The 173,446-nt window shown below is 43.5% G+C and carries 160 protein-coding genes, 8 tRNA genes, 1 other RNA gene, 1 pseudogene and 1 riboswitch; of the genes and pseudogenes, 81 read left to right on the forward strand and 89 right to left on the reverse strand.

The features are described 5' to 3' along the window. From FTV12_RS01355 to FTV12_RS01365, 3 genes and pseudogenes are all read left to right on the forward strand, one after another. Positions 1-323 (forward strand): annotated as a pseudogene (locus FTV12_RS01355) (IS1595-like element ISAcra1 family transposase); the annotation flags it as partial. Between the two features lie 140 nt (positions 324-463). Further along, positions 464-736, forward strand: coding sequence for a hypothetical protein (locus FTV12_RS01360; protein ID WP_004784921.1), 273 nt, complete (start codon positions 464-466; stop codon positions 734-736). Between the two features lie 138 nt (positions 737-874). After that, positions 875-1,372: a DUF2505 family protein gene (locus tag FTV12_RS01365; RefSeq protein WP_159123396.1), complete on the forward strand. Its 498-nt coding sequence runs from the start codon at positions 875-877 to the stop codon at positions 1,370-1,372. 53 nt (positions 1,373-1,425) lie between these two features. Here FTV12_RS01365 and FTV12_RS01370 read toward each other — a convergent pair whose 3' ends face one another. Then, entirely contained in the window at positions 1,426-2,703 is a 1,278-nt protein-coding gene (locus FTV12_RS01370) for an MFS transporter (RefSeq protein WP_180010580.1), read from the reverse strand. A 317-nt stretch (positions 2,704-3,020) separates the two neighbouring features. On the opposite strand from FTV12_RS01370, the gene def reads away from it, so the two are divergent. After that, positions 3,021-3,509 (forward strand): peptide deformylase, encoded by a 489-nt coding sequence (gene def, locus FTV12_RS01375; protein ID WP_180010582.1) that lies wholly within the window; start codon positions 3,021-3,023, stop codon positions 3,507-3,509. Here def and FTV12_RS01380 read toward each other — a convergent pair whose 3' ends face one another. The 8 genes from FTV12_RS01380 to sdsA form a co-directional block, all read right to left on the reverse strand. Next, on the reverse strand, positions 3,510-3,947 hold the full coding sequence (locus FTV12_RS01380) for a YbjQ family protein (protein WP_159123399.1): 438 nt from the start codon (positions 3,945-3,947) through the stop codon (positions 3,510-3,512). A 3-nt stretch (positions 3,948-3,950) separates the two neighbouring features. Further along, a complete protein-coding gene (locus FTV12_RS01385; RefSeq protein ID WP_004784911.1) occupies positions 3,951-4,307 on the reverse strand; it encodes a YbjQ family protein in 357 nt (118 codons plus the stop codon). 107 nt (positions 4,308-4,414) lie between these two features. Further along, the gene (adeK, locus tag FTV12_RS01390) at positions 4,415-5,881 is read right to left on the reverse strand and encodes a multidrug efflux RND transporter AdeIJK outer membrane channel subunit AdeK (protein ID WP_103799675.1); all 1,467 of its coding nucleotides are present in this window, start codon (positions 5,879-5,881) and stop codon (positions 4,415-4,417) included. A 5-nt stretch (positions 5,882-5,886) separates the two neighbouring features. Beyond that, positions 5,887-9,057, reverse strand: a complete 3,171-nt coding sequence (locus FTV12_RS01395; protein ID WP_159123402.1) for an efflux RND transporter permease subunit — start codon at positions 9,055-9,057, stop codon at positions 5,887-5,889. Positions 9,058-9,070: 13 nt separating this feature from the next. Continuing rightward, the gene (locus tag FTV12_RS01400) at positions 9,071-10,342 is read right to left on the reverse strand and encodes an efflux RND transporter periplasmic adaptor subunit (protein ID WP_179992619.1); all 1,272 of its coding nucleotides are present in this window, start codon (positions 10,340-10,342) and stop codon (positions 9,071-9,073) included. 35 nt (positions 10,343-10,377) lie between these two features. Then, complete coding sequence (locus FTV12_RS01405) at positions 10,378-10,980, reverse strand: phosphatase PAP2 family protein (RefSeq protein ID WP_159123404.1); 603 nt, start codon at positions 10,978-10,980, stop codon at positions 10,378-10,380. 159 nt (positions 10,981-11,139) lie between these two features. Beyond that, the gene (locus FTV12_RS01410) at positions 11,140-13,182 is read right to left on the reverse strand and encodes a site-specific recombinase (protein WP_159123405.1); all 2,043 of its coding nucleotides are present in this window, start codon (positions 13,180-13,182) and stop codon (positions 11,140-11,142) included. A 15-nt stretch (positions 13,183-13,197) separates the two neighbouring features. Continuing rightward, positions 13,198-14,175 (reverse strand): All-trans-nonaprenyl-diphosphate synthase, encoded by a 978-nt coding sequence (gene sdsA, locus FTV12_RS01415; protein WP_004784900.1) that lies wholly within the window; start codon positions 14,173-14,175, stop codon positions 13,198-13,200. A gap of 444 nt (positions 14,176-14,619) precedes the next feature. Between sdsA and rplU the strand changes: the two genes are divergently transcribed. The 8 genes from rplU to FTV12_RS01455 all read left to right on the forward strand — a co-directional run bounded on the left by rplU (position 14,620) and on the right by FTV12_RS01455 (position 20,973). Continuing rightward, complete coding sequence (gene rplU, locus FTV12_RS01420) at positions 14,620-14,931, forward strand: 50S ribosomal protein L21 (protein WP_004784898.1); 312 nt, start codon at positions 14,620-14,622, stop codon at positions 14,929-14,931. 19 nt (positions 14,932-14,950) lie between these two features. Continuing rightward, a complete protein-coding gene (gene rpmA, locus FTV12_RS01425; RefSeq protein ID WP_004784896.1) occupies positions 14,951-15,205 on the forward strand; it encodes a 50S ribosomal protein L27 in 255 nt (84 codons plus the stop codon). A gap of 247 nt (positions 15,206-15,452) precedes the next feature. After that, positions 15,453-16,145, forward strand: a complete 693-nt coding sequence (lolA, locus tag FTV12_RS01430; protein ID WP_004784895.1) for an outer membrane lipoprotein chaperone LolA — start codon at positions 15,453-15,455, stop codon at positions 16,143-16,145. A 166-nt stretch (positions 16,146-16,311) separates the two neighbouring features. Then, positions 16,312-17,070, forward strand: a complete 759-nt coding sequence (locus FTV12_RS01435; protein WP_166137863.1) for a DUF3298 domain-containing protein — start codon at positions 16,312-16,314, stop codon at positions 17,068-17,070. A 100-nt stretch (positions 17,071-17,170) separates the two neighbouring features. Continuing rightward, positions 17,171-18,442 carry a serine--tRNA ligase gene (serS, locus tag FTV12_RS01440; protein WP_005236894.1) on the forward strand — a complete coding sequence of 424 codons (1,272 nt, stop codon included), beginning with the start codon at positions 17,171-17,173 and terminating at the stop codon, positions 18,440-18,442. A 73-nt stretch (positions 18,443-18,515) separates the two neighbouring features. Continuing rightward, entirely contained in the window at positions 18,516-19,889 is a 1,374-nt protein-coding gene (gene cysG / locus FTV12_RS01445) for a siroheme synthase CysG (RefSeq protein WP_166137861.1), read from the forward strand. 34 nt (positions 19,890-19,923) lie between these two features. Continuing rightward, on the forward strand, positions 19,924-20,400 hold the full coding sequence (locus FTV12_RS01450) for a tRNA (cytidine(34)-2'-O)-methyltransferase (RefSeq protein WP_166137859.1): 477 nt from the start codon (positions 19,924-19,926) through the stop codon (positions 20,398-20,400). A gap of 183 nt (positions 20,401-20,583) precedes the next feature. Beyond that, positions 20,584-20,973 carry a hypothetical protein gene (locus tag FTV12_RS01455; RefSeq protein WP_171521858.1) on the forward strand — a complete coding sequence of 130 codons (390 nt, stop codon included), beginning with the start codon at positions 20,584-20,586 and terminating at the stop codon, positions 20,971-20,973. A gap of 69 nt (positions 20,974-21,042) precedes the next feature. Here the strand turns inward: FTV12_RS01455 and FTV12_RS01460 are convergent, their stop codons facing one another. From FTV12_RS01460 to rpoD, 6 genes are all read right to left on the reverse strand, one after another. Then, on the reverse strand, positions 21,043-22,431 hold the full coding sequence (locus FTV12_RS01460) for an APC family permease (protein ID WP_004784881.1): 1,389 nt from the start codon (positions 22,429-22,431) through the stop codon (positions 21,043-21,045). 264 nt (positions 22,432-22,695) lie between these two features. Further along, complete coding sequence (locus tag FTV12_RS01465; protein WP_034170151.1) at positions 22,696-23,880, reverse strand: iron-containing alcohol dehydrogenase; 1,185 nt, start codon at positions 23,878-23,880, stop codon at positions 22,696-22,698. Between the two features lies 1 nt (position 23,881). Further along, positions 23,882-24,415 carry a hypothetical protein gene (locus FTV12_RS01470; protein ID WP_159123447.1) on the reverse strand — a complete coding sequence of 178 codons (534 nt, stop codon included), beginning with the start codon at positions 24,413-24,415 and terminating at the stop codon, positions 23,882-23,884. Between the two features lie 74 nt (positions 24,416-24,489). Further along, positions 24,490-25,149 carry a lipoyl(octanoyl) transferase LipB gene (gene lipB, locus FTV12_RS01475; protein WP_180033441.1) on the reverse strand — a complete coding sequence of 220 codons (660 nt, stop codon included), beginning with the start codon at positions 25,147-25,149 and terminating at the stop codon, positions 24,490-24,492. A gap of 163 nt (positions 25,150-25,312) precedes the next feature. Beyond that, positions 25,313-25,600: a YbeD family protein gene (locus FTV12_RS01480; RefSeq protein WP_004784874.1), complete on the reverse strand. Its 288-nt coding sequence runs from the start codon at positions 25,598-25,600 to the stop codon at positions 25,313-25,315. Positions 25,601-25,707: 107 nt separating this feature from the next. Further along, positions 25,708-27,594: an RNA polymerase sigma factor RpoD gene (gene rpoD / locus FTV12_RS01485; RefSeq protein WP_004784872.1), complete on the reverse strand. Its 1,887-nt coding sequence runs from the start codon at positions 27,592-27,594 to the stop codon at positions 25,708-25,710. A 373-nt stretch (positions 27,595-27,967) separates the two neighbouring features. On the opposite strand from rpoD, the gene FTV12_RS01490 reads away from it, so the two are divergent. Both FTV12_RS01490 and FTV12_RS01495 read left to right on the forward strand, forming a co-directional pair. Continuing rightward, a complete protein-coding gene (locus FTV12_RS01490) occupies positions 27,968-28,174 on the forward strand; it encodes a PA3496 family putative envelope integrity protein (protein ID WP_004784869.1) in 207 nt (68 codons plus the stop codon). A gap of 71 nt (positions 28,175-28,245) precedes the next feature. Beyond that, positions 28,246-28,770: a YecA family protein gene (locus FTV12_RS01495; RefSeq protein ID WP_004784868.1), complete on the forward strand. Its 525-nt coding sequence runs from the start codon at positions 28,246-28,248 to the stop codon at positions 28,768-28,770. 87 nt (positions 28,771-28,857) lie between these two features. Here FTV12_RS01495 and FTV12_RS01500 read toward each other — a convergent pair whose 3' ends face one another. The 4 genes from FTV12_RS01500 to FTV12_RS01515 form a co-directional block, all read right to left on the reverse strand. Then, a complete protein-coding gene (locus tag FTV12_RS01500) occupies positions 28,858-29,286 on the reverse strand; it encodes an ABZJ_00895 family protein (RefSeq protein ID WP_166137855.1) in 429 nt (142 codons plus the stop codon). 29 nt (positions 29,287-29,315) lie between these two features. After that, on the reverse strand, positions 29,316-29,933 hold the full coding sequence (locus FTV12_RS01505; protein WP_159123451.1) for a DedA family protein: 618 nt from the start codon (positions 29,931-29,933) through the stop codon (positions 29,316-29,318). Between the two features lie 88 nt (positions 29,934-30,021). Next, positions 30,022-30,300, reverse strand: coding sequence for an FUSC family protein (locus FTV12_RS01510; RefSeq protein ID WP_159123452.1), 279 nt, complete (start codon positions 30,298-30,300; stop codon positions 30,022-30,024). Between the two features lie 206 nt (positions 30,301-30,506). After that, positions 30,507-31,439, reverse strand: a complete 933-nt coding sequence (locus tag FTV12_RS01515) for a rhodanese-related sulfurtransferase (protein ID WP_159123453.1) — start codon at positions 31,437-31,439, stop codon at positions 30,507-30,509. Positions 31,440-31,627: 188 nt separating this feature from the next. On the opposite strand from FTV12_RS01515, the gene FTV12_RS01520 reads away from it, so the two are divergent. Together FTV12_RS01520 and FTV12_RS01525 are read left to right on the forward strand one after the other, a co-directional pair. After that, positions 31,628-32,113: a DUF1289 domain-containing protein gene (locus tag FTV12_RS01520; protein WP_179992824.1), complete on the forward strand. Its 486-nt coding sequence runs from the start codon at positions 31,628-31,630 to the stop codon at positions 32,111-32,113. 45 nt (positions 32,114-32,158) lie between these two features. Further along, entirely contained in the window at positions 32,159-32,770 is a 612-nt protein-coding gene (locus FTV12_RS01525) for a LysE family translocator (RefSeq protein ID WP_180010584.1), read from the forward strand. 65 nt (positions 32,771-32,835) lie between these two features. On the opposite strand, the gene ribB is transcribed toward FTV12_RS01525, so the two are convergent. Beyond that, complete coding sequence (gene ribB, locus FTV12_RS01530; RefSeq protein ID WP_180010586.1) at positions 32,836-33,495, reverse strand: 3,4-dihydroxy-2-butanone-4-phosphate synthase; 660 nt, start codon at positions 33,493-33,495, stop codon at positions 32,836-32,838. Between the two features lie 106 nt (positions 33,496-33,601). After that, positions 33,602-33,758: riboswitch (FMN riboswitch) on the reverse strand. 171 nt (positions 33,759-33,929) lie between these two features. Between ribB and FTV12_RS01535 the strand changes: the two genes are divergently transcribed. Beyond that, the gene (locus tag FTV12_RS01535; protein ID WP_180016897.1) at positions 33,930-35,735 is read left to right on the forward strand and encodes a DUF2157 domain-containing protein; all 1,806 of its coding nucleotides are present in this window, start codon (positions 33,930-33,932) and stop codon (positions 35,733-35,735) included. Continuing rightward, complete coding sequence (locus FTV12_RS01540) at positions 35,732-36,295, forward strand: GDYXXLXY domain-containing protein (RefSeq protein ID WP_159123458.1); 564 nt, start codon at positions 35,732-35,734, stop codon at positions 36,293-36,295. Before FTV12_RS01535 ends, FTV12_RS01540 begins: the two co-directional genes overlap by 4 nt. A gap of 67 nt (positions 36,296-36,362) precedes the next feature. On the opposite strand, the gene panD is transcribed toward FTV12_RS01540, so the two are convergent. The 11 genes from panD to FTV12_RS01595 form a co-directional block, all read right to left on the reverse strand. Then, on the reverse strand, positions 36,363-36,743 hold the full coding sequence (panD, locus tag FTV12_RS01545) for an aspartate 1-decarboxylase (protein WP_004784844.1): 381 nt from the start codon (positions 36,741-36,743) through the stop codon (positions 36,363-36,365). A gap of 143 nt (positions 36,744-36,886) precedes the next feature. Further along, entirely contained in the window at positions 36,887-37,468 is a 582-nt protein-coding gene (gene pth / locus FTV12_RS01550; RefSeq protein ID WP_180010592.1) for an aminoacyl-tRNA hydrolase, read from the reverse strand. A gap of 19 nt (positions 37,469-37,487) precedes the next feature. Next, the gene (gene rplY, locus FTV12_RS01555; RefSeq protein ID WP_004784841.1) at positions 37,488-37,784 is read right to left on the reverse strand and encodes a 50S ribosomal protein L25; all 297 of its coding nucleotides are present in this window, start codon (positions 37,782-37,784) and stop codon (positions 37,488-37,490) included. Between the two features lie 100 nt (positions 37,785-37,884). Further along, complete coding sequence (locus FTV12_RS01560) at positions 37,885-38,838, reverse strand: ribose-phosphate pyrophosphokinase (protein ID WP_004784839.1); 954 nt, start codon at positions 38,836-38,838, stop codon at positions 37,885-37,887. Between the two features lie 36 nt (positions 38,839-38,874). Beyond that, positions 38,875-38,949: transfer RNA gene (locus tag FTV12_RS01565), tRNA-Gln, on the reverse strand. A 91-nt stretch (positions 38,950-39,040) separates the two neighbouring features. After that, positions 39,041-39,115 (reverse strand) — tRNA-Gln (locus FTV12_RS01570). Positions 39,116-39,135: 20 nt separating this feature from the next. Beyond that, positions 39,136-39,210: transfer RNA gene (locus FTV12_RS01575), tRNA-Gln, on the reverse strand. A 26-nt stretch (positions 39,211-39,236) separates the two neighbouring features. Next, positions 39,237-39,311, reverse strand: a tRNA-Gln gene (locus FTV12_RS01580). After that, on the reverse strand, positions 39,310-40,140 hold the full coding sequence (gene ispE, locus FTV12_RS01585) for a 4-(cytidine 5'-diphospho)-2-C-methyl-D-erythritol kinase (protein WP_180033460.1): 831 nt from the start codon (positions 40,138-40,140) through the stop codon (positions 39,310-39,312). Before ispE ends, FTV12_RS01580 begins: the two co-directional genes overlap by 2 nt. Positions 40,141-40,161: 21 nt before the next feature. Continuing rightward, the gene (gene lolB, locus FTV12_RS01590; protein ID WP_159123461.1) at positions 40,162-40,740 is read right to left on the reverse strand and encodes a lipoprotein insertase outer membrane protein LolB; all 579 of its coding nucleotides are present in this window, start codon (positions 40,738-40,740) and stop codon (positions 40,162-40,164) included. A 16-nt stretch (positions 40,741-40,756) separates the two neighbouring features. Beyond that, positions 40,757-42,460 (reverse strand): tetratricopeptide repeat protein, encoded by a 1,704-nt coding sequence (locus FTV12_RS01595; protein ID WP_180016900.1) that lies wholly within the window; start codon positions 42,458-42,460, stop codon positions 40,757-40,759. Between the two features lie 78 nt (positions 42,461-42,538). On the opposite strand from FTV12_RS01595, the gene hemA reads away from it, so the two are divergent. Further along, the gene (gene hemA, locus FTV12_RS01600) at positions 42,539-43,822 is read left to right on the forward strand and encodes a glutamyl-tRNA reductase (RefSeq protein ID WP_180016902.1); all 1,284 of its coding nucleotides are present in this window, start codon (positions 42,539-42,541) and stop codon (positions 43,820-43,822) included. Positions 43,823-43,893: 71 nt separating this feature from the next. Here the strand turns inward: hemA and FTV12_RS01605 are convergent, their stop codons facing one another. Beyond that, positions 43,894-45,798, reverse strand: a complete 1,905-nt coding sequence (locus FTV12_RS01605) for a DNA primase (RefSeq protein WP_180016904.1) — start codon at positions 45,796-45,798, stop codon at positions 43,894-43,896. Between the two features lie 196 nt (positions 45,799-45,994). Further along, a complete protein-coding gene (locus FTV12_RS01610; RefSeq protein WP_180016906.1) occupies positions 45,995-46,987 on the reverse strand; it encodes an outer membrane protein assembly factor BamD in 993 nt (330 codons plus the stop codon). Between the two features lie 71 nt (positions 46,988-47,058). Between FTV12_RS01610 and rluD the strand changes: the two genes are divergently transcribed. Genes rluD through FTV12_RS01625 form a run of 3 tightly spaced genes read left to right on the forward strand, consistent with a single transcriptional unit; the run spans position 47,059 to position 49,494 of the window. Then, positions 47,059-48,111, forward strand: a complete 1,053-nt coding sequence (gene rluD, locus FTV12_RS01615) for a 23S rRNA pseudouridine(1911/1915/1917) synthase RluD (protein ID WP_004784827.1) — start codon at positions 47,059-47,061, stop codon at positions 48,109-48,111. Positions 48,112-48,152: 41 nt separating this feature from the next. After that, positions 48,153-48,893 (forward strand): peptidoglycan editing factor PgeF, encoded by a 741-nt coding sequence (gene pgeF, locus FTV12_RS01620; RefSeq protein WP_180010598.1) that lies wholly within the window; start codon positions 48,153-48,155, stop codon positions 48,891-48,893. Positions 48,894-48,933: 40 nt separating this feature from the next. After that, on the forward strand, positions 48,934-49,494 hold the full coding sequence (locus FTV12_RS01625) for a flavodoxin family protein (RefSeq protein ID WP_180033442.1): 561 nt from the start codon (positions 48,934-48,936) through the stop codon (positions 49,492-49,494). A 52-nt stretch (positions 49,495-49,546) separates the two neighbouring features. Here FTV12_RS01625 and smpB read toward each other — a convergent pair whose 3' ends face one another. Next, the gene (smpB, locus tag FTV12_RS01630; RefSeq protein WP_004784822.1) at positions 49,547-50,023 is read right to left on the reverse strand and encodes an SsrA-binding protein SmpB; all 477 of its coding nucleotides are present in this window, start codon (positions 50,021-50,023) and stop codon (positions 49,547-49,549) included. 138 nt (positions 50,024-50,161) lie between these two features. Here smpB and coaD point away from each other — a divergent pair, with 138 nt between their 5' ends. The 5 genes from coaD (at position 50,162) to FTV12_RS01655 (ending at position 52,316) form a co-directional block, all read left to right on the forward strand. After that, positions 50,162-50,653, forward strand: coding sequence for a pantetheine-phosphate adenylyltransferase (coaD, locus tag FTV12_RS01635; protein WP_004784820.1), 492 nt, complete (start codon positions 50,162-50,164; stop codon positions 50,651-50,653). Between the two features lies 1 nt (position 50,654). Next, positions 50,655-50,918, forward strand: coding sequence for a YfhL family 4Fe-4S dicluster ferredoxin (locus FTV12_RS01640; RefSeq protein WP_034581081.1), 264 nt, complete (start codon positions 50,655-50,657; stop codon positions 50,916-50,918). 26 nt (positions 50,919-50,944) lie between these two features. Next, positions 50,945-51,322: RNase P RNA component class A (rnpB, locus tag FTV12_RS01645), an RNA gene on the forward strand. A 72-nt stretch (positions 51,323-51,394) separates the two neighbouring features. Then, positions 51,395-51,471, forward strand: a tRNA-Met gene (locus FTV12_RS01650). A gap of 122 nt (positions 51,472-51,593) precedes the next feature. Then, positions 51,594-52,316 (forward strand): hypothetical protein, encoded by a 723-nt coding sequence (locus FTV12_RS01655; protein ID WP_166137866.1) that lies wholly within the window; start codon positions 51,594-51,596, stop codon positions 52,314-52,316. Here the strand turns inward: FTV12_RS01655 and FTV12_RS01660 are convergent. Next, the gene (locus FTV12_RS01660; protein ID WP_166137831.1) at positions 52,300-52,926 is read right to left on the reverse strand and encodes a CatB-related O-acetyltransferase; all 627 of its coding nucleotides are present in this window, start codon (positions 52,924-52,926) and stop codon (positions 52,300-52,302) included. The two genes, FTV12_RS01655 and FTV12_RS01660, sit on opposite strands and share 17 nt — an antisense overlap. A gap of 100 nt (positions 52,927-53,026) precedes the next feature. Further along, positions 53,027-53,431 (reverse strand): RidA family protein, encoded by a 405-nt coding sequence (locus FTV12_RS01665; protein ID WP_166137828.1) that lies wholly within the window; start codon positions 53,429-53,431, stop codon positions 53,027-53,029. A gap of 137 nt (positions 53,432-53,568) precedes the next feature. Between FTV12_RS01665 and FTV12_RS01670 the strand changes: the two genes are divergently transcribed. Beyond that, positions 53,569-54,150, forward strand: coding sequence for a TetR/AcrR family transcriptional regulator (locus FTV12_RS01670; protein ID WP_180010602.1), 582 nt, complete (start codon positions 53,569-53,571; stop codon positions 54,148-54,150). Positions 54,151-54,227: 77 nt separating this feature from the next. Here the strand turns inward: FTV12_RS01670 and greA are convergent, their stop codons facing one another. The 3 genes from greA to carA all read right to left on the reverse strand — a co-directional run bounded on the left by greA (position 54,228) and on the right by carA (position 59,173). Continuing rightward, positions 54,228-54,704, reverse strand: a complete 477-nt coding sequence (greA, locus tag FTV12_RS01675; RefSeq protein WP_005236827.1) for a transcription elongation factor GreA — start codon at positions 54,702-54,704, stop codon at positions 54,228-54,230. Positions 54,705-54,789: 85 nt separating this feature from the next. Next, positions 54,790-58,020, reverse strand: coding sequence for a carbamoyl-phosphate synthase large subunit (gene carB, locus FTV12_RS01680; RefSeq protein WP_159123473.1), 3,231 nt, complete (start codon positions 58,018-58,020; stop codon positions 54,790-54,792). A gap of 13 nt (positions 58,021-58,033) precedes the next feature. Beyond that, a complete protein-coding gene (gene carA / locus FTV12_RS01685; RefSeq protein ID WP_005236823.1) occupies positions 58,034-59,173 on the reverse strand; it encodes a glutamine-hydrolyzing carbamoyl-phosphate synthase small subunit in 1,140 nt (379 codons plus the stop codon). Between the two features lie 310 nt (positions 59,174-59,483). Here carA and FTV12_RS01690 point away from each other — a divergent pair, with 310 nt between their 5' ends. Beyond that, a complete protein-coding gene (locus tag FTV12_RS01690; protein WP_004784804.1) occupies positions 59,484-59,972 on the forward strand; it encodes a hypothetical protein in 489 nt (162 codons plus the stop codon). 102 nt (positions 59,973-60,074) lie between these two features. Beyond that, positions 60,075-60,299 carry a hypothetical protein gene (locus FTV12_RS01695; protein ID WP_159123475.1) on the forward strand — a complete coding sequence of 75 codons (225 nt, stop codon included), beginning with the start codon at positions 60,075-60,077 and terminating at the stop codon, positions 60,297-60,299. A gap of 276 nt (positions 60,300-60,575) precedes the next feature. Here FTV12_RS01695 and FTV12_RS01700 read toward each other — a convergent pair whose 3' ends face one another. Then, complete coding sequence (locus tag FTV12_RS01700; protein ID WP_180010604.1) at positions 60,576-61,115, reverse strand: DOMON-like domain-containing protein; 540 nt, start codon at positions 61,113-61,115, stop codon at positions 60,576-60,578. Positions 61,116-61,126: 11 nt separating this feature from the next. Beyond that, the gene (gene yhbY / locus FTV12_RS01705) at positions 61,127-61,450 is read right to left on the reverse strand and encodes a ribosome assembly RNA-binding protein YhbY (protein WP_004784797.1); all 324 of its coding nucleotides are present in this window, start codon (positions 61,448-61,450) and stop codon (positions 61,127-61,129) included. A 196-nt stretch (positions 61,451-61,646) separates the two neighbouring features. Between yhbY and rlmE the strand changes: the two genes are divergently transcribed. From rlmE to FTV12_RS01730, 5 genes are all read left to right on the forward strand, one after another. Further along, positions 61,647-62,297 carry a 23S rRNA (uridine(2552)-2'-O)-methyltransferase RlmE gene (gene rlmE / locus FTV12_RS01710; RefSeq protein WP_004784794.1) on the forward strand — a complete coding sequence of 217 codons (651 nt, stop codon included), beginning with the start codon at positions 61,647-61,649 and terminating at the stop codon, positions 62,295-62,297. Positions 62,298-62,430: 133 nt separating this feature from the next. Beyond that, on the forward strand, positions 62,431-64,320 hold the full coding sequence (gene ftsH, locus FTV12_RS01715; protein WP_034170205.1) for an ATP-dependent zinc metalloprotease FtsH: 1,890 nt from the start codon (positions 62,431-62,433) through the stop codon (positions 64,318-64,320). Between the two features lie 106 nt (positions 64,321-64,426). Continuing rightward, positions 64,427-65,041: a GNAT family N-acetyltransferase gene (locus FTV12_RS01720; protein ID WP_180010606.1), complete on the forward strand. Its 615-nt coding sequence runs from the start codon at positions 64,427-64,429 to the stop codon at positions 65,039-65,041. Positions 65,042-65,119: 78 nt separating this feature from the next. Next, positions 65,120-65,971, forward strand: coding sequence for a dihydropteroate synthase (folP, locus tag FTV12_RS01725; RefSeq protein ID WP_180010608.1), 852 nt, complete (start codon positions 65,120-65,122; stop codon positions 65,969-65,971). A 105-nt stretch (positions 65,972-66,076) separates the two neighbouring features. Beyond that, positions 66,077-66,391 (forward strand): DUF5713 family protein, encoded by a 315-nt coding sequence (locus tag FTV12_RS01730; RefSeq protein ID WP_125278212.1) that lies wholly within the window; start codon positions 66,077-66,079, stop codon positions 66,389-66,391. A gap of 28 nt (positions 66,392-66,419) precedes the next feature. Here the strand turns inward: FTV12_RS01730 and FTV12_RS01735 are convergent, their stop codons facing one another. From FTV12_RS01735 to FTV12_RS01745, 3 genes are all read right to left on the reverse strand, one after another. Next, positions 66,420-67,109: a hypothetical protein gene (locus tag FTV12_RS01735; protein ID WP_005236809.1), complete on the reverse strand. Its 690-nt coding sequence runs from the start codon at positions 67,107-67,109 to the stop codon at positions 66,420-66,422. A 93-nt stretch (positions 67,110-67,202) separates the two neighbouring features. Further along, positions 67,203-67,288 (reverse strand) — tRNA-Leu (locus tag FTV12_RS01740). A gap of 170 nt (positions 67,289-67,458) precedes the next feature. After that, positions 67,459-68,187 (reverse strand): hypothetical protein, encoded by a 729-nt coding sequence (locus tag FTV12_RS01745; protein ID WP_159123479.1) that lies wholly within the window; start codon positions 68,185-68,187, stop codon positions 67,459-67,461. 168 nt (positions 68,188-68,355) lie between these two features. On the opposite strand from FTV12_RS01745, the gene FTV12_RS01750 reads away from it, so the two are divergent. After that, positions 68,356-68,862, forward strand: coding sequence for a hypothetical protein (locus tag FTV12_RS01750; protein ID WP_180010610.1), 507 nt, complete (start codon positions 68,356-68,358; stop codon positions 68,860-68,862). A gap of 38 nt (positions 68,863-68,900) precedes the next feature. Here FTV12_RS01750 and FTV12_RS01755 read toward each other — a convergent pair whose 3' ends face one another. From FTV12_RS01755 to FTV12_RS01765, 3 genes are all read right to left on the reverse strand, one after another. Next, complete coding sequence (locus FTV12_RS01755) at positions 68,901-69,179, reverse strand: hypothetical protein (protein WP_159123481.1); 279 nt, start codon at positions 69,177-69,179, stop codon at positions 68,901-68,903. A gap of 55 nt (positions 69,180-69,234) precedes the next feature. Next, positions 69,235-70,557: a hemolysin family protein gene (locus FTV12_RS01760; protein WP_004784777.1), complete on the reverse strand. Its 1,323-nt coding sequence runs from the start codon at positions 70,555-70,557 to the stop codon at positions 69,235-69,237. A gap of 131 nt (positions 70,558-70,688) precedes the next feature. Beyond that, positions 70,689-71,678, reverse strand: a complete 990-nt coding sequence (locus tag FTV12_RS01765) for a LysR family transcriptional regulator (protein WP_004784775.1) — start codon at positions 71,676-71,678, stop codon at positions 70,689-70,691. A gap of 680 nt (positions 71,679-72,358) precedes the next feature. Here FTV12_RS01765 and FTV12_RS01770 point away from each other — a divergent pair. The 5 genes from FTV12_RS01770 to FTV12_RS01790 all read left to right on the forward strand — a co-directional run bounded on the left by FTV12_RS01770 (position 72,359) and on the right by FTV12_RS01790 (position 82,643). Continuing rightward, entirely contained in the window at positions 72,359-73,960 is a 1,602-nt protein-coding gene (locus FTV12_RS01770; protein WP_159123482.1) for an isocitrate lyase, read from the forward strand. A gap of 256 nt (positions 73,961-74,216) precedes the next feature. Continuing rightward, a complete protein-coding gene (locus FTV12_RS01775) occupies positions 74,217-77,312 on the forward strand; it encodes a multidrug efflux RND transporter permease subunit (protein WP_166137801.1) in 3,096 nt (1,031 codons plus the stop codon). Positions 77,313-77,484: 172 nt separating this feature from the next. Then, entirely contained in the window at positions 77,485-80,610 is a 3,126-nt protein-coding gene (locus tag FTV12_RS01780) for an efflux RND transporter permease subunit (RefSeq protein WP_180033443.1), read from the forward strand. 41 nt (positions 80,611-80,651) lie between these two features. Then, positions 80,652-81,986, forward strand: a complete 1,335-nt coding sequence (mgtE, locus tag FTV12_RS01785; RefSeq protein ID WP_180017017.1) for a magnesium transporter — start codon at positions 80,652-80,654, stop codon at positions 81,984-81,986. 75 nt (positions 81,987-82,061) lie between these two features. After that, positions 82,062-82,643, forward strand: coding sequence for a DUF4112 domain-containing protein (locus FTV12_RS01790; protein WP_005236796.1), 582 nt, complete (start codon positions 82,062-82,064; stop codon positions 82,641-82,643). Between the two features lie 74 nt (positions 82,644-82,717). Here the strand turns inward: FTV12_RS01790 and htpX are convergent, their stop codons facing one another. Continuing rightward, positions 82,718-83,623, reverse strand: a complete 906-nt coding sequence (gene htpX / locus FTV12_RS01795; RefSeq protein WP_005236795.1) for a protease HtpX — start codon at positions 83,621-83,623, stop codon at positions 82,718-82,720. Positions 83,624-83,801: 178 nt separating this feature from the next. Further along, a complete protein-coding gene (locus FTV12_RS01800; protein ID WP_218945528.1) occupies positions 83,802-84,674 on the reverse strand; it encodes a lytic transglycosylase domain-containing protein in 873 nt (290 codons plus the stop codon). A 501-nt stretch (positions 84,675-85,175) separates the two neighbouring features. On the opposite strand from FTV12_RS01800, the gene ttcA reads away from it, so the two are divergent. Further along, the gene (gene ttcA / locus FTV12_RS01805) at positions 85,176-86,102 is read left to right on the forward strand and encodes a tRNA 2-thiocytidine(32) synthetase TtcA (RefSeq protein WP_005236792.1); all 927 of its coding nucleotides are present in this window, start codon (positions 85,176-85,178) and stop codon (positions 86,100-86,102) included. Between the two features lie 218 nt (positions 86,103-86,320). After that, positions 86,321-86,707: an SCP2 sterol-binding domain-containing protein gene (locus FTV12_RS01810; RefSeq protein ID WP_004784757.1), complete on the forward strand. Its 387-nt coding sequence runs from the start codon at positions 86,321-86,323 to the stop codon at positions 86,705-86,707. A 93-nt stretch (positions 86,708-86,800) separates the two neighbouring features. Here the strand turns inward: FTV12_RS01810 and FTV12_RS01815 are convergent, their stop codons facing one another. Then, positions 86,801-87,916: a transglycosylase SLT domain-containing protein gene (locus tag FTV12_RS01815; protein ID WP_180010616.1), complete on the reverse strand. Its 1,116-nt coding sequence runs from the start codon at positions 87,914-87,916 to the stop codon at positions 86,801-86,803. 364 nt (positions 87,917-88,280) lie between these two features. Between FTV12_RS01815 and greB the strand changes: the two genes are divergently transcribed. The 3 genes from greB (at position 88,281) to FTV12_RS01830 (ending at position 89,306) form a co-directional block, all read left to right on the forward strand. Continuing rightward, a complete protein-coding gene (greB, locus tag FTV12_RS01820) occupies positions 88,281-88,775 on the forward strand; it encodes a transcription elongation factor GreB (RefSeq protein WP_180033444.1) in 495 nt (164 codons plus the stop codon). 88 nt (positions 88,776-88,863) lie between these two features. Further along, a tRNA-Ser gene (locus tag FTV12_RS01825) sits at positions 88,864-88,954 on the forward strand. A 261-nt stretch (positions 88,955-89,215) separates the two neighbouring features. After that, positions 89,216-89,306: transfer RNA gene (locus FTV12_RS01830), tRNA-Ser, on the forward strand. A gap of 55 nt (positions 89,307-89,361) precedes the next feature. On the opposite strand, the gene FTV12_RS01835 is transcribed toward FTV12_RS01830, so the two are convergent. Next, positions 89,362-90,315, reverse strand: coding sequence for a LysR substrate-binding domain-containing protein (locus tag FTV12_RS01835; protein WP_166137786.1), 954 nt, complete (start codon positions 90,313-90,315; stop codon positions 89,362-89,364). Positions 90,316-90,576: 261 nt separating this feature from the next. Between FTV12_RS01835 and FTV12_RS01840 the strand changes: the two genes are divergently transcribed. The 3 genes from FTV12_RS01840 to epmA all read left to right on the forward strand — a co-directional run bounded on the left by FTV12_RS01840 (position 90,577) and on the right by epmA (position 94,056). Further along, positions 90,577-91,800: an acyl-CoA dehydrogenase gene (locus tag FTV12_RS01840; RefSeq protein WP_180017009.1), complete on the forward strand. Its 1,224-nt coding sequence runs from the start codon at positions 90,577-90,579 to the stop codon at positions 91,798-91,800. Between the two features lie 211 nt (positions 91,801-92,011). Continuing rightward, on the forward strand, positions 92,012-93,079 hold the full coding sequence (locus FTV12_RS01845; protein ID WP_180017007.1) for a 4-phosphoerythronate dehydrogenase: 1,068 nt from the start codon (positions 92,012-92,014) through the stop codon (positions 93,077-93,079). Further along, positions 93,076-94,056 (forward strand): EF-P lysine aminoacylase EpmA, encoded by a 981-nt coding sequence (epmA, locus tag FTV12_RS01850; RefSeq protein ID WP_180017005.1) that lies wholly within the window; start codon positions 93,076-93,078, stop codon positions 94,054-94,056. Before FTV12_RS01845 ends, epmA begins: the two co-directional genes overlap by 4 nt. A gap of 39 nt (positions 94,057-94,095) precedes the next feature. Here the strand turns inward: epmA and FTV12_RS01855 are convergent, their stop codons facing one another. The 11 genes from FTV12_RS01855 to radA all read right to left on the reverse strand — a co-directional run bounded on the left by FTV12_RS01855 (position 94,096) and on the right by radA (position 108,233). Then, positions 94,096-94,368 (reverse strand): N-acetyltransferase, encoded by a 273-nt coding sequence (locus FTV12_RS01855; protein WP_257229509.1) that lies wholly within the window; start codon positions 94,366-94,368, stop codon positions 94,096-94,098. Positions 94,369-94,382: 14 nt separating this feature from the next. Continuing rightward, positions 94,383-94,535 carry a hypothetical protein gene (locus FTV12_RS16475; RefSeq protein ID WP_227607386.1) on the reverse strand — a complete coding sequence of 51 codons (153 nt, stop codon included), beginning with the start codon at positions 94,533-94,535 and terminating at the stop codon, positions 94,383-94,385. Positions 94,536-94,697: 162 nt separating this feature from the next. Beyond that, on the reverse strand, positions 94,698-95,930 hold the full coding sequence (locus FTV12_RS01860) for a multifunctional CCA addition/repair protein (RefSeq protein ID WP_180017003.1): 1,233 nt from the start codon (positions 95,928-95,930) through the stop codon (positions 94,698-94,700). An 83-nt stretch (positions 95,931-96,013) separates the two neighbouring features. Further along, positions 96,014-98,293, reverse strand: a complete 2,280-nt coding sequence (locus FTV12_RS01865; RefSeq protein WP_180010630.1) for an NADP-dependent malic enzyme — start codon at positions 98,291-98,293, stop codon at positions 96,014-96,016. Between the two features lie 141 nt (positions 98,294-98,434). Next, the gene (locus FTV12_RS01870; RefSeq protein ID WP_180017002.1) at positions 98,435-101,311 is read right to left on the reverse strand and encodes a bifunctional diguanylate cyclase/phosphodiesterase; all 2,877 of its coding nucleotides are present in this window, start codon (positions 101,309-101,311) and stop codon (positions 98,435-98,437) included. A 177-nt stretch (positions 101,312-101,488) separates the two neighbouring features. Further along, positions 101,489-102,199, reverse strand: a complete 711-nt coding sequence (locus tag FTV12_RS01875) for a 16S rRNA (uracil(1498)-N(3))-methyltransferase (RefSeq protein ID WP_180010634.1) — start codon at positions 102,197-102,199, stop codon at positions 101,489-101,491. 31 nt (positions 102,200-102,230) lie between these two features. Next, on the reverse strand, positions 102,231-103,067 hold the full coding sequence (metF, locus tag FTV12_RS01880; protein WP_005236747.1) for a methylenetetrahydrofolate reductase [NAD(P)H]: 837 nt from the start codon (positions 103,065-103,067) through the stop codon (positions 102,231-102,233). Positions 103,068-103,260: 193 nt separating this feature from the next. Then, the gene (gene ahcY, locus FTV12_RS01885) at positions 103,261-104,643 is read right to left on the reverse strand and encodes an adenosylhomocysteinase (protein WP_005236746.1); all 1,383 of its coding nucleotides are present in this window, start codon (positions 104,641-104,643) and stop codon (positions 103,261-103,263) included. 305 nt (positions 104,644-104,948) lie between these two features. Further along, positions 104,949-105,473 (reverse strand): tetratricopeptide repeat protein, encoded by a 525-nt coding sequence (locus FTV12_RS01890; protein WP_166137754.1) that lies wholly within the window; start codon positions 105,471-105,473, stop codon positions 104,949-104,951. Positions 105,474-105,722: 249 nt separating this feature from the next. Further along, positions 105,723-106,727: a Tim44 domain-containing protein gene (locus tag FTV12_RS01895; RefSeq protein WP_166137751.1), complete on the reverse strand. Its 1,005-nt coding sequence runs from the start codon at positions 106,725-106,727 to the stop codon at positions 105,723-105,725. 117 nt (positions 106,728-106,844) lie between these two features. After that, positions 106,845-108,233: a DNA repair protein RadA gene (gene radA / locus FTV12_RS01900; protein ID WP_166137748.1), complete on the reverse strand. Its 1,389-nt coding sequence runs from the start codon at positions 108,231-108,233 to the stop codon at positions 106,845-106,847. Positions 108,234-108,421: 188 nt separating this feature from the next. Between radA and FTV12_RS01905 the strand changes: the two genes are divergently transcribed. Beyond that, positions 108,422-108,853 carry a hypothetical protein gene (locus FTV12_RS01905; protein ID WP_180017000.1) on the forward strand — a complete coding sequence of 144 codons (432 nt, stop codon included), beginning with the start codon at positions 108,422-108,424 and terminating at the stop codon, positions 108,851-108,853. 72 nt (positions 108,854-108,925) lie between these two features. On the opposite strand, the gene FTV12_RS01910 is transcribed toward FTV12_RS01905, so the two are convergent. Further along, a complete protein-coding gene (locus FTV12_RS01910; protein WP_180016998.1) occupies positions 108,926-110,272 on the reverse strand; it encodes a sodium:alanine symporter family protein in 1,347 nt (448 codons plus the stop codon). Positions 110,273-110,593: 321 nt separating this feature from the next. Here FTV12_RS01910 and FTV12_RS01915 point away from each other — a divergent pair, with 321 nt between their 5' ends. The 7 genes from FTV12_RS01915 to FTV12_RS01945 all read left to right on the forward strand — a co-directional run bounded on the left by FTV12_RS01915 (position 110,594) and on the right by FTV12_RS01945 (position 116,701). After that, positions 110,594-111,997 (forward strand): amino acid permease, encoded by a 1,404-nt coding sequence (locus tag FTV12_RS01915; protein WP_159124419.1) that lies wholly within the window; start codon positions 110,594-110,596, stop codon positions 111,995-111,997. A gap of 131 nt (positions 111,998-112,128) precedes the next feature. Continuing rightward, positions 112,129-112,362 (forward strand): lipoprotein, encoded by a 234-nt coding sequence (locus FTV12_RS01920; RefSeq protein ID WP_005236736.1) that lies wholly within the window; start codon positions 112,129-112,131, stop codon positions 112,360-112,362. A 24-nt stretch (positions 112,363-112,386) separates the two neighbouring features. Further along, positions 112,387-113,631 (forward strand): diaminopimelate decarboxylase, encoded by a 1,245-nt coding sequence (gene lysA / locus FTV12_RS01925; RefSeq protein ID WP_180016996.1) that lies wholly within the window; start codon positions 112,387-112,389, stop codon positions 113,629-113,631. Between the two features lie 12 nt (positions 113,632-113,643). Beyond that, positions 113,644-114,489, forward strand: a complete 846-nt coding sequence (gene dapF, locus FTV12_RS01930; protein WP_004784684.1) for a diaminopimelate epimerase — start codon at positions 113,644-113,646, stop codon at positions 114,487-114,489. A 95-nt stretch (positions 114,490-114,584) separates the two neighbouring features. Beyond that, complete coding sequence (locus FTV12_RS01935) at positions 114,585-115,202, forward strand: alpha/beta fold hydrolase (RefSeq protein WP_180016994.1); 618 nt, start codon at positions 114,585-114,587, stop codon at positions 115,200-115,202. 26 nt (positions 115,203-115,228) lie between these two features. Beyond that, positions 115,229-116,119, forward strand: a complete 891-nt coding sequence (gene xerA, locus FTV12_RS01940) for a site-specific tyrosine recombinase/integron integrase (protein ID WP_180017013.1) — start codon at positions 115,229-115,231, stop codon at positions 116,117-116,119. A gap of 207 nt (positions 116,120-116,326) precedes the next feature. After that, entirely contained in the window at positions 116,327-116,701 is a 375-nt protein-coding gene (locus FTV12_RS01945) for a hypothetical protein (protein WP_180012776.1), read from the forward strand. 48 nt (positions 116,702-116,749) lie between these two features. On the opposite strand, the gene FTV12_RS01950 is transcribed toward FTV12_RS01945, so the two are convergent. Next, entirely contained in the window at positions 116,750-117,244 is a 495-nt protein-coding gene (locus FTV12_RS01950) for an Lrp/AsnC family transcriptional regulator (protein WP_005236726.1), read from the reverse strand. A gap of 113 nt (positions 117,245-117,357) precedes the next feature. Here FTV12_RS01950 and FTV12_RS01955 point away from each other — a divergent pair, with 113 nt between their 5' ends. The 6 genes from FTV12_RS01955 (at position 117,358) to FTV12_RS01980 (ending at position 124,734) form a co-directional block, all read left to right on the forward strand. Next, positions 117,358-117,963, forward strand: a complete 606-nt coding sequence (locus FTV12_RS01955) for a LysE family translocator (protein ID WP_180016992.1) — start codon at positions 117,358-117,360, stop codon at positions 117,961-117,963. A 513-nt stretch (positions 117,964-118,476) separates the two neighbouring features. Then, entirely contained in the window at positions 118,477-119,229 is a 753-nt protein-coding gene (locus FTV12_RS01960) for an electron transfer flavoprotein subunit beta/FixA family protein (protein WP_159124425.1), read from the forward strand. A gap of 18 nt (positions 119,230-119,247) precedes the next feature. Then, positions 119,248-120,180, forward strand: a complete 933-nt coding sequence (locus FTV12_RS01965) for an electron transfer flavoprotein subunit alpha/FixB family protein (RefSeq protein ID WP_180016990.1) — start codon at positions 119,248-119,250, stop codon at positions 120,178-120,180. 170 nt (positions 120,181-120,350) lie between these two features. Beyond that, complete coding sequence (locus FTV12_RS01970) at positions 120,351-121,016, forward strand: hypothetical protein (RefSeq protein WP_180033445.1); 666 nt, start codon at positions 120,351-120,353, stop codon at positions 121,014-121,016. Between the two features lie 256 nt (positions 121,017-121,272). Next, positions 121,273-124,245, forward strand: a complete 2,973-nt coding sequence (gyrA, locus tag FTV12_RS01975; protein WP_180033446.1) for a DNA gyrase subunit A — start codon at positions 121,273-121,275, stop codon at positions 124,243-124,245. Positions 124,246-124,314: 69 nt separating this feature from the next. Further along, the gene (locus tag FTV12_RS01980; RefSeq protein ID WP_125278447.1) at positions 124,315-124,734 is read left to right on the forward strand and encodes a DUF3887 domain-containing protein; all 420 of its coding nucleotides are present in this window, start codon (positions 124,315-124,317) and stop codon (positions 124,732-124,734) included. A 33-nt stretch (positions 124,735-124,767) separates the two neighbouring features. On the opposite strand, the gene FTV12_RS01985 is transcribed toward FTV12_RS01980, so the two are convergent. From FTV12_RS01985 to FTV12_RS02000, 4 genes are read right to left on the reverse strand one after another with little or no spacing between them, the layout of a single operon-like run. Further along, positions 124,768-125,859: an ABC transporter permease gene (locus FTV12_RS01985; RefSeq protein ID WP_166137722.1), complete on the reverse strand. Its 1,092-nt coding sequence runs from the start codon at positions 125,857-125,859 to the stop codon at positions 124,768-124,770. Further along, positions 125,856-126,998, reverse strand: a complete 1,143-nt coding sequence (locus FTV12_RS01990; protein WP_180016986.1) for an ABC transporter permease — start codon at positions 126,996-126,998, stop codon at positions 125,856-125,858. The genes FTV12_RS01985 and FTV12_RS01990 overlap by 4 nt, the downstream gene beginning before the upstream one ends. Further along, entirely contained in the window at positions 126,999-128,078 is a 1,080-nt protein-coding gene (locus FTV12_RS01995) for an HlyD family secretion protein (protein WP_179992663.1), read from the reverse strand. An 11-nt stretch (positions 128,079-128,089) separates the two neighbouring features. Then, positions 128,090-129,571 carry a TolC family protein gene (locus tag FTV12_RS02000; protein WP_159124431.1) on the reverse strand — a complete coding sequence of 494 codons (1,482 nt, stop codon included), beginning with the start codon at positions 129,569-129,571 and terminating at the stop codon, positions 128,090-128,092. A gap of 436 nt (positions 129,572-130,007) precedes the next feature. Between FTV12_RS02000 and serC the strand changes: the two genes are divergently transcribed. Then, the gene (gene serC, locus FTV12_RS02005; RefSeq protein WP_166137710.1) at positions 130,008-131,090 is read left to right on the forward strand and encodes a 3-phosphoserine/phosphohydroxythreonine transaminase; all 1,083 of its coding nucleotides are present in this window, start codon (positions 130,008-130,010) and stop codon (positions 131,088-131,090) included. Positions 131,091-131,689: 599 nt separating this feature from the next. Here the strand turns inward: serC and FTV12_RS02010 are convergent. After that, positions 131,690-132,622, reverse strand: a complete 933-nt coding sequence (locus tag FTV12_RS02010) for a hypothetical protein (protein ID WP_159124053.1) — start codon at positions 132,620-132,622, stop codon at positions 131,690-131,692. Between the two features lie 249 nt (positions 132,623-132,871). Between FTV12_RS02010 and FTV12_RS02015 the strand changes: the two genes are divergently transcribed. Together FTV12_RS02015 and FTV12_RS02020 are read left to right on the forward strand one after the other, a co-directional pair. Continuing rightward, on the forward strand, positions 132,872-133,357 hold the full coding sequence (locus FTV12_RS02015; protein WP_159124052.1) for a YaiI/YqxD family protein: 486 nt from the start codon (positions 132,872-132,874) through the stop codon (positions 133,355-133,357). A gap of 15 nt (positions 133,358-133,372) precedes the next feature. Further along, entirely contained in the window at positions 133,373-134,266 is an 894-nt protein-coding gene (locus FTV12_RS02020; protein WP_159124051.1) for a DMT family transporter, read from the forward strand. A gap of 20 nt (positions 134,267-134,286) precedes the next feature. Here the strand turns inward: FTV12_RS02020 and FTV12_RS02025 are convergent, their stop codons facing one another. Further along, positions 134,287-134,850, reverse strand: coding sequence for a PilZ domain-containing protein (locus FTV12_RS02025; protein WP_159124050.1), 564 nt, complete (start codon positions 134,848-134,850; stop codon positions 134,287-134,289). Positions 134,851-134,876: 26 nt separating this feature from the next. Here FTV12_RS02025 and FTV12_RS02030 point away from each other — a divergent pair, with 26 nt between their 5' ends. The 3 genes from FTV12_RS02030 (at position 134,877) to FTV12_RS02040 (ending at position 139,332) form a co-directional block, all read left to right on the forward strand. Continuing rightward, complete coding sequence (locus FTV12_RS02030; RefSeq protein WP_034170943.1) at positions 134,877-136,112, forward strand: lipoprotein-releasing ABC transporter permease subunit; 1,236 nt, start codon at positions 134,877-134,879, stop codon at positions 136,110-136,112. After that, complete coding sequence (gene lolD / locus FTV12_RS02035) at positions 136,105-136,788, forward strand: lipoprotein-releasing ABC transporter ATP-binding protein LolD (RefSeq protein ID WP_159124049.1); 684 nt, start codon at positions 136,105-136,107, stop codon at positions 136,786-136,788. The genes FTV12_RS02030 and lolD overlap by 8 nt, the downstream gene beginning before the upstream one ends. Before the next feature lie 84 nt (positions 136,789-136,872). Further along, the gene (locus FTV12_RS02040; protein ID WP_180016984.1) at positions 136,873-139,332 is read left to right on the forward strand and encodes a DNA internalization-related competence protein ComEC/Rec2; all 2,460 of its coding nucleotides are present in this window, start codon (positions 136,873-136,875) and stop codon (positions 139,330-139,332) included. Here FTV12_RS02040 and FTV12_RS02045 read toward each other — a convergent pair. Further along, positions 139,321-140,295 carry a lysophospholipid acyltransferase family protein gene (locus FTV12_RS02045; RefSeq protein WP_159124047.1) on the reverse strand — a complete coding sequence of 325 codons (975 nt, stop codon included), beginning with the start codon at positions 140,293-140,295 and terminating at the stop codon, positions 139,321-139,323. The two genes, FTV12_RS02040 and FTV12_RS02045, sit on opposite strands and share 12 nt — an antisense overlap. A gap of 127 nt (positions 140,296-140,422) precedes the next feature. Here FTV12_RS02045 and sppA point away from each other — a divergent pair, with 127 nt between their 5' ends. Together sppA and FTV12_RS02055 are read left to right on the forward strand one after the other, a co-directional pair. Continuing rightward, on the forward strand, positions 140,423-141,445 hold the full coding sequence (gene sppA / locus FTV12_RS02050; protein WP_004784634.1) for a signal peptide peptidase SppA: 1,023 nt from the start codon (positions 140,423-140,425) through the stop codon (positions 141,443-141,445). Continuing rightward, positions 141,442-142,245 (forward strand): alpha/beta fold hydrolase, encoded by an 804-nt coding sequence (locus tag FTV12_RS02055; protein ID WP_180033447.1) that lies wholly within the window; start codon positions 141,442-141,444, stop codon positions 142,243-142,245. Before sppA ends, FTV12_RS02055 begins: the two co-directional genes overlap by 4 nt. 64 nt (positions 142,246-142,309) lie before the next feature. On the opposite strand, the gene purN is transcribed toward FTV12_RS02055, so the two are convergent. Both purN and purM read right to left on the reverse strand, forming a co-directional pair. Further along, positions 142,310-142,939 (reverse strand): phosphoribosylglycinamide formyltransferase, encoded by a 630-nt coding sequence (gene purN / locus FTV12_RS02060; RefSeq protein WP_180033448.1) that lies wholly within the window; start codon positions 142,937-142,939, stop codon positions 142,310-142,312. A 6-nt stretch (positions 142,940-142,945) separates the two neighbouring features. Continuing rightward, entirely contained in the window at positions 142,946-144,016 is a 1,071-nt protein-coding gene (gene purM / locus FTV12_RS02065) for a phosphoribosylformylglycinamidine cyclo-ligase (protein ID WP_180033449.1), read from the reverse strand. Between the two features lie 135 nt (positions 144,017-144,151). Between purM and cxpE the strand changes: the two genes are divergently transcribed. From cxpE to FTV12_RS02085, 4 genes are all read left to right on the forward strand, one after another. Beyond that, positions 144,152-145,372 (forward strand): chloramphenicol efflux transporter CxpE, encoded by a 1,221-nt coding sequence (gene cxpE / locus FTV12_RS02070; RefSeq protein WP_180010672.1) that lies wholly within the window; start codon positions 144,152-144,154, stop codon positions 145,370-145,372. Between the two features lie 15 nt (positions 145,373-145,387). Next, a complete protein-coding gene (gene hda, locus FTV12_RS02075; RefSeq protein WP_159124042.1) occupies positions 145,388-146,092 on the forward strand; it encodes a DnaA regulatory inactivator Hda in 705 nt (234 codons plus the stop codon). A 121-nt stretch (positions 146,093-146,213) separates the two neighbouring features. Further along, positions 146,214-148,013: a rhombotarget A gene (gene rbtA, locus FTV12_RS02080; RefSeq protein WP_180033450.1), complete on the forward strand. Its 1,800-nt coding sequence runs from the start codon at positions 146,214-146,216 to the stop codon at positions 148,011-148,013. 9 nt (positions 148,014-148,022) lie between these two features. Beyond that, on the forward strand, positions 148,023-150,434 hold the full coding sequence (locus tag FTV12_RS02085; protein WP_180033451.1) for a CSLREA domain-containing protein: 2,412 nt from the start codon (positions 148,023-148,025) through the stop codon (positions 150,432-150,434). Between the two features lie 51 nt (positions 150,435-150,485). On the opposite strand, the gene FTV12_RS02090 is transcribed toward FTV12_RS02085, so the two are convergent. The 5 genes from FTV12_RS02090 to FTV12_RS02110 form a co-directional block, all read right to left on the reverse strand. After that, on the reverse strand, positions 150,486-150,893 hold the full coding sequence (locus FTV12_RS02090) for a DUF3106 domain-containing protein (protein ID WP_159124038.1): 408 nt from the start codon (positions 150,891-150,893) through the stop codon (positions 150,486-150,488). Next, the gene (locus FTV12_RS02095; RefSeq protein WP_004784617.1) at positions 150,883-151,200 is read right to left on the reverse strand and encodes a hypothetical protein; all 318 of its coding nucleotides are present in this window, start codon (positions 151,198-151,200) and stop codon (positions 150,883-150,885) included. The genes FTV12_RS02090 and FTV12_RS02095 overlap by 11 nt, the downstream gene beginning before the upstream one ends. After that, the gene (locus tag FTV12_RS02100; RefSeq protein ID WP_159124054.1) at positions 151,197-151,811 is read right to left on the reverse strand and encodes an RNA polymerase sigma factor; all 615 of its coding nucleotides are present in this window, start codon (positions 151,809-151,811) and stop codon (positions 151,197-151,199) included. The genes FTV12_RS02095 and FTV12_RS02100 overlap by 4 nt, the downstream gene beginning before the upstream one ends. A gap of 167 nt (positions 151,812-151,978) precedes the next feature. Continuing rightward, positions 151,979-152,755: an RNA methyltransferase gene (locus tag FTV12_RS02105; protein ID WP_180033452.1), complete on the reverse strand. Its 777-nt coding sequence runs from the start codon at positions 152,753-152,755 to the stop codon at positions 151,979-151,981. 49 nt (positions 152,756-152,804) lie between these two features. Then, positions 152,805-153,779: a class 1 fructose-bisphosphatase gene (locus tag FTV12_RS02110; protein ID WP_159124035.1), complete on the reverse strand. Its 975-nt coding sequence runs from the start codon at positions 153,777-153,779 to the stop codon at positions 152,805-152,807. A 183-nt stretch (positions 153,780-153,962) separates the two neighbouring features. On the opposite strand from FTV12_RS02110, the gene FTV12_RS02115 reads away from it, so the two are divergent. Then, a complete protein-coding gene (locus FTV12_RS02115; protein ID WP_004784609.1) occupies positions 153,963-154,148 on the forward strand; it encodes an NF038105 family protein in 186 nt (61 codons plus the stop codon). 90 nt (positions 154,149-154,238) lie between these two features. On the opposite strand, the gene pal is transcribed toward FTV12_RS02115, so the two are convergent. From pal to FTV12_RS02165, 10 genes are all read right to left on the reverse strand, one after another. Continuing rightward, positions 154,239-154,811 (reverse strand): peptidoglycan-associated lipoprotein Pal, encoded by a 573-nt coding sequence (pal, locus tag FTV12_RS02120; protein ID WP_004784608.1) that lies wholly within the window; start codon positions 154,809-154,811, stop codon positions 154,239-154,241. Between the two features lie 55 nt (positions 154,812-154,866). After that, complete coding sequence (gene tolB / locus FTV12_RS02125) at positions 154,867-156,150, reverse strand: Tol-Pal system beta propeller repeat protein TolB (RefSeq protein WP_180033461.1); 1,284 nt, start codon at positions 156,148-156,150, stop codon at positions 154,867-154,869. A 202-nt stretch (positions 156,151-156,352) separates the two neighbouring features. Beyond that, complete coding sequence (gene tolA, locus FTV12_RS02130; protein WP_180033453.1) at positions 156,353-157,756, reverse strand: cell envelope integrity protein TolA; 1,404 nt, start codon at positions 157,754-157,756, stop codon at positions 156,353-156,355. Positions 157,757-157,759: 3 nt separating this feature from the next. Then, complete coding sequence (gene tolR, locus FTV12_RS02135; RefSeq protein WP_159124030.1) at positions 157,760-158,209, reverse strand: protein TolR; 450 nt, start codon at positions 158,207-158,209, stop codon at positions 157,760-157,762. After that, a complete protein-coding gene (tolQ, locus tag FTV12_RS02140) occupies positions 158,209-158,907 on the reverse strand; it encodes a protein TolQ (RefSeq protein WP_180033454.1) in 699 nt (232 codons plus the stop codon). The genes tolR and tolQ overlap by 1 nt, the downstream gene beginning before the upstream one ends. A gap of 27 nt (positions 158,908-158,934) precedes the next feature. Beyond that, a complete protein-coding gene (gene ybgC, locus FTV12_RS02145; RefSeq protein WP_034170923.1) occupies positions 158,935-159,342 on the reverse strand; it encodes a tol-pal system-associated acyl-CoA thioesterase in 408 nt (135 codons plus the stop codon). 260 nt (positions 159,343-159,602) lie between these two features. Beyond that, complete coding sequence (locus FTV12_RS02150; protein WP_373687218.1) at positions 159,603-160,952, reverse strand: amidohydrolase; 1,350 nt, start codon at positions 160,950-160,952, stop codon at positions 159,603-159,605. A gap of 525 nt (positions 160,953-161,477) precedes the next feature. Beyond that, a complete protein-coding gene (ruvB, locus tag FTV12_RS02155; RefSeq protein WP_180033455.1) occupies positions 161,478-162,479 on the reverse strand; it encodes a Holliday junction branch migration DNA helicase RuvB in 1,002 nt (333 codons plus the stop codon). Positions 162,480-162,714: 235 nt separating this feature from the next. Then, positions 162,715-163,317 carry a Holliday junction branch migration protein RuvA gene (gene ruvA, locus FTV12_RS02160; protein ID WP_159124027.1) on the reverse strand — a complete coding sequence of 201 codons (603 nt, stop codon included), beginning with the start codon at positions 163,315-163,317 and terminating at the stop codon, positions 162,715-162,717. Between the two features lie 120 nt (positions 163,318-163,437). Further along, positions 163,438-164,778 carry a deoxyguanosinetriphosphate triphosphohydrolase gene (locus FTV12_RS02165; protein WP_180033456.1) on the reverse strand — a complete coding sequence of 447 codons (1,341 nt, stop codon included), beginning with the start codon at positions 164,776-164,778 and terminating at the stop codon, positions 163,438-163,440. Positions 164,779-164,971: 193 nt separating this feature from the next. Between FTV12_RS02165 and FTV12_RS02170 the strand changes: the two genes are divergently transcribed. The 3 genes from FTV12_RS02170 (at position 164,972) to FTV12_RS16480 (ending at position 171,439) form a co-directional block, all read left to right on the forward strand. Further along, complete coding sequence (locus tag FTV12_RS02170; RefSeq protein WP_180033457.1) at positions 164,972-166,615, forward strand: arylsulfatase; 1,644 nt, start codon at positions 164,972-164,974, stop codon at positions 166,613-166,615. 550 nt (positions 166,616-167,165) lie between these two features. Beyond that, positions 167,166-170,999, forward strand: coding sequence for a phosphoribosylformylglycinamidine synthase (gene purL, locus FTV12_RS02175; RefSeq protein WP_180033458.1), 3,834 nt, complete (start codon positions 167,166-167,168; stop codon positions 170,997-170,999). 314 nt (positions 171,000-171,313) lie between these two features. Then, complete coding sequence (locus tag FTV12_RS16480) at positions 171,314-171,439, forward strand: KGW motif small protein (RefSeq protein WP_257220869.1); 126 nt, start codon at positions 171,314-171,316, stop codon at positions 171,437-171,439. 168 nt (positions 171,440-171,607) lie between these two features. Here FTV12_RS16480 and FTV12_RS16485 read toward each other — a convergent pair whose 3' ends face one another. Beyond that, positions 171,608-171,751, reverse strand: a complete 144-nt coding sequence (locus tag FTV12_RS16485) for a hypothetical protein (protein ID WP_257220870.1) — start codon at positions 171,749-171,751, stop codon at positions 171,608-171,610. 167 nt (positions 171,752-171,918) lie between these two features. Between FTV12_RS16485 and FTV12_RS02185 the strand changes: the two genes are divergently transcribed. Together FTV12_RS02185 and FTV12_RS02190 are read left to right on the forward strand one after the other, a co-directional pair. After that, complete coding sequence (locus FTV12_RS02185) at positions 171,919-172,800, forward strand: LysR family transcriptional regulator (RefSeq protein WP_159124023.1); 882 nt, start codon at positions 171,919-171,921, stop codon at positions 172,798-172,800. 17 nt (positions 172,801-172,817) lie between these two features. Continuing rightward, positions 172,818-173,135, forward strand: coding sequence for an NGG1p interacting factor NIF3 (locus tag FTV12_RS02190; protein ID WP_180033459.1), 318 nt, complete (start codon positions 172,818-172,820; stop codon positions 173,133-173,135). Positions 173,136-173,446 lie beyond the last annotated feature (311 nt).

Here is a 173,446-nt window from a genome sequence, read left to right on the forward strand (position 1 = left end):
AAATGAAGACTTTACAAGAGGTTATCATTGGTAAAGTTTCACTTGAGAGTGTGATTTATAGTGATGGATGGCGTGGCTATAATGGTCTTGTTGATGTGGGTTATTCAAAGCATTTTAGGGTAAATCACGGAGCAAATGAGTTTGCTAGAGGAGAATGTCATATAAATGGAATAGAATCATTTTGGAGCTTTTGTAAAAGAAGGCTAGCAAAGTTTAACGGCATATCAAAAGAGTACTTTGATTATCATCTTAAAGAAACTGAATGGCGTTGGATGAGGGAACCTAATGAGTTAGCAACTGAGCTGTGGAACCTCATTAGGTAAAATTAAGTGTAAATCTGCTAGTCTAGAGCCTTATTTTTAATCTGATCTAAGCCATGATGTCAAAACTCACGAGTCGTAAATGACATCTATGCTTACCTATATGGCATGTAATCGCCTCATACAAAAGGAAGGGCTGCCTCATGCTGATTGATTTTCATCAGGCACAATTACAGAAATTTATGGCTTTAGCGACTCAGGTTGAAGCAGAACCGGAACACTATTTACAGTTTGATTCCGTTTCTGATTTTTATAAGGCCAGCTGGTTAAAGAAATTTCCTGCGGGTACGGTCTGGTATGCTTCCGGCCTAGATGATGGGGCAGAAGAATTTCATGCGGTCATTGAGTATCGTGAAGTTCAGCTTTTACTCAGCTGTGGACCCTGTATATCTGCAAAAATTGCCTGGAAACATTGACCTCAATGCCAATTTTTCTCAATAAAAAAATAATGACAGCCGATGTAAAATTGACTTAAATAGCTTATCTTCTCTGTCAGATGATTCATTTGACTTAATTTGAGTCCATAACCCCTAATAAAAATAAGGAAAATAGATATGGCCCACCAGTTTACCGTAAATGCAATTATTCGCGGTGTTTCGATTGATGAATTTAAACGTCTGGCAAATGACATCAGTTTGCATGAAGCGGTTTGTCATCGGATCCCTGCTCAAAATATGGAAATTCTGGTTTCAGAAAAGCAGGGACACCTGTATACCCTGAAACGTGCCTACAATCTGGATGTCAAAATCCCAGATATTGCCAAAAAACTGCTAAAAGATGCATTTCGCTTGCAACGTACCGATGTCAGCAATTTAGAAGAAATGACTTCTGTTGTGGAACTAGGTGCCAATCTGCCAATTGAAGCCAAATGTCAGCGTGCCGTTACAGGTGATGAACAGCAGATCCAGTTCCAGTTAAACTGGACGGTGAATGTGAAAGTGCCTTTGGTCGGTGGCATGCTAGAAAAACATGCCGAAGGTGAAATCCGTAAGTTCAGTGAAATCGAGATCAGCATCGTGGAAGATGAGCTACGCAAGAATCTGACAGCTTAAGCTCGTATTTTTACGATTAGAAAAAGAGCCTTTGAGTCAGGCTCTTTTTTATTTTAGGCTGTTTTTTCAAATTTGCTGCGGTAAAGCAGGGCAGTGAATAGGGTCACTAGACACACAGTCCAGATATAGTACAGGGCACCAATATTACTATACAGGCTCAACCATTGCACCAGTGGCAAGGTGATTCCACCTGCAATCGCATAGGCCAGATTATAGGAAAATGAAATTCCGCTGAAACGGATTTGTGCCGGGAACATTTTCACCATGCTATAGGACACCATGCCCACGGTTCCTGAGCTTAGACCGAGCAACATGTAAAGCATGAACACCGTTGACGCTTCAACATGACCCAGACTGTGATAAAAAATCCCGGCCATTGCCGCGACAAAAATAGAGCCAAGTAAAATGACCTTGCCTGCACCGAAACGGTCAGCCAGTACACCCGCAATAATGCAACCGAGCATTTGCATCAGGATCGCAGCACTTTGCATTTTGAATGCATCAGCACGTTCGAAGCCAAAACTAGCCCCCAGCAGATTCGGCATCGCCAGAATCAAGACCACCACACAGCCGGTCAGGAACCAGGTAAATAACATCCCGATGCCTACAGCAGTTTTGTGGCTTAACAGCACTTGCTTGACCGGTAATTCTTTAGAAAGCTCTTTTCGAGCTTGCATGGCTTTAAAAACTGGAGTTTCTTTCAAATAACTGCGCAGGTAAAGGGCAATAAAACCGAAAATCCCACCCAGAATGAATGGAACGCGCCAAGCCCAGTCTTTGATTTCCGCTTCAGTGAACTGAAGTGAAATAAATAACGACATTAGGGCACCAAGTAGAATCCCGAGCGATAGGCCGGCAGTCAGCAAACCATTGGCAATCCCAATTCGGCGTTCTGGCACATGCTCTGACACAAAGGTCCAGGCAGCCGGAATTTCACCGCCAATCGCAATACCTTGAATAACACGCATCAATAGCAGCAGTAATGGTGCAGCATAACCAATACTTTCAAAGGTTGGCATGATCCCGATCATGAGGGTCGGTAGCGCCATCAGCAAGATGGATAGACTGAATAGACGTTTACGACCGATCAGATCCCCAAAATGTGCCATCACCACACCACCGAGTGGGCGGAAGAAATAGCCTGCAGCAAAGATGCCATAGGTATTCAGCATGGCCCAAAATGGACTCAGGGTACTTGGAAAGAACAGTTCGGAAATTAGTTTGGCGTAGAACACATAAATGACAAAATCATAGAATTCCAGTGCGCCACCTAGGGACGATAGTCCGAGGGTGCGTTTATCAGCACGGCTCAGATAGGGTTGTGCATTCATGTGGTCGTTCCATTATTTAATATCCATGACTTGAATGCTGATTTTAAAGAAGGGTTATTTTCTTGAATAATCAATCTTTCTTTGTTTAATCTAAACTAAAAGTTATTAAAATTTGAACGAACGAAATTATTTGGAATATTTTGATTAATTATTTTCCTGTTAAGTGAAGTTTTTAAGGCAACCATAAGCTGGATTTCGACATACTACTTAAAACACAGCTTATCTTTTTTAGACGTATTTATTCATTTTAGTATGATGTTCATTCTGTAATTTTCCCTCTAAGATAGAGTTAAATGAAAAAAATACAGGATAGCGCGATGACAAATACCTTGGCGGTGGCACAGCAAGGTGAGGCCATTTTAACCCTAATTGCCAGTCCGGTCACACAGGCTGAATTTGACAGTGACTGGTTGCGGCAATTTAACAGCGCCTTGATGGAGACCATGCAACAACGTCAGGGCGTGGGCATTGCAGCACCGCAGGTTTATGTCTCTAAACGCATTATTATTGTCGCATCACGGCCCAATTTACGTTATCCAGACGCGCCGTATATGGAAGCTGTGACCATGATCAATCCGGAGATTATCAGTACTTCAGCTACACAAGTATTGGGTGAGGAAGGCTGTTTAAGTGTGCCCGAGCAAAGAGGGAGGGTAGTTCGAGCAGAAGAGATTCAGGTACGTTATTTTACGTTAGAGGGAAATGAAATGGTTCAAGTGTTCAAAGGCTTTCCGGCACGAATTGTACAGCACGAAATTGACCACCTGAATGGAATTCTATTTGTAGAGAAGCTTGCAGAAGCATAATTACTTGGTCTGAATTGCAGTGCCATAAGCAAAGACTTCAACCATACCGCCTTGCATGCCAAGTTCAGTCGTACTGAGGCGGATTCCCATAATCTGGTCAGCGCCCATTTTTTCTGCTTCCAGTTTTAACCGTACTATAGCTTCACGTCGTGCCCGTTCAACGACACTCTCATAACTGGTCAAACGACCACCTAACATGTTTTGCACATTAGCAATCGCATATTTAAAGTAATCATGTGAAATGACCACATTGCTGCTGATCATATGACCGGGGAATGTAGATTCGTTAAAACGGCTATTATTGACCCGGATATAAGCTAAACGCTGTTCCTGCTCATCCAGATATTGCAGATGCTTGCGCTCGTTATAGCGACCAAAACCGAAACCCACGCTGAACAGAATGGCAAAAATGACAATCTGTATAATCAATCCGTCCATGCATTAGTTCGCCTGTGGAAATGGATCAGGCAGTTTAGGCATGACTGGATCAGCGATGACTGCTGTGCCATAAACAAACAGTTCAGAAGCACCTTGGGCAATATTTGAGGTAGAAAAACGGATACCCACAATCGCATTGGCACCCATACTGCGAGCTTTTTCAATCATCCGGTTCATGGCTTCCTGACGGGATTCTTCCAGTAATTCGGTATAAGCAGTCAACTCGCCTCCGACAATATTTTTCAGGCCGGCCAGCAAATCACGTCCAACATGCTTACTGCGCACAGTACTGCCATACACCACATCAATCTGCTGGCGAATGGTATGTCCCGGTACAGATTCGAGATTGCTCAATAACATGCAGATATCTTCTTAATCAATCATATAATCATGAAGATAGAAAATCTCCTTTGAAAAAGCAATAAAAAAGCCCACCGAAGTGAGCTTTTCTGAAAAAGAGGTTGAGCTTATTTTGCCTGTTCGGCACGACGCTGTTCAGTCACAGATGGGCGATACGGTACAGTGTCTGAGGTGTTAACTTTCAAACCACCACCAAGACTCTTGTACAGTTCAACCTGGCTGTTCAGATTTGCCTGTTCAAGTAATAACAAACCTTGTTCCGCTGCATATGAAGCACGTTGTGCATCCAGTACAGTCAGATAGCTGTCAATACCGGCACGGAAACGTGCTAGAGACAGGCGGTAAGTCGTGTTAGTCGCATCAACCAGACGGCGTTGAGCAGCAATACGGTCACCAATATTCTGACGTACCGCCAGGGCATCATTCACTTCACGGAATGCAGTCTGAATGGATTTTTCATAATCTGACAGCGCAATTTGCTGATCTGTTTCAGAAATACGAATATTGGCCTGACGTGTACCCCAATCGAAAATTGGAATATCCAGACTTGGGCCTATAGACCACGCAAAACTGCCAGATTTGAACAGATCACCCAGATCCGCAGATGCAAAACCTGCAGAACCCGTCAGACTGATGGTTGGGTACAGACGTGCACGGGCAGCCCCAATATTGGCACCTGCCGCAGACAGACGGTATTCAGCTGCACGTACATCCGGACGGTTAATCAGCAGGTCACTTGGTAAGCCTGCACCTAGGGCCGCATTAGAGGTAATGCGGGTAACACGTTGTGCCGGTAACAGGTTGGCCGGTACGGGTTGACCTACAAGCAGATTTAACAAGTTTTGTGCCTGAGCCACCTGGGTGCGATAGTTGGCAACATCATTACGTGCAGTTTCAACAGAAATCTGTGCCTGACGTACTGGAAGTTCGCTATCGATCCCCACATCAAAACGTTTCTTGTTCAGGTTGTAAGATTCAAGCTGGGCTTTCAGCGTTTGCTCAGCCAGCGCCAGATTGGCATTGGCAAATGAGTAACTCAGCCATGCTTGGGCCACCTGACCGATCAGAGAAATCTGAGTCGCATCACGCGCACTTTGAGTCGCCAGATAAGTATCCAGTGCATTGTCACGCAAGCTACGCACACGACCCCAGAAATCCAGCTCAAATGCAGTTACGCCTAGACCGACATTATAAGTCGTTACAGCGCCACGGCTTTGCGGGTTGTTACTGCCAGTATCCTGACGTAACACGCTGCCGCTCGCACCAATGGTTGGCAGGCGGTCATTTTCAGAAATCTGATAAGCCTGTTGGGCACGCTGAATGTTTAATGCGGCAGTACGCAAATCACGGTTATTGGTCAATGCCAAGTCCAGTACCTGTAACAGGCGCTGGTCAGCAAAGAATTCTTTATAACCCTGTTCTGCTACAGAAGTACCTGAAGCATTGGTATAACTGCTTGGGATATTTGCCTCTGCAACGGGCTCTGGGCCACGCATGCTTTGACATGCAGTCAAAGCAAGCGCGAGGGCAGATACCGCAATGCTACGACCTGTAATAGACCATATATTTTGCATTACGACTAGTACTCCTGATTTTGTTGTTTTGGTTTGTATTTAAAGATACTTCGAATCCACACGTAGAATACAGGAATAAAGAAGATACCTAAAAGCGTCGAACTGATTACACCACCGAGGACACCGTAACCGACAGAGTGCTGGCTACCCGCACCGGCACCTGAAGCAAGTGCTAGTGGAAGTACACCAAAACCGAAGGCAAGGGTGGTCATGATAATTGGACGTAAACGCATTTTTGCCGCATGCAGGGTCGCATCAAACAACTCTTCGCCCTGTTCCTGCAGCTCTTTGGCGAACTCCACAATCAAGATTGCGTTTTTCGCAGAAAGACCAATTACGGCGATAATCGCTACCTGGAAGTAGATGTTATTCGACAGGTTCGGGTCTTTAAACAGAATCATACCGCCAAAGGTCAATAGTAATGCACCCACGATACCTAGTGGTACAACCAGAAGAACCGAGAATGGAATTGACCAGCTTTCATACAATGCAGCCAGACATAGGAACACGATCAACAGTGAAAGCGCGTACAAGAATGGTGCTTGTGCGCCAGACTCACGTTCTTCCAGAGACAGACCAGTCCATTCATAGTCGAAACCTTGCATGCCCATTTCAGGAAGCTTGGCAATGATTTCTTCCATTGCGCGCATTGCATCACCTGAGCTCACACCCGGTGCTGGTGTACCCTGAATGTTCATCGCAGATACGCCGTTATAGCGTTCCAGACGAGGCGAACCATAGGTCCATTCGCCGGTTGCGAATGCCGAGAACGGAACCATTTCGCCACGGTTGTTACGAACATACCACTGGTTCAGGTCTTCCGGCATCATACGAGAGCTGGCTTCACCCTGAACGTACACTTTTTTCACACGACCACGGTCAAGGAAGTCGTTAATGTACGAACCACCCCACGCCATGCTCATGGTGCTGTTAATTTCAGAAATGCTGACACCTAAAGCACCGGCTTGTGCATGATCGACAATCACACGGTACTGCGGGTTATCTTCCTGACCATTTGGACGGACACCTGCAAGACGTTTGTCTTGTGCAGCCAGACCCAGAACAGTATTACGCGCTGCTAAAAGTTGCTCATGGCTTTGACCACTTGCTGCTTTTAACTGCATGTTAAAGCCGGCAGACACACCCAGTTCAGGCATCGCTGGCAATTGTAACGGCATGATGTAAGACGCATCTTTCACAATCATGTTCAGTGCCATACCACGTTGGATAATTGCACCGACCTGTGATTCTGGTGTGGTACGTTCAGACCAGTCTTTTAGTTTAATAAATGCCAGACCAGCGTTTTGACCTACACCTGTGAATGAGAAACCAGCCACACTGAAGACAGATTGGACATGATCTTTTTCATTTTCCAGGAAGTAACCGGTCATGGTATTGATGACCTTATCGGTACGTTCTAGGGTTGCATTTGGTGGCAACTGTACCAGCGTCATCACGACACCTTGGTCTTCATCAGGTAAGAATGAAGAAGGAAGTTTCTGGAAGATCAGCACAATAATCCCGATCACCACCGCATAGATGATACCGGAGAAAATCTTGTGGTGGGTCATACGATTGACACCGCCCTGATATTTCACAGAAACACGGTCAAAGCTATGGTTAAACCAGCGGAAGAAACGCGCAGCCGGGTTGTTGCTTTGCGGCTTGTTCGGATCATGCTGTTTCAGAATGGTCGCACACAGGGCAGGGGTAAAGGTTAAGGCCACCACCAGAGACAGAACCATTGCTGTGACCAGCGTGATTGAGAACTGGCGATAGATAACCCCTGTAGAACCACCAAAGAATGCCATTGGTACGAATACTGCAGACAGTACAGAGGTAATACCGATCAGCGCACCAGAGATCTGTTTCATCGACTTTGCAGTCGCGCTCACAGGATCAAGATGCTCTTCAGCCATGACACGTTCAACGTTTTCAACCACAACGATCGCATCATCGACTAACAGACCAATTGCAAGAACCATCGCAAACATGGTCAAGGTATTGATCGAGAAGCCGAAGATATTAATGATTGCAAAAGTACCTAATACAACCACTGGAACGGCCATGGTTGGAATAATCGTTGCACGCCAGTTCTGCAAGAACAGGAACATTACGATGAAGACCAGAATGACCGCTTCAATGAGAGTATGAACCACCGATTCAATCGATAACTGAATGAATGGTGTGGTATCAAATGCCAGTGTATCTACCATCCCTTGAGGATAGTTCGGACGTAACTGTTTTAAACGCTCTTCAACTGCTTCAGCGGTATCCAGCGCATTGGCACCAGTTGCAAGTTTAATCGCAACACCGCCAGCTGGTTTACCGTTAAATTTAGAATCAAACTGGTAGTTGTCTGCACCCAGTTCTACACGTGCGACATCGCCCAGACGGACTTGAGCACCTGAAGTGGTATTTTTCAAGAAGATGTTTTCGAACTGTTCAGGTGTTTGCAGCAGACTTTGCGCATTCACCGTCGCATTCAGCACCTGACCTTCAATCTGTGGCGCACCACCTAATTGACCGACAGCCACCTGAGCGTTCTGGGTACGGATTGCCTGAGCCACATCACTTGGAGTCACTTGCAGACTAGCCATTTTGGCTGGATCCAGCCAGATACGCATTGCATAAGAACCACCAAAGACCTGAACTTCACCAACCCCGGCCACACGGCTTAAAGGTTCAGAAATATTTGAGTTCACATAGTCTTTAATGTCATCTGCAGTCAGGCTGCCATCAGGCGAATAGAAAGCTAATACCTGAAGGAAGCTGGCACCAGATTTGGTAACACGTACACCCTGACGTTGTACATCATCAGGCAAAAGTGCAGTCGCTGACTGTAACTTGTTTTGTACCTGTACCTGTGCGATATCAGGATCGACACCCTGTTCAAAGTTTAAGGCGATGGATGCCTGACCGTTACCGGCACTGTTCGAAGAAATATAACGCAAGCCATCCAGACCGTTCATCTGCTGCTCGATGATCTGCGTTACTGTATTTTCTACAGTCGCTGCAGATGCACCCGGATAAGTCGCAGAAATGGTGACTGTCGGTGGCGCGATCGTCGGATATTGAGCAATTGGCATTTTGCTGATGGTCAAAATACCCGCCAGCATAATTACCAATGCAATCACCCATGCAAAAATCGGGCGATGGATAAAGAATTGAGCCATGAACCATTACTCCTTATGCATTTGCAGCAGGTTTTTGTTCAGGTTGTTTCTTTGCATCATCTGCCTTTTTTGCATCTGCTGCAGGTTGCTGTGCAGCTGGTTGAGCAGCACCTTGTGGGGCAGCCGCTTGAGGTTGATAAGGTTTAGGCACCACTTGCTGTTCAGGTTTTACCTTAGCAATACCGTCAACAATCACTTTATCACCCGGATTAAGACCTTCGGTTACGATCCAGTTGCTGCCTTGAGTCCCGACTGTCGTTACTGGACGTGGAGTCACTTTATTATCAGCACCCACCAGCATCGCCATGGCTTGACCAGTAGGCGTACGGGTTAACGCCGCTTGTGGAATCATGAAGGCATTTGGAATTTCACCCTGTACGATTTGCGCTGTGGCAAACATACCTGGCAGAAGTAAATGGTTCTTGTTCGGGAATACTGCACGTAAAGTCACAGTACCTGTTTCAGGGTTCACGCTGGCATCCGAGAATGCAAGACGGCCTTCGACAGGGTAGATGCTGCCATCTTCAAGCTTTAACTTCACTTTGGTGTTGTTTGAGCTGTTGAGGTTGCCTTTGCTTAGCTGTTGACGCAGGCGCAGCAGTTCAGCACTGGATTGGTTGATATCTACATAGATTGGATCTAGACGCTGAATCGTAACCAGTGGTTCTGTCTGATTTGCAGTCACTAACGCACCCGCCGTAATCGAAGAACGGTTAGTTTGACCAGAAATCGGGGCACGTACGGTTGAATAGCCCAGGTTGATTTCAGCATTACGTAAAGTTGCACGGTTTGCATTCAAATCAGCTTCAGCCAGTTTGACCTGTGCTGCAATGTCATCGTATTCCTGTTTAGAAATGGCATTGGTACCGACCAGTTGACGGTAACGGCCTTCTTTAACACGCAATACACCTAGATTCGCTTCAGCACGGGCAATCGCAGCACGAGCATTATCGACAGTAGTACGGTTAGTGCTTGAATCGATTTCATACAGTGCCTGACCTTCACGGACATAGCTACCTTCAGTGAATAAGCGTTTAAGCACCACACCACTAGCCTGTGGACGTACTTCAGAAATCTCAAATGCTGTTGTACGACCTGAGAGCTCTACAGACTGCTCGACACTTTGTGGCTGTGCAACAAGAATACCGACTTCAGTCGGTGGCATTTGCTGCTGAGCACCAGCTTGCTGGCCCTCTTTAGGATCTTTGCTACAACCAACAAGTGCAAGACTTGTTGCTAATGCGCAAGCAGTCAGGGCGGGTGCCCAAAGCTTTGCAGACATCATTGTTCCACCTCAATTGGATTCTTATCTAAATTTTTTTATTTGTGAGCCGTGCAATATCTGATCCAGACCATATACCACAACGAAATCCAAATAAAACTTATACTCCAGCCGGATATGACATCTGAAGGAAAATGTACACCTAGATAAACTCTTGAAATACCCATAATCAGCATCCATGCACCTGCACCCATCCAGATGATGGTATGTCGGGGATGTTGCCGATATATGAATATTGCCAGACAGCCGAGACAGGCTGCATAGACGCTATGGGCACTCGGGAAGGAGCTTCCATAGCTTTCAACCAGATGAAAAGACTCTGCTGGTCGAGGTCGGGCAATACTGAATTTTAAAAGCCAGCCTAGGAGAATTCCTCCGATAATTCCGATACATATAAAAATTACGCTTGCATACTTTTTATACCACAGTAGAAAAATACACCATAGTGTGGATAAAAATAATACAAATGGCATGCCACCTATCACTGATAAGGACTGATTAATTTGATTTAAAAATTCTGTGCGATAGCCGCTAATCCATTCTATTGCAAGCACATCTAACTGGCTTAAAGTTGCAATATCAAGAAATAACACACTGAAAATTAAAAATAAAATTCCGACAATAAGTAACAAGTAATGCATGCCAAAAATCCTTGTCCTTTTAACCGTTATTCAACCGGTTAACTGTCTGCGCTAAAGTGTACTTGCCAGTACACTTTTTTTCAAGAGTGCGTATTTTATGCAAATTCCATTTTTTATTTATGGGATTTTGTACCTAAATGCCCAAATATTCTCGCAATTTTACAGTTTTGTGGATGTATGATTTTCGTCAATTTCAATGGTTTGCTTCGGCGGCCAGAAAAACTCACTTGGGCGAGTAAGAAAGTGGGTCATGACCAGTTTAGCGAGCGGTTTCCATTGTTCGAAACGCACCCGTCGTGCGCGTAATGCCACAATAATGGTCAGGCTAAAACTTACAAAAAGGTTAGTCAGGCCAATCAGCAGAACACCCAAGAAAGAGATAATGATGAGTCCAATATCTGGACCATTGATATTGATCAGTCCTTGGATAAAGTTGGCAGAGGCAAAGGCAATATGACGAATATCTAAAGGCAGACCGAGAATGAAACCGATGGTACCCATACTGCCCAGCATAACCCCAAAAATAAAATTACCCGCCAGTGCACCCAGATTACGTTCAATATAATCGGCAAATCGATGTAAACGTTCTTGTCCCATCAGTTGCGACAGGCGCACATGAGCTCTCAGACGAGGACCAACCTTCCGATACACTGCCATATTATCGAAATAACCGGCTAATAGGCCTGACAGGAACAAACATACTCCAGCCACTGCTGCATGAGGAATTGCCAAAGAAGTAAATGGATTCAGGTCATATAAGGTTTTAGCTGCTTTGGCATGCGTCATTAATGGCTCATGTAGGGCAAACTCCCACATCAGGGCAATCAGTGCTGCAACCGGGATTGCGATTGAAATGTTCCCAAGAATCGCGACAAACTGGGTCCGAATGATATTCACAATCAGTGCAGCCAGTTCAGCAATCTGGGCGGTTTTCGAACCCTTACGCTGTTGTACGGTAGAAGCCAGTGCAGCTGCGGTCATCGCCGGCTGTTTGGTTGCAACGGTAAAGTGCAGCACATGAATGAGCATAAAACCGAGCGAATAGTTCATGCTATAGCTAAAGGCTTGCATTAAAGGTGCCATGGTGACACGCGCCATTAAAACTTTCAGCGAAGCCATAAAAGCAATGATGACACCGGCACCGGCTGCCGATTTGTACATGGCCAGAAAGCCTTGCTTGTCGGTACTTACGTAATGTTCACCAGTCTTACTGGCATTTTCAGTTACCTGCAAAGCCAGGAGTTCACTATTGGTAGTCAGTAAGGCACGTACACTGCGTTCGCTATAAATCGCTTCGGTAATATCTGCGATAAACAGACCAATGGACTGGTAACGCAGGTCATCGTCATCCAGCACCATATTCAGCAGGATTTCAATCCGTTCCAGACACTGTTCCAGCAAGGCCAGCATATAGGTCAGGCTGACACTGACCCCAATCCGTTTGGTAGAGCGGCGAATTTTGGCAACAACATCATGACACTGCTCCAGCATCACCAGGGCTTGCGAGGCATCTGGCGGTGTAATCGCATCCACCAGTTCTACAGTGTTATAGCGTTTTTTATATTCCTGGATAAATTCAATAATCTCACGGTTTTGCACCAGAAAAGGTGATTCATATTCCATGAGCTCAGGCTGGGCATTGATAAATTCAGGATGCAAACCGATCCCACTCACGCGGTAGGACAGAATGGTTAGTGCTTTAATGATCTGATCTTTGATTCGGGTTTTTTCTACCTGATTAGAATGACCCTGATTCACAACAGCAAAAAGTCGCTGCCAATCCGCTTCATCAAAATAATCCAGCCAGTATTTATCGGTGCGTAAATAGAAAATTTTGCGGAACAATTCCTGAAGCTGCAGATGATCTGGAATCACCGGCAGGATATGCGCTCCGATTCGCTGATTCAGCTGGTTCCAGAAACCATCCAAAGAAAGAATCCCGGTATCGGAAAACAGGCTGGCTTGTTTATAACGATTGATAACTCTTAAAGTGAAACTTTGTAAGGTTAAGACTGCATTGGGAGTGAGCAGTAAAGCCCGGATAAATGCATTAAATTTTGTTTCGATTTCTTCTGTATTTCTGCTGTCTTCTGGGCGTATACGTTCTACAAGTTGGATGAGCAGATTCTCATCCAGCACCGCTTGTGGTTGTTCAAGCTGGTGCTGCATGCTTTGAAAAATATCAAGAAAATTAATATGCATAGGCGAGGTAAGCGGCTATTGAATCCGGTGAAGAGCCAGTTTGGCTAGATTAACGAGGGCCTGACGATACTCTGAATCGGGTAGTGCATTCAAGGCTTGAATTGCAATTTCTGTTTCTTCAGTTGCACGCTGGCGGCAATAATCCAAGGCGCCAGAATCATTTACGATCTTGATGACTTCTGCCAAATGATCTGTTCCGCCCGTTGCAATACTGCGACGGATAATTTCATGTGATTCACCTGTAGTATTCTTCATGGCAGCAATCAATGGCAGGGTCGGTTTGCCTTCCATCAGGTCATCACCGATGTTTTTACCTAGGGTTTCAGCATCAGATGTATAGTCCAGAATGTCATCAATAATCTGGAAAGCATTACCGAAGTGACCGGCGAATTTACGTAACGGTTCACGGAACTCAGTCTTGTCGGAAAGAATAGCGGCACCTTCGGTCGCCAGTTCAAACAGGCGAGAAGTCTTGCCATGAATAATGCTCAAATAGGTTTCTTCTGAGGTTTCTGGCTGATGTTGCGATTGCAGTTGCAGAACTTCGCCTTCGGCAATTTCGCAGGTACCCGTAGAGAAGTCTTTGAGCAGGGTCATATTGTTAAGGTCGACCAACAAATCAAAGGCACGCGAAATTAGGAAATCACCCACTAGCACAGCTGTCTGATTGTTCCAGGTGGCATTAGCGGTTGGACGGCCACGGCGTAAGCCTGACTCATCCACAACATCATCATGAACTAGAGTTGCCGTATGCAACATTTCGATAATGGCGGCCAGTTTGCGATGTTGTTCCAGTTCTACGGCACCACAGGCTTTTGCTGCCAACAGGCACATGATGGGGCGCATACGCTTGCCGCCAGCTTCAACCACATGCTTGCTGACCGCCATCACCAGCGCTACTTTTGAGGTAATTCCTTCGTTAATGAATGTGTCCATCGCAGCAAAGTCGTTAGCAACAGGAGCGAGAATATCTTGCTTAAAGTCGATGGCCATGTGAAAGAAAACCTCTAGTTTGGTAAATCGCAGCGGGTAGTTTAACAATTTATAACATGAGTGAAAGCTAAGAAAAGCACAAACTCCACTAAAAATCAGCTTTTTATAGCACTTCTTTGAGTTTAGCCTAAATTTTGACATTTAAAAAATGAACAATATCTTTCCGCTAAAGTTTTTTTCTAAACATTCTCAGGCAGCTGGAAAACTCGGAATTGAGCAGCGTTTTTTGGTCAGTATATCCGGTATTAATCTTTGATTTTGAATGAATAATTTAATGATTTATAGGCTTTGTAATGGAGTTCATGATTATTTCCTTAAAATGGCTTGTTGTTTCTTATAATATCCCTTAAAATCTTTGCCCTTGTATAACCCCCAGTGGCGCGCGTTTTAAGATCGATATATTCCTTTATCGGCACGTCGACACGGGCATGTTTGGAGTACATTATGTACGCAGTAATCCAAAGCGGTGGTAAACAGCACCGTGTAGTTGAGGGTGAAACCCTTAAAGTTGAATTATTGAAAGCTGAAACTGGTTCAACAATTACGTTTGATGACGTACTTATGCTTGTAAACGGTGATAGCATTCAAATCGGTGCTCCAGTTGTAGCTGGCGCTAAAGTAACTGCAGAAGTAGTTAGCCATGGTCGTCACGACAAAATCCGCATCATCAAAATGCGTCGTCGTAAGCACTACCGTAAACAACAAGGTCACCGTCAATGGTTCACTGAGTTGAAAATTACTGGTATCTCAGGCTAATTACTAGGAGTAAATAGACATGGCAACTAAAAAAGCCGGTGGTTCGACTAAGAACGGTCGTGATTCGAATCCTAAGATGTTAGGTGTTAAAGTTTACGGTGGCCAAACTGTAACTGCAGGTAACATCATCGTTCGTCAACGTGGTACTGAATTCCACGCTGGTCAAAACGTAGGTATGGGCCGTGACCATACATTATTTGCTACTGCTGATGGCGTAGTAAAATTCGAAGTGAAAGGTCAATTTGGCCGTCGCTACGTATCTGTTGAAGCATAATTTGCTGAAATAGAAAAAAGACCCACAGTTTCTGTGGGTTTTTTTATGCATGAAGATTTATCGGCTTATAAAGCTGTGACAGCGAATGTAAATATCACTATTGAATCTTCATCATGATGAATAAAAACAGGAATTCTGCATTAATAACAATACAAAACTTCTTATTTTCTATCATCTTAGTTCGAGAAATTGGTTTAATATGAGCCATTAGATAAATAGCAATATGCAAATACAAAAAGGTGAGATTATGAGTATGCTTCGTAAAACTGTATGTGCCATAACAATCGGTACGGCGACACTGGCACCTGTCATGAGCACGACTGTATTTGCCGCAACTGCAGCGACGGAGCAGCAAGCTACTGCGAATCTGGTGAAACAGCTCAGCAATATCCGTAGCTTAACTGCAAATTTTGAACAAACCACTAAAGTCACGAATCCGAAAGCGACCCAGAAAAAAGGCTTAACCGCCCAGCACATGAACCAGACCTTTAAAGGTGTGATGAAGGTGGCGCGTCCAGGTAAATTCTACTGGGAAACTTCTAGTCCATCTAAACAGACCATTGCCACTACAGGTAAAACCGTATGGATCTATGATCCAGACTTGCAGCAAGCAGTGCGTCAGAGTCTAGACGATCAAGTGGCAAATACACCGGCATTATTATTGTCCGGCAATACCAGCCAGATTATGCAATCTTATCGCGTAACTCAGCCGAATAAAGCTAAAACCTATTACACGCTTTATCCGAAAAATACCGATGGGGTGTTTGAAAGCCTGACTATTAGTTTTGGTGCGAACAAAGCGCCTAGCTTGATGATTTTGCAAGATTCCTTAGGCCAGACTACGAATATTAAATTTAGTAATGTAAAACTGAATACCACGATTCCGGCATCTACGTTTAACTTTACTCCGCCAAAGGGCACAGACATTATTGATCAGTAAGCATCAATACACCCTAAATAAAAAAGCAACCTTCGGGTTGCTTTTTTTTGTTCCTGATCGGGATGGATTTGGAGTCATTACAAGGTTAGCGTATATCTGGAAGTTCGGGCGTTTTAGAATAAACAAAAGTTGAGTCAATGAAATTGCAAAATTTTAGGAGCTCAGGATGAAAATGACTTCATGTAAAATAGGCTGGATCGATTGTATCTTATGTCTGAATCTTGGGCTATTTGCCTGTCAGCCTCAAACCTCTTCAGTCACTACATCCGCGCAATCAGAAGACACGGGGCAAATTCAGTCCAAAACAATTCCGGTTAAAGATGCTAATCAGGTCGTGTGTGAAATCGAAGGTTGTGTGCGTTTTGATTTGCAGACTGTAGATACCAATATCAGCTGGATTGATCAGTATTTTATGGAGCGGATCCAGCGTACTGAGCCGGTCGCTTTTAGCAAAGTGACCAGTAATAAAATTAAAGCAAAGGATGAGCCGAAATTTATTGATCAGCGTTCCATTCAGGTGAGTTACCTGAATCAGCATGCTCATCTAGCTACTTTTATCTTCAAAACTACTCATCAGCCTGAACGTGCCCAGTCACAATCTCATAGTGAATATGTCAATCTAGATATAAAACAGAAGAAACGTCTAGCTCTTCATCAGGTTGTGCGCGGTAATACAGATGAAAAACTGAAACAGGCTCTATATCAAGCAAATAAAGACTGGCTAGATCGCTATCAAATCACCCAGCAGAAATTAGCATTGAGCGACAATTATTATTTTGACGGTCAGGGCTTGGTACTGGTTTATCCGGCAGGTGAGTTGAGTAAGCCAATCAGTGACATGGCAGAATTAAAAGTACCTTATACAGCATTAAGCGAGATCATCCGGCCTGAATATTTATCGCTTCTGCCTCAAACAAGCCTTTAAATATTGCGCTAATAAACTCCAGCCGGTAGGTCAGTCACTGTATTTTTTGACGTTAAGAGCTTACACTATAGCCAGTTTTTTTCTTATCCAAAGATTGGCTATGATCGACCCGAAATTACTTAGAAATAATATTGAGGCTGTAAATTTAGCCTTGGCAAAACGTGGTGTTCAACTGAATGTTGAGGAGTGGGCATCATTAGAAGCTCGACGTAAAGAGATTCAATCCAAAACTGAATCCTTGCAAGCTGAGCGTAATGCCGGTGCCAAGCAAGTGGGTCAGATCAAAAAAGCAGGTGGCGATGCCTCTGAAATTATGGCACGCATGTCTGCGATTGGTGATGAAATTAAGGCTGCTGAAGCTGCTCTGGCTGAACTGCAAGCTGAACTGGAAGAAAAATCACTGTCTATTCCAAACCTTCCAGATGAATCTGTACCTGAAGGTAAAGATGAAAATGACAATGTGGAAGTCCTGAAATGGGGTACACCACGCGAATTTGATTTTGAAATCAAAGACCATACTGACTTGGGCGAAATGATGGGCGGTCTGGAATTTGAAACTGCGACCAAACTGACCGGTTCACGTTTCAGCGTTCTGAAAGGTCCTTTAGCGCGTCTGCAACGTGCGATTACCCAGTTTATGCTGGATACGCATACCACTAAAAATGGCTATACCGAAGCCTATGTTCCTTATTTGGTGAATGCAGATTCTCTACGTGGTACTGGTCAATTACCAAAATTTGAAGAAGACCTGTTCAAGCTGCAAGGTGAGAAAGAATTCTACCTGATCCCTACGGCTGAAGTGCCTGTAACCAACTTCGTGCGTGATGAAATCATTGATGCTGACCGTCTGCCACTAAAATATGCAGCACATACCCCATGTTTCCGTAGTGAAGCTGGCTCTTATGGCCGTGATACCCGTGGTTTGATCCGTCAGCACCAGTTTGACAAAGTTGAGATGGTGCAGATTGTAAAACCTGAAGACTCTATGCAGGCACTGGAAGAGTTGACTGGTCATGCAGAAGGTATTTTGCAGGCATTAGGTCTGCCATACCGTAAAATCATTCTGTGTGGTGGTGATATGGGCTTTGGTGCATGCAAAACCTATGACCTTGAAGTCTGGGTGCCAAGTCAAAATACGTATCGTGAAATTTCATCTTGCTCAAATATGTGGGACTTTCAGGCACGCCGTATGAAAGCGCGTTACCGTGCTGACCAGAAAAAAACTGAATTCGTGCATACGTTGAATGGTTCAGGCCTGGCTGTAGGTCGTACTTTACTGGCGGTCATGGAAAACTATCAACGTGCTGATGGTTCAATTGAGATCCCTGAAGTACTGCGTCCGTATATGGGTGGTGCAACTTATATCGACTAAATGTCGGTGTATGCACCAAAATGTGCATGAAAATTGCTTAGACAGTCAGATTTAAAACTTTTTGAGGCATTTTGTGGATATCTTTCCAATCTCGTTAAAGTTGCAACAGCAACCTTGTCTGATTGTCGGTGGTGGACATATTGCATACCGTAAAGCGGTATTGCTACAGAAAGCAGGGGCAGTCATTTCGGTGGTTGCCCCTGAGATCGAAGCGAGTCTGCTTGAGATTGTTCAAGCGACCGCCGGTCAATATGTTCAGGCACCTTTCAATTCTGAAATTCCTCTACGTTCCTACCGTCTGGTGATTGCAGCGACCAATGATGCTCGAGTCAACCGTCAGGTGTTTGAAGACTGTGAAGCTGAAAATGTGCTGGTCAACAGTGTTGATGATCCACCACATTGCCGTTTCATGGTACCAGCGATTATCGACCGCTCACCACTGATTATTTCAGTCGCGAGTAACGGTACTTCACCGGTATTGTCCCGTCAGATCCGTACTCAGCTTGAAGCTACCATTCCGCATGGTATGGGTAAACTGGCTGAGTTCTCTGGTAAGTGGCGTAGTGCAGTTAAAGCCAAGATCACTAATCCCGATGAACGCCGTATCTTCTGGGAAGATTTATATGCCAGTCCTTTGAAAGAACAGGTATTTAATGACAATCTGGCTGAAGCTGACCGTCTGATTGAACAAGCTTTAAATGAATGGCAAAAGCCAAAAGGTGAGGTTTATCTGGTCGGTGCTGGACCGGGTGATCCAGAGTTATTGACGCTAAAAGCCTTACGTTTGATGCAACAAGCCGATGTGGTGATCTATGACCGTTTGGTCTCTGCACCAATCATGGATCTCTGTCGCCGTGATGCAGAGAAGATCTATGTCGGTAAGGCGCGGTCTAATCATGCAGTGCCACAAGAAGGAATTAATGCCTTACTGGTGAAATATGCCAGCGAAGGCAAGCGCGTTTGTCGTCTAAAAGGCGGTGATCCGTTTATCTTTGGCCGTGGCGGTGAAGAGATTGAAGAGCTGTTTGCTGCTGGCGTGGCCTTTCAGGTCGTGCCTGGCATTACTGCAGCTTCAGGCTGTTCAGCTTATGCTGGTATTCCGCTCACTCATCGTGATTATGCGCAAAGCGTGCGCTTCCTGACAGGTCATTTAAAAGAAGGTTCACCAGAGCTGCCTTGGAATGAACTGGTCTATGAAAACCAGACCTTAGTACTGTATATGGGACTGGTTGGACTGGAAAAAATCTGTGCACAATTGATTGAGCATGGTCAGCGTCCAGATATGCCAGTAGCCCTAGTCTCAAAAGGCACCACACCAGAGCAAAAAGTCGTGGTGGGAACGCTCCAAGATATTGCATCGAAAGTGAATGAGCACCATATTCAGGCACCAACCTTGACCATTATTGGTGAAGTGGTGCGTTTACGTGAAAAATTGAAGTGGTCCTAAACGGCCATTGGACTCCCAAAAGTAGAGAAAAGCTGTGATCCATGTTGTTTTATATGAACCTGAAATTCCTGCCAATACAGGTAATATTATTCGCCTATGCGCAAATACGGGAGCACAGTTACATTTGGTCAAGCCACTTGGCTTTGAACTGGATGATAAAAAACTAAGACGTGCCGGTCTCGATTATCATGAATATGCCAATATGCAGATTTGGGAAAATATTGATGACTGTCTGGCCGATCTGGCTACTAAGGGCGTAGGTGTAGATGCAGTTTATCCGCTGACCACCAAAGGTTTTGAAACCCCGCATACCTCAGATCTAAATCGTTCTGTAGCCTTGTTGATGGGACCAGAAACTCGTGGCTTGCCAGAAAATGTCCGTATGATGTTCCCGAAAGAGCATTGGATTCGTCTGCCAATGGCAGAGAATTCACGCAGCTTAAACTTGTCTAATGCGACTGCTGTGATTGTCTATGAAGCATGGCGTCAGCAGGATTTTAAACCGCTTTAAGTTCATCGTACCGATTTAAAAAGCTGCCTAAGGGCAGCTTTTTTATTTTATGTAACAGATGCAGGTACATATTTGTTCTTTCAGGTAATCTAGCAGATAAGCTCTTGAGAATGTAGAAAAAAGGAACAAGATGTGAAAATAGGATGGATTCTAGCAGGCTGTAGTACGTTGTTGCTGGCCAGCATGATGACACAGGCTCAAGAAGCGCCACAGCAATTAGTATCATTACAAGATACAGTTCAGCCCATTACTCAGGAAGAAATCCGCCAAGGGCTGGCAGCGATGCAACAGCGCTTGAATAGCCGCATTGAGCAGTGGGGTAAAACCCTTAGCCGTGATGATTTCGAGTGGACTTGGCGTGGACGTCAGATGAAACCTGCCAAACGTCAGGAAGTTTGCGATATTTTTCAGGGCGTGGTGAATGAAATGTATCAAATGGCAGTGAAAAACAAGGCTCGACTCAGTCCGGAAGATCAGAAACTATTATCCAATCGTGATCTGTTTATTGAAAAACTGGGCTTTCAGAATAACCGGGTAAATACCCAGATGGGTTTTGATTGTCGCCTACAATAAGCTCAGTCTATTATCCAAGAAAATAAAAAAAGGCGCATAAAGCGCCTTTTTAGGTATGAACAATATCGATTATTCAAACTCGTTATGTTGTGGAGCAGGGTGCTTAAAGCCCTTGGTTTTATAACCGAGGTACAAAATACCGAACATCGCCCACCATAAACCGTATTTCAGTGCAGTTTCTTCAATTTCCAACCACATCGCAAAGATACTGATAAAACCAAGCATCGGGATGACCACAAAGCTGAAAATATCTTTCGCAGTTTTAGTACGGCCATCACGCAGTGCATAACGTGAAATTACTGAAAGGTTCACGAATGTAAACGCAGTCAAGGCACCGAAGCTGATCATCGAAATCACGATATCCAGATCCATGAAGCCAGCAGTTAAGGCCACTGCACCTACAATCAGAATGTTGTAGTTTGGCGTATAGCTTTTCGGACTGATATGACCAAAGATTTTCTTGTTGATCACGCCATCACGACCCATGACATACATCAGACGAGATACACCTGCATGAGCAGAGATACCAGACGCCATTACGGTAATGATCGCAAAAGTCAGAACATAAGACTGGAACAGTGAGCCGCCTACAAGAAGCAGAATTTCTGGCTGAGTTTCAGCAATATTCTTGAAGTAAGAACCCGGTGTAGAAGGGAAGTACAGCTGCATGAAATAAGTGCTGATAATGAAAATCACACCAGCGATTAAAGCAGTCAAGAAAATCGCTTTAGGCAAGGTGTTTTCAGTATCTTTGGTTTCTTCTGCCAGAGAGCTTAAAGAGTCAAAACCGGTGAATGAGAAGCACAGTAAGGTCGCACCAGTAATCAGGGCGCCTACCGAAGTCAGTTCATTCCAGAACGGTTCAAGACTCCAAAGCTGGTAACGCTGTTCAGCTGTAATCGGACCATCAGCATTGAAACCGGCCTGCAGTTTGGTAAAGACCATCCAGGTAAAGATACCGATCACCAGTAACTGTACCAGTACGATCAAACTGTTAAAGTTTGCCACGAAGCGTGCACCGCGCAGGTTTACCCCGGTCATGAAGGCAGTCAGCACGATTACCCAGACCCAGTGGTTCACATCAGGAAACAGTGCTTCAAGATAGATCACTGCCAGGATGATGTTCACCATTGGTGATAACAGATAATCCAGCCAGGAAGACCAGCCCACCATGAAGCCAATATTCGGGTGAATCGATTTTTGGGCATAGGTATAGGCCGAACCCGAAGAAGGGTAGCGGCGAATCATGTGACCATAGCTGATCGATGTAAACAAAATTGCAATTAGGGCAATGATGTAAGAAGTAGGAACATGCAAATGACTTTCTTCAGATACCAAACCAAAAGTATCAAATAAGGTCATTGGTTGAATGTAAGCTAAACCAATAATAATGATGTGCCAGAGCCCTAGCGTTTTTTGCAGTTTAGCTGCCGATTGAGTCCCAGAGAAATTTGTCAACGGCGTTATCCTCTTAATCGTTGATCAAGGATCAGTCATATTTAATAAGGATCGTTTGAGACGAACGATCCCCCCTACAATTTTCTATAAAAGCGCGCCAATCTACTTTAAAATTACGGCTTTTACTAGCTATTTTTTGAATTTAGGCCTGCACGAAATGTGCCATTCGAAGCAAAAAACGGCGATTTCCTGCAAGATAAAAGCCCGATGTCTAAAAAAACATCAGGCTTAAATTTTTCGCTATATTGGCTTATTTTTCAGTAATTACCAAGCCTTTTTTAAGATAGATTTCAAATCTTCCAAACTGGCTTCTTTTGGGTTGTAAATGATGGAACCATCATTTAATGCTTTTTCAGCAACTTCATCCAGCTGTGCTTCAGAAATCTTACCTGTTTCACTTAATGTGCGCGGTAATTTGGTCAAGCTATAGATTCGATCACGCATGGTTAAAATTGTAGCAATGGTCTTGTCTGCACGTAAGTGTGCTGGTGTTTGTGCATAGATGTCTGCACCCGCCAATGGCAGCAGCAGCTCGGCAATCTTGTCGCCATTCACTTCCTTGTTGTATTCCAGTACATAAGGCAGGAACAGATTCATACATAGGCCATGCGGCAAATGCGCGACTGCACCTAGAGCATGTCCAAGGGAGTGCACCAGACCCACCATTGAATTGGAGAAGGCAATTCCGGCCATGGTAGAGGCCTGAGCCAGCTCCAGACGACCTTGGGCATCAGTTGGGTTGTCGAGTACGTTAAACAGGTTGGCACTGACCTTTTTCACGGCAGCTGTGGCATAAGCATCTGAAATTGGATTGGCTGCCATACAGGTGTAGGCTTCTACAGCATGTGTCATCGCATCCATGGCTGTCATGGCAGTCAGATGCGGTGGCAGGGTCTGAGTCATACGTGGATCCAGAATCGCTGCATGCGGCATCAGATAATAAGATGCGAATGGCATTTTCACATTCTTTTCGGTATCCGATACCACAGCAACCATGGTCACTTCAGAACCGGTACCAGAAGTCGTAGGAATTACGAAAAATGGCTTCAGCGGTTTAGGCAGGTTATGCGCACCAGAATATTTGAGTAAGTCGTCACCACCTTCAGAGACCAAAATATTGGTCGCTTTTGAGGTATCAATCACTGAACCGCCGCCAACAGCAATAATGGCATCGCAATCATGATCACGATAAAGCTGTGCTGCGCTGCGCACTGTACCTAAACTGGAATCTGGCGGTACATCATCGAAAATCGCTGCAATTTTGGCATCGGTCGATTCAAAAGCAGCTTCAATCGGCGCCAGCAGGTTATTGGCACGTACACCTTTATCGGTAATGATCAGTGGACGTTTGGCACCTAAAGTGGCCAATTCAAAAGGAATGTGTTCTAACGCGGCATGACCAGCAATTACTTTGACTGGGCAGAAAAATTCATAATAAGGTTTTGCCATGTTATACACTCCGTTTCAAATAAGATTGAGCGACTTTTAAGTAGATGCTGCTCGCTTCCATGATTTTATCTTTGAGTCCCAGATTATTCGGGTATTCTTTTACTGCCAGTTGCGCCACCATTTTCGGCAAGATCAGCGCTTCCATTTTGTTCAGGCAACGTACCAGACGGATCGCATAGGAAATATCACCATCGGCAATCATGCGGTCATTGGCAAAGGCCTGAGACGTGCTTTCCTGAAAGGAAAACACCAGAAAGGCATGATGCAGATGCTTAAAGGTAATGGTCAGGTCTGGCTTGATATTGCTTTCTTTGACCAGTTCCAGCTGATGTTGTTCCGTGACCCGGGCAACGAAGGCCGGGCCATGTGGAAAAACATTCATTGAAAGCCTAAAATTGGCGGGAAACTGGGCAACTTCCTGTTTGATTTCTGGGTCTACCTGACTTGCCATGACCAGGCCACGGCCAATGATATCCATCATCAGTTTGACATAGGCAAGCTGCAAAGCGGGTTTTACGGATTTTGTCGCAATCACGTGATGATCCCTATCTTGATATTATTGGTTTAGAGTAATTACTCTAATTTATTTATTGTTAAAATGCAAAGGCTTTATCTTTGCTCGACGTTCACCTGCTTAAAGTAACCGCTGCTGCTTAAAGTTTCAATAATTTCAACACACAAGTCATTAAACTTTGGCGGGTTGCTGACGAGGTCATTAATTCGCACCATTTCCAGGCCTGCATAGCCGCACGGGTTGATGGTATGGAAACCAGTCAGGTCGCAATCAATATTTAAAGATAAGCCATGATAGCTACGGCCTTTACGGATTTTAAAGCCGAGAGAACCAATTTTACGTTCATTCACATAGACGCCCGGAGCATCGGGTTTGGCATAGGCTTCAATCTCATGCTTTTTAAGTAGTTCAATCATCAGGTTTTCGGCATAAGACACCAATGTACGGACATTCCAGCCCAGACGGTTCAGGTCAAACATAAAGTATGCGACGAGCTGACCAGGACCATGCCAGGTGACTTGACCACCACGGTCGGTTTGAATGACAGGAATATCAGTTGGAATCAGGATATGTTCCGGTTTACCGGTCTGACCTTGGGTCAGTACATCATGGTGCTGCAAAATCCATAACTCATCAGGCGTATTTTCATCACGGTTTTCCGTGAAGCTTTTCATTTCCAGAAAACGGTCTTCGTAGGGAGTCAGGTTATTATATTGACGGATAATCAGGGAGGGTTTTTGAACCGCAGCTGTCACAGTGTGCGTCCTTAGAAAATTAGATCATACTGCAAATAATTATAATGATTTCAGCAATAGATAGGGGAGAGATTCGTAGTAATTGTTGGTGAGCTAGTCACACACATAAAAAACACGCCCGAAAGCGTGTTTTTTAATTTGCCAAGGTTGGAGCAGAATAATCTTAAAGTGCAGTCTTGATTAGTGGGCAAGCTGCAAGATCAGCATATACGGCATGCACCTGTTCCAGTTCAAGGAAGCGTAGCTGAGCAGTGATCGAATGATATTTACCAGTACGGGATGGAGTGATGCTTACGCTATCGCCATCAAAGTCAGGAAAATGTTTGGTGAAAATCTCAACGACCGCATTCAGCAGTTCTTCACCTGCAAGGCCAATGAGTTTGATTGGGTAATCCATTGGAAAAACCCAAAGATCTTCGCGGAGTTCACGAGATGGTGTGCGGTCTAACATGTAGTCCCCCTATTCGAAACGCCTGCATAGCGCAGGCGTTTGGGTGTATTGCAATACAAAATGGAGACGAGAGATGAAATTTCAAGTCTCCAAAATTGTATTAAATCTTAATCATTTTCCAGGAATGAACGCAGGTGTTCAGAACGGGAAGGGTGACGTAACTTACGCAGTGCTTTCGCTTCAATCTGACGGATACGTTCACGGGTTACGTCGAACTGTTTGCCGACTTCTTCTAAAGTATGATCCGTTGGCATGTCGATACCGAAACGCATTTTCAGGACTTTCGCTTCACGTTCAGTCAGGTTTTCCAGTACTTCGCGAGTCGCTTCTTTCAGGCCTTCTGAAGTAGCAGCATCCACTGGTGAAGTGATGTTGCTGTCTTCAATGAAGTCACCCAAATGCGAATCTTCATCATCACCGATCGGTGTTTCCATCGAAATCGGTTCTTTAGCGATTTTCAGTACTTTACGAACCTTCACTTCGTCCATTTCCAGACGTTCGCCCAGTTCTTCCGGTGTCGGTTCACGGCCCATTTCCTGAAGCAATTGACGAGATACACGATTGATCTTGTTAATCGTTTCAATCATATGCACTGGAATACGAATGGTACGTGCCTGATCCGCGATTGAACGGGTGATCGCCTGACGAATCCACCAGGTGGCATAAGTCGAGAACTTGTAACCACGACGGTATTCAAACTTGTCTACCGCTTTCATCAGACCGATGTTACCTTCCTGAATCAGATCTAGGAACTGCAGACCACGGTTGGTATATTTCTTCGCGATCGAAATCACCAGACGTAAGTTTGCTTCAACCATCTCTTTCTTGGCACGACGCGCTTTCGCTTCACCGACTGCCATACGTTTGGCAATGTCTTTGATGTCACGAACTTTAAGATCAAGATCTTTTTCGATATCTGCAATTTTTTGCTGGAAGGCCAATACGTCAGGACGTACTTTTTCCAGATAAGCTTTCTGATCAGCAGTCGCTTTCGCAATTTGCTCATCTAACCAGGCTGGATTCGATTCCTGACCCGGGAAAGTAGTACGGAACTGGGTACGGTCCATACGGCCACGACGGACGGCATAACGCATCACTTCACGTTCTGCACCACGGATCTGGTCATGTGTACCACGAATCATTTCAGAAATGATATCGAACAAACGCGGCGTGAACTTGAACATCATGAACACAGTTGCAAGCGCTTGAAGTGCTTCTTCTGCTTCTTTGCTGTTACGGCCGTGTTTTTCCAGTACCGCTTTGGTATTTTTCCAGGCATCTGAAAGTTCGGCAAAACGAACTTTGGCAATTTCTGGATCTGGGCCTGAGTCACCTTCAGAATCGTCATCGCTATCAGACTCTTCATCTTCCTCGTCATCATCCAGTTTTACATCTTTGGTTGACTTGGTCGTTGCTTCTTCATCTTCTTCGATTTCAGCGACTTCTTCCAGCACTTCTGGAATTTCTTCATCTGATTCAGGGTCTAAATAACCTGACAGAATGTCAGCAAGGCGGCGTTCGCCAGCTTCATAATCTTTGTATTCTTGTAGTACAACTTCTACAGCATTCGGCCAGTAAGCAATAGAGTGAAGAACGTCTCGGATACCTTCTTCAATGCGTTTTGCAATGCTAATTTCGCCTTCACGCGTTAAAAGTTCAACGGTACCCATTTCACGCATGTACATACGTACAGGGTCAGTCGTACGACCTGGTTCGTTTTCTACAGATGCAAGTACAGCCGCAGCTTCTTCTTCTGCAACTTCATCAGCAGCTTCTGCAGTATCCTCGAACATTGCATCATCAGATTCAGGCGCACGATCATGGACAGGAATACCCACATCATTCAGCATTTGAATGATATCTTCAATCTGTTCGCTTTCTGTGATGGAGTCCGGGAGATGATCGTTAACCTCAGCGAAGGTTAAGTAACCTTGTTCTTTGCCTCGGCTAATCAGAGCCGCTACTTGAGAAGTAGGGGAAGTCATATCGCTCATCTTTGCTTACTCTTCGTTGAATCTGTGGCAGTGAAAAACCGTGCATGATAGCACAATTCACCTGAAATAGTTTTGGAATTGATCAGTCAAGCATGATTTTATAAATATGTTTGAATAACAATTGAATATCGATATTGGGTCTAAGTTTATCTTTTCAAGTGTATTTCCCAATCTAATTTTAGAAACGTCCCTCATCCATGGGATAAAAAGCGTTCACTATCTAACCAGCTAATAAATACACAATTATGCTGTAGAAAAACAAGAGCTAACTAGTATAAACATACAAAATATATAAATAAAACTTGACAAGTTTTTAAAGGCAAGATAAATAGCGCCTAGACCCATTTACATTTTTCACTACGAGGTAGTTTTAGTGTCTTCGACAGATTTTGAACTAGATGATAGCTACGGTGATGATGATGTTAATTTCGATGAGGCATCGAGTAAGCTAAGTGCGAAAGAGTCGTTGGAAAAACGTCGTTTAATTGATGATCTGCTCTCGCAACGCCGTCTGGAACGCGAACTCAAAGATTTTGATTATGACTTCGACGATGATGACGACTTTGACGACGAAGATTAACGAATTCAGATTTAGCATAGCCTGAATAAATGCTATGCTAATCCTTTCGGTTTTCTAAGTTTGGATGTTAAATGAGTGCTTTAGATTTAGACCTGTTGAGTGAATATCTGGACGGCGACCAAAATGAGTATGGTCTGGATTTTGCGGCAACTCATGGTTTCTTATGTGCTATCGCAGTAGGCCCGCAATTTGACAAATGGATGGATGAACTTTTTGAAGGCAACCAGAAAAAAGTGCCTGCAGAAATCATCAATCAGGTTAAAGCATGGTTAGAGTCAATCCGTCAAAGCTTGGCCAATGAAGAAGGGATCACTTTCCCATTTGAAATTGAAGAAGCAGATACCGAATCAAGTCTAGGTGACTGGAGTGTGGGCTTTGTAGATGCCATGTTCCTGAACGAAGAAGCCTGGTTTACAGAAGAATTTGAAGAACAGTTGGTCGATTTAACGCTGCCAATTATGGTATTCAGTGGCATCGATGAAGAAGATCCGCAAATGGAATCTTTCCGTCGCAATGGTCAGTTAATGGATGAGCTTGCAGAAGAGATTCCAGAAAACTTGAATGAATTATATCTGATGTACCACACACCAGAATAAGTCATGCCCCGCCATGAAAAAGCACCGTCAGGTGCTTTTTTTAGCTCAGGTGTTTTGTACAACGTTTGGACTAGTTAATTACCTAGTCTAAGGTTTATGATCGGCACCCGTACGCTTGCTCAAGCTATAACGCGCATAGCCATTGTAGGCGATATGCAACAGCAAGGCATGTAAGGCAATACTTGCAGCTACCAGAAACGAATTTGGCCCGCGTCCTGTATAAGGCATCCTTCTATAGATTTCCTCCGTCTGTGGATGCAGCCAGATCACTATAAACAAAAAGATAAATCCAAAGGTCATGGCAATAATCGTGGAACCCCAGACCAGTCTGCTTTTCTCTTCCTGGGTGGGTAGTCGGAGTTCTTTTTTCACAAAGTATCGGGCGCTGAGAAAGGCGGAGGCAATCAGGGCAGGAATCAGCAGAATGGCGCCCAGATTGAACACGTAGATGAGTATGCCGACTATTAAGACCAGAGTCAGATAAACGGTGGCAAAATATTTAAGATAGTGCGACATCGTTTTAGCCTCCTTATGCTGAGGTCTCTTCAGGATGGACGATTTTTACGTTGATGTCTACGGTATAAAACCCAGCCCATGATGATCACGACAATCGCAATAATCACATAACTGACCTGACTGAAGATTTTGTGCATCAATTCCTGATTTTCACCAAAATAAAAACCGACACAGGCCAGGAACGTGGTCCAGATAACAGTACCTAGTCCACTATAGAACATGAATTTCCAGAAAGGCATATGGCTCATGCCAGCCGGGATACTGATGAGGGAACGTACTGCCGGAACCATCCGGCCAAAGAATACAATCCGGTGTCCATACTGCTCGAACCATTCCAGAGATTTTTTCACGTCTTCAGATTTGATAAACAAGAATTTTCCATATCGGTCTATGAATCTGAAAATACTGTCGTGGTTAAATTTATAGCCAATCCAATAGAGCAATGCCGCTGCCAATAACGAACCGATACTGCCTGCAATAATGACTCCAACCAGCAGTAATTCTCCTTGAGATGCGGAATAGCCGGCAGAAGGCATAATAATTTCAGAGGGGATCGGGGGAAAGACATTGTCAAGAAACATGAGCAAGGCAATGCCCCAGTAGCCCAGCTGTTCCATGACAGAAATAATCCATTCAGTCAGATTCATAAAATTGGCAAAATAAAAAATACTGCTTGTATCCTAAGCAGTATTTTTAAGAGGGTAAAGTTAAGTTATATAAATGGCCAAGTGTGGATTAACTATGGGTTAAGGTATAAATGTAAACTTTACGTAAGCTGTAAGCCAGGCAAACTGGCAGAGCACTGAGCAGTAAATAGTGTGCTGCTGTAGCCTCAATATGGTAGCCAATAAACAGGGCAAGAATGGCACCAATGATAGTTCCCAAGATCACAATAAACAGATGTGATTCTGCTTCTAGCTCATCTGTCAGTTGGGTAATACGTTCCAGTTTTGTATTTTCTTTAGGTTGGAATCTAACAATATTATCTGGATCCCGAGCAAGTGAATTGGCCATTTTGTTTTCCTTTTCATTTAAAAAATTAATTAATAATGAAAGACTTATGGTAACAAAGTAATGTGATATAAAGACTATCAAGCTTAGCTGTAAAAATATGCTGTTCTTGGTAAGGGATTGGTAAGTTTTTTATTGCAGATGTAATGCTTATGTAAACAAAAAGCCCTCCGAAGAGGGCTTAGATATTTTTAGTTACAAAACTGGAATTAGAGACGTTTACGTTTTGCAGCCAGAATTTGCGATTGACGCATACGGAAACCTTCTTTTTGTTTCTCGGTAGTTTTATCGATGCAGTACACACAAGATACGCCGTGTTCATAACTTGGCAGCGCTGCCTCTTCAGGCGTTAATGGCCAGCCACACGCATGACATTTGGTATTTTGACCTTCTTCCACACCATGTGTAACTGCAGTACGGCCATCAAATACGAAACATTCACCTTCCCAAAGACTTTCTTCAGCTGGAGTTTCTTCTAGGTATTTCAGAATACCGCCTTTCAGGTGATACACCTCTTTAAAGCCTTCCTGAAGCAATAAAGAAGTTGATTTTTCACAACGAATACCACCGGTACAGAACATGGCAATTTTCTTATCCTTGTGCTGTTCCAGGTTCTTTTTCACATATTCAGGGAATTCACGGAAAGTTTCAGTTTTTGGATCGATTGCGCCTTTGAAGGTACCAGCTTTGTACTCGTAATCATTACGGGTATCAACCAGAATCACATCATCACGTGCAATCAGCTCGTTCCATTCTTTAGGATCAAGATAATGGCCAACCAGATCACGTGGCTTAACCGGTACACCTAAAGTCACAATCTCTTTTTTCAGCTTGATCTTCATTTTACGGAATGGTTTGTCAGAGCTATGCGACTCTTTGTATTCCATTTCGTTGAAGCCTTCATCAAGCAGAAACTGATGTACTTTGTCGATGGCTTCACGGTTACCCGCAACAGTCCCGTTAATGCCTTCACCTGCCACAATTAGAGTACCGCAAAGGTTGATGGTTTTTACCAACTCTAAAAGACGTTGTTGCAGACCCGCAGGATCTTGAACTTCTTTGAATTGATAAAGTGCGGCAACAACCCAACCAGTCGTCGCTTGCTGTTCTACAGGTGCAAGCTGTTCTACAGTAGCGTTCATGGAATACTCCAACGTAGCATGATAATTTGAAAGGCGCATATTTTAACGTGATTTGAATGAATAAGCGAGTAAAAGGCCGGGTTTTAACGGACTTCAAATCGATAGGGAGAGCGTGTATAGTCATGCCGACCCAGGATTTTGATGCAATGATGCAGATGCTGGAAGTTGCAGCACAGTTGGAGTAAGTTTTGAGTTCGGATCGTCGTATTGCATCTTTGACCCCTTGCGCAGGGCGTTGCTCAACCGTATTTGGTGATGCGGTCTGTCGTGGTTGCCGCCGTTTTAATCATGAAGTGATTCACTGGAATAGTTATAACGCAGATCAACATACTGCGGTCTGGCAGCGGCTGGATGCACAGCTAGATCAGATTTTGGTCCCGATGCTGCCGATGGCGAATCTGGCCAAAGTGGAAACATTTGTCCTGTCTAAACGGGTGCGTCTACGTGAAGATGCGACTAAAGGTCGTAAGCTTTACCATGCCTTAAAACTCTGTGAAAAGAATCGTCATTTTACTGATGAAAGCGGTTTAGGCATTCATTACAAACAGGTGCGCCCGCTTTGGGATGAATTCGAACGTCGGGTACTGGCACTCGCCAAAGCCAGTTATGACCTGGCTTTTTTACGGGCGGATGGGATCAGTCAGCATTTGATTCATATGCAGGAAGAGGACTAAGTCCTCTTTTTTATTTAGTAAAATCATGATAGCTGAGGAAATGGCATGAATATCAGTGAATATATTCTCTATTGTCTGGCCGTCGTTATCATGATTGCCACACCTGGGCCTGTGATGTTGCTGGTCGCTAGTGCTGGACTGAAAGGTGGCTATAAGCATGCTTTGCAGACCATTTTCGGGACGAATTTTGCTTCTCTGGTATTGATCACCTTATCTATTTTTAGCTTAAAAGGCTTATTGGTCATTAATGAAAACTGGCTGAATGGCATCAAGCTGCTTGGCTGTTTATATATTGCCTGGCTGGGAATCCAGATTTTCCGGGAAGTCTGGCAAGGGCAGGGTTCAACCAGTTCACAAGGCTTGCAGCCAGTACAGGGTGGCTTCCGAACCGGTTTTCTGGTGGGGATCTCCAACCCCAAAGATATTATTTTCTTTGCTGCGTTTTTCCCGCAGTTTATTGGCATCACGCCAAATCTGGATTTAAGTTTGGTTATTCTGACGATCAGCTGGATTGTCCTGGATTTTTTGACCCTGTCATTAGTTTATTTAGGCTTTCAAGGCTTTGCTAAATCCAGGTTGTATCCGTATTTGCTTGGTTTGTGCGGTTTGATTTTATTGGTAGTCGCAGTCTATGGAATATTATCTGTACTCATCTAAAAATATTTATATAAGATAAAAAATCCCGGTCTTAAGCCGGGATTTTTTATCTTTAAATCTTATACTTATACATTGTGCTGCTGGCGGTAACGCACCAGTTCATCAATGGTAATCACGGTCAGCTGATGCGTCTGTGCATAAGACAATACCTGAATGCCAGAAGCCATGGTGCCATCGGGGTTAGTCAGTTCACACAGAACACCGGCAGGTTTCAAGCCAGCTAAACGCGCAAGATCAATCGTACCTTCGGTATGGCCGCGACGGGTCAACACACCACCTTCACGTGCACGTAAAGGGAAGACATGCCCTGGACGGTTCAGGTCACTGGCGACAGCACCGTCTTTAATGGCTGCTTTAATCGTGGTGGTACGGTCTTTGGCAGATACACCAGTCGTCACACCTTCCGCAGCTTCAATGGTGACAGTAAATGCAGTTTTAAACTGGCTAGAGTTATCCTGCACCATAGGTGGCAGTTCTAAATGATTGGCCAGTTCATCAGTCAGACATAGGCACACAATACCGGAACCATCACGAATCATACGAGCCATGGTTTCTACAGTCAAAGTCTCTGCTGCAATGATGAGGTCGGCTTCATTCTCGCGGTCAAAGTCATCCATCACCAGAACAGGTCTGCCTTGGCGGATGTCCTCGAGTGCTTGTTGGATGCGCTGTTCAGCGGGAGCTAAAGCGGAAAAGAAAATTTCGGGTTGAATCAAACTTGACATTGAAACGCTCACGTAAAGTAAAAGTACGATTGAACATTTCAGGACATAGTGAAAATAGGCTTATAGCAAAACAGTTTCATGCCAGGCATAAAACAGGGTGTACTGCTTTCGTCTTCTTTCATCCGGACTATACCGTCGGCTCTGGATTTGCACCAGATCTGCAGATCAATCGAAATTGACCGCTCGTGGGCTGATTTAGGAATAGAGATTTACTACCCTGAAATTACCACCGGTGGGGAATCTCACCCCGCCCTGAAGCGATGTAGGGCCATTATAGTCCTGATTTTTAAAAGATGGGATAGTTTGGCCAGTCACGAATTTGCAGAATTTCAGATAAGCAAAACAGATTATCTGAATTACTACAGTCCTTTAGCAAAAAACTGGAAACATGTTATGTTGCTATTAACAATAGAAATTGATCAATCATTCTGACAATGAAGAAAACCGAGCTGATCCATAATAATCCATTTTCTCCCTTGCTGTTTTGTGATGCAAAGGTTTTGCGTTATCTCAATATTTTGGGCGTTGCGCTGATTGCAGTCAGTTTGCTGTATTTAATGGCTGCGAACTGGTGGATGCTACCGAATCAGGTACAGTTAGCAATTCCAATGCTGGTTTTACTCTGTAGTGCAATAGCCAGCATTTACTTTAATCAGCGGGAATGGATCAGACAGAGTCTGGATACTGTATCTGGCCTGATGCTGGGCTTAAGTCTGGTGGTGATTGGGCAGATCTATCAGACTGGTGCGGATAGTTATCAGTTATTTCTGCTCTGGGCCGTATTGCTGTTGCCGTGGCTATATCGACCAAATATCGGGGTTTTTGCCATGCTTTGTGTGGTCAGTCAGCTGGCATTGTATTTTTACTTTAAGCAAAGTTTCTGGATGATACGGGCAGAAGGATTATATCTACTGACTTTGAATCTACTGACGGCCATCAGCTTTGCCTTTGCCATACGTTATTATTCGTTACTGCGATATCTGTTTATTGCATTCATTATCATGATTTCGATCAGCAGTATGATGCAGTTTACCCATCATTTTCAGCTGATCTATCTGGCTTCTTCAGTTGTTCTACCAGCAGGGGCTGCATTTTATTTTTATCGTAAGCATCAGGCACTAGAAACCATTTTACTGATTGCAGGCTTGGCTGCCAGTTTGAGCCTATGGCTGTTTGAACTGGTGGACGATCAGCTTACCAATTCAGCAGCGGGCTTATTTATCTTGGCAATGCTGATCTTTGGCTGGTTTGCGCTGATCAGTTTTGCCCTAAAGAAAATTTTTCCACAAACCAAATTCTCCGTCATTCCTTTGGCACTTGGTGCATGGATAGCTGGAATTATTCTGGCAGTCTTATTACTGACCTATTGGAAAGCAGTTTCAATTGTTTTAGGTCTCATTTTTATTGGCATCGCTTGGAAATTATTAAGTCAAAAGAATTCCATATTTCTACGTCAGTTTGCCTATTGTCTTTGGGTTTGCGGGCAAGCTGCGGTATTAATTCATACGGAACTGCTCACCGATAGTCTGTTTATAGTGTGGCTGTTGCAATTAATGATGCTGGCTCTGACTGTGATCAAACGGATGCACTGGTTCATTCTAACCTTACAGCTCTTGATAGCTCATGCTTTAGCAATTGTGGTTTTGGCATTAGAGAATTCCTTTAAGCATGATGATATTGTAATCACGCTTGCCCTAAGCTTGAACTATGTCATTTTTATCGGGCTAATTCTAACCGCTAGATATTGGCAGTCCTCAATTTATCAGAAAAGTATTCTGCTCTGGATCATTGCTATGCTGACAGGTTCAGCCGTGGTTCAATCTGTGACTGGATTAGAGCACTGGCAGGGCATCGGGCAGATCAGCCTTGACCACGTTCTGCTGTTTTATGTTCTTCCGAGCTTATTGTTGCTTGGTTTTATCTGGCAAAACTGGCAGCAATTTTATGAAAAATGGCTCTGGCTGATTCCTATATTTGGCATCTTACTCATTCTGTTGGGCTATTTTGAGATTTTTATTATTATGCTGCTTATGGCGTGGGCAGTGGTCTATCAGCAACGACTTATACAGGCACTTACCATTTTATTGCTGATCTTCTGGCTATGGATGCTGTATTACAATCTGGGCTTAAGCTTCCTATTAAAAAGCATCAGTATCTTTGCTTCAGGGATACTGGTCTTGTTGCTGGCCTATATTTTAAAGGGGTCAAAACTACAACATGAGCAAGGAGAGGCAAGATGAAAAAGTTTCTTCCTTTGCATCTGGCTATTTTCAGTATTGCCTTATTTTGTGGATTGATTGCGCAACATGAATGGCATCTTCGAGATAGCCAAAGTATTTATGTGGAGCTGGCACCAGTAGATCCGCGATCAATTCTGCAAGGCGATTATATGGCGCTGAATTATGATCTGCATTTTAGTGCACTAGCAGCGGAGAATAGATCAGAACAATCAGAACCTAAAATCAGTATTCAAGATTTTGAAAACCAGTCCCGTGTACTAAGCTATGTACAGCTTGATGAGCAAAGAAGAGTTGTCAAAACCAGTTTTAATCGAAGTGCGCTGGATCAGCCACGCTCAGCGCGACTAATCCTGAAAAATCCACGGAATACCTTTGAAGGCTTATATCCGGCTGCCAACAGTTTTATGTTCGCTGAGGGACTTGAGCCTTGTTATCGTAATGCTAAATTCGCCGAATTAAAGCTAAAAGAAAATGGAGAAACTTTGTTGGCTGACCTGGTAGATCAAAATCTTAAGTCCTTAAACTGTGAGAACCGAAAAAGCTGGTGGCAGGGGCGTTAGTTTTATTTTAATCAGCCCATAAAAAAGCCCGCGAGAAGCGAGCTTTTGAGAATCTTGTTGAACCAGCTTAGGCAACCTGTACCGGAATGCAATTTGCAGTGTGATTCACAGTGTTATCCGGGTTGGCATAAACCAGACGTGGTTTATGAGCATTGGCTTCGGCTTCAGTGAAATCACCAAATGTTGCGATAATCACGATATCACCAACATCAGCCTGGTGCGCAGCACCACCATTCACAGAAATAATCCCTGAATTATCTTCACCACGAATGGCATAAGTAGTAAAACGCTTACCATTGGTCACGTTCCAGACATGAATTTCTTCGTATTCACGAATGCCAGCTAGATCCATCAAAACGCCATCAATTGCACATGAACCTTCATAGTGTAATTCTGCATGTGTAACAAAAGCGCGATGAATTTTGCATTTTAATAAACGAGATAGCATGGCTAGCGTCCCCTTAGTTGACCTAAGACTTTGATCTTATGGTTGAATCAATTTCTACGACACTGGATAAGTGGGTAGGCTTGCGCATTTTGCGCCTAAATGGCCAGCAAGGCAAGCGGAATTGTCCAGCAATTTATGAATGTTTAGTTCGGTTTATAAGCATTGATTTGATTCATTGCCTGTTGTACTTCACCGTTCACCAGCATTTTGGCGCGAGCAAGTGCATGGGCAATTGCATCGTCCATTAACTCTTGTTCACTGCTTGGTGCTTTACTCAGGACATGACCAGAAACACGGTGTTTAGAACCTGGGTGACCAATACCAATGCGTAGACGATGAAAGTTCGGACCGATATGCGGCACGATATCGCGTAAACCGTTATGTCCACCATGACCACCGCCAGTTTTCAGGCGAATAATGCCTGGATTCATATCCAGTTCATCATGGGCAATCAGGATTGATTCGGGTGCGATATTGTAGAATTTGGCGAAAGGAACAACACTTTTACCGGAAAGGTTCATGAATGTTGTAGGTAGAAGGAGACGGACGTCTTGACCTTCGATATTGCCACGACCGCTGAATCCATTGAATTTAGGGTCTTTTTTAAGGTTAATGCCATATTGATCTGCAAGGCGTTCTACAAACCAGAAGCCTGCATTATGGCGGGTTTGAGCATACTCAGAACCTGGGTTGCCCAAACCTACAATCAGTGAAATATTTGACACTAATCTACACCATTAACACTTATGCGCGTTTGAAGTCAGCGTGCATTGGAGTGTTTTTAGCTGGGTGACGTTGTAACGCTTGGATTTTAACGCTTTCAACTTTACCGTTTACATCAATTTCGATTACTTCTTCGAAGAATGAGTTGCTTTCTAAGAATTTAACAAGCTGACGAAGTTCAAGAGAAACAGCTACAGGAGCAGCTTCGCCACCATAGATGATCGCTGGAACTTTAGCAGCATGACGAAGGCGGCGGCTCGAACCTTTCCCTTGTTGTGCTACTTCACGTGCTTCTGCGTTTAATACGAAGTTTGCCATGATAGACATCCTATTTAAGTTTTAAATGAACCGGACCTGCGACCGATCCGGTGATAGAAAGCCCCGCCAAATGGCAGGGCTTTGGAAATTCAGCGCACTATTATAGATAAGAATCGAACATTGCGCTAATAGATTCTTCGTTGTTGATACGACGAATTGTTTCAGCAACCATGCTTGCAACTGAAACCTGGCGAATCTTGCCAAGAGCTAAAGCTTCTTCTGAAAGAGGGATGGTGTCAGTAACTACCAACTCATCGATCACAGAATTTTTCAGATTTTCAAGTGCTTTACCAGATAATACTGGGTGAGTCGCGTAAGCAACTACTTTGCGGGCACCGAAAGTTTTCAACGCATCAGCAGCTTTACAAAGCGTACCAGCAGTATCCACCATGTCATCAACGATCACACAGTCACGATCTTTCACATCACCAATCAAATGCATCACTTGTGATTCATTCGCTTTTTGACGACGTTTATCGATGATCGCCAGGTCGATATCACCCATCTGTTTCGCAACAGCACGAGCACGAACTACACCACCTACGTCAGGAGAAACAACCATCAGGTTATGATGCTGTTGTTGGCGTAAATCAGCAAGCAGGGCTGGCGTACCGTAGATGTTGTCTACAGGAATATCGAAGAAACCTTGGATCTGGTCAGCGTGAAGGTCAATCATCACCACACGGTCAATACCTACAGTGGTCAGCATATCTGCAACAACTTTTGCAGTAATCGGCACACGGCTTGAACGGGGACGACGGTCTTGACGGGCATAACCGAAGTAAGGAATCACGGCAGTAATACGACCAGCACTTGCACGGCGTAACGCGTCAGCCATAACCAGGATTTCCATCAGGTTATCGTTGGTCGGTGCACAAGTAGGTTGTACGATGAATACGTCTTTACCACGAACATTTTCAGTGATCTCAACAGCGATTTCGCCATCAGAGAACTGGCCTACAGAGGCAGCGCCTAGAGGAATATGTAAGTGACTTACGACTTTTTGAGCGAATTGTGGATGCGCGGTTCCACTAAAAACGACAAGATTGGGCATGAAGCACCCTTGGCGGTTGGTATGTATGGAAGTAGATGGCAGGGGTAGCTGGATTCGAACCAACGAATGCCGGGATCAAAACCCGGTGCCTTACCACTTGGCGATACCCCTAATGCGGCAGAACTTTAATATTTTTGCGGTATTGTGTCAAGGTAAATTAACAGTCTTACAGCAAATGATGTTCTGTCTTTTTTCGAGAAAATGGCAGGGGCGGCTGGATTCGAACCAACGGATGCCGAGATCAAAACCCGGTGCCTTACCACTTGGCGACGCCCCTAGATTTGATGAACTGTAAGATGGCAGGGGTAGCTGGATTCGAACCAACGGATGCCGGGATCAAAACCCGGTGCCTTACCACTTGGCGATACCCCTAATACAGTACATCTACAGGTGAATAATGGCAGGGGTAGCTGGATTCGAACCAACGGATGCCGGGATCAAAACCCGGTGCCTTACCACTTGGCGATACCCCTATTGAACCTTGAAATGATGTAATGGCGATTCTTGTAGACTGTTCACCAAGTAAGATTTACATGGTGCATTCTCAAGAATGTCGGTCACATTCATATCATCAGTTACTTCGATAAAAACACAAGCACCTGTACCTGTAAGCTTTGCAACACCGAATTGATCGAGATATTGCATTGCCTCATCGACTTCTGGATATAGGCTTCTTGCCACTGGCTCAAAGTTATTTCCGAAATCAGATGGCTTTATCTGATAGGCGCAAAATTTAGAGGGCTTCGTGTCTCTTGTCAACGTTTTTTGTGAAAAAAGCTGTTGAGTGCTGATAAAACAGTCAGGTTTTAACACAATGAACTGTTTTTGATCTAAGTCTATGAATGTTAAGTGTTCACCAATACCTTCAGCCCAGGCATTGCGACCATGAACAAAAATAGGCACATCCGCGCCCAGCTTGACGCCGAGCTCTGCCAGTTGCTCAGAATTTAAGCCACAATGCCATAACTGGTTCAGCACAATCAGGGTCGTTGCTGCATTGGATGAGCCACCACCAAGACCTGCACCCATGGGAATATTCTTCTCTAGTCGAATGATCAGACCAGAAGGCGTTTTGGTATAAGGCTGCAAAATCTGCGCTGCACGATAGATGAGATTCTGTTCCAGATCGACTGAGGACAAACCTTCAATCTGAATCTGCTGATCATCTGTTTGCTCAAACTCTAGCCAGTCACACAAATCTATCAACTGAAAGATACTTTGCAGCTCGTGATAACCATCCGGACGGCGACCGGTGATATGGAGAAACAAATTCAGTTTTGCAGGTGCGGGAACACGAATCATCATAAGCTTGCGTCAGACCAGTTAACGGTTTTGAATCACCATTGTAATACGGTTTTCACCCCCATTCTCAAGTGACTGCTTTAAAATCAAGCGGTTTGGAACAGTTGCCTGCTGGTTATAACTCAGATCTACCGTCCAGCCTTGTTCAATAATCTGGCTGATACGCTGTGAGCTGTCTTTCTGGATCTGGGCAGATTGAGTCGCGGGACGTGCCTGTACCCAATCAACTAAATGACTAATCGGGGCTTGCCAGCCGGTTGCACGTTGCAATAGTTCTTCTGCCGTTGCTGCCTTGATCAGGCCGGTTTTGGCACTATTCAAAGTCACTTGGCCAGGAGTACCTGAAATCTGGGTTTTTCCGGCACCTAAGATACCAGTTAGTTCAATATCAAATTCTTCTTGCTGCTGAACCCAGGTAAAAAAGGCGCTACCGCTTTGCTGAGGTGTACGTACCCCGATTTTACCTTGCAGCTGGAACTGGTTTTCAGCCTGTACCGATGGCGTGACAGGCGCTTTTTGCTGCACCATCTGCTGACAACCACTCATGAATAGGGCAGTAGAAGCAAGGAAACAGCAGCCTAAAGTACTTATGTTGCGCATAAAAGAATGGACTCGTTCAGGATTGTGGTGCTAACAATAGCGAATTAAGTTGGTTTAATTCTGGGTCATTTGGATGGTTTTGTTGTAATTGTTGTAACACTTGATGGAATTGTTGTAGATCACCTTTCATATAAAGCGAACGTGCATAACGGACGCCAATTTTCGCACTTGGATTCAGTTCATAGGCTTTAAGCAGCACTTGGGCAGCCGTAGCAAAGTCATTCTGCAAATAACAGATATAGCCATAGGTATCCAGAATAGAAGCCTGTTCTGGTGCGTATTCCAGTGCCTGTTCAGCATAGCGCCGTGCTTCATCCAGATGGCGATTTTGACGGGCCAGCGTATAGGCATAAGCATTCAGATAGGTTGGACTATTCGGTTCGATTTTAAGCAGGGTTTTTAACAACTGATCCAGTTGATCACGATCTTCATGCGGATCTAACAACAAGACTTGAGCATAGACCAGTTCCGGATCATCCGGCAGGTTTTTGCTGGCTTCTTCCAGAATTCGGATCGCTGCGTTCTTATTATTCATGCGTTTCAGAATATCCGCTTGAGCCAGATACAGGAAACTGGCATGTTGCGGATAATTGACCCGTTCCTGAGTCAGAAAGCGCAGTGCATCATGCAGTTTATCCTGCTCGGCAAAGATCGCAATGATATTGCGTCGTGAGACCGTATACAGGCTGCCATCCACCAGGCGGTAATACGCCTTGGCGGTTTCATAATGCTGTTTGCGTTCTGCATTGACCGCCAGATAGTAATAGGCTTCATTCTGGTACTGAGCCGAATAACGGAGCTCAACCAGGTATTTTTCAGCTCGTTCATATTGCTGCAGGTCAATACTGGTCAGACCGGCAATAAACAGTGCTTCTTCGTGTTGTGGTGATTTTTTCAGGATCGTTTCTAGTTTCTGTAAGGCCTTTTCAGCTTCATTTAGCTTGATCAGGTATTTGACCTCAGCCAGACGTATATCCATGTTGTTGCGATGTTTACGACTGGCTTTCTCGTACCATTTCAGCGTTTCCGCATCATCACCCAATGCCGCCAACAGATTGGCTTTCATCAGGATATAACCAGTCGACTTTGGACGTTTTTTTAAGGCGCGGTTGATGGTATTGAGAGCCTGTTCTAGCTGACCTTTTTGTGCTTCCAGACCGGCGACCAGCACCAGAATCGAAGGATTGTCTTTGGCTTTGCTAGTACTTAGAGCCTGAATTAAATATTCACGGTCATCCGGCTCATCCGGGGCAATCCCGGCCAGAATTTCTTCCAGATCGGCGTTATCATCAATTTTCAGGATCTTTTCCAGCGTTTCTGCCGCCAGTTCGTACTCATGCGCTTTTAAGGCAATATGCGCCAGATAGAATAATGCCGGCACATCCTGTGGTTCTTGAACGACCCAGTGGGTAGAAATATCCAGCGCTGCATTCAGGTCTTCATGTTCGAGGGCGATATTGAGTGCGCGCTGTTTAACCGCGGTGGAATTGCTTTTAATGGCCAGCACAGTATAGTTGTGTAAAGCGTTTGGAATATCGCGATAGGCGAGTGCGAACTCGGCTATCATACTTTGTTTTATCGCATCATAATTTTGATTTGCATGGTAAACTGCTTCTGCTGCATAAAGATGAGCAGTTGAAGCCATGCTAACCACCAGCAAGAATGTGGTAGAATATTGCTTAATGGTAGGGCCGTTTATACGGCTAGTTGTTAGACGCAATTTTTCTTTATCCAAGTAATGCTTTTTATGACACCGATGTTGCACAATAGCATAAATTTAGTGAAATGATGACCTGATATGTCTTTCTTTGCATTGGGTGTCAACCATCAAACTGCCTCTGTAGAGCTGCGCGAAAAGATTGCTTTTAACCCTGAAAAGTTAAGCATTTTACTTGCCGAGCAAAGCCAGCACCCTGTACTGAATGATATGGTGGTGGTGTCTACATGTAACCGGACCGAAGTTTACGCGATGTCGGACAATGTCGACATGGTGCTAAACTGGCTCGCCCAGACCAATGGTATTGATCCCAAGCAATTACAGAATCATGTTTATTGCTATCAGAATGCGCAAGCCGTCACTCATCTGATGCGTGTCGCCAGTGGTCTCGACTCCCTGATGCTTGGTGAACCGCAGATTCTGGGACAGGTCAAAACCGCACTCTCTCTTGCCAAAGAATCTAAAACCGTTTCGCAAAACCTGAATCGTATCTTTGAATATGCCTTTTATGCAGCTAAGCGTGTGCGCTCGGAAACAGCAGTCGGCAGTCATGCAGTCTCAATGGGTTATGCAGTCGCGCAATTAGCATTGCAAGTGTTTAGCCGACCTGAGCAGTTGACTGTGATGGTGGTAGCCGCCGGGGAAATGAACAGTCTGGTGGCCAAACATCTGGCAGAAATGGGCGTCGGAAAAATCATTATCTGTAACCGGACTCGTGCTCGTGCAGAGAATCTGGCGCAGGAAATTGCCCACCGTGCAGATGTAGAAATTATTGACTTTGATCAACTGGCAGCAAACCTGCATCGTGCAGATGTGATTTCTAGTTGTACCGGTAGTTTGCATCAAGTCATTCACTATCCGGATGTCAAAGCTGCCTTAAAGAAGCGCCGTTACCAGCAGATGCTGTTGGTCGATCTGGCTGTACCGCGTGATATTGATCCAAAAGTTGAAAAGCTGGATGGAGTTTATCTCTATGGCGTGGACGATCTGCAAAGCGTGATTGATGAAAACCTGGCGCAGCGTCGTCAGGCAGCGGTCGAAGCGGAAGTGATGGTCAATCAACTGGCGACTGAGTTGATCACCCAGCAGAAGGTGAGTGAGGCGGGTAGTACGATTCATGCTTACCGGGATTATGGGGAAAGCTTACGTCAGGAAGAACTGGCAACCGCTATGCAACGCATCGCTAAAGGTGAAAGTGCTGAAACAGTATTGGCCGAATTTTCGCATCGTTTGACCCAAAAACTTCTGCATCCGACCTCAATCATGCTGCGTGAAGCTGCCAAAGCTGAAGATCCAAGCTATTTTGAAATGCTACAGAACAGTTTGCAGGACGTGGTTCAGCATCGCCGTAAGGTTAAACATTAAGATGATGTCGGGATAACTTTCCGATATTTAAAAGGCGTTTAAAATAAACGCCTTTTTTATTTTCATGATTTTTAATCTTCGAGTAAGGTCATGGAACGTTTTTTATCAATTTCATAAATCCGCATCTTGAGATTTTTCATCTCCGCGATGCTACTAAACTTTTTCGATTTTAATTTGTGTTGTAGACACTGATATTGCAGCTTGATCGAGAAGTCTGCCGCCAGTTTGTCTGCCTGCTCAGGAGAAGAGGTGTAATCACTGACATTGGCATGTTGCAGGATATGCTGTAACTCATGATGATGTGCAGCACAGGCACCGAGTACATAATAGGTCGACAATTCCGGATCATCCGGCAATTCATCAAAAATCACATTCAATATATTCAGAATCTTGAACAACAGCTGATCTTCACTGACCAGTGCGCGTAATGGTTCAAAATGAATATACAGATATGGATGATTCAACAGAATCGCAATGACATACTCTTCGGCATCAATTTTGGTGCTAAAGCTTAGAGAGGCGTCATTATTGACTTTGGGTTGCCATTTGCGGCTAAAACCGAGTTTTTCCCGAAAGAACTGCTGTAGTAGATAACGGAATGAGCCAGCTTTTGGCAATAATTCGGTTAGCTGACGTAGCTCTCCCATCACCTGACTTTTACCTTCAGGCGTTGCAATGTTGTGGTTCTGGGTGAGATGGGCAAAGACAAAGTCAGAGAGCAACGGTGCCTGATCCAGCAGACGGCGGAAATTTTCAATACCTTCACGACGAATCAGGGAGTCGGGGTCATGGTCATTCGGCAGAACAAAGAATTTTAGCTCACGCCCATCGTTCAGTAAGGGTAGAGCAATTTCCAGAGTACGGCGTGCCGCTTTTTGTCCAGCCGCATCACCATCAAAAGCAATGGTAATCCGGTTATTCTGCTTGAACAGAATATTTAGGTGATCAGTATTACTTGCTGTTCCCAAAGTAGCCACTGCACCATGAATGCCATATTGCTGCAAGGCAATGACATCCATATAGCCTTCCACCATCAGCCAGTCTTGAGCTTTCTGCTTGCGACCTTCATACAGCCCATACAATAACTGGTTTTTATGGAAAACTTCTGAATCGGGTGAGTTGATGTATTTTGGTTTAATTTCGTCATTTAGTGCACGACCACCAAAACCGACCACACGGCCTTTACTATCCCGAATCGGAAAAATGACACGGTCACGGAGTAGGTTAAAATCCCGGCCACTGTCGCTGGTACGAATCAGACCTAAAAGTTTGAGACCTTCAATATCCTGCGGGAAGGCTTTTTCCAGATGCTGCCAGTCTTCCGGTGCATAACCGAGTCGCCAGTAGGCAATCGTTTCTGCGGTCAGACCACGCTGTTTAAAATATTGCTGGGCACTTGGACTGTTGGGTAGCTGACGCTCATAAAACTGCGCAATATTTTCCAGCAAGTCATATAAGTTGCCATCTGCTTGTGCTTCTGCTGTAGGCATTTGCTCAAAAGCAGCAAAAGGATCATCTGTATAAAATTCAGCTTCAGGTGTCTGAATTTCAGCAAATGGATCAAAATAAGCAGACTGTTCAGGCGTCGGATTTGTAGATGTATCCGCAGTTTTTGCTGGTGATGCTGCAACCGGTTTTGGTTTAGCTTCGCGTTTGTATTTTAAGCGGTTGGAATCTTTATTGTCTTTAGGCAGTTCAATTCCGGTCTGGCTGGACAGATCTTTCATCACTTCAATGAAATTGCGGCTGCCAATATCCATTAAAAAGCGAATGGCATTACCATTGGCCTGACAGCCAAAGCAGTGGAAATACTGCTTGTCACGGTAGACGTGGAAAGAAGGCGATTTTTCCTGATGGAAAGGGCAACAGCCCGAATAAGTACGGCCAGTTTTTTTTAGTTTCACGTATTGACCAATCACATCGACAATATCGGTGCGATCGAGAATCTGATCAATCGTATGCTGAGGAATGGCCATGGTTTGCTAAGCTTCTCGTGCTGCGTTATTTAGGTGTTAAATCATTGAAAATTAAGAGTAGGATGATTCATCCAACGCTATAAATGAATTAATTGGTATAACCTGTTTGCACAATTTGTTCAAGCATTGCTCAGAAAATGCAAAAGGGCAAGTATGATAACTTGCCCTTGAGGAAATTGCACCTTCGAGAGTCGGCTTATTCAGCAATCGGTTCAGGTAGCTCAGTTTCATTAGTTTTAGGACGATCGAGTAAACCGAAAGTCATGCGATTGGTCAGACTGCGTTTTTCTGACTGGTCTTCAGATGATTGGCTAGACGTATCGGTCACGGTTTTGGCTTCTTTACCGAAAATACCCAAAGTCGCACGGTTGAAGAAACTGCCTTCACTACGTGCTGCACGCAGGTTCACAGTACCATCAGCATTCACCAGACCTGGATAGTTCAGTTTCAGTACTTCGATATATTGCTGTGCTGTGGCTTTATCACCTAGTTTGTCATAGCCGTAAGCAACGGTTGCCAGCGCTTCTGGAATCTGTGGCGTTTGTGGATAGTGTTCAATTACCCATAAACCACGTTCAACAGCAGCCAGATATGCTTTACGCTTGATATTGAAACGGGCCGCATTCATTTCGCTTTCTGCCAGTTCCTGACCGATAAACTTCATACGTTGTGCAGCGTCTACTGCATAGGTGCTTGATGGATAGCGGCGAATGAAATCGACAAAATTCTGGTAAGCTACTTTCAGGTAGCTCACATCACGGTGTGACTGTTTTAGTGAGGTATAACGTAGCAGGCCATTATAGTTCTGCTCCATATTCGCTACGCCACGGACATAGTAAGCATAGTCGACATTTGGATGTTGCGGATTCAGACGGATAAAGCGTTCTGCCAGTGCAACAGCACCTTCATAATCTTTTTGCTGGAATTTGACATACAGCAGTTCCAGTTGCGCCTGCGGTGCATACTGGCTGGTTGGGTAATAGGTTTCCAGTGCTTCGAGCTGTTTTGCTGCATCAGTATATTGTTTGCGATCTAGCGCGTTCTGTGCTTTCTGGATATAAACCTGTTCGCTAGATTCTGGACCTTTGTCCACGACTTCTTTTTTTGGATTACTGCTACAGCCTACCATTGCCGATGCAATGCCTAACGTCATAGCAAGCATTGTCATTTTATAATGTGGTAGCGACATAAAAATTCCTCTGTTAATACGGGCAATGAGCTACAATTGCACTATTAAACCACTTTTGTCTGAATGAGCAAATGAGTCAAGCACAATCTTCCAATTCTAATATCCCTGATACTGATTTCAATTTACTTGAAGATTCTGAGGATGCAGATAACCATACTTCAGACGCAACTGCAACACGTTTATCGTTGCAATTTCAATTGGATGAAAGTTATATCGGGCAACGTATCGACCAGATTGCGGCCATGGTCTGGAGCGATTTTTCTCGAGAAAAGCTCAAGCAATGGATCAAAGACGGCAATTTATTAGTGAATGGTCAACCAGTTAAGCCGAAATTTAAAAGTGACGGCTTTGAAACCCTGACTTTAAACGTTGAACTGGAGGCACAAACCCGTAGCTTGCCTGAAGATATTCCACTGGATATCGTCTATGAAGATGATGACATCATTGTCATTAACAAACCAGTGGGCATGGTGGTACATCCGGGTGCAGGCAATATGACTGGTACACTGGTCAATGCCTTGCTGCATCATTATCCGAAATCTTCTGAACTGGCGCGTGCAGGTTTAGTGCACCGGATCGATAAAGATACTAGTGGTCTATTGGTTGTCGCTAAAAATCTGGAAGCGCAGTTTGCGCTTAGCAAGCAGCTTGAGAAAAAGACCGTCTACCGTGTGTATGACCTGATCGTATATGGCAACATCATTGCCGGCGGTACCATTGATGAACCGATTAAACGTCATCCAGTGGATCGTGTGAAAATGGCAGTCCTGCCAGGCGGTAAGGAAGCGGTGACGCACTACAATGTGAAAGAACGCTTCCAGCATTTCACCCGTATTCAGGCACGTCTGGAAACCGGTCGTACGCACCAGATTCGTGTGCACTTTAGCTACCTGGGCTATGGTCTGGTGGGTGATCAGGTCTATATGCCACGTGTGCGTATGCCAGCCGGTGCTTCGCAATTGCTGGATGACACCTTGCGTGGTTTTAAACGTCAGGCACTGCATGCAGCGACTCTAGGCCTGAAACATCCACGTACCAAAGAAGAAATGACCTTTAATGCGCCGTGGCCAGAAGACTTCGCCAATCTGGTTGAAGTGCTGCGTAGCGAAAACAAGGCCTATTAATTTTTCATTCTATTAGCAGTCATTAAAAAAAGGGAAGCGACATGCAATTTGTACAAGGTTTGCCTCAAGGCGTTTATGTGGGTCAGACCCGTGTTCATCATGAACAGGTACAGCCTTCAGCCCAGCCAGAACTGGCCGGCTTTAACCTGGCTTTGCATGTCAATGATGATGCTGCACGTGTACAGAAGCATCGCATCCAGCTGTTGAAAGACTTCCAGCCTTTTGGTGTGGACAAAATTACCTGGATGACACAGACGCATAGCACCATTTGTCATACCATCAATGAGCAGATGCCTTTCGAGGCATTGGTCGGCGATGGCCTGGTCACACAGCGCAAGGCCCATGCCTTGATGATGATGACGGCAGACTGCTTACCTGTGGTACTGGGTAATGCTGAAGGCACTGAAGTAGCCAATCTGCATGCGGGTTGGCGTGGGCTGGCAGGCGGTATCGTTGAAAATACCATTGCCGCGATGCAATCCAAGCCTACCTGGGCGTGGCTCGGTGTAGCGATCAGCCAGCCTTGTTTTGAAATTGGCTCAGAAGTAAAAGAAGCTTTCTGTTCCAAATATCCTGAACTGGACAGTGCATTTCAGGCAGGGGAACAGGCCGGAAAATACTATGCGGATCTGTATGCGATTGCGCGTTACATCTTACAGCAGCAGGGTGTTGAGACTGTTCTAGGTGGCGATCAGTGTTCATATCGTCAGGCGGATGAATATTTTTCCTATCGCCGTGAAGCCAAAACCGGACGCATGGCAACATTCGTGTTTATGGCATGAAAATGTTAAACTTGATTGAAATTCTTGGTTTTTGATTGTTATGTCCCTATCTTCCCAATCTGCTGCGATTGTTTATCACAGTCCTTATGGACACACGGCTAAAGTGGCAAACTTCATTGCCGAAGGCGCACAAAAAACTGGTGTCCAGGTGCATATGATGAATGTGGAACAGGTGGATTGGGAGGTGTTGGACGCTGCCGATGCAATTGTATTTGGCTGTCCGACCTATATGGGTAGTCTGACTTCTGCCATGAAGTTATTTATGGAGCAGTCGTCCAAGCGCTGGCTGGCACGTAGCTGGCAGGGTAAACTGGCTGCAGCCTTTACCAATGGTGGTGGACTCAGTGGCGACAAGTTGGCGGTCCTGCAGCAAATCAACTTATTTGCCATGCAGCATGGCATGTTGTGGAGTGGCTTACCATTAATGCCGACAGGACGTGCAGTGACCGATCTGAATCGGATGTCGAGCTTTCTGGGTCTCATGACCCAATCTGATAATGCGCCTGTTGAAGTGACACCACCGGAAGGGGATTTACAAACCGCGATCTGGTTTGGTGAATATATTGCCTTGACACTGTCCCGTCTGAATCTGAAAGCCTAATTCGATCCATAAAAAAAACCTCCATCAATTGGAGGTTTTTTTATTGCTGGCATTATTTATGGAAAATACGCGCTTTATCACGTTGCCAGTCACGGTCTTTTTCAGATGCACGTTTGTCGTGTAACTGTTTACCTTTTACCAACGCAATTTCCAGCTTGGCATGCGGGCCTTTCCAGTAACAGGCCAGTGGTACACAGGAATAACCTTTCTGGTTGATCGCGCCCATGAGTTTTTCAATTTCACGGCGTTTCAGCAGCAGTTTACGGGTACGCGTTGCTTCAGGGACAACATGGGTAGATGCACTCAGTAAAGGCTGAATCTGTGCGCCGAACAGGAACGCCTCACCATTTTTAAAGGTGATATAGCTCTCCACAATACTCATACGACCGGCACGCAGGGATTTTACTTCCCAGCCTTGCAAGGAAAGCCCAGCTTCAAATTTTTCTTCAATAAAATAATCGTGACGGGCACGTTTGTTCAGAGCAATCGTTCCGCCGTTATTTTTTTTAACTACAGTTGCTTTCGCCATAATCAGACACTTCCAAAGTTGTAGCTATTGTACCGTAACTTTTATTGAGTTGAAGTGTTTAAATTGATGGAGTTTCTTCACTAAAAAATGAAGATTTTGTTAAAATGGAAACTTACACAATAAACAGAGTACAAATGGATGACTAAAACTCGTGTAATTTATCCGGGAACTTTTGATCCGATCACCAATGGCCATATTGATTTGGTGACCCGCGCAGCAAAGATGTTTGATGAAGTTGTAGTTGCAATTGCAATCGGACATCACAAAAACCCGGTATTTAGTCTGGAAGAACGAGTTGAACTGGCCCAAACGTCATTAAGCCATTTGAACAATGTTGAATTTGTAGGATTTGATGGCCTGCTGGTGAACTTCTTCCGCGAGCAGAATGCTACAGCGGTATTACGTGGTTTACGTGCAGTGTCCGATTTTGAGTATGAATTCCAGCTGGCCAACATGAACCGTCAACTGGATTCTCATTTTGAAGCGGTATTTTTAACCCCTTCAGAGCAATATTCTTTTATTTCATCCACATTGGTGCGTGAAATTGCTCGTTTAAGAGGTGATGTGACCAAGTTTGTTCCGCCAAACGTGGTTGAAGCCTTCGAGCGTAAACTTCAGCAAGGTTGGTAGAGTGTCTTTATATATCACCGATGAATGTATCAATTGTGATGTCTGTGAACCTGTCTGTCCGAATGAGGCAATTTTTATGGGTGACGTCATCTATGAAATTAACCCGGACTTATGTACAGAATGCGTCGGACATCACGACAAACCACAGTGCCAGTTATTTTGTCCTGTGGACTGTATCCCGCTTGATCCGAACCATGCCGAGACCCGTGAGGAGCTTCAGGCCAAGTATGAAAAACTGACTGCTCAAAAAACATCAAGCAATTAGTCGCCAGATTTGGTACTATGCGGCTCGAAGTGAGCCAGACGATCGCTGCTGTGGAGATCTCCGTGATTGAAGCAGGGGAGGAAAGTCCGGGCTTCATAGGGCAAGGTGCCAGGTAACGCCTGGGCGGCGTGAGCCGACGGAAAGTGCAGCAGAGAGTAGACCGCCTTCATTATGGTTCTGAGCAATCGGAATCGGAGGTAAGGGTGAAAGGGTGCGGTAAGAGCGCACCGCATGGCTGGTAACAGTTCATGGCATGGTAAACCCCACCGGAAGCAAGACCAAATAGGGATCCTTTAGGCATGGCCCATGCTGGATCCGGGTAGGTCGCTTGAGCGTATGAGTGATTGTACGCCTAGAGGAATGATCGTTCTCGACAGAACCCGGCTTATCGGCTCACTTCACCAAATTTTGATCAATCAGCACAATATGGGCTTGACGTTCTAAACAGAAAAACCCATAATGCGCGCACAGTTTAAGGCTATGTAGCTCAGTTGGTTAGAGCACCGCACTCATAATGCGGGGGTCACAAGTTCAAGTCTCGTCATAGCCACCATATTCTGAAAAACCCACTCCGATTGAGTGGGTTTTTTTTATAGCTAATGTTTTGTGGCTTCATTGGTTAAAAATCTAAAAAGCCTTACAATAGTTAAAATAAAACAAATAACAAGAATATGTATGATGATTAAAAATTTAATGCTATCAACTCTGATTTTCTTTATTGCTTTACCTGTTTTTGCTGCAGATTCAATTAAGTCACTTCCTTTTAAAGAAAAAAGTATTTCCAAAGCAGAAATACGATCAATTTGTCAGAAAATAAAACTTAGTTGTGATGAGAGTGGTGCAAAACTTTGGGTAGTTAAAATTGCTGAAGCTGAAAAATATTATTTAATTAATGAAAATTTACAAATGATTCAGCTTTCAAAACATCTTGGAAAGTATCAAATCGTTGATTATTGGGATCTAACCAGGTATCAACAGGTTTATGCGCTTGAAGAGGATAAGAGTGGTATAGAATTTATATATCCTGCCTTATACCCACTCTATCGGCATAGTTATGCTATTGCCTTAATTCATGGCTGGGTTTCAAATGATGCAGGTGAACAGAATGCACAGTTTATTCAATTACTTCCAAAAGGAAAGACAAAACTGGTCTTCGAGCATTTACCTTTTTACGAATACCAGAATCGACTTTCCTGCTACAAAGATATGAAAGATAAAAAGAATAATTATTGTGATGATCAGAAGGAGACCGTACTTAAGATCAGCTATAGAGATGTAGGATTGGCTTATTATGAATGGCGTTTAAGTTATTTGAATATAAACTGGCTTAAGAATAATAAAATCGACGAATATAAACAGCGGAGTTTGGCGTTAATCCCTTTTATTCAAGCGCAGTAAAGGCATGTAGCAGTGATCTAACATCATCCGTTTGCAACTGCTCACGCATTTTTAAAAACTGCTTTTCATCTAAGTCATAGAGCTTTAGAGAAAGTAGTTTCTTAATATCTTCTTCAGGGAAGCGATATTTAATAATTTTCGCAGGCACGCCACCTACAATCGCATAAGGTGGAACGTCTTTTGTGACGACAGCACCTGTTGCCACCACAGCACCTTCACCGAGCTTTACACCTTGCATAATCATGGCACGTGAGCCAATCCAACAGCCATCTCCAATGACTGTATCACCTGCAGGCACAAAACTACGTGTATCGAATGGAAACGCAGAAATCCAGTCTGTTCGGTGTAACTGGTTACCACCCATCATAATTACGCATTCTGCGCCAAAACAGACGAAATTCCCGATATAAAGCTGGTCAATCGGCTTCTCTGGTGTAGCTGGCTTATCATGCAGATAACGCACCACACAACGCTCAAAACCTTGATCCCAATAGGCTGAGTAATAACTGTAATTGCCCTTAATATGAATATTTGGATTCTTCACCGTTTTGGAGAGGAATTCGAACTCACACCAATGGTTCACAGGGGAATTAATCAACTTTTCAGCCATAACTAGGATTCAATAACAATTAATGCGTCATTATAGCGAATTGATCTTCAAGCTGGAGAACAATCCCATTCAATAACAGACCTGATTGCAGGGTTAAGTTTTACATGGTCTTAGCGGATTGAGGGATACGCGTAATGACTTTGATTTCGAAGTCAAAACCTGCCAGCCAGGTCACGCCCACAGCTGTCCAGTTCGGATAGGGCTTTTGCGTAAAAATCTGGTTTTTAACTTTCATAATGCTTTCAAATTGCTGTTCAGGATTGGTGTGAAAGGTCGTGACGTCGACAATATCATCGAAAGTACAACCAGCCGCTGCCAATGTAGCAGCCAAGTTTTCAAAAGCTCGTTCTACCTGTTTCTCAAAGTCAGGTTCAGGACTGCCATCTTCACGGCTACCAACCTGACCAGAAACAAATAATAAATCTTCTGATTTGATTGCGGCAGAATAATCATGCTGTTCATACAAAGCATGGCGATTTTGGGGAAATATTGCAGTTCTAGTCATGATAATTCTCGCTCAATTTTAATTTATACGTATTTTAGAAAGCTGTTTAAATTTTCACATACGTAACGTATGTAAACATAATTGACATACGATGCGTATGTCAATTAAAATTTTCACAATACTGATGGAAACAATATATGTCTGTACGTGAACAAAAAATGGCGGAAACCCGCAAAAAACTCATAGAAGTCGCACGTCGTGCATTTGCTGAATACGGTTATGCGGACACTTCCATGGATAAGCTCACGGCAGAAGCAGGGCTAACCCGGGGTGCGCTATACCATCATTTTGGTGATAAAAAGGGCTTATTTGCTGCCGTGGTCGATCAGATTGATTCAGAAATGGCTGAATATGCCGGGCAACATCTGGAGCAGCCTGATGATCTATGGGAGGGATTGATGCTTGAAGGGCGTACCTATATCGAACATGCTTTAAATGCTGAGTTCCAACGGATTGTGCTACGTGATGGTCCGGCAGTATTAGGGGACCCCGCACATTGGCCAAGTCAAAATAAATGCCTGCAGTCGACACGTGAATGCGTAGAACAGTTAATGGTTGAAGGTAGATTAAAACCAGTTGATGCACTTGCTGCGGCAGTCTTGCTCAATGGTGCAGCAATGAATGCAGCACTATGGGTCGCTTCTAGTGAGGATCCTGCACAGGTCTTACCTCAGGCTTTACAGGCATTTGAAGCCTTGGCATCTGGCTTCTTAAAATAAAATCGATGGGAATTTCTAGGCTCAATAAAAAACCCCTCATCTGAGGGGTCTTACAGCCTAAAATATCTAGTTAAAAATTAGATATATTCAACGCTTACAATTTCGTATTCGACTTCACCTTGTGGTGTCACGATTTTCACATCGTCGCCTTCGTTTTTACCCAGCAGGCCACGCGCGATCGGAGAGTTCACAGAGATCTTGTTGATCTTAAAGTCTGCTTCATCATCACCCACGATTTTGTAAGTTTTGCGTTCTTCAGTGTCTAGATTCTCAATAGTCACAGTGACACCAAAAACTACACGACCGTTTTGCTCCAGTTCTTTAACATCAATCACCTGGCAAGCGCCCAGTTTACCTTCGATGTCCTGAATACGGCCTTCACAGAAACCTTGCTGCTCACGCGCAGCATGATATTCCGCGTTTTCTTTTAAATCCCCATGCTCACGTGCCTCTGCAATCGCTGCAGTAATACGTGGACGATCCACAGTTTTCAGTTGGTGTAATTCTTTCTCTAAGGCAAGTTTGCCTTCGGGAGTCATAGGATAACGTTGCATAGTTGTCCCTCAGTAATAAAAATGAAAGTCTATAAATGAAAAAAAGCCCGCCACCGAGAAGGTGACGGGACTTCTCAGTAACGAATTAACCTACTGTTAAATCTTGCAAACGATATACATCCATTGGCAATTTAATTGCTAAAGCTTGGCATACAGCATCAGCACCATTCAGGGTAGTGGTATGGTATACCTTACCTTGAAGCGCAGAGCGACGGATCGAGAATGAATCCTGCTGAGCTTGTTTACCCTCAGTGGTATTGATAATGAGGTGAATTTCACCATTTTTCAAGCGGTCTACAATGTTTGGACGGCCTTCGGTTACTTTATTTACACGTTCACATTCAATACCTGCAGCTTTAATTACATCGTATGTGCCGCCAGTCGCAAGAATCTTGAAGCCAAAGTCAGCAAGCTGCTTCGCAATACCTACCGCACGTGGTTTATCAGAATCACGTACAGAGATGAATGCATGTTTCACTTCGCCTTCAGTTGGCAGACCTGGTAAACGATCGTTAGAGCCTAGAACAGCTTTGTAGAACGCTTCACCAAATGTTTTACCAACGCCCATTACTTCGCCTGTTGATTTCATTTCAGGGCCAAGGATCGGGTCAACACCAGGGAATTTGTTGAATGGGAATACTGCTTCTTTCACAGAGAAGTGAGCAGGGATAATCTCTTTGGTAAAGCCTTGAGACTCAAGAGATTGGCCAGCCATACAACGTGCAGCTACTTTTGCTAAAGATTCACCGATACATTTAGAAACGAACGGAACCGTACGAGAAGCACGAGGGTTCACTTCCAAAATGTAAACGTCATCGCCTTTCACCGCAAACTGAACATTCATCAAGCCTACAACGCCAAGCTCTTTAGCCATAGCGATGGTTTGACGACGCATTTCGTTTTGCACGTCTTCAGACAATGAATATGGAGGAATCGAACATGCAGAGTCACCAGAGTGAATACCGGCTTGTTCAATGTGCTGCATAATACCGCCGATCACCACGTCTTTACCGTCAGATACGCAGTCCACGTCAACTTCAATCGCATCATCAAGGAAGTGATCCAGAAGAACAGGCGCTTCATTCGATGCTTGTACAGCATCACGTAAGTAGCGTTTTAATTCTTCGTCGTTATACACGATTTCCATCGCACGACCACCAAGGACGTAAGAAGGACGTACAACCAGTGGATAACCCACTTTAGCTGCTTCTGCCATACCTTCTTCAGCAGATTTTACGATGCTGTTATTAGGTTGACGAAGTTGCAGACGTTGAATCATTTGTTGGAAACGTTCACGGTCTTCTGCACGGTCAATCGCATCTGGAGATGTACCGATAATTGGCGCACCAGCTTCTTCCAAAGCACGAGCCAGTTTCAGTGGAGTCTGACCGCCGTACTGAACGATAATACCTTTCGGCTTTTCAGTACGTACGATTTCAAGAACGTCTTCAAGTGTAATCGGTTCGAAGTACAGACGATCAGACGTGTCATAGTCAGTTGAAACCGTTTCAGGGTTACAGTTCACCATGATGGTTTCATAACCGTCATCACGCATTGCCAGGGCAGCATGTACACAGCAGTAATCGAATTCGATACCTTGACCAATACGGTTAGGACCGCCACCAATCACCATGATCTTGTCACGGTTAGACGGATTAGATTCACACTCTTCATCGTAAGTTGAGTACATGTACGCTGTATCAGATTCAAACTCTGCTGCACATGTATCCACACGTTTGTAGACTGGAGTTACGCCCAGATTCCAACGGTGCTTACGGAATTGTTTTTGTGAAATACCCATCAGGTTGGCAATACGGTGGTCAGATAAACCTTTACGTTTAAATGAACGGATATTGTCAGCGTTAAGATCACCAAAACCTAAAGATTTGATTTGTTCTTCAGTTTTAACGATGTCTTCGATCTGGATCAGGAACCAGCGGTCAATATTGGTTGCCGCAAATACTTCATCAAGCGTGAAACCGTGACGGAATGCATCAGCCACATACCAGATACGTTCTGGACCTGGAACTTTAAGTTCTTGAAGAATCTTCTCGCGCGCACCTTCAGTACCCACTTCGATTTTTTCATCAAAACCAGTTGCGCCAACTTCAAGACCGCGAAGTGCTTTGTTCACAGACTCCTGGAAGTTACGGCCGATCGCCATCACTTCACCTACAGATTTCATCTGTGTAGTTAGTGTCGCATCAGCTTGCGGGAATTTTTCGAAGTTGAAACGTGGAATCTTGGTAACAACGTAGTCAATTGCTGGTTCGAACGATGCTGGAGTTGTACCGCCAGTGATGTCGTTTTTCAGCTCATCAAGGGTATAACCAACAGCCAGTTTCGCTGCGATTTTCGCAATCGGGAAACCAGTCGCTTTAGATGCCAGTGCAGATGAACGCGATACACGTGGGTTCATCTCGATGATTACCATACGACCATCTTTCGGGTTAATACCGAACTGAACGTTAGAACCACCCGTTTCAACACCGATTTCACGAAGAACTGCTAAAGATGCATTACGCATCAACTGGTATTCTTTATCAGTCAGTGTTTGTGCAGGCGCAACAGTGATCGAGTCACCGGTGTGTACGCCCATTGGGTCAAAGTTTTCGATCGCACATACAATGATACAGTTGTCGTTTTTGTCACGAACAACTTCCATCTCGTACTCTTTCCAGCCAATCAATGATTCATCGATCAATAATTGGTGAGTAGGAGAGAGGTCGAAACCGCGTTCACAGATTTCCAGGAATTCTTCACGGTTGTAAGCAATACCACCGCCTGAACCACCCATCGTAAATGATGGACGGATAATCACAGGGAAACCGAAGCGCGCTTGAATCTCAAGTGCTTCTTCCATTGATTCAGCAATAGCCGCTTTTGGACATTCCAGACCAATTTTACGCATTGCTTCGTCAAACAGTTTACGGTCTTCTGCTTTTTCGATAGCTTCTTTGGTCGCGCCGATCAGTTCAACGTTGTATTTTTCAAGAATACCGTTGGCATCCAGTGCAAGGGCACAGTTCAGTGCAGTCTGGCCACCCATCGTCGGAAGCACAGCATCTGGACGTTCTTTTTCAATGATTGCTGCAACAGTCTGCCAGGTAATCGGTTCGATATACGTTGCATCTGCCATTGCAGGGTCGGTCATAATGGTCGCTGGGTTAGAGTTCACCAGAATAACGCGGTAGCCTTCTTCACGAAGCGCTTTACATGCTTGAGCACCTGAGTAGTCAAACTCACATGCTTGACCGATGACGATCGGACCAGCACCAATGATCAAGATGCTTTTAATGTCAGTACGTTTAGCCATGATGCTTCCTTAATTACTTCTTAGATGCTTCGATAAGTTCGATGAAATGATCGAACAATGGTGCGCAGTCATGTGGACCAGGGCTTGCTTCAGGGTGACCCTGGAAGCTGAACGCAGGTTTGTCTGTACGATGGATACCTTGGTTTGTACCATCAAACAGTGAGCGATGAGTCACACGCAATACCGCAGGCAGGGTGCTTTCATCCACTGCGAAGCCGTGGTTTTGAGAAGTAATCATCACTGTACCAGTTTCGATGTTCTGTACAGGATGGTTAGCGCCATGGTGACCGTGCGGCATTTTTACCGTTTTAGCACCCGATGCAAGAGCAAGAATCTGGTGACCTAAGCAGATACCAAATACTGGAATTTCAGTTGTTTCAACAATTGTTTTTACAGCTTCAATTGCGTAGTCACATGCAGCTGGATCGCCAGGACCATTTGACAGGAATACGCCATCTGGATTTAACGCAAGTACTTTTTCAGCAGGAGTTTGTGCAGGCACCACAGTTAATTTACAGCCGCGGTCTGCGAGCATACGCAAGATGTTGGTTTTGACACCGTAGTCGTATGCAACCACATGGAATTTAAGTTCAGGTTGAGTAAAGCCTTTGCCAAGTGCCCATGAGCCTTCAGTCCATTCGAAACCGGTCGGATCACAGCATTCTTTCGCAAGGTCTAAACCACTTAAACCACCGAATGCACGTGCTTTTTCGACTGCTTCTTCTTCAGTGATGTTTTCACCCGCAAGGATACAACCGTTTTGTGCACCTTTATCACGCAAAATTCGAGTTAATCGTCGCGTGTCGATGTCAGCAATGGCAACTACATTGTGCTGTTTTAAATAATCACCGAGTGATTGATTCGCACGGAAGTTACTATGTAGTAAAGGAAGGTCACGGATAATTAAACCGTTTGCCCATACTTTATGAATACGACCTGATTCAGCGTCTTCTTCGTTGCAACCTGTGTTACCGATATGTGGGTAAGTTAGCGTTACAAGCTGCTGTGCATAACTAGGATCAGTCAAAATTTCTTGATAGCCAGTCATGGCAGTGTTGAAAACGACTTCACCAGTCGTACAACCCGATGCGCCAATTGAAGTACCTTTAAAGATAGTTCCGTCGGCAAGGGCTAAAATTGCTGGGGTGCTCAAACCAAAGCTCCTGAAATTTAGGCTGTAAAAAAGCGAGTAGACGAAAAAAAAGGAAGGTTAATTTTTAAACCTACCCTCCTATGTCTGCTCGCTTGAACTTAACACGGCATTATACGCAGAACCACCCTCCAAGTCCAATAGCTTTACAGCAAAAGTATGAGATAAATGGCTTGCTTTTTGCTTGAAAGTCTGTTTTACGAACAACGTAAAAAAATGTAAGCAATTAAGAATTGTCTAACAAATCAAATCTTAATTTTTATCAAAACTACTAATATGGATGAGTCGTAATATAACTATAGGAATAAGACACATGACTACAGCAGCGAAATCTTCCCAATCCAAGAAAAAGATCAATACCGTGGTTTCAGAAACGACTGAACAGCTTGAAAAAGTAGCAGCTGAAGCCAAAGAACAGGTGGTGGAAACCATCGAAGAAAGCAAAGAGAAACTTGAAGTCGAAGCGAAACAGCTGGGTGATACTGTGCAGGAGCAGTTACGTCAGTTGAAACAGGATCTGTTGCAACGGATCGATACTTTGAAAGAGCAGTTATTTGGTTCGCAAAAAGAACTGACTGAATTAACCAGCTTTATCAAAACCGAATTTACTGCAGTCATTGAAGACTTATCCAATATGGGTAAGGAACTGAAAGAAGATGTCAGCCAGATCTCGACCAAACATAAAGAGCATCTGACTGGTACATTCAAGCGCTCAAAAGATAGTACCATTGAAGTTCTAAAAAAGGTCAAACCCATGGTAAAAGCTGAAAGTTCAGAAAAAAGCCCTGAGCTGAAGAGTTAAGGGAAGACGCTGACTTAAATTGCATGAAAGGAGAACTGGATACGTTCTCCTTTGTCTTTTTGAGGCAAAACGGACTCACAATAATAATGAAAGGGGGTCACGATGCAGCAGCATTATTTTGTAGGTGTACTTTGTTTACTGACGCTGATTATGATGCTTAATCTGGAAAGTTGGTTGATGCGTGCACTTTATCTCGGTGTGATGATGTTATGTCTGGGATTCTTTGGACTAACTTTTGGAACGATTATCCTGATCATCTTCACGTTAACTGTAATTTTTTATGCCGCGGTAAAATCAGTGCAGGACAATTACCGCTTACATCACTAAAATGTCGAAAACAATTAAAATGAACTCTTAGTCTATCAGCTTAAATATCGTTTAAATTATTATTAAAGTAGCCAGCCCTAAGTGTTGAGAGCAGGCTAATTATTTCAATTTAATATTGACCTGAATCTACGTAGAGAAAATACAGAAAAATATTTTCTTCAAGCTATAACAGCGAACTTTGAGCGGATGAGCCGGAAAAGCCCATAAAAAAACGTGAGACTTTAATGCTCACGTTTTTTAATATCTTTGTTATCCAGCAAATGCTTTTAATCTGCATTAAAAGACATGCAGCCAATCCCGTTTATTGTGGAAGTCTGCTTCTGGGCTGCTGTGCTGCATCGCAAAGTATTGATCACCTTGTGAGGTTTTTAATACTGCTGTCAGACCAATAAACAGGTCTGCCCATTTAAGTTTATGCTCAACCATAAACTCGGTCAGATCCAGACTGACATTCAGACCATAATGGGTACGTTTAAGCTGATTCAGTTCGATATCGTATGCAGCAGGTGGCGGCATATCTTCCGGATAGCGATATTCCTCAAACTGATAGGCTTGCCAAGCCTGAGAAGGAGAGAGATTGATTTCACGATAATAATCTTCACCCTGAACCCCGATAAAGATTTCAAAGCAGGTCTGTTCCCACAAAAAATTACGACGGGGATGTGCAGTAACCATTTCTGGCCACAGCACGTACTGGTTGGGATCGCGCAACCAAAATCCGACATTCAAGCTGTATGGATTTTGCTGTTCGATGGCACCGACCAATGAGATTGCCTGAAAACGGCGATCAAATGCGCTGAGTTCGTAACTGGCCATAAATCCTGTACTTAGTTAGAAAGATGGGCAAAACGGACAAGATTGGATAACTTCTGGTTTTGCTTTGGTGCTTTCTTGTAAAGCAGCGCAATTTTACCAATAGTTTGTACCACTTCAGCACCTGTAGTTTCTGAAAGTTCAGCAATGAGTGCTGCACGTGCTTCACGGTCTTCAGCCACCACTTTTACTTTAATGAGTTCGTGATCATTAAGGGCACGATTTAGCTCTTCAACTACAGATTCAGTTAAGCCTTTGTCACCAAGCATTACAACCGGGTTTAATGCATGTCCAATTTGACGTAAACGCTTACGTTCCTGAATAGATAAAGACGCCATGAGAGATAACCTGATTTTTAAAACGGCTTAGTATAGCAAAAGCGAAAAATAAACGCTGTAAATTCTCAGGAAATAATCACTTGTAAATAATCGCAAATTACACCGGAATACTCAGATTTAGATACACATGTATACTGCAAAAAATGTGTTTTTCCCGTACAATGAATCATTAGAAGTTTTTTTTATTTAGAGAGTTATGGCAACACGCATTACCAACCAAAAGTTATCTAAAAGTAGTCGTGCGTGGATGAGAGAGCATCTTGATGACTTTTATGTGAAAAAAGCACAAAAAGAAGGTTATCGTGCCCGTGCTGCGTACAAGTTGCTAGAAATTCAGGAAAAATACGGCATTATCAAACCCGGCATGACGGTAGTGGACTTGGGTGCTGCCCCAGGAAGCTGGTCCCAGATTGCCGGAAAACTGGTCGGTGATAAAGGTCTGGTGATTGCATCAGACATCTTAGAAATGGATGCGCTACCTGATGTGACTTTCTTGCAGGGCGATTTCCGTGAACAAGAAGTATTCGATAAATTGTTAAATATTTTAAACGGACGCACAGTAGACGTTGTAATTTCAGATATGGCCCCCAATACATCAGGTAATAGAGCTGTAGATCAACCTCGTCAGATTTATTTATGTGAACTTGCTCTGGATTTTGCCAACAAGGTACTCGGTCCCAAAGGACAGTTTGTAGTGAAAGTATTCCAGGGTTCAGGTTTTGATGAATTTCGTAAAGAAGTCGTCAACAGTTTTGATGTATTGAAGACGATTAAACCTGCTGCATCACGTGCCCGTTCGAAAGAAGTGTTTCTGGTCGGACAGGGACGCAAGAAGGCTTTGAAATAAAGTTTACTTGCCAACACGTTAAAAATTGTGCATTTTGTAGGTTTTTACATTATTGCAAATTGATTTGCAGCTTATTGATTAAGGTCACCCTTCGAGGGCATGATCAAATTAGATTGGAATGGGAAATAAAGCTTTGAGCGATCTTTTTAAGAATGCCGTATTGTGGCTCGTGATACTGGGTGTGCTGGTGTTAATCTTCAGCAACGTCAGTGACCGCAATCAACCGACTACAATGAACTATTCGGAGTTTGTTGCCGCGGTCAATGCTGGCCAAATTAAACAAGTTACAATTGATGGCGAAAGAATTCGCGGTGAAAAATCAAACGGTTCAGAGTTTGAAAGCATTCGCCCGGCAGTTCAAGACCCAGAACTGATGCCAAGCCTGATTAAAAATAATGTGGTCGTTGAAGGTGAAGCGCCTCAACGTCAAGGCTTGCTCATGCAATTGCTGATTGCAAGTTTCCCTGTACTTCTAATCATTTTGTTATTCATGTTCTTTATGCGCAACATGGGTGGTGGTGCAGGCGGCAAGAATGGCCCAATGAGCTTTGGTAAATCTAAAGCGAAAATGCTATCTGAAGACCAGATCAAAGTAACATTTACTGATGTGGCGGGTTGTGATGAAGCAAAACAGGAAGTAGTCGAAATTGTTGACTTCCTGAAAGATCCTGCAAAATTCAAACGCTTGGGTGCGACTATTCCTAAAGGCGTCCTGATGGTGGGTCCTCCAGGTACAGGTAAAACCTTGCTGGCTAAAGCCATTGCAGGTGAAGCAAAAGTTCCATTCTTTAGTATCTCAGGTTCTGACTTCGTTGAAATGTTTGTCGGTGTCGGTGCATCACGTGTACGTGACATGTTCGAACAGGCAAAACGTCATGCGCCATGTATCATCTTCATTGATGAGATTGATGCAGTCGGTCGTCATCGTGGTTCAGGTACAGGTGGCGGTCATGATGAACGTGAACAGACTCTGAACCAGATGCTGGTAGAAATGGATGGTTTCGAAGGCAATGAAGGCATTATTGTCATCGCTGCAACTAACCGTGCTGATGTACTGGATAAAGCCTTACTTCGTCCAGGTCGTTTCGACCGTCAAGTCATGGTAGGTCTACCAGATATTAAAGGTCGTGAGCAAATCCTGAATGTACACTTGAAGAAACTTCCTTCTACTACTGGTGTAGATGTCAAAGTTCTTGCTCGTGGTACGCCAGGCTTCTCAGGTGCACAGTTGGCCAATCTTGTAAACGAAGCGGCATTATTTGCTGCACGCCGTAACAAGAACACAGTCGACATGCATGACTTTGAAGATGCGAAAGACAAACTGTACATGGGTCCTGAACGTAAATCGATGGTACTTCGTGAAGAAGAACGTCGTGCTACGGCTTACCATGAAGCAGGTCATGCGATTGTTGCAGAAATGCTTCCAGGTACAGACCCTGTGCATAAAGTCACCATCATGCCGCGTGGCTGGGCATTAGGTGTCACCTGGCAGTTGCCTGAATTTGACCAGACTAGCCATTATAAAGACAAAATGTTGAATGAACTTTCAATCCTGTTCGGTGGTCGTATCGCAGAGGAAGTCTTCATTAACCAGATGTCGACTGGTGCTTCGAATGACTTTGAACGTGCAACTAAAATGGCACGTGCAATGGTGACCAAATATGGTATGTCAGACAAGTTAGGTGTCATGGTCTACGAAGATGACTCTCAACAGTCTTTCATGGGTAGCATTGGTACCCGTACGATTTCTGAGGCCACCCAACAACAGGTAGATGCGGAAGTTCGTCGCATTATTGATGAGCAATACAAGGTTGCGCGCGATATCCTTGAAAACAACAAAGATATTGCCCATGCCATGGTGAAAGCGCTACTTGAATGGGAAACAATTGATCGTGAACAGATTCGTGACATTATGGAAGGTCGTGAGCCAAAACCACCTAAAGTTTATGTTTCAGACAATCCAGTGATTGATGTAACACCGACTGATGGTCCAATGACTCCTCCGCCATTACCAGCGAACTAAGTTAAAAATTAAAACCACCTTCGGGTGGTTTTTTTATGGCCATTGTTTTGTCATATCTAGTTGAATGCTATAGTCAATTCATAAAAATCACTGAGTAAAAATAAGAATGACTTTACCTGTTCTGGAATCTAGTATTTATCAGCTACGTTTGGAGCCACTGAGCTGGGAACATTTTGCAGACTTAGAAAATGCATGTGCCGAAGGGGACTTGGGGGAAGTGTTATATAATTCGGTACCTTACCTACATAAACTTAAACACTACTTTACCCAAGCTTTTGAACAGCAGTCCAAAGGTGAAAGAATGGCTTTTGCTGTGATTGATCTGAATTCGGGTCGCGCTATTGGTACTACCAGTTATCATGATATCAAGCCGGAAATTCCACGTGTTGAAATTGGCTTTACCTGGTATGCCAAACCTTATCAACGAACCTATGTAAACCGGGTCTGTAAATATCTTTTGCTGCAGCATGCATTTGAAGAGCTGAATGCTCAAGTGGTAGGCTTTCGGACTGATCATCTGAATCTTAAAAGTCAAAAAGCTATTGAAGCTCTGGGTGCCAAACAGGATGGCATCATTAGATGTCATATGCTGCGTAAAGATGGCATGACACTCAGAGATAGTTATATCTATAGTATTTTAAAAAGCGAATGGGTTGATGTAAAAGCGTTACTGCAATCCAAGCTGATGCAATATTCCAATAAGAACTATTTTGAAATCTAGCTATTGAATAGATTGAGCTTTGCTTTATTGATCTTTCCATAAGACAATACCGGGGTTATTGTGAACTAGGATTGAACCATGCAGCTGAAGCCACTACGACCACAGATCTGGACTTTCGGTCATTTGAAACTGGATTTGTCTCAGCCGCATGTGATGGGAATTTTAAATGTGACTCCGGATTCCTTTAGCGATGGGGGGCTGCACAATCAGAAAGATCAGGCAGTAGTAAAAGCCCTGGAAATGATTGCTGATGGTGCCACCGTAATTGATGTGGGTGGTGAATCTACACGTCCAGGTGCATCAGTCGTGGAAGTTGAAGAAGAAATCCGTCGTGTTGTGCCTGTAGTTGAAGAACTGGCCAAGCATGATGTGATCATCTCGATTGATACTTCACAGCCAGAAGTGATTAAAGCAGCCGTGAAAGCGGGTGCACATATCTGGAATGATGTACGCGCGCTCACTCGTCCACAAGCGTTAGAGACGGCAGCAGAACTGAATATTCCGGTGATCATCATGCATATGCGTGGTGAGCCGACTACGATGAATAATCTGGATCAGTATGATGATGTGACTCAGGATGTGATTCGGGAACTGTCACAACGGGTTCAAGATGCTCTAGATGTGGGTGTTAAAGCTGAACATATCATGATTGATCCTGGTTTTGGATTTGCAAAAAATGCCCAGCAAAATTTAAAGCTGTTGCAAGAGTTTTATAAATTGACAGAAATGGGCTATCCGATTTTGTCTGCTTTATCCCGCAAACGTTTTATTGGTGCTGCACTAGATGGTGCAGAACCACAAGCACGTGCAGTAGGCTCGGCTGCGGCACATTTGCTGAGCATTCAGCAAGGTGCCTGTATGGTTCGTGCACATGATGTCAAGGTAACAGCAGACGCCATCAAAATCTGGAAAGCTATGCAAAATGCCTAAATCTGGGCTGAAAGACATATAGGAGCACAAGCTGTTTGGCTTTTAAACAGCAATGTGCTATACAGGCACGCTTAAGTTAGATTGTCATCTTTTAGAGTGCCTGTAATGTTTGCAGATTTACTTCTCCCCATGTTCGATGATGAATATTATCCCGATATTCTGGTTGCAGAAATCAAGCAACACATCGAACGTTTTGCTTCAAAAGTATCTAAATCCGGTTTATCAGATCAGGATGTATATCAGCTGGCCCATGAGACTGTGGCAGACATCAATGCCATGAAGCCACAGTTTGAAGATCTGGATTCGTCTCTGGATGATACTGCCGCAGACTATATTGCCGAGGCCATGATGATGGTCGTGCAAGAGCAGGGTCTGTTTGATATTGAAATGGAAGAACTGGTCGTTAATCGCGAATGGTAAAAAAAGCCCTGTTAAACAGGGCTTTTTTTTAATAATCTGAAAATACGTCTTTTAAATTTTTATAATGAATTTCATCCAGTAATTTCTGCTCTTCCAGCATGCAGCTATGATGCAAATCCAGATAATACTGTTTTAAATCTTTTTGATAAGGCACCGGTTCCGGCTCTTTGCTTTGCGATTGCTGATAAGACCAGTAAGCCAGCTGACGGATTTTCTGCAAACGTACCAATAGGGTGCTGCGAGTCGAAACTCTAAAGCAGGGCTCAACTAAAACCGGTACGAGGCTACTGAAAGCAAGCAGGGCCAAACAAGGCAAGGTAATAAATGCTGAGTGAAAATACTGATAATTTATAAATGACAGAATCGCAATCAGGGTTTGCATATACAGGCAGAGTTGCAAACGCTTGGCATAGCGAACAGAACTGTATTTCGCCTGAAACTGGGCGCGCCAGATATAAGGATAGAGCATGCCGATCATTACAATAGTACCTGCACTAAGCGCCTGATATTTTGAAGTCACAAAGTCAGGGTAAAACGGCAGCGAAAAGCACAGGCAACAAAATCCTGTGATCATGATCAGAATACCAATACGTAAATACAGATAGAGATCAGTGGTCTGGTTCAAATATTTATAACGGCCATAGCTGAGGCTGCAAAAGAATGCATCAGGATGGCGTAATTGCAATCTGGCTAGATCAAAAGAACGGGATGCAGACATGGGAAGGGCACATTCTATTGGTGATAATCACGCATAAAAAAAACCAGCTGAATGCTGGAGATTTTCATTGCACCATTCTAATCAGAATTAAAATGGTGCCCGAGGCCAGACTCGAACTGGCACGCTTTGTGGGCGGGGGATTTTAAATCCCCTGTGTCTACCGATTTCACCACTCGGGCATGTGCGCAATAATAGAGGACGAAATAAAGCTTGGCAAGTAAATTTCAATACGTTTGCTTTATTTTCAAGCAATTCAGTAGTTTAAATTAAAAAATTAAATCCATAATGCTAGATGATAAGCGTGAGAAGTCATGTAATTTTCTATTTCAGGCCGTGATTCATAAAACATTTACAGGTGCTCGTCCAGATAAGTATCGATATCGATGTATTTAATCTTCTTGCACTGCTCATGTTCCAGTTTAAACAAGCGGGTATGTAAATCCGCATAGTGCTGAAGCTGATTTTTCAATTCTTCATTTGGGGAGGTCGGCTTGGAATGAAAAAATAATTTCAGACGTAGTTTCCAGGTTTGTTGATAAGCCCAGAAACAGATGCGACGTAACTGCTGCAGTTGATATTGTTCAGTGCTATTGGTAGCAGGGCGGAACATATTTTCTTTATAGAACCGTACAAAACCAAAACTGATCCCGAAAAAGAATAGAATCCACATGGTCATACTGCTTTGTAGAAAAACCAGATTCAGCGCTTCCAGCACAATGACTACAGTGAGTTTAATCGGTGTATGTCTTAAAAACTGATAGAGGGAATGAGAAGAGTGCCGGATCTGCTTGATCACTAGTGGAACCACCAGCATCAGAAATAACAGAATAGTCAGAATTGCATAAGCTTGCGCCTGAAAGTCTGGGGCAGTTGATAGCTTAGAGGAATAAACATCTTTGAGAACCAGGCTAATCGGTACAAAGATCATGGCAGCCAGCACCCAGGGAATCAGTTCCTTGAGATCACTTAAAATACCCTTGGTCTTGATCTGGCCATAAAACAGATAATTTCTTTTGAAGGCAGCGGGATAAAGCAGTTTAAGTTGCTGCAATAAAAGATCAATCTGTTTGGTTTGCATGATAAAAAGTAAATAAGAAACTTGCCGCCTACTATAGCCAATTTACGCCAGAATGATAGAGATGATCCGGATTTTGCAATTATTAGAGTTGAAGCTAAAGATTTTAATTTTTTAGTGAGGATTTATGCGAAAATAGTCCATTGCATATTTATTTTTTAGGGACAGTTTATGACTGATCAATCTCCTGCGACGCTAAGCGACATCGAAATTTTAGACATCCTTCAAACCATGAAGAATGATGAGCTAGATACGGAAGCAAAAGAAGTTATTCGTCAGGGTGGTAAAGCGGGTCGTCAGGAAGCGCATAAACAGGCGCTGGTTGTATTGAATCAGTCATTTGAAGAAAAATTTGTTGAAGCAGTTTCTCTGGCCCTGAATCTGAATGAAGCCCAAATCAAAAAAATCCGCTATAAGAAAGACCGTATCCGTATTTTAAAAGCACGTGGTATTGATTACCTTGCAATTGATGGTGCGGAAACTGCCTTTGTACTGGCACAGATTGCACAGGCGATTCTACGTGAAGATGCGGTCGTCACTCATGACTTACATAATATTTTCCCATTCTGGAAAGAAGGCTGGCCAATGGTGCAATTTGATAATACCTACAAAATTTTGCAGGAAGATATCCAGATCCATTATCAGGCAGTCCTTGAAGCACTTTTATCAAAAATCTAAATTGAATTGAATGTAAAGAAGCACCTTCGGGTGCTTTTTTAATGAGAATAAAATAGGGAAAGCAGCCAACGCACAGGAAAGATAAACAGCCGCCACCAGGTGATGAGTGGATAATAAAAATATTCGCCTATTCTTAAAGTCGAATCAAATCCTTGCCGACGCCGCTCATAAGGATAGGGAGTCAGCCAGATTGAAAGTAAAATGAGCACAATTGCTAGGATCAGAAATATAGGCTGTTGATCTTGCATAAAGAAGAAATAGAATAAATATAAGGCCGAATAAAAACTCAGACAGGCGAGTAACGCAGCAATATTCATAAAAGTCTCATTATTATTGTTTTTGGAGTTTTAAAAAAATTGAAGAAGAACCAGATTATTCTGATTCTTCTGTCGGTGGCTTTTTCACTTCCAGCATACGTGTAACCAGTAACTGGTCAATCTTGAAATGATCAACATCGACAACTTCAAACTTGTAACCCGCATGTAGCACAATATCTGCAGGACGTGGAATCTTGCGCAGCTTGAACATCATAAAACCAGCTAGGGTTTCATAGTTCTCTTCATCTGGCATTTCATCAATTTCCAGCGCATGTTTGATGTCTTCAATGGGCGTACTGCCATCAATCAACCATGAATTGCTGTCACGCTTAATGATCTGCTGGTCTTCTTCCAGGGGAGTAACCCAGTCGCCCATCACGGTAATCATAATGTCGGAAAGGGTAATCACACCTACGACCAAGGCATATTCATTAATAACGACGGCGAACTTTTCCTTGGTTGAACGGAAGCGATCCAGTAATTCAGATAGAGTCAGTGTATCTGGAATGGTTAGAACCGTACGGATGGTATTTTCATTTAACTGAAGTAAAGACTGATTATTCAGAATACGAACCAGAATATCTTTGGAGTCGACATATCCAATCACATCGTCGATATTTTCATTACAGACCAAAAACTTGGAATAAGGAAATTCAGCCAGTTTTTGACGAATACTGGCTTCTGATTCTTTCAAGGTAAAGAACACCACATTTTCGCGAGTCGTCATACTGGAAGGAACATTACGTTCTTCAAGCTCAAACACGTTCTCAATAAAGTGATGTTCCTGTTTCTGTAACACACCTGCCTGAGCACCCGCATCCATTACCGCAGAAATATCCGCAAAGGTAATATTATCATCTCGGATGGTATTCACTTTAAATAAGCGGAACAACAGGTTCGCAATGGCATTGATGAACCAGGCCAGTGGTTTACAGATTTTGATAAATACCTGAATTGGATTAATCACCGAGACAGAAATTTTTTCTGGAGCGATCATGGCCAGACGTTTCGGCATCAAGTCCGCAAACAGAATAAATAATGAAGTAACTGCAGTGAAGGACAGGCTGAACGCAATCGTTTCAGTCCAGGGACCTTGATAAAATCTGGAAAGTAAATTGATGATATAAGGGCGGAAGGCGCCTTCACCTAAAATACCGCCTAAAATGGCAACGGCGTTTAAGCCGATTTGGGAAGCTGCAAAAAAGTCAGCAGAGTTTTCTTGTAAATCTAAAACTTTTTGAGCGCGAATATCTCCCGATTCAGCCAAAATTTTTAATTTGACCTTACGGGCACCTGCAAGCGCGATTTCTGTTAATGATAAAAAACCGGCCCCCGCGATGAGTAATAAGATAATCACGATGTTTTGAAAGAGGCTCACGAATCCACCTGTGGATTAATATGATCTAGCTAAAAATATTTTTAACACAAAAAAAGACTTGAGGTACAAATAAAGCAACTCAAGTCTCTAGAGTATAAGCTTAAAAATGAGCAATTTAGCTAATATTCAATTCAATAATGCGAAAATTGCGAATTATTCATTAAAAATTCACGATTTTCTTCTTCGATCATCTGACGGGCTACATATAGAATCAGCTGACGTAACCAGCGATGGGCGGGATGATGATGCAATAAAGGACACCACGCCATCTTCAATTCAAACTCAGGAATATAGAATGGTGGGTCTTTAATGAGTAAGTTCTGGTTTTTGGCTTGCAGACGTGCAATACGGGTCGGTAATGTTGCTACAAGATCGACATTGGCAGCCAGAAGACCAGGCATCTGATAATGACGGGTAAATACCGAAATCTTACGTTTTTGGCCAATACGTTCAAGAGCCTGATCAATCCAGCCGAGACCCGCCTGTTTCTCAGGGTTTACCCCAAAGCCAACGCCCATACCGGTTTTCGATACCCAGATATGCTGTGCATCCAGATAGCTTTTCAGATTCAGGTTGCCCGCAGCCGGATGCTTGTTATTTAACAGGCAAGAAAAGCTGTCACGCCAAACCAGTACCTGATGGAAGCTTTGCGGAATTTCATTAAAACGGTTAATCGCCAGATCAACTTTACCTTGTTCCATGTCACGATAGGACACATCACTTGGGGTTAAGAAGTCGAGAACCACATTCGGTGCTTCTGAACGTAATGCTTTCACCAGGCGTGGTACCAGTGTAGCTTCAGCATAATCTGAAGTCATGATGCGGAAAACACGGTTTGAAGTATAAGGGCGGAACTCGGTACGCGGTTCCAGAATCATGGAAAGATCCGCTAAGGCGTCACGGATACGAGGTTGGAGTTCTAGCGCACGTTCTGTTGGGGTCATACCTTCAGAAGAGCGAATCAGGAGAGGATCATTAAATAAATTTCGTAAGCGACGTAAAATGTTACTCATCGCAGGCTGGGTTACCCCAAGTTGTTCTGCTGCACGCGTGACATTTTTTTCACGTAAAAGTACGTCAAGATAAATGAGGAGATTAAGATCGACCCGCTCCAGATTCATAAAAAAAATACCGAAAATAAAATTATGAAATTATATGGATTATGCCATAACTACTATAGCTTGTGTACGCAACTGATGAAAAAAAGCCCAGCTGATTGTACTGAAATACCTTTTTAGAGTCTCTTTCACCGCAGATTTTGCCAGTCTGAATCCTTCTCTATTTTTAAGAGCAGAAAGGAAATCTGGCTGCCTTCGAAACGAAAGAAAAGTATTTCTAAGAAACAGAGGGAATTAGCAAATAATGTGCCAGGTTTGATAAAAAATATTTCAACAAATAAATGAAAAATAATTCTTTTGAAATAAGTATTCTAGGTTTTAAGGCTCATAAAATAAACAAAAATTGCTGAAATTAGGCGCTGCTAAAGTCTTGCAAGACTTAAGTCTAATGAATATTTTTTGCTCTTATTGCTGATGTTTTAGACAAAATCCAATTTCAAAAATTCAAAAATAAAATATAAAATACAATAACTTATAAAAAATTGATCAATATATAATTAGACTTTCATCTACATATTTTTTAAATAAATAATGATAATTCTTGCAGAATATTGGATTAATTTTTCGAAGCCCACTAATCTTTAGCTATCCCAACGGATCGTCGAAAATCTGAACAAGTCATTGAGGGTGTGATTTGAGCGGTTCGTTGCAGAAAAATCCTAATATTAATACAGGAATATATCATGACTACATACCAAACAGCGATTGATGCAATCCGCGAATTAAAAGCGAAATTCGGTAACACTTGGGCAGACATCAGTCCTGAAGATGCTGCGCGTATGCAACTTCAAAACCGTTTCAAAACTGGTTTAGACATTGCTAAATATACAGCGGCGATTATGCGTCGTGATATGGCTGCTTATGATGCAGACTCTAGCAAATACACTCAATCACTAGGCTGCTGGCACGGTTTCATCGCTCAGCAAAAAATGATTGCGAACAAAAAATACTTCGGTACAACTGAACGTCGCTATATCTACCTTTCTGGCTGGATGGTTGCTGCACTTCGTTCAGAATTCGGTCCTCTTCCTGACCAATCTATGCACGAAAAAACTTCTGTTCCTGCATTGATCGAAGAAATCTACACATTTTTACGTCAAGCTGATGCGAAAGAACTGAACGACCTGTTCCGCGCACTTAAAAAAGCTCAAGACGCTGGTGATACAGCTAAAGCTGCTGAAATCACTTCACAAATCGACAACTTCCAAACTCACGTTGTGCCAATCATTGCGGACATCGACGCTGGTTTCGGTAACGAAGAAGCGACTTACTTACTAGCTAAGAAAATGATCGAAGCGGGTGCTTGTGCACTTCAAATCGAAAACCAGGTTTCTGACGCGAAACAATGTGGTCACCAAGCTGGTAAAGTTACAGTTCCACACGAAGACTTCATCGCGAAAATCCACGCTCTTCGCTATGCATTCCTTGAAATGGGTCTTGACGACGGTATCATCGTTGCACGTACTGACTCTGAAGGCGCTGACTTGACTCAAAAAATCCCAGTGGTTAAAGAGCCAGGCGACATCGCTTCTCAATACATCAGCTACTTAGACACTCAAGAAATTGACATCTCTGAAGCACAAGAAGACGAAATCCTGATCAAACGTGATGGCAAACTTCACCGTCCTAAACGTCTTGCTTCTGGCTTGTACCAGTTCCGTGAAGGCACTCAGATCGACCGCGTTGTACTTGACTGTATCACTAGCTTACAAAACGGTGCTGACCTTCTTTGGATCGAAACTGCGACTCCAAACGTAGCTGAAATCGCTCACATGGTTAACCGTGTACGTGAAGTTGTGCCAAATGCGAAACTTGTTTACAACAACTCTCCATCATTCAACTGGACACTGAACTTCCGTCAACAAGCGTACGACCGTTGGGTTGCTGAAGGTAAAGACGTATCTGCATACGACCGCGCTAAATTGATGAGCGCTGAGTACGACGATTCTGAATTGGCTGCTGAAGCTGACGAAAAAGTACGTACATTCCAAGCAGACGCTTCTCGTGAAGCAGGCGTGTTCCACCACTTGATCACTCTGCCTACTTACCACACAGCTGCTCTTTCTACTCACGAGCTTGCTCAAGGTTACTTCGGTTCTGAAGGTATGTTGGCTTATGTTGCTGGCGTACAACGTAAAGAAATCCGCGGTGGTATCGCTTGTGTGAAACACCAAGCAATGGCTGGTTCTGACATCGGTGACGACCACAAAGAAATCTTCGCTGGTGACAACGCGCTTAAAGCGGGTGACGATGCGAAAAACACAATGAACCAATTCTCTGCTTAATCAGCTCTGAATCGATTCTAAAAAAACCCTGCGCAAGCAGGGTTTTTTTATGCCTAAAATAAAAATAATAACCTTATAAATTGTTGAAATAGCTAGATGAAAGGCAAAATCTTCATATTTTCTTCATGATTCAATTTTATACATATTTTTCTGTGATCAAGCCTTGCATTCTCTAGGCCACTGCCTGAATATCCTTAAGCTGACTCAATAATGCAACGCTTTCCATAATTCATTAAATTCAAAGTGATTCAGACTTATGCTGTCTAAGTTTTTCATTCATCGTCCTATTTTTGCAGGTGTGCTGGCCATTGTAGTCATGGCCATTGGACTTTTTGCGGTGATGAATTTACCTGTTGAACGTTATCCGGATATTGCACCGCCTCGTATTACTGTGGCAACAACCTATACCGGTGCATCTGCAGAAACAGTAGAAGAAAGCGTGACCCAGGTGCTGGAACAGCAAATTAAAGGTATCGACCGCTTGCTGTATTTCAGCTCAAGCAGTGATTCCTCAGGTCGAAGCCGGATCAGCATCAGTTTTGAAAATGGTACCGATCCAGATACAGCACAAGTACAGGTTCAAAATGCGATTAACGGGGTTCTCAATCGTTTGCCAGATGATGTCCAGCGACAGGGCGTGAATGTCTTCAAATCTCTTGGCGATACCCATATGGTCATCGGTTTGTATGATGAGTCACGGCGTAGCAGCAATATTGAACTGTCTGATTATTTGACCACGCATCTGGAACAGGATATTTCCCGAATTGATGGCATTGGGGAAGTGGATGTTTTTGGTTCACAGTTCGCAATGCGCATCTGGCTGAATCCAGCAAAATTGAAACAATATAACCTGATGCCAAGTGATGTGCGGGCAGCGATTGAATCACAAAATACTCAAGTGGCAGCCGGCGCAATTGGGGACTTGCCAACAGCCGATGATCAGTATCTGAATGCCAAAGTCACATCAGGCAGCCGTTTAAAAACAGTCGAAGAATTTGAAAATATTATTGTGAAGTCTGCCCGGGATGGTAGCTTTATCTACTTAAAAGATGTTGCACGGGTTGAATTGGGTGCGGAAAATTATCAGTCATATAGCACCACCAACGGCTATCCTTCTGCCGGTCTGGGCATTTCACTGGCCTCCGGTGCCAATGCAATTGCGACGTCGAGTCTGATCAAGGCTGAAATCGAGCGACTCTCCCAGCAGTTGCCGGAAGGCTATAAAATTGCCTATCCGCGTGACAATACACCGTTTGTTAAAGAATCGATTAAAGAAGTCGTTAAAACTTTATTCGAGGCGGTCATTCTGGTCGTCATCGTGATGTTTATCTTCCTGCAAAACTGGCGTGCCACCTTAATTCCGACTGTAACTGTGCCTGTAGTTTTACTCGGAACCATGGCAGTACTTTATGTTTTGGGACTGAGTATTAATACGCTGACTTTGTTTGCCTTAGTACTGGCCATTGGCTTGCTGGTCGATGATGCCATTGTGGTGGTAGAGAACGTTGAACGTCTGATGCATGAGCAGCAGCTTACAGCCAAAGAAGCAGCACTGGAATCCATGCAGGAAATTAGCGGAGCATTGATCGGGATTACCCTGGTTTTAACCGCGGTCTTTATTCCCATGGCATTCTTTGGTGGCTCAACCGGGGTGATCTATCGTCAGTTCTCGATTACGCTCGTGGCAGCGATGTCTCTGTCGCTGATGGTCGCACTGATTCTGACACCTGCACTTTGTGCGCTGATTCTAAAACCAAATCCAAAACCTGCCAAGTGGGCGAGTTGGTTTAACCAGAAACTGGATGGTTTGAAGCATCGTTATCTGAAAGTTTCTAATGTCACTCTACAACATAAGGCCATTAGTCTGGTGCTGTTTGCCGGATTGCTCTGCGTATTTGCTTTATTTTATCGCGCCTTACCCACCAGCTTTTTGCCGAGTGAAGACCAGGGTATTCTGAATCTGCAAATCCGGCTGCAGGAAGGCGCGCCAATGAAAAACACCATTCAGGTCGGTGAGCAGATTCGTCAGTATTTTCTGGAAGAAGAAAAGGACAATATCGACTTGGTCATGCTACGTTATGGCCGTAACTTCTCAGGTACCGGTCAGAACCTGGCGACCGGTTTTGTTGCCTTGAAGCATTGGGATGACCGTGCTGGAGAAGAAAATACCGCGCAGGCGATTCGTGAACGTGCTATGAAGCATTTTCGCAGTAACCGCGATGCTCAAGTCAATATCAGCATGCCGGCTTCAGTGAATGGTTTAGGTCAAACCGACGGCCTGGATTTCTGGATTCGTGATATTAACGGTAATGGCCGTCAGTATCTGGAAGAGCAGTTCCAGAATATGCAGGCTGGAGCAGCTCAATATAGTAGCTTTGAAAATCTGGATAAGCGTTCCAATCCGGAAAAAGCCGAACTGAAAGTCAATATTGACCAGAAACAGGCTATGGCCAATGGTCTGAGTCAATCCGCAATCAACAGTACGCTTTCAGCGGCCTGGGGGGGTAATTATATTAATGACTTTATTGATCGTGGCCGGATTAAACGGGTGATTATGCAGGGCGATGCAGAATTCCGTTCCAAACCTGAAGATCTGGCGCAATGGCATGTACGTAATGACCTGAACGAGATGGTGCCTTTCAGTAATTTCGCTCAGGTGGACTGGAGTGGTGGTCCTGAGGTGGTCAACCGTTTTATGGGCTATACCTCGCTGCAAATGCAAGCGGATATGGTCAAAGGTTCCAGTTCTGGTGAAGCGATGCAAGATGTTGAAAATCTGGTGGCAGAACAGGATGGCATTGACGTGGTCTGGAGCGGTTTATCCTTTGAGGAAAAACAATCCAGTAATCAGGCAATCTGGTTATATCTGGTGTCGATTGGTTTCATTTTCCTGTGCCTGGCCGCTTTATATGAAAGCTGGACGATTCCGACTGCGGTCATGTCCGCTATTCCTCTAGGGATTGGTGGGAATATCATTTTTAGTTTTCTGGCAGATTTTCCGAATGATATTTACTTCCAGATTGCTTTGCTGACCACGATTGGTCTGTCCTGTAAGAATGCAATTTTAATCGTAGAGTTTGCGGCATTGGCTCAGGAAAAAGGTAAATCGGTAGTTGAAGCTGCACTTGAAGGTGCTTCACTGCGCTTGCGCCCAATCCTGATGACATCTCTGGCCTTTGGTGCTGGGATTCTGCCACTGGTCTTTGCTTTTGGTGCTGGTGCAGCCAGTCGTCGTGAGATTGGAATCAGTGTTTTTGGTGGAGTGATCTTTGGAACGATACTGGTGCTAATTTTTATTCCATTTATGTACGTTTTAATTCGCCAAATGACGATGAAGAAATCACATACATAATATCAATTGAGAATATAGCATTCTAAAATCCCCGTTATAACGGGGATTTTTTTATCGGAAATAAAAAGGTAAAGATTGGCTTAAATTTAAGCATGGTGTGAAAATTGCTATAGAAATCATCTATTCATGGCGTGTGCATCCTAAAGATGCATTTGATGGGGATTTCTGATTTATGTTGTCGCGCTTTTTTATTTATCGTCCCAAGTTTGCAGCGGTCATTGCAATTTTAATGATGGCCCTTGGGGTATTTGCACTTCAAAAAATTCCCATTGAACATATGCCAAATATGGATACGCCAGCTTTAGGCGTTTCCGCAGGTTATCGTGGTGCATCGGCTGAAACAGTTGAGCAATCGGTGACCCAGATTCTGGAACAGGCGGTAAAAGGCATTGAAGGTCTGGAAACTTTTCACTCCAGCAGTTCGGTGGGACGGGCCCAACTTACGCTGCAATTTGAGCCAGGAGTCGATCTTGATCAAGCCCAGTTACAGGTTCAAAACGCCGTGAATGGTGTATTGAGCCGCTTACCTGAAGAGACGCAGCAGGGCGGAGTCAATGTTTATAAATCAGGGTATGACCAGTTTGCACTATTAAGTTTATATGATGAGAGTGGGCAGAGTAGCGTTACCGAACTTTCAGATTATTTGATGGTCCACGTCGAACCGCGTTTGTCACGTATTGAAGGTGTAGGGGAAATTGACCTGTACGGTGCAGGTTATGCCATGCGGATTTGGCTAAATCCGCATAAGTTGCACCAGTTTAACCTGATGCCAAGCGATATCCGTAATGCCATTGAAACTCAAAACGCGCCACTGGCTTCAGGCGCAATTGGTGGTTTGCCGACGATGCAGGATCAATATCTCAATGCCAAGGTCAGTGCCGGTTCACATTTAAGCAGTGTGAAAGAATTTGAAAATATCATCGTTAAAACCACAGATTCCGGTGCATTACTGTATTTAAAAGATGTGGCACGGGTAGAACTAGGTGCAGAAAGTTATAACCACATTAACTATACCAACGGACAGCTCTCTTCAGCTTTATCGATTACTTTGGCGCCGCGGAGTAATGCTATTGCCGTGTCCAAACAGATTCAAGACGTATTAAAAAACACTCAGGCCAATTTGCCACCGCACTACCAGTTGCAAATGACCATGGACAAAACTCCATTTATTACCAGCTCAATTGAACAGGTAGCTAAAACTCTGGTTGAAGCCATTATTCTGGTCATTGTGGTGATGTTTATCTTCCTGCAAAACTGGCGTGCCACGATTATTCCGGCCGTTACGATTCCGATTGTGGTTTTGGCGACCTTTGCAGTGCTGTATGTCTTGGATATGACTCTGAATAGTTTTACCTTATTTGCCCTGATTTTAGCCATTGGTCTGCTAGTCGATGATGCCATTGTAGTGGTGGAAAATATTGAACGCCTGATGCAGGACGAACATCTGGATGCCAAAGCGGCTGCCTTAAAATCCATGCAGGAAATGAGTGGAGCACTGGTCGGTATTACGCTGGTACTTACTGCAGTATTTATCCCGATGGCTTTCTTTGGCAGTATTACTGGGGTGATTTATCGTCAATTTTCCCTCACTTTGGTAGTGGCGATGTTGCTGTCTTTATTCGTGGCCTTGGTGATTACCCCGACATTTGCGGCACAGTTATTGAAACGCAAACATCATCAGGCTCGCTGGGCACAGCGCTTTAACCATGGCATGGATCAGCTCAATGCCGGTTATCAAAAAGTTTCAGCTCGGAGCATGCGATTGAAATTCACGATGTTGGCACTGTTTGGTGTGTGCATAATGAGCTTCGGCTGGGTATATAAGCATTTGCCGGAAGGCTTGATGCCCACGGAAGACATGGGCTTTGTTATGGGGCAGATTGTCATGCCGGGCAACGCACCGCGTTCAGAAGTCGAAAAAGTCGGGCGTGAAGTACAAGACTATTTAATGAAACATGAATCAGAACGCATTCAGAGTGTAGGCGTCTGGTATAGCGGCAACAACGTTGGTGTAGGCCCGTATCGTGGGCAGCTCTTTGTGGTATTAAAAGACTGGGCTGAACGTAAAAATCCTGAAGATTCGGTCTTTGCCATTGTCGATCGAGCACAGAAACACTTTGCCAATCATGCCAATGCCCAAATTTTCTTTATGGCGCCTTCCATGTCGAGTAATGGTCGTGTAGTCGATTTCTGGTTGCAAGACCTGGATTATAAAGGAGCTGAATTTTTACAGGAGGCATTTGGCCAGATTGAAGCGCGTGCCCAAGGCAAATCATCGATTGAATTTTTACAGCTGGACCAACCCAAAGAAAGTGCTGAGCTGAATATCAAACTTGATGCAGAACGCGTGTTAAAGCATTCCATTCCTCAGCAAAATGTAAACAGTACTTTGGCCGCAGCGTGGGGTGGAACTTACATCAATGACTTTATTGATCGCGGGCAGATTAAACGTGTGATTATGCAGGGTGAAGCAGAATACCGTTCCAAACCTGAAGATCTGGCCTTCTGGCATGTACGCAATCAAAAAGGTGAAATGCTGTCATTTAACCAGTTTAGCAGTCTGAATTGGCAGGGCGGGCCGAACAGTATTAACCGCTATATGGGCTATAACGCTGTTCCAGTCTATGCCGGGATTCCAAAGGACAAGTTTTCCAGTCAGACCATGCAGGATGTTGAAGCATTGGTAGATGCCCAGGAAGGTGTGAATCTGGCTTGGAGCGGAGCTGCATTGGAAGAAAAGCGCAGCAGCGGTCAGGCGATTTTCCTGTATGTGATTTCGATTGCCTTTATTTTCCTGTGTTTAACCGCTTTATATGAAAGTTGGACCATTCCTGTGGCCGTGATCAGTGCCATTCCATTGGGCGTAGGTGGCAGTATCTTATTTTGCTGGATCTTTGGTTTCGCCAATGACATCTTTTTTCATATTGCCTTGCTGACGACGATTGGTCTGTCCTGTAAAAATGCCATTCTGATTGTGGAGTTTGCTGCACAGGCAGAGAAAGCAGGAAAAACAGCTATAGCTGCAGCCTTAGAAGGAGCAAGTTTGCGCTTACGGCCTATTCTCATGACTTCTATTGCTTTTGCTGCGGGAGTGATTCCTTTGATTTTTGCTTCTGGGGTCAGTGCGATCAGCCGTCAGGAAATTGGTGCCAGCATTTTGGACGGGGTCATTTTTGCAACTATTTTGGTATTATTCTTTATCCCGTTTATGTATGTGTTAATCCAAAACCTGTTTCGTGTCAAAGCAACAAATAAAGTTATACAAATCAATCAGGAAAATGAGGAATACTCACTCTAGGACGGGTATGTTTCATACCTGCATGGAATGATGGTATGGGAATGCAGCACCAAGAAAAAATACAGCAACTACATGAGGCTCTGCTGACAGGGGAAAATAATATTCATCAGCTTCTACAAAAGCTGAATATTGCCGATCAGGCCAGAATTTTGTCTGAGCTTGGACCAGCAGAACGCTGTCACCATTTCAAGCAGTTGGAACGTCAGGCAGAAGTGCTGGAGTACTTGCCACTGGCCATACAAATCCAGCTGGCCTATCAATTTCCTCTGGAACAACTGGCCAGTCTGATGGATGCCATGCATTCCGATGACTTCATTGATTTATACAAGCAGATGCCCTGTGAAGTGCAGCAGCAGTTACTTGGAAAATTATCCACCCAGTCGCTACAAACCCTACGAGAGCTGCATGCTTATCCGGAAGAAACTGCCGGTGCATTAATGAGTTCAGACTTCGTCACGCTTGCTCCCGAGCTGAGCATGACTGAGGCGATTGAAACGCTACGTGATATTGCGGGGAATCATGACACTTTATATCTGATCTATATCGTGGATGAGAAACAGCATCTGCTCGGCGTAATTTCCTTGCGACAAATTATTCAGGCACGGCCGGATGCCACCATTAATGAGGTCATGACCACAGATGTAGTCTATGCCACTGTGGATGAGGATCAGGAGCAGGTCGCCCGTACCTTGGCCTATTATGATTTTATTGCCTTGCCTGTGGTCGACGCGACTCAAAAGCTGGTCGGGATTATTACTTATGATGATGCCATGGATATTGCAGAGGCAGAAAGCACCGAGGATATTTTAAAATCTGGTGCAGTGACGCCTTTGAATGAGCTGAGCCTGAAAACTGCACCGATTCTCAGACTGTATCAAAAACGCGTATTCTGGCTGGTTATCCTAGTGTTTGGCAGTCTGCTCTCTGGAATCGGGATTGCCCATTTTGAAGATATTATTTCCACTCATATTGTGCTGGTATTTTTCTTGCCATTGTTGGTGGGAAGTGGCGGGAATGCTGGCTCACAATCTGCCACCTTGATGGTGCGTGCCTTGGCAACAGGCAATGTGCAGTTTAAGGACTGGTTTAGCCTGCTGGGTCGTGAATCCTTGGTTGCGTTATGTCTGGGTGGAACGATGGCCATTGCTGTATCAATCTTGGGTTATATTCGAGGTGACTGGATGGTCGCCATCGTACTTGCTTTAAGTATGTTAGGTATTGTGCTGATGGGCTGTCTGATTGGCATGAGTTTACCCTTTATTCTCAACAAGCTGAAAATGGACCCAGCCAGTGCATCAGCACCGCTGGTAACGTCGATTTGTGATGCCACTGGGGTGATTATTTACTTGTTTATTGCCTCTCAATTATTGTTTTAAATACCTAGCAATTACAGCTTAAATAGAAAAAATACTTTATGCTCAATTACATCAGCTTCATTTCTGGAAGAACCTATGCCTGATCCCGGACAAAAAAATAAATTGAGCCAACAGGATGTCATTCGTCTGGAGCGGGATCTGGCCAAGTTTGCCAATATGATGGATTCGGTGGTACGGATTCCATTTACCAAGCAGGGCGTCGGGGCAGATGCTGCTTTGAGTACCATTCCGGTAGCTGGAGATATCGCAGGTTTTGTATTGACCAGTTATGCGATTTATAAAGCCCGTCAGATCGGGGTGCCAAGTGAAAAATTAAAGCCAGTCCTGAAAATGGCCGTCATGGATGCTGTGGTCGGCTTTATTCCTGTAGCAGGAACAATATTTGATATTTTTATTCGTCCTAGCCGTAAGGCACTGGATATTGTGCATCAGCATATCCGGGACGAATACCAGATCCGTACCGATCATCATGTGGTACATCCATTTCTGCATGAAAGTTTGGAACGCAGACAACAGCAATCTGCTTTCTGGCGTAATCCTGTGGTGGCCTGGATCTGGATTCATCTACCAGATATCTTAGGAACTTTCTTTTTGATTCTGTTAATTATGGCCATTGGCTGGGGCACAATGCAGCTCTTTCAATGGTTTAAAGCCTGAAGGTTTATAAACCTAAACTTAATAAAAAAGCCTGCAAATGCAGGCTTTTTTCTATCAAGCAATCAATGCGTTGCTTAAGGGCAATCGAGTTGTTGCAAAGCAGCAACACGTTGTTCAATCGTTGGGTGAGTCTGGAACAGTGCCGCCAGACTAAAACCTTGTTCCTGACCAGCAGAAATTGCAAAGGCTTTCATTTCTTTCGGCATAGTATCCGGCATTTCTGATTCCGCCTGTAAACGTAATAACGCTGAAATCATCGCCTGTTTGCCTGCCAAACGTGCACCTGCTTCATCAGCACGATACTCACGGTAGCGTGAGAACCACAGCACGATCGCTGAAGCCATAATACCAAATACGATATCCAGCACAATGGTAATCACAAAATAGCCAATACCCGGTGCCTCACCTTCTTCACGACCGAAGATCGTACGGTCTACAAAGTCGCCAACTACACGGGCAAAGAACATGACAAATGTGTTGACTACACCTTGGATCAAGGCCAGTGTCACCATATCGCCATTGGCAACGTGACCAATCTCGTGTGCCAGTACCGCACGAAGTTCGTCTTTATTCATGCGTTCAAGCAGACCCGTGGACACAGACACGAGCGCATCGTTCTTGTTCCAGCCTGTTGCAAAGGCATTTGACTGATAAGATGGGAAAATACCCACTTCCGGCATTTTAATGCCAGCGCGCTGAGAAAGTTGCGCAACTTCTTGTAATAACCATGCTTCTGCCTGGTTACGAGGGGCATTTGGGTCAATCAGTTCAGTACCGGTTGTTTTTTTCGCCATCCATTTAGACATGAACAGGGAAATCAGTGATCCCACCATACCGAACACAAAACAGATCACCAACAGGTTGCCTAGATTCAAGCCACCCGCGCCATGGTAACTACCGACACCGAAGAGTGACAGGATAATGCCAGCTACAACCAGTACCGCGAGGTTGGTTAGCAAGAACAAACCAATCCGCATCATTGAGAAATCCTCTTATTATAAAAAAATAATCTGATTAGCAAATGAAAATCATTGAAATCAATATGGGGTGAAATGACTAAAAATTCAAGAAAAAAAATGGCCCTAGATCACAAAACACAGCTTTATTTTTTGCTGCATTTTCGCTAAGGCTATTTAGAATCAAATGATTTTGATTTATTTATTCACTTAAATAAATTTTAGCTGCTGCTGTTGCATTCGCCGTTGCATAAGAACCCATCGGTGCATCGGTATAACTGCCATCAGCATTCATAATAATCTGACGCTGATACTTGGCTGCCTGAATGTGTGAAGTACTGCTGCTATCATTGGAGTAGTTCGCTGAACTGGCAATGATGCGACCTTCACTGGATGATGTGCTAGACGTGGTTGTACTTGCACTCAGGCCATGAGTATACAGATTTTGATAACGGCTGGTCACACGGCGTACATAATCCTGAGTCTCCCGGAAAGGCGGGATTCCACCATATTTGCTGACATTGCCTTCACCGGCATTGTAGCCCGCCAGTGCCAGGCTGGTATTGCCATTAAAACGCTTTAATAACCAAGCCAGATATTTAGCACCCGCCATAATATTCTGATGAGGATCATAGGCATTGCTGACATTAAAGCGACGTGCTGTGGCCGGCATCAGCTGCATCAAACCTTGTGCACCCACAGGGGAGCGGGCATGGGTATTAAAGCCGGATTCAGTATGCATGACTGCTTTAATTAAACCTTCAGACACACCATAAGTCTGGGCGGCCTGACGAATGATCGAATCAAAAGCGTTCTTATTCTTGCTATAGCTAGGCAAAACTGACGACTCGCTGCTGCCCCAGTTACTATAGCTATGAATATTGCTATCCGGATAATAAGTCTTCTTTTCGACCTGAAGATGATTATAACGGCTCTTCTTATTGGTCAATAAGGTACTGCCGTTTTTATCACGCAACTGATAGATGGTTTCGCCGGCATACACCAAATGACTGCAGCCCAGCATAAGCAAGCTACCGATCAGTTGACACCCCAAGAAATACGTCTTTATTTTCATTGTTTATATTTGATAAATAATAAGCTAGAAAAATTCATGGATGAGTTTAACAAAAAATTACGTAATGCACAGCCTTATACGCTGCATTTATAAACGAGTATGTAAACGGGAACAGCTGTCAATATTTTGAACATTAAAATATTTTTTTTATTTAATTTAAAACCTTAGGGTTGACAGCTTTAAGTTATTGATTTTAATTATAAAATAAATTGATTAAAAAATGATCAATTTAAAGAAAAGCCTTAAATTTTGAGGTGAACAAGTTGTCAAGTCCATTTCAATCCACAAAGTTATCCACAGCTTTTGTGGACAACTGTGGAAAAGTCCAAAAGATAAGCATCTCGCTTAAAAATTGAACTAAATCGTTCAATATATCAATCTAAATAAAACATGAAAATGAAACTAATATGGCATTTGTATGAAAATAAATTCTTTTGATGCGATACGGAACCGAATCAGCTAAAATTGCGCGGTATTTCTATTTATGGGTTATTCTCGTCTATGTACTCGCCAGTTGAATCCGAGCAAGGATTTAATTTCAAACCTGAACTGCCAACAAGCTCTGCCTACTACCGTTTGTTGAAGAAGCTTCGCCGCCAGGTCGGACATGCCATTCGCGACTTCAAGATGATTGAAGACGGCGACAAGGTCATGGTGTGTATTTCTGGTGGTAAAGACAGTTATACCTTGCTTGATATCCTCCTTCAGTTTAAACGCATTGCACCAATCAACTTTGATGTGGTGGCGGTTAACCTGGACCAGAAACAGCCCGGTTTCCCGGAAGATGTATTACCGCGTTATTTAGAAGAAAATAACATTCCGTATTACATCTTGGAAAAAGATACCTACAGCATTACCAAAAAACTGACACCGGAAGGTAAGACTTACTGTGCAGTATGTTCACGTCTGCGCCGTGGTTCTTTGTACGGTTTTGCTCAGGAAATTGGGGCGACTAAAGTGGCGCTGGGTCATCACCGTGATGATATTTTGGCAACATTCTTCCTGAACCTGTTCCATGGGGGCAGCCTGAAAGCCATGCCGCCAAAACTGCTGTCTTCTGACAAAAAGAATATCCTGATTCGTCCATTGGCCTATGTGGAAGAAAAAGACATCATCAAATATGCACAGATGCGTCAATTTCCAATTATTCCATGTAATTTATGTGGCTCTCAGGAAAATCTTCAACGTGCCATTATCAATGACATGTTACGTGAATGGGATAATGCACATCCAAAACGTCTGCACAGCATCTTTGGTGCCTTGCAAAATGTTTCACCATCTCAGTTAGTTGACCGCGAATTATTTGATTTTGAAATTCTGGATAGCCAGCGCGAATTCGATTTCAAAGGCAGCTGTTCAACTGAAGAGGCGGTAGAAGGTGAGAACCGCCGCATCAATATGGTCAATTTGGGCTTTGCAGCGGACTAATCGACCTATATAAAGTTAAGCCGATACAGGCATGGGCTACGGCCGATGCCTGAATCAAAAATAACACAAGATAAGAACTATAAAAATTGAACGGTGCGTACAAAATTCGTTAGCCTTTGCCATAATGATCATGTTATAACAAGTCACAAGCATAATAGCTTCAACCTGATGTCGTCTGGATAGTCGACACAAATGAATAAATAAATTGAGGAAAGATCATGCCTGCTTTTTTAACTGATGATTGGTTTTCGACTGTAGACACGCTCACTGCACAAGCTGGTGATTTGGATTTGCCACCTGCTTTGGCGAATCTGGCAATTAATTTGGTCGTTGCAGACACTACAGGTAATACAGAATTATCTTTGGAAGGTGGCGCGATTAAAAAAGGTTTATCTCCAAATGCGAAAACAACATTGAACATGGATGGTGAAACCTTACGTAAAGTTTTCCTTGAGTTTGATATGGCGGCTGCAATGCAAGCCTTCATGACAGGTAAAATCAAGGTGCAAGGCGATATGTCTCAATTGATGGCATTGCAAACAGCGAAGCCAAGCCAAGCACAAAAAGACCTGTTCAAGAAAGTACTTGAAAATACCACAGCTTAATAGTCTTGATCTAAAAAGCTGTAGTAACAAAAAAAGCTTACCCTGAGGTAAGCTTTTTTTATGGCTGAATAACTAGATTTAAATTGATCAGGCTTAAATATTCACCAGCTGTGGAGTAGTCTTGATGTGTTCCAGATAGGCACGGATACGGGTCACGTATTGCAGGGCCTGACGGTAACGACCATTACTGGCTTTATTCTGTTCCAGATAAGCATACAGGTTTACCCAGTTATTCGGATTCTTGCCTTGGGCCTGAATACGTTTTTGCAGCTGATTCACAGCACCTGGGCCCATGTTATAGGCAACTAAAGCAAACCAGTTACGATCCGGATAAGGGATATGTTCATAACGGCTCAGCATCTGGTCATAGTATTTGGCACCCCCATCAATACTTTCGCCTGGGTCTGTCCGGTTACTAACCCCCATCGCTTTTGCGGTAGAGCTTGTGAGCATCATCAGACCGCGGACACCGGTGGGAGATACGGAGTTTGGCTTTAGATAGGATTCCTGGTAACCGATCGCGGCGAGCAGGTGCCAGTCTAGATCGTACTGCTGAGCAGATTTCTGGAAGCTCGCCTTGTATGTGGGGAGTCGCTGGTTCAGGTCCTGTTGAATTTCATCCCAAGAATGTTCTTCTACCACATTCTGATTGTAGAAGGATGCAAGCTGCTTGATCGCACCGCTTTGTTTGCCTTGACATACAAAAGCACTGGCGGTTTGACTCAAGGGATCACTGGCTGATTTAAATACCAGATTCAGATTGGCATTCAGTCCATTACTGGCCAGTGAAGACTCATCACCACAAGTGGCAGAAAAAGCCGTTAAACGCTGTTGTTCAATCGTACCCAGATCAGTCGTGGTCATGGCCAGATTGGCTTTGCCCTGCGCTACCCATTTCAGGGCCGTGGCATTATCCGGAACAGTTTTAAAATCCAGCTTAACATTCAGGCTGTTGGCATAGTTGCGAACCAGGTCATAACCAAAACCATGCTGATGTTGTCCATCCTGAAACACAGTCGTTGGACTTTGAACTGCGACGACGGTGAGTTTGTTGCTATTGACCACATGATCATATTGAAATGTGGTTTTAGTGGCATTGATACTATGAAAGGGGATAAGTGCCGTACTCAGTACCAGTGCTTTTACAGGGAGAGAAGAGATAAAAGAGCTAAGGCAAAGCCTCGACCCAGTGGTTGAACTACTGTGCATGTTGTCTCCGCTACAAGTAATTTATGCCCTAAAAATCACAGCCAATACTAGCCAGAAACTTTTAAAAGTTTGATAAATTCAATAAGGGTTGGGCAGTCATGACGTCATTCAAAAATGACTAAATTGATCGGGAAATATGTAGAAAAACTACATAGATTAAAAAATAAGCGATTCCAAAAGTAGGGTGCATATTAAAGATCAAAAAATGAATTGTCAAATTTTGTACATAATTTATTTTTTAAATGTAATTTAAGTTATTAAATTTATTGAAGAAAAAAATTGCATATTCTGGCTTGTCCTAAAACTCCAAATAAAATAAGCTCTTAATGTCTAAAAACTGGTTCAAAATTGGCAATTAAAACACATGAAATCTAACCTGATTACCCGTGGTGGACACGACAAATTGGTGGCAGAACTTAAAAATCTCTGGCATGAGGAACGTCCTGAAATTACCAAAAAAGTGAACTGGGCAGCCAGTCTCGGCGACCGTTCGGAAAACGCAGATTACCAGTATAACAAACAGCTTTTACGTAAAATTGATCGTCGGGTTCGTTATCTGGGCAAGCGTCTGGAAGAGCTGCGAATTGTTGATTTTTCTCCTGAACAGGAAGGCAAAGTTTATTTTGGTGCCTGGGTCGAAATTGAAAATGAACAGGGTAAGCAGAAGAGTCTTCGGATTGTGGGTGTCGATGAAATTTATGATCATCATCCGCAGCATATTTCGATTGATTCCCCAATGGCGCGTGCCCTGTTAGGCAAGTCAGTGGATGATGAGGCTGAGGTGATGACACCATCCGGCAAGAAACTCTGGTTTATCAATTCAATTCGCTATGAAAAGCCAGAAAATTCAGAAGATTAATGAAATTGATTTTATTTTGCGCAGTTGATGCAGAGAAATTGGAAAAATATTTGCCAAGCGCAATTTTTATTTATATGATGGCGGCCATGGAAGCGTGGCAGAGCGGTTTAATGCACCGGTCTTGAAAACCGACGAGGGCTTATACCCCTCCGTGAGTTCGAATCTCACCGCTTCCGCCAGATACGAAAAACCCGATCATTGATCGGGGTTTTTATTTTTAACTCATTAAAATGATTTTAAATTTCCATTGTTCAAAATGATGTAAATATAGGGATTAAATTTCATCCTTAAAATAAAAATATCAGCCCCTAAATCTTATGTATAAAATTTTATCTACTCTAAAATTTTCGTCTGATTTTTGACTGAATGAACTGATTTTTACAGAAGTTTTGCGAAAATTTATTGCCAAGAAACAGAAATATTTATATGATGGCGGCCATGGAAGCGTGGCAGAGCGGTTTAATGCACCGGTCTTGAAAACCGACGAGGGCTTATACCCCTCCGTGAGTTCGAATCTCACCGCTTCCGCCAGATACGAAAAACCCCGATCATTGATCGGGGTTTTTTATGGTCTATTCATTGGGGTTTATAGCTCAGACTCAGATGGAAGGCTGCCTTGAATTTCCTGTTGTATCCATGCAACAAATTTTTCAATCAGCGGTGAGCTTTCTTGGCTGGAATGGACCAGATAATAGCCTCGTTTCCTTTCTAAGGTCTTGCTGGATACCAGCACCAATTCCTGCCGCTTTAATTCTTTTTCAATTAGCATTTGTGGAATCAAGGCCATTCCCATGCCATGGCTAGCCACTACAGCGAGCATAGAAAACAGTTCATGTCGTTGCCCCTGCAAAGGATTCGGATGCTGGATCTGATGTAACTTGAACCAGTCTTCCCAGATATTCGGCCGGGTGGTTTGCTGTAATAAAGGAAGTTGAACCAATTGTTCAGCACTTAAGTCATAGCTGTAATCATTAATCTTCTGTGCATTGGGAAAATACTGTTGAATCAGGTCAGGTGCACAGACAGCAACTACATCTTCATGCATTAGAAAATGGCTATGTGTACCCGGCCATTGTTCGACCTGTTGAGGTGTTCCTGCATAAATAGCAGCATCGAAAATCTGTTCCTGAAACAGAAAAGGGCGGGTGCTGGTTTCCAGATGTATCGTAATTTCAGGATACAGCCGATTAAAGCTCTGGAGTTTAGGTAATAGCCAGCGAGTCGCAAACGTAGGCACTACGCCCAGTTTTAAAGTACCGCCGCGCCCTTGATGCGTAATGACGTCTAGGGTTGACTGTTCCAGTCCTTTGAGATGCGGAGTGATACTTTTTAAATATTGCTGTCCAGCATGATTGAGTTCTACACCATGCCGCGTACGGGTAAATAAAGCCGTGCCTAAATACTCCTCCAGTTGCTGGATCTGGCGTGAAACTGCACTTTGGGTTAAAAACAGTTCCTGTGCAGCATAGGTATAACTGGCATGACGTGCAGCAGTTTCGAAACAGATCAGCGCTTGCAGGGAAGGTATTTTTCTACGCACTTGTTCATCCTTGAACTTAAAATGGTCAGATATCAATAAATGGTATATCAATCTAATACTACTATACGACTTTGGTATAAAAAATAGGCAAATTAGCTATGAAAAAAATTTCTAGAAATAGCGACTTATATAAGGTATGCATAAAGTGCATAGCTGCATGCAAATTTATTGTTTGAACAAGTCATGATTCATGCCTAGAGTCAATCTGAAGGATAAAACAACATCATCTAATAGATAGATGAAGGATTGGCAGGGAATACTATGAATCAAATGGTCGATACGAAAAAAACCAGCAAAGTCTATTTTAACTGGCAGGATCCGTTCTTACTGGAGCAGCAGCTGACTGAAGAAGAACGCATGATCATGGAATCTGCGCGTGCATATTGTCAGGGACAGTTACAGCCGCGTGTACTAGAACAGTTCCGCCATGAAAAAACTGATCCAACCATTTTCCGTGAAATGGGTGAACTCGGTCTGTTGGGTCCAACCATTCCAGAACAATACGGCGGTGCAGGTTTAAACTATGTCAGCTATGGTCTGATTGCTCGTGAAGTAGAACGTGTAGATTCGGGTTACCGTTCTATGGCCAGCGTGCAAAGTTCTCTGGTGATGGTGCCCATCAATGAATTTGGTTCTGAAGAACAGAAACAGAAATATTTGCCAAAACTGGCGACCGGTGAATATATCGGTTGTTTCGGTCTGACTGAACCAGATCATGGTTCTGATCCGGGCAGCATGATTACTCGTGCCAAAAAAGTCGATGGTGGTTACCGTCTGACTGGCGCAAAAATGTGGATTACCAACAGTCCGATTGCAGATGTCTTTGTGGTTTGGGCAAAAGAAGTATCTCCTGAAGGCAATATTGGTGACATTCGCGGCTTTATCTTAGAAAAGGGTTGGGAAGGGCTTTCTGCACCAGCGATTCACGGTAAGGTTGGCCTGCGTGCTTCGATTACCGGTGAAATCGTGATGGACAATGTTTTTGTTCCAGAAGAAAACGCATTCCCGGAAATTCGTGGTCTAAAAGGTCCATTTACCTGTCTGAACAGTGCCCGTTATGGTATTGCCTGGGGTGCGATGGGTGCAGCTGAATTCTGTTGGCATACAGCGCATCAATACACCATGGACCGTAAACAGTTTGGCCGTCCATTGGCTGCGAATCAGCTGATCCAGAAAAAACTGTCAGACATGCAAACTGAAATTGCATTAGGTCTGCAAGTGGCTTTACGTTTCGGACGCATGAAAGATGAAGGAATTGCTTCAGTTGAAGGTACTTCACTGATCAAGCGTAATAACTGTGGTAAAGCACTGGATATTGCCCGCTTAGCGCGTGACATGATGGGTGGTAACGGGATCTCTGATGAATTTGGTGTAGCTCGTCATCTGGTGAATCTGGAAGTGGTCAACACTTATGAAGGGACCCATGATGTACACGCCTTGATTCTAGGTCGTGCGCAAACAGGTATTGCTGCATTCTCCAATTAAAAAAGGAAACTTTTTCGTGCAGGGTATGGCTTTCAATCGCCTAACCCTGCGTCATTTTCTTACTCCAATTACACTCCTTTGCCGAAGTGATGTTTGACTTCGGCATTTTTTATATCTCTATGTTTATAAGAATTCATCTAAAGCTTGAGTGAAAATAGTCACATCCCGGTTGACGCGGTATGATAGACAGATTCAGTCATTGGAACAGATTATGAAAATTGTCGCAGATGAAAATCTGGCATTTACCGATTATTTCTTTGCAGAATTTGGCGATATTCAGCATCGTGCAGGAAGAACTCTCACTTCGGAAGATGTAAAAGATGCCGAGGCTTTATTGGTCCGTTCCGTGACCAAAGTCAATGCAGCATTCGTACAGGACAGTCAGATTAAATTCGTCGGCAGTGCCACCATTGGTACAGATCATCTGGACATTGCTGCACTAGAACAACAGAACATCCGCTGGAGCAATGCACCCGGTTGTAATGCGCAGGCGGTAGCTGAATATGTGATTACGGCTCTATTATATTTACAACCCCAATTGATCAATGCAAATAAAGATTTCACCTTGGGTATTGTCGGTCTAGGAAATGTCGGTTCGCGTTTAGCAACAATGGCCAAATTGCTAGGCTGGAATGTGATTGCCTATGATCCCTTTGTACAGCGCGATCAGGTCCATCAGGTTGAATTTGAAGAACTGCTAAAGAACGCAGATGCTATTTCCATTCATGTACCTTTAACCAAAACAGGTCAGCATCCGACTTATCATTTGATTAATGCTGCTGCACTTAGACAAATGAAGCCTGAAGCCATTTTAATTAATTCGGCGCGTGGGCCAATTGTTGAAGAAGCGGCGCTAATTGCTGATATTCAGGCAACTCAACGTCAGGTTGTACTGGATGTCTTTGAGCATGAACCGGAAATTTCTGAACAGCTACTGAATCTGATTACTTTGGTGACACCGCATATTGCAGGTTATAGTCTGGAAGGTAAGGCACGCGGTACTCAAATGATTTACGAGGCATTTTGCCAGACTTTCGGCTTTGAAATTAAAAAGCAGTTTGAAAGTCAGCTGCCTGTTTGTGAACAGTTTTTCCAGAACCAGGATTTAAAACTGGCGCTGCAACAGCATTTATCCCAGATCTATGATATTGCCCGTGATGATGCCAATCTGCGTGCATGTTTAAAAAATGGCAAAGTCGATCAGAAAGCATTTGATCATTTACGCAAGACTTATCCTTTACGCCGTGAATGGGCCGCTCATGGAGGGCCAAAGGCATGAGTCAAACTGTATCTTATCAACCGACCTGCGACTTAAAAGCCATTAAAGCGCGTGCCAACATGTATGCCCAGCTCCGTCAGTTTTTTGCTGAACGTGAAGTACTGGAAGTAGAAACACCGATTTTATCTCAGGCTGGTGTGACCGATGTGCATCTGGCTTCGATTCAGGCCCAGCGTCATGTCATGGGTAAATTGAGCACACATTATTTACAGACGTCACCTGAATTTGCCATGAAACGTTTATTGGCCAGCGGTAGTGGGCCAATTTACCAGATCTGTAAAGTGTTTCGGGATGATGAACACGGCCGCAAGCACAACAGTGAATTCAGTATGCTGGAATGGTATCGACCTGGCTTTAGTCTGAAAGATCTGATGTTTGAAGTGACGGATCTGTTAAATGTGACACTTAAGGCACGTTTTGGGGAAATCCGTCCCACTGTGCTCAGCTATAAACATGCCTTTATGGATCGCCTGGATCTCAATCCTTTACAGGCCACTTTGCAGCAACTCAAAGATTGCTGTCGCCGGGTAGGTCTCAATCTGGACTTGGGTGATGACCGTTTAGGGTATATCGACCTGTTATTTTCGCATATGGTCGAGCCAAGCCTGGGGTTCGATACGGCTGTATTTCTGACAGATTTTCCACCGGAACTGGCATCATTGGCTAAAACCAGAATCGATGAAGATGGAGAGCTGGTTGCGGCACGTTTCGAGCTGTATATCGAAGGGCTGGAACTGGCTAATGCTTATGATGAGCTGATTGATGCTGAAGTTTTACGTTCCCGCTTTGAAGCAGATAATGCAGAACGGGCAGTGCTTGGCTTGCATGTCATGCCGATTGATGAGTATTTGCTGGCGGCATTGCCACAAATGCCGGAATGTTCGGGTATTGCCCTGGGTCTTGATCGCTTGTTGATGATTGCAACCAATCAGATGAAATTGGAAAAAGTGATTACTTTCCCTGCTGAAATTTCATAAATTAAATCCACTATTGATCAGCTGGTTATGACTGGCTGATCATTCCAGATGCTTATGAAATCCAATACTGTAACTGTCAAATCCCAGTCCTTGATAAAAGGCAGGCGCAGGGTAGCGTTCTTCGCGATTTCCGCTGTTGAGCTGAATCATCTTAAAGCCTTGTTCTTTTGCAATCTGTTCAATAGCAGACATGAGTTGCTTGCCAATACCTTTTCCACGATGGGCTTGATCAATTACAAAAGCCTGAATTCTTAAATATCCACCGTCAAATTCCCAGGTATATTCCTGAATAAAACCGGCATAGCCGATCACATGTGAATCCTGTTCTAGACCAGTGTCTGATAATGACTGTCTTGATGCAGATGCTCCCAACGCTTTTTGATATTTTCCAGCGTAGAGGGATAGCCAAGCTGAATCGTGAGTTGATGAACGTCATGCAGGTCTTTTTCAAGATCCAATGGACGGATGAGATAAGTCATTAGACATGTTCTTAGCTAAAAATAATATCAATCATAATCAATATTTACTTTGCTTAAGTGTTGAAAGTACACGGTAGCTTCAAAGAATTATTGCTATTTATATAGAAAATCGAGATGAGTGAGATTTGAGATATTAAAAAGGCCCCCGAAGGAGCCTGATATTTAGAGTATGGCACTATGCTGTTCTTTCAGTTCTGCCAAAGCCGCAATCCGTCGTTCAATCAGCATCTCACCAATATCCGGACCTTGAATCTCTGGAGGCAAATCTTGTGCTTTGATGCTACGTACAACCTGCATGGCATCCAGCACATATTGAGCCTGAGGATAAGCACGATTTTCCAGACCCAAGCGACCGCGAGAGTCACATTCACAGGCCTGTACAAAAGCTTCAACACGTTCAGGACGACGCAATACATCCAGACGCTGTAATAAACGCCATAAAGTGCCAGGTTTTAAGTTGAAAGCCTGATGACATTTTAAATGTTCTTTACAGACCGCCAATGCCAGCTGTTTGGTATGAGTCGGAACTCTTAAACGTTCACACAGCTCATTCACCGGTTTGATCCCACGTTCTTCATGCATGATATGGCGTGGCAATTCTTCCACAGGGGTTAATGCTTTACCCAGGTCATGAACCAGAACCGCAAAACGCACCTCTAAGCTATAATTTTGACGGCAGGCTTGCTGTAAAGACATCATGGTATGAATACCACAGTCAATTTCCGGATGATATTCAGGACGTTGTGGAATGCCATATAAGGCATCCAGTTCCGGGAACAGTACTTTTAAAGCACCACAACTACGTAATACTTCAAAATACACATCTGCATCTTGTTCCATCAGTGCGCGGGTAGTTTCTTTCCAGACCCGCTCAGGTGTCAATGCATTAAGCTCGCCCGATTCAGCCAGCTGTTTCATTAGCACCAACGTTTCTTCTGCAATACTAAAACCCTGATGTTGATAACGCGCAGCAAAGCGGGCAATCCTTAAAACACGTAAAGGATCTTCGACAAAAGCTTCTGATACATGACGCAGTATACGATCAGCCAGATCTTTTTGACCGCCATAAGGATCATAAATCTTGCCTGAATCATCCATGGCCATGGCATTGATGGTCAAGTCACGGCGGATCAGATCCTCTTCCAAGGTAACATTGATATCGGTATAAAATTCGAAACCATGATAACCATAGCCAGACTTGCGTTCGGTACGCGCCAGAGCATATTCGTCTTTAGTTTCAGGATGAAGAAAAACAGGGAAGTCCTTGCCAACAGGTTGAAAACCTTCAGCAAGCAATTGTTCCGGCGTCGCGCCGACAACCACATAATCTTTTTCGTGATAGGGGTGTCCAAGTAAATGATCCCGAACTGCACCGCCTACTAAATAAACTTGCATGAAAAAACCTCTATTCTTACAAGCATCATGCTACAGAATAGAGGTTTTCTCAAGTCAAGAAGTTACGCTGATGCGTACATTCCTTAGAGCGCGTTTTTTTCTGCTTCCTGAATTTCAGCGACAGTTAACGCAGTCATATTCACTACGCGACGAGTCGTTGCAGTCGGTGTCAGGATATGAACAGGTTTCGCAGCACCAAGCAGGATAGGACCAATGGTCACGTTGTTACCTGAAGTTGCTTTTAACAGGTTAAACGAAATATTGGCTGCATCCAGATTTGGCATGATCAGCAGGTTTGCAGAACCTTTAAAACGAGAATTAGGGAATGCAAACTGACGGATATTTTCGTCCAGTGCTGCATCACCATGCATTTCACCTTCAACTTCAAGCTCAGGTGCAGTTTCAGAAAGGATTTCATATACACGGCGCATTTTTTGTGCGCTGGCATCGTGCTGGTCTGAACCGAAGCTAGAGTGAGAAAGTAGGGCAACACGTGGAGTAATACCGAAACGACGTACTTCTTCAGCAGCCAGAATCGTCATCTCAGCAAGCTGTTCAGCCGTTGGATTACGGTTGATGTAGGTATCCGCGATAAACAGGTTGCGCTCTTCAAGCATTAATGCGTTTAAGGTGAAGAAGGTATTATGGCCATCCTGTTTGCCGATGACATTGCTGACAAAGTCTAGATGGATGTCATAGCTTGAGTAAGTACCACATAACATACCGTCCGCCATGCCATGACGAACCAGCATCGCAGCGATCAGGGTAGAACGGCGACGCGCTTCACGGTGTGCATATTCAGGCGTTACACCTTTGCGTTGCATCAGGTTGTAATAGTCGTCTGCAAATTTTTCGTAATCTGGGTTCTTTTCCTGATCCACGATAGTGATATTCACACCATCTTCAAGACGTAAGCCTAATTTCTTGATATTGGCTTCGATGACTGCTGGACGACCCACCAGAATCGGTTTTGCCAAGCCTTCATCCACTGCAATTTGCGCAGCACGCAGTACACGCAGGTCTTCACCTTCTGCATAAGCGATACGTTTAGGATCTGTTTTAGCTTGTGCAAAGATTGGTTTCATCATGAAGGCTGAGTTGTAAACAAACTCAGACAGACGTTGACGATATGCCGAGAAATCCTGAATCGGACGAGTCGCCACGCCAGAATCCATTGCAGCTTGTGCAACTGCAGGCGCAATTTCCAGAATTAGGCGTTGATCCAGTGGACCAGGAATCAGGTAATCACGGCCGAAAGAAGCTGATTTTTCTCCATAAGATGCAGCATCTGCTTCTATGTGTGCCATACGTGCAATCGCGTGTACGCAGGCAATTTTCATCTCTTCATTAATGGTGGTGGCACCAACGTCTAATGCACCACGGAAGATATAAGGGAAGCACAGTGCATTGTTCACTTGGTTCGGATAGTCAGAACGGCCAGTCGCCATAATGACGTCATCACGAACTTCGTGTGCATGTTCAGGCAGAATTTCTGGATCCGGGTTCGCCAAGGCAAAGATAATTGGATCTTTGGCCATCAGTTTCACCATTTCTTTGGTGAGAATACCGGCTGCAGAAAGACCCAAGAACATATCTGCACCTGCAATCACGTCACCGATCTGAGAGGCATCAATGTCTTGTACATATGCTTTTTTAGATTCGTCCAGACCTTCACGTTTAGTTGTTAATAGACCACGTGAGTCAGCAACGATGATATTTTCTTTTTTCGCGCCAAGGGCACAAAGCAAGTTCAAGCAAGACAGGGCAGCAGCGCCGGCACCTGAAGCAATGATCTTGATTTCATCAATTTTTTTGCCATTTAATTGCAATGCATTCAGAAGAGCAGAACCTACAATGATTGAAGTACCATGCTGGTCATCGTGGAACACAGGAATTTTCATGCGTTCACGAAGTTTCTGTTCAATATAGAAACATTCTGGAGCCTTAATGTCTTCCAGGTTGATCCCGCCAAAAGTGGGTTCTAGAGAAGCGACAATATCAACAATCTTGTCTGGATCATTTTCAGCAATTTCGATATCGAATACATCAACACCCGCAAATTTTTTGAACAGTACGCCTTTACCTTCCATGACCGGTTTAGACGCCAATGGGCCAATATTACCCAAACCAAGAACTGCTGTACCGTTACTGACCACTGCAACCAGGTTACCGCGTGCGGTATATAGGGCAGCTGTTGAAGGATCACGTTCAATCTCAAGACATGGTGCGGCAACGCCAGGCGAGTAAGCAAGGGCTAAGTCACGTTGGTTGACCAATTGTTTGCTTGGTGTAACGCTGATTTTTCCTGGAGTAGGGAATTCGTGATAGTAAAGAGCCTGCTGCTTTAAAGATTGTTCGTCCATCTGTATCTCTATCGTTGTAAAGATTACCCAGAAAGCGGGTAAAAAATTGCATTTATGGCTCTGAATATAACATTTGTTAAGCACTTAGCCCAGTCAAAGTCGACCATTTTTGCGACAATATTATTCGAGGTAGATATAGACTTAGACTTGATATATATAAGTTTCAGCGACGCGATTCTGTTCTAAATACGCAGTTGCTTCCAGTTCAGGCAATGGCTTGGAGAAGAAGTAGCCTTGGGCAATATCACAATCTAAATCACGTAGATATTGCAGCTGTTCTTCAGTTTCAATACCTTCAGCGACGACAGTCATGCCCATGGCTTTGCCCATCGCGACCATGGCGCTGACAATTGCTTCCTGTTTATGTTCGCCAATTTTAGAGACAAAACTGCGGTCAATTTTGAGAATGTCAATAGGAAAATCGGCAAGATAGGACAAAGAAGAATAACCGGTTCCGAAGTCATCCAGCGAGATATTAATCTGGCGCTGCTTGATCTGGTTCAGCAGATTTTTGACAGATTCAGAGTTTTCAATCAGTGAAGATTCAGTAATTTCCAGTTCCAGACTGGTGCCAGAAATCTGGTTTTCGCTAATGGCCTGATCCAGATCATCGAGTAACTGACCACGACGCAGTTGCTGCGCCACGATATTCACAGAGACACAGATATTATGAAAGCCAAGATCATTCCATTCACGAATCTGTTTGGCAGTTTGCTGAATCACCAGACGGCCGATCTCGGAAATCAGGCTGGTCTGTTCGGCTAAAGGAATAAACAAGCTAGGTGGGATGATGCCTTTTTCTGGATGTTTCCAGCGCACTAAAGCTTCAAAGCCATAAATATGTTGGTCATTGAAATTAATTTTCGGTTGATAATAAACTATCAGTTCGCCATTCTGGATGGCTTTACGCAGATCGCGTTCAATGAAAATTCCTTGCTCTAGCAAAGCTGTATTTTCATTGGAGTAGAAATGGATAGTATTCCCGCCGAGATTTTTGGCTTCACTCAGCGCCTGTTCAGCACAGTTATTCAAATAATCTAGCTGACGACCATGATCCGGATAGAAGGCTACACCCATCGACAGGGTAATCACATAATCTTGGCCGAAAATATGGAAAGGAGCCTGGAAAGCTTCAGCAATACGTTGACAATGTTCTTGTACAGAAGGGCGAATATGCGAGATTTCATACAAAATCGCAAAGTCATCGCCATTTAGATGAGCAACAAATAGAGCTTCAGCATTGGTCAGACGTAAGCGTTGTGCCACCTGACGCAACAGCTCATCACCGCCATTATTAGACAGATATTCATTCAATGGACGGAAACGATCGATATTGAGTCGGATCACCGCCATTTTCTTGATGGAATCTTTTTGCGTCATCAGATATTGATGCAGCTGGTAGTTATAGTAAAAACGGTTCGGTAAATCAGTCAGTGTGTCGTAATTTTCCAGATAAGACAGGCGCTGTTCCTGTAATTTACGTTCAGTCAGATCAGAGACAATGCCGATATAGTGAGTGATACGGCCTTCATCATCGGTAATTGCATTGATATGTAACCAGAGTGGCATCTCTTTGCCAGACAGGAATTTCTCACTCAGTTCGCCATCAAAAGAACCGATTTTCACAACTTGTTTGATGATATTGGAATGAATGCTGCGCTGCTGTGACTTATGACTCGCAGTAATATCAAATAGATATTTACCCAAGATGTCATTACGTTCAAAACCGGACAAATTTTCGAAATAAGGGTTCACTTCGATATAACGTAATTCATCATTTAGGATGAAGATCCCTTCAGCTGCTTGCTCAATTACACTGGCTGCCAGTTTCAGGCGTTCTTGAGAACTACGTTCCTGTTGAATATCACGCAAAATTCCCACCATGCGTAAAGGACGGTGAGTTTCGGGATCGCGACTGATCACCCGACCTACATCATGTACCCAACTCCAGACTCCCGGCGCTTGCTGAATCCGGTAAGTTACTTCATAGCGCTCAGTTTTCCCACGCAGATGCTGTTTCATATTGCTTTTGAATGCAGCCAGATCATCGGGATGAATCATATGTTGTAACTGCAAATGATGCTCACTGGATTTCCGTTGTACCTTCTCATCTTTATGATTGGTCAGCAAAATACTGCGGTCTTTGATATTCCAGTCCCATGGACGGATACCGGCGATTTCATGAGTCAGTTCAAGGTTTTGCTGCTGGTTTTTCAGATCAATATTAATCTGTTCAATATCATAAGTACGTTCACGAACTTTCTGCTCTAGTAGTTGATTGCTGAGTTGTAGCTCCAGTTCGATATCTTTTGATTTATTGACTTCCGTTTGTAGCTGTTTGCACAGTTCATCCGTCCAGGCGACCTGTTGTTCGGCATTATTCACCAGCAATTCATTTTCTGCATAAAGGCGGGAAGTACGGGTATGAATACGATAGGTACTATTAGCACAGAGCAGGATCACAATGACTGCAAAATTTAAGGCTAGACCAAAGACTGGATTGGCACCTGAGATATGAAAAAATTGAAAGAGTAAAAAGGGTACCAATGAAGGCAAAAATACCAGTGAAAAATAACTGAGCTTCTGGGTTAGATAAGTCAGACCAAAAGCTTGGGTCACGATTAACAGCAAAGCTGATAGAGTCAGTGCTTCTATTTCATCAAAATTGGTATTGGCCTGCGGCAAGTAATAATAAATCAGGGAAATACCGGAAGCGATACAGCAACCTACCGCAAGGCTCTGAATTTGTAACCAGTAATGCGCATTTTTCAGTTGATATTGTTCAGGTTTAAAATACAGGGTATTGATGAGCCAGCACATGCTGACGGTAATTTCAGTCAGGATAAACCAGAGATTAAAATAACTATTCGATAAGCTATATTGAATGTGATAAACACAGAAAATATAGAGGCAAATAATCATGATACTTAACAGAAAATATCGGCTATGTCGAAGCGTGTTCGCAATCTGAGCACGATGCAAGTGCTCTTTGATATAAGCCTCTTGATTATCAATCATATAATTAAGTGCCTTGTATTCGTCCTGAACGGTTTTTATCCTAGATTTTAATTTTTATTCAAGCCTGAATGATTCTTAAATCAATCAATATGTGTTTCATTATTATTGACTCAAGAGTAGAGTGCTTATAAATAAAAATCAATAAAATTAATAACTAAATTTTACAATTTTGACCGCTTAAATAGTGTAATTCAAAATTGAGAGAGCAACGACAGGAGCAGTTTCGGTACGCAGGACACGTTCACCAATACACCAATTGACAAAGCCTTGCGCATTCGCCGCTAGGATTTCTGCTTCACTCAAGCCGCCTTCAGGGCCAATCAGCAAGGCAATATCCGGCGTGGCATTCACCAGAACATCAATTTCTTCTTTATTTGGCGCTAGCACCAGTTTGGTAGTAGGAAGATCAGTTTCCAGCCATTTTTCAAGTGACATTGGCGCTAAAATTTTAGGAACAATATTCATTCCACACTGTTCACAAGCGGCAATGGCTACACCTTGCCAATGATCCAGTTTCTTCTGATCACGATCATATTTCAGGCGCATCTCACAGCGTTCAGAGGTTAAAAGCTGAATTTCAGATACACCCAGTTCGACCGCTTTCTGGATCGCATAATCCATGCGGTCACCTTTACTCATGACTTGGCCAAGCAAGGCTTTAAATTTTGGTGTGCGATCAGTAGGGTTATAACTATTGACCTGTACAGCAGCCGACTTTTTGGAAACTTCAACCAGTTCAACTTCATATTCGCCACCTTGTCCATTGAACAGGGTGGCTTTTTCGCCGACTTGAGCACGTAAAACTTTAACCCAATGATGAAACACTGTTTCAGTCAGTTCTACAGTGGTATCTACTGCTAAATCAGCTTCAATAAAAAAACGTGGCATTAAAGTTTTACTCTCAAATCAGGTATTTTACTTATGCAAGACCGAGGTCTTTAACAAGTTGACGGGTTGGATCAGTGGTATTCATGGTGTAGAAATGCAGGCTTGGTGCACCGCCAGCAATCAGGCGTTCGCAGAATTTCACCACAACTTCATGACCAAAGGCTTTGATACTTGCAGTGTCATCACCATAAGTTGCTAGTTGCTTGCGAATCCAGCGTGGAATTTCAGCACCTGTACCATCTGCGAAGCGAATCAGGTTGCTGGCATTGGTAATTGGCATGATACCTGGCGCTACTGGAATATCAATGCCAGCTTTCTGGATACGTTCTACAAAGTAGAAATAAGCATCCGGATTAAAGAAGAATTGCGTTAATGCAGCATTGGCACCTGCATTTACCTTATCCACAAAGTGCTGAATATCTTTATCAAAGCTGTCTGCTTGTGGATGCATTTCAGGATAAGCGGCAACTTCAATATGGAAGTGGTCACCTGAATGTTCACGGATAAAGCGAACCAGATCCTGTGCATAAGGCAATTCACCCAGGCCCACCTGACCAGATGGCAAGTCACCACGCAGCGCGACAATACGGTTAATTCCTTGTGCCTTATACAAATCAAGCAGTTCAGCAATACGTGCTTTATCATCGCCGATACAAGACAGGTGAGGGGCAACGGGTGTACCTTTACCATTAAAGTCATTGATCGTAGATAAAGTACGTTCGCGTGTTGAACCACCCGCGCCATACGTCACAGAAAAGAATTCTGGGTTCAGCAGTTGTAGTTCTTGATGTACGGTTTTGAGCTTTTCCGCACCCGCATCGGTTTTGGTCGGGAAAAACTCAAAAGAAATTGGAATCTGTTTAGACATGTTCAAATCCTTTTTATAAATACTTTTTACTTATCACCCTCTCCCTGACCTCTCCCAAAGGGAGAGGAGAATTCATTACTGAATTATGCAGGGTTTAAGCCCATATTTTTTTCACTTGAAGTCATTAAAACTTCATTGAAAATAATTTGGATGGTCACCCTCTCCCTAAGGGAGAGGGATGGGGTGAGGGATATTAATATTTATAAGCATCAGACTTGAATGGACCTTCAACAGGTACACCTAGGTAATCTGCCTGTTCTGGAGTCAATTGAGTCAGAACACCACCGAAACCGGCAACCATTGCAGCAGCAACTTCTTCGTCTAATTTCTTAGGAAGCAGTTCTACACGAATCGCTGCTTGTTTTTGATCTTCAGGAAGATCCGCAAATTTCTCAGCGAACAGGTGCATTTGACCCAATACTTGGTTCGCGAATGAACCGTCCATCACACGTGATGGGTGACCAGTTGCATTACCCAGGTTTACCAGACGACCTTCAGAAAGCAGGATCAGGTAATCATTTTCATTTTCTGAACGATATACTTGGTGTACTTGAGGTTTCACTTCAACCCATTTATAACCACGTAAGTAGTTAGTATCGATTTCAGTGTCGAAGTGACCAATGTTACAAACCACTGCGCCAGCTTTCAGTGTATCTAGCATCGCAGCGTCACATACGTGGTAGTTACCAGTTGTAGTCACGATCAGGTCGGTATTTTGAAGAAGATCAACGTTCACATCTTCTTTTTTGCCAGTTTGAACGCCGTTTTTGTATGGAGAAACCACTTCATAACCGTCCATGCATGCTTGCATCGCACAGATTGGATCGATTTCAGATACACGTACGATCATGCCTTCTTGACGAAGAGACTGAGCAGAACCTTTACCTACGTCACCATAGCCGATCACTAATGCACGACGGCCAGAAAGCAGCATGTCAGTTGCACGTTTGATCGCATCATTTAGAGAGTGACGGCAACCATATTTGTTGTCGTTTTTAGACTTGGTTACTGAATCGTTGACGTTGATCGCAGGAACTTTCAGAGAGCCGTCTTTCCACATTTCCAGAAGACGTGCTACACCTGTAGTTGTTTCTTCAGTAATCCCGTGAATTTTTGCAATCAGTTCAGGATATTTTTCGTGAACAACAGCTGTCAAATCACCGCCATCATCCAGAATCATATTGGCATCCCAAGGTTTGCCATTGACATTAATCTGTTGTTCAAGACACCACATGTATTCTTCTTCTGTTTCGCCTTTCCATGCAAATACAGGAATACCGCGTGCAGCGATTGCAGCAGCAGCATGGTCTTGAGTAGAGAAGATGTTACAAGAAGTCCAGCGAACTTCAGCGCCTAATTCAACCAGAGTTTCAATTAAAACCGCAGTTTGAATAGTCATGTGGATACAGCCAAGAATTTTGGCACCAGCAAGCGGTTTAGCAGCTGAGTAGCGTTTACGCAAACCCATTAGGGCTGGCATTTCAGCTTCTGCAAGTTTGATTTCTTTACGGCCGTAGTCAGCTAGGGAAATATCGGCAACTTTATAATCTGTAAATGAAGCATTAACCGCGTTCATCACGATCTCCTTATAAAAAACAATAATTGATCATTCAGTTCGCGGATGCCGTTGTTGGTCCGTCTAGAAAAAGTTGGACCGATCGTCGAGCCTGGCGCTTTTACATTTCGTACCTGTAAAACGTCGCAGCATCCCTCGACTAGCGAGGTATTGTACTTGGAAATTAATTTGGTTCCAATCCGAAATTGTTTATTATCTGACTAATAAGAAAATTTTGAAAATATTTTGAGAAATATCCTGATATTTGAAAACTGAAATAAAGTTTTATTCTCGTAAAAAAGCCCATCATCTGACGGGCTTGTTATTTATTCTATGTCCTGCTCAATTTCATCTGCTTTCTTAGTCCAGTAATCTGCCTGTATGTCATCAGCGGCCACACCAAGACCATTGGCATAAATAAAGGCAAGATCACGCATGGCTTGAACTTCACCCCATTCAGCTGCTTGCTTTACAAGAGCGATAGATTTTTCAACATCTTTTTCGACCACATCACCACGACGGTAAAAACCAGCCAGTTCTAAAGTCGCTGCAGAGTGTTTTTCGAAATTGGCTTTGCTCAACCAGTAATAGGCTAACTCAAAGTGAGCTTTGGAATCTTCTGGGTCTTCCTCAGCGATTTCTTTGGCATAAACCGTATAACCCTCACCGAGCCAGTACATGGCTTCAACCCAGCCACCATTGGCTGCTTTCAATGCCCACTCTTCGGCCAGCATGATGTCTTCGTCATGCTCGCTTTGCATATAGAGCTCGGCAAGCTCAAATTGGGCTTCGGCATTGCCTGCCAATGCGCGGTTTGCCAGCGTGGCAGGGGGAGAAACACGCTCAGTCATGTCAGTATCTCAAATATCTTTGTATCTAGATTAAAAGGTTCAAAATAAAAAAGCCAATCCGAAAACTGGCTTTTGTATAAAAGTCGACTGATAGAGCTTAAAACACGCAAACTAAGCTATTTGTTTAGAGGAATAACAATAAAACGAATAGAAAGAGAACAAGAATAAATTTAAATATTTTTCCATGATTCAGAAAGCAAAACAGCGGCCCGAAAGCCGCTGTTGATATACGATTAATGAGATAAGAATTTAGTCTTGCTGGATTCCTGCAACCACCCAATCTTGTTGAGAACCGGCAGGTTTGACAAAGTGCCAGATTTCAGCAAACGGTTGAGGTTGGCTATTCAAGTCTTCACTTACAGTACCAGTGAAGCGTACGCTTACTACGTATTGACCATTCTCATTCGATGAATCCACAACCATTGCATTCAGGTTAGAGAACTCAGCTACGTCCTGATCCTGATTTGCCATAATATCGTTATACATCGACTGGTAAAGATCAGGAGTCAGGTAACGTTTAATTTCTGAAATATTGCTCGCCGTATTCATTGACTGAATGTGGTTAAAGCGCTGACGTGCAACACGTAAGAAAGTCGCAGGTTCTGTACCATCTGGAAGCTGGTTGCCGCTATTGGTATAGGCTGCACCAAATGGCGCATTATTTACCGGAGCTGAACCAAACGGAGCATTTGTGCTTGGCGTGCTACCACCCACGTTCTGACCAAAAATATTGGTATTGTCACCACCGCGAGGAGGTGTCTGACCAAATGGTGCTGAATGACCAGCACCACTATTTGGAGCGTATGGATTAGAAGCTACTTTTTTTTTTGCGCCCATCTTACGGAAAATGAAGAAGGCAACAGCGGCAGCAAGCAAGATCCAGATCCAGCCAGGAATACCACCTTTTTCCTCTTGTTGCTGTTGAGCTGCTTGAGCTTCAGAAGCCGCTTGTACTTCTTTGTCATCAGCCAGCGCATTGGCAGCAACCGCACCCACGGCAGCACCTGCTACACCGGCAGCAACCATACTACCTACACCTGGGCCAGATCTTTGCTGAGTTGCAGCACCAGCGGCTGGAGCCTGTTGTGCTGGCGCAGCTTGACGAGGTTGTTGATAAGATTGAGTAGGCGCAGCAGAACGTTGCATACCATGGCTTTTACCGCCACCGGCACGTTTTGCTTCAGCAGTTAAAGGAGCAACCAGTAATGCTGCTGTTAAAAGACCTGCAATCAAACCACGCTGTCGAACTTCCATTCAATTTTCCTATGTGAAAAAAACTTATTTGAATACTCTATTTATATAGGCTTTATAGGGGATTTCAATCAAAAATGTGTATTTTTTTAAGCTTTTTGCAAGATTTATCGATTAAAACTAACTGAGTTCATCACTTAGGCTCATGGCTTCACTCAGGGCTTCATGCAATCGGGCTACAGCAATGACCTGTACGCCGGGAATCGGTTTTTGCGGTGCATTGGCACGCGGTAAAATAATATATTTAAAACCATGTTTGACTGCCTCTTTCAGACGTTCCTGACCATTCGGCACTGGACGAATTTCACCAGAAAGACCAACTTCACCAAAAACAGCCAGTTGCTGAGGCAATGCTTTGGTCCGGATACTAGATGCACACGCTAAAAGTACAGCCAGGTCAGAACCGGTTTCGGTAATCTTTAAACCACCGACGATATTGACATAGACATCCTGTCCGGATGTTTGTACGCCACCATGACGGTGCATCACGGCCAGCAGCATATTCAGACGATTCTGCTCTAACCCCAAGGCTACACGGCGTGGCTGGCCATGAGCGTCATCGACCAAAGCCTGAACTTCAACCAGGAGTGGGCGAGTTCCTTCACGGCTAATCATGACGATGGAACCTGGAATCGCTTCATCATAACGACTGAGGAAAATGGCAGATGGATTGGCGACTTCACGCAGACCTTTATCGGTCATGCCAAAGACGCCAAGTTCATTGACTGCACCGAAACGGTTTTTGACTGCGCGGATCATACGGTAACGAGAATCCGACTGGCCTTCAAAATACAGCACACAGTCCACCATATGTTCCAATACACGTGGACCTGCTAAGGCACCTTCTTTAGTCACATGACCGACAATAAACAGGGCAGTTCCGCTATTCTTGGCGAAACGGGTCAGTAGGGCGGCAGACTCACGGATCTGTGATACACCACCTGGCGCAGACTGCAAGGTTTCGGTATATAAAGTCTGAATCGAATCCAGAATCGCAACAGCAGGACGTTCCTGTGCAAGCACCTCGCAAATGCGTTCCACACAGGTTTCTGCCATGACTTTCAACTGGTCTGTGGGTAAGTCCAGACGCTGGGCACGCAATGCCACCTGAGACAGGGATTCTTCACCTGTCACATACAGGGCAGAGCTGTTGCCGGCTGCCATATGGGTTGCAGTTTGCAATAAGATAGTTGACTTACCAATCCCCGGATCACCACCAATTAGCACCACGGAACCTGTGACCAGACCACCACCTAAGACTCGGTCAAATTCGCCAATCCCGGTTTGCAGACGGGTTTCATGTGAAACAGACACTTTATTTAAGGTAGTAATCGCAGCTGCCTGACCGGCATAACCTCCAATTTTTGGCTGAGCACGATGTGTCGTTGCTGGCGCAATACTGACTTCTACCAGACTGTTCCATTCCCCACATTCAGAACACTGACCCGCCCATTTAGGATGGTCTGCTCCACATTGTTCACAACGATACACACTTTTTGCTTTAGCCATAATTTCCGAAAATAAATATTGGGAATGGGGGCTACAGCATAGCGGTGAATGAGACTGAAAACCAAGACCTTTGGCTGAAAAAGTCACTGATTTACGTCAGCATATGACGCTTATGAATTCACCATCCTACATGAAAGTGAAATACCTCCTATAATGAGAAAATTCATCACGGGTACAGGAAACCTGACATGCCACAACTTTTAAAACATATCGATGCAATCGCACGTGAAAAAGACCGTGATGTATTATTTGTACATTTTGAAAATTACGAACATGAAAATGCAGATGCTGAGTCCTATCATTTGCGTCAGAACCTGATGGAATGGCTGGAGCAACGCCAAATTAACTTTGCACCATGCATGGGGATAGAACAGCCTGGTGTGATTGAAAGTTATTCAGGTGATCTTTATATCGATGTACCATTTGATGAAGCCCATCCAATTTACCAAATGGTTAGTGAACATCTTGAAGATGCCGAAGGGGAAATGAAGATTCCGGGAGTGCTGTTCTTTGTATTATCTCTAGAAACTGCGCTGGAAATTGAAGCCGATCGTGAAGAATTCTTAAATCTAAATCAAGCCCATGATGATGACGATGAATTTTCTGGCCGTGTGAACTGATATTTTTAGCAAACTTAAATAATAAAAAAGCCACTAAGAAAGTGGCTTTTTTATTAAGGGTTTTAAATTTTATTAATACAATTCACCTGATTTACGGCGAGCAATAAAATCTTTGGATTCTTTCACGATCACTCCAGACAGTAGTAACAGGCCGATCAAGTTTGGAATCGCCATCAAACCGTTGAAGGTATCTGCAAACAGCCAGACCAGATCTAGTGTCGCTACACAGCCAATAAATACTGACAGGATATAGATGATGCGATAAGGGAATACAAATTTCTCACCGAGCAGATAGGTGGCACATTTTTCGCCGTAGTAGCTCCAGCCTAAAATGGTGGAATAGGCGAAGAAGATAATGCCGAAGGTCACAATCCAGCCACCAACACCTGGCAGCAGTTTGTTAAATGTAGAAACGGTCAGAACAGCACCGGTTTGTCCACCAAAATCACTGCCGGCCATGATGAAGCCCATCACCAAGACAATACCGGTAATCGAACAGACAATAATCGTGTCAATAAAAGTTCCGGTCATGGAAACCAGACCTTGACGGGCAGGATGATCGGTTTTTGCAGCAGCAGCGGCAATCGGTGCCGAACCCATACCAGCTTCATTTGAGAATACACCACGCGCGACACCATAACGAATCGCCGCACCAATCGCACCACCTACGGCAGCTTCACCAGTAAAGGCATAGGTGAAAATCATTTTCAGTGCAGGGCCCACTAAATCGAGATGGGTGAAAATAATGATCAGACCGCCCGCCACATAACCAATCGCCATAATTGGAACGATGAAGGAAGCAGCTCTAGAAATCCACTTAATCCCGCCTAGAATTACCAGTGCAGAAAACGCAGTGATCACGATACCGGTGATCCAGGTTTCCAGACCGAAACCATTTTCTACTGCAAGTGCAACAGTGTTGGACTGAACTGAACTACCAATTCCGAAAGATGCGACAGCACCAAAGAACGCAAAGATCAGCGCCAGCCATTTCCATTTCAGGCCACGCTCAATGTAATACATTGGACCGCCAGACATTTCACCGCGTTCATTTTTAACCCGGTATTTGACGGCCAGTACACCTTCGCCATATTTGGTTGCCATTCCGAACAGGGCAGTCATCCACATCCAGAATACGGCCCCAGGACCACCCAGCACACAGGCAGTTGCCACACCGGCAATATTACCGGTACCGATTGTAGCTGACAGTGCGGTCATGAGTGAGCCAAACTGGGAAATATCGCCTTCATGCGAAGGGTGTTTGCCAAAAACCTGTTTAAAGGCCAGTGGCAACATGCGGAACTGCCAGAACAGCAGGCGGAAGGTCAGGAATATACCGGTACCGACAATGAGGACCAGCATATATGGGCCCCAGACCCAGCCACTGACGGTTTCCATGATGCTTTGTAAATTTTGCATAAATTTCTTCTTATTTATCCGTGTCAGCTTTATTTGAGATGTTGATTGAAAAGCAATTGCTATGCCATGCGCGCTCATCCTAAACGCGAATATTGGCGGATTTGTATTCTATTTTTTACATAGTTTCAGCGCTTTGACAAGAAAAATCCTGTATTCATTGCGCCTTAAAACTAAGACTAAAGATAAATGAATATTGATATAAGAAAAATAAATTAACTTGCAAGATTAGTTGGAAAATACAAATGATGCGAATTTTCTTTTTGTATTCCATGTTTTTTACGTTAATTTGTCGCGATTAAAACTCAAAGTTGAAATGAAATAATGTCAGAAAAATATAGTCACTCATCATCGGAAGATGGTGAGCTACAGCGTAGTTTATCCAACCGGCACCTGCAGTTAATTGCCATTGGGGGTGCGATTGGCACCGGCCTGTTTATGGGTTCAGGGAAAACCATTAGCCTGGCAGGACCATCCATTCTGGTGATTTATATGATCATCGGTTTTATGGTGTTTCTGGTCATGCGTGCATTGGGTGAATTATTGTTATCCAATCTGCAATATAAATCTTTTATTGATTTTGCCACAGATCTGATCGGGCCATGGGCAGGTTATTTTGTCGGCTGGACCTACTGGTTATGCTGGATCACGATTGGTATCGCGGATTTGTCAGCCATTATCTATTACTTGCAATTCTTTAATAACGGTCTGCCATTTACTCCGGGTGAAGGCGTGTTGATCAGTATTGCCTCTATTGTCTTTATTATGGGCTTGAACCTGGCAACCGTGAAACTGTTTGGTGAAATGGAATTCTGGTTTGCTTTGATCAAGATTATCGCCATTATTGTTTTGATTGGTGTGGGTCTGTGGATGATCTTTACTGGCTTTACTAATGATGCAGGTACGGTCGCTTCATTTGCCCATATCTGGGATCATGGCGGTTTATTCCCGACAGGAACTATGGGTTTCCTGGCTGGTTTCCAGATTGCGATTTTCGCCTTTGTAGGTGTAGAGCTGGTTGGTACTACGGCTGCTGAAACCAAAGATCCAGAGCGTAACCTGCCGAAAGCGGTGAACTCGATTCCGATCCGTATTATTATTTTCTATGTGCTGGCTCTGATCATTGTGATGTCAGTAACACCATGGGATCAGATCAATCCAAATGTTTCTCCGTTTGTGAATCTGTTCAGTCAAGCAGGTATTGCGGCGGCCGCGATCATCATGAACCTGGTGGTGTTGTCATCAGTAATGTCATCGATGAACAGTGGGGTGTTCTCAACCAGCCGTATGCTGTTTGGTTTGTCTCGTGAAGAACAGGCACCGAAAGCATTTGGTCGTTTGAATTCGCGCGCCGTTCCAGCGAATGCTTTGTATTTCTCAGCGATCTGTTTATTGCTCGGTGCAGCATTACAATACTTCGTGCCGAATACGGTTGAAGCATTTACCTTAGCAACGACTTTGTCGACTATTCTGTTTATCTGTGTATGGCTGATCATTATCTGGAGCTACATGATCTATTACCGTACCCGTCCGGAATTGCATGCTAAATCCATATTCAAGCTGCCTGGTGGATTGGTGACTTGCTGGATCGTCATTATTTTCTTTGTTGGTATGATTGGTGTGTTATCGCTGGAAGATGATACCCGTCGTGCCTTGATGGTCAGCCCGGTGTGGTTCATTTTGCTGATTATTGGATATTTAGGCTTATATAAACAGAAACATAAATAATCCATATCAATAAAAACGTCAGCGATCTGCTGGCGTTTTTTTATGTCTGAATATACTCTCTAGCGTTTAGCGCTTTGGTCATACGGATGATCGCGTTATACTTCATCGAAAATACTCATATAGGTGGTCAGATGCGTCAGGTCATTTGCTACATCAGTTTAATTACAGTCGGTTTTGCCTTGGTCGGTTGTGGTCAGTCGGGAGCTTTACATCTTCCAAATGATCCAAACTACGATAAACGTGCCAAGTATTTACTCTATAAAAATACTGAATCTGCACCGCAAGTATCAGATGAACAACAGGATGCGCCGGTCAAGCAGCAATTTGAAGCGCCCGCTGAATCCGATTCAACACCATCTCCTTAAGACTTTCAGAGAAAGGATACATTCATGAGTTTCACCCGCATTAATGGGGTATTGCATGCTGAGCAATGTTCACTGCAACAGCTCGCAGAGCAATTTGGCACACCACTTTATGTTTATTCAAAAGCAACTTTTGAAAAGCATTATCTGGATATGGACCGTGCTTTTAGCTTTATCGATCATCAAATCTGTTTTGCGGTAAAGTCAAACTCTAATCTTGCGGTATTGAATGTATTGGCCAAGCAGGGTGCTGGTTTCGATATCGTGACTGGTGGTGAACTGGCTCGTGTCTTGAAAGCCGGTGGTGAGCCTTCAAAAATCGTATTCTCAGGCTTGGGTAAATCTGAAGCAGATATTAAAAAGGCATTAGAAGTAGGCATCGCCTGTTTTAATGTGGAATCTTATGCCGAACTGGACCGTATTCAGAAAGTAGCGGCTGAACTTAAGGTTAAAGCGCCGATTTCTCTACGTGTTAATCCGGATGTTGATGCCAAGACTCATCCATATATTTCCACTGGTTTAAAAGAAAACAAATTTGGTATTCCATCAGATAGCGTATTTGATACCTATGCTTATGCAGCATCATTGCCAAATCTTGAAGTGGTCGGGATTGACTGTCATATCGGTTCGCAGTTGACTGAAACCCAGCCGTTTGTTGATGCGCTGGATCGTGTCATTGTCATGATCGACAAGCTAAAAAACATGGGCATCAACCTGAAACACATCGATATTGGTGGTGGTCTGGGTGTGACCTATAAAGATGAAACACCGCCATCGGTTGAAGAATATGCCAATGCCATGCGTCCTGCTTTAGAAAAACTGGGCCTGAAAGTGTATATGGAACCGGGTCGTAGTATTTCAGCGAATGCAGGCGTGTTACTGACCAAAGTGGATCTGCTGAAACCAACCAATCACCGTAACTTTGCCATCATTGATGCCGCGATGAATGACCTGATTCGTCCAGCTTTATATGAAGCATGGATGGATATTCAGTCTGTGACACCGCGTACAGATGTGGAAACAAAAGAATGGGATGTGGTGGGCGCGATCTGTGAAACAGGCGATTTCCTGGGCAAAGAACGCGAGCTTGCCATTAAAGAAAATGATGTACTAGCAGTTCTTGGGGCTGGTGCATATGGTTTCGTAATGAGTTCAAACTATAACAGTCGTGGCCGTGCTGCTGAAGTGATGGTGGATGGTGATCAGGCGCATCTGATTCGTGAGCGTGAAACGGTTGAATCACTTTGGGAACGTGAGCGTTTATTGCCTTAAGGAGACTGAATAATGTTGCTTGAATTTACCAAGATGCATGGCCTGGGCAATGATTTTATGGTGGTAGACCTGATTAGCCAGCGTGCTTATCTGGATACTCTCACTATTCAGCGCTTGGCAAATCGTAACTTTGGTGTGGGTTTTGACCAGCTCTTGATTGTTGAACCGCCTGATATTCCAAGTGCAGATTTTAAATACCGTATTTTTAATGCGGATGGTTCTGAAGTTGAGCAGTGCGGTAATGGTGTGCGCTGTTTTGCCCGTTTCGTGCATGAACGTCAATTAACGACTAAAACCAAAATCAAGGTACAGACCAAAGCTGGAATCGTGGAACCTGAACTTGGTGCCAATGGCTGGGTACGAGTGAATATGGGTTATCCAAAATTCCTACCTCAGGAAATTCCATTCGTGGCTGAAGAACCGGAAAATCTGTATGACATCGATCTGGCGGGTGGTGAGAAACTGACGATTGATGTGGTGAATATGGGTAATCCACATGCAGTGACGATTGTTCCGGATGTGTTGACTGCTGATGTGGCTAAAATTGGTCCACAGGTGGAATCTCATGTGCGTTTCCCGGCACGCGTTAATGCTGGATTTATGCAGATCATTGATGAAAAGCATGCTCGTTTACGTGTTTATGAGCGTGGTGTAGGCGAAACACTGGCTTGTGGTACAGGTGCCTGTGCTGCAGCAGTGTCTGGTATGCGCCGTGGTTTGTTATCTAGCAAGGTCGAAATTGAACTTGCGGGTGGTAAATTGCAGATTGAATGGAAAGAAGGTGATGTAGTCTGGATGACAGGTCCAACTGCCAATGTTTATGAAGGTCGACTGGACTTGCGCTACTTCCAGGGTTAATCCCACATTTATTTCTCTAAAAAGCACCGCACATAGTACGGTGCTTTTTTTATGATAGGATGAATTCCATATTTAATTGATATCACAACAGCTCTATGAATCAGCTTGTGTTTTTACCGGGTGCATCAGGCAGCCAAGGCTTTTGGCAGCCGTTGTTGGCTCATTTAAAAACAGATCAATCTACAAAAATATTGACATATCCGGGCTTCGATGGGGTAGAACCAAATTCAACTATTCAAAATCTTCATGATCTGCAGGAACTCATCACAGAGCAGATTGAGGATGATTCGATTCTGGTTGCCCAGTCCATGGGGGGAGTTCTTGCAGTTGGAATTGCACTGCATCATCCACAGAAAGTCAAAGGACTGGTTTTATTGGCAACTTCTGGTGGTGTGGATCTATCACAGTTCGGTTGTGCTGACTGGCGGATAGATTATCGCGAGCAGTTTAAAGATGTTCCTGATTGGTTTTTACAAGATCAAACCGTATTTAGCCTGAAACAGTTAAGCAATCTTGAGATTCCTGTTCTACTGATCTGGGGTGACCAAGACGCTTTAAGTACCGTTCAGGTGGGGCAATGCTTAAAGCAAAATTTGAAACATGCAAACCTGCATATAATTCAAAGCGGAGATCATTTCCTTGCGGCGACTCATCCAGTACAGACCGCAGAACTGATTGAAGCTTGGCTGGAGTCAATTGAATGGAGCAAGTAAAGCTTTCTGCAAAAGACTTGCTCGGAATCTGGCTCAAAGAACGTGAGATCCAGAACCAGTCTAAACATACCTTGCAGGCCTATGAACGTGATGTAGCTAATTTTCTGGAATTCTGCGCAGTACAACAACTAGCGCTTAATGATGTGGAAGCCACGGATTTACGCCAATTTCTGGCTGAAAAAGTCGAGCAGCACGGATTAAGTTCGAGTAGCTTGCAGCGGATGCTCTCTTCGATTCGCCAGTTCATGAAATGGGCAGAGCAGGCGCAGTATCTTGCATTTAATCCGGCTGATGATTTTCAGTTGAAACGTCAGTCACGTCCTTTGCCGGGTATGGTCGATATTGAAACTGTGAACCAGATTCTGGACCAGCCGGCTCCAGAAACCGAAGCGCAGCAGCAAATGTGGTTGAGAGACAAGACGATTCTGGAATTACTCTATTCCAGTGGTTTACGTTTGGCAGAAATTCAGAGCTTAAGAATCAAGGATGTTGATTTTAATCGTCAGCTCTTGCGTATTACTGGTAAAGGCAATAAAACCCGGGTAGTGCCTTTTGGTTCAAAAGCCAAAGACAGTCTGATGGAATGGCTAAAAGTTTATCCGCTCTGGAATGGTGATTTTGTACCTGACGCGAATGTATTTATCACCCAAAAAGGCAATCCGCTCGGTGCACGGCAAATTGAAAACCGGGTCAAGTTTCAGGCGCAGCGTGCAGGGGTTAATGTTGACCTGCATCCGCATTTATTGCGGCATTGTTTTGCCAGCCATATGCTGTCGAATAGTGGTGATCTTCGTGCCGTTCAGGAAATGTTGGGGCATAGCAATTTGAGTACCACACAAATTTATACTCATATTGATTTTGATCGACTTGCGCAGATTTATGATCAGGCGCATCCGCGGGCACAGCATAAAGAATAGGGAAAATATAAAGTTTTCTTCCGCTTGTCGGATGATTAGGATTCATGGCATAAAACTTTCATGTATCATGCTCAAAATATGACCTGAACAGACTGTTGGAAAGATATTTCACTATTGTCTTATTTTTCAAATGGCTGTTTTCGGATATAAGTATAAATAGTAATCAATTTTTAAAAGAAAATCAGCGATCTCGATACTGGAATTTTTATGGACACAGCAATTATCCCGGATATACAACAAAAGTATGCGCAGTTAAGCCCAGCTCAAAAAGACATGTTCGCGGGTTATGGTTTACGCCAGATCAAACATTTTGTTGAGATTAGCTTGCCCACTATTGAAGCCGTTCTCCCTGAAGGGGCAATCGTGCAAGGGATTAATGCAGAAGGGAAAATGCAGGCTTATAATCCTGAAACAGGCCAGTATTATCTATGGATTTCTGATCTGCAATGGCAGACCACACAGCGAGCCAGTAAAGCTGTTGACCTGAAAGAAGATGCGCTCGAAATCTGGAATATTTTTGATCTAAAGTCTTATGAACTGATTGAACTGAGTCATGTGCATCGTGACTTTTTACAAGTTTAATAAATATGAAGGATGACCAAGGTCATCCTTTTTTATTGTTGAAATATTTTATAAGTCATCCAGCGGTAACTGAAAACTTTGCTTGATGATCTGGCTGGGTAAATCAGTTTTGACACTGGTAATGCCATTTTTCTTGGTTAGATGGGTAGACTGGAATTTACGGTAACTTTCCAGATCAGGCACCACAACTTTTAACATCGCATCACATTCACCCAGAATGATATAGCACTCCATCACCTGAGGCAGCTCTTTCATCGCCTCAATAAAAGTATCAATGGTTTCTGCATCCTGACCGACCAGCCAGATCCGTGAAAACAGAATCAGTTGAAAACCGATTTTCTGTGAATCCACGATGGTGGTGTAATTTTGGATCACGCCCGCATCTTCAAGCAATTTCACCCGACGCAGACAGGAAGAAGGGGATAGTCCAATTTCACGTGCCAGATCGTTGTTCTGAATACGACCATTGGCTTGCAAGTGATGAATGATATTTTTATCAATTCGATCAAGTTTTACTCGCACAGACTTGGAAGATATTTTCATAAATTAGAATATAATTCGAAAAATAATACTTATTATAAAATAAATTGAAAGCCTATTTTGTAAAAATTCGCAGATACTAATTCCACTTTCCGAAGATTCAAAGGAAAAAGGAAATGTCTGTATTTGCACTTTTTGCACTGACCGTGCTCCCCCTGATTTTTACACCTGGACCAGATATGCTGTTTATCCTGTCTCAAGTGATGGGTAAAGATGCAAAAGCAGGCATGATGGCAACTATCGGGATTTGTTCAGGTTATCTGGTACATTCCATTTTGGTAGCAATAGGAATCGCAGCGATTATCGTGTCTTTTCCGGTATTGTTTGAGGCGATTCGCTGGTTGGGTATTGCTTATTTGCTCTATCTGGCTTGTAGCCTGTTGAAATCAGTATTTAGTAAAAACTCAATGAAAATTGAGAAAAAGACCACTGCTAATCCAGTGAAAAAAGGCTTCTTTACGGCCTTACTCAATCCTAAAGGCATGCTGATCTATTTTGCGATCTTGCCGCAGTTTATCGATAAAAGCGGAAATACGGTGAGCCAAGGCTTAATTCTCTCTTTTATTTTTATCGGTATGATTTTCATTGTTTATTGTGCTCTCAGCATTCTGTTCAGCAGAATTACCCGCAATACACAAATTGATGAGCGTAAACAGAAATGGGTTGATGGCACCTCAGGTGGTTTACTTGCCCTTGCTGCAAGCTGGTTAATTATTAATTAAGCAATGTCGTATTTTAAAAAAGCATACTGCTCCCGGTATGCTTTTTTTATATTTATAGATTGATGACAACCCGATTTTTAGACCTGCCAACAAAATAAAGCGGAGTAAATTGAGCAGATATGCAGAATAAATGATGAACAATTCTCTATTATGTCCAAACTGACCAAAGCGGTCATTTTTAAATATAAGTCATTTTCCACAAATCTCAGGACGGATTTGTGCATTTAATAAGCAAAAATCAAAAGTTCTGATGTGTTTCATCAAATAAAAACATAATAAAAATCAAAGGTTAAATTTTATTAAATATTGATAAAATTCATTGTAATAAATCGATACGGATTAATTGTGAACGCATCGTTCAAGGAAAATTACGCATTTTTACAGCTCTTTGCTGAATTGTGACTTGACCGAAATGCCGTGCACATTGCAAGATAGGGCACCTAAAAAAATTTAAGTGAAGAGTTATTATAACTTTTCTCAACATTTACATTTGCTAAAACAGCCGAGGATTACATGAAGGCTCTTGTTGCTGTAAAACGTGTGGTTGATGCCAACGTTAAGGTTCGCGTTAAGCCGGACAACAGTGGTGTTGACTTAACAAACGTTAAAATGTCAATTAACCCATTCTGTGAAATCGCGGTGGAAGAAGCGGTTCGTTTAAAAGAAAAAGGAACTGTTTCAGAAATCGTTGTTGTTTCTATTGGTCCTAAAGAAGCGCAAGAACAAATCCGTTCTGCAATGGCGCTTGGTGCTGACCGCGGTATTCTGGTTGAAGCTGATGACAGCCAGCTAGGTGCGCTAGAAGTTGCTAAAATTCTAAAAGGTGTTGTTGAAGCTGAACAACCACAATTGATCCTTCTTGGTAAACAAGCAATTGATGACGACTCTAACCAGGTTGGTCAGATGCTTGGTGCACTTCTAGGTGCAGGTCAAGGTACATTCGCTTCAGAAGTTAAAGTTGAAGGCGACAAAGTACAAGTGACTCGTGAAATCGACGGTGGTCTACAAACTGTTGAATTATCACTTCCAGCGATCGTAACTACTGACTTACGTTTGAACGAGCCACGTTATGCAGCTCTTCCAAACATCATGAAAGCGCGTAAAAAACCGCTTGATACCAAGTCACCTGCAGATTTCGGTGTAACTACTACAACTAAACTGAAAACAGTAAAAGTTGAATCTCCTGCAGAGCGTAAAGCTGGCGTACAAGTGAAGTCTGTAGACGAGCTTGTAGAAAAATTGAAAAACGAAGCGAAAGTGATCTAATACAGAAGGATAAAAATCATGAGTATTTTAGTAATCGCTGAGCACGACAACAAAGCACTTAACGCTGCTACTTTAAACGTTGTTGCTGCGGCGCAAAAAATCGGTGGTGATATCACTGTATTGGTTGCTGGTTCTGGCGCTCAAGCAGTTGCTGATCAGGCAGCTAAAGTTGCGGGCGTAAGCAAAGTTTTACTTGCTGACGACGCTGCTTATGCAAACCAATTGGCTGAAAATGTAGCAAAACTGGTTGCAGAATTAGGTAAAGGCTATAGCCATATTCTTGCTGCTTCTACTACAACTGGCAAAAACATTCTGCCACGCGCTGCTGCACTTCTTGATGTCAGCATGATCACAGACATCATCGCTGTTGATTCTGCAAATACATTCAAGCGTCCTATCTATGCAGGTAACGCGATTGCAACTGTTGAGTCTTCTGAATCAGTAATCGTTGCAACTGTTCGTGGTACTGCATTTGATGCGGTTGCTGCTGAAGGTGGTTCTGCTGTGGTTGAAGCTGCTGCTTCTACTGGTGATGCTGGTATTTCTAAGTTCATTAATGAAGAAATCGTTAAATCTGAACGTCCTGAATTGACAGCTGCTCGTATCGTCGTTTCTGGTGGTCGTGGTGTAGGTTCTGGTGAGAACTACCACAAAATCCTTGATCCACTAGCTGACAAACTTGGCGCTGCTCAAGGTGCTTCACGTGCTGCAGTTGATGCTGGTTTCGTTCCTAACGATATGCAGGTTGGTCAAACTGGTAAGATCGTTGCACCTGACCTGTACATCGCTGTAGGTATCTCTGGTGCGATCCAGCACTTGGCAGGTATGAAAGAGTCTAAAGTGATCGTTGCGATCAACAAAGATGAAGAAGCTCCAATTAATGCAGTAGCTGACTACTGGCTAGTAGGTGACTTGAACACTGTAATTCCTGAATTGGTTTCTAAAATCTAATTTCTGAATCAGTTTCAAAAAAACGCTCCTTTAGGAGCGTTTTTCTTTTTTTTTAATCTAAATAATTAATCTAACTAACAAGTCGTCCATTTCTGACTCGAAATTTTGGTTATTGTATATTTTGTGTTAATATTAAACTTTTATTAAGCTTGCCATTTGGCGGAGTGTCCGTGAAATTTGATTTTCAGTTACCAGTCAGTATTTTGGTAATGATGATCTGCTGTTTGATTTTCCCTTTTCTCCCGAGTTTGCACCTTCCTTTGTTAGGAGGTATGACGGTTACAGCAGTTGAGTCAATTCAAGCATTAATGTTGTTTGGTTTTGCCGTATTTAGTTTTTTCTATATCCGTCCATTTGAATTAAGTAAAGGTCAAAAACAATTTTGGCTCTGGTCAGTTGCATGGTGGATTATGCTGTTTGGTAGAAGTACCAGCTGGGGACGTGACTATTTCCCGGAAGTGCCAAAAATCTATTTCCGTGGTATTTCGGTTCTTGTGATTGCACCCGTGGTGTTTATGCTGTTTTTAGCACCTTTGCGTCAAGAAATTGCTTATAAGTTTAAGCATGTATCACTTCCAATTTGGGCACTCATATTAGCTTTCATTGGCTTGCTGATGTCTGATGGCATTGAACATAATCGGTTTTTTATTCATTTTATTTTTACAGATTTTATCTATAAAGATTTGATGGGAGAACTATACGAATTTCCGCTTATTATCGGCTTATTCCTGGTCGCTTATCCATTAATGAAGCAAGATTGTGCTGTGACAAAATCAACTAGTCAGGTCATAGCTGAAGATGATTTGTCCGATATCGATTCTAAACTTCATATTTAAGTGACTTGCTTTTTTAAAGAAAAAAATGAACCTCTGCAAGCAGAGGTTTTTTAATATCAAAATATTGTGAAGTGATTAAAATTTCTACTAAAAATCCTGTGGATAGTTGGGGATGAAACAGATAAATTTAGCCTAGATTATGCTATACTGTACGACTAAATTTTAATATTGGTTCAGCTTTTTTTGAGCCGATTTATAGCTGGATTTACGACATATAAATGCAAGCCAAATCTGGCTTGTAGAATAAGGAGTATGCATGAGCGTATCGGAAATTAGACCGATTGCCATTGAGGATGAACTCAAGCACTCGTATTTAGACTATGCAATGAGCGTGATTGTGTCACGTGCCTTGCCGGATGTACGAGATGGTCTAAAACCTGTTCATCGTCGTGTGCTATTCGCAATGCACGAATTGGGCAATGACTACAACAAAGCTTACAAAAAGTCTGCCCGTGTTGTAGGTGATGTCATCGGTAAATATCATCCACATGGTGATTATGCTGTTTATGAAACCATTGTCCGTATGGCTCAGGACTTTAGTCTGCGCTACCAACTGGTTGATGGTCAAGGGAACTTTGGTTCGATCGATGGCGATAGCGCTGCGGCAATGCGTTATACCGAAGTTCGTATGCGTAAGCTGACCCATGAATTACTGGCCGATCTGGAAAAAGATACAGTTGACTGGGAAGATAACTACGACGGTTCTGAGCGTATTCCGCAAGTCATGCCAACTCGTATTCCGAACCTATTGGTGAATGGTGCGGCCGGTATCGCAGTCGGTATGGCGACCAATATGGCGCCACACAACATGACTGAAGTGGTGAATGCGTGTCTGGCTTATGCAGATAATCCAAATATCAGCATCGAAGGTCTGATGGAATATATTTCCGGTCCAGATTTCCCAACGGGCGGTATTATTTACGGTAAATCAGGTATCGTGGATGCCTATCGTACCGGTAAAGGCCGTTTGCATATTCGTGGTAAATATCACTTTGAAGAAGATGCCAAATCTGGCCGTACTACGATTGTCTTCACAGAAATTCCTTATCAGGTCAACAAAGCGAAAACGATTGAACGTATCGCCGAGCTGGTCAAAGAGAAAAAACTTGAAGGCATTTCTGAACTTCGTGATGAATCTGACAAAGAAGGGATGCGTATTGCGATTGACCTGAAGCGTGGTGAAAATGCTGAAGTTATCGTCAATAACCTGTTCCAGAATACACAGTTAGAAAATTCTTTCAGCATCAATATGGTGTGTCTGGACAATGGTCAGCCGAAATTGATGAACCTGAAAGACATCATTGCGGCGTTCATTCGTCACCGTCAGGAAGTCGTGACACGTCGTACCATGTACGAACTGCGCAAAGCACGTGAACGTGGTCATATTTTAGAAGGTTTAACCGTTGCTCTGGCAAATATTGATGCCATCATCGAAACCATCAAAACTTCTGCCAACCCGGCTGAAGCGCGTGAACGTTTACAAGCAGGTGAGTGGGCAGCAGGCGGTGTGGCAGCATTGCTTGAAAAAGCGGGTGCTGTTTCTGTACGTCCTGACGAAATTGAAGGCGAAGATCCAGAGCGCCCATTTGGTATTGATGGTGAGGTGTATCGCTTATCTCCGACTCAAGTCAACGCGATTATGGAACTGCGTTTGCACCGTTTGACCGGTCTTGAGCAGGATAAACTTCAAGCTGAATATTCTGAAATCTTAGGTCAAATTGCTGAATACACAGCCATCTTAAATGACTTCAACTTATTGATGAACGTCATTAAAGAAGAGCTGGCATTGATTCTTCAGCAATATGGCGATGCGCGTAAAACAGATATTGTTGAATCTCGTATCGACTTCTCTCGTGAAGATCTGATTCCTGAAGAGCAAATGGTTCTGACCGTTTCAAAAACAGGCTATGCGAAAACTCAACCATTATCTGACTATGCTGCTCAGCGTCGTGGCGGTCGTGGTAAGTCTGCAACCAGCATGAAAGAAGACGATTACATCCAGCACATGGTTGTAACATCGAACCATGCTACGGTACTTTGCTTCACCAATGTCGGTAAGGTTTATCGCCTGAAAGTTTATGAGGTGCCACAAGCTTCGCGTGGTGCCAAAGGTCGCCCAATGGTGAACTTGTTGCCGCTGGATGACAACGAAACCATTACTGCTATCTTGCCAGTGATTGATGCACCGAAGAAATTCAAAGAACGTCTGGCTGACTTCAAGGCATTTGTGAAGACCAATGCTGCCCAGCTGCAAACCAATGAAGTGATCAATAGTCACTTTGCGGCACTAGAAGCAGCTCTTGCTGAATCTGAAGATGGTGCAGATGATATTTCTGATGCACTGCGTGTTCAATTGAAAGAGCTTGGTTTAGCACTTTCAACCACTGATCTTGATGCTGACATCATCAATGACTTTGCACAGCAAGCCGAAGCTGTTCGTAAGAACTTCTATGTGTTTATGGCGACTGAGTACGGTACGATTAAACGTGTAGAACTGGAACAGTTCTCAAATGTTCGTTCAAACGGTTTACGTGCGATTGAACTGAATGGCGATGACACCTTAATTGGTGTTGCGATTACTGACGGTGAACAGCAAATTATGTTGTTCTCGAACGAAGGTAAAGCAATTCGTTTCGCAGAGACTGACGTACGTTCAATGGGTCGTTCAGCCAAAGGTGTGCGCGGTATGCGCGTGACCATCGGTGCTTCTCAGGTTGAAGATGCAGAAGATGCAGATGTTGAATCTGATGATGAAGATACAACTGAAGCTAACTTCATTAGTCGTATCGTATCTCTAGTGGTTGTACCTGAAACCGGTGAAGTGCTGTGTGCTTCTGCAAATGGTTATGGTAAACGTACCCCGGTAGATGACTTCCCAACCAAGAAACGTGGCGGTAAGGGTGTGATTGCAATCAAGACCTCAGAACGTAACGGTGAGCTGGTCGGTGCAGTTGCGATTGACGCATCTAAAGAACTGATGCTGATTTCTGATGGCGGTACATTGGTACGTACCCGTGCTTCTGAAGTGGCACAGACTGGTCGTAATGCACAAGGTGTTCGTCTGATCCGTCTGGCTGAAGATGAAAAACTGGTGGGTGTAGAAGCGATTGAAGCAGTTGAAGATGAGTTGGAAATATTGGAAGATATTGAAAATACTGAATCTGCAGCTGATGATGTAACTGATACACAAGAAGCTGAAAAAGATGATGACAATACAGTAGAGGAATAAGTTCTGCTACTGATGAAAAAGGGCGCTTCGGCGTCCTTTTTTACACATCGGCTAAATGAGAGATAAATAATGAAAACCAGATTGATGCTTTTGACCGCAGCTATTGCACTCAGCGGCTGTAATAATGCAATGGACAGTATGCCCGATCCAAGCCCTGAGCAGGAAAAGGCAGCGCAAGTAGCTTATGAAGACCTGCGTGATGGAAAATATGACGAGTTTTTAGCTCAGCTTGAACCGAAGTTGCAGGCAGAGTTTCAAAACAATGAAAAAATCATGAAGCGTTTTTCACGTTCAATTCCGCAAGGTGAATATAAGTCCAAGACTATCATGAGAAAGAACTTCGAGGAAAATAACGGTAAACCGAGTGAATACAAGGTCAGCTATGAAATTGTCTATCCAAAAAATCTGGTTCAGTATGATGTGAGTTTTGACCAGCCGAATGGCAGTACTAAAATCCGCAACTTTAATATTCAGGTATTTGGTGAATAATTTTCAATGTGAATAGACTGAATAAATCCATATCTAAGAACGTGGGCGTAGCCGATAATAGCCTAAGCTCATACAGATGATGCCGATCACCAATAGATAAGCAAGCTTTCCTAGAATCATATAAGTGGGCACGCCCATCTGATTGAGCTGAATAAACATCTGCACGATTTGGGTCGAAGGTAAAGCTTGCCCAATAAGTTGGACCCAGACTGGCATGGCAGCATGCGGCCAGGCGACTCCTGAAAGCATAAAGAGCGGAATCGAAGTAAAAACAATGATATGACCGGCGCGTTCTGGCATGTCCAGAAAACTGGCGAATAGTGTGGTAATACCAATCATGCAGAATACAAAGATGGGTACAGCCAGCAGCATGCCCCAGAAATTTCCACCACGGGGATAATCAAAATACCAGAAAGTAAAACCAAACAGGTAATAACAGCCCAGACAGCCAATGGTCAGAATCGCCAAACTGATACCACTTAAGGTGGTCAGATTAATCACCTGTCTACTTTCTCGATACAACGCAATTAACATACTCAGGCCTAGAAAAATAGTCTGATGAATAATCAATGGCGCAACAGCCGGAAACACATAGCTGCCATAGCCAGAAAGCGTATTAAATAATGGAATCTGGTGAATGGATAGGGCAGGAGAGAAGTGTGAAATCTCGCTAAAGCGTTCAGCATATTCACTTAAGGTATTTTCTACTGAAGAGACCAAGCCTAAACCAATCTGTTTGGTAATTAAAAAGTTAGCAGCACTTAAGTACAGCCCAATCCCGCCATTTTCACCATGCCGGATAGATTGAGAAAGATTATCTGGTAATAATAAAATCCCGTCAGCTTTTTGAGTTTCCACCCAGTATTTGGCTTCAGCAAAATTTCCAGTCACCGCCTTGATTTGTACATTGGGGCTTTGGCTGACATGACTGATAATGGTATTGGTTAAAGCACTTTGCTCTTCGTCGACAATAATAATCGGCAAGGCTTCTGCCTGTTCAGCTTTATACGCCGTTGGATAAAAAAAGCTGTAAAACACAACCGATAAAATTAGGGTGGTAAAAATACTGGTATTGCTAATAATGTCTTTAAAAGTTTGGCAATAAGCTTTCCAGAGTGATTTCATGGTGACACTCCTTTGGCTGTTTTTTTGAGAAAGACATAGGCCAGCACAGCATAAAGCACGACATAAATGACGAGCACGAACATCGGTTGCAGTGAAAGAGAGAGCGGACTGCCAATCACCCATTGCTCCGTCTGTAATTTGGCATAGGGTGTATAGGGAATAATATTGGCCCAGAACTGGGTGAATAGTGGGGCATTATTAAGGGGCAAAGTCACCCCAGCAAAACTGAGCGATGAACCACCATAAACTGCTAGTAGACCAAAAGATTTGGTCAGGTCCTGAGTGGCCAGAACCACCGCACTACTGATAAAGGCATAGGCACTATAGAACAGTATTTGCGCCAGAAGAATTGGCCATAATGACCCGGCAATAAACCAGCCGCGAATTTCGACCAGCCAAAACATCCAAGCCCAGGTCCAGCAACAAAATATTGCTACATAAACCAGATTTTTAGACAGCAGTGCCGACCACAAGTTTTGTTGGGCAATCCAATGACTAACAGTATGTCGTTTAATTTCCTGACCCACAGCAAAAGCCACACAGCAACATAACAGCAAGTGCAAAATTGCCGGCACCATGTAAGGTTCCAGATAAAATTCATAATTCAGCTGCGGATTATACAGTGGGGAAATTTTAATATTCGGTGTAGGTGCTTCCAGATAGGGGAGCGTGTTACCTAGATACTGCTTGCCAGTAAATTCAGCCAGAGCCTGCAAGGTGCTAAGTAGCATAGCCGAAGAAATGGTATTCCCGATACTAAAATAACTCTGATTAAAAGCAATACTAATTTCAGCATCCTGAGCTTTGACCAGTCGTTGCTCGGCTCCGGCAGGAATATGAATATAGCCCCAGATTTTATTTTCGTTTAATAGCTTCTCGATTTCGACCGTTTGATCGGAAACGGTATGCACTTGTAGGGTATGATTCAAAGATAAATGATCATAAATCTTGCTGCTCAGGCTACTTTGATCCTGATCAATAATGGCGATTGGTAGATGATCCGGTTTGCCTTTGGCAAACATGCTACCAAGTAAAATCAGAATACAGGCAGGGGCGAGCAGGACCAGAGCCAGATCCCATTTTTCTCTGCATAAATAGCGTATTTCACGCTGAATACCCGCCCAGAATCCAGAAGCCATTTATTTTGGCTCTTTCAATTTAAACAGCACGCTCATGCCGACTTTTAGCTCAGGCATTTCAGTGACTGGCACAAGATGAACTTTAAAACTGCGGACATCATAACCACCGGTTTGGCGCGTGGTTTTAATGGTGGCAAATTCACCTTCAGCACTAATATTTTTTACTTTAAAAGTAGCTGATTGATTCAGTGCCGGAATAAACCCTTCAAGCTGTTGCTGTTTACCTAAAGCGGCATATTGGTCTTCACGAATATTCAGGCTAATCCAGCGTTCTGCCGAGATCAGGCTGACCACTGGCACTGCGGTTGCCACCAGCTCAGTGGCATTGCCATAGGTTTTGGAGACGGTACCATCAATCGGTGCCAATAATTCAGTTTCTGCTTCTAGTGCATTGGCTTCGGCGACTGCTGCACGGGCTATATCGACCTGAGCATCTGCAGAACTTTTCTGTTCTGGTGTACTGCCGCGTTTAGCCCGGGCATATTGCTGATAAGCGGCTTCTGTCATTTGGGATGCAGATTGTGAAGCTGCAAACAGTTCATCTCGGCGCTGGCGGGAAATGACACCCTCCTTAAACAGGTTAGCTCCACGTTGATAGGAAGTTTTAGCGAGTTGCTCCTGTGCTTTTAGTGACTGCCAGTTGGCATACAGAGAAGCGATATTTTCTTCCTGAGAACCACGTTCTGCGGTGGACTGAAGTGCTAATGCAGACTGTAAAGTAGCTAAAGCCTGCTGCTTTTTCGCCTCAATTTCAGGACTATGTAATTTTACCAGCGCCTGGCCTTTCTTGACGTTATCGCCTTCCTGTACATAAATCTTTTCAATCCGGCTTGGAACTTTGGTGGCCACTTGAACGGTTTCTGCCTCAACCCGGCCTTGTAGCTCGATTTCTTTGGGTTGATAGGTTTTCCATAGGCCAAACCCAATCAAAGCAAGAATCACTGGAATTAAAGCTAAAAGCAGATATTTTTTGCGCGATTTTTTTTCTGTGCTTTCAGGATTATCTGGCTCTGATTCACTGTAATTGATTTCTGAAGCCGTTTCATCAACAGGATGTTCTGGCTTTTGCTCATCTGTCATGTCTGGCTCCATTAACGAATATAGTGGGTATTGGCATGTTGCATGTAATTTGGAAATTCAACAATTGAGCCATGGCTCTGTAATAAGGTCGCGAGAGATATTACATATTTATAAGCGTTTAATGCCATTTCTGCCTTTAAACTGCTGAGCATGTTTTGGGCATCGATGACCTGAGTGGCTGTCCCGACTTCTTCCTTAAAGGATAACTCCTGAATACGCAGGTTTTCCTGAGCTGCTTTCAGGTTCTGCTGAAGTAGAGCATCACTTTGCTGGGCGCTGACTGCTTCACTAAATGATTTATAAATCAGGTTTTCAATCTCCTGCTGGGTACGCGCCGTCATGAGTTCAGCGGCATAGCGTTTCAGCTCTGCAGCCTGAATATTTTTATTTTTATCAATGCCTGAGAACAGGTTATAACGTGCTGCAACCCCCACAATCCAGTTTTGATGTTGATCCAAGCTATATTCACCAAACGCAAAAACATTTGGCTTTTTAGCGGCCTGCTGGGCTTTGACATTGGCTTTGGCCAGTTCGGTATCCATCTGCATTTTTTTGATCAGAGGAGAGTTCTGGCTAAAACTGCTGAGCAGAATATTCACATTTTGGGGTTCAGCACGATTCACAAACAAAGGTGTGCTTAGCTCGGTGATATTGCTATCCAGCAACAGATTATTTAGCTGAAATAGGGCAGCATTCAGATTGGCTTGGGCATTTTGTTGTGCGCGTTCAGCATTGTTGCGTGCCACTTCGAACTGCATGCGTTGACCTTTACTGATAAAACCCTGCTGTTCCAGCTTCAGAGCATTACGATAATGTTGTTGCATGGCATTTGAATTAAAGAGTGCTGCATCCAGTAACTGTTTTTGTAGTTGAACATTAAAGTAAGACTGAATCAGTTCAAAACGCTGCGTGTCCTGTTGCTGCTGATTGCTAAGTTCGCTACGTCCTGACTGAATATTGGCAATTTCTTTGGCGCTACGGGTGAGGCCTCCGGTATATAGTGGCATCATCACGGAAACAGTGGGACGAATCACCTGATCTTCAAGGACGACATTAGACGTATCCGGAATCAGACCAACTCCGCTATGAATAGTATTGTTAAGTCCTTCACGCAGTGGATCAGTAATACCTGCAGGTAGATCCACACCATTACTGGCTTCCCACTCATTAAGCCGGCCATTCACGCCTTGAGAGAGTGAATTTTCCAGATTATTTTTAAACTGCTTTAATGGAATATCGACTTCACTATGAAAGGCATAGGCACGAACATTCAGGTCAACACGAGGTAGGCCAATACCTTTGACAGCTTCTGCTTCAAGTTTTGACGCTTGCTCCAGACTTTGAAAAGCCTGGCTACTATAGGAACGTTGCAACAATTGTTGTTCTGCATCCTTAAAGCTGATGCTTTGTGCATAAGCAAAACTGCCATACATCATAGATGCAAGTACAGTCAGACCCCAGCAGACACATTGTTTATTTTTCTTCATATTCATAAAGTGGTAATGTAAAAGTCACATTAATTCAGTCTAAGCTGCATTATAAATCAAGTGCTTGCAGTGCAGGAATGGGTTAAGTTGTAGTATTGTTGTAATTTGAAACAATTCACTTCTCAAGTTTCAAGCTGATAGTTCTATGTCACTCTAAAACTTGAGCCGAGTTTAAATTCATTTTTCAATTATTTTATATTAGCGGCCGATTCAACATCTTCTAAGTATTGGATGAGATTGAATATTTTTAGCTGTACAATTTCTCATAAATGAAATCACCGAGTTAGAACAAAAAAATCAAAGATATTCAAATTATCCCTCGAATCTAGATTGGTTTTTTGACTCTATCTTCATTCTTGGATAGAAATAATTTTGTGCAAGCGGCGTCCAGATATGGTTAAATGCCATCATTTTATTGTGTTTCACTCTGAAAGGAAAAATCATGCGCGCGTACAACTTCTGTGCTGGTCCTGCTGCATTACCTACTGCCGTACTTGAAAAGGCTCAAGCTGAAATGCTTGACTGGCAGGGCAAAGGTCTTTCGATCATGGAAATGAGCCACCGTAGTGCAGACTATGTTGCAGTTGCGGAAAAGGCAGAAGCAGACCTTCGCAAACTCATGAATATTCCTGAGAACTATAAAGTACTGTTCTTGCAGGGTGGTGCATCTTTGCAATTCTCGGCAATTCCATTGAACTTGCTGGGTAAAAACAACAAAGCTGACTATATCCGTACCGGTATCTGGTCTGAAAAAGCATTGAAAGAAGCTAAACGCTATGGCGATATCAATGTGGTTGAAGCAGGCATTAAAACTGAAGATGGTAAATTAGCGATTGCTGATCAAAGCACATGGAATCTTTCTGATGATGCCGCTTATGTGCATTATGCAGATAACGAAACTATTGGCGGTCTGCAATTTGCCCATGTGCCAGAAACTGATAAGCCACTCGTATGTGATTTCTCTTCAAGCATTCTGTCTGCACCGATTGATGTTTCTAAATTCGGTCTGATCTATGCCGGTGCGCAAAAGAATATTGGCCCTGCAGGTTTAACACTGGTTATTATCCGTGAAGATCTGCTTGATCAGGCAAAACCTGAAATTCCAAGCATCCTGAAATATGCAGATCAAGCGAAAAACGGTTCGATGGTCAACACACCATCAACTTATGCATGGTATCTATCTGGTCTGGTATTTGAATGGTTACTGGAACAGGGCGGTGTAGACGCGATTCATAAAGTGAACCTGCAAAAAGCTGAATTGCTTTATGGCTATATCGATTCTAGCGACTTCTATGCAAATCCGATTGCCAAAGAAAACCGTTCAATCATGAACGTTCCATTTACCTTGGCAAATCCTGAACTTGAAAAACAGTTCCTGCAAGAAGCAAAAGAAAACCATTTGCTTAACCTTGCCGGCCACCGTTCAGTAGGCGGTATGCGTGCCAGCATTTACAATGCCGTACCGTTAGAAGGTGTACAGGCATTGGTAAACTTCATGGATGACTTTGCTAAACGCAATGCTTAATTCCTGAGAATTAAAAAACCCGGCAATTGGCCGGGTTTTTTTATCATTTAATTCGGGTTAAAAAACAAAGTTATGTAAGATATAGCCGCAAATGAGCATACCCAATACGAAAAATAGGCATGACATCATATCAAGCTGATAACGCGAGCCAAGATGATGCTCAACCTGCTGTAAATTTTCTTCTTGAACGATTTTCATAGATATTTATTATCCGATCTATTTATCGTAAATGATTATTTGTTGATCGTATTTTTACCATAAAAAATTGATTAAATAAAGTACATTCTTAACTAAACTTCATAAAGTATTAATTTTATTTAAATAACTGGCCTCAATATATTCATAAAAATAGAACTATTATATTAAGTCATTATTTTTATAATGTTTTTAATATGATTATTCAGTTTAAGATAACATTGAAAATGAATTTATTTGAATTTAAATCTGTGGATAAATCTATTTTTAATAAATTCAAAATCCATTAATTCTGATTTCAATTGTGGATAAAAAATAATCAGAATTGAGAGAATATCGCACTAAAATAAATAAAAAACAGGAGACTCATATAAAAATATGAGCCTCCGATCTGGATATTCAGCTTAAGCTGCTTTTCGATAGATATTGGCCTGAATCCACAGATTGCCCCGAATATATTGACCAATCTGGAAATCTTTATGCTTGTCATTGCGGGTGGCTACACGGATCAAGGTAGCCGGCTGGCCTTCATCATGAATCAGGGTAACATCATAGAGCATGTAGTCCTGATCCATAAATTGCATTGAAGTTTTACCGACAATATTGCCCTGGAACCAGGCTTCATCTTCCTGACCCATGGTCTCACCATAGAGATAAGCGACCATTTTGGAGAAATCAACCGTTACCGGTTCTTTGTCTTCTTCAGATTTCGGCTCCCAAGCATCGATCTGTTCCTGTAAATTATCCGGTGCAACACCATTATTTTCCGCAAGAATTGCATTCAGGGCACGGTGATGTTTGATAGAGGCAGGATCATCCACGACTAAATGTTCATGGTCAGTCACCACTTCCAGTTCATAAGCCCAAGCATTTAAGTTGACGATATAAGACTGGTCTTTTTCATAATGCGACCGGTTGACGCTGTACAGCGTATCAAAGGCATAGATGATATTGTTGGCACCCAGATTGAGACGCAACACAGCTTGGGTGTCGGATTTACAAGAAATAATCCGGTCAATCGTGGCTTTCACCTGGTAGGGACTGTCAAAACCCGGAAATGCGGTTTTCACAGCCTGTGGCTTGTTATTTTCTACGGCAATCACTTGGCTTAATTGTACCGCAGCTTTGCTCGGTCCCTGAATCAGCCAGGTGGTTTCATCCATATCGCATTCTTGTGTACACAAGCCCATCGGCATTACAGGTGCGTCAAGGGCTTTGCCTAACCACTGGGGAACATCTGTGCCTGGGTTTTCAGTAAGCAAGGTCCAATGTTCGACATGACTACCGAAATTTTGATCATCAATAGTGATGATCTCTGGGCTATTCTGTTTTTTCATATGCACAATTGATCTTGGATGACTTATTTATAGTTAATCGAGGGTCATTACGATTTTTCAAGTCACTCGAATGAATTTAAAAATTAAAATGCAAATCATGTGAAGTCAAATATTTTTCTAGTTGTGAGTGGCTGACTCATTTAATACGGTTGAGTTGAGTATTTAAATACCAGGATATTCAGAGAAAGAGCAGTTTTAGGCATCAACCTGCATCCTCTGATTTGCTACACTAGTCCAAATTTCTCCCTTATGGAAAGCTGTGTGTTGCCATTCAAACTTTGGGTCGATGCAGATGCATTACCTCGTATTCTGAAAGATGTGATTATCCGTGCCTCCGATCGTTATCAGCTTGAAGTCACTTTTGTGGCTAATCAGCCGGTAGGGATTACACCGTCGATTCGTATCAATTCTATTCAGGTGATGAGCGGGGCAGATGCAGCAGATCAGGAAATTGTTGATCGTATGAAAGAGCATGACATTGTGGTGACGCAGGATATTCCTTTGGCTGCTCAAGTCATCGAGAAGGGCGGTATCGCGATTCACCCGCGTGGCGAAATCTATACAGTGGCTAACGTCAAAGCACGTCTACATTTACGTGATTTTATGGATACCTTGCGGGGGGCTGGTGTACAAACCGGTGGCCCACCGCCGATTTCTGAACGTGATAAACGTGAATTTTCCAGCTCTCTAGATCAAACCATTCAAAAACAGAAACGTAAAACTGCGATTAAATAAAAAACGAGATCAAGTATGCCCCCAAAAAGTAACCTGATGTTGACCTATGCCTTGCTGGTTTTCATCTGGTCCACCACACCACTGGCGATTGTCTGGAGTGTGGAAGATTTGCATCCGATGTGGGCATTGGCGATCCGCTTCTTTTTGGCTTTGCCTCTGGCCTTAGGATTATTGTGGTTATTTAAAACCAGATTACCGCTTGATCGTGTTTCCCTGCATAGTTACTTGGCGGGTGCATGCAGTTTTATCGGCTCGCAAATTTTTACTTACTGGTCTACGGATTATTTAAGTTCCGGCATCATTGCCTTAATGTTCGGCTTGGCCCCCCTAATTTCAGGTCTGATTGGGCGTTTTGTCTTTCAGATGCAACTTTCGCTAAATCAATGGCTGGGAATGGGAATCGCTTTAATCGGACTTTCGGTGATCTGTCTAGGTGATGCAGATCAGCATATACAGCCAATTGGAATCGTGATCGCTCTGGTTGGTGTATTAGTTTATTGCGTATCTATGTTCTGGGTGAAGAAAATCAATGCACCAATTGATCCTATGGCACAGGCGGCCGGTTCGATTGGTTTGTCAGTCGTTTTTTCTCTGGGTATGTTGCCATTTATCTGGCAATACGCACCCACTGCTATGCCACATGCCAAGTCCTTATTTGGTCTGGTATATGCGGTAATTATGGCATCACTGATTGCGATGTTCTGTTATTTCAAACTGGTACAGAAGATTAAGCCGACGACTCTATCTTTAACCACCGTTCTGACACCGATGCTGGCCTTGCTGGTAGGTGTATTATTGAATAATGAAAAATTGCCGCTCATTGCTTTGGTGGGTGTAGTAATCTTATTGTTTGGCTTAGTGGTTTATTTCGCTAAAGAAATTAAGGCGAGCTATAAAGCCCGCCTTTAATAAAAAGATAGATACCAGTCTTAAGCAAAGCTGGCTTTCACACATTCGCCCAGTTTGACGCGATCCTGAGGATGCAGGGTAATGAAATAAGCACCCGTACGATATTTCCCGTTTTCTTCTGCACGACTGTAGGCCACCTGAGCGGTTGCCGCGATGTGGAAGAAGTTTTCCGGGTGACTTAAAGTCACATGCAGATAGGTTCCTTCACTAATCGGCTGATCACTAAAGAAGCTAAAACCAGTCTCTGAAAAGTTCACATGTTCCGGTACAGGTAACATGCTTTGTACAATTGCGTCATACAAAGAACCGGTAATAAGGTTTAATTTTTGGTTGAATAAGGATAAGATTCGAGCAATTTGTTGATCTTTTTCAGATAATTGTTCTAATTCGTAGTTAACAGCATGATCAAATTGATCTAGCTCTGCAAGTAGTAGAAAATAGCGGGGCAATACGAAATTAGCATCGTAAGGATCATTCAAGGCAACATCATCGGAAATAATCTGATAATTGATTCGTAAAGCAGCATCGATTCGAGACAGGACTCGTCTTTCAGTGAATCCGTTTGGATGCTGTACATTTTCCATAATTTATTACCTCGGACTAGATGGTTATGTTCAAACCAATCTCGCTGTATATAGGGTTGAAATATACTCGCGCACGGCGTAGTAACCACTTCATTTCTTTTATCGCATTGGTCTCAATGATCGGTCTCACGCTCGGTGTAGCAGTCCTCATTACAGTTTTGTCTGTCATGAATGGTTTTGACCGAGAGTTGAAAAATCGCGTCTTGGGGATGGTTCCTCAAGCCACTGTTTCTTCGACGCAAATTCTAACAAATTGGCCTGAACTTGCAAAGCAGATTGAGCGGCATGAACACGTTCAAGGTGTGGCTCCTTTTACCCAGTTACAGGGGATGCTCACGGCTCAAGGGCAAGTTGCCGGAATTATGGTCAGCGGAATTGAACCAAAGTATGAGAAGAAAGTTTCGATCATCCAGAACCATATGGTCGAGGGTAGTATTGATAACCTGAAAAAAGGTGAATTTGGGATTGTTTTAGGCAAACAGATGGCAGATGCCATGGGCGTAGGCTTGAACGATAATATTACCTTGGTTCTACCTGAAGCGACGCCTTCACCAGCGGGTGTTGTGCCACGTTTTAAACGCTTTAAAGTGGTTGGGATCTTCAGCATTGGTGCAGAAGTTGATTCGATGATGGGTTATATTGCCTTGAACGATGCTTCAACCTTGTTACGTCTGCCAGATGGTGCACAAGGCGTACGTATGAAGCTGGATGACATTTTCGCAGCGCCTCAGGTTTCTCAGGAAATTGTGCGTGATTTACCGGGTAACTTCTATGCCTCTGACTGGACTTATACCCACGGTAATCTGTTCAGCGCAATTCAGATGGAAAAAGCAATGGTCAGCTTATTATTATTCCTGATTGTCCTGGTCGCAGCATTTAATATCGTGTCTTCACTGGTAATGGTGGTCACAGATAAAAAATCCGACATCGCAATTTTACGTACTTTGGGTGCTTCACCTGCCACGATTACCCGAATCTTTATGGTTCAAGGTACTGTGATCGGCGTAATCGGAACTTGTGCGGGTGCCATTCTCGGGATTATTGCCGCCACCAGTATTAGTAGTTTTATTGGCTGGTTAAACAATTCACTTGGCCTGAATATGTTTGATGCTTACTTCATCAACTATTTACCTTCTTATCTGCGCTGGCAGGATGTGGTCGTGATTGTAGGTTTGTCACTTGCCTTAAGTTTCCTAGCCACTATTTATCCAGCATTCCGTGCTGCTAAAATTCAACCGGCGGAGGCATTGCGTTATGAGTAATCTGGTTCTGGATGCCCAAAATATCGAGAAATCTTTTACAGATGGAAAATCTACGGTTGATGTGATCAAAGGGATTTCATTGCAGGTAAAGGCCGGGGAATTTGTTTCTATTGTCGGTTCAAGTGGTTCCGGTAAAAGTACCTTGTTGCATATTCTGGGAGGATTGGATCGTCCTTCTGCCGGACAAGTGATGGTCAATGGCCGCCGTTTTGACAATTTATCTGAAGCAGAACGCGGCTATGTCCGTAATGAAAATTTGGGCTTTGTATATCAATTCCACCATTTATTGCCAGAGTTTACTGCACTAGAAAATGTCGCGATGCCTTTAATGCTTCGTAAAAACGTCAAGTTTAAAGAGGCTAAACAGCAGGCAGAATACTTACTGGAGCGTGTTGGATTAACCCATCGTTTAACCCATCAACCGGGCGAACTTTCAGGGGGCGAGCGTCAGCGTGTAGCACTGGCTCGTGCCGTGGTGACCAAGCCGAAGTTAATGATGGCAGATGAGCCAACAGGTAACTTGGACCGTAAAACAGCCGATAAAATCTTTGAGTTGCTGACTGAATTACGTAGTGAATTCAATATGGCCATGTTAATTGTGACCCATGATGAACAATTGGCACATTCGGCAGACCGGATTCTACATATGCGTGATGGTCTATGGATGAATGACTAATTACAGAAATAATCTTCTTTAATTGAAGCTCACTTCGGTGGGCTTTATTATTGCCTGAAAATAATAATAAAAAAGAAAATCTTCATGTTGCAATGGCTGTGTCTGGGCTGGATTTTAGGCCTTGCCAGTATGGGAAAATCTTTTCTGAATATTGAGTTGAATTCAATCTCAGTGATATTTCTTGCTGTGCTCTTTTATTTCTGTAGTTCCAAGCTCAATACTGTTCTGAAAAAGCCCTTACATAAAGGATTGCTGGTAAGTACCTGTATTCTACTCGGGACATTTTTGGGATATGGTTATGCCAATCAACAGCTCAGCCAACGGCTATTGAATGTCGAGCATGAAGTACTGCAGAAAGACATTATCGTTTATGTCAAACGCTTGAATAAACTCGGTGAACAATCCATCCAGCAGCCTTTGGAAGTATTAAACCTCGATGGACGCACCGTAACCTGGATGGGTTTTCTACCTAAAACCTCATCGAATACTTCACAACTATCAGCGAATCATGAAAATAATGCACTTGAACTGGGGCATTATTACCGGCTGCAAGGGCAGGTACGTCCTAATCACAGTTATGCAACGCCCGGTGCTTTTGATGCTGAAAAATGGGCACTGCAACAGAATATGATGGCAGGTTTCCGGATCAAACAGATAGAGCAACTTGATTCAGCTACTGTTTCTACACTGGGGTATAGTCAGTTTATTCGAGAGCAAAGAGCTTTAACTCAGCAATTTCTACTTTGGGTAGAGAAGAAGCGGCTGCAATTAAGAGAGTTCATAGCAAGGCAACCTGTACAAAATAAAGGTTTGCTTCTGGCTTTGCTCACCGGAGATGAAAGCCTTTTAAATCCTGCAACTGAACAGCAATTTCGACGTATGGGTATGAGTCACTTACTGGCGATTTCCGGACCACATGTGCTGATCTTTGCCCTGATGGTCTGTGCCATGCTTCGGCTACTCGTCGCACGAAGTATGCCTCAGCTTTATCTAAGATGGACACGCCAGTATTTTCTGGCTTTACCTTTTCTGTTTTGTGTGGTGCTGTACTGTGCCTTTGTGGGTTTTGAAATCCCGGCAATCCGCACTCTGCTGATCTGTATGATTGGTGTCATCCTCATGCTGCTTCGACAAAATCTGCAGGCTTTAAAACTACTGATTCTGAGCGCCGCCTTACTGTTATTCATTGATCCCTTTAGTATCTTGTCCGCGGCTTTCTGGCTATCCTATGGGGCCTGTTTTGTATTGCTCAGAATTTATCAGACCATTCAACAGCGACCATCCGAGCAAAATCAGACAGCAATACAAAAACTGTATTTTGCAGCTAAAGTGCTAGTGGAATCACAGTGGAAAATCTTTCTCGCTTTATTTCCTTTAATGATGCTGTTTTTTAAGCAGATTGCCTGGATCACACCGTTCAGCAATTTGGTCGCAATTCCCTGGATCGGTCTTTTGATTGTACCGATCGATATTCTGGCAGCAATTCTCTTTTTTATCGCTGAACCGGTCTCAAGCATGCTATTTCAGCTTAATGATCTGTTGCTGAATATCCTGTTGGGCTTCTTAAATCTGCTGGATCACTGGTTTAAACCGCAGTTAATTCCAGTTGCAATGAATCACTGGATGATTGGGCTATGTATTCTGTCTTTGCTGATTTTATTCTTACCACGTGGAGTATTACCAAAATCCTGGATAGCTGTCGCGGCGGTACCAGTTTGTGTTCCTCAATTTAATCATCCGCCATTTCAGCTTTCGGTGCTGGACGTTGGGCAAGGGCAGGCGATATTCCTTCGTTATGGAACTCATAACATGATGATCGATATGGGTGGTTATTATGATGAGGAAAAATTTAGTATTGGGAAGCAGGTAATCATGCCATTTCTGTCGGTACAAGGTGTTTCTCAACTGGAGCAGGTGATTTTAACGCATCTGGATCAGGACCATAGTGGTGCTTATCACAGCATTAAAGAGCAGCTCAAGATTAAGAATATCTATGCCAATGAAGTGACCGAAACTGCAGCCTCTTCAAACTTTCAATTATGTTATCAGGGACAGCGGTGGCAATGGCAGAATGATGTGCAGATTAAGGTCATTGCACCAAAACTAGAACAATTAAATACTGCTAATTTCAATAAAAATGACCTGTCTTGTGTAGTGTATTTGCAGCTCAAAGATGTCTGGCCTTATCAGAATTTTCTGCTGATGGGAGATGCAGGTTGGCAGACTGAATATCAGTTACTCAAAGACTACCCCGATTTAAAAGTGGATGTCTTGGTCTTAGGCCATCATGGCAGTCAGCACAGTTCAGCTTATCAATTCTTGCAGCACTATCGTCCTAAACTGGCGATTGCGTCTGCTGGAAAATTTAATCGTTACGGGCATCCAAGTCAGTTGACTCAACAGCGTCTCAAAGAATTGGATATTCCTCTATTGACTACAGCAGAGCATGGCAGCCTGCATTTTCATCAGCAAGGAACTCAAATCATTCTAGAAACTGAAAGAAGTCGCTGGAAATGGTTACAAAAACAAAATCTAACTGACTGATTCTAGAGATGGTTCAACAGCAGCCAGATTAGAAGTTCTTAACTGGTTCACTTTGGACAAAGCTTGGTTATGATCAAGCTTATAAATATTTCCCAGATCTTCGTGAGCTCTAAAGCGTTTATAGCTCCAGTGATAATGTTCAGGATGACGCTGAATCAGGTTTTCAATCGTGTTGATGATGATGCCTGTACCTTGATTAGCATCTCCCTGATAAATTTTTTCATCTATGGCCTCGATATGAATATCAAAGCCAGCATCCTCATTACGCAGGGCATAAAGAAACAGCGCACGGGCTTTGGTTTTCTGGATCAGCTTGGCACTCAGGTTGCTGGTGGCCAAAGGAACGCCAAAGTAAGGAATATATTCACCGCCAACGTTGGGTGTATGATCCGGCAGAATGACAGTGGTGCCACCTTGCTTCAAGGCCTTGAAAATTTGTCTTACACCAGACTCATCTGTCGGCACCAGATTGGCCTGTTCGCGGCTGCGTGCTGCACGAACAAATTGATCCGCTGCCTGATTTTTTACAGGTTTATACATGATGGTCATTGAAGTGAATTGCGCAACATAGGCATTCATGATTTCCCAAGTGCCAAAGTGCGGCACAATCAGTACCAGACCTTTATTTTGTGCCAAGGCATCATGCAGTAAATCTTCGCCTATAACCTTATGCACTCTCTCAATATTTTTCTGATTACTCGAACCCCAAATACTGAAAAATTCGAAATAAGACATCAGTTCATTGCGAATCGCGGCACGGGTAATCCGTTCTCTTTCCTGTGTCGACAGTTCAGACAAACTGATCTCAAGGTTCAGGCGAATTACATCAGAAGTTTTAGAAACTTTAAAAATATTAACGATTAAGGCAAGAATACGCGCAATCCATCGGGAAACTGAAAGCGGTTGGCGGCTAATATATTTGAGTAAACCGTAAGCTGAATTCTTTGAGCTGCGTTCAGTCATTGAGTTGTAATATTGATAAAATAAAAAAGAATAGCACTTATTATAGGCGAAAACGGTTTCTTTAGACAGAATTACCCTTTTCGGTGTATATAATGGGTTCAATATAAATTAATTTATTGGATTATTTATGTCCGATTGGCCACCAAAACCTGAAAATCAAATACAAAATACGCAACAACCAGTTCAACCGACTGGCCCAGAATGGAAACTGCTGGAAAAAGCGGTTTTAGCTTCAGTAGAAGAGCAACGACGGGCACGTCGCTGGGGGATCTTCTTTAAATTTCTGACCTTCGCTTATCTGCTGGTTGTCATTCTTGCGCTGGGTAAAGGCTGTAGCATGAGTGCTTCTGATCCAAGTGCAGGCGCAGGTGCACACATTGCTGTGGTTGATATTATTGGCACGATTGCCGCAGACAAGCAAAGCGTAAACAGTAGCAATACCATCAAATCACTCAAAAAAGCCTTTGAAAACAAGCAAAGTAAGGCTGTCGTTTTAAATATTAATTCACCGGGTGGTTCACCAGTCCAGTCAGATGAAATCTGGCAGGAAATCCAGTATCTGAAAAAACAGTATCCTGAGAAAAAACTCTATGCCGTGATTGGTGATACAGGGGCTTCTGGTGCTTACTATATTGCATCCGCTGCAGATGAAATCATTGTCAATCCATCGAGTCTGGTCGGTTCAATTGGTGTGATCATGCCGAACTATGGTGTGAATAACCTGCTGCAAAAACTTGGAGTTGAAGACCGCACCATGACTTCAGGTGAAAATAAAGCTTTGCTGTCCATGACACAGCCGGTTGATCCTGCGCAAAAAGCGCATGTACAAGGTGTGCTGGATAATGTGCATGGTCACTTTATTAATGCTGTAAAGCAGGGACGTGGAGCGAAATTAAAATCGACTGATCCTGCTATTTTCTCAGGTCTGTTCTGGACCGGTGAACAGGCGGTGAAATTGGGTATTGCAGATCGTATTGGTAGTTTAAATACTTTGAAGCGTGAACTAAAAACTGAAAAAGCTTTAAATTACACCATTGAATATAGTCCATTTGAGTCAGTACTAGGTCGTATGGGTTCATCGATTGGTGAAGGAATTGCAACTTCAGTGGCACAGAAACTTCAGTCAGAAAATAAAACGACATTACAATGAAACCCTTGATTCATTTTGCACACGCCAATGGCGTACCATCTAAAGTCTATCAAAAGCTGTTTGAGGGACTGCAAGATGATTACGATATTATCTATGTGCCGTTATTAGGGCCTGATAAGCGTTATCCGATTGATAATCACTGGAAAAGTCTGACTCAGCAGGTGATTGATAGTATCGTGCGTCAGTCTCATGGACGTCCGGTAATTGGTTTGGGGCATTCATTAGGTTCAGTCCTGAGTTTTCAGGCCTCCCTACAGCGTCCGGAACTTTTTTCGCAAATGATTATGCTTGATCCGCCGATGATCATGGGCAAAGAAGCCTTTGCATTGCATATTGCAAAAACTTTTCGCTTAAAAGCACTGGACCAGATGTCACCTGCAGGTTTGTCGAAACGCCGTCGTGATCATTGGGAGTCTCGGGAACAGGCAGCTGAACTGCTACGACCGAAAGGCTTTTATCAGGATTTTGATGCAGATTGCTTCCAAGCTTATATTGACTATGCCTTAAAGGATGATCCGGTTCGAGGTGGAGTTGAACTCACCATTCCTAAAATGGATGAAGTGAATATCTTTAGAACCAATCCATCGCTATGGTGGTTACCTCAGGCTAAACCAAAAGTACCAGTGCATCTGGTGGTTGCCAAGAAAGGTCCATTTTTGGCGCGCAAATTTCCGCAGCGAGTGCAAAAGAAATTTGGCATTCCATTTACAGTGGTAGATGGTGGGCATATGTTCCCATTGGAGCAGCCTGAGCAAGTAGCGAGTCTGGTCAAACAACTGATTCAGCAACAGTCTGCTTAAAGCTCATCTCATCTAAAGAAATAAAAAAACGCGTCCGAGGATGCGTTTTTTTATATTTGGACTTTTAGAATTTGCAGAATTGAACAGGTTCTTGCATTTTTGCATTACGGTACAACACACCTTGTTCAGTATGCTGAATTGTCCCATTACAAATCCATTCTACCACTTGTGGGTAAATCAGATGTTCCAGTACATGTACCCGCTGCGCTAAAGTGTGAGTCGTATCTTGATGCGATACTTTTAATACACCCTGTGCTAAGGCTTGGCCGGCATCCAGTTCAGGAGTGACATAATGCACTGTACAACCATGCAAAACATCACCAGTATTCAGGACACGCTGATGGGTATGCATGCCTTTGTAATGTGGCAAAAGAGAAGGGTGAATATTCAGCATTTTCCCTTCCCAGGCTTTCACAAATTTTTCACTTAAAATTCGCATAAAGCCCGCAAGTACCACTAGATCAACATCCCAGTCCAGAAGCTGCTGATGCATGACATCATCAAAAGCTTCCCGGCTTGGATACTGCTTATGTTCAATGACTGCAGTCGGAATTCCTGCTTTATGAGCGCGCTCTAAAGCAAATGCTTCAGGCTTGTTGGAAAGCACCCCGACAATTTCTCCTGACAGATGGGCATCTATCAGGGCTTGCAGGTTCGATCCACTGCCTGAAACAAGTACAGCAATTTTAATCATGCGAAATTACGCGAAGATCACACGAATTTTTTCGTCTGCACCTTCAACAGATTCAGCATTATCTGCAATGTGACCCATTGCCCATGCTTTCTCACCCAAACCGTTGAGTAACTCTACAGTTTTGTCTGCTTCGGCTGCATCAACAACAAGAACCATACCTACGCCACAGTTAAAGGTACGATACATTTCAAACTGTTCTACACCGCCTTCGCGTTGAAGGAGTTTGAACAGCTCAGGCCATTCCCAAGAAGATTCATCTACGACTGCTTGAGCACCGTTTGGTAATACGCGAGGCAGGTTGCCTGGTAAACCGCCACCCGTGATGTGTGCCATCGCATGTACATCAACCTGTTTTAGCAGTTCAAGAATAGATTTCACATAAATGCGTGTTGGTTCCATTGCAACATCTGCAAGTGGACGACCATCAACGATTTGATTCAGGTCAACATTTTTAACTTCAAGAATTTTACGAAGCAACGAATAACCGTTTGAGTGTGCACCAGAAGATGCAACACCAATGAGTACATCACCCGCTTTTACTTTAGAGCCATCAATAATTTTGCTTTGCTCAACTACACCGACACAGAAGCCTGCAAGATCGTAATCTTCACCTTCATACATGCCTGGCATTTCAGCAGTTTCACCACCAACCAGTGCACAGCCTGCAAGTTCACAGCCAGCACCGATTCCTGTTACGACATTTGCAGCCACGTCCACATTTAGGTGACCAGTCGCATAATAGTCCAGGAAGAACAGTGGTTCAGCACCACAAACGAGAAGGTCGTTCACACACATTGCAACCAGATCTTGACCAATGGTGTCATGACGGTTCAAATTCAGTGCCAGACGTAATTTTGTACCAACACCATCTGTGCCTGATACGAGAACAGGTTCTTCATAACCTTTAGGGATTTTACAAAGGGCGCCGAAACCGCCTAATCCGCCCATTACTTCAGGACGTTTAGTACGCTTAGCGACGGACTTGATTCGGTCGACTAACGCGTCTCCCGCTTCAATATCGACACCTGCATCTTTGTAGCTTAAACCAGTGTTTGGGGTAGAAGTTGAGTTGCTCATAATGAAGTCTCCGCATTCGCGCGGGGGATTATAACCTGAATATGCAAAACTCTTATGGTATTTATGCCCTAAAATGCTATCTTTATTAAAATATTTTACTTTTTATAACGATTAATAGAGAGAAGGCGAAACTTTATGGTAGATCGCACATTGCGTCGCGTGTTTATCCTAGCTGGGATAGCTTTGTTGTTGTGGATTCTATATTTACTAAAACCCGTTGTAATTCCATTTGTTGCAGCGTTTTTAATGGCTTATCTGTTCAGCCCGCTGGTAGATAAACTGCACGATATCGGTCTGCCGCGTTGGCTCTCTATTAGTATCGTTTTTACTGGAATCGGGATCGTTATGATCCTGGCGATCTGGTATCTGGTGCCGCTGATCTGGCAGCAGCTGATTTATGCGCGTGACAATATACCTGCGGTCATTGGCTGGATTAATTCAACCTTTTTGCCATGGTTGTCGAATACCTTCAATGTCGTTGAAATGGAAATTGATACCACACAGATTTCTGATGTGGTCATGGACTATGTGCAAACCAATTATAGTGCTGACAGTATTCAGGCCTTCCTGCTACGCCTTGCACAATCTGGAATTAACTTCTTGCAGATTGGCGGTACGATTGTCCTGATTCCAATTATTGCATTCTATTTCCTGCTGGATTGGGATCGTATGCTGGAAAGCTTGCGTCGCCTGATTCCACGCCCTTATGAAGAAAGCACCTTAAGAATTGTAGGTGAATGCCACAGTGTGCTGGGCGCCTTTGTCAAAGGACAGTTTCTGGTGATGATTCTGCTGGGAATTGTTTATGCAGTGGGCTTACAACTGATTGGTCTTGAAGTCGGTTTGATTATCGGTATGGTGGCAGGCCTGGCCAGTATTATTCCTTATCTGGGATTTGCGGTCGGGATCATTGCAGCTGTCATTGCGACCTTCCTGCAATTCGGGATTGACTGGTGGCAACTGGTTCTGGTTGGTGTGGTCTTTATGGTCGGTCAGGCTGTAGAAGGTTATGTACTGCAACCATTCCTGCTCGGCGATAAAATAGGTTTATCTCCGGTTGCTGTGGTTTTTGCGGTACTGGCGGGTGCTCAACTGGCGGGTTTCATGGGGATGCTAATTGCATTGCCGGTTGCAGCCGTCATTGTGGTTCTATTGCGACATGCACGTGAATATTACGAACATACACACTTTTATGGAAATCAGGCTGTCATTATGAATGATCCGGCTACAGGTTCCATAAGCGTAGAAACTTCAGACTTAGATGTTGATATTGAAATGAAAAAGTCAGAAGCAAAACCACTGCAAGAGGGAGAGAAATCAAGTAAGATGGATGTACCTCTTCATAAAGACTCATAAGGCCATCAGAATCATATGCGTCAATTGCAGCTAGATATAGAACCTCAACTCGATGCCCGAATTAGTGATTTTTCGGGCCCGGGATGGGGTCATGTAATTGACGCAGTCCGACAGCTGCATGCAGGCCTAATCAGCCGCTTTTATGTGTATGGCGGAGCTGGAACAGGGAAAAGTCACTTACTCTCTGCCATTTGTGATTCTTATCTGGAAATCGGTAAGACTGCTATACAGGTGTCTTTGCTGGAGCTTCTGGATGCGCCTACTGAAGCGATTACTTCGCTGGACCGGTTTGACCTGATCGCACTGGATGATATTGAAGCCATTAGTGGGGTTCCACACTGGCAACGCGCCGTTTTTCACTTGATTAATTATAATGATGAAGGCGGTGGTCAGCTGGTATTTTCTTCCCGTTTTGCACCCATTGAGTTAAAGCTTGAATTGCCCGATTTGCAGTCCCGACTCACGCAGGCAGTCAGTGTCCGTGTCCCAAATGGCAGTCTTTATGCGGACCGATTTGCCTTGGTATCCTCGGTATTGGACCGACGCGGTATTCATCTTGATCCACAGATTTTTGATTATTTGCTAAATCACGGACCACATCAAACTTCCGTGCTTCTACAAACATTAGAACAGATTATTCAATTACTTAAAGGCGAAAAGCTGAAGGTCAGCAATGCTAACCTGCGGCAGATTTATGCATTAATTGATGAATATCGTTAAATTATAAAACATCTTGAGTAATTACTCAGTCTATGCGAAAGTAAGGCAAAATAATTCGCTGTTGCAAGGAAGATGCAACTTTAGAAGAAAAAGAAAGAAATAAAAAATTAAGGAGAAGGGTATGCTCAAGAAGAGCATAGGCATGGCTTTGCTATGTATGGCGGGGCAGGCATATAGTGCAGAAATTATTGTAACTACCACAGAAGATATTGAAAAAGATGACAAGGAATGTTCACTTCGAGAAGCTGTTGAATATGTGAATCGTGGCCTGGCTAAAGAAGGTTATATGGGCTGTGGTGGCGAAAATGCTATTGGCACCATTATCTTAAAAGAAAAAACGACCTATGTACTGAATAAGCATATCCCGATCAAGAAATCAGTAACGATTAAATCTATCGCAGAAGTAGATGGTGAATTTAGTAGTACCGATAAGGTAATGGGGTTATATAACGCTCATATTCAAATGAAAGGGACAGATAATCTCTTCCGTATTAGCAATGATGAAGAGCTGATTCAAGTCAATTTAAAAGAACTCGACCTTGAAGGTTGCGGTAAAAGCAGCTGTGCCGAACAAGGTGGCCTAATTCATAATAAAGGTAAATTGGTGATTGATTACAGCCGCTTATACAAGGGAGCTGCGAGTCAAGGTGGTGCCATTTATAATGTGGGGAAATTTGGCCAGAATCTGATTGCTTTTGCCGAAATAAAAACCAGCCTGATTGAAAATAATCAGGCGCAACAGGGTGGCATACTCTATAGCCAGCTTCCATACTTTCTGGTTTATCAAAGCGTTTTAAAGAATAACCAGACGCTGAATAATAATGCTACCAATATTTATACAGCGGGCCAAGTCGATAATCCTGCCGATATTCAATCCATTAATGCTGAAGTCCTAAGCAGTACCCTGTTAAAAAATAAGGGAGCACTGATCAATGTGATTGATGGAGTGGGAATCAATAACCTGACAATAGTGGACAATACAGGTACAGCACTACGTATTAGTGCCCCGAATGGTAAAGCCTATGTGGCGAACAGTATTATTTTAAGAAATGGTACGCAGGATTGTCAGATTGAAACTACGGATAAAAGTACGATTCACAATAACCTGGTAACAGCATCTTGTGGTACAGGTGATGCTGCGTATCCAAACCAGATCTGGACAGGTACTCGCTTGTTTGCAGAGGCTTCAGATCAAAGTGAAGGTATCTGTCTAAATTTAAAACAAAATAGCGATGCTATTCTATGTCCTTATAGCGTTCCTAAAGATCAGTTCTTGGGCTATCTACGTCCTCGTATCCTGTTGAATTATAATCAGGTTAGTGATTCACCGATTGTAAATAGAGGGACTAGCTACAATAGCAGCAATCCTTCAGTCAGCTGTGAGGCGTCAGACCAACGCGGTGTAGACCGTTTACTAGATAACTTATTTTGTGACCGTGGTGCGATTGAAATTACAGTTCCAACATCTACCAGTCTGGTTGGACAGGATCTTCTAAAAGGAGAGACTGCAAAGTTTTCAATTGAATCTGCTTTAGGAGATAGTGATTTAATTCCTAAAGAGCAATGCAATAACATTATTGGAGAGAATCCAAAGGGTGAGCCTTGGCAAGATGGCTGCTTACAGGTTATCCAAACCAAAACTGTTTCCAAGGGCAAAACAGTCATTGATATTGATGGGAATGTGGTTTATACCCCAGATTCACAATGGCATGGTGCTGACATTTTTGAAATTCAGGTAGTTACTTCCTCTACACGATTTAATAAGTCCAAACCTTATCTGGTTTTAAGTACCCAGATTGTACAAGAACCTAAAAATGAAATGAAAGACAAGTCTGTGAAAACCTCTGGTGGGGCATGGGGAATCGCTGGCTTAATGGGCTTGATAGGGTTGATCGGCCTACGTCGCAGATTAAAAGATTAAGGAAAAATCATGAAAAATTATAAAAAAGGACTGCTTGCAGCCATGATTTTATCTGCCATGAGTTTAATGGCAGCCGAAGATAAAACCATATATGTCACTACATTTGCTGACGAGGACGGGGAAAATACCAGTGCCTGTTCCTTGCGTGAAGCCATTAAGACAGCCAAGCTGGATAAATCCTATGGAGGATGCAATGTTGGCCGTACATTGCGTAATGACGGTTCCGCTCCAGATGTCATCCAACTCGAAGCTGGGGAATACAAACTCAATAGTGAAATTATTGTTGAATCCCATGTCAATATTTTGGGAAAATCCCCCTTCAATTATACTCAAAGAAGCCCTATTACCTTTTTATATCCAACACGTGAGGCTTTAACAACCACCATTTCAGGCCAAGGGAAAACCCGCTTATTTAATACGGTCGCTAGCCAAGCCAGCATGGTGGTAAATGGTATCATCCTGAAAGATGGTTATGCTGCAAAAACCAGTCTGGATAAAGGTAATGGTGGAACATTTTATGTCGCCGGTCCTCTAAGCCTCGTGAATAGTGAAATTGTAAATTCACGAGCGGCTGCAGAAGGGGGAGCAATTTATGCAGTAGCGATGAATAATGAAAAAATTATCAGGATTCAGGATTCCTTAATTCATCAGAATAGAGCAGCTACATATGGCAGTGTCTTGGCCATGGATTGTGTGGGGAATCTGGGCAGTACAGAGACCAAGCTAGAAATTAGCGCAAGCAGCATTGTCAAAAATGGTTCTACTGAGACGGCCAGTATTCTGGACTTTTGTGGTTATGCCAAAGCTGATATTAGTAACTCTACAATTGCAAAAAATACGACCAGTGCCACAGGTCATATTTTCCGAATGGCCAATGAAATCAGCCGTCCATTAAGTTCTTTCTTCACTTTTAGTGCCATTAATAACACGATTGTCGAAAATACTGCTCGCTCTACCATCTTTTATGACAATACTGGTAATTCGAGTCTGGCTTATAATGTATTAGCCTTTAACCAGGGCCTATCTTGTGAATATGCCTTGAATGGTGGGAACCCAAGTAAAGAACAGGATGTAGATTTATTTACTGCTTATAATGCGATCCATACAAGTGGTTCCTCGCGCTGTGTGTTACCTGAACTGGCAGAAAATAGTGTTTCAACGAATATTGATGTATCCAGTAATCAGATCACTGATCTGTTAACTGCTTATATCGAACCTTCTGTAAATAACCATTATTTAGGGATGTATTATCCTATTGATCGACAATCGAATACGGATCTGGTTAATATCGGTACAGAAAGTTGTGAAGAAATTGATCAGCGTGGAATTGAGCGGTTAACTAAGGCAACCTTATTATTTAATCCAGATGCAAAAAATTCCTGTGAAATTGGGTCGATCGAAATCCGGAACTTAACTGCAACAGATATTTCTGGTCTAAAAAATAGTTCTTTAACAGAGTTGCTGGATTATTATCAGGAAAATATTGATGATATTAATTCTATTCTGGCAGATAAGAATACCAAACCTGAAGAAATTCAGGGCTTAAAGGAAGAGCTAAAAGAATATGAGGATCTTTTAAAATATACCAAGCAATACCAGAAATATCGTGCCATATACGTTAATCCATTTAGTTTGGTCATGCCTCAAGAAACTTTAAATAATACTCAAGTACAAGCTAAAGCATTAAATTCACAAAATTATGAAATTACAGTGCAATCTTTAGGTGTAGGGTCTTTATCTGGATCAGGCAGTTCATTAATTGTTCAAGGTGCGCCGAATGACCCAAATTTAAAATGTGAATGGAAGCCTGACTTAAACCGTATCATGATGTATCGTACTGATGGCAAAGTAACCAGTCTCTCGGATACGGAGTATTGCCGTTATACAATTAAAGACAAGCAGACAGGTGCCAGCAGTACTGGTATCTTGCAGGGCGCATTTGTAAATATTAAACCGATTGTAAAAAATGACGAATATAGAATTAGCGCAGAAAACAATCTGACCGTGACTGTGAATCCATTAGAGAATGATAGTGATGATGGTGATGGTCCACGGATGAATGGCAAGGCTGCTTTCTATCGTGATAAAGATGGTCGTGAGATTCCGATTCGTATTGTCAAGCTTCCTGCTGGAGTAAACCTTTCCGCAGAGCGAGAAGGACCATGCCCAGGGAATTTTGCCGGTGAAACCTGTTATGGTGGAAAATTGACCTTTAGTGTGAAAAACACTTTTAGTCAGTCAGATTATGATATGCAGTATCATGTTTTTGATGCAGATGAGTTGATGTCGGATACAGCAAGAATTAACTTAAAAAATACGACTAAAAATACCAATACATCATCAAGTGGTGGTGGTTCATTTGGAATTTGGGGATTGTTCGGATTATTAGGTTTGGCAGGATATCGCCGAGTTAGAAAGTAATTGCAGCATGAAAAAAAAGCCTCCAGATGGAGGCTTTTTATTTAACTAAAATTAATGAGTTTTAGGTTGAGTGAGTTGCTGGTATTTCTGGATATATTCTTCACGGATCGCCAGTCGTTCTTCTGGCGTTGCTTTTTGCATTCGTGCACCTAACTCCTTACGTTCCTGACTGCTCATCATTTGCCAGGTTTCACGCATACGCTGCTTTTCAGCTTCAGGAAGCTGGGTGAACCAGTCCATGCGTTGCTGTAAATTAATACGTTGCTGTTCAGGCATTTCTTTTAAGGACTGATAACGTTTAATTAATGCCAGTTGCTCGGAATCAGAAAGTGTATCCCAGGTTTCGTTGACCTGCGTATTGGCATCTTTGGAAAAAATCCAAAAACGTTCAAATCCCGCAAAGCTGGTTTGCAGGAAGCTGAATGCACAAAATGCAATTGCTAATCTTTTAGCTGCCATGTGGAACTTTGTCCTCACCTAAAACCATTAACATTTCCAGATCTTCAAGCATCTGTGGAGAGAGTTTGGGTGTAGATACCGCTTGAGTCTGAGGTTCGTTATGGCTGACAATATTCGGTAGCACTACCACGCCAGCAATCGCAGCAGCCAAAGCAAAGCCAGACATTTTTAGAAATGCAAAGCGTGAATGTTGTGCGTCCTGAATATGCTCCAGCACATGATTCATCACCACCGGTTTATCTTTGTGGTGCTGTGCCAGTCCATCAAGTTTGGAAGTTACTTGCTTTAAGAAATCATCTTGCTTCATTCGGATGATCCTCCCAGATATGGATTTAAGTGTGCTAGAGAGGCACGTAGACCTTGAATAGCACGGTGATAATGGGTTTTCACACTGCCTTCTGTACAGTTCATAATTTGCGCTGTAGTTTGAGTATCAAAGCCTTCCCAAGCTCTGAGCATAAATGCTTGCTGCTGACGCACAGGTAATTTGGCAATCGCCTCCTGAATTTCTTCAGCAGTTACTGCCTGATCCAGAAATTCTAAAGGTGAGGGCGTAGATTCATCTACCAGATTGTCAAATTCGACTTCGTCGTCATCAAGGCTGACTTTTTTGAAAAAGGAAAAGGGCTGGTTGCGACGTGCTTCTTTACGACGCCAATCCTGTAATTTGTTATTCAGAATCGTATAGAACAGGGGATACCACTCTTCAGTGCTTTTCTCTGCATAAGATTTATGCAAAGCAATAAAAGCTTCCTGAACCAGATCCATTGCGATCCCATGTTGTCCTTGAGTCGCACTTTCCATCATCACCAAAGCACGCCCAGTCACATCCTGCATGAAATTTTTTAGGCGAGACTCAGCCGTACTCTTTAGAATACTCGCATCTTGTGACTGCAACGGTTTCGGTGCTAAATCCATAGAGATGGAAAATCCTGTCATTGGATACCCACCATTATTCCCAAGTTCATGTGCATATAACGTTGGGAATAACGATTTGGTTGACAATAAAACTTATTATTTTTGTAGTGTAATCTATTTTATAAATACACTGACTGTAATTAAAACAATGTAACTTAAATACCGTATTAGATACGTTGACGCACCATCTCAAAGAAACAGATAGAGCCTGCAATCGCAACGTTCAGGGATTCCTGCCCACCTGGTTGGGGAATAGTCACCGCTTCGGCATGTTGCAAGGCATAGTCAGATACGCCTTGACCTTCATTGCCCAGAATCCAGACGCAGGCTTTACGCAAGTCCTTGCTATACAGGCTGCTAGAACGATGTGAGCTGGTGACATATACCGGAATCTTGAATTGCGGTAAAAGGTCTTCCAGTGCGATATTCTCAAAAGTGTGCAAAGAAAAATGTGCACCCATACCCGCACGTAATACCCGTGGTGACCAGAGAGATGCTGAACCCTTGGTACAAATGACCTGATCAATACCGGCAGCTGCTGCTGAACGTAGCAGGGTGCCAACATTGCCGGGATCCTGCACATTTTCAAGGATCAGGGTGTCAGCCGTAAAATCAAGTGCCTGGCTTGAGCTTGGAATATCGACAATCGCCATACAGGCAATCGAAGTGCCTAAGGTACTCAGGTCCTTATAAAGCGATTCACCAATGACAAAAACCATACCGGTATATTTGTTTAAAATAATGTCGAAATCAGGATGCGCTAAAGCATGTTCAGTCGTGAAGATTGAATTGATTTTCTTGTTTTCATGTAACCATGCAAGACACAGGTGCGTGCCTTCAAGCACAGTTTGTCCTTGTTTTTTTCGATAAGAATTCTGTTCAATTAAACCGCGTAAGTGTTTAATTTTAGGATTGTCTTTGGATTCAAGGAAGATGGTTGGCATAAGAAGAAAGTCCACGGCAGTCAATCAGAGATCAACTGCCGTTTAAAAATTAGTGGTGGTAGCTGGTCACAAGCTCAACTTCATTTTTTGAGCCAATGATGACAGGAACACGTTGATGCAGATTTGTAGGTTCGATTTCAAGAATGCGGACACGACCAGTCGTTGATGCACCGCCAGCCTGTTCCATCAGCATACTCATTGGGTTGGCTTCATACATTAAACGTAAACGACCTGCTTTAGTTGGGTCTTTTAAGTCGTATGGGTACATGAAGATCCCGCTACGGCACAGAATACGGTGAATATCGCCGACCATACAAGCGACCCAGCGCATATTGAAATCTTTGGCGCGAGGACCTGTTTTACCTGCCAGCAATTCATCGATATAACGCTGTACAGGCGCTTCCCAGTGACGCTGGTTCGATGCATTGATCGCGTATTCTTTAGTATCAGCAGCCACCTGAATCGCTTCAGAAGTCAACAGGAACTCTTGAGTTTCAGGATCGAAAGTGAAGAATACCACACCGGCACCCACAGTAAGTGCCATCATGGTTGATGGGCCATACAGCACATAGCCAGCAGCAACCTGATTGACACCAGCCTGCATGAAGTCTTCTGCCTGCGTTACACTATTTTTTGCAGGAAGAATCGAAAAGATGGTACCCACACACATGTTGATATCAATATTGCTTGAGCCATCAAGTGGATCAAACAATACTAGATATTGACCATTTTCCTGAGCTGAAGTGAATTCATCCAGTTCTTCAGACGCTAAACCGCCTACATGTGGATGTACTTTTAATGCATCAATCAGATAATCATTAGAAATCACGTCCAGTTTCTTTTGCTCTTCGCCTTGAACATTTTCATGCTGAGCACTACCTAATACACCCGCTAGAGCACCTTTTTGCAGGAGTTGGTCAATACGCTTGCAGGTATTTCCAATTGTTTCAATTACTTGTGCAAGTTCAGGTGTGAGGTTCCCGCTTTGTTGTTGTAGGAATTGGGATAAGGTGCGGTATGACATAAGGGAAAAACTCCAAGACTTATAATCGGGGGGAAAAGATCAAAACGATATACGGCTATATTTTAGAGGAGAACGTCCGAAAAGGACAATTAAACTGAATTATTTGTTGTGATTTTGCCCTTGCAACTCCTGTGGAAAGTGCTATGTTGAATCAAAGGAAAAAATGATCATAGGAGCACAGAGATGACAACATTAAAGTTTGATGCGACTCCAACGCCGAGCGAAGCGATTAATCTCGATGAAATTTCTGAAGACAAGATGAAAGAAGCGTGGAAGGATTACGAAGCAAAACCTGAATATAAAAAATTCAATAAACATGACATGATTGAATCCATGCAAACTGCTGAAGAAGTTGAAGGCAAAGAGTAATTTTATTCTTTGATCTTTCAAATATCTTCCTAATAAAAAAGCACTCAATTGAGTGCTTTTTTATTAATGATGCATTATTTAAATGATCACTTATTTTAGTAGTGGTGGAACAGCTTCGTAGTTGATTTCTACACGGCGGTTTTCTTTCCACGCACTTTCATCATGGCCAGGATTAACTGGCATTTCTTTACCATAGCTCACTGCTTCAAGTTGGCCCGCATTTACACCAGAAGTGATCAGGAAGCTTTCTACTGCTTTGGCACGACGCTCACCAAGCGCCATGTTGTATTCACGTGTACCGCGTTCATCTGTATGACCGGTTAAAGCTACACGAGAATTGGCATTTGCCATCAGGAACTGGGCATGTGCTTGCAGAGTACGAATATCGTCATTGCTCAGTTCGCTACTGTCATAGTCAAAGTGAACCACACGTTTAGCTAAATAAGCCTTATTTTCCGCAGTTACACCTTTAGCAGATGCACCCGCCATATTTTGGGCGCTTAGAGCTGCATCTTCACTTAGACCTTCAGTGCTTACAGTAGTGGTGCCACTAGTGTCCAGGTTGCCAGTTTGGACTTCAGCTGCTGGTTTACGGCTGGCACAACCAGTCATTACGACTGCGGCTGCAAGTAAAGGAAGTGCAAATAATTTTACTTTGTTCATTCTTCATCTCCATGAAGGTTGATTATGGGGTAAAGCATTTATAAATATTGAACTATTATTTTGGTGCCCAGGCAGGTTCGCGAACTTCACCTGTTTCACTTGGCAGATTCATGCGGAACCGGCCATCAAGAGACATGATGGATAACAATCCACGATTACCTTCGCGAGTGGCATAAACCACCATCTGACCATTTGGCGAGAAGCTAGGTGATTCATCCAGGCTGGTTGGCGTCAGGATATTGGTCACACCTGAGCTAATATCCTGTACAGCCACTTTATAGTTACTGCCACTTGGACGATGAACCAATGCAAGTTTCTTACCATCTGCACTTAAGGTCGCACGAGCATTAAATGCGCCGCGGAAAGTCAGACGTTTAGTACTTTCATTATTGAAATCATAGCGGTAAATCTGCGGAGAGCCGCCACGATCTGAAGTAAAGATAAATGATTTTCCATCCGGCGCATAACGTGCTTCTGTATCAATTGCGCTATCGTTGGTCATGCGTTTTAACTGGCGTGTTTCCAGATTCATCTGATAGATTTCCGGGTTGCCATGCATAGACGCAGTGAACAGCATGCTCTTGCCATCTGGAGAGAAGCTTGGTGCACCGTTTAATCCACGGAAGCTGGCCAGCTTTTCACGTTGACCAGTCGCCAGATCCTGTACATAAATGGCCGGACGTTTGGTTTCAAAAGATACATATGCAATTTTTTTCGCATCCGGTGTCCAGGCAGGTGACAGGATTGGATCACGTGAAGTCAAAATGGTCTTTGGCTGTTCACCATCCGTATCGGCAATCTGTAAGGTATAACGCTGATCAGGCGTTGCCGGGTTACGTAACACATAAGCAATACGGCCGGTGAAATCTCCTGGAATACCGGTTAATGCCTGATAGATGGCATCACTGATCATATGGGCTGCCTGACGGGTACGTGATGCAGGAACAGTCAGCAACTCATTCAATAAGTATTGACGTTTTTCGACATCATACAATTGATACTGAATGCTATAAGACCCATCCGGATTGGTCTTGGATGAACCGGTCACCACATAGGGTACGCCTGCAGCTGCCCATGCTTCAGCATTTGGCGAATTTAGTTGTGCTGTAGCAGGTAAATTCTTCGAGGCACTGGCAAATTTTCCAGAACGATTCAGGTCATTTTCCACCACCGGATAGATACTCTGATCCTGGCTAAAAGGCACAATGGCAATTTTAGGAGCAGCTTCAGGAGCTTTGGTAATTTCCAGATGCAGTTGAGCCTGAGACTGGGTCGCAGTGATCGCACCCAAAGTGGTCATGATTGCAAGGCAGAGTAGGTGTTTGCGTGTCTTTTCCATCATTCGTTATTTACTCAAATCAACGGAGTTATTTATAAGTGATTGGGCTACATCATCGCATGGATTTATGCGAAATAGACCACGAATTTATCATCAAACTGTTATATCACTATGGAGAGTGATTATTATTTAATCTGTTTCAATTGAAGTTTAACTCAAAAAAACAGCCATAACACTTTTTCTTTATTATGGCTGTTTCTCATTAATGAGCTGTAAAGGTTGAAGTAAAACTTCGTGCTTCACGACGTGCATCCGGATCTGAAGGCATTGGGTAAGGTGCAGCAGCACGTACTGCCGCTTCTACACTGGCTTTCATATCTGGATCACTGGCACTCACCACCACAGAAACCACAGAACCACTATCGCTCAGAGTTACCCGAGCAGTCGCTTTCTGGCCTGAGGAGCCCACTGGGGTATCCCATGCACGTCTGATTTTATTTTCGAAATCACGTTTTGCAGTAGAGGCAATTCGCTTAGATTCCGCTTTTTTCTGTGCAGCTTCTTCAGCAGCCTGTTTGGCTGCAGAGGCTTTGGCATCAGCTTCTGCTTTGGCTTTCGCATCTGCATCTGCTTTAGCCTTTGCCGCAGCCTCAGCTTTATGTTTAGCATCCGCCTCTGCTTTAGCTTTTGCAGCGGCATCAGCTTTAGCTTTTGCAGCGGCATCAGCTTTATGCTTGGCATCAGCATCCGCTTTGGCCTTCGCAGCGGCATCAGCTTTGGCCTTCGCAGCGGCATCAGCTTTACGTTTAGCTTCGGCCTCTGCTTTAGCTTTCGCCGCAGCGTCAGCTTTGTGCTTGGCATCTGCTTCCGCTTTAGCCTTCGCAGCGGCATCAGCTTTACGTTTAGCTTCAGCCTCTGCTTTGGCTTTTGCCGCAGCGTCAGCTTTATGTTTAGCATCCGCCTCTGCTTTGGCTTTTGCAGCCGCATCGGCTTTACGTTTAGCTTCGGCATCTGCCTTGGCTTTTGCCGCAGCATCCGCTTTTGCCTTGGCTTGAGCCTCTGCTTTTTGCTTGGCGGCTAAATCAGCCTTTTTCTGCGCTTCAAGTTTGGCTTTTTGCGCAGCATCGGCTTTACGCTGTGCTTCTACTTCAGCCTTACGCGCTGCTTCAGCTTCGGCTTTAGATTTTTGTGCAGCCTCTGCTTTGGCTTTGGCAGCAGCCTGTTTTGCCTGTTCGGCGGCTTCAGCACGTTTTGCTGCTTCGGCTGCTTGCTGAGCGGCTTTGGCTTGAGCAAGCTCTGCCGCTTTGGCTTCTTGCTGAGCTTTTTGAATATCGATCTGTGGGGGTGCTGGTGCAGGCTGCGGTGCCGGAGGTGTCGGTGCAGCTGCCGTTGGCACTACAGGTGCAGGCTCTACACTCGGTTCAGCAGTTTGGGTAATTTCTTCTGTAATATTTTCATGTGCAGTTTCTTCAAACTCAGTTTCTTCACGAGTCACCGGCTTGAGGTCTTCAGGTTTAATTAAGACCGTTTTAATCTGTTTTGGCGGTTCAGGTGGCTTACTCATGCCCAGAAAAAGCAGGCCCACCAAAGCAACTGCATGGATTCCTAGCGTAAACCCAATTGCAATTGCTTTCTTTTGAAACGGTGGTTTCTGATAATTTTTCATATTTTATTCTAATGGCTTGGTCAGTAAACCCACTTGGGACAAACCGGCATCCTGCAGGCTTGACATCAAGGCCATCACATCGCCATAAGGGCGGGTGGTATGACCATTGATCACGACATTGAGGACCTTGTTTTCACTTTCCGCAGTGCTTTGCGCTTCTATCAAAGTCTGCGTCAAAGCCTCTAGGGTGACAGGACCTGTGGTCTGATTTTTATATTCCAGAAAATAAGTACCATCTTCTTTTAAAGTAACGATCGTAGGCGCATCTTTGGATTCGATTGGCAAGCCATTGGCCTGCGGCAAATCGACCTTGATGCCACTGGTAATCATGGGGGCAGTCACCATGAAAATGACCAGAAGTACCAGCATTACATCGATGTAAGGCACTACATTCATGTCACTTTTCAGTGGTTTTTTAATACGCTCGAAGCGTCCTGAACGTTGAATGGCCATTAGTCATTGTCCTGCGTAGCGCCCACAGATTGACGTTGCAGCAGAGCCACCATTTCTTCAGCGAACAGGGCACGGTCAGAGTACAGTGCTTCACCTTTAGATGTGAAATGGTTAAAGGCTAAAACCGCAGGAATTGCAGCAAATAAACCAATCGCCGTTGCAATCAGGGCCTCTGCAATACCAGGTGCGACAGTGGCCAAAGTAACCTGATCGACATCTGCCAGACCAATAAAGGCATTCATGATGCCCCAGACGGTACCAAACAGACCGACATAAGGAGCAACTGAACCAATACTGGCCAGTGCGCCCAAGCCTTGTTCAAGATGCCCCTGATCACGACTTAAACCTACACGCAGAATACGTTCGGTTCCTTCAATTGACTGGGCAGTTGGAGCATGGCGTTTTTTAAGTTTAAGGAACTCGCCCAGACCCTGATAGAAGATATCTTCCAGACCAGTACGTTTGGAATTGAGCTGGGCATTGTTATAAAGCGTCTTGAGTTCGGCACCTGACCAGAAAATTTTCTGGAAATGATCGTCGTCAGCCTGAGCCTTTTTATAGCTCATGGTTAACTTAGCAATCAGGTACCAGCTGTACAACGAGGCTAACAGGAGAGAAAGCATCACCAGTTGTACGACAGGGCTTGCTTGTAAAATAAGATCTGAGACTTGAAGAGATGATTCTAACTGAGTTGCCATAGCTGTTACGTGTGCCAAATAATTTTTTTAGTCTTGTTCCAATTCTTTATGAATCAGTTCGCGGATTTCATCAGGAAGACGACGTGGTTTCATGTCTGCACTAATACATGCCAACTCGACCTCACCAGATGCAAGCATGATTTCACCACGATAAATATTTTGTTGCAATACAAATGATGAAGCTTTACATGAAATGACACGTGCAGTCACGGTAATCAGGTCATCCATGAGGATTGGGCGCATATATTTGACGTTAATTTTGTGCACAACAAAGTTATAGTCGGATTGATGCCAGTAGTGACTCACTCCGGAAGCACGTAACCATTCAGTACGGGTACGTTCCATATAGCGAATATGGTTAGCGTGGTAGACAATGCCACCCGCATCAGTATCTTCAATATAGACGCGGATATTGAATTCAAAGTGATTCGCCATAGTTTTGTTCCATGCAGATTTTACGAAATTATTGCTTGTTTTTGGAGGCTGGAGCAGGCTTAGAATTTGCCTTATTCATTCCAAAAGTCAAGCAATTTAGCGCGTCAAAGTTTAGCACTGTGAGCTTTGAGACCAATGGCACAAGATGTCAAATCTGGATGGAGTAGGGGCTAAGCCAGTACGGAACGACCAATTGCTTATTAATACGGCGAAGTAAAAGCATGAATGAGACCAGTCACTCATGCTGGAGGAACTAAGAATCAGCTTTTGTTATTTTGCTTCCAGCTCATTTGTACCTGATTGGCTACTTTCGGATAATCCAGTATAAAACGGACATGACTTTCTACGCCGGTTTTTAAAGTCGCATCATCGACTATAAAATTCGGGTTATGGTTCGGTGCTGCTTTGGCTGGGTCCTGATCGGCTGGCGTTGCACCGACGAAGACAAACAATGATGGCATCAGCTTGCCATAATAAGCAAAGTCTTCACTGGCACTAGCATTGTTATCAAGCAGATGCATTTTATTTTCACCATTCACCTTAGCCAGAGTCGGACGCATCAATTCGGTCAAGGTTTTGTCATTGGTGGTAACAGGTGCATAGGGTGCAATTTCTACTTTGACTTTGACATCATTGGCTGCGGCATTGTGTTCCAGCATTTCCGGCAAGTCTTTTAAAATGCCTTGACGGACATCTTCACTGTTAGAACGAATCGTACCGACCATATTCACCTGATTAGGAATCACATTTCCTGTGGTACCACCCTGAATACTTCCAATACTGACCACGCCCATGCCTTTGGTTAAATCAGCTTTACGGCTTACCAGACTTTGTAAATTATTAATCATCTGTGCAGAAGCATAAATTGGATCGCGACCTGCCCAAGGCATTGAACCATGTACCTGATGGCCATCTACCTGTATACGTAAATGATCCGCGCTATTGAGAATTGCACCATCTTTATAGAAAATATTGCCGCTTGGCATACCCGCCATCACATGCATTCCAAAAATCACTTCAGGCTGAGGATTCTTGAGTGCGCCATCAGCCAGCATTTTACGTGAGCCGATCTGATCACCTTGACTAAAGTTATCAATATCTGCACCGCCTTCTTCTGCTGGCTGGAATACAAAAACTACGGTTCCGGCAATCTTATCTTTATTGGTAGCGAGCACTTTGGCTGCACCTAATAGCATTGCAGTATGCGCATCATGACCGCAGGCATGCATCACATAAGTTTCCTTGCCTTGATAAATACCTTTCTGCTTGCTGGCAAAAGGTACAGCTGCCGTTTCCTGAATCGGCAAGGCATCCATATCTGCACGTAATGCCATGACGGGGCCAGGTTTTGAACCTTTTAGAACGCCGATCACACCTGTTTTGGCATAGCCTTTACGTACTTCAATACCATAGGACTTTAATTCTTTTTGTACTAATTCCGAGGTTTTGAATTCCATATTGCCCAGTTCAGGATATTGGTGAATATGCTGGCGTAGTTTGATGGTATGCGCTTCGGCTGCTTTAACAGAATCATCTACCCAATCTGCTAAAGCCAGTTGACTGCAAAATAAAAGAGGGAGACAAAACGAAAGCGTCTTATGCATGTTCATATCAGGGAGAACCTTAAAAATCTGAATAGAGTTAAAGAGATGCCTGAGCATTACATAATGCACTACATTTGACCAAAACCCTCTGAATATGGATTTCATACCTTTTCGGTATATTCATTTTTAGTACTTGCTGATAAAGGGAATTTTACAGAGGTAGATATTGTAAAATTATGTAATTATAAAAATTTAACGGTCTATTTTATTTAAAAAATTCAAACTAATAGGGAATTATTAAAAGGAATTTGTATCTGATTTAAAAATCTTTCATTATCTAAGTTTCAACTATTTCTCTAAGTTAAATACTATTTTGGCATTAAAGTTGCTTTGATTATTTCATAATTATTATTGATAAAATTTAAAAGAAATAGCCTAAGTATTTGCTTAAAGAGCAATAACTATAATAGCTAAATAAACTACTTAATAATAAAGATTCGAGTTTGTGCTTTTGGAGCTAATTGATTGCAGTAGTCAATTAGCTCTTTTTCTTTATGATAAAAAATGGCTAAGCCAAAAGAATTTTAACCCTTACTTCGGCTCAGGCGGCGTTATGCCAAACTGTAAATAAGCCATATTGGTCGCAATACGACCGCGCGCAGTACGCATCACATAACCTTGCTGAATCAGATAAGGCTCAATCACATCTTCCAGCGTACCTGAATCTTCTGCCATTGCTGCTGCCAAAGCTTCTACACCCGCCGGGCCACCATCAAAGCGTTCTAGCAACATCGACAGGTAACGACGGTCGAGAGTATCCAAGCCATCTTTATCCACGTTCAACATATCTAATGCACGTTGAGCCATTTCCTGAGTGACTTCACCTGTGCCTTTGACTTGAGCATAGTCACGTACACGACGTAATAAACGATTGGCAATACGCGGTGTACCACGTGAACGACGTGCAATTTCTTTTGCGCCATCTTCGGTCATTGGCACATCCATTAGACTCGCAGAACGTTTCACGATATGGGTCAGATCATCAACCGAATAGAATTCCAGACGCTGCACAATCCCGAAACGGTCGCGTAGTGGAGAAGTAAGTAGACCAGCACGTGTCGTGGCAGCGACCAATGTAAATGGAGGTAAGTCCAATTTAATCGAACGGGCAGCAGGGCCTTCACCAATCATGATATCCAGCTGGTAGTCTTCCATGGCTGGATAAAGGATTTCTTCAATCACGGGTGACAGGCGGTGAATCTCATCAATAAACAGGACATCGCCTTCTTCGAGGTTGGTTAGCATTGCTGCCAGATCACCCGCACGTTCTAGTACTGGGCCAGAAGTCGATTTCAGGTTACCACCCATTTCACGGGCAATAATATTCGCTAACGTCGTTTTACCCAGCCCTGGAGGTCCAAAGATCAAAGTATGATCGAGAGCTTCAGCACGGCCACGAGCAGCGCCAATAAAGATTTCCATTTGCTCACGCACCACGGGCTGACCGATATAGTCATCGAGGGAAGTTGGGCGGATGGCACGATCAAAATGATCTTCGGGTTTTTCAGAACCACTGATGAGACGGTCTTGCATATTTATTAACTTAATCTCTTTATCGAAGCTGTTTGATGCTGTGGAAACAGCCTCAAATAATGATTTGTGTTTAGCTGCCATTGTGTAGGCGTTGTCTTACTTTTGAAAGATCAAAAGTAACAAAAATCTTTTGTTGAGTTGAAGGTACTTCCTGTACCTCAACTCACCCGGCGACATCCATGTCGCCAAAGCTCAAGTAAATTTTGGATTGAAAATTTGCTCATAGGTAAATTGCTTATTTATTCATCGACTTTAATGCAGCACGGATGATGTCGCTGGCTTCGGTAAATTCACCTTTGGCTGCATTCACCAGTTTTTGTGCCTCAGCCGGTTTGTAACCTAAGGACTGTAATGCAGCTTCCGCTTCAGCCACGGCTGAATTGCCCATAAACTGAATTTGTGGAGCTGTCGAATTGCTTGGAGCAGTGCCCGCAGACATGGCTTTAAAGCGGTCGCGCAGTTCAATCATCAAACGTTCAGCCGTTTTCTTGCCGACACCTGGGACTTTAACCAAGGTATTTATATCTTCATTTTCAACAGTATGGATCAGCATCTCCACACTTAAAGTTGAAAGAATACCAAGTGCCATTTTCGGGCCAACGCCGTTCACTTTTAATAAAGTGCGGAAAATGGTTTTTTCCTGAGCATTTAAAAAACCATACAGTAATTGTGCATCTTCACGTACAGCCAGATGTGTCCATAGGGTAATTTTCTGGCCTTTTTGCAACTGGCAAAAAGTGGTGAGTGGTGTATCAATTTCATAACCCACACCATTCACATTTAATAATACAGTCGGTGCTTCCAGCGCCAGCACTTCACCAATCAGACATCCAATCATCTTTTATCATTACTCAATTCAGTTTTGCAGCATAGTAGTCAGCATTTTCAGGAAAGGCAAAATCTCCTTCTGCAAAACAGGTGATTTTGCTGCAATAAGCATCTAATCCAGCAAGATGTTTTATAACAATCCGGCTTTATTACCCTGCAATTCCTGTGACAGGTTATAAGCCTGATGATCCGAGAATTTCGATATAATATCCAGCACCTGCATGATATTGTCATAATGGCTGTCTTTAAAATTCGCTCCTGAACGTTGCAGAATCGACATTAACCGCTGTTCCTTAAAGCTTAGGTTTTTATGCGGTGTGGTCAGTGGAATAAAGGCATCCAAAATATTTTGCAGACTTTGATGGGCGATGATCTCTAGGCCTGCTTTCTGCGGATGTTCAAATATCTTGTCACGTGCCAGTTCTTTGGCACGATTAATACCACTTTCAATATCTGAGGAACAATACTGTAGTAAGGTGCCTTGTAACTGGCCAGACAGAATCTGGTCATGATGGCGTGCAAAAGCAGTCGTCACTTCATTCACCAGACGTTTCATCACACGGCCACGCAGTGCAGCAATTTTCTGTTGCCAGGTCGTGTCAGGCATGCCGATTTCAGAAGGCGTGCCATAATCTCCGAGCAGATTTAAAAATACCGGTTCCACTTCAGCATAGCTGAGCATGTTCAAGCTAATGCCATCTTCTAGGTCAATCAGGGCATAGCAGATATCATCGGCTGCTTCGAGTAGATAGGTCAGTGGGTGACGACAATATCGATACTCGCCGAGCTGGATCAGTCCAAGCTCTTCCGCGATTTGCTTTAAAATCTCTTTTTCTGCCTGATAGCAGCCAAATTTGGCACGGCTACTGGCAGGCAAATTCACTTGAGATGCCATGGTTTTTGACAACCACGGATATTTTAAATAAGCACCTAAAGTGGCATAGGTCAGGCGCATGCCACCATCATTTGGATGATAGTCAATCTTGGTTAGAAGCCGCAGGCCTTGGGCATTGCCTTCAAACTGACGTACATCTGCTTCCTGTTCAGGACTTAAATCTTTTAAGAAGTCAGTATGTGATACATCATCAAACCATTCGCGGATCGCATATTCACCGGCATGGCCAAAAGGCGGGTTGCCAATATCATGGGCCAGACAAGCGGCTTGAATGATGGCGCCCACATCCGCTGGAGACACCCAGGGTGGAAGCTGGTCTTTAATTTTCTCTGCGGCCAACATCCCTAGCGAGCGGCCAATACAGGAGACTTCCAGTGAATGCGTCAGGCGCGTATGAATACCATCGTGCTGGGTTAAAGGATGCACCTGGGTTTTACGGTTGAGCTGCCGGAAGCTCTGGGAAAAAATAATACGGTCATAATCTTTGTGGAACGGGCTACGGGCCAGTTCTGTACTCTGCTTTTTACTACCAATCCGAACTGTCGAAAGCAGTTCCAACCAACGCATTTGAGTCATTTATCATTATTCAGTTCTCTACTTTCTGCATCATGCCAAAAAAGAGCGTAAAGCACTAGGGCAGTGCGACATGAAATGTCATTTTGAATTAGCTTAGCTGAAATACAGCGAAAGATTGTCAATTTGGTGACAGGGCTGAGCCAGCAATTTCAGGCAAATTATGACCATAATAAAATCAATTTGCAGACCAAATATGACGACAGCACACGCTACACCACCTAATATTTTACTCATCGTCGCTGATGATCTGGGCTTTTCTGATCTGGGTGCATTTGGCGGAGAGATCCAAACACCACATTTAGATGCGATTGCCCTGGAAGGATTACGTTTAACTAATTTCCATACCGCTTCGACCTGTTCACCCACCCGTTCCATGCTGCTTTCCGGTACAGATCATCATCTGGCAGGATTGGGTTCCATGGCCGAAGCTATACGACCTGAACAGAAAGGCCAACCGGGTTATGAGGGGTATTTAAATGATCAGGTTGCGGCTCTACCGGAACTGTTACATGATGCAGGCTATTACACCATCATGTCTGGAAAATGGCATCTGGGCTTAACTCCAGACCGTTTTCCGGCACGCCGTGGTTTTGAAAAGTCATTTACCTTGCTCCCGGGTGCAGCCAATCACTATGCGTTTGAACCCGATATTCCAGAAGAAGAAATTCCGGACCTGTTGAAAGTAACTCGTGGGCTCTATGCAGAAAATGATGAATACATTACTGCATTGCCGGAAGACTTCTATAGTTCGGACTATTTCACAGATCGCTTGCTAGATTATCTGCAAGATGATGAGAGTCGTGCAGAACGCCCATTCTTTGCCTATTTGCCATTTTCAGCACCACACTGGCCTTTACAAGCCCATCCGGAAGATATTGCCAAATACAAAGGTGTATATGATGAAGGTCCTGAAGTATTACGTCAGAAGCGTTTAGCCAAAATCAAAGAGCTTGGTTTAGTAGGCGAAGATGCTACGATTCATCCAGTATTGGCAAAAACTAAATTCTGGGACAGTTTGACGGAAGATGAAAAGCAGTTCTCGGCGCGTACCATGGAAGTCTACGCAGCAATGGTTGATCGCATGGATCAGAATATTGGTCGTGTGATTGAATACCTGAAACAGACTGATCAATACGACAATACCATTATTATTTTTCTTTCGGATAATGGGGCAGAAGGCGCGCAGCTGGAAGCATTACCAGTCTTTGGTCCTGATATTGAGACCGTAATTGCCAAATATTATGACAATCGTCTGGACAATATTGGTAAAGGTAATTCTTATGTCTGGTACGGTGAGCATTGGGCACAGGCGGCCACAGCGCCATCTCGTTTATATAAAGCACATACCAGTGAAGGTGGAATTCGTACACCGGCATTCATCAAGCATCAGGGCTTCGCACGCCAAAATGGCATCAGTCATGAGTTTTTAACGGTGATGGATCTACTGCCTACTTTACTGGAAACATTGAATATCCAGCATCCGGGACAGCAGTATAAAGGCCGGGAACTGGTGCCTCTACGTGGTAAAAGCATTCTGCCGTATTTGCAGCAACAGCAGGCCTATATTCATGCTGAAGACCATATCACGGGTTGGGAGCTGTTCGGACAAAAAGCTTTGCGTAAAGGGGATTGGAAAGCCTTGTTTATTCCTGCACCGAATGGCCCAAACAGATGGCAACTTTATAACCTGGCAGAAGATGTGGGTGAAACTGAAGATCTAGCAGAGCGTTATCCAGAAAAATTACAGGAGCTGCTGGCCGACTGGAAAGTTTATGTACGAGAAAATGGTGTGGTAGAAATTGAAGGCGGGGGAATTTTATTAAATAAAACTGCCTAAGCTATTTCTGATGAATTATCGAATTTCATAACTGAGCAGATGCTTACAAGAATGAGCTGAAATAAAAAACAGGTCAAACGGCCTGTTTTTTATAGAACAATAATTTTGATAGAAAGAAAATCTTAGTCTGTGGACTGAATATTTAATATAGTTGATCATCATTCAGACAGATGGCAAAAAGCAGCGCAGCTACCTATTTTTGATCAAGAAATAATAAAGAAGTCAATTCTTGGCTCATTTTTATTAAAAATTGAGATTAAATTTTAAACCACTTGATATGATCAATAGTGTTGAAAAATAATACAAAATTTTTAAGTTGAATTATTCTTGACTAGTTTTAATTTTTCTTTAACAAATTGTGTTAAGCTGTGCGACTACATTCAATTTTTTTATCTGAAAATAAAAGCATTATTTATAAAATGCTATAGCTTTTCGCTTGAGTTTTCTCATTTCCTCTCTAGCCGATTTATATATTTCACAGTAGAATATGCGCTCTCTCAAGTCACATTGTGGCATGGTCGCTCGATCATCCCGTGGAGCCAAAATCAGCATGTTTATCGTTGCCGGTGCACCTGCACATTCTTCTTTTAAGAAAGCTCAACTACTCACACGTTTATCGTCAATTAGTTCTGTTCAATCACTAGAAAGTCAATTTGTTTATCTTTTTGACCAAGCGCTCAACGAGCAACAACAGCAATCCGCTTTACAGCTTCTCAACGATGGTCAATCATTTGAACTGCACCAGGCTGCAAGTGATGAAATCCAGATTCTGGTGACACCGCGTGTCGGCACGATTTCACCGTGGTCATCAAAGGCAACTGATATTTTTGCCAACTGTAATACACCGGTTCATCGTTTAGAACGCGGTGTTTTGTTTACTTTGAAGGGTGAAAAAGAGCTTTCTAAAGAAGCATTACAAATCTTGCATGACCGCATGACTGAAAGCGTTTTCAATGCGATTGAAGATGCTGCAGTATTATTTACTGAAACTGCTCCGAAACCTTTGAACTCGATTGATATTCTGGGTCAAGGTAAAGAAGCACTGGTTAAAGCCAATAATGAGTTCGGGTTTGCGCTGTCTGAACAGGAAATTGATTACCTGACAGAGGCATTTACTAAACTGGGTCGTAACCCGAACGACATTGAACTGATGATGTTTGCGCAGGCTAACTCAGAGCACTGCCGTCATAAAATCTTCGGTTCTGAATGGACGATTGATGGTGAAGTTCAACCATTGTCATTGTTCCAGATGATCAAAAATACCTATAAAGAATCACCAACAGACGTATTGTCGGCTTATAAAGACAACGCATCGGTGATTGTTGGTTTTGACACACAACGCTTTTACCCAACTCAAGAAGATAACGGTCAACACGTTTATAAATACAAAAGCCAGGCCGCTCACATCTTGATGAAAGTGGAAACTCACAACCACCCAACAGCGATTGCACCATTTGCCGGTGCTGCGACAGGTTCAGGCGGTGAGATTCGTGACGAAGGCGCGACTGGTCGTGGTGGTAAACCGAAAGCTGGTTTAACGGGTTTCACCGTATCTAACCTGAATATTCCTGGCTTCGAACAGCCTTGGGAAGAAAACTATGGCAAACCTTCACGTATGGCATCTCCACTTCAAATCATGATTGAAGGTCCATTAGGCGGCGCAGCGTTTAACAACGAATTTGGTCGTCCAGCGCTGACGGGTTATTTCCGTACCTTCGAACAAAACGTCAATGGCGAAGTGAAAGGCTTCCATAAGCCAATCATGATCGCGGGTGGTTACGGTAACATCCGTCCGGACCACGTTGAAAAAGATGCGATTCAACCAGGCGATCTACTGATCGTGCTTGGCGGTCCAGCAATGCTGATCGGCCTTGGCGGTGGTGCTGCATCATCTGTAGACAGCGGTACCATGGGTGAGAGCTTAGACTTCGCTTCTGTACAACGTGAAAACCCAGAAATGGAACGCCGTTGTCAGGAAGTGATTGATACTTGCTGGCGTATGGAAGATGAAAACCCAATCGTTTCTGTACATGACGTCGGTGCGGGCGGTATCTCGAATGCGATGCCCGAGCTGGTAAATGACCATGAGCTTGGTGCGGTGCTTGATCTTCGTAAGATCCCATCGCTTGAGCCAGGCATGTCGCCAATGGAAATCTGGTCAAACGAAGCGCAAGAGCGTTATGTACTGGCGATCCGTCCAGAATCTCTACCTTTATTCGAATCGATCTGTGCGCGTGAACGTTGTCCATTTGCGGTATTGGGTGAAGCAAATGAAGCGCGTCATTTAACCGTTGAAGATCCATTGTTCGGCAACAAGCCAGTGGATATGCCAATGCAAGTGATGCTTGGCGGAACACCACGTATGAGCCGTTCATATGAAACTACTGCACGTAAAGGCGATGACTTTGATGCCTCTAAAGTGACTGATCTGAAAGATGCGATTTATCGCGTGATCAAGAACCCAACAGTCGCTTCTAAATCATTCCTGATCACTATTGGTGACCGCTCGATTACCGGTATGGTGGCACGTGACCAGATGGTTGGTCCATGGCAGGTTCCTGTGGCTGATGCTGCAGTAACAACAACCAGCCTTGTCGGTTACACAGGTGAAGCAATGGCAATGGGTGAACGTCCACCAGTGGCATTGTTAAACCCAGCGGCTTCTGCACGTTTATCAGTTGCTGAATCGATCTCAAATATTATGTCTGCGAAGATTGATCAAATCAGCGACATCAAACTGTCTGCAAACTGGATGGCTGCTGCAGGTCAACCGGGCGAAGACCAAGCATTGTTCGAAGGTGTAAAAGCCATTGGTATGGAAATGTGCCCTGCACTGGGCATCGCAATTCCAGTCGGTAAAGACTCATTGTCAATGCGTACCACCTGGAATGACGAAGGCGAAGACAAATCTGTTACTTCTCCAATGTCAGGCGTGATCACTGCATTTGCACCTGTAACTGATGTTCGTAAGACATTAACCCCTGAGCTGAAAAATATTGAATCTGTACTGGTTCGTATTGATCTATCTAAAGGTCAGTTCCGTTTAGGCGGTTCGATCTTGGCTCAGGTATACAAAGCAATTGGTTCAGTGACTCCTGATGTCGACAGCTTTGATGACTTCAAAGCATTCTTCGCACTGGTTCAAGACTGGAACAACCGTGGTCTGATCAAGGCTTACCATGACATCGGTGATGGTGGTTTACTGGCAACTGTTGCGGAAATGATGTTTGCTGCACGTCTAGGCGTAGCGCTAGAAGACCAATCAGTTGAAGCATTGTTCGCTGAAGAAATCGGTGCAGTTCTGCAAATAGCGAAAGCAGATTGGGAAGCATTACAAGCAGAAATCGCGACTTCTACTCTGAAAGATGCGATCTCTGTAGTAGGTACAGTGAATAACTCTGATCAGTTATCTGTAAATGGTCTGGTACTTGAACGTGCCGACCTGCAAGTGGCTTGGACTGAAGTTTCTCATCAAATCCAGCGTCTGCGTGACAACGTAGAAACTGCAAATCAAGAATTTGCATTAGTAACAGACAAAGCACACAAAGGTTTGATTGCTCAACCGACATTTGATCTGAACGAACAAATCGAAGCGCCGTACATTAACTCACGTCGTCCAAATATGGCGATTCTGCGTGAGCAGGGTGTAAATGGTCATGTGGAAATGGCAGCAGCATTTGATAAGGTCGGCTTCAATACAGTTGACGTACACATGAGTGACTTGCTTGCTGGTCGTATCAGCCTGGATGACTTCGAAGGTCTTGTCACTTGTGGCGGCTTCTCTTACGGTGACGTATTGGGCGCAGGCGGTGGTTGGGCGAAATCAGTATTGTTCAATCAGCAGCTTCGTGACCAGTTTGAGAAATTCTTTAACCGTCAGGAAACCTTCTCTTTAGGGATCTGTAACGGCTGTCAGATGCTGTCACAATTGGCTCCACTGATTCCAGGTGCAGATGCTTGGCCTCGTTTCCATCGTAACAAATCAGAAGCATTTGAAGCACGTAGCGTCAATGTTCGTGTAGAGAAATCTCACTCTGTATTATTAGAAGGCATGGAAGGTTCAATTCTTCCAATCGCTGTGGCACATGGTGAAGGTCGCGTAGTAGCATCGGCTGAAAACATTGCTGCATTGAATGCCAATAATCAGGTGATTATGCGTTATGTGGATAGCCAAGGTAATGCGACTGAGAAATATCCATTGAACCCGAATGGTTCGCCTGAAGGGATTTCTGGTGTAACTTCGAAAGATGGTCGTGCGACTATCTTGATGCCACACCCTGAGCGTAACTTCCGTGCGATCCAGCACTCTTGGAAACCAGAAGACTGGGATCAGGACGGTGCATGGTTACGCATGTTCCGTAATGCTCGCAAATTTATTGGTTAATCTGATTTAGCTTCAAAAAAAGGGTCGCAGCAGCGGCCCTTTTTTATAATTTGAACTTATGGGAAATTAGTAAAACTAGAAAAATCGTTTACTTTTGTTTAGACTAGCTTCATCAATTGCCACCAGTGGGTGGCTTTTTGCTTTTTAAGCAGTTTGAAACATTTATTTAATTTTCTCCCGCTGAACTGGTTTAGATTTTGCTTTTATATCTGCATAGAAGTGATATTGTGTAAATAATGCACAATATTTATGCACTTTAAAGGAAAGATGGTATAGATCAGTTCAGTATCAACACTCAAGAATGAGGTGGTGACATGGCTAAGACGCTCAGAATAATGGATAGAACAGAATTACGTCAGAAAGGTTGGTGGTTATTTGGTTTTGTTGTTGGCCTACAGGTACTGTTCTTGGTAGGCAGTTATTTGCTACAGAGTTCTTGATCAACAGATTTAAAAAAGCCACCGAGAGGTGGTTTTTTTATCGCTAAACAGTGAGCTGAATCTGCTTTAACGTTACCTTCAGCGTATTCACATAATCAAAAGCATTATTAATACTGTGCTGATAACACCAAGCGATATAACCAACCGGCCTAACCAGAATTGCATAGATTAATGAATTTCAGGCTTGCCATCCCAAGTGCCATACACATAATGAGAAACAATCCGAATCACATCCAAATATGGCAAGTTCAGTGATTCAGCTGCCTGACTCCAGCCTTCACCCGATTCAGTGTCGAATACTGTGTCATGCAAGACACCATGTGTATACCTGAAACAGGAATAAATGTATGAGATGCAAAGTCTGGTCATGCATAGAAGGTAATTATATGAGTTTTCGTATAAGCTATTGATCTATTAGTATTTTCAATATGTTGGCCTAAATCGTATGATAAGCACCTGTTTTTTGAAGTGAGCAATCTATGGAACTTCGACATTTACGCTATTTTATTACCGTGGCGCAGGAGCAGAGTTTCACTAGGGCTGCTGAAAAGCTGTTTACGGCTCAACCTTCTTTAAGCCAGCAGATTAAAGATCTGGAGCAGGAAGTTGGCGTTAACCTGTTTGAGCGTTCTTCACGAAAAATACAGTTAACCGATGAAGGTAAGGCCTTTTTAATCTATGCAGAAAAAGCTCTAGAAAATGCCAAATTGGCCGTTGCGTCAGCACGACAGGTGGCCCAGCAGAAAAATAACCAGATTCATATTGGTTTTCTGAATGTTGCCGAACTAAAAGTCATGCCACATATTTTGGCCAAGTTGAAAAAGACCATGCCAGATCTGAAAATTCATCTGCATAGCCTGTTCTGTCTGGAACAGCTTCAACGTCTAAAAAATGCTGAACTAGATCTAAGTATTACCCGTTTTCAGATGGATCATCCAGATTTTGACAATATTCATTTATTGACGGAGCAAATTCACTTGGTTGCAGCCAAGCATTTGCACCCAACCGATCGAATACTGAAATTACAGGAACTGAAAAATCATACGATTATTATGTGTGATCAGAATGCATCACCTGTATTTTACGAAAGACTGAATGCTTTGATGTCCTTTGATCAGCTAAAGCACGATCAGGTGCTGTGGGCGACCAATGTGCTACAGCATATTAACCTGATCAATATGGGGATGGGTTTCAGTTTTGCTCCCGATTATTTATTGCGTTTCCTGAATGATGAAGTGAAAGTGATTCAGACAGATCGACCTTTACCCCAGGTAGAACTATATGCAACATTTAACAAGAACTCTCAAAATCCAGCATTGAATATTATTACCGAAGCCCTTAACAATACGGTAAATGCTTGAAAAACTTGTAGGGATATATGCTTAAACTGATTTATTACGTACCAGATGAAAACCTGGAGGAAACCAAGAAGGCCATCTTTGCAGCAGGTGCAGGTGGGATTGGTGAATATACCGACTGTGCCTGGCAAGTACTGGGAACTGGACAATTTAAGCCACAGCGCGGTGCAGATCCTCATATTGGGGAAATCGGCCAGCTGGAAAATGTGGAAGAATGGCGGGTCGAAATTCTTGTACCTGATGAAAAGGCTATTGAAGTGGCTAAGGCTCTAAAAGACAGTCATCCTTATGAAGAACCGGCATTTGAATTTATCCAGCTTTTAGATATAAAAGTTTAAATTTTAGAAGTGATATAAACCGACGGTGCATTAGTGTTGATGTGCCGTCTATATATTAAAAACACCCAATCTGCTTTTATTATTATAACCCGAATCGCGGATAAAAAAATTGACTTGAAAAATAAGAGGACTAGAGCCATCAGTTGAGTTACCACACAAAACTTAAAACTCTAGTCCCGATGTTTAGGGTGTGTTGACACTTTTAGCTTAAAAAAATAGCGAAGTAGTAAAATCAAATCGCCAAACCCAATTTTACTATTCGCTATGCCTCGTACCATGCTGACAGATCAACACTGGCAAAAGTTGAAAGT

It is taken from the genome of Acinetobacter sp. YH12233, assembly GCF_013417725.1.
Classification (GTDB): Bacteria; Pseudomonadota; Gammaproteobacteria; order Pseudomonadales; family Moraxellaceae; genus Acinetobacter.

Excerpts from the sequence above, each read along its gene's own strand:
- FTV12_RS01360 (WP_004784921.1), top strand. The coding sequence starts at position 464 with ATGCTGATTGATTTTCATCAGGCACAATTACAGAAATTTATGGCTTTA.
- FTV12_RS01365 (WP_159123396.1), top strand. The coding sequence starts at position 875 with ATGGCCCACCAGTTTACCGTAAATGCAATTATTCGCGGTGTTTCGATT.
- FTV12_RS01370 (WP_180010580.1), bottom strand. The coding sequence starts at position 2,703 with ATGAATGCACAACCCTATCTGAGCCGTGCTGATAAACGCACCCTCGGA.
- def (WP_180010582.1), top strand. The coding sequence starts at position 3,021 with ATGACAAATACCTTGGCGGTGGCACAGCAAGGTGAGGCCATTTTAACC.
- FTV12_RS01380 (WP_159123399.1), bottom strand. The coding sequence starts at position 3,947 with ATGGACGGATTGATTATACAGATTGTCATTTTTGCCATTCTGTTCAGC.
- FTV12_RS01385 (WP_004784911.1), bottom strand. The coding sequence starts at position 4,307 with ATGTTATTGAGCAATCTCGAATCTGTACCGGGACATACCATTCGCCAG.
- adeK (WP_103799675.1), bottom strand. The coding sequence starts at position 5,881 with ATGCAAAATATATGGTCTATTACAGGTCGTAGCATTGCGGTATCTGCC.
- FTV12_RS01395 (WP_159123402.1), bottom strand. The coding sequence starts at position 9,057 with ATGGCTCAATTCTTTATCCATCGCCCGATTTTTGCATGGGTGATTGCA.
- FTV12_RS01400 (WP_179992619.1), bottom strand. The coding sequence starts at position 10,342 with ATGATGTCTGCAAAGCTTTGGGCACCCGCCCTGACTGCTTGCGCATTA.
- FTV12_RS01405 (WP_159123404.1), bottom strand. The coding sequence starts at position 10,980 with ATGCATTACTTGTTACTTATTGTCGGAATTTTATTTTTAATTTTCAGT.
- FTV12_RS01410 (WP_159123405.1), bottom strand. The coding sequence starts at position 13,182 with ATGCATATTAATTTTCTTGATATTTTTCAAAGCATGCAGCACCAGCTT.
- sdsA (WP_004784900.1), bottom strand. The coding sequence starts at position 14,175 with ATGGCCATCGACTTTAAGCAAGATATTCTCGCTCCTGTTGCTAACGAC.
- rplU (WP_004784898.1), top strand. The coding sequence starts at position 14,620 with ATGTACGCAGTAATCCAAAGCGGTGGTAAACAGCACCGTGTAGTTGAG.
- rpmA (WP_004784896.1), top strand. The coding sequence starts at position 14,951 with ATGGCAACTAAAAAAGCCGGTGGTTCGACTAAGAACGGTCGTGATTCG.
- lolA (WP_004784895.1), top strand. The coding sequence starts at position 15,453 with ATGAGTATGCTTCGTAAAACTGTATGTGCCATAACAATCGGTACGGCG.
- FTV12_RS01435 (WP_166137863.1), top strand. The coding sequence starts at position 16,312 with ATGAAAATGACTTCATGTAAAATAGGCTGGATCGATTGTATCTTATGT.
- serS (WP_005236894.1), top strand. The coding sequence starts at position 17,171 with ATGATCGACCCGAAATTACTTAGAAATAATATTGAGGCTGTAAATTTA.
- FTV12_RS01455 (WP_171521858.1), top strand. The coding sequence starts at position 20,584 with ATGATGACACAGGCTCAAGAAGCGCCACAGCAATTAGTATCATTACAA.
- FTV12_RS01465 (WP_034170151.1), bottom strand. The coding sequence starts at position 23,880 with ATGGCAAAACCTTATTATGAATTTTTCTGCCCAGTCAAAGTAATTGCT.
- FTV12_RS01480 (WP_004784874.1), bottom strand. The coding sequence starts at position 25,600 with ATGTTAGACCGCACACCATCTCGTGAACTCCGCGAAGATCTTTGGGTT.
- rpoD (WP_004784872.1), bottom strand. The coding sequence starts at position 27,594 with ATGAGCGATATGACTTCCCCTACTTCTCAAGTAGCGGCTCTGATTAGC.
- FTV12_RS01495 (WP_004784868.1), top strand. The coding sequence starts at position 28,246 with ATGAGTGCTTTAGATTTAGACCTGTTGAGTGAATATCTGGACGGCGAC.
- FTV12_RS01500 (WP_166137855.1), bottom strand. The coding sequence starts at position 29,286 with ATGTCGCACTATCTTAAATATTTTGCCACCGTTTATCTGACTCTGGTC.
- FTV12_RS01505 (WP_159123451.1), bottom strand. The coding sequence starts at position 29,933 with ATGAATCTGACTGAATGGATTATTTCTGTCATGGAACAGCTGGGCTAC.
- FTV12_RS01510 (WP_159123452.1), bottom strand. The coding sequence starts at position 30,300 with ATGGCCAATTCACTTGCTCGGGATCCAGATAATATTGTTAGATTCCAA.
- FTV12_RS01515 (WP_159123453.1), bottom strand. The coding sequence starts at position 31,439 with ATGAACGCTACTGTAGAACAGCTTGCACCTGTAGAACAGCAAGCGACG.
- FTV12_RS01525 (WP_180010584.1), top strand. The coding sequence starts at position 32,159 with ATGAATATCAGTGAATATATTCTCTATTGTCTGGCCGTCGTTATCATG.
- ribB (WP_180010586.1), bottom strand. The coding sequence starts at position 33,495 with ATGTCAAGTTTGATTCAACCCGAAATTTTCTTTTCCGCTTTAGCTCCC.
- FTV12_RS01535 (WP_180016897.1), top strand. The coding sequence starts at position 33,930 with ATGAAGAAAACCGAGCTGATCCATAATAATCCATTTTCTCCCTTGCTG.
- FTV12_RS01540 (WP_159123458.1), top strand. The coding sequence starts at position 35,732 with ATGAAAAAGTTTCTTCCTTTGCATCTGGCTATTTTCAGTATTGCCTTA.
- panD (WP_004784844.1), bottom strand. The coding sequence starts at position 36,743 with ATGCTATCTCGTTTATTAAAATGCAAAATTCATCGCGCTTTTGTTACA.
- rplY (WP_004784841.1), bottom strand. The coding sequence starts at position 37,784 with ATGGCAAACTTCGTATTAAACGCAGAAGCACGTGAAGTAGCACAACAA.
- FTV12_RS01560 (WP_004784839.1), bottom strand. The coding sequence starts at position 38,838 with ATGCCCAATCTTGTCGTTTTTAGTGGAACCGCGCATCCACAATTCGCT.
- ispE (WP_180033460.1), bottom strand. The coding sequence starts at position 40,140 with ATGATTCGTGTTCCCGCACCTGCAAAACTGAATTTGTTTCTCCATATC.
- lolB (WP_159123461.1), bottom strand. The coding sequence starts at position 40,740 with ATGCGCAACATAAGTACTTTAGGCTGCTGTTTCCTTGCTTCTACTGCC.
- hemA (WP_180016902.1), top strand. The coding sequence starts at position 42,539 with ATGTCTTTCTTTGCATTGGGTGTCAACCATCAAACTGCCTCTGTAGAG.
- FTV12_RS01605 (WP_180016904.1), bottom strand. The coding sequence starts at position 45,798 with ATGGCCATTCCTCAGCATACGATTGATCAGATTCTCGATCGCACCGAT.
- FTV12_RS01610 (WP_180016906.1), bottom strand. The coding sequence starts at position 46,987 with ATGTCGCTACCACATTATAAAATGACAATGCTTGCTATGACGTTAGGC.
- rluD (WP_004784827.1), top strand. The coding sequence starts at position 47,059 with ATGAGTCAAGCACAATCTTCCAATTCTAATATCCCTGATACTGATTTC.
- pgeF (WP_180010598.1), top strand. The coding sequence starts at position 48,153 with ATGCAATTTGTACAAGGTTTGCCTCAAGGCGTTTATGTGGGTCAGACC.
- FTV12_RS01625 (WP_180033442.1), top strand. The coding sequence starts at position 48,934 with ATGTCCCTATCTTCCCAATCTGCTGCGATTGTTTATCACAGTCCTTAT.
- smpB (WP_004784822.1), bottom strand. The coding sequence starts at position 50,023 with ATGGCGAAAGCAACTGTAGTTAAAAAAAATAACGGCGGAACGATTGCT.
- coaD (WP_004784820.1), top strand. The coding sequence starts at position 50,162 with ATGACTAAAACTCGTGTAATTTATCCGGGAACTTTTGATCCGATCACC.
- FTV12_RS01655 (WP_166137866.1), top strand. The coding sequence starts at position 51,594 with ATGATGATTAAAAATTTAATGCTATCAACTCTGATTTTCTTTATTGCT.
- FTV12_RS01660 (WP_166137831.1), bottom strand. The coding sequence starts at position 52,926 with ATGGCTGAAAAGTTGATTAATTCCCCTGTGAACCATTGGTGTGAGTTC.
- FTV12_RS01665 (WP_166137828.1), bottom strand. The coding sequence starts at position 53,431 with ATGACTAGAACTGCAATATTTCCCCAAAATCGCCATGCTTTGTATGAA.
- FTV12_RS01670 (WP_180010602.1), top strand. The coding sequence starts at position 53,569 with ATGTCTGTACGTGAACAAAAAATGGCGGAAACCCGCAAAAAACTCATA.
- greA (WP_005236827.1), bottom strand. The coding sequence starts at position 54,704 with ATGCAACGTTATCCTATGACTCCCGAAGGCAAACTTGCCTTAGAGAAA.
- carB (WP_159123473.1), bottom strand. The coding sequence starts at position 58,020 with ATGGCTAAACGTACTGACATTAAAAGCATCTTGATCATTGGTGCTGGT.
- FTV12_RS01690 (WP_004784804.1), top strand. The coding sequence starts at position 59,484 with ATGACTACAGCAGCGAAATCTTCCCAATCCAAGAAAAAGATCAATACC.
- FTV12_RS01695 (WP_159123475.1), top strand. The coding sequence starts at position 60,075 with ATGCAGCAGCATTATTTTGTAGGTGTACTTTGTTTACTGACGCTGATT.
- FTV12_RS01700 (WP_180010604.1), bottom strand. The coding sequence starts at position 61,115 with ATGGCCAGTTACGAACTCAGCGCATTTGATCGCCGTTTTCAGGCAATC.
- yhbY (WP_004784797.1), bottom strand. The coding sequence starts at position 61,450 with ATGGCGTCTTTATCTATTCAGGAACGTAAGCGTTTACGTCAAATTGGA.
- rlmE (WP_004784794.1), top strand. The coding sequence starts at position 61,647 with ATGGCAACACGCATTACCAACCAAAAGTTATCTAAAAGTAGTCGTGCG.
- FTV12_RS01720 (WP_180010606.1), top strand. The coding sequence starts at position 64,427 with ATGACTTTACCTGTTCTGGAATCTAGTATTTATCAGCTACGTTTGGAG.
- folP (WP_180010608.1), top strand. The coding sequence starts at position 65,120 with ATGCAGCTGAAGCCACTACGACCACAGATCTGGACTTTCGGTCATTTG.
- FTV12_RS01730 (WP_125278212.1), top strand. The coding sequence starts at position 66,077 with ATGTTTGCAGATTTACTTCTCCCCATGTTCGATGATGAATATTATCCC.
- FTV12_RS01735 (WP_005236809.1), bottom strand. The coding sequence starts at position 67,109 with ATGTCTGCATCCCGTTCTTTTGATCTAGCCAGATTGCAATTACGCCAT.
- FTV12_RS01745 (WP_159123479.1), bottom strand. The coding sequence starts at position 68,187 with ATGCAAACCAAACAGATTGATCTTTTATTGCAGCAACTTAAACTGCTT.
- FTV12_RS01750 (WP_180010610.1), top strand. The coding sequence starts at position 68,356 with ATGACTGATCAATCTCCTGCGACGCTAAGCGACATCGAAATTTTAGAC.
- FTV12_RS01755 (WP_159123481.1), bottom strand. The coding sequence starts at position 69,179 with ATGAATATTGCTGCGTTACTCGCCTGTCTGAGTTTTTATTCGGCCTTA.
- FTV12_RS01765 (WP_004784775.1), bottom strand. The coding sequence starts at position 71,678 with ATGAATCTGGAGCGGGTCGATCTTAATCTCCTCATTTATCTTGACGTA.
- FTV12_RS01770 (WP_159123482.1), top strand. The coding sequence starts at position 72,359 with ATGACTACATACCAAACAGCGATTGATGCAATCCGCGAATTAAAAGCG.
- FTV12_RS01775 (WP_166137801.1), top strand. The coding sequence starts at position 74,217 with ATGCTGTCTAAGTTTTTCATTCATCGTCCTATTTTTGCAGGTGTGCTG.
- FTV12_RS01780 (WP_180033443.1), top strand. The coding sequence starts at position 77,485 with ATGTTGTCGCGCTTTTTTATTTATCGTCCCAAGTTTGCAGCGGTCATT.
- mgtE (WP_180017017.1), top strand. The coding sequence starts at position 80,652 with ATGCAGCACCAAGAAAAAATACAGCAACTACATGAGGCTCTGCTGACA.
- FTV12_RS01790 (WP_005236796.1), top strand. The coding sequence starts at position 82,062 with ATGCCTGATCCCGGACAAAAAAATAAATTGAGCCAACAGGATGTCATT.
- htpX (WP_005236795.1), bottom strand. The coding sequence starts at position 83,623 with ATGATGCGGATTGGTTTGTTCTTGCTAACCAACCTCGCGGTACTGGTT.
- FTV12_RS01800 (WP_218945528.1), bottom strand. The coding sequence starts at position 84,674 with ATGAAAATAAAGACGTATTTCTTGGGGTGTCAACTGATCGGTAGCTTG.
- ttcA (WP_005236792.1), top strand. The coding sequence starts at position 85,176 with ATGTACTCGCCAGTTGAATCCGAGCAAGGATTTAATTTCAAACCTGAA.
- FTV12_RS01810 (WP_004784757.1), top strand. The coding sequence starts at position 86,321 with ATGCCTGCTTTTTTAACTGATGATTGGTTTTCGACTGTAGACACGCTC.
- FTV12_RS01815 (WP_180010616.1), bottom strand. The coding sequence starts at position 87,916 with ATGCACAGTAGTTCAACCACTGGGTCGAGGCTTTGCCTTAGCTCTTTT.
- greB (WP_180033444.1), top strand. The coding sequence starts at position 88,281 with ATGAAATCTAACCTGATTACCCGTGGTGGACACGACAAATTGGTGGCA.
- FTV12_RS01840 (WP_180017009.1), top strand. The coding sequence starts at position 90,577 with ATGAATCAAATGGTCGATACGAAAAAAACCAGCAAAGTCTATTTTAAC.
- FTV12_RS01845 (WP_180017007.1), top strand. The coding sequence starts at position 92,012 with ATGAAAATTGTCGCAGATGAAAATCTGGCATTTACCGATTATTTCTTT.
- epmA (WP_180017005.1), top strand. The coding sequence starts at position 93,076 with ATGAGTCAAACTGTATCTTATCAACCGACCTGCGACTTAAAAGCCATT.
- FTV12_RS16475 (WP_227607386.1), bottom strand. The coding sequence starts at position 94,535 with ATGACTTATCTCATCCGTCCATTGGATCTTGAAAAAGACCTGCATGAC.
- FTV12_RS01860 (WP_180017003.1), bottom strand. The coding sequence starts at position 95,930 with ATGCAAGTTTATTTAGTAGGCGGTGCAGTTCGGGATCATTTACTTGGA.
- FTV12_RS01865 (WP_180010630.1), bottom strand. The coding sequence starts at position 98,293 with ATGGACGAACAATCTTTAAAGCAGCAGGCTCTTTACTATCACGAATTC.
- FTV12_RS01870 (WP_180017002.1), bottom strand. The coding sequence starts at position 101,311 with ATGATTGATAATCAAGAGGCTTATATCAAAGAGCACTTGCATCGTGCT.
- FTV12_RS01875 (WP_180010634.1), bottom strand. The coding sequence starts at position 102,199 with ATGCCACGTTTTTTTATTGAAGCTGATTTAGCAGTAGATACCACTGTA.
- metF (WP_005236747.1), bottom strand. The coding sequence starts at position 103,067 with ATGTCTAAACAGATTCCAATTTCTTTTGAGTTTTTCCCGACCAAAACC.
- ahcY (WP_005236746.1), bottom strand. The coding sequence starts at position 104,643 with ATGAACGCGGTTAATGCTTCATTTACAGATTATAAAGTTGCCGATATT.
- FTV12_RS01890 (WP_166137754.1), bottom strand. The coding sequence starts at position 105,473 with ATGACTGAGCGTGTTTCTCCCCCTGCCACGCTGGCAAACCGCGCATTG.
- FTV12_RS01895 (WP_166137751.1), bottom strand. The coding sequence starts at position 106,727 with ATGGAAGTTCGACAGCGTGGTTTGATTGCAGGTCTTTTAACAGCAGCA.
- radA (WP_166137748.1), bottom strand. The coding sequence starts at position 108,233 with ATGGCTAAAGCAAAAAGTGTGTATCGTTGTGAACAATGTGGAGCAGAC.
- FTV12_RS01905 (WP_180017000.1), top strand. The coding sequence starts at position 108,422 with ATGCCACAACTTTTAAAACATATCGATGCAATCGCACGTGAAAAAGAC.
- FTV12_RS01910 (WP_180016998.1), bottom strand. The coding sequence starts at position 110,272 with ATGCAAAATTTACAAAGCATCATGGAAACCGTCAGTGGCTGGGTCTGG.
- FTV12_RS01915 (WP_159124419.1), top strand. The coding sequence starts at position 110,594 with ATGTCAGAAAAATATAGTCACTCATCATCGGAAGATGGTGAGCTACAG.
- FTV12_RS01920 (WP_005236736.1), top strand. The coding sequence starts at position 112,129 with ATGCGTCAGGTCATTTGCTACATCAGTTTAATTACAGTCGGTTTTGCC.
- lysA (WP_180016996.1), top strand. The coding sequence starts at position 112,387 with ATGAGTTTCACCCGCATTAATGGGGTATTGCATGCTGAGCAATGTTCA.
- dapF (WP_004784684.1), top strand. The coding sequence starts at position 113,644 with ATGTTGCTTGAATTTACCAAGATGCATGGCCTGGGCAATGATTTTATG.
- FTV12_RS01935 (WP_180016994.1), top strand. The coding sequence starts at position 114,585 with ATGAATCAGCTTGTGTTTTTACCGGGTGCATCAGGCAGCCAAGGCTTT.
- FTV12_RS01945 (WP_180012776.1), top strand. The coding sequence starts at position 116,327 with ATGGACACAGCAATTATCCCGGATATACAACAAAAGTATGCGCAGTTA.
- FTV12_RS01950 (WP_005236726.1), bottom strand. The coding sequence starts at position 117,244 with ATGAAAATATCTTCCAAGTCTGTGCGAGTAAAACTTGATCGAATTGAT.
- FTV12_RS01955 (WP_180016992.1), top strand. The coding sequence starts at position 117,358 with ATGTCTGTATTTGCACTTTTTGCACTGACCGTGCTCCCCCTGATTTTT.
- FTV12_RS01960 (WP_159124425.1), top strand. The coding sequence starts at position 118,477 with ATGAAGGCTCTTGTTGCTGTAAAACGTGTGGTTGATGCCAACGTTAAG.
- FTV12_RS01965 (WP_180016990.1), top strand. The coding sequence starts at position 119,248 with ATGAGTATTTTAGTAATCGCTGAGCACGACAACAAAGCACTTAACGCT.
- gyrA (WP_180033446.1), top strand. The coding sequence starts at position 121,273 with ATGAGCGTATCGGAAATTAGACCGATTGCCATTGAGGATGAACTCAAG.
- FTV12_RS01980 (WP_125278447.1), top strand. The coding sequence starts at position 124,315 with ATGAAAACCAGATTGATGCTTTTGACCGCAGCTATTGCACTCAGCGGC.
- FTV12_RS01985 (WP_166137722.1), bottom strand. The coding sequence starts at position 125,859 with ATGAAATCACTCTGGAAAGCTTATTGCCAAACTTTTAAAGACATTATT.
- FTV12_RS01990 (WP_180016986.1), bottom strand. The coding sequence starts at position 126,998 with ATGGCTTCTGGATTCTGGGCGGGTATTCAGCGTGAAATACGCTATTTA.
- FTV12_RS01995 (WP_179992663.1), bottom strand. The coding sequence starts at position 128,078 with ATGACAGATGAGCAAAAGCCAGAACATCCTGTTGATGAAACGGCTTCA.
- FTV12_RS02000 (WP_159124431.1), bottom strand. The coding sequence starts at position 129,571 with ATGAATATGAAGAAAAATAAACAATGTGTCTGCTGGGGTCTGACTGTA.
- serC (WP_166137710.1), top strand. The coding sequence starts at position 130,008 with ATGCGCGCGTACAACTTCTGTGCTGGTCCTGCTGCATTACCTACTGCC.
- FTV12_RS02010 (WP_159124053.1), bottom strand. The coding sequence starts at position 132,622 with ATGAAAAAACAGAATAGCCCAGAGATCATCACTATTGATGATCAAAAT.
- FTV12_RS02015 (WP_159124052.1), top strand. The coding sequence starts at position 132,872 with ATGGAAAGCTGTGTGTTGCCATTCAAACTTTGGGTCGATGCAGATGCA.
- FTV12_RS02020 (WP_159124051.1), top strand. The coding sequence starts at position 133,373 with ATGCCCCCAAAAAGTAACCTGATGTTGACCTATGCCTTGCTGGTTTTC.
- FTV12_RS02025 (WP_159124050.1), bottom strand. The coding sequence starts at position 134,850 with ATGGAAAATGTACAGCATCCAAACGGATTCACTGAAAGACGAGTCCTG.
- FTV12_RS02030 (WP_034170943.1), top strand. The coding sequence starts at position 134,877 with ATGTTCAAACCAATCTCGCTGTATATAGGGTTGAAATATACTCGCGCA.
- lolD (WP_159124049.1), top strand. The coding sequence starts at position 136,105 with ATGAGTAATCTGGTTCTGGATGCCCAAAATATCGAGAAATCTTTTACA.
- FTV12_RS02040 (WP_180016984.1), top strand. The coding sequence starts at position 136,873 with ATGTTGCAATGGCTGTGTCTGGGCTGGATTTTAGGCCTTGCCAGTATG.
- FTV12_RS02045 (WP_159124047.1), bottom strand. The coding sequence starts at position 140,295 with ATGACTGAACGCAGCTCAAAGAATTCAGCTTACGGTTTACTCAAATAT.
- sppA (WP_004784634.1), top strand. The coding sequence starts at position 140,423 with ATGTCCGATTGGCCACCAAAACCTGAAAATCAAATACAAAATACGCAA.
- FTV12_RS02055 (WP_180033447.1), top strand. The coding sequence starts at position 141,442 with ATGAAACCCTTGATTCATTTTGCACACGCCAATGGCGTACCATCTAAA.
- purN (WP_180033448.1), bottom strand. The coding sequence starts at position 142,939 with ATGATTAAAATTGCTGTACTTGTTTCAGGCAGTGGATCGAACCTGCAA.
- purM (WP_180033449.1), bottom strand. The coding sequence starts at position 144,016 with ATGAGCAACTCAACTTCTACCCCAAACACTGGTTTAAGCTACAAAGAT.
- cxpE (WP_180010672.1), top strand. The coding sequence starts at position 144,152 with ATGGTAGATCGCACATTGCGTCGCGTGTTTATCCTAGCTGGGATAGCT.
- hda (WP_159124042.1), top strand. The coding sequence starts at position 145,388 with ATGCGTCAATTGCAGCTAGATATAGAACCTCAACTCGATGCCCGAATT.
- rbtA (WP_180033450.1), top strand. The coding sequence starts at position 146,214 with ATGCTCAAGAAGAGCATAGGCATGGCTTTGCTATGTATGGCGGGGCAG.
- FTV12_RS02085 (WP_180033451.1), top strand. The coding sequence starts at position 148,023 with ATGAAAAATTATAAAAAAGGACTGCTTGCAGCCATGATTTTATCTGCC.
- FTV12_RS02090 (WP_159124038.1), bottom strand. The coding sequence starts at position 150,893 with ATGGCAGCTAAAAGATTAGCAATTGCATTTTGTGCATTCAGCTTCCTG.
- FTV12_RS02095 (WP_004784617.1), bottom strand. The coding sequence starts at position 151,200 with ATGAAGCAAGATGATTTCTTAAAGCAAGTAACTTCCAAACTTGATGGA.
- FTV12_RS02100 (WP_159124054.1), bottom strand. The coding sequence starts at position 151,811 with ATGGATTTAGCACCGAAACCGTTGCAGTCACAAGATGCGAGTATTCTA.
- FTV12_RS02105 (WP_180033452.1), bottom strand. The coding sequence starts at position 152,755 with ATGCCAACCATCTTCCTTGAATCCAAAGACAATCCTAAAATTAAACAC.
- FTV12_RS02110 (WP_159124035.1), bottom strand. The coding sequence starts at position 153,779 with ATGTCATACCGCACCTTATCCCAATTCCTACAACAACAAAGCGGGAAC.
- FTV12_RS02115 (WP_004784609.1), top strand. The coding sequence starts at position 153,963 with ATGACAACATTAAAGTTTGATGCGACTCCAACGCCGAGCGAAGCGATT.
- pal (WP_004784608.1), bottom strand. The coding sequence starts at position 154,811 with ATGAACAAAGTAAAATTATTTGCACTTCCTTTACTTGCAGCCGCAGTC.
- tolB (WP_180033461.1), bottom strand. The coding sequence starts at position 156,150 with ATGGAAAAGACACGCAAACACCTACTCTGCCTTGCAATCATGACCACT.
- tolA (WP_180033453.1), bottom strand. The coding sequence starts at position 157,756 with ATGAAAAATTATCAGAAACCACCGTTTCAAAAGAAAGCAATTGCAATT.
- tolR (WP_159124030.1), bottom strand. The coding sequence starts at position 158,209 with ATGGCCATTCAACGTTCAGGACGCTTCGAGCGTATTAAAAAACCACTG.
- tolQ (WP_180033454.1), bottom strand. The coding sequence starts at position 158,907 with ATGGCAACTCAGTTAGAATCATCTCTTCAAGTCTCAGATCTTATTTTA.
- ybgC (WP_034170923.1), bottom strand. The coding sequence starts at position 159,342 with ATGGCGAATCACTTTGAATTCAATATCCGCGTCTATATTGAAGATACT.
- FTV12_RS02150 (WP_373687218.1), bottom strand. The coding sequence starts at position 160,952 with ATGAACATGCATAAGACGCTTTCGTTTTGTCTCCCTCTTTTATTTTGC.
- ruvB (WP_180033455.1), bottom strand. The coding sequence starts at position 162,479 with ATGCAAGACCGTCTCATCAGTGGTTCTGAAAAACCCGAAGATCATTTT.
- ruvA (WP_159124027.1), bottom strand. The coding sequence starts at position 163,317 with ATGATTGGATGTCTGATTGGTGAAGTGCTGGCGCTGGAAGCACCGACT.
- FTV12_RS02165 (WP_180033456.1), bottom strand. The coding sequence starts at position 164,778 with ATGACTCAAATGCGTTGGTTGGAACTGCTTTCGACAGTTCGGATTGGT.
- FTV12_RS02170 (WP_180033457.1), top strand. The coding sequence starts at position 164,972 with ATGACGACAGCACACGCTACACCACCTAATATTTTACTCATCGTCGCT.
- purL (WP_180033458.1), top strand. The coding sequence starts at position 167,166 with ATGTTTATCGTTGCCGGTGCACCTGCACATTCTTCTTTTAAGAAAGCT.
- FTV12_RS16480 (WP_257220869.1), top strand. The coding sequence starts at position 171,314 with ATGGCTAAGACGCTCAGAATAATGGATAGAACAGAATTACGTCAGAAA.
- FTV12_RS02185 (WP_159124023.1), top strand. The coding sequence starts at position 171,919 with ATGGAACTTCGACATTTACGCTATTTTATTACCGTGGCGCAGGAGCAG.
- FTV12_RS02190 (WP_180033459.1), top strand. The coding sequence starts at position 172,818 with ATGCTTAAACTGATTTATTACGTACCAGATGAAAACCTGGAGGAAACC.